This is a genomic window from Amycolatopsis sp. NPDC114484 (assembly GCF_055633755.1).
Map to the genome: position 1 here is coordinate 719,372 of NZ_JBVKDQ010000001.1, position 225,836 is coordinate 945,207.

The 225,836-nt window shown below is 68.2% G+C and carries 209 protein-coding genes, 3 tRNA genes and 1 pseudogene (1 of these 213 cut by a window edge); 121 read left to right on the forward strand and 92 right to left on the reverse strand.

What is annotated here, in order from left to right:
* Positions 1-371 precede the first annotated feature (371 nt).
* The 3 genes from cydB (at position 372) to ACZ7SW_RS03530 (ending at position 6,206) form a co-directional block, all read left to right on the forward strand.
* On the forward strand, positions 372-1,379 hold the full coding sequence (gene cydB, locus ACZ7SW_RS03520; protein WP_470228817.1) for a cytochrome d ubiquinol oxidase subunit II: 1,008 nt from the start codon (positions 372-374) through the stop codon (positions 1,377-1,379).
* A gap of 44 nt (positions 1,380-1,423) precedes the next feature.
* Entirely contained in the window at positions 1,424-4,954 is a 3,531-nt protein-coding gene (cydD, locus tag ACZ7SW_RS03525) for a thiol reductant ABC exporter subunit CydD (protein ID WP_470228818.1), read from the forward strand.
* 70 nt (positions 4,955-5,024) lie between these two features.
* Positions 5,025-6,206, forward strand: coding sequence for a GAF domain-containing sensor histidine kinase (locus ACZ7SW_RS03530; protein ID WP_470228819.1), 1,182 nt, complete (start codon positions 5,025-5,027; stop codon positions 6,204-6,206).
* Between the two features lie 946 nt (positions 6,207-7,152).
* On the opposite strand, the gene ACZ7SW_RS03535 is transcribed toward ACZ7SW_RS03530, so the two are convergent.
* Positions 7,153-8,292 (reverse strand): epoxide hydrolase family protein, encoded by a 1,140-nt coding sequence (locus ACZ7SW_RS03535; RefSeq protein ID WP_470228820.1) that lies wholly within the window; start codon positions 8,290-8,292, stop codon positions 7,153-7,155.
* 59 nt (positions 8,293-8,351) lie between these two features.
* On the opposite strand from ACZ7SW_RS03535, the gene ACZ7SW_RS03540 reads away from it, so the two are divergent.
* Positions 8,352-9,308 (forward strand): helix-turn-helix transcriptional regulator, encoded by a 957-nt coding sequence (locus tag ACZ7SW_RS03540; RefSeq protein WP_470228821.1) that lies wholly within the window; start codon positions 8,352-8,354, stop codon positions 9,306-9,308.
* Position 9,309: 1 nt separating this feature from the next.
* On the opposite strand, the gene ACZ7SW_RS03545 is transcribed toward ACZ7SW_RS03540, so the two are convergent.
* Both ACZ7SW_RS03545 and ACZ7SW_RS03550 read right to left on the reverse strand, forming a co-directional pair.
* Positions 9,310-9,936, reverse strand: coding sequence for a response regulator (locus ACZ7SW_RS03545; RefSeq protein WP_009085782.1), 627 nt, complete (start codon positions 9,934-9,936; stop codon positions 9,310-9,312).
* A 61-nt stretch (positions 9,937-9,997) separates the two neighbouring features.
* Positions 9,998-10,822: an excalibur calcium-binding domain-containing protein gene (locus ACZ7SW_RS03550; RefSeq protein WP_470228822.1), complete on the reverse strand. Its 825-nt coding sequence runs from the start codon at positions 10,820-10,822 to the stop codon at positions 9,998-10,000.
* Positions 10,823-11,026: 204 nt separating this feature from the next.
* Between ACZ7SW_RS03550 and ACZ7SW_RS03555 the strand changes: the two genes are divergently transcribed.
* Positions 11,027-12,445 (forward strand): 3'-5' exonuclease, encoded by a 1,419-nt coding sequence (locus tag ACZ7SW_RS03555; protein WP_470228823.1) that lies wholly within the window; start codon positions 11,027-11,029, stop codon positions 12,443-12,445.
* Here ACZ7SW_RS03555 and ACZ7SW_RS03560 read toward each other — a convergent pair.
* Entirely contained in the window at positions 12,434-12,754 is a 321-nt protein-coding gene (locus tag ACZ7SW_RS03560) for a nucleotide pyrophosphohydrolase (RefSeq protein ID WP_470228824.1), read from the reverse strand. The genes ACZ7SW_RS03555 and ACZ7SW_RS03560 overlap by 12 nt on opposite strands.
* Positions 12,755-12,862: 108 nt before the next feature.
* On the opposite strand from ACZ7SW_RS03560, the gene ACZ7SW_RS03565 reads away from it, so the two are divergent.
* On the forward strand, positions 12,863-13,747 hold the full coding sequence (locus ACZ7SW_RS03565) for a hypothetical protein (RefSeq protein ID WP_470228825.1): 885 nt from the start codon (positions 12,863-12,865) through the stop codon (positions 13,745-13,747).
* On the opposite strand, the gene ACZ7SW_RS03570 is transcribed toward ACZ7SW_RS03565, so the two are convergent.
* From ACZ7SW_RS03570 to ACZ7SW_RS03585, 4 genes are all read right to left on the reverse strand, one after another.
* The gene (locus tag ACZ7SW_RS03570; protein WP_470228826.1) at positions 13,744-15,300 is read right to left on the reverse strand and encodes a hypothetical protein; all 1,557 of its coding nucleotides are present in this window, start codon (positions 15,298-15,300) and stop codon (positions 13,744-13,746) included. The genes ACZ7SW_RS03565 and ACZ7SW_RS03570 overlap by 4 nt on opposite strands.
* A gap of 34 nt (positions 15,301-15,334) precedes the next feature.
* Positions 15,335-15,484, reverse strand: coding sequence for a hypothetical protein (locus tag ACZ7SW_RS03575; RefSeq protein WP_470228827.1), 150 nt, complete (start codon positions 15,482-15,484; stop codon positions 15,335-15,337).
* A gap of 161 nt (positions 15,485-15,645) precedes the next feature.
* Complete coding sequence (gene coaA, locus ACZ7SW_RS03580; protein WP_370932613.1) at positions 15,646-16,581, reverse strand: type I pantothenate kinase; 936 nt, start codon at positions 16,579-16,581, stop codon at positions 15,646-15,648.
* A 134-nt stretch (positions 16,582-16,715) separates the two neighbouring features.
* Positions 16,716-17,339, reverse strand: a complete 624-nt coding sequence (locus ACZ7SW_RS03585) for a macro domain-containing protein (RefSeq protein ID WP_470228828.1) — start codon at positions 17,337-17,339, stop codon at positions 16,716-16,718.
* 98 nt (positions 17,340-17,437) lie between these two features.
* Here ACZ7SW_RS03585 and pheA point away from each other — a divergent pair, with 98 nt between their 5' ends.
* From pheA to ACZ7SW_RS03600, 3 genes are all read left to right on the forward strand, one after another.
* Complete coding sequence (gene pheA / locus ACZ7SW_RS03590; RefSeq protein WP_470228829.1) at positions 17,438-18,343, forward strand: prephenate dehydratase; 906 nt, start codon at positions 17,438-17,440, stop codon at positions 18,341-18,343.
* Positions 18,344-18,425: 82 nt separating this feature from the next.
* Complete coding sequence (locus ACZ7SW_RS03595; protein ID WP_470228830.1) at positions 18,426-19,043, forward strand: histidine phosphatase family protein; 618 nt, start codon at positions 18,426-18,428, stop codon at positions 19,041-19,043.
* A gap of 150 nt (positions 19,044-19,193) precedes the next feature.
* Positions 19,194-19,859, forward strand: coding sequence for a DUF4232 domain-containing protein (locus ACZ7SW_RS03600; protein WP_470228831.1), 666 nt, complete (start codon positions 19,194-19,196; stop codon positions 19,857-19,859).
* A 50-nt stretch (positions 19,860-19,909) separates the two neighbouring features.
* Here the strand turns inward: ACZ7SW_RS03600 and ACZ7SW_RS03605 are convergent, their stop codons facing one another.
* The 4 genes from ACZ7SW_RS03605 to ACZ7SW_RS03620 all read right to left on the reverse strand — a co-directional run bounded on the left by ACZ7SW_RS03605 (position 19,910) and on the right by ACZ7SW_RS03620 (position 23,150).
* Positions 19,910-20,368 carry a hypothetical protein gene (locus tag ACZ7SW_RS03605; RefSeq protein WP_470228832.1) on the reverse strand — a complete coding sequence of 153 codons (459 nt, stop codon included), beginning with the start codon at positions 20,366-20,368 and terminating at the stop codon, positions 19,910-19,912.
* A gap of 56 nt (positions 20,369-20,424) precedes the next feature.
* Positions 20,425-21,666, reverse strand: coding sequence for an MFS transporter (locus ACZ7SW_RS03610; protein ID WP_470228833.1), 1,242 nt, complete (start codon positions 21,664-21,666; stop codon positions 20,425-20,427).
* 153 nt (positions 21,667-21,819) lie between these two features.
* Positions 21,820-22,170, reverse strand: coding sequence for a metallopeptidase family protein (locus ACZ7SW_RS03615; protein ID WP_344281862.1), 351 nt, complete (start codon positions 22,168-22,170; stop codon positions 21,820-21,822).
* 2 nt (positions 22,171-22,172) lie between these two features.
* Positions 22,173-23,150 (reverse strand): septum formation family protein, encoded by a 978-nt coding sequence (locus tag ACZ7SW_RS03620; protein WP_470228834.1) that lies wholly within the window; start codon positions 23,148-23,150, stop codon positions 22,173-22,175.
* Between the two features lie 96 nt (positions 23,151-23,246).
* Between ACZ7SW_RS03620 and ACZ7SW_RS03625 the strand changes: the two genes are divergently transcribed.
* The 4 genes from ACZ7SW_RS03625 to ACZ7SW_RS03640 are packed head-to-tail and all read left to right on the forward strand — an operon-like array spanning position 23,247 to position 26,497.
* Positions 23,247-23,870, forward strand: a complete 624-nt coding sequence (locus ACZ7SW_RS03625; protein WP_470228835.1) for a hypothetical protein — start codon at positions 23,247-23,249, stop codon at positions 23,868-23,870.
* On the forward strand, positions 23,871-25,037 hold the full coding sequence (locus ACZ7SW_RS03630; protein ID WP_470228836.1) for a glutathionylspermidine synthase family protein: 1,167 nt from the start codon (positions 23,871-23,873) through the stop codon (positions 25,035-25,037).
* 55 nt (positions 25,038-25,092) lie between these two features.
* Positions 25,093-25,545 carry a DUF350 domain-containing protein gene (locus tag ACZ7SW_RS03635; RefSeq protein ID WP_470228837.1) on the forward strand — a complete coding sequence of 151 codons (453 nt, stop codon included), beginning with the start codon at positions 25,093-25,095 and terminating at the stop codon, positions 25,543-25,545.
* 37 nt (positions 25,546-25,582) lie between these two features.
* A complete protein-coding gene (locus tag ACZ7SW_RS03640) occupies positions 25,583-26,497 on the forward strand; it encodes a haloalkane dehalogenase (RefSeq protein WP_470228838.1) in 915 nt (304 codons plus the stop codon).
* A 44-nt stretch (positions 26,498-26,541) separates the two neighbouring features.
* On the opposite strand, the gene ACZ7SW_RS03645 is transcribed toward ACZ7SW_RS03640, so the two are convergent.
* Positions 26,542-27,078 (reverse strand): DUF4240 domain-containing protein, encoded by a 537-nt coding sequence (locus ACZ7SW_RS03645; RefSeq protein WP_470228839.1) that lies wholly within the window; start codon positions 27,076-27,078, stop codon positions 26,542-26,544.
* 49 nt (positions 27,079-27,127) lie between these two features.
* The gene (locus tag ACZ7SW_RS03650) at positions 27,128-28,408 is read right to left on the reverse strand and encodes an aspartate aminotransferase family protein (protein ID WP_470228840.1); all 1,281 of its coding nucleotides are present in this window, start codon (positions 28,406-28,408) and stop codon (positions 27,128-27,130) included.
* 152 nt (positions 28,409-28,560) lie between these two features.
* Here ACZ7SW_RS03650 and serS point away from each other — a divergent pair, with 152 nt between their 5' ends.
* The 3 genes from serS to ACZ7SW_RS03665 are packed head-to-tail and all read left to right on the forward strand — an operon-like array spanning position 28,561 to position 31,006.
* The gene (gene serS / locus ACZ7SW_RS03655; protein WP_470228841.1) at positions 28,561-29,829 is read left to right on the forward strand and encodes a serine--tRNA ligase; all 1,269 of its coding nucleotides are present in this window, start codon (positions 28,561-28,563) and stop codon (positions 29,827-29,829) included.
* Positions 29,830-29,848: 19 nt separating this feature from the next.
* On the forward strand, positions 29,849-29,971 hold the full coding sequence (locus tag ACZ7SW_RS03660; protein WP_470228842.1) for a hypothetical protein: 123 nt from the start codon (positions 29,849-29,851) through the stop codon (positions 29,969-29,971).
* A 33-nt stretch (positions 29,972-30,004) separates the two neighbouring features.
* Positions 30,005-31,006 (forward strand): DUF3558 family protein, encoded by a 1,002-nt coding sequence (locus tag ACZ7SW_RS03665; protein WP_470228843.1) that lies wholly within the window; start codon positions 30,005-30,007, stop codon positions 31,004-31,006.
* A 19-nt stretch (positions 31,007-31,025) separates the two neighbouring features.
* Here ACZ7SW_RS03665 and lhgO read toward each other — a convergent pair whose 3' ends face one another.
* Together lhgO and ACZ7SW_RS03675 are read right to left on the reverse strand one after the other, a co-directional pair.
* Positions 31,026-32,210: an L-2-hydroxyglutarate oxidase gene (lhgO, locus tag ACZ7SW_RS03670; RefSeq protein WP_470228844.1), complete on the reverse strand. Its 1,185-nt coding sequence runs from the start codon at positions 32,208-32,210 to the stop codon at positions 31,026-31,028.
* A 61-nt stretch (positions 32,211-32,271) separates the two neighbouring features.
* Positions 32,272-35,358, reverse strand: coding sequence for an AfsR/SARP family transcriptional regulator (locus ACZ7SW_RS03675; RefSeq protein WP_470228845.1), 3,087 nt, complete (start codon positions 35,356-35,358; stop codon positions 32,272-32,274).
* Positions 35,359-35,472: 114 nt separating this feature from the next.
* On the opposite strand from ACZ7SW_RS03675, the gene ACZ7SW_RS03680 reads away from it, so the two are divergent.
* The 8 genes from ACZ7SW_RS03680 (at position 35,473) to ACZ7SW_RS03715 (ending at position 41,695) form a co-directional block, all read left to right on the forward strand.
* Positions 35,473-36,621: a DegT/DnrJ/EryC1/StrS family aminotransferase gene (locus tag ACZ7SW_RS03680; RefSeq protein ID WP_470228846.1), complete on the forward strand. Its 1,149-nt coding sequence runs from the start codon at positions 35,473-35,475 to the stop codon at positions 36,619-36,621.
* A gap of 26 nt (positions 36,622-36,647) precedes the next feature.
* Positions 36,648-37,577 carry an NAD-dependent epimerase/dehydratase family protein gene (locus ACZ7SW_RS03685; RefSeq protein WP_470228847.1) on the forward strand — a complete coding sequence of 310 codons (930 nt, stop codon included), beginning with the start codon at positions 36,648-36,650 and terminating at the stop codon, positions 37,575-37,577.
* A 70-nt stretch (positions 37,578-37,647) separates the two neighbouring features.
* A complete protein-coding gene (locus ACZ7SW_RS03690) occupies positions 37,648-38,832 on the forward strand; it encodes a glycosyltransferase family 4 protein (protein ID WP_470228848.1) in 1,185 nt (394 codons plus the stop codon).
* On the forward strand, positions 38,832-39,449 hold the full coding sequence (locus ACZ7SW_RS03695; RefSeq protein WP_470228849.1) for an acyltransferase: 618 nt from the start codon (positions 38,832-38,834) through the stop codon (positions 39,447-39,449). Before ACZ7SW_RS03690 ends, ACZ7SW_RS03695 begins: the two co-directional genes overlap by 1 nt.
* Before the next feature lie 250 nt (positions 39,450-39,699).
* Entirely contained in the window at positions 39,700-40,104 is a 405-nt protein-coding gene (locus ACZ7SW_RS03700) for a Uma2 family endonuclease (protein WP_470228850.1), read from the forward strand.
* Positions 40,105-40,114: 10 nt separating this feature from the next.
* The gene (locus ACZ7SW_RS03705; protein ID WP_470228851.1) at positions 40,115-40,339 is read left to right on the forward strand and encodes a hypothetical protein; all 225 of its coding nucleotides are present in this window, start codon (positions 40,115-40,117) and stop codon (positions 40,337-40,339) included.
* Positions 40,340-40,463: 124 nt separating this feature from the next.
* On the forward strand, positions 40,464-40,961 hold the full coding sequence (locus tag ACZ7SW_RS03710) for a SigE family RNA polymerase sigma factor (protein WP_470228852.1): 498 nt from the start codon (positions 40,464-40,466) through the stop codon (positions 40,959-40,961).
* Positions 40,958-41,695: a hypothetical protein gene (locus tag ACZ7SW_RS03715; RefSeq protein WP_470228853.1), complete on the forward strand. Its 738-nt coding sequence runs from the start codon at positions 40,958-40,960 to the stop codon at positions 41,693-41,695. The genes ACZ7SW_RS03710 and ACZ7SW_RS03715 overlap by 4 nt, the downstream gene beginning before the upstream one ends.
* Position 41,696: 1 nt before the next feature.
* Here ACZ7SW_RS03715 and ACZ7SW_RS03720 read toward each other — a convergent pair whose 3' ends face one another.
* Together ACZ7SW_RS03720 and ACZ7SW_RS03725 are read right to left on the reverse strand one after the other, a co-directional pair.
* Positions 41,697-42,650, reverse strand: a complete 954-nt coding sequence (locus tag ACZ7SW_RS03720) for a Gfo/Idh/MocA family protein (RefSeq protein WP_470228854.1) — start codon at positions 42,648-42,650, stop codon at positions 41,697-41,699.
* Positions 42,647-43,753 (reverse strand): DegT/DnrJ/EryC1/StrS family aminotransferase, encoded by a 1,107-nt coding sequence (locus ACZ7SW_RS03725; protein WP_470228855.1) that lies wholly within the window; start codon positions 43,751-43,753, stop codon positions 42,647-42,649. Before ACZ7SW_RS03725 ends, ACZ7SW_RS03720 begins: the two co-directional genes overlap by 4 nt.
* Positions 43,754-43,943: 190 nt before the next feature.
* On the opposite strand from ACZ7SW_RS03725, the gene ACZ7SW_RS03730 reads away from it, so the two are divergent.
* The 8 genes from ACZ7SW_RS03730 to ACZ7SW_RS03765 all read left to right on the forward strand — a co-directional run bounded on the left by ACZ7SW_RS03730 (position 43,944) and on the right by ACZ7SW_RS03765 (position 51,401).
* Positions 43,944-45,014: an ATP-grasp domain-containing protein gene (locus ACZ7SW_RS03730; protein ID WP_470228856.1), complete on the forward strand. Its 1,071-nt coding sequence runs from the start codon at positions 43,944-43,946 to the stop codon at positions 45,012-45,014.
* Entirely contained in the window at positions 44,993-45,586 is a 594-nt protein-coding gene (locus ACZ7SW_RS03735; protein ID WP_470228857.1) for an HAD family hydrolase, read from the forward strand. The genes ACZ7SW_RS03730 and ACZ7SW_RS03735 overlap by 22 nt, the downstream gene beginning before the upstream one ends.
* Positions 45,587-45,652: 66 nt before the next feature.
* Positions 45,653-45,892: an acyl carrier protein gene (locus tag ACZ7SW_RS03740; RefSeq protein ID WP_470228858.1), complete on the forward strand. Its 240-nt coding sequence runs from the start codon at positions 45,653-45,655 to the stop codon at positions 45,890-45,892.
* Positions 45,889-46,623, forward strand: a complete 735-nt coding sequence (locus ACZ7SW_RS03745) for an SDR family NAD(P)-dependent oxidoreductase (RefSeq protein ID WP_470228859.1) — start codon at positions 45,889-45,891, stop codon at positions 46,621-46,623. Before ACZ7SW_RS03740 ends, ACZ7SW_RS03745 begins: the two co-directional genes overlap by 4 nt.
* Positions 46,620-48,026, forward strand: a complete 1,407-nt coding sequence (locus tag ACZ7SW_RS03750) for an AMP-binding protein (RefSeq protein WP_470228860.1) — start codon at positions 46,620-46,622, stop codon at positions 48,024-48,026. Before ACZ7SW_RS03745 ends, ACZ7SW_RS03750 begins: the two co-directional genes overlap by 4 nt.
* On the forward strand, positions 48,023-49,099 hold the full coding sequence (locus ACZ7SW_RS03755) for a LuxE/PaaK family acyltransferase (protein ID WP_470228861.1): 1,077 nt from the start codon (positions 48,023-48,025) through the stop codon (positions 49,097-49,099). Before ACZ7SW_RS03750 ends, ACZ7SW_RS03755 begins: the two co-directional genes overlap by 4 nt.
* Positions 49,100-49,125: 26 nt before the next feature.
* Positions 49,126-50,370 carry an acyl-CoA reductase gene (locus ACZ7SW_RS03760; protein ID WP_470228862.1) on the forward strand — a complete coding sequence of 415 codons (1,245 nt, stop codon included), beginning with the start codon at positions 49,126-49,128 and terminating at the stop codon, positions 50,368-50,370.
* Positions 50,371-50,384: 14 nt separating this feature from the next.
* Positions 50,385-51,401: a lysylphosphatidylglycerol synthase transmembrane domain-containing protein gene (locus ACZ7SW_RS03765; RefSeq protein ID WP_470228863.1), complete on the forward strand. Its 1,017-nt coding sequence runs from the start codon at positions 50,385-50,387 to the stop codon at positions 51,399-51,401.
* A 66-nt stretch (positions 51,402-51,467) separates the two neighbouring features.
* Here ACZ7SW_RS03765 and ACZ7SW_RS03770 read toward each other — a convergent pair whose 3' ends face one another.
* Entirely contained in the window at positions 51,468-51,815 is a 348-nt protein-coding gene (locus ACZ7SW_RS03770; RefSeq protein ID WP_470228864.1) for a hypothetical protein, read from the reverse strand.
* A gap of 223 nt (positions 51,816-52,038) precedes the next feature.
* A complete protein-coding gene (locus tag ACZ7SW_RS03775) occupies positions 52,039-53,928 on the reverse strand; it encodes a DUF6541 family protein (protein WP_470228865.1) in 1,890 nt (629 codons plus the stop codon).
* 223 nt (positions 53,929-54,151) lie between these two features.
* On the opposite strand from ACZ7SW_RS03775, the gene ACZ7SW_RS03780 reads away from it, so the two are divergent.
* Both ACZ7SW_RS03780 and ACZ7SW_RS03785 read left to right on the forward strand, forming a co-directional pair.
* A complete protein-coding gene (locus tag ACZ7SW_RS03780) occupies positions 54,152-55,669 on the forward strand; it encodes a hypothetical protein (RefSeq protein WP_470228866.1) in 1,518 nt (505 codons plus the stop codon).
* A gap of 65 nt (positions 55,670-55,734) precedes the next feature.
* Positions 55,735-56,463, forward strand: coding sequence for a lysophospholipid acyltransferase family protein (locus tag ACZ7SW_RS03785; RefSeq protein WP_470228867.1), 729 nt, complete (start codon positions 55,735-55,737; stop codon positions 56,461-56,463).
* A gap of 7 nt (positions 56,464-56,470) precedes the next feature.
* Here the strand turns inward: ACZ7SW_RS03785 and ACZ7SW_RS03790 are convergent, their stop codons facing one another.
* Entirely contained in the window at positions 56,471-57,295 is an 825-nt protein-coding gene (locus tag ACZ7SW_RS03790; RefSeq protein WP_470228868.1) for an HAD family hydrolase, read from the reverse strand.
* A gap of 57 nt (positions 57,296-57,352) precedes the next feature.
* Here ACZ7SW_RS03790 and ACZ7SW_RS03795 point away from each other — a divergent pair, with 57 nt between their 5' ends.
* On the forward strand, positions 57,353-58,240 hold the full coding sequence (locus ACZ7SW_RS03795; protein ID WP_470228869.1) for an LLM class flavin-dependent oxidoreductase: 888 nt from the start codon (positions 57,353-57,355) through the stop codon (positions 58,238-58,240).
* A 39-nt stretch (positions 58,241-58,279) separates the two neighbouring features.
* On the opposite strand, the gene ACZ7SW_RS03800 is transcribed toward ACZ7SW_RS03795, so the two are convergent.
* The gene (locus ACZ7SW_RS03800) at positions 58,280-60,292 is read right to left on the reverse strand and encodes a DUF6541 family protein (protein ID WP_470228870.1); all 2,013 of its coding nucleotides are present in this window, start codon (positions 60,290-60,292) and stop codon (positions 58,280-58,282) included.
* Between the two features lie 89 nt (positions 60,293-60,381).
* On the opposite strand from ACZ7SW_RS03800, the gene glf reads away from it, so the two are divergent.
* The 4 genes from glf (at position 60,382) to ACZ7SW_RS03820 (ending at position 63,994) form a co-directional block, all read left to right on the forward strand.
* Complete coding sequence (glf, locus tag ACZ7SW_RS03805) at positions 60,382-61,605, forward strand: UDP-galactopyranose mutase (protein ID WP_470228871.1); 1,224 nt, start codon at positions 60,382-60,384, stop codon at positions 61,603-61,605.
* Positions 61,598-62,116 (forward strand): phosphatase PAP2 family protein, encoded by a 519-nt coding sequence (locus ACZ7SW_RS03810; RefSeq protein ID WP_470228872.1) that lies wholly within the window; start codon positions 61,598-61,600, stop codon positions 62,114-62,116. The genes glf and ACZ7SW_RS03810 overlap by 8 nt, the downstream gene beginning before the upstream one ends.
* Positions 62,113-63,165 (forward strand): decaprenyl-phosphate phosphoribosyltransferase, encoded by a 1,053-nt coding sequence (locus ACZ7SW_RS03815; protein ID WP_470228873.1) that lies wholly within the window; start codon positions 62,113-62,115, stop codon positions 63,163-63,165. Before ACZ7SW_RS03810 ends, ACZ7SW_RS03815 begins: the two co-directional genes overlap by 4 nt.
* A gap of 532 nt (positions 63,166-63,697) precedes the next feature.
* Entirely contained in the window at positions 63,698-63,994 is a 297-nt protein-coding gene (locus ACZ7SW_RS03820; RefSeq protein WP_470228874.1) for a hypothetical protein, read from the forward strand.
* Positions 63,995-64,030: 36 nt separating this feature from the next.
* On the opposite strand, the gene ACZ7SW_RS03825 is transcribed toward ACZ7SW_RS03820, so the two are convergent.
* Positions 64,031-64,723: an SDR family oxidoreductase gene (locus ACZ7SW_RS03825; protein ID WP_470228875.1), complete on the reverse strand. Its 693-nt coding sequence runs from the start codon at positions 64,721-64,723 to the stop codon at positions 64,031-64,033.
* A 108-nt stretch (positions 64,724-64,831) separates the two neighbouring features.
* Between ACZ7SW_RS03825 and ACZ7SW_RS03830 the strand changes: the two genes are divergently transcribed.
* Positions 64,832-65,200, forward strand: a complete 369-nt coding sequence (locus ACZ7SW_RS03830; RefSeq protein ID WP_470228876.1) for a MerR family transcriptional regulator — start codon at positions 64,832-64,834, stop codon at positions 65,198-65,200.
* 10 nt (positions 65,201-65,210) lie between these two features.
* Here the strand turns inward: ACZ7SW_RS03830 and ACZ7SW_RS03835 are convergent, their stop codons facing one another.
* Positions 65,211-65,966 (reverse strand): ESX secretion-associated protein EspG, encoded by a 756-nt coding sequence (locus ACZ7SW_RS03835; protein ID WP_470228877.1) that lies wholly within the window; start codon positions 65,964-65,966, stop codon positions 65,211-65,213.
* 162 nt (positions 65,967-66,128) lie between these two features.
* Between ACZ7SW_RS03835 and ACZ7SW_RS03840 the strand changes: the two genes are divergently transcribed.
* Positions 66,129-66,377 carry a helix-turn-helix domain-containing protein gene (locus tag ACZ7SW_RS03840; RefSeq protein WP_470228878.1) on the forward strand — a complete coding sequence of 83 codons (249 nt, stop codon included), beginning with the start codon at positions 66,129-66,131 and terminating at the stop codon, positions 66,375-66,377.
* On the opposite strand, the gene ACZ7SW_RS03845 is transcribed toward ACZ7SW_RS03840, so the two are convergent.
* The 3 genes from ACZ7SW_RS03845 to ACZ7SW_RS03855 form a co-directional block, all read right to left on the reverse strand.
* Positions 66,374-67,006, reverse strand: coding sequence for a VC0807 family protein (locus ACZ7SW_RS03845; protein ID WP_470228879.1), 633 nt, complete (start codon positions 67,004-67,006; stop codon positions 66,374-66,376). The two genes, ACZ7SW_RS03840 and ACZ7SW_RS03845, sit on opposite strands and share 4 nt — an antisense overlap.
* Positions 67,007-67,098: 92 nt before the next feature.
* A complete protein-coding gene (locus tag ACZ7SW_RS03850; RefSeq protein ID WP_470228880.1) occupies positions 67,099-67,854 on the reverse strand; it encodes a decaprenylphospho-beta-D-erythro-pentofuranosid-2-ulose 2-reductase in 756 nt (251 codons plus the stop codon).
* Positions 67,851-69,224, reverse strand: a complete 1,374-nt coding sequence (locus ACZ7SW_RS03855) for an FAD-binding protein (protein WP_470228881.1) — start codon at positions 69,222-69,224, stop codon at positions 67,851-67,853. The genes ACZ7SW_RS03850 and ACZ7SW_RS03855 overlap by 4 nt, the downstream gene beginning before the upstream one ends.
* 145 nt (positions 69,225-69,369) lie before the next feature.
* Between ACZ7SW_RS03855 and ACZ7SW_RS03860 the strand changes: the two genes are divergently transcribed.
* From ACZ7SW_RS03860 to ACZ7SW_RS03870, 3 genes are all read left to right on the forward strand, one after another.
* Positions 69,370-69,837: a GtrA family protein gene (locus tag ACZ7SW_RS03860; protein WP_470228882.1), complete on the forward strand. Its 468-nt coding sequence runs from the start codon at positions 69,370-69,372 to the stop codon at positions 69,835-69,837.
* Positions 69,838-69,842: 5 nt separating this feature from the next.
* The gene (locus tag ACZ7SW_RS03865; RefSeq protein WP_470228883.1) at positions 69,843-71,750 is read left to right on the forward strand and encodes a glycosyltransferase; all 1,908 of its coding nucleotides are present in this window, start codon (positions 69,843-69,845) and stop codon (positions 71,748-71,750) included.
* A 76-nt stretch (positions 71,751-71,826) separates the two neighbouring features.
* Positions 71,827-72,825, forward strand: coding sequence for an acyl-CoA dehydrogenase family protein (locus tag ACZ7SW_RS03870; RefSeq protein WP_470228884.1), 999 nt, complete (start codon positions 71,827-71,829; stop codon positions 72,823-72,825).
* Here the strand turns inward: ACZ7SW_RS03870 and ACZ7SW_RS03875 are convergent.
* The gene (locus ACZ7SW_RS03875; RefSeq protein ID WP_344282872.1) at positions 72,822-73,064 is read right to left on the reverse strand and encodes a hypothetical protein; all 243 of its coding nucleotides are present in this window, start codon (positions 73,062-73,064) and stop codon (positions 72,822-72,824) included. The genes ACZ7SW_RS03870 and ACZ7SW_RS03875 overlap by 4 nt on opposite strands.
* A 500-nt stretch (positions 73,065-73,564) precedes the next feature.
* Between ACZ7SW_RS03875 and ACZ7SW_RS03880 the strand changes: the two genes are divergently transcribed.
* The 3 genes from ACZ7SW_RS03880 to ACZ7SW_RS03890 are packed head-to-tail and all read left to right on the forward strand — an operon-like array spanning position 73,565 to position 75,977.
* Positions 73,565-74,332: an ESX secretion-associated protein EspG gene (locus ACZ7SW_RS03880; RefSeq protein WP_470228885.1), complete on the forward strand. Its 768-nt coding sequence runs from the start codon at positions 73,565-73,567 to the stop codon at positions 74,330-74,332.
* A 32-nt stretch (positions 74,333-74,364) separates the two neighbouring features.
* Positions 74,365-74,787, forward strand: coding sequence for a hypothetical protein (locus ACZ7SW_RS03885; protein ID WP_116200765.1), 423 nt, complete (start codon positions 74,365-74,367; stop codon positions 74,785-74,787).
* Positions 74,784-75,977: a hypothetical protein gene (locus tag ACZ7SW_RS03890; protein WP_470228886.1), complete on the forward strand. Its 1,194-nt coding sequence runs from the start codon at positions 74,784-74,786 to the stop codon at positions 75,975-75,977. The genes ACZ7SW_RS03885 and ACZ7SW_RS03890 overlap by 4 nt, the downstream gene beginning before the upstream one ends.
* 58 nt (positions 75,978-76,035) lie before the next feature.
* Here ACZ7SW_RS03890 and glfT1 read toward each other — a convergent pair whose 3' ends face one another.
* Genes glfT1 through wzm form a run of 3 tightly spaced genes read right to left on the reverse strand, consistent with a single transcriptional unit; the run spans position 76,036 to position 78,716 of the window.
* Positions 76,036-76,944 carry a galactofuranosyltransferase GlfT1 gene (glfT1, locus tag ACZ7SW_RS03895; RefSeq protein WP_470228887.1) on the reverse strand — a complete coding sequence of 303 codons (909 nt, stop codon included), beginning with the start codon at positions 76,942-76,944 and terminating at the stop codon, positions 76,036-76,038.
* Positions 76,944-77,759 carry a galactan export ABC transporter ATP-binding subunit Wzt/RfbE gene (gene wzt / locus ACZ7SW_RS03900; protein ID WP_116200762.1) on the reverse strand — a complete coding sequence of 272 codons (816 nt, stop codon included), beginning with the start codon at positions 77,757-77,759 and terminating at the stop codon, positions 76,944-76,946. The genes glfT1 and wzt overlap by 1 nt, the downstream gene beginning before the upstream one ends.
* Positions 77,760-77,762: 3 nt before the next feature.
* Positions 77,763-78,716: a galactan export ABC transporter permease subunit Wzm/RfbD gene (gene wzm, locus ACZ7SW_RS03905; RefSeq protein WP_470228888.1), complete on the reverse strand. Its 954-nt coding sequence runs from the start codon at positions 78,714-78,716 to the stop codon at positions 77,763-77,765.
* Between the two features lie 131 nt (positions 78,717-78,847).
* On the opposite strand from wzm, the gene ACZ7SW_RS03910 reads away from it, so the two are divergent.
* Together ACZ7SW_RS03910 and neuC are read left to right on the forward strand one after the other, a co-directional pair.
* Complete coding sequence (locus tag ACZ7SW_RS03910; protein WP_470228889.1) at positions 78,848-79,873, forward strand: N-acetylneuraminate synthase family protein; 1,026 nt, start codon at positions 78,848-78,850, stop codon at positions 79,871-79,873.
* Positions 79,866-80,996, forward strand: coding sequence for a UDP-N-acetylglucosamine 2-epimerase (gene neuC, locus ACZ7SW_RS03915; protein WP_470228890.1), 1,131 nt, complete (start codon positions 79,866-79,868; stop codon positions 80,994-80,996). The genes ACZ7SW_RS03910 and neuC overlap by 8 nt, the downstream gene beginning before the upstream one ends.
* Here neuC and ACZ7SW_RS03920 read toward each other — a convergent pair.
* The gene (locus tag ACZ7SW_RS03920; protein ID WP_470228891.1) at positions 80,972-81,670 is read right to left on the reverse strand and encodes an acylneuraminate cytidylyltransferase family protein; all 699 of its coding nucleotides are present in this window, start codon (positions 81,668-81,670) and stop codon (positions 80,972-80,974) included. The genes neuC and ACZ7SW_RS03920 overlap by 25 nt on opposite strands.
* A 146-nt stretch (positions 81,671-81,816) precedes the next feature.
* Between ACZ7SW_RS03920 and ACZ7SW_RS03925 the strand changes: the two genes are divergently transcribed.
* From ACZ7SW_RS03925 to ACZ7SW_RS03955, 7 genes are all read left to right on the forward strand, one after another.
* Positions 81,817-82,512, forward strand: coding sequence for a hypothetical protein (locus tag ACZ7SW_RS03925; protein ID WP_470228892.1), 696 nt, complete (start codon positions 81,817-81,819; stop codon positions 82,510-82,512).
* Positions 82,509-82,982, forward strand: coding sequence for a hypothetical protein (locus ACZ7SW_RS03930; protein ID WP_470228893.1), 474 nt, complete (start codon positions 82,509-82,511; stop codon positions 82,980-82,982). Before ACZ7SW_RS03925 ends, ACZ7SW_RS03930 begins: the two co-directional genes overlap by 4 nt.
* A gap of 691 nt (positions 82,983-83,673) precedes the next feature.
* Complete coding sequence (locus ACZ7SW_RS03935; RefSeq protein WP_470228894.1) at positions 83,674-92,466, forward strand: LamG-like jellyroll fold domain-containing protein; 8,793 nt, start codon at positions 83,674-83,676, stop codon at positions 92,464-92,466.
* Between the two features lie 4 nt (positions 92,467-92,470).
* Positions 92,471-92,980 (forward strand): SMI1/KNR4 family protein, encoded by a 510-nt coding sequence (locus tag ACZ7SW_RS03940; RefSeq protein WP_470228895.1) that lies wholly within the window; start codon positions 92,471-92,473, stop codon positions 92,978-92,980.
* A 24-nt stretch (positions 92,981-93,004) separates the two neighbouring features.
* Positions 93,005-97,435 (forward strand): ricin-type beta-trefoil lectin domain protein, encoded by a 4,431-nt coding sequence (locus tag ACZ7SW_RS03945; protein WP_470228896.1) that lies wholly within the window; start codon positions 93,005-93,007, stop codon positions 97,433-97,435.
* Positions 97,436-97,497: 62 nt separating this feature from the next.
* Complete coding sequence (locus tag ACZ7SW_RS03950; RefSeq protein ID WP_470228897.1) at positions 97,498-98,643, forward strand: epoxide hydrolase family protein; 1,146 nt, start codon at positions 97,498-97,500, stop codon at positions 98,641-98,643.
* Between the two features lie 60 nt (positions 98,644-98,703).
* Positions 98,704-99,240 carry an SMI1/KNR4 family protein gene (locus ACZ7SW_RS03955; protein WP_470228898.1) on the forward strand — a complete coding sequence of 179 codons (537 nt, stop codon included), beginning with the start codon at positions 98,704-98,706 and terminating at the stop codon, positions 99,238-99,240.
* An 89-nt stretch (positions 99,241-99,329) separates the two neighbouring features.
* On the opposite strand, the gene ACZ7SW_RS03960 is transcribed toward ACZ7SW_RS03955, so the two are convergent.
* The gene (locus ACZ7SW_RS03960; protein ID WP_470228899.1) at positions 99,330-99,911 is read right to left on the reverse strand and encodes a bacterial proteasome activator family protein; all 582 of its coding nucleotides are present in this window, start codon (positions 99,909-99,911) and stop codon (positions 99,330-99,332) included.
* 102 nt (positions 99,912-100,013) lie between these two features.
* Between ACZ7SW_RS03960 and ACZ7SW_RS03965 the strand changes: the two genes are divergently transcribed.
* The gene (locus tag ACZ7SW_RS03965; protein WP_470228900.1) at positions 100,014-101,213 is read left to right on the forward strand and encodes a cysteine desulfurase-like protein; all 1,200 of its coding nucleotides are present in this window, start codon (positions 100,014-100,016) and stop codon (positions 101,211-101,213) included.
* A gap of 9 nt (positions 101,214-101,222) precedes the next feature.
* Here the strand turns inward: ACZ7SW_RS03965 and ACZ7SW_RS03970 are convergent, their stop codons facing one another.
* Together ACZ7SW_RS03970 and ypfJ are read right to left on the reverse strand one after the other, a co-directional pair.
* The gene (locus tag ACZ7SW_RS03970; RefSeq protein ID WP_470228901.1) at positions 101,223-102,200 is read right to left on the reverse strand and encodes an NAD(P)H-quinone oxidoreductase; all 978 of its coding nucleotides are present in this window, start codon (positions 102,198-102,200) and stop codon (positions 101,223-101,225) included.
* Between the two features lie 20 nt (positions 102,201-102,220).
* On the reverse strand, positions 102,221-103,156 hold the full coding sequence (gene ypfJ / locus ACZ7SW_RS03975; RefSeq protein ID WP_470228902.1) for a KPN_02809 family neutral zinc metallopeptidase: 936 nt from the start codon (positions 103,154-103,156) through the stop codon (positions 102,221-102,223).
* 514 nt (positions 103,157-103,670) lie between these two features.
* On the opposite strand from ypfJ, the gene ACZ7SW_RS03980 reads away from it, so the two are divergent.
* From ACZ7SW_RS03980 to ACZ7SW_RS03990, 3 genes are all read left to right on the forward strand, one after another.
* Entirely contained in the window at positions 103,671-104,201 is a 531-nt protein-coding gene (locus ACZ7SW_RS03980) for a MarR family winged helix-turn-helix transcriptional regulator (protein ID WP_470228903.1), read from the forward strand.
* Positions 104,165-104,249: transfer RNA gene (locus tag ACZ7SW_RS03985), tRNA-Ser, on the forward strand. Before ACZ7SW_RS03980 ends, ACZ7SW_RS03985 begins: the two co-directional genes overlap by 37 nt.
* Before the next feature lie 259 nt (positions 104,250-104,508).
* On the forward strand, positions 104,509-104,706 hold the full coding sequence (locus ACZ7SW_RS03990) for a KTSC domain-containing protein (RefSeq protein ID WP_470228904.1): 198 nt from the start codon (positions 104,509-104,511) through the stop codon (positions 104,704-104,706).
* An 8-nt stretch (positions 104,707-104,714) separates the two neighbouring features.
* Here ACZ7SW_RS03990 and ACZ7SW_RS03995 read toward each other — a convergent pair whose 3' ends face one another.
* Positions 104,715-104,996, reverse strand: coding sequence for a DUF2277 domain-containing protein (locus ACZ7SW_RS03995; RefSeq protein ID WP_344281506.1), 282 nt, complete (start codon positions 104,994-104,996; stop codon positions 104,715-104,717).
* Positions 104,997-105,088: 92 nt separating this feature from the next.
* Between ACZ7SW_RS03995 and ACZ7SW_RS04000 the strand changes: the two genes are divergently transcribed.
* Positions 105,089-106,030, forward strand: coding sequence for an Ldh family oxidoreductase (locus tag ACZ7SW_RS04000; protein WP_470228905.1), 942 nt, complete (start codon positions 105,089-105,091; stop codon positions 106,028-106,030).
* Between the two features lie 312 nt (positions 106,031-106,342).
* On the opposite strand, the gene ACZ7SW_RS04005 is transcribed toward ACZ7SW_RS04000, so the two are convergent.
* Together ACZ7SW_RS04005 and ACZ7SW_RS04010 are read right to left on the reverse strand one after the other, a co-directional pair.
* Positions 106,343-106,564 (reverse strand): RNA-binding S4 domain-containing protein, encoded by a 222-nt coding sequence (locus ACZ7SW_RS04005; protein ID WP_470228906.1) that lies wholly within the window; start codon positions 106,562-106,564, stop codon positions 106,343-106,345.
* A 13-nt stretch (positions 106,565-106,577) separates the two neighbouring features.
* Entirely contained in the window at positions 106,578-107,327 is a 750-nt protein-coding gene (locus ACZ7SW_RS04010) for a trypsin-like serine peptidase (RefSeq protein ID WP_470228907.1), read from the reverse strand.
* Between the two features lie 66 nt (positions 107,328-107,393).
* On the opposite strand from ACZ7SW_RS04010, the gene ACZ7SW_RS04015 reads away from it, so the two are divergent.
* Both ACZ7SW_RS04015 and ACZ7SW_RS04020 read left to right on the forward strand, forming a co-directional pair.
* A complete protein-coding gene (locus tag ACZ7SW_RS04015; RefSeq protein WP_470228908.1) occupies positions 107,394-108,230 on the forward strand; it encodes an SDR family NAD(P)-dependent oxidoreductase in 837 nt (278 codons plus the stop codon).
* Positions 108,231-108,351: 121 nt separating this feature from the next.
* Positions 108,352-109,008, forward strand: coding sequence for a hypothetical protein (locus ACZ7SW_RS04020; protein ID WP_470228909.1), 657 nt, complete (start codon positions 108,352-108,354; stop codon positions 109,006-109,008).
* Positions 109,009-109,015: 7 nt separating this feature from the next.
* Here ACZ7SW_RS04020 and ACZ7SW_RS04025 read toward each other — a convergent pair whose 3' ends face one another.
* Both ACZ7SW_RS04025 and ACZ7SW_RS04030 read right to left on the reverse strand, forming a co-directional pair.
* Positions 109,016-109,672 (reverse strand): response regulator, encoded by a 657-nt coding sequence (locus ACZ7SW_RS04025; protein ID WP_378398525.1) that lies wholly within the window; start codon positions 109,670-109,672, stop codon positions 109,016-109,018.
* Positions 109,669-111,258 (reverse strand): sensor histidine kinase, encoded by a 1,590-nt coding sequence (locus tag ACZ7SW_RS04030; protein ID WP_470229238.1) that lies wholly within the window; start codon positions 111,256-111,258, stop codon positions 109,669-109,671. The genes ACZ7SW_RS04025 and ACZ7SW_RS04030 overlap by 4 nt, the downstream gene beginning before the upstream one ends.
* A gap of 184 nt (positions 111,259-111,442) precedes the next feature.
* Between ACZ7SW_RS04030 and ACZ7SW_RS04035 the strand changes: the two genes are divergently transcribed.
* From ACZ7SW_RS04035 to ACZ7SW_RS04050, 4 genes are all read left to right on the forward strand, one after another.
* Positions 111,443-112,246 carry an ABC transporter ATP-binding protein gene (locus tag ACZ7SW_RS04035; RefSeq protein WP_116200696.1) on the forward strand — a complete coding sequence of 268 codons (804 nt, stop codon included), beginning with the start codon at positions 111,443-111,445 and terminating at the stop codon, positions 112,244-112,246.
* Positions 112,236-113,114 (forward strand): ABC transporter permease, encoded by an 879-nt coding sequence (locus ACZ7SW_RS04040; RefSeq protein WP_354750878.1) that lies wholly within the window; start codon positions 112,236-112,238, stop codon positions 113,112-113,114. Before ACZ7SW_RS04035 ends, ACZ7SW_RS04040 begins: the two co-directional genes overlap by 11 nt.
* 1 nt (position 113,115) lies before the next feature.
* Positions 113,116-114,171, forward strand: coding sequence for an ABC transporter substrate-binding protein (locus tag ACZ7SW_RS04045; protein WP_470228910.1), 1,056 nt, complete (start codon positions 113,116-113,118; stop codon positions 114,169-114,171).
* Positions 114,172-114,370: 199 nt separating this feature from the next.
* The gene (locus tag ACZ7SW_RS04050) at positions 114,371-115,084 is read left to right on the forward strand and encodes a G1 family glutamic endopeptidase (protein WP_470228911.1); all 714 of its coding nucleotides are present in this window, start codon (positions 114,371-114,373) and stop codon (positions 115,082-115,084) included.
* 52 nt (positions 115,085-115,136) lie between these two features.
* Here ACZ7SW_RS04050 and ACZ7SW_RS04055 read toward each other — a convergent pair whose 3' ends face one another.
* The 3 genes from ACZ7SW_RS04055 to ACZ7SW_RS04065 all read right to left on the reverse strand — a co-directional run bounded on the left by ACZ7SW_RS04055 (position 115,137) and on the right by ACZ7SW_RS04065 (position 119,070).
* Positions 115,137-115,457, reverse strand: coding sequence for an antibiotic biosynthesis monooxygenase family protein (locus tag ACZ7SW_RS04055; RefSeq protein WP_470228912.1), 321 nt, complete (start codon positions 115,455-115,457; stop codon positions 115,137-115,139).
* A gap of 43 nt (positions 115,458-115,500) precedes the next feature.
* The gene (locus ACZ7SW_RS04060; RefSeq protein WP_470228913.1) at positions 115,501-116,175 is read right to left on the reverse strand and encodes a hypothetical protein; all 675 of its coding nucleotides are present in this window, start codon (positions 116,173-116,175) and stop codon (positions 115,501-115,503) included.
* Positions 116,176-116,265: 90 nt separating this feature from the next.
* Positions 116,266-119,070, reverse strand: coding sequence for an ATP-binding protein (locus tag ACZ7SW_RS04065; RefSeq protein ID WP_470228914.1), 2,805 nt, complete (start codon positions 119,068-119,070; stop codon positions 116,266-116,268).
* 358 nt (positions 119,071-119,428) lie between these two features.
* On the opposite strand from ACZ7SW_RS04065, the gene ACZ7SW_RS04070 reads away from it, so the two are divergent.
* Positions 119,429-120,526 carry a S1 family peptidase gene (locus ACZ7SW_RS04070; protein WP_470228915.1) on the forward strand — a complete coding sequence of 366 codons (1,098 nt, stop codon included), beginning with the start codon at positions 119,429-119,431 and terminating at the stop codon, positions 120,524-120,526.
* A gap of 273 nt (positions 120,527-120,799) precedes the next feature.
* On the opposite strand, the gene ACZ7SW_RS04075 is transcribed toward ACZ7SW_RS04070, so the two are convergent.
* Both ACZ7SW_RS04075 and ACZ7SW_RS04080 read right to left on the reverse strand, forming a co-directional pair.
* Positions 120,800-121,207, reverse strand: a complete 408-nt coding sequence (locus ACZ7SW_RS04075; protein WP_354750869.1) for an SsgA family sporulation/cell division regulator — start codon at positions 121,205-121,207, stop codon at positions 120,800-120,802.
* Between the two features lie 165 nt (positions 121,208-121,372).
* Entirely contained in the window at positions 121,373-121,843 is a 471-nt protein-coding gene (locus ACZ7SW_RS04080; protein ID WP_470228916.1) for an Lrp/AsnC family transcriptional regulator, read from the reverse strand.
* 204 nt (positions 121,844-122,047) lie between these two features.
* Between ACZ7SW_RS04080 and ACZ7SW_RS04085 the strand changes: the two genes are divergently transcribed.
* On the forward strand, positions 122,048-123,046 hold the full coding sequence (locus ACZ7SW_RS04085; protein WP_470228917.1) for a beta-ketoacyl-ACP synthase III: 999 nt from the start codon (positions 122,048-122,050) through the stop codon (positions 123,044-123,046).
* A gap of 1 nt (position 123,047) precedes the next feature.
* Here the strand turns inward: ACZ7SW_RS04085 and ACZ7SW_RS04090 are convergent, their stop codons facing one another.
* A complete protein-coding gene (locus tag ACZ7SW_RS04090) occupies positions 123,048-124,238 on the reverse strand; it encodes an FAD-dependent monooxygenase (RefSeq protein WP_470228918.1) in 1,191 nt (396 codons plus the stop codon).
* Positions 124,239-124,312: 74 nt separating this feature from the next.
* Here ACZ7SW_RS04090 and ACZ7SW_RS04095 point away from each other — a divergent pair, with 74 nt between their 5' ends.
* Positions 124,313-124,768, forward strand: a complete 456-nt coding sequence (locus ACZ7SW_RS04095; protein ID WP_470228919.1) for a MarR family winged helix-turn-helix transcriptional regulator — start codon at positions 124,313-124,315, stop codon at positions 124,766-124,768.
* On the opposite strand, the gene ACZ7SW_RS04100 is transcribed toward ACZ7SW_RS04095, so the two are convergent.
* Positions 124,765-126,237: an adenylate/guanylate cyclase domain-containing protein gene (locus tag ACZ7SW_RS04100; protein ID WP_470229239.1), complete on the reverse strand. Its 1,473-nt coding sequence runs from the start codon at positions 126,235-126,237 to the stop codon at positions 124,765-124,767. The genes ACZ7SW_RS04095 and ACZ7SW_RS04100 overlap by 4 nt on opposite strands.
* Before the next feature lie 89 nt (positions 126,238-126,326).
* On the opposite strand from ACZ7SW_RS04100, the gene ACZ7SW_RS04105 reads away from it, so the two are divergent.
* A complete protein-coding gene (locus tag ACZ7SW_RS04105; protein ID WP_470228920.1) occupies positions 126,327-126,815 on the forward strand; it encodes an FBP domain-containing protein in 489 nt (162 codons plus the stop codon).
* A gap of 300 nt (positions 126,816-127,115) precedes the next feature.
* Here the strand turns inward: ACZ7SW_RS04105 and ACZ7SW_RS04110 are convergent, their stop codons facing one another.
* Positions 127,116-127,928, reverse strand: a complete 813-nt coding sequence (locus ACZ7SW_RS04110; RefSeq protein WP_470228921.1) for a class I SAM-dependent methyltransferase — start codon at positions 127,926-127,928, stop codon at positions 127,116-127,118.
* Between the two features lie 103 nt (positions 127,929-128,031).
* Positions 128,032-128,730 (reverse strand): FadR/GntR family transcriptional regulator, encoded by a 699-nt coding sequence (locus ACZ7SW_RS04115; RefSeq protein WP_470229240.1) that lies wholly within the window; start codon positions 128,728-128,730, stop codon positions 128,032-128,034.
* Positions 128,731-128,809: 79 nt separating this feature from the next.
* Here ACZ7SW_RS04115 and ACZ7SW_RS04120 point away from each other — a divergent pair, with 79 nt between their 5' ends.
* A complete protein-coding gene (locus tag ACZ7SW_RS04120) occupies positions 128,810-129,154 on the forward strand; it encodes a VOC family protein (protein ID WP_470228922.1) in 345 nt (114 codons plus the stop codon).
* 356 nt (positions 129,155-129,510) lie between these two features.
* Positions 129,511-130,272, forward strand: coding sequence for a sulfite exporter TauE/SafE family protein (locus ACZ7SW_RS04125; protein WP_470228923.1), 762 nt, complete (start codon positions 129,511-129,513; stop codon positions 130,270-130,272).
* On the opposite strand, the gene hisC is transcribed toward ACZ7SW_RS04125, so the two are convergent.
* The gene (gene hisC, locus ACZ7SW_RS04130; protein ID WP_470228924.1) at positions 130,265-131,323 is read right to left on the reverse strand and encodes a histidinol-phosphate transaminase; all 1,059 of its coding nucleotides are present in this window, start codon (positions 131,321-131,323) and stop codon (positions 130,265-130,267) included. The two genes, ACZ7SW_RS04125 and hisC, sit on opposite strands and share 8 nt — an antisense overlap.
* 104 nt (positions 131,324-131,427) lie before the next feature.
* On the opposite strand from hisC, the gene ACZ7SW_RS04135 reads away from it, so the two are divergent.
* The 9 genes from ACZ7SW_RS04135 to ACZ7SW_RS04175 all read left to right on the forward strand — a co-directional run bounded on the left by ACZ7SW_RS04135 (position 131,428) and on the right by ACZ7SW_RS04175 (position 140,002).
* On the forward strand, positions 131,428-132,060 hold the full coding sequence (locus ACZ7SW_RS04135) for a dienelactone hydrolase family protein (RefSeq protein ID WP_470228925.1): 633 nt from the start codon (positions 131,428-131,430) through the stop codon (positions 132,058-132,060).
* A gap of 85 nt (positions 132,061-132,145) precedes the next feature.
* Positions 132,146-133,036: a quinone oxidoreductase family protein gene (locus ACZ7SW_RS04140; RefSeq protein WP_470228926.1), complete on the forward strand. Its 891-nt coding sequence runs from the start codon at positions 132,146-132,148 to the stop codon at positions 133,034-133,036.
* 11 nt (positions 133,037-133,047) lie between these two features.
* Complete coding sequence (locus tag ACZ7SW_RS04145; RefSeq protein ID WP_470228927.1) at positions 133,048-133,656, forward strand: TetR/AcrR family transcriptional regulator; 609 nt, start codon at positions 133,048-133,050, stop codon at positions 133,654-133,656.
* Positions 133,653-135,632, forward strand: coding sequence for an acetoacetate--CoA ligase (locus ACZ7SW_RS04150; protein WP_470228928.1), 1,980 nt, complete (start codon positions 133,653-133,655; stop codon positions 135,630-135,632). The genes ACZ7SW_RS04145 and ACZ7SW_RS04150 overlap by 4 nt, the downstream gene beginning before the upstream one ends.
* Before the next feature lie 46 nt (positions 135,633-135,678).
* On the forward strand, positions 135,679-137,388 hold the full coding sequence (locus ACZ7SW_RS04155; protein WP_470229241.1) for a phosphatidylglycerol lysyltransferase domain-containing protein: 1,710 nt from the start codon (positions 135,679-135,681) through the stop codon (positions 137,386-137,388).
* Between the two features lie 66 nt (positions 137,389-137,454).
* Positions 137,455-137,544, forward strand: a tRNA-Ser gene (locus tag ACZ7SW_RS04160).
* Between the two features lie 42 nt (positions 137,545-137,586).
* Positions 137,587-137,660, forward strand: a tRNA-Arg gene (locus ACZ7SW_RS04165).
* A gap of 202 nt (positions 137,661-137,862) precedes the next feature.
* The gene (locus ACZ7SW_RS04170; protein ID WP_470228929.1) at positions 137,863-139,014 is read left to right on the forward strand and encodes a tyrosine-type recombinase/integrase; all 1,152 of its coding nucleotides are present in this window, start codon (positions 137,863-137,865) and stop codon (positions 139,012-139,014) included.
* A gap of 241 nt (positions 139,015-139,255) precedes the next feature.
* Positions 139,256-140,002: a hypothetical protein gene (locus ACZ7SW_RS04175; RefSeq protein ID WP_470228930.1), complete on the forward strand. Its 747-nt coding sequence runs from the start codon at positions 139,256-139,258 to the stop codon at positions 140,000-140,002.
* Here ACZ7SW_RS04175 and ACZ7SW_RS04180 read toward each other — a convergent pair.
* Positions 139,987-140,769 (reverse strand): helix-turn-helix domain-containing protein, encoded by a 783-nt coding sequence (locus ACZ7SW_RS04180; RefSeq protein WP_470228931.1) that lies wholly within the window; start codon positions 140,767-140,769, stop codon positions 139,987-139,989. The genes ACZ7SW_RS04175 and ACZ7SW_RS04180 overlap by 16 nt on opposite strands.
* Positions 140,770-141,229: 460 nt before the next feature.
* Here ACZ7SW_RS04180 and ACZ7SW_RS04185 point away from each other — a divergent pair, with 460 nt between their 5' ends.
* The 8 genes from ACZ7SW_RS04185 (at position 141,230) to ACZ7SW_RS04220 (ending at position 156,837) form a co-directional block, all read left to right on the forward strand.
* Entirely contained in the window at positions 141,230-145,768 is a 4,539-nt protein-coding gene (locus ACZ7SW_RS04185) for an AAA domain-containing protein (RefSeq protein WP_470228932.1), read from the forward strand.
* The gene (locus ACZ7SW_RS04190; protein WP_470228933.1) at positions 145,765-146,637 is read left to right on the forward strand and encodes a hypothetical protein; all 873 of its coding nucleotides are present in this window, start codon (positions 145,765-145,767) and stop codon (positions 146,635-146,637) included. The genes ACZ7SW_RS04185 and ACZ7SW_RS04190 overlap by 4 nt, the downstream gene beginning before the upstream one ends.
* Positions 146,638-147,075: 438 nt before the next feature.
* On the forward strand, positions 147,076-148,467 hold the full coding sequence (locus ACZ7SW_RS04195) for a hypothetical protein (protein WP_470228934.1): 1,392 nt from the start codon (positions 147,076-147,078) through the stop codon (positions 148,465-148,467).
* Positions 148,464-149,204, forward strand: a complete 741-nt coding sequence (locus ACZ7SW_RS04200; protein ID WP_470228935.1) for a hypothetical protein — start codon at positions 148,464-148,466, stop codon at positions 149,202-149,204. The genes ACZ7SW_RS04195 and ACZ7SW_RS04200 overlap by 4 nt, the downstream gene beginning before the upstream one ends.
* A complete protein-coding gene (locus tag ACZ7SW_RS04205; protein ID WP_470228936.1) occupies positions 149,201-153,607 on the forward strand; it encodes a coiled-coil domain-containing protein in 4,407 nt (1,468 codons plus the stop codon). The genes ACZ7SW_RS04200 and ACZ7SW_RS04205 overlap by 4 nt, the downstream gene beginning before the upstream one ends.
* On the forward strand, positions 153,604-154,659 hold the full coding sequence (locus tag ACZ7SW_RS04210) for a hypothetical protein (RefSeq protein WP_470228937.1): 1,056 nt from the start codon (positions 153,604-153,606) through the stop codon (positions 154,657-154,659). The genes ACZ7SW_RS04205 and ACZ7SW_RS04210 overlap by 4 nt, the downstream gene beginning before the upstream one ends.
* Before the next feature lie 155 nt (positions 154,660-154,814).
* A complete protein-coding gene (locus ACZ7SW_RS04215; protein WP_470228938.1) occupies positions 154,815-155,648 on the forward strand; it encodes a hypothetical protein in 834 nt (277 codons plus the stop codon).
* On the forward strand, positions 155,641-156,837 hold the full coding sequence (locus ACZ7SW_RS04220) for a helix-turn-helix domain-containing protein (RefSeq protein WP_470228939.1): 1,197 nt from the start codon (positions 155,641-155,643) through the stop codon (positions 156,835-156,837). The genes ACZ7SW_RS04215 and ACZ7SW_RS04220 overlap by 8 nt, the downstream gene beginning before the upstream one ends.
* A 593-nt stretch (positions 156,838-157,430) precedes the next feature.
* Here the strand turns inward: ACZ7SW_RS04220 and ACZ7SW_RS04225 are convergent.
* Complete coding sequence (locus ACZ7SW_RS04225) at positions 157,431-158,087, reverse strand: hypothetical protein (RefSeq protein ID WP_470228940.1); 657 nt, start codon at positions 158,085-158,087, stop codon at positions 157,431-157,433.
* Positions 158,088-158,203: 116 nt separating this feature from the next.
* Positions 158,204-158,917, reverse strand: a complete 714-nt coding sequence (locus tag ACZ7SW_RS04230) for a hypothetical protein (protein WP_470228941.1) — start codon at positions 158,915-158,917, stop codon at positions 158,204-158,206.
* 352 nt (positions 158,918-159,269) lie between these two features.
* Between ACZ7SW_RS04230 and ACZ7SW_RS04235 the strand changes: the two genes are divergently transcribed.
* Positions 159,270-161,972 carry a transcriptional regulator gene (locus ACZ7SW_RS04235; protein ID WP_470228942.1) on the forward strand — a complete coding sequence of 901 codons (2,703 nt, stop codon included), beginning with the start codon at positions 159,270-159,272 and terminating at the stop codon, positions 161,970-161,972.
* A gap of 49 nt (positions 161,973-162,021) precedes the next feature.
* A complete protein-coding gene (ppk2, locus tag ACZ7SW_RS04240; protein ID WP_470228943.1) occupies positions 162,022-162,912 on the forward strand; it encodes a polyphosphate kinase 2 in 891 nt (296 codons plus the stop codon).
* A 6-nt stretch (positions 162,913-162,918) separates the two neighbouring features.
* On the opposite strand, the gene ACZ7SW_RS04245 is transcribed toward ppk2, so the two are convergent.
* The 5 genes from ACZ7SW_RS04245 to ACZ7SW_RS04265 form a co-directional block, all read right to left on the reverse strand.
* Positions 162,919-163,698 carry a class II aldolase/adducin family protein gene (locus ACZ7SW_RS04245; protein WP_470228944.1) on the reverse strand — a complete coding sequence of 260 codons (780 nt, stop codon included), beginning with the start codon at positions 163,696-163,698 and terminating at the stop codon, positions 162,919-162,921.
* Between the two features lie 58 nt (positions 163,699-163,756).
* Positions 163,757-164,293 (reverse strand): helix-turn-helix domain-containing protein, encoded by a 537-nt coding sequence (locus ACZ7SW_RS04250; RefSeq protein ID WP_470228945.1) that lies wholly within the window; start codon positions 164,291-164,293, stop codon positions 163,757-163,759.
* Positions 164,294-164,311: 18 nt separating this feature from the next.
* Entirely contained in the window at positions 164,312-164,686 is a 375-nt protein-coding gene (locus tag ACZ7SW_RS04255; protein WP_470228946.1) for a VOC family protein, read from the reverse strand.
* A 10-nt stretch (positions 164,687-164,696) separates the two neighbouring features.
* Positions 164,697-165,584, reverse strand: a complete 888-nt coding sequence (locus ACZ7SW_RS04260) for a hypothetical protein (RefSeq protein ID WP_470228947.1) — start codon at positions 165,582-165,584, stop codon at positions 164,697-164,699.
* 75 nt (positions 165,585-165,659) lie between these two features.
* Entirely contained in the window at positions 165,660-166,697 is a 1,038-nt protein-coding gene (locus tag ACZ7SW_RS04265; RefSeq protein ID WP_470228948.1) for a tetratricopeptide repeat protein, read from the reverse strand.
* Positions 166,698-166,938: 241 nt separating this feature from the next.
* Between ACZ7SW_RS04265 and ACZ7SW_RS04270 the strand changes: the two genes are divergently transcribed.
* From ACZ7SW_RS04270 to ACZ7SW_RS04280, 3 genes are all read left to right on the forward strand, one after another.
* Positions 166,939-167,598, forward strand: a complete 660-nt coding sequence (locus tag ACZ7SW_RS04270; protein WP_470228949.1) for an HNH endonuclease family protein — start codon at positions 166,939-166,941, stop codon at positions 167,596-167,598.
* Between the two features lie 13 nt (positions 167,599-167,611).
* The gene (locus ACZ7SW_RS04275) at positions 167,612-168,265 is read left to right on the forward strand and encodes an alpha/beta fold hydrolase (RefSeq protein WP_470228950.1); all 654 of its coding nucleotides are present in this window, start codon (positions 167,612-167,614) and stop codon (positions 168,263-168,265) included.
* An 86-nt stretch (positions 168,266-168,351) separates the two neighbouring features.
* Positions 168,352-172,068, forward strand: a complete 3,717-nt coding sequence (locus ACZ7SW_RS04280; protein ID WP_470228951.1) for a S8 family peptidase — start codon at positions 168,352-168,354, stop codon at positions 172,066-172,068.
* Positions 172,069-172,097: 29 nt separating this feature from the next.
* Here ACZ7SW_RS04280 and ACZ7SW_RS04285 read toward each other — a convergent pair whose 3' ends face one another.
* Positions 172,098-173,099 (reverse strand): helix-turn-helix domain-containing protein, encoded by a 1,002-nt coding sequence (locus ACZ7SW_RS04285; RefSeq protein WP_470228952.1) that lies wholly within the window; start codon positions 173,097-173,099, stop codon positions 172,098-172,100.
* Positions 173,100-173,226: 127 nt separating this feature from the next.
* Between ACZ7SW_RS04285 and ACZ7SW_RS04290 the strand changes: the two genes are divergently transcribed.
* Positions 173,227-173,730: a hypothetical protein gene (locus tag ACZ7SW_RS04290; protein WP_470228953.1), complete on the forward strand. Its 504-nt coding sequence runs from the start codon at positions 173,227-173,229 to the stop codon at positions 173,728-173,730.
* Here ACZ7SW_RS04290 and ACZ7SW_RS04295 read toward each other — a convergent pair.
* From ACZ7SW_RS04295 to ACZ7SW_RS04305, 3 genes are all read right to left on the reverse strand, one after another.
* Complete coding sequence (locus ACZ7SW_RS04295) at positions 173,676-174,095, reverse strand: ATP-binding protein (protein ID WP_470228954.1); 420 nt, start codon at positions 174,093-174,095, stop codon at positions 173,676-173,678. The genes ACZ7SW_RS04290 and ACZ7SW_RS04295 overlap by 55 nt on opposite strands.
* A 64-nt stretch (positions 174,096-174,159) precedes the next feature.
* On the reverse strand, positions 174,160-174,936 hold the full coding sequence (locus ACZ7SW_RS04300; protein ID WP_470228955.1) for a SigB/SigF/SigG family RNA polymerase sigma factor: 777 nt from the start codon (positions 174,934-174,936) through the stop codon (positions 174,160-174,162).
* On the reverse strand, positions 174,933-175,349 hold the full coding sequence (locus ACZ7SW_RS04305; protein ID WP_182893754.1) for an ATP-binding protein: 417 nt from the start codon (positions 175,347-175,349) through the stop codon (positions 174,933-174,935). The genes ACZ7SW_RS04300 and ACZ7SW_RS04305 overlap by 4 nt, the downstream gene beginning before the upstream one ends.
* A 151-nt stretch (positions 175,350-175,500) precedes the next feature.
* Between ACZ7SW_RS04305 and ACZ7SW_RS04310 the strand changes: the two genes are divergently transcribed.
* The 3 genes from ACZ7SW_RS04310 to ACZ7SW_RS04320 all read left to right on the forward strand — a co-directional run bounded on the left by ACZ7SW_RS04310 (position 175,501) and on the right by ACZ7SW_RS04320 (position 177,327).
* Positions 175,501-175,806 (forward strand): WhiB family transcriptional regulator, encoded by a 306-nt coding sequence (locus ACZ7SW_RS04310; protein ID WP_116200661.1) that lies wholly within the window; start codon positions 175,501-175,503, stop codon positions 175,804-175,806.
* A 220-nt stretch (positions 175,807-176,026) separates the two neighbouring features.
* Complete coding sequence (locus ACZ7SW_RS04315) at positions 176,027-176,380, forward strand: STAS domain-containing protein (protein WP_470228956.1); 354 nt, start codon at positions 176,027-176,029, stop codon at positions 176,378-176,380.
* Between the two features lie 161 nt (positions 176,381-176,541).
* Positions 176,542-177,327 (forward strand): metal-dependent hydrolase, encoded by a 786-nt coding sequence (locus tag ACZ7SW_RS04320; protein ID WP_470229242.1) that lies wholly within the window; start codon positions 176,542-176,544, stop codon positions 177,325-177,327.
* Between the two features lie 123 nt (positions 177,328-177,450).
* Here the strand turns inward: ACZ7SW_RS04320 and ACZ7SW_RS04325 are convergent, their stop codons facing one another.
* A complete protein-coding gene (locus tag ACZ7SW_RS04325; RefSeq protein ID WP_470228957.1) occupies positions 177,451-178,209 on the reverse strand; it encodes a nuclear transport factor 2 family protein in 759 nt (252 codons plus the stop codon).
* Positions 178,210-178,393: 184 nt separating this feature from the next.
* On the opposite strand from ACZ7SW_RS04325, the gene ACZ7SW_RS04330 reads away from it, so the two are divergent.
* The gene (locus ACZ7SW_RS04330) at positions 178,394-178,939 is read left to right on the forward strand and encodes a TetR/AcrR family transcriptional regulator (RefSeq protein ID WP_344287762.1); all 546 of its coding nucleotides are present in this window, start codon (positions 178,394-178,396) and stop codon (positions 178,937-178,939) included.
* On the opposite strand, the gene ACZ7SW_RS04335 is transcribed toward ACZ7SW_RS04330, so the two are convergent.
* Positions 178,936-179,514, reverse strand: coding sequence for a helix-turn-helix domain-containing protein (locus ACZ7SW_RS04335; RefSeq protein WP_470228958.1), 579 nt, complete (start codon positions 179,512-179,514; stop codon positions 178,936-178,938). The two genes, ACZ7SW_RS04330 and ACZ7SW_RS04335, sit on opposite strands and share 4 nt — an antisense overlap.
* A gap of 91 nt (positions 179,515-179,605) precedes the next feature.
* Here ACZ7SW_RS04335 and ACZ7SW_RS04340 point away from each other — a divergent pair, with 91 nt between their 5' ends.
* Entirely contained in the window at positions 179,606-180,805 is a 1,200-nt protein-coding gene (locus ACZ7SW_RS04340) for an MFS transporter (RefSeq protein ID WP_470228959.1), read from the forward strand.
* On the opposite strand, the gene ACZ7SW_RS04345 is transcribed toward ACZ7SW_RS04340, so the two are convergent.
* Positions 180,776-181,705, reverse strand: coding sequence for an MFS transporter (locus ACZ7SW_RS04345; protein WP_470228960.1), 930 nt, complete (start codon positions 181,703-181,705; stop codon positions 180,776-180,778). The genes ACZ7SW_RS04340 and ACZ7SW_RS04345 overlap by 30 nt on opposite strands.
* Positions 181,706-182,067: 362 nt before the next feature.
* Between ACZ7SW_RS04345 and ACZ7SW_RS04350 the strand changes: the two genes are divergently transcribed.
* The gene (locus ACZ7SW_RS04350) at positions 182,068-182,406 is read left to right on the forward strand and encodes a hypothetical protein (RefSeq protein WP_470228961.1); all 339 of its coding nucleotides are present in this window, start codon (positions 182,068-182,070) and stop codon (positions 182,404-182,406) included.
* A 2-nt stretch (positions 182,407-182,408) separates the two neighbouring features.
* On the opposite strand, the gene ACZ7SW_RS04355 is transcribed toward ACZ7SW_RS04350, so the two are convergent.
* Together ACZ7SW_RS04355 and ACZ7SW_RS04360 are read right to left on the reverse strand one after the other, a co-directional pair.
* Positions 182,409-184,004, reverse strand: coding sequence for an ABC transporter permease (locus tag ACZ7SW_RS04355; RefSeq protein ID WP_470228962.1), 1,596 nt, complete (start codon positions 184,002-184,004; stop codon positions 182,409-182,411).
* A complete protein-coding gene (locus ACZ7SW_RS04360; RefSeq protein WP_470228963.1) occupies positions 184,001-184,900 on the reverse strand; it encodes an ABC transporter ATP-binding protein in 900 nt (299 codons plus the stop codon). The genes ACZ7SW_RS04355 and ACZ7SW_RS04360 overlap by 4 nt, the downstream gene beginning before the upstream one ends.
* Positions 184,901-184,994: 94 nt before the next feature.
* On the opposite strand from ACZ7SW_RS04360, the gene ACZ7SW_RS04365 reads away from it, so the two are divergent.
* Positions 184,995-185,480 (forward strand): GbsR/MarR family transcriptional regulator, encoded by a 486-nt coding sequence (locus tag ACZ7SW_RS04365; RefSeq protein ID WP_470228964.1) that lies wholly within the window; start codon positions 184,995-184,997, stop codon positions 185,478-185,480.
* On the opposite strand, the gene ACZ7SW_RS04370 is transcribed toward ACZ7SW_RS04365, so the two are convergent.
* Entirely contained in the window at positions 185,477-186,040 is a 564-nt protein-coding gene (locus tag ACZ7SW_RS04370) for a TetR/AcrR family transcriptional regulator (protein ID WP_470228965.1), read from the reverse strand. The two genes, ACZ7SW_RS04365 and ACZ7SW_RS04370, sit on opposite strands and share 4 nt — an antisense overlap.
* A 90-nt stretch (positions 186,041-186,130) precedes the next feature.
* On the opposite strand from ACZ7SW_RS04370, the gene ACZ7SW_RS04375 reads away from it, so the two are divergent.
* Positions 186,131-186,760: an NAD(P)-dependent oxidoreductase gene (locus ACZ7SW_RS04375; protein WP_470228966.1), complete on the forward strand. Its 630-nt coding sequence runs from the start codon at positions 186,131-186,133 to the stop codon at positions 186,758-186,760.
* An 11-nt stretch (positions 186,761-186,771) separates the two neighbouring features.
* Here ACZ7SW_RS04375 and ACZ7SW_RS04380 read toward each other — a convergent pair.
* A pseudogene (locus tag ACZ7SW_RS04380) lies at positions 186,772-186,876 on the reverse strand (phosphoketolase family protein); the annotation flags it as partial.
* 190 nt (positions 186,877-187,066) lie between these two features.
* Between ACZ7SW_RS04380 and ACZ7SW_RS04385 the strand changes: the two are divergent.
* The 6 genes from ACZ7SW_RS04385 to ACZ7SW_RS04410 all read left to right on the forward strand — a co-directional run bounded on the left by ACZ7SW_RS04385 (position 187,067) and on the right by ACZ7SW_RS04410 (position 193,555).
* Positions 187,067-187,816, forward strand: coding sequence for an SGNH/GDSL hydrolase family protein (locus ACZ7SW_RS04385; protein ID WP_470228967.1), 750 nt, complete (start codon positions 187,067-187,069; stop codon positions 187,814-187,816).
* Between the two features lie 99 nt (positions 187,817-187,915).
* On the forward strand, positions 187,916-188,056 hold the full coding sequence (locus tag ACZ7SW_RS04390) for a hypothetical protein (RefSeq protein WP_158242475.1): 141 nt from the start codon (positions 187,916-187,918) through the stop codon (positions 188,054-188,056).
* 1,436 nt (positions 188,057-189,492) lie between these two features.
* On the forward strand, positions 189,493-190,098 hold the full coding sequence (locus ACZ7SW_RS04395; protein ID WP_470228968.1) for an RNA polymerase sigma factor: 606 nt from the start codon (positions 189,493-189,495) through the stop codon (positions 190,096-190,098).
* Positions 190,095-190,580: a carboxypeptidase regulatory-like domain-containing protein gene (locus ACZ7SW_RS04400; RefSeq protein WP_470228969.1), complete on the forward strand. Its 486-nt coding sequence runs from the start codon at positions 190,095-190,097 to the stop codon at positions 190,578-190,580. The genes ACZ7SW_RS04395 and ACZ7SW_RS04400 overlap by 4 nt, the downstream gene beginning before the upstream one ends.
* A gap of 53 nt (positions 190,581-190,633) precedes the next feature.
* Positions 190,634-193,222 carry a CHAT domain-containing protein gene (locus tag ACZ7SW_RS04405; protein WP_470228970.1) on the forward strand — a complete coding sequence of 863 codons (2,589 nt, stop codon included), beginning with the start codon at positions 190,634-190,636 and terminating at the stop codon, positions 193,220-193,222.
* Between the two features lie 144 nt (positions 193,223-193,366).
* Positions 193,367-193,555, forward strand: a complete 189-nt coding sequence (locus ACZ7SW_RS04410) for a hypothetical protein (RefSeq protein ID WP_470228971.1) — start codon at positions 193,367-193,369, stop codon at positions 193,553-193,555.
* A gap of 132 nt (positions 193,556-193,687) precedes the next feature.
* Here the strand turns inward: ACZ7SW_RS04410 and ACZ7SW_RS04415 are convergent, their stop codons facing one another.
* Together ACZ7SW_RS04415 and ACZ7SW_RS04420 are read right to left on the reverse strand one after the other, a co-directional pair.
* Positions 193,688-194,446 (reverse strand): polysaccharide deacetylase family protein, encoded by a 759-nt coding sequence (locus ACZ7SW_RS04415; RefSeq protein WP_470228972.1) that lies wholly within the window; start codon positions 194,444-194,446, stop codon positions 193,688-193,690.
* Positions 194,447-194,531: 85 nt separating this feature from the next.
* The gene (locus ACZ7SW_RS04420; RefSeq protein WP_470228973.1) at positions 194,532-194,978 is read right to left on the reverse strand and encodes an SRPBCC family protein; all 447 of its coding nucleotides are present in this window, start codon (positions 194,976-194,978) and stop codon (positions 194,532-194,534) included.
* Between the two features lie 74 nt (positions 194,979-195,052).
* Here ACZ7SW_RS04420 and ACZ7SW_RS04425 point away from each other — a divergent pair, with 74 nt between their 5' ends.
* Positions 195,053-197,011 (forward strand): FUSC family protein, encoded by a 1,959-nt coding sequence (locus tag ACZ7SW_RS04425; protein ID WP_470228974.1) that lies wholly within the window; start codon positions 195,053-195,055, stop codon positions 197,009-197,011.
* A gap of 126 nt (positions 197,012-197,137) precedes the next feature.
* Here ACZ7SW_RS04425 and ACZ7SW_RS04430 read toward each other — a convergent pair whose 3' ends face one another.
* From ACZ7SW_RS04430 to ACZ7SW_RS04470, 9 genes are all read right to left on the reverse strand, one after another.
* Positions 197,138-197,395, reverse strand: coding sequence for an antitoxin (locus tag ACZ7SW_RS04430; protein WP_370932474.1), 258 nt, complete (start codon positions 197,393-197,395; stop codon positions 197,138-197,140).
* Between the two features lie 65 nt (positions 197,396-197,460).
* Positions 197,461-198,429 carry a prephenate dehydrogenase gene (locus ACZ7SW_RS04435; RefSeq protein WP_470228975.1) on the reverse strand — a complete coding sequence of 323 codons (969 nt, stop codon included), beginning with the start codon at positions 198,427-198,429 and terminating at the stop codon, positions 197,461-197,463.
* Positions 198,430-198,458: 29 nt separating this feature from the next.
* A complete protein-coding gene (locus ACZ7SW_RS04440) occupies positions 198,459-200,465 on the reverse strand; it encodes an oxidoreductase (protein WP_470228976.1) in 2,007 nt (668 codons plus the stop codon).
* A gap of 2 nt (positions 200,466-200,467) precedes the next feature.
* Positions 200,468-201,010 (reverse strand): PadR family transcriptional regulator, encoded by a 543-nt coding sequence (locus ACZ7SW_RS04445; RefSeq protein ID WP_470228977.1) that lies wholly within the window; start codon positions 201,008-201,010, stop codon positions 200,468-200,470.
* A 91-nt stretch (positions 201,011-201,101) separates the two neighbouring features.
* Entirely contained in the window at positions 201,102-201,824 is a 723-nt protein-coding gene (locus tag ACZ7SW_RS04450) for an ESX secretion-associated protein EspG (protein WP_470228978.1), read from the reverse strand.
* A gap of 2 nt (positions 201,825-201,826) precedes the next feature.
* Positions 201,827-202,795, reverse strand: coding sequence for a hypothetical protein (locus tag ACZ7SW_RS04455; protein ID WP_470228979.1), 969 nt, complete (start codon positions 202,793-202,795; stop codon positions 201,827-201,829).
* A gap of 84 nt (positions 202,796-202,879) precedes the next feature.
* Positions 202,880-203,110: a hypothetical protein gene (locus ACZ7SW_RS04460; RefSeq protein ID WP_470228980.1), complete on the reverse strand. Its 231-nt coding sequence runs from the start codon at positions 203,108-203,110 to the stop codon at positions 202,880-202,882.
* A complete protein-coding gene (locus tag ACZ7SW_RS04465) occupies positions 203,110-203,724 on the reverse strand; it encodes a DUF3558 domain-containing protein (RefSeq protein WP_470228981.1) in 615 nt (204 codons plus the stop codon). The genes ACZ7SW_RS04460 and ACZ7SW_RS04465 overlap by 1 nt, the downstream gene beginning before the upstream one ends.
* Positions 203,717-204,196: a PE domain-containing protein gene (locus ACZ7SW_RS04470; RefSeq protein WP_470228982.1), complete on the reverse strand. Its 480-nt coding sequence runs from the start codon at positions 204,194-204,196 to the stop codon at positions 203,717-203,719. The genes ACZ7SW_RS04465 and ACZ7SW_RS04470 overlap by 8 nt, the downstream gene beginning before the upstream one ends.
* A gap of 164 nt (positions 204,197-204,360) precedes the next feature.
* Here ACZ7SW_RS04470 and ACZ7SW_RS04475 point away from each other — a divergent pair, with 164 nt between their 5' ends.
* A complete protein-coding gene (locus ACZ7SW_RS04475; protein WP_470228983.1) occupies positions 204,361-205,290 on the forward strand; it encodes a patatin-like phospholipase family protein in 930 nt (309 codons plus the stop codon).
* Here ACZ7SW_RS04475 and ACZ7SW_RS04480 read toward each other — a convergent pair.
* The 3 genes from ACZ7SW_RS04480 to ACZ7SW_RS04490 all read right to left on the reverse strand — a co-directional run bounded on the left by ACZ7SW_RS04480 (position 205,254) and on the right by ACZ7SW_RS04490 (position 207,180).
* Positions 205,254-205,736 carry a hypothetical protein gene (locus ACZ7SW_RS04480; RefSeq protein ID WP_470228984.1) on the reverse strand — a complete coding sequence of 161 codons (483 nt, stop codon included), beginning with the start codon at positions 205,734-205,736 and terminating at the stop codon, positions 205,254-205,256. The two genes, ACZ7SW_RS04475 and ACZ7SW_RS04480, sit on opposite strands and share 37 nt — an antisense overlap.
* 72 nt (positions 205,737-205,808) lie before the next feature.
* The gene (locus tag ACZ7SW_RS04485; protein ID WP_470228985.1) at positions 205,809-206,657 is read right to left on the reverse strand and encodes an SAM-dependent methyltransferase; all 849 of its coding nucleotides are present in this window, start codon (positions 206,655-206,657) and stop codon (positions 205,809-205,811) included.
* A 49-nt stretch (positions 206,658-206,706) separates the two neighbouring features.
* Positions 206,707-207,180: a MarR family winged helix-turn-helix transcriptional regulator gene (locus ACZ7SW_RS04490; protein ID WP_182893786.1), complete on the reverse strand. Its 474-nt coding sequence runs from the start codon at positions 207,178-207,180 to the stop codon at positions 206,707-206,709.
* Between the two features lie 168 nt (positions 207,181-207,348).
* Between ACZ7SW_RS04490 and ACZ7SW_RS04495 the strand changes: the two genes are divergently transcribed.
* On the forward strand, positions 207,349-208,311 hold the full coding sequence (locus tag ACZ7SW_RS04495; RefSeq protein WP_470228986.1) for an alpha/beta hydrolase: 963 nt from the start codon (positions 207,349-207,351) through the stop codon (positions 208,309-208,311).
* Between the two features lie 155 nt (positions 208,312-208,466).
* Positions 208,467-209,684, forward strand: coding sequence for an alpha/beta hydrolase (locus tag ACZ7SW_RS04500; protein WP_470228987.1), 1,218 nt, complete (start codon positions 208,467-208,469; stop codon positions 209,682-209,684).
* 3 nt (positions 209,685-209,687) lie between these two features.
* On the opposite strand, the gene ACZ7SW_RS04505 is transcribed toward ACZ7SW_RS04500, so the two are convergent.
* A complete protein-coding gene (locus ACZ7SW_RS04505; protein WP_470228988.1) occupies positions 209,688-210,593 on the reverse strand; it encodes a serine hydrolase in 906 nt (301 codons plus the stop codon).
* A 154-nt stretch (positions 210,594-210,747) separates the two neighbouring features.
* Entirely contained in the window at positions 210,748-211,326 is a 579-nt protein-coding gene (locus ACZ7SW_RS04510) for a TetR/AcrR family transcriptional regulator (protein WP_470228989.1), read from the reverse strand.
* Between the two features lie 91 nt (positions 211,327-211,417).
* On the opposite strand from ACZ7SW_RS04510, the gene ACZ7SW_RS04515 reads away from it, so the two are divergent.
* Both ACZ7SW_RS04515 and ACZ7SW_RS04520 read left to right on the forward strand, forming a co-directional pair.
* On the forward strand, positions 211,418-211,864 hold the full coding sequence (locus ACZ7SW_RS04515) for an anthrone oxygenase family protein (protein ID WP_470228990.1): 447 nt from the start codon (positions 211,418-211,420) through the stop codon (positions 211,862-211,864).
* A 187-nt stretch (positions 211,865-212,051) separates the two neighbouring features.
* On the forward strand, positions 212,052-212,582 hold the full coding sequence (locus ACZ7SW_RS04520) for a DUF4383 domain-containing protein (RefSeq protein WP_470228991.1): 531 nt from the start codon (positions 212,052-212,054) through the stop codon (positions 212,580-212,582).
* 171 nt (positions 212,583-212,753) lie between these two features.
* On the opposite strand, the gene pcaB is transcribed toward ACZ7SW_RS04520, so the two are convergent.
* Positions 212,754-214,109, reverse strand: a complete 1,356-nt coding sequence (pcaB, locus tag ACZ7SW_RS04525; protein ID WP_470228992.1) for a 3-carboxy-cis,cis-muconate cycloisomerase — start codon at positions 214,107-214,109, stop codon at positions 212,754-212,756.
* 416 nt (positions 214,110-214,525) lie between these two features.
* Positions 214,526-215,065, reverse strand: coding sequence for a DinB family protein (locus ACZ7SW_RS04530; RefSeq protein WP_470228993.1), 540 nt, complete (start codon positions 215,063-215,065; stop codon positions 214,526-214,528).
* Positions 215,066-215,396: 331 nt separating this feature from the next.
* On the opposite strand from ACZ7SW_RS04530, the gene ACZ7SW_RS04535 reads away from it, so the two are divergent.
* Complete coding sequence (locus ACZ7SW_RS04535) at positions 215,397-216,494, forward strand: tryptophan dimethylallyltransferase family protein (protein ID WP_470228994.1); 1,098 nt, start codon at positions 215,397-215,399, stop codon at positions 216,492-216,494.
* A 45-nt stretch (positions 216,495-216,539) separates the two neighbouring features.
* Entirely contained in the window at positions 216,540-217,913 is a 1,374-nt protein-coding gene (locus tag ACZ7SW_RS04540; RefSeq protein ID WP_470228995.1) for a tryptophanase, read from the forward strand.
* A gap of 68 nt (positions 217,914-217,981) precedes the next feature.
* On the opposite strand, the gene ACZ7SW_RS04545 is transcribed toward ACZ7SW_RS04540, so the two are convergent.
* From ACZ7SW_RS04545 to ACZ7SW_RS04565, 5 genes are all read right to left on the reverse strand, one after another.
* Positions 217,982-218,569 carry a GTP-binding protein gene (locus ACZ7SW_RS04545; RefSeq protein WP_067583957.1) on the reverse strand — a complete coding sequence of 196 codons (588 nt, stop codon included), beginning with the start codon at positions 218,567-218,569 and terminating at the stop codon, positions 217,982-217,984.
* Positions 218,550-218,915, reverse strand: coding sequence for a DUF742 domain-containing protein (locus tag ACZ7SW_RS04550; protein ID WP_009071595.1), 366 nt, complete (start codon positions 218,913-218,915; stop codon positions 218,550-218,552). The genes ACZ7SW_RS04545 and ACZ7SW_RS04550 overlap by 20 nt, the downstream gene beginning before the upstream one ends.
* On the reverse strand, positions 218,912-219,337 hold the full coding sequence (locus ACZ7SW_RS04555) for a roadblock/LC7 domain-containing protein (protein WP_009071597.1): 426 nt from the start codon (positions 219,335-219,337) through the stop codon (positions 218,912-218,914). The genes ACZ7SW_RS04550 and ACZ7SW_RS04555 overlap by 4 nt, the downstream gene beginning before the upstream one ends.
* A 42-nt stretch (positions 219,338-219,379) precedes the next feature.
* Positions 219,380-221,740, reverse strand: coding sequence for a sensor histidine kinase (locus tag ACZ7SW_RS04560; protein ID WP_470228996.1), 2,361 nt, complete (start codon positions 221,738-221,740; stop codon positions 219,380-219,382).
* 388 nt (positions 221,741-222,128) lie between these two features.
* Positions 222,129-224,513 (reverse strand): class III lanthionine synthetase LanKC N-terminal domain-containing protein, encoded by a 2,385-nt coding sequence (locus ACZ7SW_RS04565; RefSeq protein ID WP_470228997.1) that lies wholly within the window; start codon positions 224,511-224,513, stop codon positions 222,129-222,131.
* A 317-nt stretch (positions 224,514-224,830) separates the two neighbouring features.
* On the opposite strand from ACZ7SW_RS04565, the gene ACZ7SW_RS04570 reads away from it, so the two are divergent.
* The 3 genes from ACZ7SW_RS04570 to ACZ7SW_RS04580 form a co-directional block, all read left to right on the forward strand.
* Positions 224,831-225,196, forward strand: coding sequence for a hypothetical protein (locus tag ACZ7SW_RS04570; RefSeq protein WP_470228998.1), 366 nt, complete (start codon positions 224,831-224,833; stop codon positions 225,194-225,196).
* Positions 225,197-225,218: 22 nt separating this feature from the next.
* Positions 225,219-225,575 (forward strand): hypothetical protein, encoded by a 357-nt coding sequence (locus ACZ7SW_RS04575; RefSeq protein ID WP_470229243.1) that lies wholly within the window; start codon positions 225,219-225,221, stop codon positions 225,573-225,575.
* Positions 225,576-225,731: 156 nt separating this feature from the next.
* Positions 225,732-225,836, forward strand: the 5' end (the start) of a protein-coding gene (locus ACZ7SW_RS04580) for a S1 family peptidase (RefSeq protein ID WP_470228999.1). It continues 609 nt past the right edge of the window; only the first 105 of its 714 coding nucleotides appear in the window; it begins with the start codon at positions 225,732-225,734; its stop codon lies beyond the right edge, outside the window.

Consider the following 225,836-nt stretch of genomic DNA (forward strand, 5'->3'; position numbering starts at 1 on the left):
GACGAGCTTGCCGTGCTGACCGGTCTAGCCGCGAACCCCGCGACGAACCGATCCGCCGCAACGACGCACAACCACGCGCCTTCGCCCACAGCACCGAACGGCCCCGCCCCAACGCACTCCGCCCCGGCTCCTCCCGCCCCGCCGCACCAGCCGACGCGAACCTTTGCCGCAACCCCCTCCGCCGCGAACGCAGCCCCCACCCTCACCGGGGGGACGCCCCGTACCCAGCGTAATCGTGCGGTGGCTCTCGCGGGTTACCCACAGCGAATCTGTGGACAACTCGCCGGGTTGTGGATAACTCAGGGCCATCGTGGGGACAACCCGGTGGCCGACCGGATGACGCCGGCGGGTGCCGGGCGAGGTGAGTGGGGATGACACTCGAAACGCTGTGGTTCGCGATCGTCGCGCTGTTCTGGCTGGGGTATCTCTTCCTCGAAGGATTCGACTTCGGGGTCGGGATGCTGCTGCCGGTGCTCGGGAAGACGAACACCGAGCGGCGCGTCCTCGTCAACACGATCGGGCCAGTCTGGGACGGCAACGAGGTCTGGCTGATCGTCGCGGCCGGGGCGACCTTCGCGGCGTTCCCCGGCTGGTACGCCTCGCTTTTCTCGGGTGCCTACCTCCCGCTGTTGCTCGTCCTCCTCGCGCTCATCGGGCGCGGCGTCGCGTTCGAGTACCGCGGCAAGGTCGACTCCGAACGGTGGCGGCGCGTCTGGGACCGCGTGATCATCATCGGTTCATGGGTTCCTCCGCTGGGCGTCGGGCTGCTGCTCGCGACCACTGTGCTCGGCCTGCCGCTCGACGCGCAGGGCAACCGCGTCGGCTCGCCGTTCGAGTCCGTTCGGTGGGAGACGCTCCTGGGCGCGGTGGCCATCGTCGGCTTCTCGCTCGTGCACGGCGCGGCCTTCCTCGCCCTGAAAACCAGCGGTGACCTGAGGGAACGTGCGCGCACGCTGGCGCTGCGCATCCTTCCGGTCGGGCTGTTGCCGTTGGTCGCGTTCCTGGTGGTCGTCCAGGTCCGCGAAGGAAAACCGTGGACGCTGATCTCGCTGGTGATCGTCGTCCTCGCCGCGGTGGTGGCGTGGCTGCGGCTCCACGTCGACCGCGACGGGCAGGCGTTCGCCGCGCTCGCGGTCGTCATCACGGGTGCCGCGGTGACCTTCTTCGGCGCGCTCTACCCGAACGTCCTTCCGTCCACATTGGACCCGGCGCACTCGCTGACCATCATGAACACCGCGGTCAGCCACTACACGCTGACGGTGATGACCTGGGTCGGCGCGTTCGGGGCGCCAGCGGTGCTGATCTACCAAGGTTGGACCTACTGGGTTTTCCGCAAGCGCATCGGCGTCCAGCACATCCCGGCGGTGCACGCACCATGACCGAACTTCCCGGCCGCGCACCCCTTTCCGCCACGAGGTCCCCCATGGACCCAGTGCGGCCGGGCAAGGGTCCGCTCGGCGCGCTCTCGGCCTTGGGGCCGGCCGCGCGCCGAGCACTGACCCTGGTCGCGGTGCTGTCGTTCGGGAACGCGGTTTTCCTTGTCGGACAAGCTTTTCTGTTAGCGGACCTCCTCGCGGACGTGGTCTCCGAGGGGCTGGGGGAAGGGGGCCGCACCGTCCAGTTGGCTGTCCTGTTCGCGCTCGTCGTGGGCCGCGCGGGCACCAGCTGGGCGGTGCGGGTTGTCTCCGCACGCGCCGCCGCGACCGCGCAACGCGACCTGCGCGCTCGCGTCGTCGACCACGCGTTGCGCCTCGGCCCGGAATGGCTGGCCCGGCGCGGCCACGGCGAACTCACGACGCTCGTCACGCGCGGCCTCGACGCACTCGACTCCTACTTCCGCGAGTACCTGCCCGCTCTCGTCACCGCCGCGGTCGTCCCGCTCGCGGCGGGCGCGGCGATCCTGTGGACAGATTGGCCATCGGCGGTAATCGTCGCCGCGACGGTTCCGTTGCTGCCGATGTTCGCCGTCCTGGTAGGAAAATTCACCGCCGACCGCGTTTCCGGCGCGACGGACGCAGTGCACCGGATGTCCGGTCTGCTGCTCGAACTGGTGCGGGCGTTGCCGGTGCTCACCGCGTTCCGGCGGGCTGACGCACAGGCCGAAACCGTGCGGAAACTGTCGGAACGGCATCGTCGCGCGACGCTCAAGACGTTGCGGGTTGCGTTCTCCTCGGCGTTCGTGCTGGAACTCGCGGCGACGCTGTCGGTCGCGCTAGTGGCGGTCGTCATCGGCGTACGGGTCGTCTCGGGATCGCTCCCGCTGGCGATCGGGCTCGGCGTGCTGATCCTCGTTCCCGAGTGCTACCAGCCGATCCGCGCGGTCGGCGCGGCGTTCCACGCGAGCGAGGACGGGGTGGAAGCGGTCCGCCGGGTGACTGCGGTGCTCGCGGAGCCGGTCCCGGCCGAGGGAACGCGCACCGCGCCCTGTGGATCGTTGGTTGTGTCCGACCTAAAAGTCGCCCGGCGCGGCGGATTCGCCCCGGACGGCGAGAGGTTCTCGGTCAGTCGCGGCCAGATCGTGTGGCTGCGCGCACCGAGCGGTGGCGGCAAATCGACAACGCTGGCGACGTTGCTGGGTTTCGTACCGTCTTACGACGGGTCGGTGATGGCAGGTGACGTCCCGCTCGCCGAAGCCGACCTCGAACGGTGGCGCGCCGGTATCGCGTGGGTCCCGCAGTCGCCGGTCTTCAGTGGCGGCACTGTGCGGGAAGAACTTGCTGGACCCGACGTTGACGCAGTGCTCGGCGAACTCGGCTTGCACGGTCTCGCCGACCGTCCGGTCGACCGGCTTTCCCTGGGGCAACGCCAGCGCGTCGCCGTGGCTCGGGCGTTGCTGCGCGTTCAGTCGGGTGCCTGGTTGCTGCTGCTGGACGAGCCGACCGCGCACCTGGACGACGTCAACGCGCGGCGGGTGTTGGACGCTGTCGAGCGAGCGGTCGAAAACGGTGCGGCGGCGGTAATCGCTGCTCACGAACGTTCTGTCGCAGTGGCTGTTTCGGACTCCTCGCCCACGGCAGCACTTGAGTCCACTTCAGACAGTGTCGACGCACAACCGCTTCCCTGGCGGATGTTGCTTGACCGAAGGCTCTTCTCCGGTGCCTTCTTGGGTGCATTGGCGCTCTTGGCCGGGATCGCCCTTACCGCGACTTCCGGTTGGCTAATCGCCAAAGCGTCCTTGCAGCCACCGATTCTGACCCTGACGGTCGCGGTCGTCGGGGTACGCGCGTTCGGGCTGGGACGAGCCGGGCTCCGGTACGTCGAACGGCTCGTGACGCACGACGCCGCCTTCCGGATCGCCGGACGGTTGCGGGTTCGGCTGTGGAATGCGTTGGTGCGCTTGGGTCCGGCGCGCAGCCTCGAAGCCGGGGAGAGCCAGCGACGGCTGGTGACGGATGTCGACACGGTGCGGGATTTGCTGCCGCGAGTCGTATCGCCGCCGATCGCGGTCGGGTTGGTCGCGGCCGGGGCGATCGCGGTGCAGACGATCGTCTTGCCGTCGGCCGGTTTGGTGCTGGCCCTGACGGTGCTGATCGGTTTAGCGGCACCGGCGGTCGCGCTGCGCTTGGAGCGACGGGCGACTTCAGCCCTCGCGGCCGGCCGACGTGACGTCGCGGCGCGGGTTTTGGTGCTGTTCTCGTCGGCGGCGGAGTTGCTCGCTTACGGCCGAGCGGCTTCGCGTCGCCGCGACCTGGCGTCGACGGACACGCAACTGGCAGCCGACACCCGGCGGCAGGCGTTCGGCGCGGGTGCGGCGGATGCGCTAATTACGCTGGCGACTGGGGCAGCTGCGGTGGTCAGCACAATGCTGGCCGCAGCGGCGGTCGGCCGCGGGGAATTGGCGGGCGTGCTGGCTCCGCTGCTGGCGTTGGTGCCGTTGGCCCTGGCCGAGGTGTTGGCGCTGCTGCCGCAGGCCGCGGTGCATTGGGACACGCTGCGGGCGGCTCGGGTCCGGCTTGGTGCGGTGGTTGGCGAGCCGGAGGTTGGGCGTTCGCGCGATGCGGCTGGTTCTGGGAGTGCGCACGAAGAAGGACGCGTGGTTGCTGGACCGGCGGGTGTGCGGGGTGGGGCGGCTTCTGTCGGGAGTGCGTACGACGAAGGCTGCGTGGTCGCCGGACCGGTGGGCGTGCGGGGTGGGGCGGCTTCTGTCGGGAGTGCGTACGACGAAAGCCGCGTGGTTGCTGGACCGGTGGGCGTGCGGGGTGAGACAACTTCTGCTGGGAGTGCGTACGAAGAAGTAGGCCGCGCGGTTGCCGAACCGTCGAGCGGGCGGGGCCGGGGCGAGGCAGCGTCCGCCGTCGCTCGGGTCGCGGGCGAGCTGGACCACCCGGCCGCAGTTCGGTTGCGGGGTGCTGAGCTGGGATGGCCGGGCGGCGAGGCGGTGCTGACGGACGTCGAGCTGAGCGTGCCGACCGGGGCTTACGCGGCGGTTGTCGGGCCGAGCGGGGCGGGGAAGTCCACGTTGGTGGCGGCTTTGCTGGGGTTCCTTCAGCCTCGGGCGGGCGAGGTTGTCGTGCCGGGCAAGGTGGCTTGGGCGCCGCAGGAGCCGATGTTGGTGTCGACGACGGTGGCGGAGAATTTGCGGCTCGCGGATCCGCTGGCGGAGACGTCCGATTTGCGTCGGGTGCTGGATCAGGCGCAGTTGCCGGAGCTGGATTTGGCGACCGTGCTCGACAGCGCGGGGGCCGGGTTGTCCGGTGGGCAGGCGCAGCGGGTGGCGTTGGCGCGGGCGTTGCTGGCGGCTCCGTCGGCGGAGTTGGTGTTGCTCGACGAGCCGACGTCGCACCTTGACGAGCCGACTGCGCGGGCGTTGCGGGCGATGTTGCGTACGGAGCTTGCCGGACGGACGGTCGTGCACGTAACGCACAATGCAGACGAAGAGCTGCAAGCGGACATTGTTTTCGAGGTTCGGGACGGGCGCGTCGTGCGGCGGGCGTTGCCGCGGGTGGCGGCGTGACGGAGGGTTGTTGGTGACGGTCACGATTTCGGGTCTGGGTCTGGGGTCCGCGCTAAGGTCGGAGTTGCTCATGGACCCGACACTCGCCGCGCGCGCCCTCTCCGCGGCCACGGAGATCACCAGCACCGCGTTGTCCGGGGACGATCCGGAGGCGGTGCTGGAAACAGTCGTGGCCAGGGCCGTCGAACTCGCGGACGCCGACCTCGGCCTGGCGATGGTCAGCGCCGACGACGGTCGCGTCGTGGTCGAGGCGGCGTATGGGGTCGACGGTTTGCTCGCCGAGGTGCCGACGGGCGACGCCGAAGGCGGGCCGGTCGGGGAGCTGCGCGGGCTGACACTCGAGACGGACTCCGCCGCGGGTCAGGTCGCGCGCGGCAGCGAGCCGATCGCGGCGGAGGACTTCAGCGTCGATCCGCGCACGGCCCCGTATGTGCCGGATGAACTGCGCGGGTACGGGCCGTTCGCGGCCGCGCCGTTCGGATCCGGCGGACGGGTGCTCGGCGCGCTCACGGTGTATCGGCGGAAGGGGCGCGAGCCGTTCTCCGCGGGCACGGTCGAGATGCTCGCGGCGTTCGCGGCGCAGGCCGGGGTGGTGCTCGCGCTGGCGGAAGGCGCGAACGCGCGGCATCGCGTGACGCTCTACCAGGAGCGCGAACGTATCGCCCGCGAGCTGCACGACGTGATCGTGCAACGGCTCTACGGCACCGGGATGCAGCTGGACCGGGTACGGCGCAACATGCGGAAACGCTTCGCGCAGGCCGATGGAGCCCGGCTGTCCGACGCGATCGACCAGCTGGACCAGACCATCGAGGAAATCCGCGGCACCGTGCGCGCCCTGCGCTCGCCAGAGCCGCGCCACGACCCCGGCACGCCGACGGACCTCGCCGAATCCGCGCGCGGTGAGGTGCGCATCGCCGGCGAGCTGCTCGGCTATCCGCCGACCCTGGAACTGTCTGGCGAGTTCGCCGACATCCCGGCCGAGCGGGCCGACCACATTCGCGCGGCGCTGCGCGAGGCACTGTCCAATGTGGTCCGACACTCCGGTGCGAGCGAGACCCGCGTGACGTTGACCCGCGATGCTGAGGGCGTGAAGCTTCGCGTGCGGGACAACGGATCTGGGGTGCCGCAAGGGGTCGCCACCCGAGGGCTGCGGCATCTGGCCGAGCGTGCTGACGCTGCTGGGGGCCGGTTTTTCCTCAATTCTTCGCCTAGTTTGGGTACGCTGGTTGCGTTTGACCTCCCGCTTGAGTGAGTATTTCGGTGGTTGCGTTGCTGCGCAGGGGTTTCAGTAGTCGCAACGGGTTCGCGACGCTGCTACCGCGTTGCGACGGTTAGCAACACAGTGGACCGCAGCGCGGCGATCGACGATGAAGCAGCCATACCGCAGCGTCGATACTTCAGTGCGGATACTGCAGAGTCGATACTGCAGCGCGACAGCTCTCGTCGCAGCTGCAACGGGGCGTCCGCCACGAAGCTACTCGCAGCTGCGGCGAGGCGTCCGCCACGAAGCCACTCGCAGCTGCGGCGGAATGTCCGCCACGTAGCCACCACGCCGCGACTCCACCACGCCGCGACTCTCCACCACGCCGCAACCTCACCGCACCGCAACAGTTCGCGCTGCGCCGACCGCAGGTAACCGAATTGCCCTGTCCGACAAGGCAATAACCCGTCCTGCGTCGACCGTCTGCGTCGAGTCCCTGTGCCGAGTCCGAAGTGGCAGTTACCGCGCCGCACGCGCACGTCGCGGTAACCACATCGCACCGAGCTATCGCATCGGACTCGTCACGTCAGCCGCGCAGCTTCGCGTGGCTCTGCACTGTGTCGTCGACCCCGCGTCGCGGCGACCTAGCGCAATACCGAAACGCCACCTCGGACCGCAGGGAACGCACTGCGTCTGCGTTTGTCCTGAATCGCTCGCAGCAAACACGCTGTATCAACCTCGCGCCGCTGTGAACCCACCGCTGTGAACACACCGCGCACCAAGAGATTCAGCCTTCACGAGTCATCGAACACGCTCCTTCCCACGCTTCTCGTCTGCCACCGAGCCGTTCCCCATGGTAGCGAGAAATCGAACATCCATTCGGCACTCAATTGGGTGAATCAATCAACGGCAGTCGGCTACCCTCAGCTTCGTCGGGGACGCCGAGAACCCCGTCCGCAGCAACGCGGGCGGGGTTTGGGCGCGGAATCAGCAGGAGTCAGTCGCGGGCAGCGAAGAAAGCGCGAAGGTCGCCGGCGAGGAGGTCGGGGCGTTCCAGCGCCGCGAAGTGACCGCCTTCGGCGAAGCGGCTCCAGTGCACGATGTTCGTGTTGTCGCGTTCGGCGAAGGTCTTGATGGTCTGGAAGTCGTCCTTGAACACTGCCACACCGGTACGCGCGTCGCTCACTCGCGGTTCGTCCTCCGCGCGGGCGTTCTCCAGGTAGCTGCGGCTCATCCCGGAAGCGGCGTTGGCGAACCAGTTCACACTCACCTCCAGCAGGATCTTTTCCAGCGGTACGAGCGAAGTGCCGTTGCCGAAGGAGTTGAACAGCTCGCTGTAGGCGAGTAATCCGATCGGGGAGTCACTGAGGCCGACGGAAACCGTTTGCGGGCGCGAGGCGTTCATCGTGTTGTAGCCACCGACTGATTGAAACCATTGCATGTGCGCGAGACCGGCGTGGTCGGCCGGTTCGAGGCGTTCGAATTCGGCCGGATCGCCGGACGGGAACGAGAACAGCTGCAGGACGTGCAGGCCGAGGAAACCGTCCGGGTTGAGCAAACCGAGCTCCCGGGCGACCATCGCGCCGTTGTCCGAGCCGTGGATTCCGTAACTCTCGTACCCGAGGCCGCGCATCAGCCGGTCGTACGCGGCGGCGACGCGGGCGACTGTCCAGCCGGATTCGGCGACGGGCTGCGAGAAGCCGTAGCCGGGTGCGTCGGGGACGACGACGTCGAAGGCGTCCTCGGCGCGGCCGCCGTAAGCGACCGGGTCGACGAGGCGGTCGATCAGGTCGAGGTAGTCGACCGACGAGCCGGGATAGGTGTGCGCGAGCAGCAGCGGCGTCGCGCCGGGATGGGCGGAGCGGACGTGCACGAAGTGGAACGTCTGGCCGTCGATCTCGGTGGTGAAGTGCGGGAAGGAGTTGATCCGCGCCTCGGCGGCACGCCAGTCGAAGCTCCGCCACGCCTCGATCGCCGTCCGGAGGTAGGCGTTCGGGGTGCCGGCGTCCCAATCGTCGGTCGGCGACGGCTGCGGCAGGCGGGTGCGGGCGAGGCGTTCGTGCAGGTCCGCGAGTTCGGCGTCGGTGACCTCGACGGTGAAGGGGCGGAGGGCGAGGGAGGCGGTCGCGTTCGTCATGAGAAGAACACTAGGAGGCTATTAGGTAGGATTAGATCCTAATAGAAGAAGGAGTTTTGATGGCCGATCCGACGGCGCGGTTGCTGGCGCTTCTCGCCCTGCTTCAGAGTGCGGTCGGGCGGAGCGGCAGGGAGCTGTCGGAACGCCTGGGCGTCTCGGCCCGGACGATCCGGAGCGATGTCGAACGGCTGCGTGACCTGGGCTATCCCGTCGAGGCGACGCGCGGGAACGTCGGCGGCTACCGGCTCGGCTCGGGCGGGAAGCTGCCTCCGCTTCTGCTGGACGACGAGGAGGCGGTGGCGGTCACGGTCGGGCTGCGGGCCGCGGCGGGCATCTCCGGGATCGACGAGGCAGGCACGCGGGCGCTCGCGAAGCTTGAGCAGGTTTTGCCGGCGAGGCTGCGTCCGACGGTCGACGCGCTGCGGTCGACGATCGATCGCGGTCCGGAGAACACCGGCACCGACGCGCCTGATCCGGAGGTCGACGGAGCCGTGCTGCAGGAGATCGCGCGGGCGATCCGGCACGTCGAATGGCTCCGGCTCGACTACGCGGACGAGTTGCGGCTGGTCGAGCCGTACCGGTTGCTCAGCTGGCAACGGCGCTGGTACCTGGTCGCCCGCGATCCGCAGGACGATAGCTGGGCGACCTACCGCGTCGACCTGATGCGGCCGAGGATGCCGACCCGCCGCCGGTTCGAGCCGAATCCCTTGCCTGGCGGGGATTACACCGCCTTCGCGATGCGCACGATCGCGGCGAGCGGCTGGCTCGTGCACGCGCGCCTGCGTATCGACGCCCCGGCGGAGAAGGTGCTGGCGCGGATCAATCCGACAGTCGGCGTCGTCGAACCCGTTGGCGAGAACCAATGTGTGCTGGTCACCGGCGCGGACAGTTTGGACACCGTGGCTGTCTACATTGGAATGTTGATGATGGACTTCACCGTCGAGTCGCCGCCGGAGCTGATCCCGTTGCTGCAGCTGCTGTCCGAACGCTACGGTCGCGCCGTCGCGGGGAGCTGATTCACTTGCCGCGCCGGGCAATCCACGCCGCGGCCTGGGTGCGGCGCTGCATGCCGAGCTTCGCGAGCACGGACGTCACGTAGTTCTTCACCGTTTTTTCGGCGAGGAAAAGACGTTCGGCGATCTCGCGGTTCGACAGCCCCTGCCCGATCAGCTCCAGAACGTCGCGTTCGCGATCGGTCAGGGCGGCCAGCTCGTCGGTCGGCGGATGGCGCAGCTTGTCGAGCACGCGGGCCGTGCTGACCGGGTCGAGCAACGACCGTCCGGCGGCGACCTCGCGGACCGCGTTCACCACGTCCTGCCCGCGAACCTGCTTGAGCAGATAGCCCGAAGCGCCCGCCATGATCGCGCCGACCATGGCTTCCTCGTCGTCGAACGCGGTGAGCATCAGGCAGGCCGGCGGATTCGGCTTGGACCGCAGCTCGCGGCAGAGCGTGATGCCGTCGCCGTCCCCGAGGCGAACATCGACGACCGCGACATCCGGCTCGACGTGCATGGCCACCGCGAGCGCCTCTTCGACGCTCCCGGCCTCGGCGACCACTTCCAGGTCGGCCTCGTCGCTGAGCAGGTCGCGCAGGCCCCGCCGGACGAGTTCGTGGTCGTCTACTAGCAGCACCTGGATCGGCATAACTCCAGGCTACGGGGCTTGGGGCGGTTCGTCTGCCGGTGGTGCCGCAGGACACCAGGAGTCATCGTTCGCAGGCGATTCCGTCGCCGTCGCGATCCAGCGCGGGACGGTAGCCCGGGTCGCCGCGGTGCAGCGGCGTCACTCCCGCGGCTTTCGCGGCCGCACAGTTCTTGTAGTACGCACCGCTCGGCTGTTCGGGCTCCGGCGCGTCCTCGACCGGGGGAGGCGGCGGGGCGGCTTGCTCAGACGTGCGCGGGGCTGGCGGTGCGGGTGTTTCCTTCGGCGGCGTCGGAGTCGGCGTCGGCGTCGCGCTCGGCACCGGAGCCGGCGCGGTGATCATTCCCTTGCAGGGTTCCGCCCACAATCCAGTCGCCGCTTGCTGGGCTGCGTTCGCCGCGTTGCGCAACGAGTCGGAGATGACGTTCCCGGCCAGCCGGGCGTACCCGGCCGAAAGCGTCGCGGTCGCGTAGTCGGTGCCGTCGCTCAACGCGAGTGAGACGCCGTCGGTGGTGTCCGTGGTGATCTTTACTGCCGTGCCGGCGAGCTTGTTATTGGCCCAAGTAACGGTTTCCGTGGCGTAGCAGTTGTTCCCGGTCGCCACTTCGAGGCCGAGAATGCGCACGGTGCGATGGCTTCCGTCCGAACCGGCCAGTTCGACGTTAGCGGCGTCGGCGATTTTATCCACGGTGTATGTCACTGGTACCGGAGTTGCTGATGTGGTTACCGGGGGCGGCGCGACCGGCGCGGCCACCGGCTCCGGCGTCGACGACGGCTTTCCGAACACCGCGCCCAGAATGAAGAGAACCGCGAAGGTGCTGAGCACGACCGTCAGCCAGGTCGGGAATTTCAGCTTGGGGCGCGCCGGCGGCGCGGGCGTGGAGTGCATTCGGAAATCCTCTTCCTGAGGCGGGTGCCGAATAGAGTTCGCAAAAGCGGCGGTCAGTGTTACGTGCCAGGGCTTCCCGGACAGGAAAGAGTGAAGGAGAAGTCACGGATAAGTCACAAAGCCAGCGTTTCCCGCGGAGAGTGTGACGGTTTGCCGCGGTCCGGCGATGGCTATGGGGACTGTCCAGGAGAAAGCGCATCCACGATGTCCGAGCTGATCGAACGACTTTCCCTGTCCCCGACCGGGAAGGTGCCCGCGAGCGACACGGAATTCACCGCGATCGACGTGAAGACGACCGGACTGCACGCCGGTCGCGTCCTGGAGGTCGCCGCGATCCGGTTCCGCGGGGACGGGACGTTCCTCGGCGAGTTCGCGACGGTCGTCGCCGCGGACGCGAACCGGCGCAATCCGCACCGCATCACCGCGGCCGAACTGGCCGGTGCACCAGCTTTCGGCGACATCCTCAGCCAGTTGTTCGATCTGTGCCGAGGCGCGGTTGTCGTGGTCCACGACCTATCCTCGGCGGAGGGGCTCCTCGCCGAGATCCGCCAGCTAGGCGTCCGGCTGCCGCCGCTGCCGGGCATCTCGCTCAAGGACACCGCGCAGGCGACGTTGCCGCTGCCCAACTGCCGGCTCGCCACCATCGCCCGCGCCTTCGGCATCGAGGACTTCCCCGGCTACCTCGCCGAACCGGCCGCTCGGGCGTGCGCGCAGGCGATGATCGCTCTCGTCGGCACGCACGGGTTGCGATTGGCGCAGCCAGTGCGTTTTCCGGAACTGCCGCGGTACGCGGCGGGGGCGGCACCTCTGCGCCGGTCGGTTGACGGTGCGGAGAAGGGCTGGATGGCCGAGGCGGTCGACCGGGTTTCCGAGGGAGACGGCGGACCCGTCGAGCAGGCTTACCTCGATTTGCTCGCCGAGGCGGTCGGCGACCAGTTCCTGACCGACGAGGAGGTCTCGGCGCTCGCTGGCCTCGCGGCTGAAGCTGGACTGCCCGCGGCGGAGGTCCGGCGGGTGCAGGCCGGTTTCGTCGCTGAGCTGCGCCGGGTCGCGGAGGCCGACGGGGTGGTGACCTCCGCCGAGTACCGCGAACTGCGTCAGGTCGCGGAGGCGCTCGGGGTGCTGGAAGTGGTGGTGGACCTCAGGGTCACCGCCACTGGGCACAAGCCGACGAGGGTCCTCGTGCTCGGTGCGACGGCGGATGCGGACCAGGTGCGGGCGCGGGTGCTGTCGGAGGGGTTCCAGCTGGCGAAGAACCTGACGGGCTCGGTCACGCACCTGGTGTACGACTCGGGGGTGCGCGAGTCCGAACCGCGGCTTTCCCGGGCGCTCGAACTCGGTGCGCACGTCGTGCGGCTGGACGAGGCTCCGGTGCGGTTGGGCTTCGAGAGCGCTCCTGTCCCGCCGCCGAGGCACCAGAAGGCACCGTCGGGCAGCGGCCGGCCGGTCGGGCGGGTGCTGATCGGAATCGGACTCGTCCTGATGGTCCTCACGGTCGCCGCGATGTTCGGCGGTGCCGGGCTGGGGCCGGGGATCGTGCTGGCTGTCCTCGCGGTCGGTGCGCTGATCGGCGGCTGGTATCTCGACGAGACGAAGCGGGTCGCGACTGGATCACCGGGCTAGCGGAGGGAACCTCTTCTCGTTTCGGTCCACCTTCGCGTTCGCCGCCTCCAGCAGGTCGATTCCCAGCACATCCGCCAGCCGGACCAGGTACAGCATCACGTCGGCGATTTCATCTTGGACGTTGAACTCCTGCGTCGGGTCCGCGCGCCAGTTCGCGGCTTCCTCCGGCGTCAGCCACTGGAACAGGGCGATCAGCTCGCCCACTTCGCCGGACAGGGCCATCGTCAGGTTTTTCGGGGTGTGGAACGGTTCCCAGTCCCGGGCGGCGGCGAAGTCGCGGAGGCGCTGGGTGAGGTCGTCTAAGGTCACTGGACCTGACTATCACGCACGGTGCTCACCTGGGGTGTCCGGGTTGGGCCGAAAAGAGTACGCCGTTGGCCCACACGCCGGTTACGGGCGATACGGCAGACTGTTCGCGTGAGCGTCCCCGACCCGGTCGAGTACACCGCCAAAATCGGTGCGGTTCTCGATACTGTGCGGCGGCTGCTCGACTCCGGCAGCCGCGCTGATCTCGCGCCGCTCGCCCGGCGGGCGGTGGACGACATCGTGGGCATGCTCGAACAGCACAGCGACCTCGCCGCCGACCTTGAGGAGCGGCTTGACCAGGCGGTCGCGTTGTACGCGCGGGCTTGTGCGGCTCGGCCGCCGGAGCCGGGGCAGCTCGCGGACTGGGTGCTGGAGGCGGCGTTCAGCGGGCGGGCGGTCGCGGTGGCTGATTTCGCGGCGGCGCTCGGGGAATCCGGACTCGCGCGGATGAAGTCCATTGTGGACGAAGTACTGCGCGGGAAATCCGAAAAGCTCGAGATCGCGCAGCGGCTGCAGGAGGAAATCGCCGAGGCCAGCGGGGACGTGGACGGGCTGGTCGCCATTCTCGCGGCCAAGCCGCCGCGGGTGGACGTCAGTCTCAAGATTGTCCGGGTGTTGCGGTCGGCTGGGCGGCACGGCGAGGCGATCGCGTATGCGGCGCGGGTGTTGACTCCGCAGCGGGTGGAGAAGCCGCAGGAGAAGCTTCGGCGGGTGGAGAAGCCGCAGCGGAAAGAAGCACCGCCGCAGACAGAGACACCGCAAGAAGACTCGATCCCGGAGTATCGCGAGCGGATCGAGCAGTTGATCGCGCAGAAAGAAGCGGGCGCGTACCGGGAAGCGGCGCAGTGCCTCAAAAAACTGCGCACTCTGCACAAACAAGCGGGTACGGCGGAGGAGTTCACCGGCTACGTCGCCGAGCTGGTGAACGTCCACCGCCGCAAAACCCGGTTGCTCGCGGAGATCCGGTCGGCCCGGATCGCGCTTCCGAAGGGCTAGATCTCGGCCAAGGCGGCGCGGTAGGCGTCCAGGTCGTAATCCAGCTGGTCTTCTTCCTCGGTTTCGGTCAACTGTCCTTCGAGGACAGTCACCAAGCGGTCGAGGACGTCAGTGCGGGAAAGGTCCTGCTGCAGCAGGTTCTGCGCGGCGGTCCACACTTCGGCGGGCTCGTCGTCCCACAGCTGGTCCACAATGGACGTCTCGAGGGCGAGCCGGAGACCGTCGGCGCCGTCGAATTCTTCCGCGGCCAGCGACTCGTGGTACTCCGGGTGCGCCCCGATCACCAGCAGCCGGCGCTGTTCCGGGTCGCCCGGGTCCAGGTCGGTCAGCTCCTCGTCACCGATCACTGTGGACAGTTCGGGAACCGCGAAACGGCGGCGGGTCACCACGTCCAGGGCTTCCTCGGCGGATTCGGTGCCGTCGAGGTAATCGCTGAAGTCGTCTTCCTCCTCGTCGTCGTCCGAGAGGTACTCGCCGAGGTATTCGGTCACTTCTTCCAGCAACGCCGCGATCGCGACTTCGGGCAGTCCGGCGCGAGCGGCGGCCCAGCTTGCCCAGGACAGCACGACCGGCGCGACGGAGTCCTCGTCTTCCAGCTCGTATTCGCCGTCCAGCAAGGATTCGAGGAACCGCGCCAGCTTTTCCGGACCGACCCGCAGCGGGGTGGCCGGTTCGGTGCGACAGCCGTGGTCCACCAGCAGGTTGGCGATTTCGCGGGCGGCGTCGGCGTCCGGCAGGTTCGTGTCGGCGAGGAACTGGGTGACGGCTTCCTCGCGCTGCGCGGCGGTCCACTCGGCGACCGGCGGAACCGCGGAGGGCTCCGGCAGCGAACGCGCCCAGGTCAGCGCGATGGCGTGGAATCGCGTGTAGTCCTCGCCGACGTCCGGCTCGTCCTGCGCGTCGGTAGCGGCGATCCCGGAAACCAGCAGCCGATGCGCGTCGGCGGGCTCGATCTTTTCCAGTACGACCAGCTCGCCGTCTTCCTCGACCTGCGAGCGCATTTCGGCGAGCACCTCGTGCGGCTCCTCGATGACCACCAGGTCGCGCACCCGGCCGCCCTCGGTGAAGTCCAGCAGCGCGAGCAGGCCGAGCGTGTGGTCGCCTCGCGAGAACACGCACAGCAGCGACGATTCGTCGCCGTAAACATCCCCGGTGCGCCAGCATTCGCCGACGCTGACCTGCCCGACCTCGGCGGCCCACTCCGGCTCCGGAATGCCCCGGCCGAGCACGACGCCCAGCGCCTCGGCCGCCGCCGAACGCTCCTCTTCGGACTCGGCCAGCACCTTCAGCGCGGCCAGCAGCGCCGCCGCGCCGGGCGTGATCTTGCGCTGTGCGAACGCGATCAGCTCAAGCCCGAGCTGGCTTTCCGGTTCGTCCTCCACGACGACGTCCCGCCACTGCCCGACGACCTCGGAACCGAGCAGGTCGATGTCGAACGGACCGGGCTCGGCCGCGACCGCGGAGAAGTCCCGCAGCACGTCCTTGAACAGACCGTTGACGCTGGGGGCGGTGGGTAGGGAACTCTTCTTGCGCGCGCGGCTCACCGGACTCATGCCGCACATCTTGCCTGGACCCGAAGCTCGGGCCTCAGCTGGTCGGCCCCGCCGTGCTGCGTGCCTTCAGCCGCCGTTCGCGCATCGCCTCGTCGAAGTCGACGACGAACGCCCCCGCGGCCATCGCGACCAGCAGCGTCAATCCCAATACCGCGCCGACCCAGGTCAGGACGATAGTCAACATCGTGGCCTCCTTCGCAGGTCAGGTGCGACATCCTGCTGACTTCAGGGTCGCTCGGGACCGGGGCCGCGGGTATCGGCCAAGTGGTTACGAAGACGCTGGCCGATCGGTCAATTATCCGACCTTTGTGCAGAACGAGACCGGTGAGACGCGTGTGGGTGAACTCAGAGCTTTCGCAGTCGAACACGGTTGATCGCGTGGTCGGCGTCCTTGCGGAGCACGAGCGTCGCGCGCGGCCGGGTCGGCTTGATGTTCTCCATCAGATTCGGCTCGTTGATGGTGCGCCAGAGGTGCCGCGCTTCTTCGCGGGCCTCGTCGTCGTCCAGGCCGGCGAAGTGGTGGAAGTGCGACGCGGGGTCGGCGAACGCGGTGTGCCGCAGCTTCAGGAACCGCTCGACATACCAATGCTCGATGTCGTCGATGTGCGCGTCGACGTAAATCGAGAAGTCGAACAAGTCCGAAACGGTCAGGCTCGGGCCGGGCTGCAGGACGTTCAATCCCTCGATGATGAGGATGTCCGGCCGTTCCACGACCTGCTCCTGGTCCGGGAGGATGTCGTAGGCCAGGTGCGAGTACACCGGCGCGGACACCCGCTCGGCCCCGGACTTCACCTCGGTGACGAACCGCAGCAGCGCGCGCCGGTCGTAGCTTTCCGGGAAACCCTTGCGGTGCATGATCCCGCGCCGGGTCAGCTCGTCGCGCGAGTAGAGGAACCCGTCGGTCGTCACGAGGTCGACGCGCGGGTGGTCGGGCCAGCGGGCGAGAAGCGTGCGCAGGATCCGGGCGGTGGTCGACTTGCCGACCGCGACACTGCCCGCGACGCCGATCACGAACGGGGCTTTGGTGTTGCGACAGTCCTCGCCGAGGAACGTGGTGGTGGCCTCGTACAGCTGTTGCCGGGCCTTCACCTGGAGGTTGATCAGCCGCGAAAGCGGCAGATACACGTCGGCGACCTCGGCGAGATCGATCTGCTCCCCGAGCCCGCGGAGCCGGACCAGCTCGTCCGCGGTCAGCGGCAGCGGAGTGGAGCTGCGCAGCTCCCGCCACTGTTCCCGATGCAGCTCTACATAAGGGCTGAGTTCACGGACCCGTGTGGGCATCGCACACTCCTCGGCCGTCGCCTGCGCTGGCTCCGTACTGGGCTACTTCCGTAACGCCGTATCAACGGTAGGGCTTACCGCGCGTGAACGCGCTGTGATGTGATGCACGCACCCCTGAGCAGGCGGGGATTCGATCACCGAAGGTGACCGTTGGCCCCGAAGACTTCCTGCCACGCCGCGGCTACCTGCCGGGCGCAGGCAGCCGGGGCCACGCCGCCGACGCCGGTGCCGAGACCGGGCATCGCGATCGTCCGGACCGCCGAGGCGACCGGGCCGGAATCCAGCTGTCCGCGCTGCCACTGCAGGAAGACCGCGCGCGCCGCGAGATACGGGTGGACGGTGTCGGCGGGCAGCCGTTCGCCGGGCTCGCGCATGGTCGGCGCGCTGATCAGCCACGCCGGTTCGGGCTCGCCGGTCGGCACGATCACCGACTCGCCGATCGGCAGCTCACCGCCGTAAGAGGCCAGTACCGCGCTGCGCACGCTCTGCTCGATGCCGGGGAACGCGCGGGAGTAGGCCGCGTCGATCCCGCCGCGCATCCAGCCGTAGGAGTTGGCCGGGCTGACCACCGCCTGCGCGGCGATGTCGAGCACCGAACCGCGGTGCACCCGGACGGAGCCGCCGAGGCCCGCCACGGCGGAGGTCCACGCCGCGGCCAACGGTTCATCGACGGCGCACAGCACCAATTCCGGCGTTCGGGGAGGATCCGGCGAAACGGCTTCCCCGTGCCCGGCGTGTGTGCCTGAGTCGGCGGTCACCGTTCCAGCATGGCAAAAAACGCCACCCGGCGTAACCGGTTTAGCCACCGGCTGTCCGAGTGAAAAGCGCCACGCGCGCGGTCGCTAGCCTGACTCTCGTGTTGCGGATCGCGTATTTCGGCCCTCAGGGCACGTTCACCGAGCAGGCCGCCCGCGCGCTCGCGCCGGGCGAGGACCTGACCCCCTACGAGACCGTCCGGCTGGCGCTGCAGGCCGTCCGCGACGGTGCCGCGGACGCCGCGTGCGTGCCCATCGAGAACTCCGTCGAGGGCGTCGTCCCCGCGACGCTCGACGGGCTCAGCGACGGGGACCCGCTCGTCGCCACGGCCGAGACGATCCTGCCCATCCACTTCAGCGTGCTCAAACGGCCGGGCAGCGGCGAAATCCGCACCGTCGCGAGCCATCCGCACGCGCTCGCCCAGGTGCGCGAGTGGCTGGAGGCGAACTTGCCGGACGCCACTCCGGTTGCCTCGTCGTCCACCGCGGCGGCTGCGGTCGGCGTGGTCGAGGGCGATTTCGACGCGGCGGTGTCCGCGCCGGTCGCGATCGAGCACTACCCGCTGGAGGAGCTGGCGACCGGCGTCGCCGACGTCCGCGACGCGCAGACCCGGTTTCTGATGGTGCGCCGTCCGGGCGAGTTGCCCGCGCCCACCGGAGCCGACCGCACGTCGATCGTCGCGGCCGCGGTCAACCGCACCGGGACGCTGTCCGACCTGCTGGTGGAGCTGGCCGGTCGCGGGATCAACCTGACCCGGATCGACGCCCGGCCGACGCGCAGCAACTTCGGCGAGTACCGGTTCTTCATCGACTTCGAGGGCCACGTCGCCGAACCGCGGATCATCGACGCGATGGCAGCCCTGCGCCGACGCTCTCACCTGCGCTTTCTCGGTTCGTACCCGCGGGCGGACGAGGTCGCCGCGACGATCGAGGAAGGCGCGGGGAACCAGGATTTCCTCGACGCGCAAGCGTGGGTCGACGCGGTTCTGAAGGGAAAAGGCGCATGAGCGCAGCTTGCAAGCGAATCATTGCTATTCATGTCGTCGGCTCCAGGATTGCCAGCGTGAAACTCGTCAAGGAGGCGACGGCATGAGGTTGCTGCTGGTCCGGCATGGACAGACGGAGGGGAACGTCCGCCGCGCGCTGGACACCGCGTTGCCTGGTCCGCCGCTCACCGAACTCGGCCGCGAGCAGGCCGCGGCGCTCGCCGCGACGCTGAAAGACGAGCCGATCGTGGCGGTGTACGCGTCGGAGGCGGTGCGCGCGCAGCAGACCGCGGCGCCGCTGGCCGAGGCGTTCGGGTTCGACGTGCAGGTGATCGAGGGCGTCAAGGAGGTCGACGCCGGTGACCTCGAGGGCAACACCGACCTGGACTCGATCGGCATCTACCTGCGCGTGGTGAAGGCGTGGACGGAAGGCGACCTGGAGGTCTCGATCCCCGGCGGCGAGACCGGCACACAGGTGCGCGACCGGATGGTCGGCGCGGCCGACGAGCTGCGGGCGAAGCACGAGGAAACGTCGCCGGACGGGGTGGTCGTGCTGGTCAGCCACGGCGGCGCGATCCGGCTCGCCGGGGAGTGGCTGGCCTCGAACGTGCCCGCCGAGCTGGCGAACGAGGCCCTGATCCCGAATACGAAGTTCGTCGAGCTGGAAGCCCGGGAACACGGATGGGAGTGCTTGCGGTGGGTGGACACCCGCCTTTCGTGAGCGGTTGATCACTCGTGCGGGGAAACGCTGAGTGAACCCGCGTCCGGTGGGGAACTCACCGGACGCGGAGCAACCCCGTCCGGACCTGGCACGTCCTCCGGAAGAGGTTCCACCCAGTTCGGCGTTCACCAGCACAGCGAGGCGAGTGAGATGGCAAACACGAAGAAACCGTGGTTTTCCCTGGTCTTCCTGTCCGCAGTGGGCGCGTCGGGGGCGCTGCTGCTTTCCGCGTGCGGTCAGGGCGCTCCCGCCGCGAGCGGCCCGGCGAGTTCGGACACCCCTTCGAACAGCCCGATGTCGTCGGCGTCGTCCGCCGCGTCGTCGGCCCCTTCTTCCTCGTCGTCCGCGCCCAGCGGCGGCTCGGCTCCGGCCGAGAAGCCGCCCGCTGACAACGGCCTGTGCAAGGCGGGCGACGTGTCCCTGTCGCTGGGCGGCGGCGACGCCGGCGCGGGTTCGGAGTACCGGCCGCTGCTGATCAAGAACACCAGCGGCAAGCCGTGCACCATCCAGGGCTTCCCTGGCGTGTCCTACGTCGGCGGCGAAAACGGGGCGCAGATCGGGCAACCCGCCGAGCGCGACGGCGCCAAGGGCGCGCCGGTGAAGCTGGCTCCCGGCCAGTCCGCCGCGGCGGACCTGCAGCTCGCGCAGGCGCTCAACTTCGACCCCGCCGTCTGCAAGCCGACTCCGGTCAAGGGCCTGCGCGTGTACCTGCCCCAGGAGACGGCGTCGAAGTTCGTGCCGCTCGAGGGCACCGGCTGCGCGGGCACGAAGATCCCGGGCAAGCAGCTCGGCGTGAAGACCGTGCACAAGGCCTGACGCACAAGGCCTGACGCACAAGGCCTGACGGGATCGCTCCGCGCGCGGGGTCAACCCCGCGCGCAGAGTTGTTCCGCCTGGACGACCGCGGCTTGCCCGTCGCGGTTGTCGAAGCGGCTGGTGAGCACCATCTTGTTCACCGCGTCGAGGCTTTTGGCCAGCGGCTGGTAGTTGCCGTCGAAGGTCGCCGCCGCCTTGGCCAGCTCCATCGCGCCGGTGACGCGGTGCACCGAATCGTCGGACATCCGGGTGAACTGCGCCGCGTCGACGCCGCCTGTGGTGTCCGGGATGTGCCCGGCGCGAGCGAACGCGGCACACGCGGCGGCGGCGTCGACATTCGCTCCGGCGCGCTGGCCGGACAGCCCCCACAGCAGCCCGAGCACGCAGCCGCCGAGCACGAACCCGGCGACGGCGGCGAGGACGAGCGGCCGGCGGGCGGCGGAAGGCGGCGGCTCGAGGTCGGTGTCGCGGTCGTCGTCCGGCAGCGGCGGAGTGTCGAGTGCAGTCATCGCATACCTCCGGCGGCCGGGGTGAGGTGTTATTTCAGCACCAAAACCGCGCCGGATCACTGCTGCGAACGGTCTCCGTCCCCGGTCGAGGCCGTTTTGTCATCGAGCGGGCGTCCGCGCAGCGCGAACAGTGCGTAAGCGGTCACGAACAGCAGCAGAACGCCGGAAGCGGTGAAGGTGTCGCCTGCCGAACCGAGCAGCTTCGTGAGCAATCCGCCGAGCAGCGCGCCGAGCGGGATCGCGCCCCAGACGACGGTGCGCCAGACCCCGAGCACGCGGCCGAGCAGTTCGCCCGGCACGAGAGTGTGGCGCGCGGTCGCGAGCACCACGTTCACCGCCACCACCGCCGCCGCGAAGACGCCGAACAGCACTGCGGACCCCACTGGCTGGCGCACCAGACCCATGCCGCCGAAGCCGAGCGCGCAGAACAACACCCCGCCGACCAGGACCGCCCGCCGTCCGATGTGCCGGGCCAGCCGCGGCGTCAGCCCGGCTCCGAGCAGGCCACCGGCACCGCCGACGAACGCGAAAGCGCCGAAGGTGGCGTCGGACAAATGCAGGTCTTCCAGCGCGTACAGCACCAGCTGCGCCTGGGCCAGCTCACTGAGCAGGCTGAGCAGACCGGCGATCGCGAGCAGTCGTAGCAGCAGCGAATGCCGCCGCAGCCACCGGAAGCCGTCCGCGAAATCCGCCCGGATACGCGACTTGGTCTCCTGCCGCGGCCGGTAGCTGCCCGCCATGCCCAGCAGCACCGCGGCACCGGCCGCGAACCCGACCGACGAGAGCAGGAACGGGAAGACCGCGAACATCGCGAAGGTGGCGCTGCCGACCGGGCCGCCGAGGAACGTCTGGCCGACGATCTCGCACGCCTGCAGCTTGCTGTTGGCGCTCTCCAGCCGGTCCGCCTCGACCAGCGCGGGCGGCAGCACGTTCGCCGCGCTCTCCGCGACCGTCTCCGCGATGCCCACGAGCAGCGACGCGACGTAGATCGTCCAGATCTCCACCGAACCGAACGCGAGCAGCGCGGTGACCCCGGCGACCACCAGCGCCCGCACCGCGTTCGCGGCGATCATCGCCTTCCTGCGGTCGATCCGGTCGACGAGCGTGCCCGCCGGGACGGCGAACAGCAGCCACGGCAGGAACTGCACCGCCGACAGCGCGGCGATCTCGACCGGATCGCGGGTCAACGTGGTGGCCAGCAGCGGAAAAGCGACCTTGGCGATGCCGTCGGCGAGGTTCGACGTGCCGCTCGAAGCGAGCAGCCAGCGCAGCCGGCCGTCCGTCTCCCGATCCGACACGAACCACCTCACGAGAAAAGGAAACTGCCTGATCAGGGCAGTCTAAAGAGGTCAGCCGCGTTACGTGACGCATTGGTGACCTTCAGTGGTTTCCGTGGTGGCGACGCGAAGATGATCGGGGAAGGGCGGAGAGGCGGCGGGATTCCGCCGGAATCAGCCCCAGCCGAGTTCGTGCAGCCGCTCGTCGTCGATGCCGAAATGATGGCCGAGTTCGTGCATGACGGTGATCAGCACTTCCTCGACGACGTCGTCCTCGGTGTCGCAGATGTCGAGGATCGGCTCGCGGTAGATCGAGATCCGGTCCGGCAGCGCACCGCTGTAGTGGCTGGTGCGCTCGGTGAGCGCGATGCCGTGGTAGAGGCCGAGGATGTCCGGTGCTTCCTCGTTGAACTCCTCGACCAGCACCACGACGTTGTCCATCGCCGCGGCGAACTCGGCGGGCACCTGGTCGAGCGCGTCGGCCACGAGTTCCTCGAACCGGGCCTGGCTCATCTCGACCGGCACGGCTAGTTGCCTCCGCCGGAACTGGGCGGCGGGCTCTGCTGCTGGCTGGACGACCCGGACGATCCGCTCTTCACGCTGCCGGTGACCGCCTGGAACCCGCTGCCGTCCTGCAGCGTGGCCGCGACCTTGCAGTTGACCTTGGTGGACCCGGCGTCCCAGCTCTCCTGCTCGCGCGAGTCCCAGCCCAGCGTGAGCTTCTTCGAGGACAGGTCGGCGCTGCCGGTGTAGTCCTTCGCGGCCTTGTTGCACTCGGTGTCGAGCCAGGACTTCTGGTCGTCGAGCTTCGGGTAGCCGTCCTTGAAGTGCGAGGCGAGGTCGAGGGTCGCGATCATTTCGTAGGAGTGCGGCTTGCCGCAGTCGACCGGGTCGCCGACGCCCTTGCCGACCAGCGCGAGGCAGGTGCCCGGGGCCCACACCATCGACTGGTCCTGGGTCTTCGCCGCGCCGGTGGTGGGCTGCAGGCCGCCGCCCGGACCGGCGAACTGCAGGCCGCAGCGCAGCTGGCGGTCGCCGCCGGACCACTGCGCCGACGTGGGCCGCAGCAGGTTGGTGGTGAGCTTGCCGTACGGGTCGAGCGGATGGCCGAGGTAGGGCCGCACGTCGCTGTTGCACTGCTGCTGCGCGATGTCCTGCCACTGGTCGAGGCTCGGGAACGGAGCCTGCTGCGGGAACTTCGCGCCGATGTCGACCACGGTGGTGACCTCGAACAGGTGCGGCTGCGCGCACGGCACCTGGTGCGCGTCCGAGGCGTCCTTGGCGTTCCAGGTCAGACAGGTGCCCGGCGGAGAGTGGAACGCCTGCTGGGCGGCCTCGGTGAGCTTGCCCTCGCCGCCGCCCGCGCCGCCGGCGAGCGTGTCGGTCCAGGAGAAGGCGACGCTCAAGGCCAGCGCGATGACCGCGCCGAAGAACACCCCGGCCATCACCACGCGGGTGGTCAGGGTCTGCATACGCGAAGGGAACCGCTCCGAGCGTTGAGACATCGATACCCATGATGCCCGCGCCGCATGAACCGCGCGTGTGCTGGGTCGATTAGGGTGGAACCGGGGTTTGCAGTGCTGGGGGATTACGGAGCGCACATGACGCAGGACGACAACAGCGGCGTGCAGCCGCCCGAGGAGCCGACGAAGCCGGGTTCGATGCGTTTCCAGGACGCGAACACGCAACCGCGGCAGCCCTCGGTGGCCGAACAACGGGCCCGCAAACAGGCCATCGCCGACCAGGAACGCGAACGGCAGGAAGCCCTCGCGGCGCAGGTGACGGCCGATGCGAAGGCATCCACGAAACGCAAGATCCTGATCGGCAGCGGGGTCACCGTCGGTCTCGTCGGGCTGGTCGCGACGTTCTACACGATCGCGAAGCCCGCCGAGGTCACCGCGGTCTGCACCGACAACAACGGGGTCATCCAGGACGACAAGTACTGCGACGAGAGCTACGCGGTCGCCAACCACGGGCACTACAGCGGCGGGTTCTGGTTCATCCCGATTCCCGGCGGCGGCGGGTACACCCAGTACCGCTACAACTACGGCGGCAGCGGCGGCATCGGGCAGCACGTCTCCGGCGGCAGCTTCACCGCGCCGTCGGGCAACACCAACGTTTCGACCAAGTCGGGCTCCAGCGTCCAGCGCGGCGGGTTCGGCATCAGCGGCAAGAGCGGCACCTCCGGAGGCACCGGCGGGACCGGCAAGAGCGGAGGCTCGTAGGTGTATCGGGACCGGCGGGAACCGCGCCGCGACTGGCAGCGGATCGTCGAAGAGCAGGGCCTGGTCTACGGCACCCCGGCGCGCGACGGCACCGGCAAACCGCGACCGTACTGGGACGAATCGGTGCACTACGTCTTCGACATGGACGAGGTGCTCTCGCTCGAGGCGGATGTCGAGTTGCTGCATTCGATGTGCCTGGAGGCCGTCGACAACGTCGTGACCACCGAGCAGTACCACCGCTTCGGCATCCCGGAGTGGGTGTGGCCGCACATCGCGGAGTCGTGGAAGCGCCAGGACCCGCACGTCTACGGCCGCTTCGACCTGCGCTACGACGGCAAATCGCCGGCCAAGCTGCTGGAGTACAACGCGGACACGCCGACCACGCTGCTGGAGGCGTCGCTGCTGCAGTGGCACTGGAAGACCGACGTCTTCCCGGAAGACGACCAGTGGAACTCCATCCACGAGAAGCTGGTGGAGCGCTGGGCGGAGCTCGGCGGCAAGCTGCCGTCGAACGAACTGCACTTCACCTGGTCCGCGGCCGATCCGAGCGGCGAAGACCACGTGACCACGGCGTATCTGCAGGAGACCGCGGCCGAGGCCGGGCTCGACACGGTCGGGCTCGCGATCGAGGAGATCGGCTGGGACCCGGTGCTCAAGCGGTTCGTCGACCTCGCCGAGGCGCAGATGTCCACGGTGGTGAAGCTGTACCCGTGGGAATGGGTGGTCGACGAGGAGTTCGGCAAGTTCGCGGTGGAGACCATGCCGCGCACGCTGTGGGTCGAACCGCTGTGGAAGATGCTGCTGTCGAACAAGACGCTGCTCGCGGTGCTGTGGGAGAACTACCCCGGGCATCCGAACCTGCTGCCCGCGTTCGCTGACGACCCCGGCCTGCTCACCGAGTACGTGCGCAAGCCGAAGCTCGGCCGCGAGGGCGCGAACGTGCAGATCGTGGCCACTGGGTACGAGACGCAGACGGACGGCGTCTACGGCGCGGAAGGCTACGTCTACCAGGCGTTCGATCCGCTGCCGGAGTTCGACGGCTACCGGCCCGCGCTCGGCGCGTGGATCGTCGGCGATCAGTCGGCGGGGCTGGGCATCCGCGAGACCAGCGGTTTGGTCACCGACGACGGCGCGGCGTTTGTGCCGCACCGGATCCCGGAGTCGTGATACAACCCTGGATGTCCGATTCAACCGGTGCGAATTGGCCATCCAGGGAGACCCCGTGACCACGACGCTCGCGCTGCCCGCAACGTTCGGCTCCGACCTCGTGCGCGGTATCGGCGCGATCCTGCTGTACGGCATCGTCGGCCTGCTGCTGATGTTCGCCGGCTTCTACGCGATCGACTTCACCACGCCGGGCAAGCTGTCGAAGCTGGTCACCCGCGGGCTGCCGAACGCGGTGATCGTGACCGCGTCCGGGCTGCTGTCGATGGCGTTCATCGTGGTCGTGGCGATCTACAGCTCCGCGAGCGATCTGACCGCCGGGCTGATCACGTCGCTGGTCTACGGCCTGATCGGGGTCGTCGTCCAGGTGCTGGCGGTGCGGCTGCTGGAGTGGGCGACCCGGATCGACGTCGGGTCCACGATCCAGAGCGAGAAGTTCGCTCCGGCGAGCATCGTCGTCGCGGCGGCGCACCTCGGGCTCGGACTGGTCGTCGCGGTGGCGATTTCGTAGCGTTCGCGCACTGCCGCGCGGTCCCGTTCCCACTAACGTGGGAACCGTGCGACTCCTCAGGACGCCGGAAGACCGGTTTGCGGACCTGCCCGATTTCGCCTTCGAACCTCAGTACACCGACCTGTCCGACCCGGACGGCGGGCTGATCAGAGTCGGCTACGTCGAGGCCGGGCCCGCGGACGGGCCGCCGGTTCTGCTGCTCCACGGGGAGCCGAGCTGGTCGTTCCTCTACCGGAAGATGCTTCCGGTGCTCGCCGACGCCGGGCTGCGCGCGATCGCGCCGGACCTGGTCGGGTTCGGCCGGTCGGACAAGCCCGCGGAGATCGTCGACCACAGTTACGCGCGGCACGTGGAGTGGATGCGCCGGTTCTCGTTCGACGTGCTGGGGCTGAACGACGTCACGGTCGTGGGGCAGGACTGGGGCGGGCTGATCGGGCTGCGGCTGGTGGCCGAGAACCCGGGGCGGTTCGCCGGGGTGGTCGCGGCCAATACCGGCTTGCCGACCGGGGAGGTGGACATGCCTCCGGTGTGGCACAAGTTCCGGGAGGCGGTGGAGGGCGCGCAGATCCTGGACGTCGGGCGGTGTGTGCAGGCTGGGTGTCGGACGCCGCTGGCGGAGGAGATCCGGGCGGCTTATGACGCGCCGTTCCCGAATGAGATGTACAAGGCTGGTCCGCGGGCTATGCCTGGGCTGGTTCCTACGCGGCCGGATGATCCGGCTTCGGAGGCCAATCGGGCGGCTTGGGCGGTGTTGAGCGAGCTGGATGTGCCGTTCCTGTGCGCGTTTTCGGATGGGGATCCGATTACCGGGGCGATGGGGCCGATTTTGCGGCGGTCCATGCGCGGGGCTGCTGGTCTGGACCATCCGACGATTGCCGGGGCTGGGCATTTCTTGCAGGAGGACGCGGGGGAGACGCTCGCCGAGCACGTGGCTCGCTTCGTCCGGCGCTGACTCACTGCCGTGCGGGCGGAGTTCCCGCACGGCAGTCGCGGGGGTCAGTTCAAGTAGGCCGCGGCCAGCCGTGGCAGCCTGCGCCGCATCTCGTCGGCGTCCTCGTAATCGAACTCCCAGTCGGGGTCGAGCGGCGGGTACCGGATGGTGAACGAGTCGGCGGGGAGCTCCTCTCCGGTCGCGTCGATGTGCGCGCTCGACGCGATGCCCAGGGTGGCCTCGCACTCCAGTTCTTCGCCGTCCACGGCGGCCTCGCGCGCCGCGGGCAGCTCGGCCAGCTCGTCCGGGGCGGCCACGATCCGCTCGAAGACCTCCCGGCCTTGCAGGACCAGCCAGCCGCGGAAGTAGTCGAAGCCGTCGTCGGAGCAGCCGCCGTTGGCCAGGTAGGCGGCTGCCCACAGCGGGCCGCGGCAGGAGTCGGCCAGCAGGTCCCAGACGATCTGCTGGGCGGCCACGATCTCCTCCCGCGGACGCGTGGCGAGCAGGGCGCAGGCTTGTTCGGCTACTTCGTAGCCGTCCTCCGGTGCGGAGGCCTGGCGGCGTGCCTCGTCGATCAGGGCCCAGAACTGTTCGGTGTTCACGAGCACGGATCTTCGCACCGGGGTACGACAAAATCGCCGGAGCGAACGGTCAGGAGAGCGTGGCCAGGGCGTCGAGCAGGATCTGCAGACCCTCGGCAGCTTCGGCCTCGGTGAGTGTCATCGGCGGGCCGATGCGAAGGACGTTTTTGTGCAGCCCGCCTTTTCCGATGAGCAGGCCGCGGTTTTTGGTTTCTTCCAGCATTTGTTTGGCGGCGGCGGTATTCGGCGTTGCGGTGCCGGGTTCGACGAGTTCGACGCCGATCATCAAGCCCTTGCCGCGTACCTCGCCGACGAAGGGGCTGTTCGCCGCGCGCAGGCCGCGCATCAGCTGGTCGCCTCGGGCTTTGCAGTTCGCCTGCAGGTCGTGGGAGTCGATGTAGTCCAGGACGGCCAGCGCGCCCTGCATGGACACCGGATTGCCGCCGAAGGTGGAGAACGACTCGGCCTTGAAGCAATCCAGGACGTCGCCCCGGGCGACCACGCCCCCTACCGCCAGGCCGTTTCCCAGTCCCTTGGCGAAGGTCATCATGTCCGGGACGACGTCGTGGGCCTGGATGCCCCAGTAGTGGTCGCCGGTGCGGCCCCAGCCGGTCTGGACCTCGTCGGAGACGAACAGGATGCCGTGTTCGTCCAGGACCTCCTTCATCGCCTTGAACAGGCCGTCCGGCGGGGAGCTGAAGCCGCCGACGCCCTGGATCGGCTCCGCGATCAGGCAGGCCACGTCGCCCGCGGTGGCGGTTTCCAGCAGTTCCACCAGATCGGCGACGCAGGCGTCGATGTAGGCCGCGTCGGGCAGGTCCCGGAAGGGGCTGCGGTAGCGGTAGCCACCGTGGACGTAGTTGACCTTGATCGGGCTCAGCGACGACGCGGACCAGCCGCGGTTGCCGGTGATCGCGACCGTTCCGAACGACCGGCCGTGGTAGGAGTTCCGCATCGCCAGCACCTGGTTGCTGCGGCGGTACTGGGTGGCGAGCATCAGCGCGGTGTCGTTGGCCTCGCTGCCGGAGTTGGTGAAGAACACCTTGGCGTCCGGGATGCCGGAGCGCCGCGCGATCCGCTCGGCCAGCTCCACCTGCGAGCGGATCAGGTACAGCGTCGAGGTGTGCAGGACGCCGGTGTCCAGCTGCTTGCGGACCGCGTCGCTGATCTCGGAGATGTCGTAACCCATGGCGTTGGTGAGCACGCCGGCGAAGAAGTCGAGGTAGGTGCGGCCGGTGGAATCGGTGAGCCGGCGATCCCGCGCGTGCACGATTTCGATCGGCTCGTCGTACAGCAGGGACATCCAGGACGGGAGCACCGCGCGGTGGCGCGAGAGCAGGTCGTCGGTCATGTGAGTTCCCTCCGCTCCGGGTTCTAGCGAGTATGGGGAGCGCGGGAAACGGGCGACAACGATCAGACTGTCGGGTTGTCTTCGGAGCGCCGCACAGTGTGTACGGGAAACCGCGTCGAAGTCGTGGCTGGCCTGCGACTACCCTTCTGTGCGTGATTGACCCCAGGACTCTGCGCGAAGACCCGGAAGCCGTGCGCGCGTCGCAGCGTGCCCGTGGCGAGGACGAGGGAGTGGTCGACAAACTGCTCGACCTCGATCAGCGCCGCCGCTCTGCGATCGCCACCGCCGACAAGCTGCGGGCCGAGCAGAAGTCCGTGTCCAAGCAGGTGCCGAAGGCCTCCGCCGAGGAGCGCCCGGAGCTGCTCGCCCGTGCCAAGGACCTGTCGGCGCAGGTCAAGGCCGCTGAGGTCGAGCAGAACGAGGCCTCGGAGGAGTTCGACAAGCTGTTCCGCGTCCTGCCGAACCTGGTGCACCCGGACGCGCCGATCGGCGGCGAGGACGACTTCGCGGTGCTGAAGACCGTCGGTGAGGTGCCGTCGTTCGACTTCACCCCGCGCGATCACCTCGACCTGATGGAAGGCCTCGGCGCGCTCGACATGGAGCGCGGCGCGAAGGTGTCGGGCTCGCGGTTCTACTTCCTGTCCGGCGTCGGCGCGCAGCTGCAGCTCGCGCTGCTGAACATGGCCGTGGCGCGCTCGATGGCGAACGGCTTCACGCCGATGATCACGCCGTCGCTGGTCCGCCCGGAGATCATGGCCGGCACCGGCTTCCTCGGCGCGCACTCGTCGGAGGTGTACCGGCTGCGCGACGACGACCTGTACCTCGTGGGCACGTCGGAGGTCCCGCTCGCGGGCTACCACTCGGACGAGATCCTCGACCTCGGCGCCGGTCCGCGCCGCTACGCCGGCTGGTCGTCCTGCTACCGCCGCGAGGCCGGGTCGTACGGCAAGGACACCCGCGGCATCATCCGCGTGCACCAGTTCGACAAGGTCGAGATGTTCGTCTTCGCCAAGCCGGAGGACGCCGAGTCCGAGCACGAGCGGCTGCTGGGCTGGGAAGAGGACATGCTCGCCGCGATCGAGGTCCCGTACCGGGTCATCGACACCGCGACCGGCGACCTCGGCACGTCCGCCTACCGCAAGTACGACTGCGAGGCGTGGGTCCCGACGCAGGAGACCTACCGCGAGCTGACGTCGACGTCCAACTGCACCACGTTCCAGGCCCGCCGGCTGTCGGTCCGCTACCGCGACGACAACGGCAAACCGCAGACGGCCGCCACGCTGAACGGCACGCTGGCGACCACGCGCTGGATCGTCGCGATCGTGGAGAACCACCAGCAGCCCGACGGTTCGGTCCGGGTGCCGGTGGCGCTGCGTCCGTTCCTGGGCGGGCTTGAGGTGCTGGAGCCGGTCAAGCGCTGAGCTTCGCGAAGGCGCCACAGTGGACTATGCGCTGGCTTTCGCGGTGCTCGCGACCGCCGCCGCCATGGTGGTCGTGGTGGCGTCCGCGCTCGCCGGGTTGTTCCTCCCCGTTCCGCAGGTGCGGAACCGCACTGGTCAGTAGGGTGCGATGCGGGTGCGGAGGAGGAAACAGCCGATGAGGTTCAAAGGTGCGGCGGTCGCGATGGCGGCGGCCGCGATGCTGCTCGCCGGGTGCACGCAGCAGGTGAGCGGCGTGGCTTCGCCGGTGCCGGGGCAGGGGCCGGTCACGCCGGTTGTCGATCCCTGCGCGCTGCTCGACGCGAAGCAGCTCGCCGGGCTTGGCTACAAACCGCAGGGCAGGTCGGTTAAGGCCAGCAAGGCACAGCGCGCGCCCGCGATGTGCTTGTGGACCGCGACGGACACCGAGCACACGGTGGTCATGTCCGTCGGCTGGTCGGTGGACCTGAGCCTCGACGACTACCTCCAGGGCGCCATCAAGAAGGCCGACCCGGTGCAGCTCGGCGGGTTCCCGTGGACGCGTTACGCCGGGTTCATGGGCGGCAGCTGCGATCTGTACACGACGCTCGGGCCCAAGTCGTTCGCCTTCGTGAGCGTGTCCTATCCGGACGACGCGCAGGCGTGCGAGCGCGCGAAGAAGGTCGTCCCGCAGGCGGCCGCGCATCTGCCGGGCGGGCAGCCCGCGCCGCCGATCACGCCGAGCACCCCGCCGGAGGGCACTGCGCCGACCGGGCCGCTCGCGTCGGTCAACCCGTGTCAGCTGCTGAAGCCGGAGCAGGCGCAGCAGCTGAAGATGGTGCCGAACGGCGAACTGGACAGCTCCAAGGTCATCTCGCCGAACGTGACCTACTGCCTGTGGAAAGACACCGACGGCGACGGCGGGCAGAAGCCGTTCGAGGTCTGGGTCGGCCCGGACGTGCCGCTGAAACGCTGGCCCGGCATGGAGGTCGCGCCGACCGAGCAGATCGACGCGAACGGCCGGAAGTGGTCGCTGTTCCCGAACTTCAACGATTCCGGCGGCGTGATCTGCGCGGCCGGGCTCTCGGTTTCGGACACCGCCTCGATCCAGATCGTCAGCGGGCAGCTGTCGGACAAGACCAAGGCGTGCGACGTGATCAAGGCCGGAATCCCCATGGTGTCGGGGAATCTGCCTGGCTGAACCGTCTACATCGGACGGCTCAGTCGGTCACCTGGTCGGCGATGTACTTGGCGATCTCCAGCGCGCTCGTCGCCGCCGGGCTCGGCGCGTTGAGCACGTGCACCTGGTCCTTTGTGGACTCGATGAGGAAGTCGTCCACCAGGGAACCGTCCGGGCGCAGCGCCTGCGCCCGGACACCGGAGCCGTGGCGCACGATGTCGTCCTCGGTGACCGCGGGCACGAGCTGCGCGAGGCTGGCGGCGAAGCGCTTCTTCGAGAACGACCGCAGCACCTCCTCGAGCCCGGTCGGGTACGCGTACTTGCGTGCGAGCTTCCAGGAACCGGGGAAGCGGGCGACGTCGGCGAGGTCCTTCGCCGACACGTCCGCCCAGCGGTAACCCTCGCGGCGCAGCGCGAGCACGGCGTTCGGACCCGCGTGGACACTGCCGTCCAGCATGCGGGTCAGGTGCACGCCCAGGAACGGCAGCGTCGGGTCCGGCACCGGATAGATCAGGCCGCGCACGAGGTGGCGGCGCTCCGGCTTCAGCTCGTAGTACTCGCCGCGGAACGGCACGATGCGCGCGCTCGGCTTGATGCCGGCCATTTCGGCGACGCGGTCCGCGTGCAGGCCGGCACAGTTGACCAGCGCGTCCGCGTGCAGCACCTCAGAACCGGTGGCCACCTCGACGCCGCCGCCGCGAGCCGGGCGGATGCCCAGCGCGGGCGTGTTCAGCCGCAGGTCCGCGTCGGCCTCGTCGAGCAGCCGCACGAGCGCCGCGCACACCGCCGGGAAGTCGATGATCCCGGTCGACTCGACGCGCAGCGCGGCGACGCAGGCCACCTCCGGCTCGTACTCGCGGGCCTCCGCGGGGGTGATCCGCTTGGCGGGCACGCCGTTGGCCTCGGCCCGCTCGGCGAGCGTGTCCAGCGCGGGGATCTCCTCCTCCCGCGTGGCCACCACGAGCTTGCCGCACACCTGCACGGGCACCCCGTACTGCCGGGCGAAATCCACAATGGACCGGTTGCCGCCGACCGACATCCGCGCCTTGAACGAGCCCGGCTTGTAGTAGAGCCCGGCGTGCACGACATTGGAGTTGTGCCCGGTCTGGTGCGCAGCCCAGCGAGCTTCCTTTTCGAGCACCGTCACGTCCTGACCGCGCTGGGACAGCTCCCACGCGACCGACAGCCCGACGATTCCCCCACCGATCACCACGACGTTCCGCACGGCAGGGAAGGCTACGCGCTTCGGTACGGCGCTGCGTACCCCCCGACGGCGTGGTACCCGTTCACTGAACCGGGGACAATCCGGCCAACGCGAGCCGTTGATGCGGTTCGAGCTGCTTACCGGCGGTGTAAGCGGCGGTGAACCCAGCGGAACCGAGAGCCTTCTCCGCGGCTGCGGTGACCTGCGCGACATCGTGCTGGCCGGGCACGGCGGCCCCGCGCACCGCGGCCGCCGCGCCGAGCAGGGCGGCGGCGTCGGCGAACCGGCCCTCCTCGGCGAAGACCCCGGCGACGCCCTCGAACGCGATGGCCAGTGACCCGTGGTCATGCCAGCGATGCGCGGTCTCGACTCCCACCCGCATCCGGCGGTGAGCGTCTTCCGGGCGGTGCTCGGCGACGTCGACCCAGCCGAGCGCGATCGACGCGACTGCCCGCACCATGGCGGCCGAGAACGAGTCCGCCGCGCATTCGGCAAGCGCTTGCTCGGCGAGAGCCCGCGCGCCGGCCAGATCGCCGGAGCGGCGGGCGAGATTGGACAGTCCGACGTGACCGCTGCCTCGCGTCTCGGGCATCCCGGTGCGGTGGGCCAGTTCGACGGTTCGCTCGTAGTCGGCCTTCGCGCCGTCGAGATCGCCGCGCAACGCCCGACTGTCTCCGCGACGGCACAGCAGGTCCGCGTAGTCGTCGGTCGCGCCGAGCGTCTGCATGAGCGACAGGGATTCGGTCATCGCGGCGAGCGCTTCTTCGTGACGGCCGAGCAAAACCAGCACCTGCGACAGGTGGTCGAGCGCCATCGACAGCCCCCAGCGTTCGCCGAGCGCCCGGTAACGCGCTTCACCCTCTCGCAGGCCGCGCTCGGCTTCGCCGAGTTCCCCGGCGAGCACCGAGCGCAGGCCGTCGCCCATCGGCACGAGTGCGGTGAGCCACGGGTCGGGGTGGTTTTGGAGCCCGGACAGCCGCAGCCGCGCGTCGTCGTCCTCCGGCGGTCCGAGCACGACGCCGGACAGCATGAGCATCATCGGATGCTCCGGGGTCCAGGAACTGTCCACTAGGTACTGCTCCACATAGGACCGATAGCTCGCCGTCTCGGCCGCTTCGGGGGCGCCGGCCATCGCGGTCAGCAGGCACATGAGGAATTGCTCGCGATGTCCTTCCGGCGGCTCCGCTTGGCAGTGGCGCACGATTTCCATCGACAGCGCCGCGCCTTCGTAACGTCGTCCGCGCAGCCACCAATACATCGACAGCGCGGCGGCGATCCGCAGGGCGGTCGACGGATCCGCTGCGGCCGACCAGCGGAGCGCGGCCACGATGTTGTCGTACTCAGCGTCGATTTTCCGCAGCCAGTCCAGCTGTTCCGCGGTACGCAGCTTCGGGTCGGCTTCCTCGGCGAGACGCAGGAATGCCTGTGCGTGCGCGTGCCGGAAGCGTTCGGTCTCGCCTGCGGCGTCGAGCTTTTCCGCGCAGAACGCGCGGATTGTTTCCAGCATTCGGTAGCGCCCGCTCGAAGGTTCCACGAGCGACTTGTCGGCGAGTTCGGTGAGCAGGTCGACGGGGACGTCGCACACCTGCTCGGCATACGCGAGCGTCGCGCCGCCAGTGAAAACGGTCAGCCGGCGGGCGAGGCGGCGTTCGTCGTCATCGAGGAGGTCCCAGCTCCATTCGACGACGCCGCGGAGCGACCGATGCCGCTCATCAGCGGTACGGCTGCCGCGGGCGAGGAGCTGGAAGCGGTCATCAAGCCGCGCGGCGATGTCGGAGACGGGAAGCGTGCGCACCCGCGCGGCGGCCAGTTCCAGCGCGAGGGGAAGACCGTCGAGTGCGGTGCAGATTCGCACGACGTCGGCCGCGGTTTCGTCGGTCAGGCGGAATGCGGGGTCGCTCGCCCGAGCGCGGTCGAGGAACAGCCGAACCGCGGGATAGGTCTCGGCGGCTGGATCGCCGGGCGGGGGAACGGCCAGGCGGGGGATCGGTGCGAGCTGTTCGCCGGTGATGCCAAGCGGTTCCCGGCTCGTCGCGAGGACGCGCAGCCCGGGGCAGGCGGGCAGCAGCTGCGCGACCAACCGCGCTGCGGCGGCGATGACGTGTTCGCAGTTGTCCAGCACCAGCAAGGTCGCCTGGTCGCGCAGGGCCGAGACGAGGCGGTCGACCGGATCCTGGCGACCGCGGGCCCCCTCGCGCAGACCGAGCGCGGTGAGGACGGCCTGCGGAACGTCGTCGGCGACGTGCGGGGCCAGCTCCACGAAGACGCACGGTCCCGCGTCCGCCGCGGCTTCGATGGCCAGCCGGGTCTTCCCGGTCCCGCCCGGACCGAGCAGCGTGACGAGCCGAGCCCGCCGCAGGAGATCGGCGACCTGCTTCAGTTCGCTGTCCCGCCCGACGAAGCTGGTGAGCTGTGCGGGCAACGGTGTCGCGGCGTTCGCGGACTCGCCGCGCAGAGCGGCCAGATGCGCCGCGGTGAGGTCTGGACCAGGGTCCGCGCCCAGCTCGTCGGCGAGCGTGCGGCGGGCGTCCTCGAAGGCGGCCAGCGCCTCGGCGGTCCGGCCGGCCGCGTGCAGCGCCCGCACCAGCTGGGCCCGCGACCGTTCGCGCAGGGGGTTTTCGGCGACGGCGGTGCGCAGCTCGTCGAGGACGTCGGCGGCGCGGCCGAGCGAGATCTCCGCGTCGACCCGGTCGGCCGCCGCCTCAGCGCGCAGCTCGCTCAACCGGGTGGTTCGCACCTCCGAGACCGGCACGGCAGGGACGTCGGCGAACGCCGGTCCGCGCCACAACGCCAGCGCCTCGCCGAGCAGATCGCTGGCCCGCGTCGGGTCCCCCGCGGCCAGTTCGCGACGGCCTTCGCCAGCCAGCCGTTCGAAGCGATGAGCGTCCACTTCGTCCGGTTCGATCCGGAGGCGGTACCCCGCCGAGGTGAGTTCGATCGGCAGTTTCAGCGCGCTGCGCAGCCGCGAGACCTGCGATTGGAGCGCGTTGGCCGCGCCGTCGGGCGGTTCCTCGCCGTAGAGCCCGTCGATGAGCCGCTCGGCGGACACGAACCGCCCGGCGTCCGCCGCGAGCAAGGCGAGCAGCGCCCGGCCTCGCGGGCCGCCCACGGCGACCGTCCCGCCCGCGCCGTCCCACGCGACGACGGCCCCCAGTACCCCGATCCGCATCCCGCGAGCCTATGCCCGGATCGGGTGTTTACCCGTGGGTTCTGTCCCCGAAACAGGCGTCGAGCGCGACTTCTATACACTTTGGCGCGACCCCGCGCAATGCGGGACACCCCGATGCACAGGAGATCTACAGTGGGCGAACCCGTCCTGCTCGGGAAGCCGACCGTCGGCGACGAAGAGCTCGCAGCCGTCGCCGAAGTGTTCCGTTCCGGCTGGCTGGCCGGCGCGGGCCCGGCGTGCCGTCGCTTCGAGGAGCGGTTCGCGCAGCTGACCGGCACCGCGCACGCTCTGACCACCAGCAACTGCGGCTCCGCCCTGTTCCTGGGCCTGAAGGTGCTCGGCGTCCAGCCCGGCGACGAGGTGATCGTCGGGGACTACACCTTCCCGGCGACCGGCCACGCCGTGCTGCAGGCCGGCGCGAAGCCGGTCTTCGCCGACATCCGCCCGGACATCTTCAGTGCCGACCCGGCCTCGATCGAAGCGCTCATCACGCCGCGCACGGTCGGCATCCTCGCCGTGGACGTCGCGGGCCAGCCCGGCGACTTCGACGAGTACCGCGCGATCGCCGACAAGCACGGCCTGTGGCTGTTCGAGGACGCCGCCTGCTCCGCGGGCGCGACCTACCGCAACCGCCCGGCCGGCAGCCTCGCCGACCTGGCCGCGTTCTCCTTCCACGGCCGCAAGGGCATCACCGCGGGCGAGGGCGGCGCGCTGGTCTCGAACCGCGAGGACCTGATCGCGCACGCGCGCAAGATCCACACCTACGGCATCGAGCCGGCGTTCACCCGCGAGGGTTCGCAGGAGCTGCCGATCCCGACGTTCCACGAGCTCGGCTGGAACTTCCGGCTGTCGGACATCCAGGCCGCGATCATGGGCGTGCAGCTCGACCGGCTGCCCGACCTGCTCTCCGCCCGCCGCTCGGTGGCCAAGCGCTACCACGAGGCGTTCGAGGACGTCGAGGCGCTGACTGTGCCCGTCGAGGCTCCCGACCGCGAACACCCGTGGCAGGCATACTTGATGACGGTGGCCCCGGAGATCAGCCGCGACGCGCTGGCTCTGCGGATCCGCGAGCAGGGCGTGCAGTGCAACTTCGGCACCTACGCCTCCCACTTGCAGCCGGTGTACGGCGAGCAGCAGCCGCTGCCCGTCTCCGCCGACGCTTTCCGCCGCCAGCTGGCGATCCCGATGCACGCGGAGCTGACCGACGGCGAAGTCGAGCGCGTGGTCACCACCGTGCGCGAAGCCGTGTCCGCTCTTTCCTGACCCGCCGACCTTCCTGAGGAGAACCCATGTCCGACAAGAAAGTTTTCTTCACCGGTGCCGGCGGTTTCATCGCCTCGCACGTGATCCCGATCCTGCTGGAGAAGGACTACTCGATCCGGATCTTCGACAACATGACCCGCGGCGACCGTGACCGCGTCAACGAGTTCGTCGCCACCGGCAAGGTCGAACTGGTCGAGAAGGACGTGCGCTACGGCGTCGGCGTCCGCGAGGCCATCCGCGGCTGCACGCACGCGATCCACTTCGCCACCGTGTCGATCAACAAGTCGGTCGCGGACCCGGGCGAGTCGATCGACATCAACATGGTCGGCAACAACAACGTCTTCTCGGCCGCGGCCGACGAGGGCGTCGAGCGCCTGGTGTTCGCCTCCACCGCCTCGGTGTACGGCGAGCCGGAGCGGCTGCCGATGCACGAGGACGACAAGCTGAACCCGCTCACCCCGTACTGCATCTCCAAGCGCGCGGGCGAGGACATGCTGGGCTTCTACGAGCGCACCAAGGGCCTCTCCTGGAACGCGCTGCGCTTCTTCAACGTGTACGGCCCTGGCCAGAAGATCGAGGCGTACTACACCTCGGTCATCAACCACTTCATCCAGCGCCTGCGCGCCGGCCAGCCGCCGATCATCGACGGCGCCGGCGACCAGTCGATGGACTTCGTGCACGTGACCGACCTCGCCAAGGGCGTCGTCGCCGCGCTGGAGTCGGAGCAGTCGAACATGCCGATCAACATCGGCACCGGCATCGACACCTCGATCGCCACGCTGGCGAAGATCCTGATCGAGGCCGTCGGCGTCGACGTCGAGCCGGTCTTCAACAAGCGCGACGTCCTCGTCTCCCGCCGCGCCGCGGACATCACCCGCGCCCGCGAGGTGCTCGGCTGGGAGCCGACCATCACCGTCGAAGAGGGCATGCGCGCCTTGGTGCGGGACTCCGAGTGAGTACTTCCGTCGGCGCGTCTTCCGAGGGGAATGCGTAATGAACACTGCGGGCCCGGCAGAAGGAAAGCCCATGCGGATCGTGGTGGTGAACAACTTCTTCCCGCCGCGAGTGGGCGGAAGCGCGCACATGTCGGCCTCGCTGGCCGCCGAGTACGCGGCCGCCGGGAACGAGGTGCTGGCGATCACCGCTGCCTACGGTGACGCGCCGGCGGAAGAGGAGCGCGACGGATACCGCGTCGTGCGCCTGCCCGCGGTGAAAATGCCGCAGCTCGGCCTGTCGATCGACTTCGACATGACGTTCGCGTCGATGCGGCCGGGCAACTGGCGGCGGCTGTGGAAGCTGCTGAACGAGTTCAAACCGGACGCGGTGCACCTGCACGGACAGTTCTTCGACCTGTCCTGGATGGTCGGCATCTACGCGCGCCGGCACAAGCTGCCCGTTCTGCTGACCATCCACACGCTGCTGATCAGCGAGAACAAGATGTACGGCCGGGTGTTCCGCGCGCTCGACGCGATGCTGGTCAACCCGGTGCTGAAGTACCTGCGCCCGCGCTACATCATCCTCGACAAGCAGGGCGTGGACTACTGCGTCCAGCGCTACGGCACGAGCGACGACAACTCCGAGTACTTCCCGATCGCGGTGGACACCGGGCATTTCGCGAAGCCGGTGACCAAGGACGTGCGCGCGGAACTGGAAATCGGGGACGCGCCGCTGATCGTGTCGCTCGGGCACGTGATCCCGCTGCGCGACCGGCTGCCGCTGATCGAGGCGCTGCCCGCGATCCTGGAGCGGCACCCCGGGCTGCGCGTGGTGGTCGTCGGCCGGGTGTATCACGACGCTTTCCAGCAGCGGGCCAAGGAACTGGGCGTTTCCGACGCGCTGATCGTCACCGGTGCGGTGCCGAAGGCGGACGTGCCGGCGTACTTCGCGGCCGCGGACATCGTCACGCACGACCTCAACGGCGGCTGCGGCACCGCGTCGCTGGAGGCGATGCTGTCCGGCACCGCGACCATCGCGTCGGTCACCGAGGACAACTACCCCGGCATCGAACTGCACAACGGCGAGAACATCCTGCTGGTGCGCCCGAACGATTCCGAGGCGGTCGCGACCACCGTGCTGTCCCTTTTGGACGATCCGAAGGAACGCACACGGATCGCCGAACGGGAAGCCTCGATGGTCCGGGACAACTTCGGACTGGACGTAGTGGCCGAGGAACACCTGCGGGTGCTCACGAAACTGGTGGCGGACAACTGATGTTCTTCGACGACGAGCGCAGCAACCGGCTGCGCCCGATGATCCTGAACGACCTCGTCACGCAGTACATGAACGACGCCGAGCGGGCCAAGTTCTTCGGCCTGCCGGAATCGTGCCGCGTGCGGGAACGGGCCAAGATCGTCAGCCCGGACAACCTCACGATGGGCGAACACTGCTGGGTTGGCGAGGGCGCGGTCCTCGACGCGAGCGGCGGCTTGGAAATCGGCGAGCACACCAGCATCGGGCTGAACACGCTCGTGTTCACGCATTCGAGCTGGCTCGCGAACATGGCGCTGGAAAACCATTCCGGCAGCGATCTGATCGAACGCAAGCCGGTGAAAATCGGCAAAGGCTGCTTTATCGGCGGCCTCGTGGTGATCATGCCGGGCGTCACGATCGGTGACTTCGCGACGGTGCAGCCGAACTCGGTGGTAGCGAAGGACGTCCCGGCGCGCTCGCTGGTGGCGGGCAACCCGGCGCGCGTGTTCCAGCGCTACGAGGAGGAGTACATCGAGGCGGAGGTGAAGCGGGTCCGCGAGGAAAACGCCCGCCGCCGCGCGTTGTCGGACGACCCCTCCGGCTGGGGCTCCCCGTCGGGTGACTTCAGCGGGAAGTAATCCGGACACGGTACGTCACGCGCTGGCGGATGTTCCGGGTAACATAAGACACTACTCTTAGTCACTGTCGGTGAAGGAGAGTCGTGAGTGTCCTTGAATGGCCTCACCACCTCCTGGCCCTTGACGACTGGGCGGACCTTCCGGCGCACCCGGAGGTCCGAGTCGAGGTCGTCGAAGGGGTCCTGTCAGGGTCGCCGCGTCCGATGTGGTTCCACCAGCTGATCGTCAGCAGATTGCGTATCTGCTGACGATGCAGCTGCCGCCGGAGCTGGTGGCGGTCGGGGAATTCGAGACGGTGCTGGCCGACGTCCCGCCCACGGTGCGGGTGCCGGACGTGCTGATCGCGCCGTCGGACCTCATCGAAGCGAATATCCCGCGGATCGGGGCGAGCGACGTTTCCCTGGTGGTCGAAGTGCTTTCGCCTGCCACCAAGGAGGTCGACCAGGGTGCGAAGCTGTTTGAATATGCCGATGCGGGTATCGAGCATTACTGGATTGTCGATCTGGATTCGCCGATCAGCATGATCGCGTATCGGTTGATCGACGGTGCTTACGAGAATTTCGGCGAGTATTCCGGCGGAGTGGAGCTGGAGGTCGCGGGGGTTCCGGTGAAGTTCGATCTGAACTCGTTGATCGACCCGCGCGCCCAACGCTGACTCTCGCGTCGTGCTGGCTCTTGCTGATGGGGCGTTTCTTCTCGTCGAGCAGCTCTGCCCGGAGATAAGCGCCGGTGCCGAGGCGGAGCTGCTCCGGTGCGAGACCCCACTGACGATCCGTGTCCCCGATGTCGTGGTGACCTCCGCTGAGGGCGCGGAGGCCAACCCGGCGCGCATCGAAGCGGCCGACGCCGAATTGGTGATCGAGGTGCTTTCCCCGCGCGCCCAACGCTGACCCCAAGCACCTCCCCGAACACCATGCGTCGCATTGAGACCAGACTGACCAGCCATTACATCGACGCACGTCTCCCGCCCCCGTAACCTGGACAGCAGGACAACCGGGAAACAGGGGTGAGACGGTGCGCGGGGACGACGAGTTCGCCGACTTCGTGCGGTCCTGTTCCGCCCGCCTCACCCACGCGGCCTACCTGCTCACCGGCGATCGCCATCAGGCCGAGGACGCCGCGCAGACCGCCTTCACCCGCACCTATGCCGCCTGGCCCCGGGTGCGGCGGAAGAATCCCTACTCCTACGCCCGCCGCGTGCTGGCCAATCACGTCATCGACATCTGGCGCCGGCCGATCCGCGAATACGCCACCGAGGAGATGCCGGAACCGGCGAAGGTGCCGGACATCTCGCATGCCGTCACTGATCGGGAATGGCTTTCCGACGCGTTGGCCCGGCTCACCGCTCGCGAACGCGCCGTAGTGGTTCTCCGGCATTTCTTCGATTTGCCGGAACATCAGGTGGCCGAGGAACTGGGCGTGTCCGTCGGCACGGTCAAGAGCACCAATTCGCGTGCGCTGGCGAAGTTGCGTGTCGACGGTGACGCGCTGGTCGGGGAGGTGAGCGCGTGACCGACGAACTCGACCGGTTGCGCGCCGCGCTTCAGGAAGCGCCCGCGGAATCCTTTGCTGAGCCCGATCTCGACCGGATTATCAAAGAAGGCGGCCGGATCCGGCGTCGGCGGCGGTTTCTGGCCTCGTCGGGCGCGGCGGTCGCGGTGGTCGCCGTGGTGTTCGGCGCGGCTTGGTTGCGTTCGCCGGGGAGTGCGCCGGAACAGGTGCACGCGGCGGCGTCACCAACGCCGATGGTGACGAGCGTGGCCTCATCGACACCGGTCCCGGCCCCGACCTCCGCGGAATCGCGCCCGCTCGGCGAGGTGATCTCCACCGGCACCTACACCGACGGCGCGGAACTTGTCTTCTACGCAACGGAAATCGACGACCCGGACAACCTGCCTGCTGTCCAATTCGGAGTGATGGCGAGCCTGTACGAGCCGAACGGAAACCTGCGTCCGCTCTACCTCGCCAACGAATCCGACGGCAAGGACCGCTCTTTCGGCTTCCACGCCACCTCGGGCGGCACGACCATCGCGGACATCTGGGTGCCGGTGTACGGCTATTTCAGCGGCCCCGCCGCCCGCATCGAGACCACAGTGGACGGTCGCACGATCCCGGCGCACACGGCGCGCTGGAGCGAGGATCCCGAGGTGGTCGTGTTCTGGTTCGACCAGGACGACGTGCCGTCCGCCGAGCGGGCGACCCCGCTGGTCGCCTACTCCGCGGACGGCAAACGCCTCACCAAATAAATCAGGCGGCCTCAGCCAGAACCTGCGCGACCACCTCGTGCGACGGCAGGATCAGCGCGCGCTCGACGTCCGCGTCGACCTTGCCCTCCAGCAGATCGACGAACTGGTCCAGCTGGGTCGCCAGCGGTTCGCGCGCGGTGATCAGTTCCGGGATCTCGATGACGGTCTGCTGCCGGTAGCCAAGACCGTCCTCGGTGACCGAATCGTGCGAGATGTGGCGGTAGATCGTCACGTCGCGGCGCAGCAGGTCGATCTCCACCATGCGGTCCAGTTCGGACACCATCAGCGACCGGACCTTGCGCTGCGCCAGCCTCGAAGCCGACACCGTGGCCAGGCCGGTGGGGAACGACAGCACCGTCTCGATGGTGTCCTCGGCCCCGGTGACCGACTGCGGGTGGAAGTAGCCCGCGCTGGAGGTGACCCGGCCCGGCGTCGCCCCGCCGAAGAACTGGATCGCCAGGTCGACGTCGTGCACCAGCAGGTCCCACGCGACACCGGTCTTGATCCGCGGCGCGTACGGGCCGTGCCGGCGCGCCATCAGGTGCACCGGTTCGTTCACCAGCGCCCGCGCGGTCATCACGGCCGGGTTGTAGCGCTCCAGGAGCCCGCACATCAGCGGGACGTCCTTTTCCGCCGACAGGGCAACGATTTCCTGCGAGAACTCGAGGCTGTTGCAGACCGGCTTCTCGACCAGCATCGGCTTGCCCTGGCCGAGAATCTCCTGTGCCAGCTCGTAATGCACCTCGGTGGCCGAGGCGAGCACCACCGCGTCCACATCGGACAGTGAGCCGATTTCCGGCGTCCACTGGGTTTCATAGCGGTCGGCGACCGCGCGGCCCGCTTCCTCGCGCGGGTCGATCACGCGGGCCAGGTCCACCCGGTCGTTCTGCGACAGGACGCGCGCGTGCAGCGAGCCCATGTTGCCGGTGCCGACAAGTGCGATGCGGTGCGTCATGCGCCGAGTACCTCGCGAACAGTCTCGATGATCTGGTCCAGCTCGGACTCGGTCAGATGCGGGTGCACCGGCAGCGAAAGCGCTTGCGCGGCAACGGCGCCGGCCGCCGGGAAGTCCTCGACCCGGGCGTCCGGGATCAGCGGGTGGCCGCGGTAGCAGTCGTAGTCGAAGACGATCTTCGGGTAGTAGATCCCGTTGCCGATGCCGCGTTCGGTCAGCGCGGCGGCGAACTCCTCGCGCGAGAGCATCGCGTGCGGGCCGACCAGCACGGTGTACTGGTGCCACACGTGTTCGCGGCCGGGCAGCACCTGCGGCACCTCGAGGCCCGGCGTGCCGGCGAGGCCCTCGGACAGCCGCTTCGCGTTGGCCTGGCGGGCCGCGGTGAGCTGGTCGAGCTTCTCCAGCTGCGGGATGCCGACGGCGGCGTGCAGGTCGGTCATCCGGTAGTTGTGGCCGGCCATCTCGTACTGGTAGCGGGCCTTCATGCCCTGGTTGCGCATCACGCGCAGCTTGTCGGCCAGCGCGTCGTCGTCCGTGGTGATCACGCCGCCCTCGGCGGTGGTCACGTTCTTCGTCGCGTACAGCGAGAAGCAGCCGATGCCGTACGAACCTGCCTTGCGGCCCTCGAACGAGGCGCCGACCGCCTGCGCGGAATCCTCGACCACGTGCAGCCCGTGCTCCGCGGCCAGCGGCGCGAGCTTGCCCATGTCGGCGGTCTGCCCGTACAGGTGCACCGGCATGAGCACCTTGGTGCGCGGGCCGACGGCGGCCGCGACGGCGTCCGGGTCGATCGCGAAGTCGTCGCGGCGGATGTCGGCGAACCGCACGGTCGCGCCTGCTTCCAGGATCGCGTTCAGCGTCGCGACGAAGGTGAACGGCGAGGTCACGACCTCGTCTCCGGGCCGCAGGTCGAGTGCCTGCAGGGACGCGACCAGTGCGGTCGTCCCGTTGTTCACGGCGATGGCGTGTTTCGTCCCGGAGACGTGCGCGAACGCGTCCTCGAAACGTTTGACCATCGGGCCCTGGGCGATAGCGCCGGATCGCAGCACTTCGACGACCAGGTCCTCCGCAGCACGGACGTCGACCACGGTAATGGGGATCATCTGCAGTCTCTCGCTCTCGGCGGGCACTTTCGGCGCGTCCGGTACAGTCTTGCCTCGGCATGGCACGAGCCCCGAGTTCGGTGCAGTCAGCACAGACGCGGGCGTCACGATACTCGCCGACCACAAGTGGGCTTCCGGCTACCGTCCCGGCTCCGGCGGGAACTGAACAGGTAAGGCTGAGAACACGCGAATGAGCAGCGCACGCATCCTCATCACCGGCGCCGGCGGATCTGCCGCCTACAACTTCCGGGACGCGCTCGCCGTCGCCGGGAACGACTACGAGGTCGTCGGCACCGACGTGAAGCCCTTCCACCTCGAACTTCTCGACGTCGAGGCCAAATACCTGGTCCCGCCGGTCAGCGATCCCGGCTACGCCGACGCGATCAACCGCGTCATCGAGGCCGAGCGCATCGATTTCGTGCACCCGCAGCCCGACGTCGAGGTCGGCTACCTCGCGGAGAACCGCGACAAGCTGAACGCGCCGACGTTCCTGCCGGACGCGCGCGCGATCGCGTTGTGCCACGACAAGATGGCGTTCAACGCGCACATGAAGGCGAACGGCGTCTCGGTGCCCGAAGCCATCAAGATCGACTCGCCGGACGACCTCAAGGGCGGGCTCGAGGAGCTGCTCAAGATCAACCCGCGGGTCTGGCTGCGCGCCATCCGCGGCGCCGGCTCCCGGGGCAGCCTCCCGATCAACTCCTTCTACCAGGGCGACGCCTGGATCGACTACTGGCGCGGCTTCCGCGGCCTCGACTACGGCGACTTCATGGCCAGCGAATACCTCCCGGGCGAGGAGTTCGCGTGGCAGAGCCTGTGGCACGAGGGCGAGCTGATCACCTCGCAGGCGCGCTCCCGCATCGAATACATCTTCGGCAACCTGACCCCGAGCGGGCAGAGCTCGTCGCCGTCGGTGGCCAAGACGGTCAACCGCGACGACGTGAACAAGATCGGCGAGGCCGCGGTGCGCGCGGTGTCGGACAAGCCGCACGGCGTGTTCTGCGTGGACATGAAGGAGAACGCCGCCGGGGTGCCGATGGTCACCGAGATCAACGTCGGCCGCTTCTTCACCACCAGCAACTTCTTCGCGCACGCCGGGCTGAACATGCCGGACATGTACGTCCAGCTCGGCCTCGGCAACGAACTGCCCGAGCGCCCCGAGGTCTACAACCCGCTGCCCGACGACCTGTACTGGGTCCGCATGATCGACATGGGCTACCGGCTGGTCAAGGAAGGCGAATGGGCGTCGAAGCGGATCTGACCGGGCGGAAGGTGCTGGCCTTCGACTTCGACGGCACGCTGTTCCGGCTGCCGGTCGACTTCGGGGGCCTGCGCGCCGAGCTGGGACTGTCCGCTGAGGACAAGCTCGGCGAGCTGTTCCAGCGCTGGCTCGACGAAGGCGACACCGCCCGGCTCGACGTGGTGACGCGGTTCGAACGCGCTTGCGTGGCGGACGGCGAATTCACCGACGGCGCCCGCGAAGTGCTGGCGGAGCTGGCTTCCGGCTACCGGCTCGCGGTGGTGACGAGGAACTCACGGCTGTGCGTCGAGGACGCGCTGGGCAACCTCGCTGGGGGCCTGCACGTCATAGGGCGGGAAGACGTCCGCCGGCTCAAGCCGGATCCCGAGGGCGTGACCGCGGTGCTGCGGCACTTCGGCGCGGCTCCGGAGGAAGCGGTGCTCGTCGGCGACACCTTCCACGACGTGGAGGCCGCGCACGCCGCGGGAGTGCTCAGCGTGGTCGTACGCAACGATTCGCTGAAGTTCCGTCCCGAGGGCGCGGACCATTACGTCGGGACGCTGCGTGAACTGCTGCCCGCACGCGCGGGCTGAAATCCCACGGTTGGTACCGTCGATAGTGGTCACCAGCCCCATTCGAGAAGGAAGTGCCGGGTAGACATGGCTGTGCAGGACAAGCTGAAGGAAGTCTTCATCGACGCTCTCCAGCTCGACGACGGGGTCGACGTCGAGAACCTGAAGTACCGCGACATCGAGGCGTGGGACTCGGTCGGCCACATGGCCTTGGTGGCGGCGATCGAGGACGAGTTCGAGATCGAGTTCGACACCGACCAGGTGATCGACATGAGCAGCTTCAAGGTGGCCGTGGACATGGTCAAGGAGCTGCAGGAGAAGGCGTGAGCACGTTCGCGGGGAAGGTCGCCCTGGTTACCGGTGGTACCAGGGGCATCGGCCTGGCCACCGTCCACGCGCTCGCCGAGGCCGGGGCCACCGTGGTGCTCACCGGCCGGGACGAGACCGCCGCCAAGGAGGCCGCCGCTTCGGTGGGGCCCTCGGTCAGCGGCCGCGCGCTCGACATCACCGACGCGAAGGCTGTCGCCGCCCTGGTCAAGGACGTGACCAAGGAGCACGGCCGGCTCGACATCGCGGTCGCCAACGCCGGGATCATGGAGGGCGGTCTGCTCGGCATGATCCGCCCGGACGACGTCGACCGGACGCTGTCCACGAACGTCGCCGGCACGCTGCACACCGTGCAGGCGGCCGCGCGGGCCATGATGCGCAAGAAGACCGGCGCGATCGTGGTGCTGGCCTCGGTGGTCGGCGAATACGGCAGCGCGGGCCAGACGGTCTACGCGGCCTCGAAGGCGGCGGTCGCGAACATCGCGCGCTCGGCGGCGAAGGAACTCGGCCGCTCCGGCATCCGGGTCAACGCGGTCGCCCCCGGCGTGATCGACACCGCCCTCACCGAAAGCCTGAGCGAGGACGCCCGCGCCTCGAACATCGCCAAGACCCCGCTCGGCCGTCTCGGCCAAGCCGCGGAGGTCGCGGCGGTGATCCGGTTCCTGGCGAGCGACGAGGCGTCGTTCGTGACCGGGCAGGTACTGGGGATCGACGGAGGCTTGGTGCTGTGACGCTGGTGGGTGCGGGTTCCCGGCTGGTCGACGTGGCCGGGGGCCGCACGCTGGACGACGCGGAACTGTCCGTCGAGCTGGACCGGAAGACCGACGAGTTGGCCAAACTGCCGACGGGCGTCGTCTTCGCGCGGATGTCGGTCGATCTCGACAGCGTGCTGACCTACCTGGGCGCGTTCGAGGGCGGCCGGGCGATCGCGCTGATCGACCCGGCTCTGGACCCCGACGTGCTGACCGGGCTGGTCGAGCGCTTCCGCCCGGCAGCCGTGCTCGCGGCGTCCGGCGACGCGCCGTCCGGCTACACCACCCGCGGCACCGACTGGGTGCGCGACTCCGCCGAGGGCGTCGAGCCGCACCCTGACCTGGCCGTACTGCTGCCGACCAGCGGATCCACCGGGAACCCGAAGCTCGTGCGGCTGTCTCGCGAAGGACTGCTGGCCAACGCCGACGCCATCGCGCAGGTGCTGGAGATCGACGCGGACGAGGTCGCGCCGACCTGTCTGCCGCTGCACTACAGCTACGGCCTTTCGGTGCTGAATTCGCACCTTTTACGCGGTGCGACTGTCGTTATCGAACCTTCTGGTGTTCTGGGTCGCGGATTCTGGGACGCGGTGAAGGAACACGGCGTGACTTCGCTGTCCGGCGTGCCCTATCACTACGAAATGCTGCGCCGGCTCAAGTTCGACCCGGCGAAGTATCCGACCCTGCGCACTCTCACCCAGGCCGGCGGGAAACTGCGGGACGAACTCGTCGCCGAATTCAACGACAAGATGCTCGCGGTCGGCGGCCGGATGTACGTCATGTACGGCCAGACCGAGGCGTCCCCGCGGATGACCACGGTGCCCGCGGAGCGGCTCGCGGACAAGATCGGCTCGGCCGGTCCGGCGCTGCCCGGCGGCTCGTTCGCCATTCGCCGCGACGATGGCGAGGAAACCACGCATCCCAAAATTGTCGGTGAGGTTCTTTACCGTGGGCCCAACGTGATGATGGGTTACGCCGAGGACGAAGCCGGGCTGGGCGCGGGCGACGAATACGGCGGCACGCTGGCCACCGGGGATCTCGGGTATCTCGACGACGAGGGATACCTGTACATCACCGGCAGGCTCAAGCGGATCGGCAAGGTGTTCGGCAACCGGGTCAGCCTGGACGACCTGGAACAGGCCGTGCGCACGGCCGCGGTGGGCATCGACGTCGTGGCCGCGGTGGCGGCGGGCGACAAGGTCGTGCTGTTCGCCGAATTGCCCGAGGGCGACGGCGCGAAGGCGATCTGCAAGGACGCGTCGCGGGCGCTGGCGGAGCGGTTGCACCTGCACGCCAGCGGGTTCGACGTGCGTCCGATCGACACGGTGCCGTTGCTGGCCAGCGGCAAGATCGACTACCGGTCGCTGGAAGGACGGGTATGAGTGTGTTCACGCGCTCGCAGGAGCAGCGGGAGGCGGCGCTGCTTCCCGAGCTCGCGGAGCTGACCGCGCACCACCGGGCGAACTCCGCCGGGTACGAGCGCGTCCTGTCCTCGCTCGGGTTCGCGCCGGACGCGTCGTTCGCCACGATCGCCGACCTGCCGTGGCTGCCGGTGCGGATGTTCAAGACGCACGATCTGAAGTCCATTCCGGACGCCGAGGTCTTCAAAACCCTCACGTCCTCGGGAACCACCGGGGCCGGTGCGTCGCGGATCTACCTGGACAAGGAAGCGGCGGCCGCGCAGACGAAGCAGCTCGGCGCCACCCTGCAGGAGGTGCTGGGCGGCGAGCGGCTGCCGATGCTGATGGTCGACACCATCGGCATCATCAAGAACCGCCGGTCGTTCTCCGCGCGCGGCGCCGGCGTGCTCGGCATGGCGAACTTCGGCCGCAAGCACACCTACGTGCTGGACGAGAACGACAAGCCGGACGTCGAGGCCGTGCGGAAGTTCCTCGCCGAGTACGGGGACCGGCCGTTCCTGATCTTCGGTTTCACCTTCATGGTGTGGCAGTACCTGTACGAGGTCGCCCGCGAGCACAAGCTCGACCTGTCGAACGGCATCCTCATCCACTCCGGCGGCTGGAAGAAGCTGGTCGACCGCGCGGTCGACAACAGCGAGTTCCGCCGCCGGTTCAAAGAGGACACCGGGCTGACCCGGATCCACAACTACTACGGGATGATCGAGCAGATCGGCACCGTGTTCCTCGAGGGTCCGTCCGGGAACTCCTTGTACTGCCCCGATTTCGCCGACGTCGTGATCCGCGACCCGGAGACCTGGGAAGAGCGGCCGGTCGGCAAGCCGGGCGTCATCGAGGTGGTGAGCACGCTGCCGCGGTCGTATCCGGGACACGTGCTGCTCACCGAGGATCTGGGCGTCTGCAACGGAATCGACGACGGCGACTGGCCGGGCAAGCACTTCTCGGTGCTGGGCAGGCTGCCGAAGGCCGAGGCCCGCGGGTGCTCGGACACGTTCAGCGGAGCGGATCAGGACCGTCTGCCGGAGGCAGTCCGTTGAGGGTGGCGGAGGGGAGGAAGGCGGAGGTGAGTGCTCTGGAACAGCGTTTTCCGCTCGGCGACTCGGTTTCGGTCGACGCGCTGCTGAACGAGCTGCGCGAGGAACCGTCCGGCGGACGGCTGACCGTCGGCGACCCGCGGGTGGTCGAGTTCGTCACCAAGTTCGCGCGGAAACTGCTCGCGCCCGCGCTGGCGCGCCGGTTCCCGGAGCTGGCCTCGCTGGGTTTCTTCCTGCGCAAGGGAGAACTCGCGAAGTCACTGTCCACTTTGGAAACCAACGGTGATTCGCTGCGATTCCCGCGCGGGCTCGTTTTCCACGTGCCGCCGGCCAATGTGGACACCATTTTCGTGTACTCCTGGGCGCTGTCGGCGTTGGCGGGCAACAGCAACGTCGTGCGCGTGTCCTCGCGCTCGGCCGGTGCGGCGGAAGCCGTGCTGGAAGCGTTGAACGCGGCGCTCGAAGACGTGTCGCCGGAAACCGCGGCCACCATCCGGGCCACCCAGCGCATGGTCACCTACGACCGCAGCGACGAGGTCAGCGGCGCGTTGTCGCTGGCCGCGGACCTGCGCGTGATCTGGGGCGGCGACGCTTCCGTGGCGGCGCTGCGAAAGTACCCGCTGGCCCCGCACGCTCGCGACCTGACTTTCCCGGACCGCTCGTCGTTCGCGATCGCGTCGGTGCGCGGCTGGCAGGAGGCCGCGCCGGAGCAGCGCAGGGCCGCCGCCGAGGGCTTCTACAACGACTCGTACTGGTTCGACCAGGCCGCCTGTTCGTCGCCGCGCGCGGTGTTCTGGGTCGGCGATTCGACGGGCGCGCAAGCCGCCGGACAGGAGTTCCGCGAGCTGCTCGCCCAGGTGCTGACAGCGAAACAGCACGTCACCGAGCCGGCCATGGCCGTGCAGAAGCGGGTGTCGGCGTACGGCGCGGCGGTCGACGGGCTGGTGTCGTCGATCCGCTTCGACGGCAACGCGCTGGCGACGCTCGAGTTGGCAGACGCCAAGGTGATGCCGCGCGAATGGCTGGGCGCGGGCACGTTCGCGAACGCCTCGGTGGCGTCGCTGGACGAGCTGGTGCCGATCGTGCGGCGCAAAGACCAAACGGTGAGCCAGTTCGGGTTCACCCGCGAGGAACTGACCGGATTCGTGACGGCGCTCGCCGGACGCGGGGTGGACCGGGTCGTGCCGTTCGGCTCGGCCCTCACGTTCGCCGGGGTCTGGGACGGCTACGATCTGCTGTCCGAGTTCAGCCGGCTGGTCACGGTGCAGGCCTGAGGAGCTGAGAGGCAGTGACGACCGTTCGTACGCAGAGCCCGGGGGACGACGCCCCGTCCACTGAGGACGCCCCGACCACCGGAAAAGCCCGCAAGTCCACCAAGGCGCGGGTGCTCGACGTCGTGCGCTGGGTCGCCATCCTCTTGGTGATCGGCTTCGCGGCGAAGAGCCTGGCGTCCAACTGGGACGAGTTCTGGCACACGTTGTCGGATGTCGCCTGGCAGTCGTCGGCGCTCAGCCTGGTGGCGCTGATGGTGGCGATCCTCGTGTCCGTGTGGGGCTGGCAGGTGCTGGTCGACCACCTCGGCGGCAAGCCGGTCGGCTACGCCCGAGGCGCGCAGATCTGCCTGGTCGGCTCGCTCGGCAAGTACGTGCCCGGTTCGGTGTGGGCGTACCTGCTGCAGATGGAACTGGGCCGCAAAGCGGGCCTGGCGCGAGCCCGGATCTTCACCGGCTCGCTGATCCAGCTCGGCCTCGGCGTGGTGTCCGCGCTGGTCGTGTCGCTGCTCGCGGCCCCGGCGCTGTTCAGCAACAGCCCGCGCGCGATGTGGCTGTTCGTGCTGATCCCGGTCGGTCTCGCACTGCTGCACCCGCGCATCCTGAGCTGGGGCACGTCGCTGGTCCTGAAGATCCTGCGCCGCCCGCCGCTGGCCGAACCGCTCGGCTGGGGCGTGGTGCTCAAGGCGTTCGGCGCGTCCATGGGCGCCTGGGTGTTCCAGGGCGTGCACCTGTGGCTGCTGGCGAACTCGGTCGGCGCACCCGGCTTCAACGGCCTGATCCTGTGCATCGGCGCGATGGCCGTCGCGATGACGGTCGGCACGTTCGCGTTCATCCTGCCCAGCGGCGTCGGCGTCCGCGAGGTCGCCCAGGTCGCGGTCCTCACGGCGAGCGGCCTGACGGTCGGACAGGCAACGGCGTTCGCGGTGGCTTCGCGGGTGATGTTCACGGTCGCGGACTTGCTGACGGCCGGGTTCGCGGCGCTGGCGGCGAAGCTGACGGCTCGACGGGAAGTGTCGGTGGACGCGGCCTGATACAGGCTTGAGAAAAGGGAGGCCGCCCGGGCGTATCGCTCGGGCGGCCTCTTTTTTGGCGGATTTTCAGCTCAGCTCACGGAACCAACCGGCACGAGTCCGGTGCCGTGGTCGCAGGATCGGGCTGTTCTTGCCGTCCCACTTCCACATCTTGAGGGAGCCGTTGCCGAAGGGGTCGTTCGCGCCGTTCGAACGGTGGATGTCCCAGATGACCGCGTCGTTCGGGCAGCTCACCGGGGTCGGGACGGTGTTTTGCCGGATCCAGCCAGCGAGGTCGTCGACGCGGGCTTCGGTGACCGCGAGGCAGCCGTGCTGCCACGAGCGGCTGTTCACGGCCACGACCTTGCCACCCACTGTGCGCAGCGCCGGGCCGAGACCGAGAACGACGCGCTGGACGGCCGGACGGGTACCCATTCGGTTGCGGTGCGGCCGAATCCGGCCAGGTGAAGGGTTTCTCCGCTCTTCGGGGCGTAGTGCTCACCGCGACCGGGGTGATTCCGGTGGCGGGCTTGTCGAGCTTCGCCAGCGCGACGTCGCGGTCGGTCCGGCTGACGACGCTGCCGGTCAGCGGGAAACGGCGCCAAAAAAGAACAGCGGCAGGATTTCGAAAAATCCTGCCGCTGGGAATCGAATGGGCTCAGCGATTCAGCTGGTAAATCACCGCGTCCTCATTGCGGTAGACCTCTTTCAGGAACGGAAGCCCGTCCAGTCCGATCAGGCCTTCATTCGCGTACGCGGGCTTCGGCGGCGCGGCCGGGCGGCCCAGGATCACCCAGTGGACGTTGAGCCGTTCCGCCGCGGCGCGGACCGCGGGGTTCGTTTCGTAGTCGCGGAAATGCGCGGCGAGCAGCACCGCGTCCGACGGCGGGCTGGAGCCGTCGTCGTGGGCGGCGACGGTCCGGACGCCGCTGAGCGCGTAAGTCCACGGCGTGCCGTCGTAGCGGTCGTTCATCGCCCACTGGCCGGGCTTCGCCAGCTTGCCCAGTTCCACCATCGCGCGTTCCTCGCCGGGCGTGATGTTCTGGTTGTGCGGGTCGGGGCTGTGGTAGCCGCCCGCGACCACGTCGCTGTTGGTCCGGGTGTAGAGGCCCTTCGTGACCCCGACGAAGGCGAGCAGCACTACCGCGGCGAGCGCGGCAGGCGGAACTCGCGAGGGCAGCCGTTCCTTCAGCCACTCGTGCAGCGCCGCGACGCCGTGGCCCGCGATGAACGACAGCGGCACGATCGCCATCGTGATGAACCGGTACGGGTCGTCCCACCACGGCCGCGACAGTGCCATGACCAGCGGTGAGTCCGACGACGCCACCGCCATGTAGAACAGGCCGGTGATCAGCGCGGTCAGCCCGATCCAGCGCAGGCCGCCGAGCCTCGAGAAGAAGATGAAACCGACGAGCAGCGCCGCCGACAGCCAGATCTGCGGATGCGGTTCGAAGTGCTGGAACCCGAGCAGCGCGCCGAGTGCGGTCGTCGCCCGCCATTCGCTGGGCCAGCCGAGATAGCCCCAGCTGCTCGCCTGCCCCAACGCGCCGAACAGCTGCATCGACGCCACGAGAACCGACACCACCGCGATCGGCAGCAGCGCCAGCAGGTCCTTGCCGATCGAGCGCCACCGTTCGATCCAGCGCTGCACCAGCAGCGGCCCGGCGAACAGGATCGCGCCGAACAACGCCGACGAGTGGACGCACAGCAGCCCGATCGCCCCGAGCATCAGCACGAAGCCGGTGTCCAGCGCGACCCGGTCGAGGTAGCGGCGCAGCACCACGGCGGCCAGCGGGGTGAGCGCGATGCCCAGCAGGAACGGGAACAGCGGCCCCCGGTTCATCGACTCGTACAGGCCCATCACCGGCGCGACCGAGGCGAGCGCGACCGCCCCGGCCAGCACGGCGCGGCCGCGGAACGCCCGCACCATCACCACGAGCGAGAGCGCCAGCAACCCCGGCAGCAGCGCGGTGTTCACATCGAGGGTCAGCGGGATCGAACCGCCGCTGAGCGTGTACTGCACGGAGGCGAGCAGATGGTAGGCGTTGGGGTAGAAGGGCGGTGAACCGTCGCCGTACCAGTTCAGCCGGCTCATACCGAAGAGGCTGCCGTCTCCGCTTTCGGCGATGTAGCGGATGCCGTTGGCCGCATACGGCGCGTCGCCGCCCTGTGCGATCGCGCCGAGGTGACCCATGCCGCGTACGGCGGTGTAGAACCCGATCGCGGTCGCGAGGACGACACACGCGCCGACTGCCCAGTTCGCCCGCGGTTCCCAGGCCCGGGGCTCCGGCTCGTGCGGCCACCGGCGCACGGTCAGCCGTCGGAGTCCGAACGCGACAGCCGCGAAGATCACCGTGGTCAATGCCAAGGTCCAGGCGTTGAAGGGCAGCCCGATCGCCGCCGTCCACGGACCCGCGAGGCCGGCGATGGCGTAGCTCAGCAGAGGCGTCAGGCCGGCCAGCAGCCAGCCGCGCAGACCAGCGGCGACACCGGTGATGAGCCCGGGGATTCCGAGCACGAGCAGGCAGCAGGCAATGCTGGCTGCCACGGACAGCAGAGTGGGTTCGCTCGGCACAGTCTTCCTCAGGTCACGGGACATCCGCCGGCCCCCGCAGTGGCGGATTGGAATCGAACCCCAGACTAGCGGGCACCCATATACACCCGAACGGCTGATGTCGGCGGAGCGCGGCCGCGCGCTTGACTGGAACTGGTGAGGAGCGGTCCGCCAGGAGTCGGCCGGACGGGTGAGGGGCGCGGGAGGCTGGGGGCGCGTGGTTTACGCGGTCGTGGGGGGATGGCTGGCGCTGGCCGCGCTGGTCGTCGCCGCTTGGCGGCGGATGGGGCAGGACCGGCGGTGGCGGGTCGCGGTTCTTCTTCTCGTTCTCGGGTTTTCGCTGTCGCATCAGCTGTTGTTCGCCACTGCCACCGAGGACGCGTACGTCAGTTTCCGGTACGCGCAGAACATCGCTGACGGCATTGGGCCCGTTTTCAACACCGGCGATCGCAGCGAGACATACGCGAATTTCCTCTGGCTCGTGGCGATCGCATTGCCGCGCGGGGCATTCGGTGCGGAAGTGCCGGCCGGAGCCGTCGTATTGAGTGGCGCGGCCGCGTTGGGCTGCGTGCTGATGGCGTATTTCCTCGCCAATCGCATTGCCGCGCTCGCGTTGCCGGAAGGAGTCGAGCCCTGGCGCGCGGTCGGGGTCGCGGCGGCGCTGCTGACCGCGGGGGCGAACGGGCTCGCGGTGTACGGGCTTTCGGGCACTGAGCTGCCGATGTTCGCGTTGCTTGTGCTCTGTGTCTCGTACGCGTTGGTGGTGGGCCGGCCGTTGGTTGCCGGGGTGCTCGTGGCCAGCGCGGTGATGACGCGGCCGGAAGGGCTCGTGCTGGCTGTCGTCGGCGCGGGGTGGCTCGTTTTCGCTGCGGCGCGCGGGCGGCACACCTGGTGGGCGCCGGTCGGTTTTGTGCTGGGCGCGCTGGTGTTCCTGGCTCCGTGGACGGCTTGGCGCGTCACCTACTACGACCGTTTCGTGCCCGATTCGAGCCTGCCGCCCGGCCCCGACTGGCCGTACCTGGGCGGCTTCGCCTTGGCGCACTTAGGTTTCCTCGTCCCGGCCGTGGTCGTGGCGGGATTGGTGGCGAACCGGGGACGCGCGGCGGGAGCCCGGCCTGCGTTGTGGTTGCTGCTGGCGCTCGCCGCCGGGCACGCCGCGTTCGTGGTGCTCTTCGAGGAGGATCCGGGACTTTCGTGGCGGCTGCTCGTGCCGGTACCGCCGTTGCTGGCGGTCGTCGCGGTGGCCGGATGCGGTGCCCTCACCCCGGTGCCGAGGCCGCGTGCGGTTTCCAGGGCGGTTCCGGCGGTCACCGCGGCGCTGACCGGGGTCGCGGTGGCGGTCTCCGTGTTCAGCCCCGAGGTGCTGGCGCGTGTCCAGGCCTGGAGCACGCAGGGTGCGCAGCTGGCCGAGGTCGGCGACTGGCTCGCCCGCTACCTGCCGCCGGGATCCGTCGTGAGCGCCGGGTCGCCGGGACTGCTCGCGAGCCGCGCCGGGTCGAAGGTGCTGGTGGTCGGGCTGGACGCGGAACGGTCGACGCTCGCCGTGCCCGGCCGTTCGGGGTACGCCAGTCGCCAGGATTGTGCCGATGACCTGCCCGCCTGGTACCGCGTCGCGACCTTCCGGCGCACCGGGACGCCGTTCTGGATCTCGGTCTACCCGCGCGCCGACGACGCGAGCCGGCTCGTCGACGAGCTCGATCGCGCCCCCGACTTCCACTACGTGTCCTGCCCCTGAAGTGTGGCGGAGCCGACCCGCGCGACTTACCGGCGGGAAACCTACGGTCCCGTAACCTGGGTCGCATGGCTGATCTCGTGTACCCGCCCGTCCTGGTTGCCGCGCGGCTGATGTTCCGGCTGCTCGACAACCGGCTCCGGGTGACCGGGGCCGAGCACGTGCCCGCCCGCGGCGGCGCGGTGCTCGCCTGCACGCACGTCAGCTACCTGGACTTCATCTACTGCGGCCTCGGCGCCCGTCCGGCGAAGCGGCTGGTGCGGTTCATGGCCAAGCAGGAGATCTTCAGCAACCCGGTCGCCGGTCCGCTGATGCGCGGCATGCACCACATCCCGGTGGACCGCGTCGCCGGGCAGGCGTCCTACGACGAGGCGGTGGCGCGGCTGCGCGCGGGCGAGGTCGTCGGCGTCTTCCCGGAGGCCACGATCAGCCGGTCGTTCACCGTGAAGGACATCAAGACCGGCGCGGTCCGGATGGCCGCCGAGGCGGGGGTCCCGGTGATCCCGATGGCGCTGTGGGGCACGCAGCGGCTGTGGACGAAGGGCCGTCCGAAGGACCTCACCCGCCGGCACGTGCCGATTTCGGTGGTGATCGGCGAGCCGATGCGCCCCGGCCCGGACGACTCGTGCGAAGCGCTGACGACGGACCTGCGCGCCCGGATGTCGGAGCTGCTGGAAAAGGCGCAGGCGGAGTACCCGGAGGCCCCGGAGAGCGACGCCGAACGCTGGTGGCTGCCCGCGCACCTCGGCGGCAGCGCACCGACGCCTGAGGAAGCCGCGGCGCTCGACCGCCGCTAGGAAGCGCTTAGAACCAGCGCTCCAGCACCTGCGCCACCCCGTCCTCCGCGGCCGGGCCGGTCACCTCGTCCGCCACCGCCAGCACCGTCGGGTGGCCGTTGGCCATCGCGACGCCGTGTCCGGCCCACTGCAGCATCTCGACGTCGTTGGGCATGTCGCCGAAGGCGATCACCGACGACTGGGGCACGTCGAAGCGTTCGGCGATGTCCGCGAGCCCGGTCGCCTTGGTCACGCCGTGCGCGGACAGTTCGATCAGCCCGCCCGAGGACGAGTACGTGACGTCCACCGCGCCGTCGAGCACCGCGCGCACCGCTTCGGCCATCTCCTCCGACGTCATCCCTCGGCGGCTGACCAGCAGCTTGATCGCGGTCTTCCCGAGCACCTCGGCGCGCGGCGCGATCCGGCTCTCCTCGTCGCCCCACGGGTTGTGGTACTCCGGCTCGATCACGAAATTGCGCAGTTCGTGATCGACCGAGCCGGTGCCGATCCGTTCCGCGGCCAGCCGGCAGCCGGGCAGCGCCTTGTCGAGCGCGGAGGCCAGGTCGTGCAGCAGCACCGGCTCGAGTTCGCCGTGCACCGCGACCACCGAATCGGCTCCGATGTCGAGCAGCACGGCGCCGTTGGCGCACACCGCGTACCCGGTCAGCCCGAGCGGCCCGGCGATCGGTGCGATCCAGCGCGGCGGGCGGCCGGTGCACAGCACGAACGGCACGTCGTCGGCCAGGACCCGCTGGACGACCGACACCGTGCGCGGCGTCACTTTTTCACTGGGGCCGAGCAGGGTGCCGTCGACATCGGACGCGATCAACCGGGGTTTCTCCACGCGTCCCATTCTCCCGGTCGCCGCCCGTTCGAGCGAATGTCAGTGCTGGACGTTACGGTCGGCCTCGTGCGAGCAGGCATCGTAATTCTCCCTGAAGACCGCTGGTGGGCGGCCGAACCGAAATGGCGCGCGGCCGAGGAGTACGGCTTCGACCACGCGTGGACCTACGACCATCTCGGCTGGCGATCGCTGGTCGACGGGCCGTGGTTCTCCGCGGTCCCCACCCTCACCGCGGCCGCCATGGTCACCTCCACGATCCGGCTGGGCACCTTCGTCGCCTCGCCGGTCGCGCGGCATCCCGTGCCGTTCGCGCGCGAGCTGATCACCCTGGACGACGTGTCCGACGGACGGTTCGTGCTTGGCGTCGGCGCGGGCGTGGACAGTTCGCGCTACGACGCACAGGTGCTCGCCGCGCCGGAGCTGACCGCGCGGCAGCGGGTCGACCGCTTCACCGAGTTCGTCGAGGCCCTCGACGGGCTGCTGATGACCGACAACTTCGACTTCTCCGGCGAGTACTACTCCGCGCGCGGTGCGCGGAATCTGCCCGGCACGGTGCAGCGCCCTCGGCTGCCGTTCCTGGTCGCGGCCAACGGCCCGCGCACCATGACGCTGGCCGCGCGGTTCGGCGCGGGCTGGGTCACCACCGGCCGCGGCGGGGACACCCTCGACGAGTGGTGGACCGGTATCGCGGAGCTGGTCCGCACGTTCGACCAGCGGCTCGAAGCGGCCGGTCGCGAGCCGGCGGGCATCCAGCGGTACCTGAGCCTCGACGCGGCGCCGGTGTTCTCGCTCAGCAGCGTCGCGGCGTTCCGCGAGGCCACCGAGCGGGCCCGTGAGCTGGGCTTCTCCGACGTCATCGCGCACTGGCCGCGTTCGAGCGGGCCGTACGAGGGCCACGAGTCGGTGCTGGAAAAGGTCGTCGAAGAAGTGCTTCCGGGCCTCAAGGCCGAGTGATGCCTCGTGACCGCGGCGGGGAGGCCGCGGTCACGAGTTTCACTTGATGATCGTGTAGATCTGCGCGCCGGGATTGTCGTACACGAGGCGCAGGAAGTCGCTGCCCCGGAGGTCGCGCAGCCCGGGGGAGAGCGGCGCGTCCTTGGCGATCGAGCCGCTGCCCACCAGCACGTGGTGCACCTTCAGCCGCTGCACCGCCTGGCGTACGCGCAGGTCGAGGTCGTAATCGCGGAAGTGCAGCGCCAGATATGCCGCGTCCGGCGAGATCGGGCCGCCGCCGTCGTAGTGGCCCGCCACTGGGTGCACACCGGTCAGCGCGTACATCCACGCGGTGCCGTCCAGCCGGTCGTTCAGCACCTTCTGGTCCGCCGGGATGCCCATCCGGCCGAGGAAGTCCATGGCCGCGATCTCGTCCGGGCTGACCGGCGGCGTGACCTCGCCCTCCGGCCCGTTGTAGTACAGGAACGACACCGCGGTGGCGTTCGCGGTGCGGTAGAAACCGCCGGTGAACACCGCGGTCAAGGCCACGACGACCGCCGCCGCCGCGACCCCGAGCCGCGACACCACCTTCGGCCGCGCCTTCGCCCAGCTGACCGAGCGGATCAGCTGCGCGATCCAGCGCTGCAGCTCCGCCATGCCGTGCCCGGCGAGCAGGCACAGCGGGATCGCGGCCAGCGCCATCAGCCGGAACCGGTCGTTCCACCACGGCCGCGACAGCGAGATCACCAGCGGCGACGCGCCGTAGGACGTGACCAGCACGAACAGGCCGGACAGCCCGATCGCGGACACCATCAGCCAGCGCAGCCTGCCGAGCGAGCGGAAGCTCAGCACGCCGACCAGGAGCAGCACGGTGAGCCAGAGCTGCGGTTTGTGCAGCACCTGCTGGAAGGTGGCGAGCATGTTCAGCGCGGACATGACCGGTAGGTCCGAGTTCCACGGCTGGTACGGGTACGCGCCGTTGGTGAAGCCGATCGCGCCCAGGATCTGCAAGGAGGCGAGCGCGAGCGCGATCACCATGACCGGCACTGTGCGCACGATGTCGCCGCCGATCACGCGCAGCCCGTTGCGCCCTTCGGGCACGCCGTCCACTTGAAGCCCGCGAAGCGACCGATACCAGCGCTGCAGCACTAGTGGCGCGGCGAAGAGCGTGCCGCCGAACAGTGCGCTCGAATGCGCAACTAGCAAGCCGTCCACGGTGAGCGCGAGCACTAGGCCGGTGTCGACGCCTGGGCGTACGAGGAAGCGCTGCAGCGAGACCACCATGAGCGGCGTCAGGACGACGCCCAGCGCGTACGGCAGCAGGCCGCTCGACACCGACTCGTACGCGCCCGTAGTGGCCGCGGCGGCGATGAGAGCCGCGCAGCCCGCGAAGACCGCACGGCCGCCCATCTGGCGGACCAGGGCGACCATCGACAGCGCGAAAATGCCCGCGACCGGCATGGTGACGGCGTTCAGCGTGACCGGGATGCTCGTCCCGGAGATCTGGTAAACCAGCGCGGCGACCAGGTGATAGCCGTTCGGGTAGAACGAACCGTCCGGGTACCAGTTGATCTTGCTCATGCCGATGAGCGAGCCGTCGCCGGTGTCGGCGATGTAGCGGATGCCGTTCGCGTGGTAGACGGTGTCCCAGCGCTGGAAGACCGCCGTCGTCCCGCCGCGCGCGGCCAGCACCACGGCGATCGACAGCGCGGTCGCCACCACCACGCACGCGGCGACCGACCAGTGCGCCCGCTTGCTCCAGACGACCGGGGGCTCCTCCGCGCCGGGTTTGATCCAGCCGCGCACGAGGCAGAGCCTGCGGATCCCCCACGCGATCCCCGCCAGCAGCAAAGTGCAGGCCGCGGCGGTGAGGACGTTGTAGGGGAGGCCGACAGCCGCCAGCCAGGGCCCGCCAAGGCCGGTGACGGCGTAGCTGAGCAGCGGCGCTAGTCCGGCCAGGGCCCAGCCGCGCACTCCCGCGGCCCTTCCGATGATGCCGCCCGGGACCACCAGCACGGCCAGGTAAGTGGCGACCGCGCCGAAATAAGTCCAGAAGGTGTCTGGTGCAGGCATGCTTCTCACTTGTGTAGTGCGGGTAAAACCCGGCGGGATGCCGAGGTCGGTTCGGGAGGCGGTCGCGCGACTGCGTACCCTGAGCGCCCGTGAGCGAGCACACGAACTCCGCCAAGATTACTGAAGACGACTTTCGCGGTTACGACCTCGTCGTCGTCGGGTCCGGTTTCTTCGGCCTGACCATCGCCGAACGGGCCGCGGCCGAGCTGGGCAAGAAGGTCCTGGTCCTCGAGCGCCGCCACCACCTCGGGGGCAACGCCTACTCCGAGGTCGAGCCCGAAACGGGCATCGAGGTGCACCGCTACGGCGCGCACCTGTTCCACACGTCCAACAAGCGGGTGTGGGACTACGTCAACCGCTTCACCGAGTTCACCGGGTACCAGCACCGGGTCTTCGCCCGGGTGAAGGACCAGGTCTACTCGTTCCCGATGAACCTCGGCCTGATCAACCAGTTCTTCGGCAAGTCGCACACGCCGGACGAGGCGCGCGAGCTGATCGCGAAGCAGGCCGCCGAGTTCCGGACCGAGGACGCGCAGAACCTCGAGGAGAAGGCGATCTCCCTGATCGGCCGTCCCCTCTACGAGGCGTTCATCCGCGGCTACACCGCGAAGCAGTGGGAGAACGACCCGAAGAACCTCGGCACGAACATCATCAACCGGCTGCCGGTCCGCTACACCTTCGACAACCGGTACTTCAACGACACCTACGAGGGTCTGCCGGTCAACGGCTACACCGCGTGGCTCGAGAAGATGGCCGAGCACGAGAACATCGAGATCCGGCTGAACGTCGACTACTTCGACGTCCGCGAGCACATCCCGGCGGGCATCCCGACCGTCTACACCGGGCCGCTGGACCGCTACTTCGACTACTCGGCGGGCCGGTTCACCTGGCGCACCGTCGACTTCGAGTCCGAGGTCGCCCAGACGGGGGACTTCCAGGGCACCTCGGTCGTCAACTACAACGACGAAGAGGTCCCCTACACCCGGATCATCGAGTTCCGCCACTTCCACCCGGAGCGGGACTACCCGAAGGACAAGACCGTCATCTTCCGCGAGTACTCCCGCTTCGCGAAGGAAGACGACGAGCCGTACTACCCGATCAACACCGCCGAGAACCGCGAGAAGCTGGAAAGCTACCGCGAGCTGGCGAAGAACGAGGCGCGCGAGAAGAACGTGCTGTTCGGCGGACGGCTGGGCACGTACAAGTACCTCGACATGCACATGGCGATCGGGTCGGCGCTTTCGGTGTTCGACAACAAGATCGCCCCGCACTTCACCGACGGTGCGCCGCTGGATGGGTCGATCGATGCTTGAGAAAGACACCCCGCGCGGTGAGGTGGCCGTGCTCTCCCGCACCCAGAAGGTGCTGAAGAAGCCGGGCACGGTGCAGGTCGCGCGGGGAATGTCGCTGTTCGGGGAGCACAGCGCGGGATGGTTCGCGCTGGGCTTGCTCGGAGCGGCGGTGGACCGCGACCGGCGCAAGGACTGGCTGGTCGCGTCCGCCGGAGTGGTGGGCGCGCACGCCGCGTCGATCGCCGTGAAGCGCGTTGTGCGGCGGCGCCGTCCGGACCATCCCAGCGTGGAGGTTCTGGTCGGCACGCCGAGCAAGCTGAGCTTCCCGTCGTCGCACGCGACGTCGACGACAGCGGCGGCGGTGCTCTACTCCGGATTGACCGGGCGTAACCTGGTCCCCGCCCTGGTACCGCCGATGCTCGCCTCGAGGCTGCTGCTCGGCGTTCACTATCCGACAGACGTTCTGGCCGGAGCCGCCCTGGGAGGCGCAGTCGGCGGTCTGATCCGACGGAAGCTGACCAAGAAGCGATGAGCGAAACGACCGACGAGCGAACCGAAGACGCGTCCGGTACGGCCGAATCCGCGCAAGCGACGGAATCGGCTGCCGAGAAGACCGACGTGGCCGAAGAAACCGAGAAGTCCGAGAAGGCCGAGGCTCCGGCTTCGACCCCGGCTGCCCCGGCCGTCAGCTCCGGCCCGAGCCCAGTGGGCCTCGTGCTCGGGGTGATCAAAACCGCGCGGCCGAAGCAGTGGGTGAAGAACGTCCTCGTCTTCGCGGCGCCGTTCTTCGCGTTCTCGAAGGCGACGAACCGGACCGAGCTGGTCATCGACGCGCTGATCGCCTTCGTGGCGTTCTCGCTCACCGCCTCGTCAGTCTACCTGATCAACGACGCCGTCGACGTCGAGGCCGACCGGGCCCACCCGACGAAGCGCAACCGCCCGATCGCGGCCGGCATCGTCCCGGTCCCGGTGGCCTACGCCTCGGCCGTGGTGTTCTTCCTGGCCGGTCTCGCCGTGTCGTTCGCGGCGGACTGGCGGCTGGCGATCGTGCTGGCGGTCTACGAAGCCGTCCAGCTCGGCTACTGCTTCGGCCTGAAGCACCAGCCGGTGGTGGACCTGGCGATCGTCGGCTCGGGCTTCCTGATGCGCTCGGTGGCGGGCGGTGTCGCCGGCGGCATCGCGATGTCGCAGTGGTTCCTGCTGGTCACGGCGTTCGGCTCGCTGTTCATGGTGGCGGGCAAGCGGTACGCGGAGATCATGCTGTTCGAGCGCACCGGGGCGAAGATCCGGTCCTCGCTGAAGAAGTACTCGGCGAGCTACCTGCGCTTCGTGTGGGCGACGTCCGCGGCGATCCTGATCATGTCCTACTGCCTGTGGGCGTTCGAGATCCGCCAGGCCGAGCACAACTCGGTGTGGGCGGTCGTGTCGATGGTCCCGTTCGTGATCGCGGTGCTCCGCTACGCGGTCGACGTGGACGGCGGCAACGCCGGCGCGCCCGACGAGATCGCCCTGAAGGACCGCGTGCTGCAGGTGCTCGGCGCGACCTGGGTCGTGACCCTGTTCCTGTCGTTCTACCTGTGAACGGCGCGCGGATTTAAACAGCTGGGATTCAGCTTCTCCACAGCATCGACGGTCACCCTCGGGGGTGGGAGCCGGGACACCCCGCCTCCCACCCGCTCAGCCCGGAGGACCGACGATGAACGACAACGAGAACCCCTCGCCTGGCGAGCCCGCCGGGCAGGAACCGACTGAACAGTTCGGCCGGACCGGGGACCTGGGTGGAGCTTCCGCTGGTGCAGACGCTTCGGCCGGTTCGGCTGGTCAGCCGGGGGCGGCCGGGGAAGGCCCTCAGCCGAGTCGGCCGGTGCCGTCCGCCGAGCAGACCAGTCAGCTTGGTCAGCCCGCGCCGTCCGCGGAGCAGACCAGCCAATTGGGCCAGCCGGTGCCGTCTGCCGAACAGACTAGCCAGCTAGGCCAGCCCGCGCCGTCCGCCGAACAGACGGGCCAACCCGCATCCTCCGCCAAACAGGCGGGTCAAGCGGGTCAGCAGCCCGGTCCGGCCGCTCAGCAGCCGCCTCAGCCCGGCCAATTCACTCAACCCGGCCCGTGGGGCATGCCGCTGCCGCCGCCGAGGCAGAGCGGCTTCCGCCGGTTCGTAGCCCACCGGGCGACGCAACTGGTCGCGGTGGGAGTCCTTGGCTTGGCCGTGGGCGGCGGAATCGTCGGCGGCGTCATGGCCGCGACCCACCACCCCGGGATGAGCCAGCACCAGGGCGGCCACCGCTTCAACGACGGCGGCCCCGGCCAGCGGCACCGCGTTCCGAACGGCCAGAACGGCGGCGACCAGAACAACGGTCCCGGGTTCGGCAACGGGAATGGCGGCAACACCGGATCTGGCCCCGGGAATTGATCAAGCCTTTCGCGCAGAATCCCTGCCCGCCAGACCTCACTCACCCAGTAGCGCTGGATACAAAACCGTCGGATGCTCGGACAGCCCGGCTTTCACGCTCGAGCTGTCCGCGTCCGCGATGATCTCGATTTCTCCCGCTTCGAGGCCGTCCAGCGCGAGCCGGACGACCTCGGCCGGGTCGTTCTTCGGGATGTCGAAGCCCGCCATCATGTCGGTGTCGGTGCTGGCCATGACCAGGCCGCTCACCAGCGTGCGCTGGGACAGCAGTTCCAGCCGCACCGAGTTGGTCAGGCTCCACGCGGCCGCTTTCGACGCCGCGTATCCCGCCGAGCCCGGGTAGGTCGCCCAGGAAAGGACCGACAGAACGTTCAGAACCGCGCCATCTTTCAAGCCTGGCGCGAATGCGCGGATTACCCGCAGCGGGCCGAAGAAATTCGTCTCCATTTCCCGGCGAATCTCGGCAAGGTCGCCGGTCACCAGGTCGGTGAAGCCGGCGATTCCGGCGTTGTTGATCAGCAGGTCGACGTCCGGGGCAGTGGCTGCGGCGGCCGCGATCGAGTCGGGATCGGTCACGTCCAGCCGCAGGGACACGGCACCGTCGAGGTCGACTGGGCGGCGTGCGGTGGCGTAGACCTTCGCCGCGCCGCGGGCCAGCAGAGCCTGGACGAAATGGGTGCCGAGTCCGCGTCCGGCACCGGTGACCAGCGCGGTTGAGCCTGCGATCTGCATGAGCGTTCTCCTGGAAAAGCCGTCGGAAGGGGACAACGGCTATCCTGGATCCTGACGTCGGTGTCAGGTTCTCGTGTTTGTTGTGCGGATCACGTCGGAGGCTGGGAGATGCGGATCGGCGAGGTGGCGGAGCGCGCCGGGGTCAGCGTGCGTTCGCTGCGCTACTACGAGCAGCAAGGGCTGCTCGAGTCGACGCGCACGTCCGGCGGGCAGCGCCGGTACGGCGACGACGCGGTGTCGTGGGTGGGGTTGATCCAGCAGCTCTACGCGGCCGGGCTGTCCAGCGCGACTATCCGCGAGTTGATGCCGTGCTTGCACGCGGGCGTCAGCACGCCGGAATCGCGCGATCGGCTGCGCGCCGAGAAAGCCCGGCTGGACGAGTACATCTCCGGTCTCGAGCGCACACGTGAGCGGCTCGAGGCGATGATCGAATTGGCGGAGGCGCCGAATCCGCATTGCCCGGTCGTGCTGGGCTAATCGTGCTGGGCTAAAGGGCGGCGAAGGTGTCGTTCAGGATCTTCACGATCGCGCGAGGAGTGCCGGGGATGAGTTCGGTCCGGCCGTCGGTCGTTCGGTAGGTGAGAATGCGGCCGGATTTAACGTCGGCGGCGAGGATTGGGCCGCCGGTGAGGTGCTTGCCGTTCGCGCGCCGGGCGACGTAGAGCTCGTGGGTCGCTTCCGCCGGCTGATTCAGGGTCGAGGCGAGATATTCGTGGCTGTTGGTTTCGTCGAACGGATCCGGGGCCGTGTCCGACGCGGGCGTTACCGAGACGGAGCGGACTGGCGCGCCGGGGATTTGCGGAAGGGTGCCGAATAGCGTCGTGGCCAGGCGGGTCGGGGCGGCGGGTTGGATTTCGACCAGGCCGTCCTGTGCGGATACCAGAATCGCGGCTTGTTCGCGTTGCGCGACCACGGCGGTCCGCTGGATTCCGCCGCGCAATGCCGACCAGGCGAAGTACTCGCGTTCGGCGTAGGCGAGCACTCGCAGGACGGTGCGCAAATACCCGGACGGTGCGTTGTCGTCCGCGAGGCCGAGTCGCGCGAGGAGATTGACGGTGGCGTCGTGAAGTTCGCGCTGCGCACCGGTTTTGACCCAGACCCGGTTCGCGCGCAGCATCGGATGCTGTTGTCCGAGGTCGAGCATCTCCCAGACGGCGGACAATGCTTCGACGGGCAGGGTCACCGGCCGATCGACGTCCTCCCGCACCTGCGCCCCCTCGGCCCCGGCTTTCGCAATCGTCATTAGCACGGTAGTCGATTGAACACCCCGTGCGGTGTCGGTGTCTGCAATTGCGAACAGGCCGGTAAAAGCCGCCGCTGGTAAGACGCGAACGCTATAGGCATAAATGCTCTAAACATTTCTGCTCTGGCCTTGGCGGCGGTAGACGTGTGTGATTAACCGACGATGGCCAAGCCTCCGCTCTCCGCCGCGACTCGCACCATTGGCGAGCGCGTGCGCGAATTTCGCAACGACGCGGGGCTGAGTCAGGAACAGCTGGCCGAACTGGCCGGGGTGCACTGGACGTTCGTCAGTCAGGTCGAACGCGGGCTGCGCAACATCAATCTGCACAACCTGCTCAAGTTCGCCGCCGGTCTCGGCGTGAACCCGGCCCGGCTGGTGGACGGGCTGCGGCCGCCGACGGGCGGCGACTAGTCCACTGTGGACGGTCGAAGCACCTCGCGCAGGGTGCCCTCGCGGAGCAGCAGGATCTGGGTGATCACCTGCAATCCGACGAAGAACGCGATCGACAGCCCGGCATCGAGCGCGGGAACGTCGTCGACCGGCAGCGTGTACGCCATCCCGATGCTCAGTCCACTGTGGACCAGGCTGCCGACGCCCCAGACCACGGTCAGAGTCCGCCACGCCCGGCGGAACGACGGCCGCTCCTCCCAGGCCGAGTCCAGCCGGGAGCCGCGGCCGGGCAGCAGGGCGCGGGCCGCTTGATAGGTCGTCGGGTACTGGCCGACGACCAGGCTCGCGAGCAGCCAGAAGCCGGCCAGAGTGCTGAACCAGGCTCCGCGCACGAGCATCAGGCGGGCGTCGCCGGTCATCAGCGTCGTGGCCAGACCGACAGCCAGGAACATCAGGACGAGCAGGCCGATCCCGTCCACGCGACGCCGGGTGACCAGCGTGTACAGCACGCGCAGCGCGGGCGGCAAGCCGCTGAGCAGCAGCGCCCACACTGGCGGGACATCGAAGGCCCGGAGCAGGTAATACCCGCCGACTGGCGCGCCGAGGTCGATCAGCAGCGCGGCGAGCGACGAGCGGAATTCGTTCCCCATGCACCCGAGTTTCGGCGCGCGGGCACCCTCCGGGCATCGTCGAGCTGGTCAGCCCGGCATCCACCGAACGGTGGAGGCCGGGCCGGAAAACGTCAGACCGGGAGCTTGCGGAAGATCGGCCGCGGCACGTGCCGCAGGATCGACATCACCAGCCGGAACTCCGACGGCGACCAGACGAGCTCCTTGCCCTTGCGCGCGGCCTCGACCGCGACGTCGGCGACCTGCTCGGCGGTCCGGGTCAGCGGAGCGTCCTTCATCCCGGCGGTCATCTTGGTCTTGACCTGGCCCGACCGGACGACGGTGACCTGCACGCCGTGCGGCGCGAGCGCCTCGCCGAGACCGAGGTAGAAGCCGTCGAAACCGGCCTTGGTCGAGCCGTAGACGAAGTTCGACCGGCGAACCCGCTCGCCCGCCACCGACGACAGCGCGATGACCTTGCCGTGGCCCTGGGCCTTCAGCTTCTCCGACAGCGCCACGCCGACCGACACCGCGGCGGTGTAGTTGACCGTCGCCAGCTCAACGGCCTTGCCGTGGTCCTGCCACAGCTCCTCGGCCTCGCCGAGCAGCCCGAACGCGACCACCGTGACGTCGATGTCGCCGCCGGCGAACGCCTCGTCCAGCACCTTCGGGTGGGAGGCGAGGTCCTTGGCGTCAAAGGCCACAGTGGACACCTCGGCGCCGAGATCCTTCAGGCGCTGCGCGGCTTCCTCCAGCCGCGGCGAAGGACGCCCGGCCAGCACGACCCGCAGCGGCTTCTCCGCGAGGTACTTCTCCGCGATCGCCAGCGCGATGTCGGACGTGCCGCCGAGCAGCAGCAGGGACTGGGGGTTACCGACCGCGTCGATCACAGTGCGAGCCTCCGGCTCATGTCAGAGGCGAAAACGCCTTCGGGGTCAACGGAAGCGCGCACCTTGCGCCACTCCTCCAGCCGCGGGTACATCTTCGCGAAGGTCTCGGGCGAGGTGCGCGAGTCCTTCGCGGTGTAGAGGCGGCCGTTCGCGTCCAGGACCATCTCGTCCATTTCCTCGCAGAACCGGCTGAGCCCGTTCTTGATCGGGAAATCGACGCTCAGCATCCAGCCCGGTGTCGGCCAGGACATCGGAGCCGGGTTCGAGTCGCCCATCCGCTTGAACACGTTCAGGAACGAGTAGTGCCCGGACCGCGAGATCGCCCGGCAGATGCCCTTGAGCTGGTCTTCCGCGCCGAACGGCACGGAGAACTGGTACTGCAGGAAGCCCTTGTTGCCGTACGCGCGGTTCCACTCGCTCAGCATGTCGAGGGGGTGATAGAACTGCGTGAGGTTCTGGATCTTGCCGCGCGCGCCCTTCTTGGGCACAGTCTTCTGCCACAGCTCGTTGATCAAGCCGAAGGTGACCTTGTTGCCGAGCCCGTTGGGGAACACGTCCGGCAGCGTCAGCAGCTGCGGCGCGTCGAACTTCAACGGGTTGGCGCGCAGCTTCGGCGGCAGCTGGTCGAGCTTCGCGAGCGAACCGCGGGAGAACGTGGCGCGGCCGAGGCGGCTGTCGGACGAGATCAGGTCCGGCACCGACATCGAGTAGTCGTAGTTGAGGTCTGAACCATCGGTGAAGAGCCCGAGGGTCTCGTCGAGGTTCGAGGTGCGGTCGGCGTCCACGTAGAAGTACGCCGTTTCCGTCTTCTTCATCCGCACCGTCGCGCGGACGATGATCCCGGTGAGCCCGATTCCCGCCACCGTCGCCCAGAACAGCTCCGAATCCGGGCCCTCCGGGGTGAGCGTGCGCACGGATCCGTCGGCGGTGAGCAGGTCCATCGACACCACGTGGTTGCCGAAGCTGCCCGCCGAGTGGTGGTTCTTGCCGTGGATGTCGTTGGCGATCGCGCCGCCGATCGTCACCTGGCGGGTGCCCGGCAGGACCGGGACCCACAGGCCGTACGGCAGCGCCTCGCGCATCAGCTTGTCCAGGCTGACGCCGGCGTCGAGGTCGACCAGGCCGGAGTCCGGGTCGATCGAGTGGATGCGGTCGAGCACGGTCATGTCGACGACCAGGCCGCCCGCGTTCTGCGCCGGGTCGCCGTAGGACCGGCCGAGGCCGCGAGCGATGACCCCGCGCGGGCCTGCGGAGGTGACGGCGCGGGCGATCGCCTCGACGTCGCGCGTGCTCAGCACGTCGGCGACGGTCCCGGCGGTGCGGCCCCAGCCGGTGAGCGTGCGGCGCTGTGTCTCGGGTGCTTGGGTCACGCGGACCAGGGTAGCCACGCCGAACACCGCCCGGAACGTGACCCTGAAGTGCCCGCTTCTACACTTTGCGCATCAAGGCACAAGCGTCCGAGCGTCGAAGTGGGTAATACGGACACTGACGCAATAGGCCGAGAAGGTATTCCAAGTGGTGGCTACAGAACCGCAGAGTGACCAAGCGCAGCCGGGGTCTACCGGGCCTGGGCTGCTGGGCCAGCTGATCCGGTTCGGGGTGATCGGCGGCTTCTGCGCCCTGCTCGACCTGGGCACGTACTCGCTGCTGCGAGCGGTCGGCATGGACGCCACCCCGTGGGTGGACGTCGCGCGCGCGATCAGTTTCGTCGTCGGCACGACCACGGCGTTCTTCCTGAACCGGCGCTTCACGTTCGCCGACGGGCGGCGCGGCGGGAACGCCCAGGTCGGCAGCTTCGTTCTGCTGTACGCCGTCACCTTCTTCGTCGCCGTCGGCGTGAACCAGCTCATGCTGCACACGCTTCCGGAGTCGGGGTGGAAGGCCACGCTGGCCTGGGTGGTGTCCCAGGCAACGGCAACTGTGATCAATTTCGTGATGCTCAAGTGGGTCGTGTTCCGTGTACGGCCGGTAAAGGAGAACTGAGTTCGATGCCCGGTAAAGCAGCCCCGGTCGCGGAGGCGGCCCCCGCAGGCGAGACGCGGTTCGCCGAACACGCCCCCGAAGGCAGGCTCACGGCCCAGCGCGGGCTGTACGCCGGGCCGGCTCCGATCGTCAGCAAGGACATGTACGCCGAGGTCGTGCAGGGCAACGCCCAGCGTGACCGCGGCAGCGTGACGCTCGAACCGTCCGCGAAGGTCACCGGCAACACCTACTTCGGCCGCTTCCCGGCGAGCTACTGGCAGCGCTGGACCACGGCGACCGAGGTGAAGCTCGAAGCCGTCGTCACCGGCGACGGGCTGCTGTCGCTCGGCGCGTCCGACATGCTCGGCGACCCGCGGGTGGTCGACGCGAAGCAGATCTCCGGCGAGAAGAGCGCCAAGGTCGAGCTGACCGGCAAGCTGGACAAGTTCTACGACGGCGGCGCGCTGTGGCTCGACCTCGAGACCGAGGGCGGCCAGACGCTGCGGGTCGAGCAGGTCCGCTGGACCGTTGACGCGCCGGAGACGATCCGCCCGACCGCGGTCACCATCTGCACGATGAACCGCGCCGACGACTGCCTGAAGAACCTCCAGGCGCTCGCCGCGGACGTGTCCTCGCTCGACACCCTCGACGCCATCTACGTCGCCGACCAGGGCACCGACCTGGTCGAATCGCGCGAGGGCTTCGAGCAGGTCGCGAAGGGCCTCGGCGAGAAGCTGCACTACATCAAGCAGCCGAACCTCGGCGGGGCAGGCGGCTTCACCCGCGGCCTGTACGAGGTGGCCGGGCACACCGCGACCGAACACGCGAACGTGCTGTTCATGGACGACGACGTGCTGCTCGAGCCGGACCTCGTCGTGCGGATGACGGCGTTCTCCAACCGCTCGGCCAACCCGATCATCGTCGGCGGCCAGATGCTCAACCTGCTGCACCCGAACCAGCTGCACGTCGGGGCCGAGTACGCCCGGCTGAACACGCTGGAGCCGGGGCAGCCGGTGCAGCACTCGCTGTCCACCGCGGACCTGCTCGGCGTCGACGAGGACGGCAACCCGAACCGCCAGGAACGCCGCCTCGACGCCGGGTACAACGGCTGGTGGTCGTGCCTGATCCCGTACGAGGTCGTCAAGGCCATCGGCTACCCGCTGCCGTTCTTCTTCCAGTGGGACGACGCGGAGTACTCCTACCGCGCCCGCGAATACGGCTTCCCCACGGTGACCCTGCCGGGCGCCGGCGTGTGGCACGCGGACTTCCACTGGAAGGACTGGGACGAGTGGCACCGGTACTTCAACCTGCGCAACTCGATCATCACCGCCGCGCTGCACTCGCCGTTCAACCTGAACCTGCTCTCCCGCGTGCTGATGGCGCAGCTGGTGCGCTACCTGCTCGGCATGCAGTACGGCCTGTCCGCGACGCTGATCAAGGCGGTCGAGGACTTCCTGGAGGGCCCGGAGGTCCTGCGCGACGGCGGCGTCGAGGCGATGAAGGAGATCCGCCGGATCCGCGACGCGTACCCGGAGACCAAGCGGCACAAGGCCACTGACGTGCCGGGCATCGCGTCCAACGACATCGGCATCATCAACAGCGCGCCGCGGCCGAGCATGCAGCGGCTCGTGCTGATCAAGCGCATCCTCGACAAGGTGCTCGGCCGCAGCCGCTTCGGGCTCGGCGCGGTGCCGATCGACGAGGCGCACTGGTGGCACATCGCGCTGTTCGACACCGCCGTGGTGACCGACGCCTCGCAGGAAGGCGTGCGCGTGCGCAGCTACGACAAGGTCAAGATGTTCGACCTGGCCAAGCGCGGCGCGAAGGTGATCAACCGGCTGCGCAAGGAAGGCGCGGGCGTGCAGGAGCAGTACAAGCGCGCGATGCCGGAACTGACCTCGCGCGACAACTGGAAGCGGCTGTACGAGCTGTGATTGCCTGAGCTGGTCCGAAAAGGGCGTCTCGCGTTCGGCGAGACGCCCTTTTTGTCTTTTTGGGTAGCTTGGTTTCATGGCCGACCTGGTTTCCCGTGCGCGCGCTCTCGCCGACGACCTGTTGTTTCCCGCGGCCGCCGAGGTGGACCGGCTGGGCGTGGTGCCGCGGTCGCATTTCGACGCGCTCGCCGAGGAAGGCTTCTACGGTCTCGCCGCGCCCGATTCCGGGGTTGATCTGGACCAGTTGGCCGGCGTGCTCGAAGCGCTGGCCGGCGGGTGCCTGAGCACCGCGTTCACCTGGCTGCAGCACCACGGCCTCGTCGCCGGGCTGGCCGCGACGGAGCGGGAGGACCTGCGCGAGCGGTATCTGCCGGACCTGATCAGCGGACGGCTGCGCGCGGGAGTCGCGTATGCGGGCGTGATCCCGACGCCACCGAGAGTGCGGGTACAGCGGGTCGACGGCGGCTATCGGTTCGACGGCGAAGCGCCGTTCGTGAGCGGCTGGGACGCGATCGACCTGCTGCAGCTGTCCGGCCGCGAAGGCGACACGGTGGTCAATGCCCTGGTGTCGCCGATTGTCGGGCACAGCCTGGTCGCCGAGCCGTTGACGCTCATGGCCGCGCAAGGCACCGCGACGGTACGGCTGAAGCTCGACAACCACTTCATTCCCGACGAATCGGTTTTCGCCAAGGTCAGCCACGACAAATTCGTGGCAGGCAATACGTTCGCGGCACGGCTCAACGGGTGCGCGCCGCTCGGATTGGCCGAGCGTTGCGCCACTTTGCTCGAGGCGGCCGGCGAGGAGGAAACGGCGACGGTGTTGCGTTCCGAACAGGACGAAATCCGGCGTCGGCTCAACGCCGGTCTCGCCGATCCGGCCACGCTCCCGTCCGCCCGCGCGGCCGGTGCCGACCTGGCGTACCGGTCAGCGGGCGCGCTCGCCGCGGCGACGGGCAGCCGCGCCGTGCTGGCCGGGGCGCACGCCGGTCGGCTGGTGCGCGAGGCGACGTTCCTGCTCGTAGCCGCGAGCAGACCGGAGATCCGCGCCGGGCTGCTCGAACTCGCCCGTCGCTAAACGGACAGGCCGAATTTGCCCTTTCGGCTCAGATCGTCGACATAAGCGGCTGCCACGTGGACGAAATTCACGGAAACAGTGTTGCCGTCCCGGGTTTCGAGCGAGTGGACGCCGCCGTGTTTGAGTAGGTCGGGAAGCTTTTCCTGGACTGTCTCGGAACTGTCGGCGGTGAGCGGGAAGATCAGTGGCTCTCCGCCCGCCGAGAGGTGCAGGACCAGTGCTGGTTTGGGATCTGCCATGCCTCCATGGCAGCAGCGGGTGATCATCGGCGGCAAGAGCGGTTCGCCGACAGCGGATCCGCTCACAGCGGAAGCGCGTCAGGCGGTTTCGGCGAGCAGGTCCGCGACGGTGCGGGGCTCGCGATCTGGTCGGCAACCCATCGTTCGTCGTCCAGGACGACGCGATTGACGGGGCCGTCTTCCGGCTGCGCGCTCTCGCCGGTCCGGTGCCACCTGGTCGAGCGGGCCGTGGGGCGGTCCAGGCCACTCCGGAGTCGCCGAGGATGGCCTCGGTGGCGAGGTGGAGGTCCGACGGCCGCGACGGCTGCGTCGATGGCGCGTCGGTGCAGGCCGACCAGGTTCAGCCGGTTCGGCGGTCGGGTCGGCCTGATCGAGGCCAACGAAGAACTCGTCGCGGCGGAGCTGTTCGCTCCGGACGACGCGCCCTTGGCGCCGATGGCCGCGACAGCGCGGAGTGGACTACGGTTTCGCCGGGGAGAGACCGGATTTAGGGGTGGGTCGTGCCGTACACGTTGACGCTGTCACCGGCAGCGGTGGATCTCCTGCTGGCAGAACTCGGGCTCGGCCGCGCGCCGGCGCCGTTCGAGGTGCCGCACATCGGCATCACCGGCGAGGAACGCGCCGCGGTGCGCGACGCCGTCTTCCGTGACCTCGACAGACGAGGCCTGCTGCGGCGCGGGACCGTGGACGACGACGTCCAGATCGCGCTCGCCACGTTCGCCCGGCCCGGCCTCGCGGTGTCCGCGGCGGCCAAGATCGGCGACGAGCAGCTGTTCGCGCGGGTGGCGTCCAACGGCCAGTTCGCGGTGCTCGTCTGCCAGCGGGACGGGATGTTCGCCTTCGAGGAGGTCCGCCCGACCGGCATCGTCCCGGCGATCGTCGACCTGCTGCCGCTCACACCCGCCGCGCCCGGGCAGTCGGTGACCGTCGCGCGGCCGTCGAAGCAGGCGGTCCGGGGCGACGCGTACGACCCGTTCGCCGGGGTCAGCGGCCCGCGCACGCACAATCCGCAGCTCAGGGCCGTGCAGCGGATCTTCGAGAAGCCGCGGCTGGCGGTCGGCCAGTTCACGCCGTACGTCGGCGACGGCAATGGTCACGAGCGAGCGCTGCCGTCGCTCGCGTGGTTCGACACCGAACTCGGCCGCTACCTGCTCAGCACGCGTGATTCCAGCGACGGCAACCGCTGGCTCACCTACGCCCCGGCAGACAATGCCCGTCTGGCCCAACAACTGTTCACCCAGCTTGAAGGCTATTCGGCAAACGCCTGACCGGAGCGGCTCGCGTCGGTAAACTCCGGCGCATGAGCACTGATCCGCTGGCGGCAGGCGGGCTGAACGCCAAGGGCATCGCCGAAGCCGCGGCCGAAACGCACAAGCTGGCCGGCACCGCGAAAGCCGGCGGGTTCAGCATCGACGGCGACGCACTCGGTGACCTGCGCAAAGCGCTCACCGACATGGTCACGCGCCTCGAACGGCTCAAGCCGCAGACGCAGGCGCTGACGACCGCGCCGAAGCTCGGCAGCCACCCGTACGGGCACACCGTGGCCGAGCACGACCGCAAGAGCGGCGCCGACGCGCCCGGGGCGGCCCTCGACGTGCTGGACCAGTTCGGCCGGATCCTGAAAGAGGCCGACGAGGCCCTCGCGCGAGCGGGCGGGGTCTACACCGAGAACGAGAGCCAGGCCATCGACTCCCACCGCACCGTGAAGGGCAGCACCGAATGAGCACGCCGCAGCCGGGGCTCGCGCCGTCGGACGCCGACTACCTCGGGCACCCGCATCAGCAGCTGAAGTCGTACGTCGAGACGAATCTCGACGTGGAGCAGGTGTCGTCGGTGTCGCAAGCGTACACCGAGGTGCAGAAAGCGTTCGAGGACTTCGCGACGCAGTTGGGCGAGGCCGTGAAGAAGGCCGCGCACGCTTGGAGCGGAGAGGCCGCGGCCGGTGCGCAGGCGTATTTCGTGAGCCTCGCCGAATGGGCCGAGGCGAATGGCCAGAATGCGAAACTGGCCGCGCGGATCGTCGAGGAGCAGGCGTCCGCCGCGCAGGTGGCGAAGCATTCGATGCCGGACGCGGTCCCGTTCGACTGGTCCGAGGAATTCGACAAATGGTCGCACGCGAGTCCGCTCGAAATGAGCAATGAGATCGATGCGACGCTGAAGAAGCAGCAGGACAGCCGGTCCGCGCACGAACAGGCCGCGGAGACGATGTCGAAGTACGACGCTTCGCTGCACGAGACGGGGTCGAAGCAGCCGGCGTTCGCGCACCCGCCGAAGTTCGGTGTCGCGGCTGGTGGCGGCGCCGCGGTGGCGATGCCGACGGGGCCGCACCACGACGCCGCTCCTCCGGCCGGGCACGCGGACGCTCCTCCGGCCAGCCCGGCGCCCGCTACCTCCACCGTTGGTTCGGCGACGGACGCCGGCGGCGGCGGTGCCGCAGCCGGGCACGCGGCGGCCAGTGCTCCGACGGTCAGCGGCCCGAGCCAGTTCACCGGCGCGGTGCATCAGCCGATGCCGGACAGTTCGGGCTCGACCACCGCGGCCGGTTACGCCCCGGCCGCGGCACAGGCCGCTGCGGGCGGCGGCAACGCCGGGTCCGCCGGAATGGGCGCGATGCCGATGGGCGGCATGCCGATGGGCGGAGGCGGCGGAGGGTTCGGCGCCGACGAGGAACACCAGAGCAAGGTCGGCCGCGGCGGTGGCTCGTTCGGCCCCGGCGACGGCGCGATGGAGCCGGGAGCGGCCGATGTCGCGGCCGGCGGAATGGGCGGCGCTCCGGCCCGGCCGGGCATGGGCTTCGGAGCCCGCCCGTACGACGAAAGCCTCAACCAGCCCGCGTTCGTGATGGAAATCGAGGACGACGACGAGGTGTTCGGCGGCGGACATCGCTCCGCGCCGCCGGTGATCGGGGAATAGCTCGGGAGTCCGTTGTGGACGGTGGGGTCAGCGCACTGTCCACAACGGACTGACCGGCTCAGTACCGGTAAAACTTCTCCGCACGTCCCTGCCGCACCAGCTTCAGCCACTGCAAGAACGCCTTCGGGTCCCGCTTCACGCCCACGAAATACAGCCCGAAGCGCAACACCTCCAGCGCCCCGATCTTCCGCATTCCCGGCTGCGACAGCAAATACCCGCGGTTGCGGTACGTGTAATACCGCTTGACCTCGTTCTCCGGGTCCTGTGCGTGGAATTTCCCGCCCAGCATCGGTTTGAACTCGTCCGAGCCGTCGGGGTGCAGGTAGGTCGTGCGCAGCGACGTGCCGAACGGCAGGCCGGACCGGACGAGGCGGCGGTGCAGTTCCACCTCGTCGCCGCGGAAGAACAGGCGCAGGTCGGGCACGCCGGTGACGTCCAAAGTGGACGCACGGAACAGCGCGCCGTTCATCAAAGACGCGATGCCGGGCAGGAAGTCCGTGCCCAGTTCGGCCGACGAGCGCTTCCAGGTGAGGCCGCGGCGCAGCGGGAACGCCAGTTTCGCCGGGGCGTCGATGTTGGCCACCACCGGGGAAATCTCGGCGAGACCGCGCTTTTCGGCTTCCTCGAGCAGGATCTCGAGCACGTGCTCGTCCGCGGGACGGCCGTCGTCGTCGGCGAGCCAGACCCAGTCCGCGCCGAGCGACAGCGCGTGCAGCATGCCGAGTGCGAAACCGCCCGCGCCGCCGAGGTTTCGGTGCGACGGGAGGTACGTGTACGGCAGCGGGTAGGCCTCCACCACGTCCCGCGCGGACTTGTCCGGGCCGTTGTCCACCACCACGAGGTGGTCGACCGGCCGGGTCTGGGCGGCGATGATCTTCAGCGAGTCCGCGAGCAGCTCGCGCCGGTGCCGCGTGACCACCACGCCGACGACGGCGCCCTCGGGCAGCTCTCGCGTCTCGCCGGTCATCATTCCCCGCCGTTCGTGGTGGTCGCGGGCTCGATGCCGAGGCGCTCGAGACCTTCCTGGCTCATGTTCTCGAACGGGTCGCGGCCCTTGTACTGGGTGAGCACCTCGCGCAGCGAACCCTGCTGCTTGACGTGCCCCTCGTCCATCCAGATCGCGGTGTCGCACAGCTCCATCAGGAACTCGTCGGAGTGGTTCGCGAACACCAGGATGCCGGAGCGTTTGACCAGGTCCTTGAGCCGGTCGCGGGCCTTGTTGAGGAACGCCGCGTCGACCGCGCCGATGCCCTCGTCGAGGATCAGGATCTCCGGGTCGATCGAGGTCACCACGCCGAGCGCGAGCCGCACCCGCATGCCGGTGGAGTACGTCCGCAGCGGCATCTGCAGGTAGTCGCCGAGTTCGGTGAACTCCGCGATGTCGTCGACCCGCTTCTCCATTTCCTTGGCGCTCATGCCGAGGAACAGGCCGCGGATCAGGATGTTCTCCACGCCGGAGATCTCCGGGTCCATGCCGATGCCGAGGTCGAACACCGGCGCGATCCGGCCGACGATCCGCGACGATCCGCGGGTCGGCTCGTAGATCCCGGCGAGCAGCCGCAGCAGCGTGGACTTGCCCGCGCCGTTGTGCCCGACGAGACCGACCCGGTCGCCCTCGCGGAGGCTGATCGACACGTCGTGCAGCGCCTCGATGATCGGCACCTTCTGGTCGGAGCTGATCTTGCCGCCGACCTTGCCGAGCACGCGCTTTTTCATCGAACGCGTCTTCGCGTCGAAAATCGGGAAGTCCACGTACGCGTTGTGGACGTCAATGCTGACCATCTGTCACACCCAATACGAGACGCGGGACCGGTAATTGCGCATGGCGACGAGGGCGAGCGCCCACCCGACCACGGTGAGCCCGCCGACCACGACCCAGCTGGTCCAGCTCACCGCCTGTCCGATGAGCGGCGACCGCACCACCTGCATGTAGTGGTAAAGCGGGTTGAGCTTGATGATCGGCAGCGCCCACGACGCACCGTCGCGCGCGCCGCCGGACAGCAGCTGGTCGACCGGCCAGACGATCGGGGTGCCGTAGAACATCAGCTGGATCAGCGAGTTGATCAGCTGCGGAATGTCGCGGAAACGCGTCGAGATGATGCCGAGCAGCAGCGCGGCCCAGCCCGCGGTGAGCGCGAGCAGCACGAACCCGGGAATGGCGAGGAAAATGTTCCAGCTCAGACCAGGGTGGCAGAACTTGTCCGGTAGACACGCGCCGTCTTTCGACCCGAGCGAATACGGGGAATCCAGCGCCGAGAAGAAAATGATCAGCAGCACGACGTAGACGATCATGTTGTGCGCCAGCAGCAGCGTCTGGCGCCAGATCGTGCGCAGCACGTACACGCTGATCGGCGCGGGGACCTGTTTGATCAGGCCCTCGTTCGCGATGAACGTCTCCATGCCTTCGGTGAGGCAGCCCTGGATGAAGCCCCAGATGATGAAGCCGGTGGAGAGATAGGGCAGGAACACCTCGATCGGCGTGCGGAACAGCTGCGAGTACAGCAGGCCGAGGCCGAGCGCGATGACGCCCTGGCTGATGGTGATCCAGAACGGCCCGATGATGGACCGCCGATACCGCTGCTTGATGTCCTGCCAGCCGAGGTGGGTCCAAAGCTCACGGGCGGCGAAACCGGTCTTGATGTCGTCGATCGCACGCGCGAACGTCTTGCTGTCCGACGACGGTGGAACCGGAGTCGAGACATCGGGTTCGGCTGCGTGAACCGTGCTGGTGGCATGCACGTGGACGAGGGTACCGATGGGACGCACCGCATCGATGGCAGGGCGGATGCGCCGGGTGGGGCAGGCCACGCCGCGGAACCGGTTAAGGTCGCCAGCAGACCGCACTCCCGCTCCGATCCGGAGGTCTCCCCATGTTCATGCTCGGCCAGCACCCGGTCGGTGCCGACCACCCGCCTGTCGTGATCGCGGAGATCGGGATCAACCACGAGGGCGACCCGAAGAAGGCGCACCGGATGGTCGACGACGCCGCCGACGCCGGCGTCCAGGTGGTGAAAATCCAGACACACGTCGTCAACGACGAAATGATCCCGAACGATGTCGTTCCGGGCAATGCGGACGAACCGATCTGGGACATGATGAACCGGGTCGCGCTGTCGGCCCAGGACGAGCGCGAGATCAAGGCGCACGCCGAGGAACGCGGCATGGTGTTCCTCTCCACGCCGTTTTCCCGCGCGGCGGCGGACCGGCTGGCGGAGCTGGACGTCGCGGGATTCAAGATCGGTTCGGGCGAGTGCAACAACTACCCGCTGATCCGGCATGTCGCGTCGTTCGGGAAGCCGGTCATCCTCTCGACCGGGATGAACGACATCGCTTCGATCACCCCCGCGGTGGAGATTCTCCGCGAGGCCGGGGTCGGGTTCGCCTTGCTGCACTGCACCTCGCTCTATCCGACGCCGCCGGAGCAGGTCCGGCTCGGCGCGATGAGCGAACTCGGCACCGCGTTCCCCGATGCCGAGCTGGGGCTGTCCGATCACACGACGACGATCTACCCGTGTCTCGGCGCGGTCGCCCTCGGCGCGTCCGTGCTGGAGCGGCACTTCGCCTCCGACATGAGCTGGCCGGGGCCGGACATCCCGGTTTCGTCCCCGCCGGAGGAGTTCGCGCGGCTGGTCGAGGGTTCCCGGCTCATCCACGCCTCGCGCGGCGGCAGCAAGCAGATCCTCGCCGAGGAGCAGCCGACGATCGACTTCGCGTACGCCTGCGTGGTCACCACCAAGGACATCGCCGAGGGCGAGCAGCTGACCACGGACAACATCTGGGTCAAGCGCCCGGGCACCGGCGAGATCAAGGCGAAGGACTACGAAGCGGTGCTCGGCCGTCCGGTCAAGAAGGCGCTGGCGGTCAACACACAGGTCAGCTGGGCGGATCTTGGCTGAGCAAGCTGTCCGGGAGGTCCTTTTCCTCACCGGGACCAGGGCCGATTTCGGCAAACTGCGGGACATCATGCTGGCGGCGCAGGAGAGCCCTCGGCTCTCCGCCCGGATCGTGGTGACCGGCATGCACATGCTGCGCAGTTACGGCTACACGGTGCGCGAGATCGAGCGGGCCGGGCTGCGGCGGCTGCACCTGATCCCGAACCAGATCGAGGACGAGCCGATGGCGCTCGTGCTTGCCAACACCGTGCAGGCGCTCGCGCGGCTGGTGCACGAGGAGCGGCCAGACGCGATCGTGGTCCACGGAGACCGCGTCGAGGCGCTCGCCGGCGCGATCGTCGGATCGCTGGCCAACGTCCGCGTGCTGCACATCGAGGGCGGTGAGGTCAGCGGGACGATCGACGACGTCATCCGGCATTCGCTGTCCAAACACGCGCATGTGCACCTCGTGGCGAACGAGGAGGCCCGCCGCCGTCTGCTTCAGCTGGGCGAGGAAGAGGAGCGGATCTTCGTCGTGGGCAGTCCTGAGGTCGACGTGCTGACGTCGCCGCAGCTGCCCGCGCTCGACGAGGTGCGCGAGCGCTACGACATCCCGTTCACCGAGTACGGGGTGCTGGCCTTGCACCCGGTCACCACGGAACTCGACCAGAACCGGCGCAACGCGGCCGCGGTCGTCGACGCGGTGCTGCGGGGCGGCAACTGGGTGGTGATCGAGCCGAACAACGACGAGGGCTGCCGGGAAATCCGGCGTGAGCTGGATCGCCTCGACGGGCCGAACGTCGTGCGATTGCCGTCCATGCGGTTCGAGTACTTCGTGACGCTGATGAAGAACGCGACTGTGGTGCTGGGCAACTCGAGCGCCGGGGTCCGGGAGGCTCCGGTGCTCGGTACGCCGTCCGTCACGGTGGGTACCCGGCAGCGCAACCGGGCCACCGCGCCGAGCGTGCACTGGGTGGATCCGGATTCGGCGAAGATCGCGGCGGCGATCGAGAACGCACGTGCGCGGGGACGATGTGAGCCGTATTCGGCGTTCGGCGGACCGGGCGCGCAGCGCCGGATCGCGGAGCTGCTGGAAGGCGAGGAGGTATGGCAACCGTCGCTCTACAAAGTGTTCGTCGACCGGTGAAGCTCGATCGCCTGCGCTTCGGCCAGGCGCAGGTCCGCGGCGGTGTCGATGTCGACCGCTCGTTCGGCGGGGACGACCTGGCACCGCACTTCAGGCACGAAGAACCGCTGATGGCTGCGCAGATCGCCGGCGCGCACCAGGTAGATGCCCCCGGTCGGACGGAGGACCGGCGGCAGGGACTGGCGAGGAGCTTCCAGGTCCTCCCACGTGCGAACGGGAGTGACACTGCCGTCGGGCTCTTCGAGGCACACCTTGAGCGGGTGGTGGTCGTGGGAGCGGCACATCTGCACCACGGAACCGCTAGGCCGGCCAGCGTGGATCTCGACGCATTCGGCGATGTCGCCGGCGGTTCGCAGCGGCGAGGTCGGCTGCAGCAGGAGCACCAGCGTCGAGTCGGGAACTTCCCTCGCGTCCAGCGCGTGCACTACCGCGGGCAGCGTGCGGCTGCTGGCCTGGGCGAGCGGGGCGGGCCGGTCGACGACGGCGGCCCCCTCGGCCGTCGCGGCCGCGGCGATGTCACGATCGTCGGTGGTGACCACCACATCTTGGATACCGGCAGTGAGCGCGGTGTGCACGGTGTGTGCGACAAGCGGACGGCCGAGGAAGGGGACGAGGTTCTTGCCGGGAAGCCCGACCGAACCGCCTCGGGCCGGGACGATCGCCACAGTGTCCACCGCACGAGCCTCCGAAGGTCGGATTGTGCCGCCCTGCCAGGACGGGGAATCTGGTTCGTCGGCTATTGTCCTTCTGCTCGGTTTACGGCGGTCGGGGGGATCGAGCTGAGGCCGGCTGGGGATCCTCACGACGTGGTAGGGGTGCGATGAATCCGACTCAGTTCGCGGACGAGGTGTCCGGCAGAGCCCGGCTGGGCCACCTGGACACGTCTATTCGCGACCTCTTGTCGGCCTATGCCCGAAACCCGGGACGGGTCGAAAGCATCACGGTCGTGGGCAATGCCCCCATGGCCCCCGATGCCCGGCGCGCGGAGTTGATCGATTCGAGCGACCTGGTGTTCCGGATGACCACGTTCGCGTTGGACGAGCAGGACGCGCCTCCCGCTTACGGGACGCGCGCGGATGTCGTTGTGGTGCACCGCGGCCTGACCGCGTCTCCTTACACTTTCGCGGATTACCCCTCGCGGATGTACCTGCTCGCCGAGCCGGGCCGGTTGTTCTGGGAGCCGGAGACTTTGCCGGACTGGTGGCCGTCCGACTTGGGTTTCATGCCGATTTCGAATCGGCGTTTCGTCGTTCCACTGGTTCGGTTGCTGGGCTTGGATCCCGAGCAGCCGGTGTGGGCGACCACCGGAACCCTGGTGGTTTACCTGTGCCGGGAACTGTTTCCTGAGGCGACAGTGAAATTGACCGGCGTGTCCATTCTCGACAATCCTGACCAGACCATGTTCGAGCACGCCTGGGGAGACCGGGTCGGCATTACCGCCGAGCACCGATTGCACGCGGAATCGGCTCTCCTCAAGTCGTGGAGTGAAACCGGAAGAATTGAGATCCTGCCGTGAGTGAGCTGCGTCGTGCCGCTTCCCGCGTGAAGCGATTGGTGTTTCGGGCCGGACATCCGGCGCTGGTGCGGTTCCATCACCGAGTCGAACGCATCGTCGACGGACGGCTGCGGCCGGAAATCGACGCGACCCGTTCGCGTATCGACGAGGTCCGGGACGAACTGCGCGCCGAATTCCGCGAGGAACTCGGACGGGTCAACGCCCGCTGCGACGAACTGGACGGGCACGTCAAGTGGCTCTACGACGAACAACGCCGTCTCGCCCCGCATATCGCGGCCCTGGACGCCCGGGTCGCGGCGTTCGAGCGTCCAGGTTCCCCGGGGCGCCTCGCTGAGCGGCTGGAGTACGCGGCAGACGAGGCCGACGAGGTGCGAGCGGAGCACGCCCGGATCCGGGCACGGCTGTCGGCGGTCTCGAAGTACGAGGAAAGGCTTGCCCGGGTGGAGGAAAAGCTCGGGCGGGAGAACTGACTTTTCATCGCGGTTTCGTAGGCCAGCAGATTGCAGCAGGATAGTGCTGTATCTCTGCTCAATTTCGCATAGCTTTTCTGCGGGGTCAAGACCCACATCTGATCCACCTCTTGCCGTTGCGTCGGGTGTGGCAGTCCCGATCTGCCTGGACTGCTACCCGACGGAACACTGTGCGCTGGTCGCACCCGGCTCTCTCTGGGCGCTGGCGATTCCTAGACGTGATCGGCCCGCCTGCGGGCGGGGACCCGCCCCGGGCGGATCATTGGAGTGAACATCGCAAGGCTGCTCACCGTTGTCGTGCGGGAGGACGCTGATCTCGAAGGGCTGACCGGTGCCGGCCGGACGACGGCGGAGGCGTCGTTGGCTGAGTCGCGGGCATGCCAGTGCGACGGCAGCAGGTACACGATCGTCCAGAGAGCCAGCCACAATCGCGTGCCGTCGATCGGTTGCGCCGAATGGTCCCGCGCCGCGGCATTTGCGATACGCCACTTGGGGTAATTGGTCTATTACCCTAGGTTGCGACGTTCGGGTATCAATCATGTTGAATTGTTGACCGTTTGATGACCTCTGCATAGCGTTTGCCCTGGCGTCGGGGGACTGCCGGGCTTCGGTGTGGTGGGGGGCGTCCTCGTTGTCGCGTTCACTCTGGTTTCGTCGTGTGCGAAAGTGGCCAGTTCTCGCGCTTGTTCTCGTGGTTCTGTTGCCAGTCGCGGGTTCCGCGGTCGAGTATGCGAAACCTGATGCTCCCTTGCCGCCGGGTGCGTCGCTCGACGCGCCGCAACAGCAGGCGGGTGCGGGCGCCGGGAAGGGCAAGAACGTCGTTCCCGCGATGGCGGCGCGCGACACGCCGCGGCCGCCAGGGGCGGTTGCCGACAATCCTGCCGCGCCGCCGCCGATGCGCGGTACGGTCGCGGCACGTCAGCATGCGTCTCCTCCCTTGGTGCAGCACGCCGATCTCCCGGGGATCGACCCGCACGCGGTCGAGCGCCCGCAGGACCGCACGGCGGACACCGAGACTTTCGACAACCCGGACGGCACTCGCACACTCCGAGTCCACAATGGACAATCGAACGTCCGAATGGCCGACGGCAGCTGGCAAAGGGCCGATCCGACGCTGCGAACTGGGCCTGATGGCCGGTGGCATCCCAAGACCGGTGCCACAGACGTTGGCTTCGCCACAGCGGCGGACGCTGATCCGATCGTGAGCGTGGGGCTGGGTGACGGCGCGAACCTCGGTTACGCGCTGCAGGACGCCGCTCCTTCTCGGGGGACCGCGAACGGCGACACGATCACCTACCCCGCGGCTCGTCCGGGAACGGACTTGCGGCTCACGGCAACCAACCAGGGCGTCAAGGAAGAGCTGGTCCTCGGCTCCGCGCAAGCCGGCCCGTATTCATTCACGCTGCACACCGGCGCGTTGCGACCGCAACTCGGGGACGGCGACGTCCGGCTGGTGGACAGCGCCGGAGCCGTCCGCGCGACGATCCCGGCTGGATTCATGACCGATGCCCGCCGGGGCGACCCGGCGCGCAGCGACGGGGTCCGGTACTCGCTCGCGCAGGTGGACGCACAGACCTGGACGCTGCGCATCGACTTGGACCAGGACTGGTTGCGTCAGCCGGATCGGGTCTTTCCTGTGGTGGTCGATCCGTCGGTCACCAAGGTCGCCGGAGACGCCGACGACACTTACGTCCGCTCGGGCAGCACGGCGAATCATTCCGGCGAGAGCGTCCTCGAAGTCGGCTCGGCCGATGGCGGACGCACGATCTCCCGATCGTACCTGCATTTTTCGAACGTCCTTGCGACTCTGCGCAACCAGTACATCGTCGGCGCGACGGTCGACATGCTCGCCGTCCAGTCCTGCCAGGCGCGGCCGGCGACCTTGTTCGAGGTGACGCAGGGCTGGGACGGTTCGTCGATTCGCTGGCCGGGGGCGGCGGCTGGCCGTGCCCTCGCGACTGCCACGGTGCCCGCGCTTACCGGAGCTGATTGCTCTGGCCAGAGCTGGGTTTCGTTTCCGCTGCCACAGAATTTGGCAGTGCAGTGGTCGCACGGGCAGGCGCTGGGCTCCGGATTCACCCTGCGGGCGGCCGACGAGGGGGACAGCGCCGCCTTCAAGCGGTTCGCGTCGGCCAACACTGTCAACGCACCGTACGTTGACGTGCGCTACTCGCCCGAGGGCGCGAGCTATGAACTTACCGATGTGCTGCTGCCGACCAACAATCGCGAGGGCACCTTCACCGCGAAGGTGACCAACCAAGGCTCGTCGACCTGGCCGGCGGGCGGCGGCTACCGGCTTGGCTACATCGTTCGACAGCCGAATAACGGCCCGGTCGTGAAAACCTCGCAGGGGGTCGCGCCACCGGTCGCGGTGCCGCCGACCGGTCAGGCGACGATCACCGTTCCCTTGAGTGCGTTGGCACCCGGCGACTACGACCTCCAGCTGACTATGTGGAATCCGTCCAATGAGGACTTTCACGTGGTTTACGAGGTGCCCTACGGCGTATCGCCGTTGAAGGTCACGAACGTGCCACCGGGTTCGAACTACCAGCAGCCGGGGTCCGGCGCGACGGTGGAGACGCTGACCCCGACGCTGTTCGCCCGAGCGGTCGACGACGACAACTGGCCGAACAAGGGCTTCAAGTTCCAGTTCCGGGTCTGCACGGACGCCGCGCTCACTCAGAACTGCACTGATTCACCATGGGGTCCGGAGAGCTGGACGCCGCCGGCCGGCAAGCTGGCCTGGAGCAAAACCTACTACTGGGGCGTCAAGACACACGACACGGTCAGCCCGTCGCCCGACTGGGTCGGCCCGCTCGCGCTGACCACCCGCGTACCGCAGCCGGAGATCACGTCGCACCTCGCGGGCAGTCCGGACACGGTGAACGGCCCCGGTCTCGATCCGCAGATCGGCAACTATTCCACTGTGGTCACCGACGCGACCGTCGCGACGGTCGGCCCTGACCTGTCGGTGCAGAGAACCTACAACAGCCTGGACCCTCGGCGGGACAATGCCTTCGGTGTCGGATGGGCGTCCCGGCTCGATACGCGGCTGATGCCGGACCGGTCGGCGCAGAACGTCGTCGTCGATGTACTGGTCACCTACCCGAACGGCAGGCAGAGCCGGTTCGGGCGCAACCCGGATGGCACATTCGCCCCGCCGCAGGGGCAGAACGTCGATCTGGTCTACGACGGCACCACGGGGTACTACACCCTCCGCGACGTGACCGGGAGCAAATGGCTGTTCGACAATGCGGGGCGGCTCATCAAGATCACCGATGCGGCCGGGCTGACCGAGACGTTGGAGCACGATGCGGACGGCCACGTCACCAAGATCACCAACGATGTGTCCGGCAGGGCGCTCACCATCACGTGGACGGGCCGGCACGTCACCCAAGTGCAGAGTCCGCCGCCCAATCCCGGGGACGCACCGCCTGCCTGGAACTACAGCTACGCCGGTGACACGTTGACGAGTGTCTGCACGCCCAGTGCCGCACCGAACTGCACCACGTACGGACGGTCGGCCGGATCGCATTACCGCAGTTCGGTGACTGACGACGGGCCTCGCGGGTACTGGCGGCTGGGAGACCAGAGCGGCCCAACTGTCGCGAACGCGGTCGCGCGTACTCCGGGAGCCGATACGGGCAAGCAGAACGGGCTCACTTTCGGTGGCTCGGGCGCGCTCGGCGGTACTAGCGACACTTCCGCGGCGTTTGACGGGATGTCCAGCTACGTGACTCTGCCTGATGATCTCATCAACCAGAGCATGTCCGTTTCGACGGAGCTGTGGTTCAAGACCACGGGAAGCGGCACTCTGCTCAGCTATGCGGATCAGGCTTTTCCCGGTACGGCACCCGGAAAGTGGCGGCCGATCATGTACGTGGGCGTTGACGGCCTGCTCTACGGCGGGTTCTCGGCACGCGGCATCACCGGGCCCAGCCAGGTGGTCAGTTCGACTTCGGTCAACGACAACGCCTGGCACCATGCGGTCCTGACGTCAGAGGTCGACGAACAGACGTTGTACCTCGACGGGGCGGCGATCGGAACCGTTTCCGGACTGATCGACCACGGCACGTTGGGCAAGCTGGTGGTTGGTGCGGGCGTCGGCAAGAACTACCCGTCCACCAATGGTGGTGATTTCTACTTCGCCGGCTCGATCGACGAGGTGGCGGTCTACCAGCACACCTTGAGTCCTCTCGCGGTGCAGCAGCATTTCTCCGCCGTGCAGGCAATCGACGAGCTGACCGCCATCACTCAGCCGCAGGACAACCGATCGTTCGCGAACGTCAGCTATGACGACCGTGCTGATCGTGTCAAAACCCTGACCGACCACGACGGTCGCGTTTGGACACTCGACGCACCACAGCAGAACAACGCCGAGCGCACGGTGACCCTGCACGGCCCTTATCCGGACTGGACCTACCACTTCGACGCCGACAACGGCGGCCGCCTCACTTCGACAGTTCACAACGGCGCAACCAAATCGTGGGAGTACAACGAAAAGGGCTTCCGCAAAGCGATTGTTGACGAACTGGGCCATCGAACTGAGCAAACGACGGACGACCGGGGCAACGTCCTGAGCACGAAAACCTGCCGGGCGGCCAATTCGTGCAATACCGCCTACTACGCCTATTTTGCCTCGGCAGACCCGCTCGATCCACGCCGCGACAAGAAAACCAGCAGCTCGGACCCGCGTTCGTCCTCGGCTACCGACACTCGGTACCGAACCACGTTCGATTACGACACCGTGGGCAGGCTCACGACCACCACGTATCCGGTTCCGGCAGGCCAGACCGCTGCGCCGACTGAAGTCCGCACGTACTCGACTGGTGCCGAAACCTCCTCTGACGGGGGCAAAGTGCCCGCCGGTGTGCTGATTCAGGTCAAGGACCAGCGTGGCCAGCTGTCATCCAATACCTACCGGTCGAACGGGGACGTGGCTTCTATCAGGAACGTCATGGGTCTCGTCACCTCGTTTACCTATGACGGCATCGGTCGCAAGGCTTCGGAAACCACAGGAAACGCAGGTGGTGGAGTTTTCGGCACCACTTCGTTCGAGTACACACCGCTGTCCCAGTTGGCGAAAAGTACCGGCCCCGCCATCGTCAACCCGATCACCGGGGTGAAGCACACCGCGGTGACCACTAGCACCTATGACGGGAACGGAAATCTGCTCTCGACCGAGATCTCCGATGCCACTGGTGGTGACCAGGCCCGTAAGACGACCTTCGGCTATGACAAGTTCGATCACCAGGTCAACATCAGTTACCCGGACGGCGGCACGGTGCGCTATGACTACTCGGCGGACCTGCTGAAGGTGGTGACCACCGACGTCGCCGGAACACAGTGGACCGACCAGTTCGACGACCAGCACCATCTGCTGTCCCGGATCGCCAGCGGGCCGGGCGCGGATCCGGGCAACCCCGATCAGGCGGGCACGCTGCGCATCGAAAACCGCAGCTACGATTTGGCCGGCCGCTTGCAGCGAACCCAGGACGCGATGGATCGGGCGACCCGTTACGGCTACTACGACGACGGGCTGCTCGCGACTGCGACACTCGAAAACTACCGGCCTCCGACGGGTTCGGCCAGGGACGTAGTCCTCGATCAACGTGTCTACGACCCTGCCGGACACCTCACCGAAGAGGTGACCGCCGGCGGCCGGAAGAGCACAACTTCCTTTGACAGCGCCGGATTCGCGAGTTCGACCACGGTGGACCCGTCCGGACTGAATCGCACCACCTCGTATCTTCGTGACGCTGCGGGCAATCCGACCCGCATCACGGTCACCGGTGCGGCTGACTCATCGCGTGTCGAAGCCACGAATTACACGTACGCGGCAGACGGTCAGGTCGCGCGCGCGGACACGGAAGCCGTCGCGGGCCAGATTCTGTCCGCGACTACGACTTACGACGAGCGCGGTCTCGCCATCGCCACGTCCGACCGTCGTCAGGTTGAAACCAAGTACACCTACGACGCCGCGGGCCTGCCGGTCTCGACCATCAATCCGCCGGTGGACGCCTGGGAAGGTGGACAGCAGGCGGCGAACGTCGTGCTGAGCGAGTCGCTGGGGCGCAACACATTCGGCGAAGTGACACAGGCCCGCGGCACTGCTGGGAACGTGACGACGACCGAACGCGACAGCATGGGCCGGGTCGTCGCCGGAACGTTGCCGGCCTATACCCCGCCAGGTGGCCAACCGATCGTCGCGACCACACGGACCACCTATGACCACGCCGGAAACTCGTTGACCATCACGGATCCGCTTGGGCACGTCACGACGAATACCTACGATCCTTACGGACGTACGCTCACCACCACCTTGCCGCAGGTCAGCGACGCCGCCGCAGTGATTCACAACAGCTACGACGGCAACGGAGAACTGATCGGAACCACGGATCCGGCTGGCGGGCGCACCCAGTACACCTACGACGACTTCGGCCGGCAGATCACCGAAACCCAGGTGGAGCGTTACGACGGCGGGTCGGCTTTCTACACCGCCCTCACCGGATACGACGACGCAGGCAACGTGACCACGATGACGACGCCCAAGGGCTTCGTCACCACGATGGGTTACAACAACGCGAACGAGTTGACCTCCAGCACCGACGCGACGAATCGCACGACCACCTACGGCTACGACGACGAGGGGAGGCCCAGTGCGGTCGCCGACCCGGCTGGGCTAGTCACCAAATCGACGTACGATCTGGCCGGCCGGTTGACCGCGAACGCTCAGGTTGTCGACGGCAAACCGCAGCGCACGTCCACGACGTCGTACGACGGCAACGGCAATGTGCTGCGCACGGTGTCGCCGGAAGGCCGGACCACCGACTTCGGCTACGACTTCCTCAACCGGTTGGTGAAGCAGGTCGAGCGGGTCGACGCGAACAAGTCCGTCACCACGTGGACCGGCTACGACCGTCTCGGCAATCGAAGCCACTTCGTGGACGGGAACGGCAACGCCACGGAATACACCTACAATGCCTGGGGCGCACCGGAATCGGTGATCGAGCCGGCGATCGATGGTGCCCGGGCATTGGCCGATCGCACGTGGACCACTTCGTACGACGCGGCCGGGCGAGCGATTTCGCTGATCGCGCCAGGGCCAGTCGTCCGCGCACGTGAGTACGACTCTCAGGATCGACTTGTCGCCGAGCACGGTTCAGGTGCCGAGAGCGCCACCGCGGACCGTACCTACGGTTACGACCTGGCCGGCAGGCAAACCCGGGTCGGCAGCCCGGCTGGTGACACGAACTACAGCTACGACGATCGCGGCAATCTCCGCACTTCTTCGGGCGTCATGGGCACGGCCGTATACACCTATGACGGCGACGGCGCGATGACGAAGCGCTCGGATGCGGCCGGCTCGGCCACGTTCGCCTACGACCCGGCAGGACGGCTGGCCTCGGCGGCTGACCCGGTCACCGGCCGGACGGTCGACTACGGCTATGACGCCGCGGGGCGGTTGTCGATCACTCAGGACCGCGCGATGGTCAACCGGGTTACGCGAGCACAGAGCTACGACAAACTGGGCCAGCTGTCGTCTGACCGCCTCACTCAGCTGACCGACACCGGCTCGCGCGTCCTGTTCGGCGACGACTACGGGTACGACAACGACGGCAAGGTGACCTCGAAGACCTCGACCCGGTCGGGCACCACGTCCGCTAACACGTACAACTATGACGGCCTCGGCAGGCTGACGTCGTGGACCTCGGGATCCCAGACGAGCACCTACGGCTGGGACGACGCCGGCAACCGGACTGCGGTCAACGGACAGCCGTACACGTACAACGCCCGCAACCAGTTGCTTTCGGGTGCCGGTAATACGTACTCCTACACCAAGCGCGGCACGGTCGCGTCGGTCTCGAGCGGTGGTGTCACCACAACGGACGGTTTCGACGCGTTCGACCGTCTCGTGAACCAGGGCGCGGCGACATATCAGTACGACAGCGCCGACCGTGTGCAGAGCCGCAACGGCACGGCTTTGACCTACGACGGACTTTCCAACGAAACCGTCACCGACGGCTCGCGTACGGTCTCGCGTTTGCCGGACGGTACCGGCCTGGCCGACCGGCCCGCCGCGGGTACCTCGGGAAAGCTGCTCTTCTCGGATCGGCACGGCGACGTCGTCGGCCGCTACCTGGGCGCCGCCGTCGACGGTCAACGTTCCTTCGATCCGTTCGGTGCCGTCACGTCGTCCTCGGGCGACACCTCCGATCTGGGCTACCAGGGAGATTGGACCGCTCCCGATACCGGCACAGTCAACATGACCGCCCGTTGGTATTCCCCGAACACCGGCACCTTCATGTCCCGCGATGACTGGAATCTCGACCCCAAGCCGTCCACCGCGACGAACCGGTACACCTACGGGAACGGCGATCCGGTCGGGCAGACCGATCAGAGTGGTCATGGCCCTTGGGTCAACTGGTGCGACACGGGCGATGGGGCAGGCGGATCTCCGGGCGGTGGCGCAAAGTCGCGTGGTGGGGTCTTTATCGATATCTTCACGTTCTTCTTCTGTAATACAGGGGAAAGAGCAGCAAACGGTGAGTGTGGTCCCCACCAATGCATACGATCGGGTCCCTGGGATAGATATGACCCGGCTGAATCGGCGTGGCACCACCAACAGGTTCGGGATGCCAATAACGCGAGGTACCACCCGAGTTCTCCCCGCAGTGGCCGTCCAGGCGCAAAACCACGGCATGCCCGACCAGGACATGCCCGGCCCGGGCCAGGCCGACACGCCAAGCCGCGATACGTCCGGCCGGCTCCGCCGCCGCCACCGGCCTGGCTTGTCAACGCGCTGAAAAAGGCACCGCAGTTCGCCGCCGGGGCGACCGTCGTAGGGATTGTGGACGCGGTGTCCGCCGTCACCGACGCAACGGTGGTCACTGATCGCAGCCTGAAGTTGTGGTCGGACGCGAACAAGGTGTTCGCTGATCTGGAATCCGGCGCGAAATACGATCCGATTCCGGTGCCGCTCCCGATCGACCGGACGGCAGACGACCGGCCTGATCCCTGTAGTGAACACGGACTGTCGCCGGGTCAGATTGTCTACGGCGAGATGGAAGGTGCCGAACTCAACGGCCAGAAGGGGCTGCGGGCCACCGGTGCTTCCGCCTGCATCGTCGGTACCGGCGTCAAGGACCCTCGAGACGCAAAGCGACCATTCGGCTGGGAGCCGAATATGCATGCCTCCCATCTGATCGGTCGCCAATTTGGTGGCACGGCGGAAGTGAAGAACATGGTTCCGCTCTGGGGGTTCAACAACAGTGTTCAGATGTTGAACTCCCTTGAAAGGTCGACGGCCAAGGCGGTGAAGGCGAATAAAGAAACGGTCTACTATTCAGTGACTCCGCTCTATGACGGAAGCAGTCCGGTGCCGTGGGGTGTGGAAGGTACAGCGGTAGGCGATAAGGGTTTTTCGTGCTATGTGATTATCTCGAATAGGCGAGGAAGGGAAGGTCAGCGTGCAAGCTGCTAGCCGGTTGGCTGAATTTCTGAACTGGCCGGGGAGCGTTTCGGGCGATCTCTCTTGGCGTGAAGTTGAGGAGGCGATGGGGTTTTCCTTCCCGGAAGACTTCAAAGCTGTGGCTGCCACTTTTCCGACCGGTGCGTTTGGTGGAAGAATCTACTTTGTCTCGCCGATCCAAAGCGCAGATTCTCTGGGAATGTTCAAGGATCGCCTGGAGATCACGAATTCAGACTTCCTTGACGGCAGGAGGGTGCTCCCGGATTATTACCCGCACAGGTTTCATCCGGAGTATCCCGGGCTTATCCCGTGGGCGGTGGATGATGATCACTCATACTTCTGGAATGCGATAAGCTCGACTGAATCCGATGGGAAGATCTTCTTCTTGGAAAACACGGGCCCTGACTGGGGTGTCTATGAAGGAACTATCGAAGATTTTCTCATCGATATCCTATCCGGGATATTTACTCATCCGGGACTTTACTCGAACCTCGTCGAAAAACCTCGAATGTACGAACAGTATTAAGTCGAAGAGAATATGGAAGTAGCGATGAGAACCCTGCAACGTGCGGCGCTGGTGGCCGCCACCATCACCTTGGCGCTGGGCACTGTCACGTTGCCGGCTTCCGCGGCGACGGCCGGAGACGCTCCGGTAGCGGAATCGGTGGCAGATCAAAGACCTGGTGAGCAGGTGGCCAAGGACAGATCCGGACGCCTGCTGCTCTACGTTTTCGGCGATGACGAAGGACGGCTGAGACAGGCGGTCGCCAATGTCGGCGGCACGGTATCGGCAGCGCAGCCGGGACGAGTGCGCGCCGCCATCGATGCCGGCCAAGTCGAAAAACTCGCTAAACAGCCCGGAGTACACGTCGTTCAGCGGCCCACCAAGGTGCTACCGGCCGCGGTCACGTCGGAAGGCGTTGCCGCATCCGGGGCGGATTCCTGGATTCAGGCCGGGAACAAGGGTGCCGGAGTCAAGATCGGGATTCTCGACGTCGGCTTCGGCGGGCTCGCCCAGGCCCAGGCAGCCGGAGAACTGCCGACGGGCACCCAGCTCGTGACCAACGGCTCGAACTGCCTCGACGCGACAACCGACGACGACCACGGGGTCAACGTCGCCGAGGTCGCGCACGACATGGCACCCGACGCCACGCTCTACCTTTCCTGCGTCCAGGACACGATGGGTTTCGCGCCTGCGGTCGATTGGCTGCAGCAGCAGGGCGTCCAGATCATCAGTGCGGCGATCTCGGTTCCGGGGTCCGGCCGCGGTGACGGCACCGGCCCCGACGCGAACAGCCCAGCGCAGGTCGTGCAACGTTCACGCCAGGCCGGGGTTCTCTGGTCGACCGCGGCGGGCAACTACGGCCAACTGCACTATTCCGGCCAGGCCGCGGACCGCAGTGGCGGCAACGGCTGGGTCGAGTTCAACGGGACTTCCGAGGTCAACGGATTCGCAGTGGGAGCACTCCAATCCTCGACGGTGACCCTGCGCTGGGATGCGTGGCCGGTCACCACGACCGACCTCGACCTGTACGTCACGGATCAACCGGTCGCGCCGTCCGGAGTCAACGATCCTCACGTGGTGGCCAGGTCGACACTGGCCCAGCGGGACACCACCGGCGGTGCCGCTCCCACCGAGGAGACCACCTTCACCAACAACACCGGGTCCGCGGGCAGCTTTTACATCTGGGTCAAGAACAACAACGCCCCCTTCACCATGCCGTTCGACCTCTATGTGACCAAACGCGGCGGCGGGTCGCTGCAGTGGCCGACCCCTGCCGGAAGCATCGCCGAGCCAGCCAGTTCCCCCTACGCCTTCGCGGCCGGCGCTACCAAACCCGCTTCCGGGCAGCTCGAGCTCTACAGCAGCCGCGGCCCCACGGTGGACGGCCGGAACAAGCCGGACATCACCGGCTTCGACGCCGTCAGCACGGCGACCTATGGCCCTGGCGGCTTCTCCGGTACTTCGGCGGCTGCCGCCCATGTCGCCGGTGCCGCGGCGCTGCTCAAAGGGGCTAACCCGCAACTCGACGCCACTCAGCTCGAGTCTCTGCTGAGGGCCAAGGCAAAACCTGTCTCCGGTGGCTCCGCCAACGACTGGGGCGCCGGGGTCCTCGCACTCGGTTCCCCGGGATCCGCTCCCTCCGCGACTCCCGGCGGCTACACGCCGGCCACCGATCCGACCCGGATTCTGGACACCAATACCGCTGTCGGCGGCCATCAGCGCAGATTCACCGCTGGGGAAACCTTCACCCTCGGAATCCCCGGAGTGCCGAACAACGCCACCGCGGCGGTCCTCACTGTCACCGCCGGGCTTTCCGACGGGCCGACCGAGTTGCAGTTCACCGGAGAGGCCCCGGGAACGGTGCAGCCGATCCGGTTTCCGGTCCAGACCAACCGGCAAGCTGCCTTGACCATGGTCGTCCCGCTGGGCGGCGACCACGCGATACGGATCCGCAACACCGCGGGAACGCCGGGCGTATTCATCGACTACGCAGGCTATTTCAGTCCGGACGGTCCTGGCACGTACACCGCGGTCCCCGGCGGGACCCGTCTCTTCGACACCCACGGGCCCGCCGGAGCGCGAACCACCGCGCTCGGCTCCGGGGAAGAAGTGCCTCTGCAGATCCGCGGAAATTCCGGAGTCCCGGACGCCGCCACCGCGGTGGTGATCAACCTTTCCGCGGAGGAGGCGACCGCGCCGGCCACGCTTGCCGCCTATCCGCAGACCTACCCGGCCGGGGAAAGCAGCCTCTACCTCAACGTCGGGCAACGGCGATCGAACCTGGCCATCGTGCGGATCGGTGACGACGGCAAGATCCGGCTGCGCAACTCCGCGGGGCTCACTCACGCGGCAGTGGATCTGCTCGGATGGTTTGCCCCCGGAACCGGTGCCAAATACGTGCCGACGCTGGGTGCCGCCCGAGTGCTCGACACCGGCACGGGAACGGGTGTCCCTCGCTCGCCCATCGGTCGTGGCGGCACGGTTACCGCTCAGGTCGCGGGCGTGGGAGGAGTTCCGATCGGTGCGACCGGCGCGCTCCTGGCCGGTTCGGTCACCGACAAGATCGTCGCCAGCGGGATCTCCTTCTACGCTCCGGAAACCGGGTGGGCCAACGCCCCCGCGCTGCTGGCCGATCAAGGGCAGTTCTCCCCGGCCACCGCGGTGGTGCCGCTCGGTGCGGGAGGAAAGCTGACGGCGGCGAACGGTGATGGCGCGGTCGAAGCCTCGGTCGACGTCACCGGCTATTTCGTCGGCGGCTCCCCGGCCGCCGCGCCGGGCAACTGCGTCGCACCGGCCAGCGAGCCGGGATTCCTGTCGATCCTGGACGGCCGGCCGGAGACGTCTCTTGCCAAGTGGGGCCCGGACAGCGCACAGCAAAACGGCTGCGAGTTCGGCACGCTCGCGGGCTCGGGCGGCCCCTGGAACCCGTCCGACATGTACGACAACGACTACACGCTCCGCGTGGACTGGAAAGCCACCGGAAACAATTCCGATTCCGGCCTGAAGATCGGGTTCTCCCGGAGTCCTGGCGCGCTGCCGGGCATCCAGGTCGCTATCGGAGGTTCGTCCTCGGCTCCGACAGACGCGACCGGCGCGATCAAGGGTGCGCAGGCTCCGCTCGCTTCGGCGGCCAAGCCCGTCGGGGAGTGGAACACCTTCGAGGTCACGCTCGGCGGCCCCAAGGTCACGGTGTTGCTCAACGGCACGAAGGTGAACGAGTACACCCAGCCGGGAGGCTTCGCGCGGCGCACCATGATGCAGTTGCTGGGCGGCGGCACCGGGGACCAGGTGAAGTTCCGGAACCTCCGGGTGCGCTCCAACCGGGTTTCCGGCAGCGACCTGATCACTGGTCTCGGCGGTTCTTGCCTCGACCTGGCCGGCGGCGTGCCGTCCAGTTCCACCATTCAGATGTACGGCTGCAACGGCGGTGTGGCTCAGCAGTGGACTGCGGGCGATCTGTCTCTGCACGCCGCGGGCCAATGCCTTGACACCCAGAATGCCGGTACTGGCGCGGGCACGCGGGTCGTCGCGGCGAATTGCTCAGGAGACCCGACCCAGGAATGGCAGGTATTCTCCGACGGCCGGATCTTCAACTTGGCGGCCGGCCGGTGCCTGGCGGCGTCCGGATCGACGAATGGGTCGGCGGTGACGATCCAGGACTGTACTGGCCAAGCACAGCAGATCTGGGGCTTCGCCCACCGCGATGCTCTCGCCGGCCAGGTCGTCAACAGTGCTGGAAGCTGTCTGAATGTGACGAACCGCGTGGTCGCCGATGGCGCGGCGATCGCCGCGGCAGGCTGTGTTCTGTCCCTTTCGGACACTTGGACCTTCGGTCCGGGAGACTCGATCAGGGCGCTCGGGCGGTGCCTTGACCTCAAGGGAGGGGCGCTGGCCGACGGAACCCAGGTGGTCGACAACACCTGCAATGGTGACGTGGCAACCCAGAAATGGGAGCTTCGCCCCGACGGCGCCATTGTCAACTCGAAGGCAGGCAAGTGCCTTGATGCCGTACAGGGCGCTGCTTCGGCGACTATCCGGGCCTGCGCTGCTTCGGCGTCCCAGGCGTGGGCACCGCAGCGGATTTACCCGCACAAGGGCCGGATGCTCGGGGTGCTCGGAAAGTGCGTTGACGTCAAGAACAACGTTGATGCCGATGGCACCCCTGTTCAGCTGTACACCTGCAACGGAAGCGTCGCTCAGCAAGCGACCGTGCAGAACGACGGGACTGTTCGAATGAAGAGCCGGTGTCTCGACGTGACGAACGGAGCCACCGGGAACTCCACGCCGGTCCAGCTGTACACCTGCACCGGAGGCAACGCGCAGCGCTGGTTCCAGCGGCCGGACGGGCAGATCGAAAACCCGGCGTCCGGACGGTGCCTGAGCACGCTGAACGCCAGTGACGCCGATGAGACTCGGCTGGTGCTGTTCGATTGCCAGTACGCGCCGAATCAGCGGTGGAGCGTCGATTTCGAGTAGGTGAGCAAGACGCTGGGGGATTGAGGACCGTCTTGGTCCTCAATCCCCCATAGCTTTTCCTCATGACCGAGACCCCGTTCCGGATCCACATCCCGCAGTCCGACCTGACCGACCTCAACCGTCGCCTCGCCGACACCCGCTGGCCGGACCCCTTCGAAGACCCGGCATGGGAGCTGGGCATTCCGGTGGCCGAAGTCCAAGACCTCGTCGACTACTGGCGGCTCGGTTTCGACTGGCGCGCGCAGGAAGAACGCATCAACGGCTTTCCCCAGTTCACCACCACCGTCGACGGCGCCAACGTCCATTTCCTGCACCTGAAATCTCCCGAACCGGACGCCGTCCCGCTTCTGCTCACCCACGGCTGGCCCGGCTCCGTCGTCGAATTCCTCGACCTCATCGGCCCCCTCGCCGACCCTCGCTCGTACGGCGGTGACCCGGCCGTCGCGTTTCACGTCGTCGTTCCGTCCGTACCAGGGTTCGCCTTTTCCGGGCCGACACCGGACCGCGGCTGGGGCCCGGCGCGTACGGCGCGTGCTTGGGCGGAGCTGATGACCCGCCTCGGGTACGAGAGGTTCGGCACGCACGGCGGCGACTGGGGCGCGTTGATCTCCCGCGAACTCGGCCTTCAATTCCCCGACCGGATCATCGGCGCGCACGTGACGATGCTGCCGTCCGCGGTCGCTCGCGACGAGGCTGACCTCGATGGGCTCAGCGGGGCGGAGCTGGCGAAAGGGCAGCGGTCGCTGGAGAAATCGCAGGCCTTCCAGCAGACCGGCATCGGCTACGCGATGATCCAGTCCACCAAGCCGCAAACGCTTGCCTACGGTCTCACCGACTCCCCGGCCGGGCAGCTGGCCTGGATCGCCGAGAAGTTCCGTGCCTTCTCGAACACCGACCACGACCTGATCGACCGTGACGATCTGCTCGCCAACGTTTCGATCTACTGGTTCACCCGCACCGCCGCGTCGTCCTCGCGGATCTACGCCGACCAGGACGTCCAGTGGGGTGCCGAGTTGCCGTCGTCGACGGTGCCGACCGCCGTCGCGGTGTTCCCGGACGACATCGGGCTTCCGCTGCGGTCACTGGCCGAGCGCACCGATCGGATCGTGCGGTGGACGGAATTCCCGAGCGGCGGGCACTTCCCGGCGCTCGAAGAACCCGACCTGCTGATCGGAGATCTTCGAGCGTTCTTCTCCGCGGTGAGCTAAAGGTGCGGTAGAAGTGGTTCCGTTGCGGGGACGCTAGCGGTCCGCTGCCGAGAGGAAGGGGTGGTCAGCGTGCAACCTGCCAGTCGGCTGGCTGAGTTTCTGAACTGGCGGGGAAGCGTGGACGGCGAGCTGTCCTGGGCCGAAGTCGAGAAGGCGATGGGGTTTGCCTTTCCGGAAGACTTCAAGGCCGTGGCTGCCACGTTTCCGACCGGCGCCTTCGGCGAGCGCATCTACTTTGTCCCACCGATCCAGAGCGCTGACTCCCTGGTGGACTTCAAGGATCGGCTGGAGATCACGATTTCGTACTTCCACGAAAGCAGAGAGATGCTCCCGGACTACTATCCGCACCGGTTCCACCCGGAGTTCCCCGGTCTTATCCCCTGGGCGGTGGATGACGAGCACTCCTACTTCTGGAATGCCCTCAGCCCGGCTGAATCCGATGGAAAGATCTTTTTCTTGGAGAACACGGGGCCAGACTGGGGTGCCTACGAAGGAAGTATCGAAGATTTCCTCATCGCTATCCTCTCCGGCGCCTTCACGCATCCGGGCCTTTACTCGAACCTCGACGAAAAACCGCGAAGGTACGAGCAGTACTGATTCGAAGAGAGCGGCCGTCGCCTTGGCGATCGGGAACCGTCACGTTCCCGATCGCCTCGGAGAGTCTCCGGAGACGGACCAGCGCCGTCTTAGAGGTACTGCCCAGTCCCAGTGATCCCGTGCCCGTGTCCCTCGCCCGGCTGCCCAACCGACCCCGACGAACCAGCGGGCAACCCGCGGCGCATCTGCTCCAGCTGCACCCGCGCGGCCATCTGCTGCGCGAACAACGCCGTCTGGATGCCGTGGAACAGCCCCTCCAGCCAGCCGACCAGCTGGGCCTGCGCGATCCGCAGTTCGGCGTCCGAGGGCGTCTGGTCCTCGGTGAACGGCCGCACGAGCCGCTCCAGTTCGTCGCGCAGTTCGGGCGCTAGCGCCTGCTCCAGTTCGCGTACCGAGGTCTGGTGGATCTCGCGGACCCGGTTGCGGCTGGCGTCGTCCAGCGGCGCGGCGCGGACCTCTTCCAGCAGCTGTTTGATCATGGTGCCGATCCGCATCACCTTGGCCGGTTCCTCGACCAGGTCCCCGACGGACTCGTTCTCCTCGCCGTCGGGGGCGATCTGCGCGGTGCCGACCGGGACCCCGTCCGGTCCGACGACGACCACGTGCGGCGCGTCCGTTCCGTCCCCGGTCGCGCCCGTTCCCCCGAAGTTCGGCTCGCTCATGTGCTCCATCCCCGTCGCTGTTGGAGGTCCTGACCCGAGCCTAGCGGCCGTTCGGGCAGTTCTGCCCAACCCCGCGGCAACCGCGAAACCGCACGTCCGTACGGTGTCCCCATGGCGTTCGACGTCGCTCGTATCCGTGGGCTGTTCCCCGCGCTTGGCGACGGCTGGATTCACTTCGACGGCGCCGCCGGAATGCTCGTGCCCGAACAGGTCGCTTCGGCCGTTTCGACGGCCATGCGGGCACCGGTGTCCGGGCCGGGCGGAGCATTTCCGGCCTCCCAGCGGGCGGAAAGCATTGTCACCGCGGCCCGCCGGGCCGTAGCCGATCTGGTCGGGGCGGACCCGTCCTCGGTCGTGCTCGGCCCGAGTGCGCCGGTGCTGCTGCGTCGGCTGGTCGACGCGCTCGCCGAGCGCTGGACGATCGGCGACGAGGTCGTCGTCTCCCGGCTCGACGAAGAGGCCAACATCGCGCCTTGGCGGCGTGCCGCGAAACGCGTCGGCGCGGTCGTGCGCTGGAGCGAGATCGACATCGAGACCTGCGAACTGCCCGCGTGGCAGTACGAGAACCTCGTGTCCGCGCGGACGAAAGCGGTGTCGGTGACGCTGGCGTCCGGGTCCGTCGGGACCCGGCCGGACGTGCCGACGGTGATCGAATTCGCCAAGCGCGTCGGCGCGCTCGTGGTGGTCGACGCGACCTACGCCGCCCCGTTCGTACCGCTTGACCTGCAAGAACTCGGTGCCGACGTGATGGTCGTCTCGGCTCCCTCGTGGGGCGGGCCGGCGGTCGGAGCGCTGGTGTTCCGCGATCCGGAGCTGCTGGAACGCATCTCTTCGGTGTCGCTCGACCCGACCGCCACCGGCCCCGCGCGGCTCGAACTCGGCCCGCACGCGTACCCGCTGCTGGCCGGTCTCATCGCGTCCATCGACTACCTCGCCGGCCTCGACGACGCCGCGGCCGGCTCTCGCCGCGAACGGCTGGTGACGTCGCTCGGCTCGGCCAAGTCGTACCACGCGGGCCTGCTCGCGCAGCTGTCCACGGAACTGCGCTCGCTGCGGCACGTGATGGTGATCGGCGACGCGATGCGCCGGATCCCCGCGCTGGCGTTCGCCGTGGCCGGCGCGAAAGCGTCCCAGGTCGCCGAATACCTGGCGTCGCAAGGCCTGTGCGCCTTCGCCGACGACGGCACCAGCGGCGTTTTCGCGTCGCTGGGCGTCGGCGAGGTCGGCGGAGCGGTGCGGATCGGGCTCGCGCACTACTCCAACGTGTTCGAGATCAACCAGTTGGTGCGGGTGCTCGAAGAACTGCGCTGAGGCCCCGCGTCACGACTTCGCGGCCAGCAGGACCTTCCCGAAGATGCTGCCCTCCTCGAGCATCCGGTGCGCGGACGCGGCCTCGGCCATCGGCACCACGTGGCCGACGATCGGCTGCACCGAACCCTGTTCCACCAACGGCCACAACCGATTCCGGACATCCGCGACGATCGCCGCTTTCTGGTCCAGCGGCCGCGACCGCAGCCCGGCCGCGTAGACGCTCGCGCGTTTGCCGAGCAGCTTGCCGATGTTCAGCTCGCCCTTGATCCCGCCCTGCATGCCGATGATGACCAGCCGGCCGTCGGTGGCGAGCGCGTCGACGTTGCGGTCCAGGTACTTCGCGCCCATGTTGTCGAGGATGACGTCGGCGCCCTTCGTCTCGGCGCGCAGCACCTCGACGAAATCCTGTTCCTTGTAGTTGATCGTGAGGTCGGCGCCGAGCTGACGGCAGCGTTCGAGCCGCTCCGGCGAACCGGCGGTGACCGCGACGGTCGCGCCGAGCGCCTTGCCCACCTGGATCGCGTGCGTGCCGATGCCGCCCGCGCCGCCGTGCACCAGCAGCACCTGGCCTTCGCCGAGACCGGCGTGCATCACGACGTTCGCCCACACGGTGCAGGCCACCTCGGGCAGCCCGGCCGCGGCGAGCGTCTCGACTTCGGCTGGCACCGGCAGCAGTTGCCCGGCCGGGACCGCGACGCGTTCGGCGTACCCGCCGCCGGCGAGCAGCGCGCACACCTCGTCGCCGACCTGCCAGCCCTCGACGCCCTCGCCGAGTTCGGTGATCGTGCCGGAGCATTCCAGGCCGAGGATGTCGCTCGCTCCGGGCGGCGGCGGATAGTTGCCCTGCCGCTGCAGCAGGTCGGCGCGGTTGACCGCGCTGGCGGTGACGTCCAGCAGGACCTCGCCGGGACCGGGTTCCGGATCGGGGACCTCGGTCCATTCGAGCACGTCAGGGGAACCGGGTTCGCGGATAGTGATCGCGTGCATGCGCCCGACTGTATCCCGGGTCAGCCGAGATCGTTGGTGCTGAAGGTGTTGCAGCTCGCGGGCTGGCCGGTGCGGTAGCCGGTGGTGAACCACTTCTCGCGCTGCGCCGAGGTGCCGTGCGAGAAGCTCGACTTGTCGACATGGCCGTTGCCGAGGTTCTTCTGGATGTAGTCGTCGCCGATCCGGGACGCGGTGTCCAGCGCGCGCGAGATGTCGTCCTTCGTGACGTCCTGGACCAGCGGTTTCCCGGAACTGGTCGGGGTCGTGCTGGCGTGGTTTGCCCAGACGCCGGCGTAGCAGTCGGCCTGCAGTTCCAGCCGGACCGAGCCGGACGTCGGTCCGGTGCCGGTGCCGCGCTTGGACGTGCCGGTGAGGTTCTGGACGTGGTGGCCGTATTCGTGGGCCAGCACGTACGCCTCGGTGAACAGGCCGCCCTGCGCGCCGAAGCGGGTCTTCAGCTCGTTGAAGAAGGACAGGTCGATGTACACGTAGGAGTCGGCCGGGCAGTAGAACGGGCCGGTGTCCGACGTCGCGCTGCCGCAGCCGGTGCGCACGCCGCCGGTGAAGAAGCGGGTGGTCGCCTTGCGGTAGGTCTGGCCGGAACGGGAGAACTCCTGCGTCCAGTAGTCCTGGATGGAGTTGACGATCGCGACGATCGAGCAGTCGTGATCCCGGTTGGCGTCGGCGCCGGTGCGGCACTTCTTCGCGAGCGTGCCGGAGTCCAGTTGCTGCCCGGACTGGACGTCGCCGAGCCCGACCCCGCCCACCGCGGGCGACGTGCCGGTGCTGGGACCGCCGCCGAACTGGGAGAACAGGAAATAGATGACCAGGCCGACGATGCCGAGCCCGCCGCCGCCGATGGCCACGCGGCCGCCGATTCCGCCGCCGCCTCCGCCGCTGCCGCGCATGTCCTGGATTTCGGAGGAGTCCAGATCCGCGTTGTCGTCGAATCGCACGCCGAAAGGGTAGCCGCAAAGCCGGGAACGAGGCTGGGTGCGGCCCCTGCGCTGGGGGCCGCACCCAGGTACTACCGAGGTTTCGTTGACAGCGGTTGGCCACCGCCCGGGCAGGCGTCCGGCGCTGCCTTCGCGGTGCCGAGGCCGCGAAGAGAAGCAGCGGCATAACGACGCCGGGTGCGCGTGGCCGATGCCGGAGCGCACGGGGTGCTCGTGCTGTTCGCAATCGCGACCGAACCGGAACGGGGCCGTGCCGATCGCGGGGACACAGCGGGCGGTCAACCGCAGGAACTACCTGCCATGCCACCACCTGGCCTTTCCCGGTGGGAAACGGGGCCCGGCGTGCCCTTCGGCGCGCTCCGGAGTCCTCGTCGTCCCTCCGCTGCCACCGAGGATGCGCTTCTTCGCGCCGAGTCTCAACCTTTTCGTAACCCTCCATCGGGGGAAGTTTGCCCAGAAATTTCACGGCGGGCCGAAACGGCAGCGGCGAAACCGGCCTTCTACGCTTCCGGGCATGAGCGATGACCAGGACGTGCGCTGGCTCGACCCGGCCGAACAGCACGCCTGGCGGGCCTACATCGTCGCGTCGCTGCGACTGCGCCAGCGGCTGCACCGCGAACTGACCGAAAGCCACGGCATCTCGCTCGCCGACTACGAGGTCCTGGTCTGCCTGAACCTGGCTCCGGGCCGGTGCACGCGGATGACCGAACTGGCGGCGCAACTGGGCTCCACGAAGAGCAGGCTGTCGCACCAGATCGGCAAACTGGAGGCGGCCGGGCTGGTCACGCGCCGCCCGGACCCGGAAGACAAGCGAGGCGTGCTGACCGAACTGACCGACGCCGGCCAGCACGTACTGGACAAAGCCGCGCCGACGCACGTGCGCGGCGCCCGCGAGCACCTGATCGACCTGCTGACGCCCGCCGAGCAGACGGTGGTGGCCACGGCGTTCATCCGGGTCCTCGAACACCTGGACGACGTCGAAGGACGGCGCGATACCCTGACCCAGAAGGAAGCGTGGCAGAGCGGCCGAATGCAGACGCCTTGAAAGCGTCCGTAGGGAAACCTACCGGGGGTTCAAATCCCTCCGCTTCCGCTTGTGGTCTATGACCCGCGTCAGCGCGGGTCATAGACCTCTTGGCGGGTACGTCGTTGAGCGGGTGCGGCACAGGTATTGCGCTCGCTTCGGCGGATTCCGGCAAGAGCCTGAAGGCGGCACCGCCTAGTTCTCGAACCTAGCTGCAAATCCCCAGGTGAGTACGGTGCTAGGTACTTGAGGTCTGTGCGGCCCCGGTTCTCGAACCTCCGTCCGGCAGTCGCGCGGGTACCCTGGCCGTGCTGTGCGCCGGGTTCCCGTGGAGTCTTCCGTCATTCGCGACGTCGGCTACGACGCCGCGAAGTCGGTGCTGGAAATCGGGTTCCGCAACGGCAGTGTCTACCGCTACCACCTCGTGCCCGCGCGGGTGCATCGCGCGCTGATGGCCGCCGACAGCCCGGGGCGCTTTCTCAACCGGGAGATCAAGCCGAAGTTCCCGGGGCAGGCCGTGGAGTGATTGCGGCGTCAGGCTTTCTTGGCCTCGCGCAGGGCGATCCTCGCCTGGACTTCCGGGCGGCGCAGCGGCGGCACGGTCGTCGGCGGCTGGCGGCGTTGCGGGAGTTCCTCCAGCAGCCGCGCGGTGATTTCGGCGATTTCGGCGACCGCCGCTTCGAAGGGTTCGCGCGTCGCGTCCGAAAGGGACTGCACTCCGGTCACTTTGCGCACGTACTGGCGTGCCGCGGCCTCGATCTCGTCCGTGGTGGCGGCGGGCTGCAGGCCGCGGAGCGTGGTGATGTTTCGGCACATGTGCTTCAGGGTACGTCTCTGCGGCTGACCGCATCACACTCTAGGGCCAACCTCGTTGACGGGGCCCGAGATCGCCCGGCAACCTTGATGAAGTGCCCCTCAGACCGCGTGCCCCCCGGCTCAGCCGCCCCGTTCCGGAAGTTCCCGCCGACACCCCGATTCCCGAGCAGGCCTGGCACCGCGTTCCCGCCGATGAACTGGTCACGCTCGTCTCCGTTGTCCTGATGGCACAAGGCTTTCCCGAGGATCGCGCCCGTCCGGCCGCGGAGGCGTTGTGCCACGGCGACCTCACCGGCGCGCCGGAAACCGGCGTCGGGGAGCTGACTCGCGTGCACCTGCCCGCGATCGAAAACGGATTCGTCAGTCCCGGCGCGCAGCCATTGCTGATCGCGGACCGCGGAGCCGCGGCGCTTGTCGATTACCGGCGGGCGTCCGGGCTGTGGGCGGTCGGCGACGCGATGGATCGCGCGGTACAGCGGGCCGGGCGGTTCGGGGTCGGGCTGCTGTCGTTGCGTGGGGTCGGGCCGTTCGGTCGCGTTGGGCACCATGCGGCGCGGGCGTTGCCGCACGGGATGATCGGCATCGTCATGGCCGCTGGCGGGTATGCCGATCAGCCGGTGCATCCGCTGGGCATGGCCGCGCCCGCCGGGGCGTATCCGGAGTTCGTCTTCGACGTCGACCTCGCCGACGCCGCTCGCGATCCGCAGTTCGCCGGGTTCGCGTTGATGGTGGACGTGCTGGCCGGGGTGTTGTCCGGGGTCGCCGATCATGAGCATGACACCGGGTTGCTGGTGCTCGCGATCGCTCCGACGACGTTGCGCAGTGCCGACGGGTTCTATCGCGCGGCCAGTGCGGTGTTCGGGAGCATGCTCGGGTGGGAGGGCCGGACGCCGGTTCGCTATCCCGGGTGGCGCGAGGCGCAGTATCTCGAGCAGTGCCGGGCGTTGGGGGTGCCGTTGCAGGCTTCTGTGCGGCGTCAGTTGGATTCGCTGGCGTTGAAGCTGGGGAGGGCACCGTTGACCACGGTCGGGTGAGGGATGGTGCGGGGGCACGGTCGGTCGGGTTGCGGGATGGTGCGGTGGGGCACCCCGAAGCCCGATTGTGATGACGGTCGACGGGTGCTTGTCAAGGCGGGAAAGATGGCTTGACAAGCACCCGTCGACCGCGTGGCGGCTTCGTATCGGGGTGCAGGGCCAGGTGTGGGTGCCTGGTCAGGTTGGGTGCTGCGGGTGGGCGCGGGGCTGGGTGCCTCGGCGAGTCGCCTTGGGTGCCGCGCGGGGCCGGGTGGATGGCTCGTGAGGGAATCAGCGGCCCTCAGGGTTCCCCTCACGGACCACCCAGGGGAGTCAGTGCTCCAGGGAGACTCGGGCTTCCTCGCCGCCGACCGCGACCACGTCGCCGTCTGCCAACTGGCGGCCTCGGCGGGTTTCGACCTCGCCGTTCACCGTGACTTCTTCCGCGTCGATCAGGTCCTTCGCGTGCGAGCCGTTGTCCGCGAGGTCGGCCAGTTTCAGGAATTGGCCCAGCCGGATCGGTTCCCCGGTGATCGGGACGTCGCGCGTGCTCATGGGCCGCATCATGTCACGGCATTGTCGTCGCCCGGTTGTACAGATCGGTGATCTGGTCGTCGAAGTAGCTCGAGTACGACACGTCGTCGGTGTAGCCGCCTCCTTCGTAGCCGCCGATCACGCCGACCACCGTGCCCGTTTTCGTCTCCGGCGAGGGTTCTGCCACCAACGGGCTGCCGCTCGTGCCGGTCGCGAAGCCGGGGCAGTCGACGCGGACCTGGTGTTCGTCCTGCTGCTGGGTGTGCGTCTCGCAGGTGGCCACCTCGTCGACGCCGTCCGGGTAGCCGGCCACCGTCACCGGGCGTGCGAAGGGGCCGTTCGTGCCCAGCTGGTTGGCGCCGGTCACCGATTCGAGGGGTTCGGGGGAGCCCTCCTGGCGCGCAGTCGCGAAACCGACATCGAGGTTCGGATCGGACGAATCGATCCATCCCTGCGCGACCAGTTCGCCGCCGACCTGCCAGTACCCGTACGGCGCGACACCGTCGTGGAAACCCGGCGCGAAGGTGACATTGGCCAGGTAGCCGCCGCCTTCGCCGTCGTGGATGCAGTGCGCGGCGGTAAGCAACTCGTCCCCGCGCGGGCTGTGCACGACGCTCGCGGTGCAGTAATGCGAGCCGTCGACGAACAACGCGCCGATGGACGCTTGGATCGGCTTCGCCGGGGTCGACGAAGGGAGTGTCGGCTCCGCTGCGTGCTCAGCGCACGCCACGATGGTCCCGCTCGCACTCAACAGTGCGAACAGCCCGATCACCGTGCGCCGCATGCCACCTCCTGGTCTGGTCCTCGTCACTAGTATCAGAGAAAGCGGTGAGACCAGGGTGGGGAGACGATGAAGGACTTCTCGAACAAAGTCGCAGTGATCACCGGAGCGGGCTCGGGCATCGGCCGGGCGCTGGCGCTCGAACTCGCGTTGCACGGCGCGCTCCTCGAACTGTCCGATGTCGACGCCGAGGGCCTCGACGGTACCGTGCGCGAGGCCCGCGAACGCGGTGCCGAGGTGCGCGGTCATTCGCTCGACGTGGCCGACCGGGCCGCGGTCCTCGCCCACGCCGAGGACGTCGTGCGGGAGCACGGGCGGGTCAATCTCGTCGTCAACAACGCCGGGGTGGCGCTGGGCGCGACCGTCGAGGACATGACGTTCGAGGATTTCGACTGGCTGCTCGGCGTCAACCTCGGCGGCGTCGTGAACGGGACGAAGGCATTCCTGCCGCACCTCATCGACTCCGGCGACGGCCACGTCGTCAATATCTCCAGCGTGTTCGGATTCGTCGGAGTGCCTACGCAGAGTGCGTACAACGCGGCGAAGTTCGCCGTTCGCGGATTCACCGAGTCGCTGCGCGAAGAAATGCTCGCGGCGCGGCATCCGGTCGGCGTCAGCTGCGTGCACCCCGGCGGGATCAAGACCAACATCGCCCGCAACGCTCGCGGCGGAACCGGCGGCGATCAGGCCAAGGCGGCCGCCGGATTCGACAAAATCGCCCTTACCACACCGAAGAAAGCGGCCGAGACGATCCTGCGCGGCGTGCGCAGGCGGTCCGCGCGGATCCTCATCGGACCGGACGCGTACGTGATCGACGCGATCCCGCGCGTGCTCGGTTCGGCATACCAGCGTCCGCTCGCGCTTTTGGCGCGCCAGGGGCTCAAACGCGTCGACCGGAACGGATAACGCGCCGCGACTGTCCGCATTCCTCGATCACTCGATGGAGTTGCATTTTCGCCGACCGCGCGAAAATGCAGCAGAATGCTGCCAGTCCACTCGTGTGTCCGCACCCCGGAGGTAGCCCTCGATGCTGCGCCTTGCCGAGCGCCGTTTGGCCGCGCCCGCTGACCGCGCCTCCGGGGAACTGGTCGACCGCACCGGAATCATCGCCGCGAGCCTGCCGCGCGGGCCGCGCCTGCTGGACGAGGCCGCTCCGGAGACGAGCTGCGAATCGACCCAGCAGATCCCGGTGATCGCCGGGTGCGCGCCCGCCGAGGAACGCCCGCGCGCGGTGGCGTCGCGGCGGCGGGCCCGGGTGTGGGTCGGCGCGGGGCTGGCGGTGGTCCTGGTCGGACTCGGCTGGCTCGCCGGGGGCTTCTTCACCGGCGCGCTTCCCGGGCAGTCCTCGGACGACGCCGTCGTGCAGGCCGAGCAGCGCGTCCCGATCGCGGAGCAGCAGATCCCGGTACCGCAGACGATCACGCCGCAAGTGACGCAAACCGCGCCGCCGGTCACGGTGTACGTCCCGGTGCCTTCGCACCAGACCCCGGTGCGGCGGCACAACCCGATCCACCCGACCACGCCGCGTGCGACGGCGGCACCGGAGTCCCCGGAGCAGGCCGATCCGCGCGCGGACCTCGAGACGCCCGCTCCGAGCAAGACCCCGGCGCGGGCGGGAATCGACCAGTTCCTCGACTGGAAGCCGTGGTTCGACATGGCTCAGCGGATGTCCGGCGAGCACTGACCCCGGGTCAGCCGATCCATCCGTATTCGTGCTCCGGCCGCCCGGTCGCGCCGTAGCGAAGCCGCATTTCCACCGCCCCCGACTCCGCCAGCGCGGTGAGATAGCGCTGCGCCGTGGCGCGGGCCATGCCGAGTTCGCGGGCTACTTCGGCGGCGGACAGCGGCGTCGGCGAACCGCGCAGCCGCTCCGACACCAGGCGTGCCGTCGCGCTTGACTGGCCCTTCGGCGTCGCCGCGCGATCTTGGTCGTGCAGAGCGCGGAAAGCCCGGTCCACGTCGTCTTGGGACAGTGGACGTTCGGTGGCGACCAGGCTGCGATAGCGGGCGTACGACGTGAGCCGTTCCGACAGCTGCCGCGTCGTGAACGGCTTGATCAGGTAGTTCAGCGCGCCCGCGCGGATCGCGGCGGAGATCGACGCGGCGTCGGTGGCCGCGGACAGCACGATGGTGTCCGTTTTCAGGTCGGGCAGGACGGAAAGGCCGGGCTCGTCCGGCAGGTAGACGTCCAGCAGCACCAGGTCCGGGGCCAGTTCCCGGACCCGGGCGCGGGCTTCGGCGGCGGTGTGCGCGACCCCGGCGACGGTGAATCCCGGCACCTCCGACACGAATCCCGCGTGCACGCCGGCGACGCGGAAATCGTCGTCCACGATCAGGGTGCGGATCATGCGTCGGTCTCCTCGGGTCGGTCCAGCAGGCCGGGAAGTTTGGCGACGAACAACGCGCCGGCCGTCGCGCCGCCGGGATCGGCGAGCCACACGTCGCCGTCGCGGGCCCGGGCGGCTTGGCGGGCCAAGGCCAGTCCGAGGCCGTGCCCGGGACTGAGCTTTGTGGACACTCCTTCGTCGAAAAGCCTGTCCCGCAAGGTCTCGTCAATTCCAGGTCCGCTGTCTACAACGGACACGTGCAAAGTGGCACCATCGGCGAGCAGGCCGACCTCGACCCACGCTGGGCGGCGCGGGCCCATGCGGGCGGCGTGCAGGGCGTTGTCGACCAGATTGCCGATCACGGTGCCCGCGGCGATCGGGTCGGTCACCGAGGCGGGGACCCAGGCGTCGTCGGCCAGCCGCAGTTCCATGCCTTTTTCTTGCGCCTGCTCGGTTTTCGCGACCAGCAAGGCCTGCAGGTACGGATCGGTGACCCGGTCGTCGAGCGGTTCCGCGCGCGAGGCGGTGGATTCGGTGAGGGTTTGCAGGTATTCCTCGGCTTCGGTGTGGTGTCCCAGCTGCAGCAGGCCGGACAGCGTGTGCAGGCGGTTCGCGAACTCGTGCCGTTGCGCGCGCAGGCCGTCGGACAGCGAGCGGATGCCGTCGAGTTCGCGGGTGAGGGTGTCGAGGTCCGTGCGGTCGCGGAAGGTCAGCACGGTGCCCAGCGAGCGTTCATCTCGTTGTACGGCACGGGAATTGATCACCAGGACCCGGTCTCCGGCGACGGCAAGGAGGTTGTCCACCGGCCGTCCTTCCGCGACGGCTTTGTGGACTCGGGGCGACAGGTCCAGTTCTTCCAGCGGGGTGCCGACCGGGAGCGGGGTGTCGAGGAGGCGTTCGGCTTCGTCGTTGCGGACGGTGACCCGGTGTTCCGCGTCGACGGCCAGGACGCCTTCGCCGATGCCGTGCAGGACGGCTTCGTGTTCGTAGAGCAGCTCGGTCAGTTCGTGGGGTTCGAGGCCGTGGGTTACCCGGCGTAAGCGGCGGTTGAGCAGGGCGGACGCGCCCGCGCCGAGTAGCAGCGCTCCTCCGCCGAAGATCATCGTCAAGACGAGCAGCCGGTTGAACTCACTGGTCAATTCGCTGATCTCGTAGCCGACGCTCACTTCGCCGACGATGCGTGAGCCCTGCCGGATGGGGGTCTTGCTGCGCACCGACGGACCCAATGTGCCGGATCGGAACTCGCTCACCACATCGTTGCCCGCGATCACTTCTGCCCAGGGTGTGCTCACTTCCTGGCCGACCAGATCGAGCTTCGGGTGGGCCAGCCGGATGCCGTGATCGTCGGTTATGACGACAAACAGCGCATCGTTCTCCTTGGTCACCGCCTGTACCCGCTCTTGAAGAGCGGCACTGGGGTCGCGTGCGGCGGCGTCGGCGATGACCGCCGGTTCTGTCGCCACTGACTTCGCGACAGCCAGCGCGCGTTCGCCGTACTGTTTCGACAGCGTCGTGCGCAGGAGCGAACTGACCAGCGCGACGCCGAGGCCCACGACGAGGACCACCACGCCGATCTGCAACAGCAGCACCTGACGGGTGAACCGCATCCGCGGAAAGAGCGCCCACTTCGGCATGCCAGGGAACATACCCCCAGCTCAGGGCTGTGCGCTAAACGAGCAAAACGTGGAGAACGCGCAGAGCGCACGCAGAACGTCGACAAGCTTCTCGCGCCGCTCACCCGAACTTAACCTGCCTCGAGCGAGTCCCCACCGTGACGAAGGAGTCACCTCGATGGCCCCACTCATCGAACTGATCGGCGCCACCAAAAGGTTCCCGAGCGGATCAGGTTCTGTCCACACCGCTGTCCGCGAGCTGACCATGACCGTCGAACCAGGGGAGTTCGTCGCCGTGGTCGGACCGACCGGGTGCGGCAAATCCACCACGTTGTCCCTCGTCTCCGGGTTGCAGCCGCCGTCGGCGGGCCGGGTCGTCGTGCACGGCTCCGACGTGAAGTCCATTCCGGACGGCGTCGGCTACATGTTCCAGACCGACGCGGTGATGCCGTGGCGTTCGGTGCTGGACAACGTCGCTTCTGGGCCGCGTTTCCGCGGCGTGTCCAAAGAGGACGCTCGGAAGAAGGCGGCGGACTGGATCGGCCGCGTTGGTCTGGCCGGGTTCGAGAAGTACTACCCGCACCAGCTTTCCGGCGGTATGCGCAAGCGTGTCGCGCTGGCGCAGACGCTGGTCACCGAACCGAAAATCCTGCTGATGGACGAGCCGTTCTCCGCGCTCGACGTCCAGACGCGGGCACTGATGCAGGACGAGCTGCTGCGGCTGTGGTCCGGCACCGGCGCCGCGGTGATCTTCGTGACGCACGACCTCGACGAGGCGATCGCGTTGGCGGACAAGGTGGTCGTGCTGACCACGAGCCCGGCGACGGTCAAGGACGTCTTCGAGATTCCGCTGGAGCGTCCGCGCAAGGTGGAAGAACTGCGGCTCACCGAGGAATTCCGCAAGATCTACTCCGACATCTGGGAATCGCTGCGCGGCGAGGTCGACAAGGCCCGCCAGAAGGGAGCGACCGGTGTCGCTTGAGACTCAGACCGCGCCGACGCCGGTCTTCGAAACCGAACAAGACATCCTCTCCCGCGCGAAGCGCTCCGCCGGACGGCACAAGCGCAACGTCTGGCTGCTGCGGCTGGCGATTCTCGTTGCCTGGCTTGGATTGTGGGAGGTGGCGGGCCGGTTCTGGATCGACCCGTTCTTCTACTCGATGCCGTCGAAGATCTGGGAACGGCTCACCGAATGGTTCACGACCGGGACCGACTTCGGGACCATTTGGTACCAGATCCTGGTGACCGTCGAAGAAGCCGTGATCGGGTTCGTCCTGGGTGCGGTCGCCGGCGTGATCTGCGGTGTCATTCTCGGCCGCAGTGCGTATCTCGCTGAGGTGCTGGCTCCGTTCATCAAGGCAGCCAACGCGATGCCGCGTATCGTGCTCGCCGCGCTGTTCGTGATCTGGTTCGGGCTTGGGCTGTCGTCGAAGGTCGCGACGGTGTTCGTGCTCGTGTTCTTCGCGGTGTTCTTCAACGCCTTTACCGGTGCTCGGGAAGTGGACCGCAACTTGATCGACAACGCGCGGATTCTCGGGGCGACGCGGTGGCAGGTGCTGCAGTCGATCGTGTTGCCCAGTGCGACGTCGTGGATTCTTTCGTCGCTGCACGTGGCGTTCGGTTTCGCGTTGATCGGTGCGGTCGTCGGTGAGTACACCGGTGCCAAGGCGGGTATGGGCTTCCTGATCGCCAACGCGCAGGGCACGTTCGACACCGCCGGGGTTTACGCCGGGATGCTCGTGATCATGGTCGTCGCGTTGTTCGCGGAATGGCTGATCGGTTCGGCGGAGCGCAAGCTGCTGCGCTGGCGTCCGCAGATGTCGGCCGACGACGGACGGCGGGATATCTGACATGCGTCTCAAGAGGACACTCGCGGTCGCCGCGGCCGCGCTGGTGACCGTGGCCGGGGTGAGCGCCTGCCGGGATTCCCGGGAGATCGACCTCGGCAACGGCGGGCGGCCGCACATCAAGATCATGGTCGGCGGACTGTCCAAAGTGATCTATCTGCCGGGGCAGCTCGCGAAGCAGCTGGGCGAGTACCAGAAGCAGGGACTGGACGTCGAACTGTTTGACCAGCCGTCCGGGGCCAACGCGGAAACGTCGCTGCTGGCCGGTGAAGTGCAGGGCGTGGTCGGGTTCTACGACCACACGATTGACTTGCAGGCCAAGGACCAGTGCATCACCAGCGTGGTGCAGTTCGCGAATGTGCCTGGCGAAGCGGAAATGGTCGCCACTGCGAAGGCCGGGCACATCAAGTCCGGCGCGGACTTCCGCGGCAAGAACCTCGGCGTCACGTCGCTGGGTTCGTCGACGGACTTCCTCACCAAGGCGCTCGCCAGTCGCGGCGGTGTCGGCAGCAAGGACTACACGCCGGTGAAGGTCGGGGCGGGGCAGACGTTTATCTCTGCCATGCAACAGGGTTCGATCGACGCGGGCATGACGACCGACCCGACCATCGCGCAGCTGACCAACACCGGACAGGCCAAGGTGCTCTACGACATGCGCACGCCGGAAGGCACGCGCGCGGCGCTCGGCGGGCTGTACCCGGCGAGTTCGCTGTACATGAGCTGCGAAATCGTGAAGCGCTATCCGGACGTCGTGCAGAAACTCGCCAATGCGTACGTGAATTCGCTGAAGTGGCTCTCCACGCACACCGCGGAGCAGGTGGCCGATCTGATGCCGCCGTCGTTCGCGGGCGGCGACAAGGCGTTGTACGTCAAGTCGCTCAAGGACAGTCTGCCGATGTTCACCAAGGACGGCCGGATGGACCCGTCCGGCGCGCAGAACGTCCTGAAGGTGCTTGGCGCTTCGTCCAGCAACGTCAAGCCCAAAAAGGACAAGATCGATTTGTCCAAGACGTACACCACCCAGTTCGTGGACGCCGCGCACGCCCGTACGGCGCGGTAGTCCACTTCGGAAGGAGTCCGTGCCGGCCCGCCGCCTCCCCTGGCGGGCGGGCACGGACTTCCGTGTACACAAAGGAGAATCGGGACATTTGGTGAAGTTTTCCCGAGATGTGAATACCCTTCGAAAGTAGCTACCAACTCGGGCGAGCGAAATTCAACACTGGTACGCGCAGGCACTCCCGTGACCAGATTGGATGCCCATGAGTCCACGATCTTTCCGTCGTCCCCTCGGATTGCTGGCGGTCGGCGCGTTCGCGGCCGCGACCCTCGTCGCCGGCGCGGGAGCCGGGCCCGTCACGTTCGGCAAGCACTTCCACGGGAACCACTACTCCGGCGGAAACTGGGGCGGCTACGTCAGTTTCGGCAGTTTCACCACCGCGACCGCAGGCTGGACCGAACCGTCGGCGACCTGCAATTCCAGCAACGACCTCTTCGCGCCGTGGGTGGGCATCGACGGCGACGGATCGTCCTCTGTGGAACAAACCGGTGTCGCGACCGACTGCTCCAGCGGCAGCCCGCAATACCAGGCGTGGTACGAAATGTACCCGGCCGCACCGGTGTACTACTCGGCGAGCGAGGCGCCGGTGAAGGCTGGCGACCACCTCACCGCGACGGTCACGCGCAGCAACAACAGCTACAAACTCGACCTGAAGAACGACACGCAGGGCTGGACGAAGACGACCACGCAGTCGCTGAACGCGAAGCACTCGTCGGCGGAGGCGATCATCGAATCGCCGACCGATTCATACCCCGCGATCAACGGCGGCGTGAAGTTCGACGGGGTCAAGTTCGACGGCAAGAACCTCGCCGACACCAGCCCGCAGGGCCTCAACGCGGACGACGGCGGCAGCGCGACGTGGGTCCCCGGGGCGATCGGCTCCGACGGCCAAAGTTTCTCGATGAACCGTCAGTAGCAGAAGGTCGTGAGGGGAACCCTGAGGGAATCAGAGTCCCTCAGGGTTCCCTTCACGGACGTTCGAAGCCGTAGGCGCGTTCGACTCGGGAGACCTGGACGTCGAAGGAGCGGTACCACTCGGCGCGGCCCTGGTCGCGGGTTTCGGTGTGCTCCAGGTTGCTTCGCCACGCGGCGATGGAGTCCTCGTCCCGCCAGTACGACACGGTGATGCCGAGCCCGGATTCGTCGCGGACGGAGTTGATGCCGAGGTATCCGGGCTGTTGCGCGGCGAGTTCGTTCATGGTGGCGGCACGCTCGGCGTAGCCGCGGTCTCCTTCGGTGCGCCGGGACGTGAAGATCACCGCGTAGTAGGGCGGTTCGGGAAGCTCCATGGCCGGAGATATACCTGGCGAACGCCGACGAGACCAGTGGGTTTCAGCCCTGCAGGCCGTTGACCGCCCAGGCGAACACCATCAGAGCGAGCAGCAGCGAGATCCCGGCCTGGACCATCATGGTCATCTTCGCCCAAATCCGCAGCGGCATGACGTCGGTCGGGCTGAACGCGGTGGCGTTGGTGAACGAGGTGTAGAGGTAGTCCAGGTACCGCGGTTCCCATTCGGCCTTGGCCATCGACGGGTCGCTCATCTGCGGAAACTGCAGGTCGGGGAAGTTCGCCCGGCCCGCCGCGCGCCGCGCCGGGCCGCCGCGGTCGAACTCCCAGTACCAGAGCGAGAAGACGACGATGTTGGTCCAGTAGATGACCACGCCGCTGATCAGCACCTGCACCGCGTGCCCGCGCTGCTCGCCCTGTGCGATCCCGATCACCAGTTGCACCGCGGACGCGCCGTTGAGCACGCTGACGACGGCGAGCGAGGTCAGCGCCACCATGCGCTCGACGATGTTGAACTCGCTGAGCCGGCCGGGGTTGAGCAACAGCAGCGCGATGATCAGCACGGCGGTCAGCGAGGGCAGCAGCCACCACGGGTGCAGCACCATCTCGTCGGGCAGGGCGAGCTGCAGGGCGAGGGTCCCGATGACGACGGCCGTCGCGGGCCATCGGGTCTCGCCTTTGGTCGCCCGCCGCCAGGCAGGCACTGATTCGTCGGCCACCTCGACAACGGTAGGGCGCGGACCGCGGGTCGGCGCGTCGCAGAGATAGACGTGTCGTGGGGCAGTGCGGCCGAAGGGGACGAACCGGCTTCAGGGTGACGGAACGCTTGGCAGCTTCCTCGCGACGTCCGTGCGGCTTCGCGCGCCTAGCTTGCGAAGCACCTTCGCCACGTGCTGCTCCACCGTGCGTGGCGACAGGAACAAGCCGTCGGCGATCTGCCGGTTCGTCCGGCCCTCCGCGAGCATCTCGGCGACTTCGCGCTCTCGCGGGGACAGTTCGCGACCGTAGCCGCGACGGCCGCGCTGTGATGGTGCCCAGGCACCGTGTTCGCGAAGCACGTGATGGCAGCGGCCAGCGTCGCGCGTGGCACCGAGCTGTACGTACGCAGCGGCAGCCTCGCTGAGAGCAGCCGTCGCACCGTCTTGGCCTGCTTCGAGGCGACAATGCGCTGCGCGTTCACGCATGCCTGCGGCGAGGTACGGCATCGGCAGTGCTGCGTACGCGTCGGCTGCGGTGTCGAAGAGCGTCGCGGCGGCGAGGTGCTTCGCGCGGGCGTTTGTCAGGACGGCGCGGCCAGCGTGCAGAGCTGCGGCGGCGAGAGGTGCGTCGCGGTCTTCGATGCCGCGCGCGAACTCTTCGACAAAGGCGTCAGCGTCGTGCCAACGGTCTGCGCGCGTGTACGCCTCCGCAGCAGCTGGGACGAGCGACGCTGCCCAGACCCACACGCCTTTGCGGCGCGCGGCGTCGACAGCGACATCGGCGGCTTCGCAGGCAGCGGCGACGTCGTCGGTCGCCAGATGCACGCCGATCAACACCGAAGCCGCACACAAGACAACGGGGATAGGGCCTTCGCCCGGACGGTGCGCCGAGGCGTCGGCCAAGTGTCTTCGCGCCGCCGCGAACTCACCGCGTACTGCGGCCAGCCCGCCCAGCACCAGCGACGTCTCCATGACGATCGCGCCCAGCGCCGGGTGCCGCGTGCGGACGTCCTCGGTCGCTTCGGCCAGGCCGTCCCATTTGCCGCGGAACCAGGCGAGTCGCACTTCGGTGCCTTCGATCAGGCCCTTCGGGTACAGCGCGCCAGCTTCGGAAGCTCGGCGCAGACCCTCGGCGACCAGCTGTTCCGTCCGGTCGAGGTGTCCGGCCCACGACTGTGCGTCGGCGAGGTTGCACCACAGCCGGGCCAGCTGCACGCGTTCGGCGACGCTCGGCGCGGTGACCGGCATCGCCTCGAACTCCGCCCACGCCGAACCGTCGCCGATGTGCGAGGCGGTCGCGATCCGGTCTCCGGTGAGCGTCAGCCGCAGCTCGGGATCGGTCAGTCCAGAGTGGACTTCCCTGGCGCGCCGCATCCACTGCTCGTGCCACGACAGCGGCGTGAGCCCGTCGAACGGCAGCGCGAGCAGGTTGATCCCGCGCGCGGCCAGTTCCGGTCGATCCGACAGCTCGGCGACGGCGCGTTCGACCGCCGCGCGACCCTGCTCCAGCCGACCGGCGACGCGGACCAGCAGCATGCCCAGCGCGAGCCGGATCGTCCCGTGCACGGCTGGCGGGAGCGGACGGTCTTCGAGCACTTTTTCCAGCGTCAGATGGACATCCGGGCGGAAGACGCGCAGCGCGACGTCGCTGAGCTTCTTCGCCAACCGGCCGACCGCGTCCTCGTCCGCCTTCGCGACGATCGCCTGCAGCAAGTCGATCGCGCGTGCGGTATCGCCGTGCGCGATCGCTTCGTCGGCAGCTTCTTCCGCGTAGCGCCGCCATTCCTCGACGCATCCGGCGGCCTGGGCGTGTGCGGCGAGCAGCGACAGGGGTTGACCTGGCAGGTGCATTGCCTTGGTGTGCAAGAGTTTTCGTTCAGCGACGCTGAGTCCATCGTATACTGCCTTGCGCGCGAACGGATGCCGGAAGCCGTAGCGATTGTCGTCGACCTCGTCCAGCAGTCCGCCGGACAACACAATCTCGTCCTCGGCCAACCCGGCCAGCTCATTCAGCATCGACGGTTCGGCGGGAACATTGAGCACAGCCGCGGCTTTGGCGAGCTGCACCGCGGATTTCGGCAGCGCGGACAACTGCCTGGACACCGATTCCTGAAGCGCGACAGGAACTTCCAGCCGTTCCAACGCCGAATCGGTCAACTCGACGCCACGCAGCGCGCGGATAGTTTCCTCAGCGACAAAAGGAATCCCGGCGGTGTACTCATGCAGCTTCACCGCGAAGTCGGCGTTGATCCGGGGCAAACCCAGAAGGTCGCAAGCCATCGCGGAGACGGCCGCGGAGTCCAACGGCCCCAGCGTGACCTGCGCGCTGTGCACTCCGGGAACGCTGCGGACGCTGGATTTCCCGGTGCGGCAAGTGGCGGCGACGCCCAGGTCCGGCGGCCAGTCGACAGCGAGAAACCGCAGCAGGTCACCGGTTCCCGGGTCGGCGCGATGCAGGTCGTCGATCAGCAAGACGGTGGGCCCGCAGGCAATCAGCAGTTCGCGGAACGCGCGGAACACGCGATGCCGTTGCGCGCTGGCGTCCGGCAGCGGCTCCGGCGCGGGCGGCAGAACGTCGGCCAGCTCCGGAAGAAGTGGTTGCAGTGCACCGGCAACCGGGCTCAGCGGCCCGAGCCGATCCCCGGCGGAACGCAACGCTTCCAGCACCGGACCGTACGGAAAGGGCTCGGCCAACTGCGGACACGCGCCGCGCAGCACGCGGATCCGGGAAAATTCCGGCCGCGCGGCGAGTTCGGCCAGCAGCCGCGTTTTGCCCATTCCCGGCGCGCCCTCGACCAGCACCGCGGCGGGCCGGTGGCGGAGAACTTCAGCGACGGCGGCGAGTTCGCGGTCGCGTCCGGCGAATGCCGCCGGACGCGGACGCACGGAAACCAACGTCGGAACGGCCGGCCACATCACGACCTCCCCAGCGAGCGTCTTGTCCGTTTCGCCCGGAGCTTAAGCAGTGCGCGGGGCTCGGTAAACCGACTCTCGGCGGGTGCGCGGGCACGCTCCTCACACGAGTGCCTCCGTACGGTCACCAAATGGCAGAAGAAAACCCGGCGCGTGGTCACAAAGAGTGCGAAACCTCGCGGAGTTCCCCGGTTCAGCGGAACAACCCACGGACGCCCACTCCGGCGGCGAACGCTCGGTAGTCGCGCAAGTCCCTACTTAAGGATTGCTCCGCTACCTATTCTCGCCGCCACTTATTGCAGGGGATCGAACCGCCGCCGCACCCTTCGAGGCCGGGGGGAACCGAACGCGAGGGAGAAGCATGAAAGCCATCAGATTCCTCGGTGCCGCAACCGCTGCCGCGGCGGTGACGGCGATCTTCGCCGGTGTCCCGGCCGCGAGTGCCGCCCCGCTCAACCCCGACATGGTCCCGGCGATGCAGCGCGACCTCGGCCTCACCCACGGTCAGGCACTCGCCCGCCTCGCGAACGAGGAGGCCGCGAACAAGGTCGGCGCGGCACTGGAGAAGGCTCTCGGCGAACGCTTCAGCGGCACGAGCTTCAACGCGGCGACCGGCAAGGCCGTGGTCGCGGTAACCGACGCGTCGCTGGTTGGCCAGGTGCGCGCGGCCGGCGCCGAGGCGCAGGTCGTCCGGTTCAGCGCCCGGCAGCTCGACTCGACGGTGCAGAAGCTCAACGCCCAGGAGAAGGCCGCGCCGAAGTCGGTCACCGGCTGGGGCATCGACACCGCCAGCAACCGGATCAGCCTGACTGTCCTCAAGGGACAGCGCGGCGCGGCGGAGCAGTTCGTCCGGCAGTCCGGTGTGGACAGTGCGGCGGTGAGCGTGACGGAAACCTCGGCCGTGCCCAAGGCGCACTACAACGTGCTCGGCGGGGACGCGTACTACATCGGCAGTTCATCCCGCTGCTCCGTCGGATTCTCGGTGAACGGCGGATTCCTGACCGCGGGCCACTGCGCGGCACTCACCGGCGGCGGCGCGCTGTCCGGCTACAACCGGGTCGCGATGGGCCAGTTCTCCACCTACCGCTTCCCCGGCGCGGACTACGCGGCCGCGCGGGTCAACAGCAACTGGACCCCGGTCGGCCAGATCAACAACGGCACCCGGGTCGCCGGTTCCACCGAGGCCGCGGTCGGCGCCTCGGTGTGCAAGTCCGGTTCCACCACCGGCTGGACCTGCGGAACGATCCGCGCCAAGAACCAGACCGTGCGCTACCAGGAAGGCACCGTGACCGGCATGGTGCTCACCAACGCCCGGTCCGACCACGGCGACTCCGGCGGCTCGTTCATCAGCGGAAACCAGGCACAGGGCATGGTTTCCGGCGGCGACACCGTCAACAGCTACTACTACCCGGTGAACGTCGCGCTGTCCGCGACCGGCACGACGCTCGTCCGCGGCTGATTTCCGCGGGGAGTGCCTGCACCGGCGGCGGTGCAGGCACTCTTTCGTTTCAGGATGGCGCGGCGGAATCGGTCGCGGAACCGCGGGCCGCGAGGGGAAGGCGCTCGCGAGGACCGCGGCACTGACGGCAGCTCGGGTGAGCTTGGCGGGTGACATCCCGATCGGTACTGTGCTCCGGCTTACAGTGAGTCCACATGCGACAAAGGCGGCTCGAGTGCCTCCAGCGCACTCGAACCGCCCTTGTCCTCATTGCCGCGGGATCGGCAGGTCTTCTCACACGTTGCTGATCTCCTCGATCAGCCCGTCGATGTCGAAGTGCTCGCTCTCGGCTCCGAGCGGCACCAGCTCGTAGGAGGATTCCAGGAACGCCTCGAGGTCGGCGCGCTCCAGTTCGAACGACGCGTAACCGTCCGGCGACTCGATTTCCAGCGTCAGCAAGGCTTCGTCCTCGGACAGATCCGGGCGGATCCGCACGTCGCCGATCCCGGTCGGCTCGTCCAGCCCGGTCACGAGCAGCTCGCGGGCGAAAGTCCATTCGATCCACCGGCCGCGCTCGGTCCGGAACGCCACGGTGACCGCGTAAGGCTCCGACACGTGGAAGGAGAGGCGGGACAGCACCGGCGTAGTGCTCTCGTTCAGCAGTACGAACTGGGTCTGGTGTACGGCGTCGGTGGTGTGCACGGCTGCTCCTGGAGTCCTCCGGTCGTTCGCGCCTCGCGAACTGGTCGGCAGGGAGATGATCGACTGGGGAGCACATGACGTCGTTTCGCCGACGTTCACGCGATCGGTTGCATCAGGACGCGAACACGTAACGCCGGACACAGAACCCTTGCGTTTCCGCGCGGATCAGGAAAGCGGCAGCGTGAGGCCCACTTTGACCCGGTCCATCGCCACGCTCGTGGTGAAGTGCCGGACGTTGGGGTTGTCGAAGAACGTGCGCCGCGCGAAATTCTCGAACGCCGCCATGTCCGGGCAGGTGACCACGAGGACGAAGTCCGCGGTGCCGGTGACGTAGTAGCACTGCTGCACGCAGTCGTCGGCGAGGACCTGGGTGCGGAAGCTGTCGAGCACCGCCATGCTCTCGCGCTCCATTTCGACCATGACGACGAACGTCATGTCCAGCCCGAGCGCGGCCGGGGACAGCACCGCGATCTCCTTCTCGATCACTCCGGCCTCGCGCAGCCGTTTGATCCGCCGCTGCACGGCCGCGGCGGACAGGCCGACTTTGGACCCGATGACCTCGGCGATCGTGCGGGCGTCGTTCTGCAGGCAGGACAGGATGGCGAGGTCAAGCTGGTCCAGGTCGGGAGTGCGCACACTTCAGGCTAACCGGGCGGACCGACAAAAAGCCTCGCAATTACCACGCGGATGAACCGCCGACCGCAATACCTCCTATTGAGGGAATGTGGAAGAGGTCTCTTAGTGACGTGGAACACAACTGGCCGGTCTACCCAGGGGTAGGCCATACAAGGGGAGGCAACCGGCGACGTCCGCCAACAAGCCGGTCTGGGAGGTTCCGCCATGAGTGCTGTCCGGTCGCGCCACCGCGCCGCCGTCGTCGCCGGACTCGGCGGCGCGCTGCCCGAACGCGTCGTGACGAACCACGAGATCGCGGCCCGCCTGGACACCACCGACGAGTGGATCCGCACCCGCACCGGGATCAGGGAGCGCCGCCGGGTCGCCCCCGGCCAGTCCACAGTGGACCTCGCCGAGGAGGCGGGACGGGCGGCGCTCGGCCCGGACGGGCACGCGGACGCCGTCGTGCTCGCCACCTCCACCGCCGACCAGCTGTGCCCGGCCACCGCGCCGCAGGTGGCGGCGCGGCTCGGCCTCGGCACGGTGCTGGCGCTCGACGTCAACGCGGTGTGCAGCGGCTTCATCTACGCGCTCGCGACCGCCGCCGGATTCATCGCGGGCGGGATCGCCGAGCGGGTGCTGGTGATCGGCGCGGACGTCTTCACCTCGCTCGTCGACCCGGACGACCGCACCACGGTGCCGATCTTCGGCGACGGCGGCGGCGCGGTGCTGCTGCGCGCGGGCGAGCCCGGCGAACGCGGCGCACTGGGCCCGTTCGACCTGCACAGCGAGGGTGAGCTGGCCAAGCTGCTGTGGGTCGAGGCGGGCGGCGCGGCGCAGCGGGTGCCGGAGAACCCCAAGGACCGGTTCATGGTCATGCAGGGCACCGCCGTGTTCCGGCAGGCGTGCGCGCGGATGGCGGAATCCTCGCGCGCGGTGCTGGAAGAGGCGGGCTGGATGGTCGGCGACGTCGACCGGTTCGTCGGGCACCAGGCGAACATCCGCATCCTGCAGGCGACCGCGAAGCAGCTCGGCATGCCCGCGGACGCGGTGGTGTCGAACATCGACCGGGTCGGCAACACCAGCGCGGCGTCGATCCCGCTGGCGCTCGCGGACGCGGTCGCCGACGGGACGCTGACGCCGGGGCACAAGGTGCTGCTGACAGCGTTCGGGGCCGGGCTGACCTGGGGTTCGACGGTGTTGACCTGGCCCGAGATGCCCTGAGTTACGCGTACTCCGGCAGCACGATCGCCTCCGAACGCGGCTTCCCGAACCGTCCCGCGGCCTTGCCCAGCCGTCGCGCCAACGGCGTGCTCGCCATCCGCAGCGCCGCATGGATCGCGGTTCGATGCCCCTGCGCCCGCGGCATCGTCACCTGCGGCGCGCCGGGGAAAAGCCGCTGCGCTTCGGTGACCAACGGCCGCATCAGGTGTTCGTACTGACTGAACGCGGCCCGTGGGTCTTCGTTCGTGCTGAGTTCTCCGGCGAGGATGTACGCACCGGTGAGGGCGAGCGTCGTGCCCATGCCGCTGACCGGCGAAGCGCAGTAAGCCGCGTCGCCGAGCAGCACGACCCGGCCTTGGTGCCACGTCGGCAGTTTCGCCTGGCCGACGTCCTCCAAGTACAGCGAACCGTTGTCCATCTCGGCCAGAATGCGCGGCCCTTCCCAGTCGACGTCGGCATATGTCTTGCGCAGGATCGCCACCGTGTCTTCGGGCGTGAGCCGGTCCAAGCCGCGTACGTCGGACAGGAAGAAGAGCCCGGCGCGCATCGTGCCGACGTTGTCCGGACGCAGGAACAACATCCGCCCGCGGTCGCAGAACATCGTGCGCCACCAAGCGGTATCGGTGGCGATGCGCGGGATCGCGAGGTGCGCGGTGTAGAGCCCGAGTTCGTGCGGACGCGCGTCCGGCATCAGCATCGCGCGGGTGCGGGAACGCAGGCCTTCGGCGATGACCACGGCGTCGAAGCGCTGGGTTCGGCCGCTCTGGAAGTCGACGTCCACGCCGGCGCCGTCGTCGTGCAGCGCGTGGATCTGGTCGCCGAATCGATACGTCGTCTCGCCGGCTGACTGGTCATACAGCAGCCGTGACAGCTGGCCGCGCAGGATTTCGATCTCGGCGGTCCCGCCTCCGGAATCGCCCTCGCCGGCGCGGAATTCCGCGACGACGCGTCCGCGTTCGTCCACGAACTGTGTGCCGACCTCGCCGGTGTGCGCGGCGCGGACGGCTTCTTCGAGCCCCATCTTGCGCAGCACCTGGCGGCCGACGCCCCGGATGTCGACGTTCTGGCCCTCATCGCGCAGGTGGTCGAACCGTTCGACGATGGTGACGTCCCAGCCGGACTGCGCGAGCCGGGAAGCGAGCGCGGGGCCGGCGATGCTGGCCCCGGAGATGAGAAGACTGCGACGGGTCATGGTGCCCCTCCTTGCCGTTGCTCAGATACCTAGTTAATCTATCTATTAGTTTCTCTACTGACAAGGAGGGCCGCGTGGACGAGAACCAGGCAGCGCTCGAGCGCGTGAACGAGACGACCTTCGCGGTGCGGGACGTCATCGAAGCCAGCCGCGACCTGATGGCGCGGATGGCGAAGAGCGTCGGAATGAACGCGAACGACCTCACCGCCATCGCGCTGCTCAACCACTACGGGCCGATGGGGCCGGTGGAATTGGGCCGCCGCCTCGGGATCAGCGGCCCGTCGGCGACGACGCTGGTGGACCGGATGGAAGAGGCCGGTTACCTCGCGCGCGTCCGCAGCGACACCGACCGGCGCCGGGTGGCGGTCACGGTCACCGAAGAGGCCCGCACGGTCGCGGCGGCGGTGTGGTGGCCGGCGATCGAGAAGCTGGACGCGGTGTCGCGCACGCTCAGCGAGTCGGAAAACGCTGTGGTGCGGGACTTTCTGGCCCGGATTACCGAGGTGATGAACGAGGGGCGGGAGTACTAGGTCGTCCAGGTCCGGGTCTCGCGGTGGCGGCCGCGCAGGTGGAGTTCGCCGTGCAGCCGCCAGTGTTCCCGTTCCCCGCCGAGCGCGGCCTTCACCGTCGTTTCGCTGGCGAGCACCCGCGACGGCACGGCTTTCGCGTGTTCGGTGAGCCGCGCTGCTTCGTTCACCGCGTCGCCGATCACGGTGTACTCCAGGCGGCTCGACGCGCCCAGTTGCCCGGCGAACACCTGCCCGGTCGCGACGCCGATGCCCAGGTCAAGCTCGCCTTCCGACACCACCGCGTCGCGGATCGCGCGGGCCGCGGCGAGTGCCATCGTCGGACCGTCGGACAGCCGGGTCGGTGCACCGAAAACGCACAGCGCGGCGTCGCCCTGGAACTTGTTGACCAGCCCGCCGCGAGCGTCCACAGCGGACACCACGCTCGCGAAAAACCGGTTCAGTTTCTCGACCAATTCCTGCGGCGGAGTGCGTGAGGCGAGCGCTGTCGAGTCCACGACGTCCACGAACAGCGCGGTGACCTCGCGGACGTCCCCGGAAAGCGAAGCGCCGTATTCGAGCGCGTGCCGGGCGACGTCGATGCCGACATGCCGGCCGAAGAGGTCGCGCATCCGGTCCTGTTCGCGAAGGCCGGCGGCGAGGTCGTTGACCGACGTCTGCAGCATCCCGATCTCGCTGGAATCGTCCACGTCGACGTGCACGTCCTTGCGCCCGCGCGCGATTCCGTCCAACGCGATCCGCAGCCGGTGCAGCGGCGCGGCGACCGCGCGGGACAGGAGCGCGGTGCCGATCGCGCCGGTCGTCAGGCCGGTCACGGACAGCACGATCAGGCTCGCCGTCGGGTTTCCGTCGCGGCCGAGATCGGGCGGGGTGGTCACCAGCAGCACGCCGATCAGCGGCACGCCGCTGGCCAGCACCCACGTGACGACCAACCGGGTCAGCACCGTGACCGGCAGCGAACCGCGCGGCGGCAGCACGTCGAGCGCCATCGTCATCACCGGCCGCGCGACCCATTCCGCGGCCAGATAGGTGAGCCCGACCGTGGTCAGGCCGCCGAGACCGATGGTGAGCGCGATGCCCGCCGCGTCGCCGATCGAGCCGAGGACGCCGGCCAGAATGCCCAGCGCGAGCGCGCCGATCAGCCAGAGCGTGCCGCTCACCACCGCCATGTCAAAGGGCAGCCGCAGTGCGCGTTTGGCCTCGTCCGCGGTCGGCGGGCGGCCGATCGTGAACCACACCACGGTCCGGCGTTGCAGGTAAGCGGTCCAGAGCGTGCCGACGATCAGGGCCAGCGCGACCACTCCCGCCGCGGTGACTCCGAGCACCCAGCCGCGATCGTCGACGTCCTCCGGCAAACCCTGCAGGAGCAGCAGCAACGCGACGACCCCGGCACCGGCGACACTCGATCCGACGCCGAGCGCGGCGAAGCCCAGACTGGTGCGCAGAACCAGCCGGAACCTCCCCGCGATCATCGTGCGCACCCGCAGATCGTATGGGGTGGCGGGTCCGGGAGCGAAAAAAGCCGTCGCCCTCGCGGTGCGGCGATGGTTAGCGTGGCTGTATGCAACCGCTCGACCCCGCCGAGATCCGCGCCTCGTTCGTCAACTGTTCGCGCGGGGAAGCCAAGTCCGTCACGCTGCCGGTGGACATCCCGTGGGAGAAGCGCGACTTCCTCGGCTGGCGCGACGTGAAGGCGCCCGGCCGGGCGTACCTCGTCGTGCCGCACGGCGACGAGGTGATCGGCCTGTCGTTGCGCGCCGCGCCGCCGGCGAAATCTCGGCTGCGCAGCAACATGTGCGCGTTCTGCTCCACGACGCATCCGCTCGCCGACATCACGCTGTTCACCGCCCGGCTGGCCGGAAAGCCCGGTCGCGACGGCAACACGGTGGGCACGTATTTGTGCGCCGACCTGGCGTGCAGCGCGTACCTGCGCGGAGAACTCAAGCCAGCGGTGCCGCAGCCGAAGGAATCGCTCACGGAGGAACAACGCGTCGAGCGGATGAGCGAGAAAATCGGGCGGTTCGTGGCGCGGGTGCTGGAAACCCGGTAGCTGCCGCCATCGCAGGGTTTGTCCTGATCGATGGCAGTTGTCCCGCGAAACCGGCAGAACCTGGTCGGACACCTGGACTACTGCCGACGCGAGGACCGCTGTTCCGGCTCATCTCGTGATCAGACCGGATCGGGTCGCGTGGTGGTGAGCGAGCGGCTGGTTGTACAAGCGACCGGTCCTTAGTGGACGAGGTGGAGCCGTTGCTGCGTTCGACGGCGACGTTCGAGGTGGTGACCGTGGTGACCACGGTGCCGGTGGCCGAGGTCGCCGATGCGGTGCTGCGCCGGGTTCGCTAGGGAGTCAGAAATCCCACTCGGCGATCCGGCCCATCTTCCGGATCATCGGGAACAGCGCCGACGCGCGCAGCGCCAGCCGGGACCCGGTCGGGATCTTCGCCAGTGCTTCGTCGCTCGCCCAGTCGGTGGCGTCCAAACAGGACACCAGGCGGAGACCGTAGCGTTCCAGTTCGTGCGGATCGTCGATGCCCCAATGCAAAGTCGCGCCCGCGCGGCGGACCACCGGGTTGAGTGTCTGCGCCTTGATCCCGAGCGAGCTGAAGAAATCGACCACGATCCGGCCGGACGGGAACTTGCCGACGAGCCTGCGGACCAGTTCGGTGCCGGACTCCGCGGTGAGGTACATCGTGAGCCCCTCGGCCACGATCAGCGCCTCGCGATCGCCGGGAACCTGGTCGAGCCAGCCGAAATCGGTGACTGACGAGCCGATCATCGAGTACCCCGGCCGCTCCGGGTAGATCCGGCCGCGGACGTCGACGACCTCGGGGTAGTCCACATCGAACCAGGTGACCGACGGCGGCGGGTCGAGCCGGTACACGCGGGTGTCCATCCCGCAGCCGAGGTGCACGACGATCGCGCCGGGGTGTTCGGCCAGCCACTTGCCCGCCATCTCGTCGATCGCGCGCGCCCGGATCGCGACGGAGACGGCGGCGTTCTCGTTCACGCCGAGCTTGCGGAAGTCGTAGTCGATCTTCTTGACCGCTTCGTCGGCGGCGGTGTCGCCGAGGATCGGGTCTTTTCGGCGAGCGTCGAGCGCACGGGCGTACAGCGTGCCGAGGTTGGTTGCCTTCTCCTCGGTGAAGTGCACTTTTTCCACGGTCCGGCCCCCATCGTGGCAAAGTTTTCACAAACTTATGAAGACTGTAGCGCTGATTGCTGGGCGCGGCATCATCCGGACGCGGGCTTTCTGCGTGTGCTGATCAGGAAGACGCGTAATCGTGGGCGTAGGTTTTCGCGTCCAGCAAATGCTTGAGCGTGATCTCTCGAGCGGCCGCAGCGTCCGAGCGGCTGATGGCCTCGAGGATCGCGCGATGCTCGGCCACGGCTTTGCGGATCTGCCCAGGCAGCCGCAGCGCGGCCCGGCGTTCCTCGCCGACCAGGGCGAGCACTGAGCGGAGCAGGTCGGCGACGTCGTCGTTGCCCGCGTTTCCGGCGATCACCCGATGAAACTCGGCGTCGGTCGCGATGACGCGCAGCATGTCGCCGTTCGCCGCGGCCTCCTCCATCTCCGCGACATTGTCCGCGAGCCGCTGCACGACGCGCGGCGTGTGCTGCCGCGCGAGTCGCTCGGCCAGCGTCGGCTCGACGGTCGCGCGCAGGTCGAACAGCTTCTCCACCAGCTGCTCGTGCTCGGAAAACCAGCTGCTCAGCGGGCTTTCCTCGGTGCCCTGCTCACGGACGTAGGTGCCCGAACCGGCGCGGATCTGGACGTAGCCGATCGAATCCAGGACACGCAATGCCTGCCGCAACGACCCGCGGCTGATGCCGAGTTGCTCGCACAGCGCGCGTTCCGCGGGCAGGCGCGAGCCCGGCGGAAGCTCGCCCGAGTCGATCATCGCGCGCAGATGGTCGACCGTGGCGCTCCAGACCTGGTCGGATTCGTGGGCCACGCCGCCCATCCTGGCAGGTGGCGACTCGGGACGCGCGAAATTGTCGGTGGCGGGTGTCACGATCGTCGGCAGGGATAGGGAGGGGATCATGCCCGCGAAGTTCAAAGACCTGGCACTCGACGCTCTTGATCATCAGGCACTGGCGGACTGGTGGTGCTCGGCGCTGGGTTACGTCCGCCGGACCCCGCCTGGTGAGCGCCCGCCGGACTGGCCGGTGGCGATCGTCGACCCCGGCGGCGAGGGGCCGCTGATCTGGCTGAACCCGGTGCCGGAACGCAAGACGGTGAAGAACCGGATGCATCTGGACGTGTGGGGAGACGTGGACGAGCTGCGTGCGGCAGGGGCGCGGATGGTGGCGGAGCGGGGCGGGGATCGGGAGTGGCACGTGATGGCGGATCCGGAGGGGAATGACTTTTGCGTTTTTGAGCGGTGAGGGGGAGTGCCGGCTGGGAGGGCGGGGGTGCTGGTCATTGCTCTGAGGCAGGGTGGCTCGGCCGCCGACCCGGTGAGGCCGGGTGGCTCGGGCGCTGACTGGTGAGGGGAGTGCGGGCGTGCCAGTCACTGCTCTGAGGCAGGGTGGCTCGGCCGCTGATCGGTGAGGGAGCGCGGCTCGGCCGCTGACCCGGTGGGGCAGGGTGACTTGGCTGCTGACTGGTGAGGCAGGGTGGCTCGGCCGCTGATCGTTGAGCCATCGGACGCGGGTCCCGGCGATGCCTTCGAGTGTCTGACCGGACACATCGCGTCGCCGAGTGTCGAGGGTCCTGCTTAGGGTCAGCGGGTGAGTGCTTTATGACCTGGTGGCATGCCGTAGTCATCTTCATCGCCGGGATGTGGGCCGGGACCATCAACACCGTCGTCGGTTCCGGGACGCTCGTGACCTTCCCGGTGCTCGTCGCGCTGGGGTATCCGCCGGTGACCGCCACGACGTCCAACGCGGTCGGGCTCGCGCCGGGCACGATCAGCGGCGCGTACGGCTACCGGCACGAGCTCGTCGGGTACTGGCCGCAGGTGGTGCGGTTCGCGGTCGCCTCGTTCTTCGGGGCTATCGGCGGCACCATTCTCCTCCTGACGCTGCCCAAGGACGCCTTCGAGAAGATCGTGCCGGTGCTCGTCGGACTGGCGGTCGTGCTCGTGATCGTTCAGCCCAAGGTGTCGAAGTGGGTGCAGAAGCGCCGCGAGGCCAACGGGCGCGAGCATCACGCCGGGCCGTTGCTGTTCGGGCTGCTCTTCGTCATCGGCATCTACGGCGGCTACTTCACCGCCGCGCAGGGCGTGATGATGATGGCCGTCATGGGCATGCTGCTGTCCGAACCGCTGCAGCGGCTCAACGGCGTCAAAAACGTGCTGTCCGCGGTGGTGAACATCGTCGCGGGCACGATCTACGCGTTCGTCGCCCCGGTGAGCTGGCCGGTGATCGGGCTGCTCGCGCTCGGGTCCACGATCGGCGGGCAGCTCGGGGCCAGGATCGGCCGCAAGCTGCCGCCCACCGTGCTCCGCGGCGTGATCGTCGTGATCGGGCTCGCCGCGGTCGTGCAGCTGATCCTCAAATAGCCTGGAATTCCTTGGCGGCGGCCAGCATCAGGTCGTTCTCCTCCGGCGTCCCGATCGTCACGCGCGCGCCCTCGCCGGGGAACGGGCGCACGATCAGCTTCCGGTCGAGCATGTGCTCCGCGAAGGCCGCGGTGCGCTCGCCGAGCGGGAACCACACGAAGTTCGCCTGGGTCGGCGGGATCTCGTAACCCATCTCCAGCAACGAGTCCCGCACGCGGGTGCGCTCGGAGATGATTTCCCGGCACCGGGCGAGCAGTTCGTCCTCCGCGTCGAGCGACGCGATCGCGGCCACCTGCGCGATGCTGTTCACCGAGAACGCCACGTACACCTGCTGCAGCGCCTGCGCGATCGGCTCCGGAGCCACCGCGTACCCGACGCGCAGCCCGGCGAGCCCGTACGCCTTCGAGAACGTGCGCAGCACCGCCACATTGCTGTGCGTCCGCGTGAATTCGACGCCGTCCGGCACCTCGGGGTCGGTGACGAATTCCTTGTACGCCTCGTCCAGCACCACGAGCACGTGCGGCGGCACCGCTTCGAGGAACCGCTCGATCTCGTCGCGGTGCAGCACGGTGCCGGTCGGGTTGTTGGGGTTGCAGACGAACACCAGCTTGGTGCGGTCGGTGATCCGCGCCAGCATCGCGTCGAGGTCCAGCCCGTGCTCCGGCGTCAGCGGAACCTTCACGCCCGTCGCGAGCGCCACCTGGACCACGATCGGATAGGCCTCGAACGACCGCCAGCCGAACAGCACCTCGTCGCCGGGGCCGCACAGCGCCTGGATCATCTGCTGGCACAGCGAAACCGAGCCGCAGCCGATCGCGAGCCGCTGCGCGGGAACGTCCAGCCGGCGCGAAAGCCGCTCGCGCAAAGCCTGGGATCCGTTGTCCGGGTACCGGTTCACTCCGGTTACCGCAGCCGTGATCGCCGCCTGGACGCTCGGCAGCGGACCGCCGGGCACCTCATTGCTCGCGAGCTTGATGGCCCCTTCGATCGTCCGGCCAGGGACGTACTTCGGCAACGAATCGAGGTCAGGGCGGGGGGCGAGGGACGGCATCGTCGGAACTCCTCGGTTTTCACGGGACGACGGGGTCACCGTATCTCGCCCCGGCCGATCCGGAAAGGTTCCCAATGTTCACCCGAAGGTGATTGCATGAAGCGATGACGTCGACGACCACCGTGGATCACCAGCGTACCGACGGCAGCACGCTCCGCCTCACCTTCGCCGAACCCGACGGCGCGCTCCGCGGCGGCCTGGTGGTCCTGCACGAGGGCGACGGGGTCACCGACGGCGTCCTCCTACTGGTCAAAAGCCTCGCCGGCGAAGGCTGGCTCACCGTCACGCCGCACATCGAGTCCGGCGAACAGCTCACTCAGCGCGATTTGCTCGACGCTACCGACCGCACGCTCGAATGGCTCACCGACCGCGGTGTCGAAGCCGACCTGCGCGGTGTTGTCGGCTTCGATCTCGGCGGCACGGCGGCGCTGGTAGTCGCCTCGCATCGCAAGTTCGGCGCGGCGGTGAGCGTCGGCGGCCAGGCGGTGACGGAACTGCCGAAGCTGCTGGAAATCGCCGGCCGGGTGACCAGTCCGTGGCTCGGCATGTACGGCGACGCCGGGGACGAGAGGGGCGAGGCCGAGGTGGAGCAGTTGCGCGAGGCTGCGGCGTCAGCGAAGGTCGCGACCAACGTCGTGCGCTATCCGGGCGCGAACCACCGCTTCGGCGCCGATCCCGGCGCGGCGGAAGAGGCCTGGCAGCGCACCCTCGACTGGTTCGACGCGCACCTCCGCTGATCTCCGGCAGCGCCCTTGACGGGTCGCTGCACGGTCGAATAACGTTCCGCTCCGGATCGGAACGTTAAAGCGAGAGGAACCACCCGTGAAAGCGGTGCTTGTCGAACCCCAGCAGCGACTCGTCCTGGCCGAAACGCCCGACCCGGCTCCTGGTCCAGGGCAGGCCGTGGTCGAGGCCGAGGCGATCGGCGTGGGCTACGTCGACATCATGTATCTGCGGAACGGCGTCAGTTCGGTGCCCGGCGTCGAGGTCGTCGGCCGGACCAAACAGGGCCAGAGGGTGCTGGCGCTGATCCTTTCCGGCGGCTACGCCGAGCAGGTCGCGGCCGACACGGAGCAGCTCTTCCCCGTGCCCGAAAGCCTCGACCCAGTCGACGCGGTCGCCTTAGGTGTCAACGCACTGGTCGCGGAAGGCGCAGTGCATCGCGCCGCAGTGGCCCCAGGCGAACGAGTGCTCGTCCGCGGCGCGAGCGGCGGGATCGGCGTGCTCGCGACCCAGATCGCCCACGCCCGCGGCGCCGAGGTCACCGCAGTGACTTCCTCGCCGGAATACGGCGAACGGTTGCGGACACTCGGTGCGGCGAAGATCGTCGACCGCACCCGGGAGCGTCCCGAGGAAACCTACGACGTCATCATCGACACCGTGGCCGGCCCGCAGGTCCGCGAGCACCTGGAACTGTTGCGCCCCAACGGCCGCTATGTCCTTTGTGGAGGAACTGCGGGCGTTCCGGAACCGGAAACCTTCGGGCCGTTGATGACCAACTTCCAGACGTCGCCGACGCTGTTCGCGTTCAGTCTCACCTCGGTGCCGCCGGAAGAACGCCGGATGTCGTGGGGCCGGGTCCTCGCGCTAGTCGCCGACGGCCGGCTTTCCGCCGTGCGCGACCGAACGTTCCCGCTGGGCGAGGCCTCCGCCGCCCTCCGGCACGTGGAGCACGGGAAATCGTTCGGTAAGGTCGTTCTGCTCAACGAATAGCGGGAGAATCCATGGCGCGCCAACGGGACGAGCGGATCGACCACGCCGTGCTGGTCGCGGTGTGCGAACTGGTCCGGGAATCCGGCTATTCGGCGTTGACCATGGAGGCGATCGCCCAGCGCGCGGGCACCACCAAACCCGCCATCCGCCGCCGGTGGAAAAGCCGGCAGCACGTGGTGGTCGCGGCGCTGGCGGAGGCGCGGATCGGGGTCGCGGAGATCGACACCGGGTGCACCCGGTGCGACCTCGCCGGCCACCTCGAAGCGCTTCGGACCGGGCTGGCCGACCCGGTTTTCGGGCGCGTCCTCCCGGCGCTGACCGCCGATCTGGCGGACGACCCGGAACTGCGGGAGGACTTCCTGGCCACGTTCTGGGCCCCGCGCCGGGAGGCCTGCCTCGGCACCTTGCACAAGGCCGAGGAACGCGGCGACCTCCGTCCCGGTCAGGACGCCGAGCTGCTGATCGACCTGTTCGCCGCTCCGGTCGTTTTCCGGATGCTGTTCGGCCACCAGGAGCTGACGTCCTCCTTCATCGAGGACGTCGTCGACGCGGTGTTGTCCGGAGTGGGCGCGGTCGAAAAAGGACGTTGCGAGCATCGCGGGGTTAGCATCGGCGAGTGACTGAGAACGCCGCCGCTCCCGAGGTGCTTTGGCGACCCGACCCCAACCGGGTCGCCGACACGAGGATCGAAGCCTTCCGCCGATGGCTGCGCGAGCGACGCGGCGTAGACCTGGCCGACTACGACGACCTGTGGCACTACTCGGTCGAGCACGTTCCGGAGTTCTGGGCCGCGGTCGCGGAGTTCTTCGGCGTGCGCTGGCACGAGCAGCCGCGGGAAATCCTGTCCGGCGCGATGCCGGACGCGAAATGGTTCGACGGCGGCACGCTCAACTACGCCGAACACTCACTGAGCCCCGGCGTCGGAGGTGCGACGAAGGCGGACGACGAACTCGCGGTGATTTTCCACCGCGAGGACGGGCTCGCCGAGCAACTCACCTACGGAGACCTCCGCGCACACGTCGCCGCCGCGCGGGCCGCGTTGCGTGCTTTCGGCGTCGGCAAAGGAGATCGCGTCGTCGCGCTCGCGCCGAACTGCCCGCAGACGCTCATCGCTTTCCTCGCCACCGCCAGCCTCGGCGCGATCTGGTCGTCGTGTTCCCCGGACTTCGGAATCCGCGCGATCGCCGACCGGTTCACCCAGATCGAGCCGAAGGTGCTCGTCGCGGTGAACGGATACGCTTACAACGGCCGGAAATTCGACATCCGCGACACCGTTCAGCGGCTGCGGGAACAGATTCCGTCGCTGGAAGCCACCGTTTTGGTGAAATACCTGGGAGACGAGACGCTCGACGGCGTCATCGACTGGAACGCGATGCTCGCCGAACACGCCGGCGGCGAACTGGCGTACGAGCCGGTGGAGTTCGCGCATCCGTTGTGGATCCTGTATTCCTCGGGCACGACCGGTCTTCCGAAGGGCATCGTGCAGGGCCACGGCGGCATCGTCGTCGAGCACCTCAAAGCGCTGGGCCTGCAGAGCGGGCTCGGGCCGGGCGACCGGTTCTTCTGGTTCACCACCACCGGCTGGATGATGTGGAACTTCGTCGCCTCCGGGCTCGTCGTCGGAGCCACGATCGTGCTGTACGACGGCAGTCCCGGCCATCCGGACCTGAACGCGTTGTGGCATCTGGCCGAACAGCACCGCGTCACTTACTTCGGCACGTCCGCGCCGTTCATCCAGAGCTGTCTCAAGGCAGGTCTCGCTCCGGCCGAGCGCTACGACCTCAGCGCGCTGCGCGTGGTCGGCTCGACCGGTTCGCCGTTGTCCTCGGAGGGATTCCGCTGGATCGCCGACGCGATCGGCCGGGACGTGCAGATCTGCTCGGTTTCCGGCGGCACCGACCTGTGCGCGGCGATCGTCGCGGCGGCGCCGGACGTGCCGGTGTGGCTCGGCGAACTGTCCTGCCGCGCGCTGGGCGTGGCCGCGGCGGCGTTCGACGACGACGGCGAGCCGGTGGTCGAGGAGGTCGGCGAGCTGGTGATCACCGAGCCGATGCCGTCGATGCCGGTCTCGTTCTGGAACGACCCCGGCGGTTCCCGGCTGCGCGAGGCGTACTTCGAGACCTATCCGGGTATCTGGAGACATGGCGACTGGGTCAGGATCACCCGCCGCGGTTCGGCGGTGGTCTACGGCCGCAGCGATTCGACGCTCAATCGCGGCGGCGTCCGGATGGGCACCGCCGAGTTCTACCGGGTCGCGGAAGGCTTCGCCAAGGTCGCCGACTCGCTGGTCATCGACACGTCGGCAGCGGGCAACGACGACGGGCAACTGCTGTGTTTCGTAGTACTCGCCGCCGGTGCCACGCTCGAAGAAGTGGAGCCTGACCTGCGGAAGGAGCTGCGCAACGCGCTGTCGCCACGACACGTACCCGATCGGTTCATCGTCGTTTCCGAGATTCCCCGTACGTTGAACGGTAAGAAGTGCGAAGTACCAGTGAAGCGGATCCTCTCCGGAGTCGCGCCGGAGAGGGCGGTGAGCAGGGACGCGCTGGCCAACCCGGCCGCGCTGGCCCCCTTTGTGGAGCTCGCCGCGCACTGAACGCGCCAATGGGGGGAAGCATGGCAGGGCCGTGCGTGTTGCACGCGTGGTGACGGGGACACGCGCGCAGCACACTTGGCAGGCGGCCGGCGTCACGTCGGTCGTCGCGATCACATGGGTGACCAGGCTGGCCGGCCTGCTGACCGTCGTGTCCACGGTCGTACCGGTGGGCCGCGACGTGCGCGGGCACGTGGCCAAATGGCTGGAACTGCCGAGCGAGGCGACCACCGCCGCGGCGGCTGTGGCGCTGGTCACCGGTGTGTTGCTGATCATGCTCGCCGCCGGGCTCCGGCGCCGCAAACGCCGCGCGTGGCAGCTGGCGGTCGGTTTCGCCGCGCTGTTGGCGTTGTCACACCTCGGGCTCCGGCACGTGTTCGGTGCCGGCGTGGTTTCCGTGGTGCTGCTAGCCGGACTTCTCGGTACGCGGCGATACTTCAACGCCCGGCCAGACCCGACCGTCGGCCGCTGGCGTGCGCTGCGGGTGCTGTTGCAACTCGTGCTGGCGGGGTTTGTGCTCAACTTCGCGCTGCTGTCGGTCGCGCCTGCCCGGATGCTCGACCCGCTGAGCTTCGCCGACCGGCTTTCCCAGTCCGCGCTCGCGCTCACCGGTGTCAGCGGACCCGCGGTGTTCCACGAGATGTGGTTCGAGGATCTGTCCGCGTCGATCGGGCTGGTCTTCAGCATCACCGGCGTGCTGGTGTCGGCGTACTTCCTGCTGCGCTCGGCCGAACCCGCGCCGGAGCTGACCGACGACGAACTGGCGCGGCTGCACGAGTTGCTGAAGCAGCACGGCGAACGGGACTCGTTGGGCTACTTCGCGCTGCGCCGCGACAAGTTCGCGGTCTTCTCCAAGACCGGCAAGGCGGCCGTCACGTTCCGCGTGATCGCCGGGGTCGCGTTGACGTCCGCCGATCCGCTCGGCGACCACGAGGCCTGGCCCGGCGCGATCGAGGAGTACCTGGACATCTGCCAGCGCAACGCCTGGGTGCCCGCCGCGATGGGCGCGTCCGAGCTGGGCGCGACGGTGTGGGCCAGGTTTGGCCTGGAGGTACTGGAAATCGGCGACGAGGCCGTCGTCGACACCGAGACGTTCACGCTGGAAGGCCGCGTGATGCGCGGTGTACGGCAGGCCGCGTCGCGCACGAAGCGGGCCGGCTACAAGGTCTTGGTGCGCCGAGCCGAGGACTTGCGTCCCGGCGAACTGCCCGAGCTGGTGCACCTGGCCGCCACCTGGCGCGGCACCGAGACCGAACGCGGATTCTCGATGGCGCTGGGCCGCATGGGCGACCCAGGTTCGGTGATCGTCACCGCGGAACAGGGCGGGCGCGTCCGAGGCGTGCTGCAGTTCGTGCCGTGGGGCGAGCGGGGCTTGTCGCTGGACGTGATGCGCCGGGACCGCACCGTCGACAACGGTGTGAACGAGCTGATGATCTCGGAGCTGCTGCTGTACTCCCGCGAGCACGGCATCGACCAGGTGTCGCTGAACTTCGCCGCCTTCCGCGCCCTGATGGAACAAGGCCAGCGCATCGGCGCGGGCCCGGTCGCGCGGCTCTCGGCGAAGGTCCTGCACTTCTTCTCGCGCTGGATCCAGATCGAGAGCCTCTACCGGTTCAACGCCAAGTTCCAGCCCCGGTGGGTCCCGCGCTACCTCGTGTACCCGGGCGTCGGGTCGCTGCCCCGGGTCGGCATCGCGACCTTCGAGGCCGAGGGCCTCGGCGGCCGTTCGCCCTGGTTACGCAGGGTGCTGCACCGTTGAGGGGGGTGCCTTCCGGAGGTGGTGGAGGGGTGTGTAACCTATCTGAGCAGTGGTCGTTGGGACCCAGGAGGCTTCGCCTAGTCTGGTCTATGGCGCCGCACTGCTAATGCGGTTGGGGGTAACCCCCCCTCCCGGGTTCAAATCCCGGAGCCTCCGCTGGTGCCTGTTTCGGCAGGTGCTAGGTTAACAACTGAACACGCGCCCGTAGCTCAGCTGGATAGAGCATCTGACTACGGATCAGAAGGTCAGGGGTTCGAATCCCTTCGGGCGCACTGTCTGGTCGAGACAGTAAACAGCAGGCCCAGCGTCTCTTTCGAGAGGCGCTGGGCCTGCTGTGCATTTAAGCTGATCCCTACTTCGATCTCTAGCGGTGTAGGGATGACCAGGTCAAGTAGGGATTCCGGACAGCAACGAACACGCCGTGGCGGTGGCTCACGGCGCGAGCGTTCGCCCGGTGTGTGGGAGATTCGGGTTGTGGTCGGCACAGACCCGGTCACCGGTCGTAGCCAGCAGCGGTCGTTCACTGTGCACGGCGACGAGGAGCATGCCGCGCTGCGGCAGGCCGAGCTGGTTGACGGACACGGAGTTCGCCGGGTGTCCGTGAGCAACGGCGAACGGTTGACGATAGGCCAATTGCTGGAGCGTTTCGGCGTTGCACCCCATCGGTGGAGCCCGACTACCCTCCGGAGTTACCGCGGCGTGATCCGTTTCCTCGGCACAGACCGGATAAGCCGGGCTGCACTGGACAGGCTCAGCCCGGCGATGATGGAGACCGCGATGGCGCGTTGGGCGGCGGCCGGAGCCACGCCTTCGACATTGTCCGGCCGATTCCACGTCCTGCACTCGGCGATTACCTGGGCCATGCACGAGCAATTCCTTGGCGCGGACCCCTTGGCTGGAATGAAGTCACCGCCGCGTCCTTATCCTCGTAAGCACCTGCCCGTCCCGCAGGTGCGGACTTTGATAGCTGTCGCAATTCAGCGGAAGGTGGAGGCTGCGGCGCGATTGAGCGAGCGGCCGGAACTGCGACAACGGGCATTGGATGCTTTCCATGCAGAGCAGGACGAGCTTTTGGTTCGGCTGGCTGCGGACTCTGGTGCACGCCGGGGTGAGTTGGCGGCCTTGCGCGTGGACGATCTCGAGGGACGGGTGCTGTCGATCGAGCGCGCCGCTAAAGACGTGGTGATCGGTCCGACCAAGACGCATTCGCGCGGTCGTCTCACGCTCGGAGAGACGACCGCGCAGTGTTGGCACGATCATGTGCGGAAGTGGCGTGATCATCCGCTTGTCGGCGACCAGATGGGGCCTTGGCTGTTCGCTGCGCGGCCGGACCGCCATGCACCGATCCAACCGACCAGCCTGGGACATCGGTTTGACAAACTGAGGACCGTGGCAGGGCTGCCCGATGCCCAGCTGCACCGGCTCCGCCATACGGTCGGCACGCATCTGGTGGCCCAAGGCAAGATTCTCAAGGCTGCGGCAAGGCTTCGTCACCGCGACCCGTCCACGACGTTGCGCAACTACGCCGACGCGCTGCCTCTGGACGACGAGGATGCTGCCGATGACCTAGACGTGCTCTTCAACAATCCCGGCGGTAACGACTGCGGAGAGCCGAACCCAGCTTGAAGCTGCGCGGCGCAGGACCGTGGTGACTGCGGTCAGGTATTGGGTGATCTGTGGTGACGGCTCATCCCCAGCGTGCATCCTGGCCAGGCTGGTGGATCGACCAGTCATCTATGTGAGGAGACGAGCAGCGGTTCCACCAGCTCGCGAGCTGTCGCAACTGGTGGCGGTCGCTACGACGGTACGAGCGTTCACCAAGACTGACCTGGCTAACAGGTGTGACTCGGCGACCGCTAAGACAGTCGTGGGCAAGCAGCTGTCAGATGAAGAAAAGGCGCGACGTGCTCAAGAGCGCCGCCGTCGCAAGGCGATCGAGGCCGAACAAGACGCAATCCGGTTTGAGACGCGCCAGAGGGAGTGGGCGGAGAACGGCACCTACCTCACCACGGAGGAGATCGAAGCCGGTGTCGCCTGCCGAGGATGCGGCTTGCCGGTCAACGATGGTTTGGGCGCTGGTGTGCCGCCGATCAAGATGACCCCAGAGCAGCGCGCTGACTACGAAGCTGCGGACGCGGAATACCGGGCCCGGCACAATGATTGCCGCGCGCACCGCTGGTCGGTGGGGAACTCCCGGGCCCAGCATTGTGGCTACTGCTGCGCTCCGCCTCCGGTCAACCCGGCAGCTCTTGAACGGGTCTGGGCGATTCTGAGCAGTTCCAAGCCACAGCCGGAGGACCTGGACGCGTGGCAGTTGACGTTCACCTGTGGACACCTCGTGGAGAAGACTCAGCATCGTTCGAACGAGCGCTGGACCGCAGAGACGGCGACCTGCGGCGAGTGTGGGCAGACCCGCGGGATTGTGGAGACGGAGAAGCTGCCTGCCGGCGAGGTGCGGCGCCGCGCTGACATCGAACGATTGACGCGGGATCTCGAGCAGGCCGAGCAGGAACGGGACCGGGCACAGAAGAAGTCTGACGCCGCAGCCCGCCGGGCGGGCAAGATTCGTCTAGAGCTGGACGAGTTGGAAGAGCAAGGTCAGCGAGCGCGGTAGTAGCCCTTGTGGGTGTTGCGATCGATGAACTCGATCAAGTGTTCGCGGGAGATGTACTTGCGGGTACCGAGCAGGACGTGGTCGATGTCGCCGTGGTTGACCATTTGGTAGAGCGTCGAGTAACTCAGGCCGAGGGCTTTACCGGCATCCTTGAGACTGAGCAGCAACGGGCCGTCGGATGAGAGCGAAGCGGACTTGATGAGGGTGGTCTGCTCGGCTTCGATGACGTCGAGCTCGGTGCCGGTGGTTTTCCACGACCCGAGGTAGCCGTAGGGCCGGTTGACCTCTTCCTGCACCTTGGCTGCGGCATCTTCCTCGCTGGCCGCGCGGACGAACCGTTCAGCGACTTGGACACGAGTGACGACGACTTTGTAGCGCATAAAGGTCTCCTGGATGGTGCGCGCGGTGTGCTTGACGGGCTGCTTGGGCCCTTGGCCGATGCGTTGCATCGCGCGGGTGGTGGTGGTGTCGGGCGCGGGATGGTCGGCACGTCGATGACCGCGGCCGAGCGGCACCGCTGGCGGATCGGTCGCGGTGGCTCGACTGGCAATAGTCGGCGGGTAGCGGTTGTGGGCGAGGTAGTAGCGGCCGCGTTCGGTGATCGCTGCAGTCCAGATCTTGTTTTTGCGGCTGGTCACGGCGAGCCCGCGGCTGTGGAGGGCTCTGATGGTGGTTTTGTGAGTATGATCGGGCCAATCGCGGTCGGGGCAGCCGTCGCCGACCCAGCGCAGCAGTTCGACTTGGCGGGGTGTCAGCGGGTGTGGCACCGAGACATTCCATCAGCCCGTGGGCGGGAAGAGATCCCGTTTTTGAGTGCGAGTACCAGAATGGGCGACGCCTATTCTCAACTGCACCTGGGTCGGCGCTCAGCGTTGACAGCCATCAGCGAGAGACGAGATGGCTGCGTGAGCAACCTCCGCAGCAGTGTCGGCCACTCATTCGATAGGTCGCGCGAACTTCGCGGCAGACGTTGGCGTCGAGCCGCCTGGCTCTCTATGAACGCGACACGCCATGGCGGTTGATCGGCACAGCGCGTGTTCTGCGCTCGACAGTAACCTCGAACGATGCCCGGAGATTGTTGGAATATTCCAGTAAACAAAGGGGATCTCTAGTCGTAGGAACGGCGGTATTCACTGCTCCAAATGGGGGTTACTGCCCGTTATTAATTGCGCTATCGACGGTCTTCAGAGAATCTCTCCTGTTGATCACTCTCAGGGGAAGGTGACCATGGCCGCGAATGACTGCGACCGCGAAGTGCTTGACCAGACCATCAGTCTCATGGACTTCTTCGCCGAAGTCGCCGACGCTGCCAACCGCGACCCCAATCGCGATATCACCGCTGACGAGGCCGACGCGCCGGATCCGCTGATCTGGCTGGACCGCCTTCCCGACGACTTGGCCTTGACTCCGAGGGCAGCGGACGACGTGCTGCTGCGCGTCCGGCCGCCGAAAACGGTGGTCGAGCCGCGTCCGCCCGCCGCTTTGGCCGGCTGGATCGACTCGCCTGAGGTCCGCAGCCCGGACGGCCCGCAGCCTCGCCTGCTGACCACCGGCCCGGCCGATGTCGAGCCGGAGTACGCCGTTGACCCGCCGGTCAGCGTCCAGCACGCGTTCGACCGGTGGCTGGCGCAGTGGCGGGAATGGAGTCGGGAGCAGCTGCGTTCTCGTGCACGCCGTGATCTGTACGAATCTCTGGAACGAGCTGCGAAAACGCTTGAGCAACAGGATGATGAGTACGAATTCGTGCTTGCTGCCGGTCTTGTTCGGTGGCGTACCGCAGACGGAGACGAAATTCGCCGGCACCTGATCACTGAGCCGGTGCGCCCGCAGCTTTCCCGCGACACCGCCGAGGTGACTGTCTCGTTTATCGGGAGCAAACGCCGATTCGAAGACAAGGCCGTATTCGCCGAGGTCGAGGGCTATCAGCCCGATCGCGGCCGCAGCACCCGCCAATCCATTCTCGAGAGCGGTACCGGTCTCCTCGACCCTGCGCTGCTCGGCGAAGCCGAGGCATGGCTAGGGCTCGCCGTCGCTGACGAATTCACTTCACTGCGTCATCCCAGCGATGTCACCGGCGAGCTGCCTGAGCGCCTAGAGCTGTCGCCGTCGCCGGCTCTGCTGCTGCGGCCGCGCGGCCGCGAACTGCTGGCCGAGACCTACCGCAAGATCGCAAAACAGCTGCGCGAGCCCGAAGCTCAAGTTCCGGTCGCACTCGCGCAACTGGTCGCCGACACTGAGGCCGAGACCCGCCACCGCTGGCTGGCCGAACAGAACGCACCCAGCGGCGACATGCTCGGCGACGACCCTCTGTTCCCGCTGCCGACGAACGATGAGCAGGAGCGCGTCATCGACCTGCTCAAACGTGAGATCGGAGTCGTTGTCCAGGGCCCGCCGGGAACGGGCAAGACGCATACGATCGCCAATCTGGTCAGTGCGCTGCTGGCCCGTGGGATGCGGGTCCTGGTCACCAGCCAAAAAGACCAGGCCCTCAAAGTCTTGCGCGACAAGATCCCCGCCGAACTGCGCAGTCTGTGTGTGCTGCTCGCAGGAGGCAGCAAAGACGCAGCGAAGGAGCTTGAACGCGGCATTGATGCCCTGTCTGCCGCGATCGGCTCGACGGAGACTGCGCAATTGCCGCGTCGCGCACAGCAGCTGGCCGACGAACGCCACACCCTGCGTGCCCGCAGTGCCGAGCTCAACACGAAAATCCGGCAGCTGCGTGAGGTCGAGTACCTCCAGCATCCGCCGGTCGCCCCCGGCTACAGCACCACCCTCTACGCCGGGCCGCTGACCGACATCGTGCGCGATGTTCAAGAGCACGCCGCAACCTATCGTTGGATGCCAAGCGTGGATCTGGCCTGGCCCGATATGCCGCCGCTGGCCACCGGGGACATGCTGGAGCTCCTGACCTTGATCCGGCAAGACAGTCCGGGCCGACGCATCCGCGCTGAGCAACAGATCCCCGAGCGCCGTGAACTGCCCGACGCCGGCGAGCTGGCTGACATCATCGCGTCCGAACAGCACGCTCGCGACACCGCCCATGTCGACACCAGCGCCCTGACCCAGCGGCTGGCGGCACTCGGATCGGAAGCGTTGCAGTATTTGCGAGGCCTCGGCGATCAGGCCCGCACGGAACTTCAGCGGCTGGGTTACGGCGAGGACCACGCGACTCCGCCGGTGCGCAGCTGGGTCCTGGGTGCTGTGGACGATCACCTCGCCGGTCGGCATCATGGCCTGTGGCAGCGCCTGCATGCTGAACGTGAAACCGCGGACCGACTCCAGCAGCAGCTCCGCGACCTGGGTCTGCGGTTCGCGGTCGAGCTGCCCGCCGTCGGTGAATACGGAATCGGCAAGACTCGCGGATTGCTCAACAGCGGCCGAGAGTTGCGCGATCACCTCGCTGGCGGCGGGAAAATCCGCAAGCTCGCCAAACCGGCTGCACAGAAACAGGCTGCCGAGTTCCTGACGGTGGTCACCGTCGACGGTGACCCGCCGCGCAGCCTCGAGCAAGTCAACGCGGCCCTGTATCGGCTCGAGGCCGAGGTCGCCGCCGTGCAACTGGTCGGTCTGTGGTCCGAGGCCGACGTGACGATCACTGGCGAATCGCTTACTCGCGCCCTATCCGAGCTCGCCGACAATGCGCGGCTGCTCAACCACGTCATCGCTCTGGCGCGGATCCACTCCGTCTTCGCGGACACGCTGCTGCGTGCTGGCCAGTCGATCGACCTGTCCACCGTCGCCGCTTTCGTCCGCGCCATCGACGCCGTCCCCGCTGCGCTTAACTACGTTGCGCTTGAACAAGCTCGCCACCAGGTCGCGGCGCTGCAGCGCAAGGTCGTCGCGTGGGCAGCCGTCGACAACGCCTGCTCCGAACTCGCACTGCTGGTCAAAGCTGTCGCTGATCGCAATCTCGAGGACTACCGCACCGGCCTCAACGCGCTTGACCTTGCTCGGCACGATCGCGCTGCCGAGCAGCGCCGGGCACAGCTCGCCCGCACGTTGCGGAATGTGCATCCTGCTCTGCTCGAGCTCCTCGAAGCCACTGCCGACGACCCGACCTGGGAGCCGCGGTTGGGCGATCTGCCTGCGGCATGGGCGTGGTCGAAGGCCGAGCAGTTTATCTTCACGACTCGCAATGCCGAGGACGAACGCCAACTGGTCGCCGAGTTTGACCGGGTGGAAGATCAGATCAACCGGGTCACCAGCCAGCTCGCCGGGGTACAGGCGCTCAGCGCCTGCCTGAACCGAATGACCGACTCCCACGCCCGGGCGCTGCGCAGCTACCGCGAGCACATGAGCCACGTCGGCGCGGGCGGTGGGAGTAAGGTTCGCGAATACCGCAAAGCGGCCCGGCAGGCGATGGGCAAAGCCAAAGCTGCCGTCCCCGCATGGGTGGTGCCACTGCCGAACTTGCTGGAAAATATCAGCGCGGTACGGGACTCGTTCGACGTCGTGATCGTAGATGAGGCCAGTCAGGTCGGCGTCGAGCAACTGTTCCTGCTGTGGATGGCACCACGGGTGATCGTGGTCGGCGATGACAAGCAATGTACTCCCGGTGCCAACCGGCTCGGCAAAACCGAAACCTTGTTCGCCAGCCTGAACGAACACTTGTCCGGAATCGACGAGGAGATCCGGCTCAATTTCACTGCCAAGTCCCACCTCTATGGGCTGCTCTCCGCTCGATCGGGCCGTGACGCCGTCGTGCGGCTGCGCGAGCACTTCCGCTGCATGCCTGAAATCATCAACTGGTCCTCTACGCAGTTCTACGGCGACGATGACCGTCCTGGGCTCATTCCGTTGCGCGAACGCACCGCAGCCGACTTGGAACCGCTGAAGGTGGTGACCGTCGAGGGCGGCTACGTCGAAGGACGCGACACCCGTCGGCGCAACCCCACTGAGGCCAAACGCATCGTCGCCCAGCTCGCCGAGTGCCTGACCGACCCCCGTTACGATGGGAAGTCGTTCGGGATCATCGTTCTCCAGGGAACTGGGCAGATCCGGCTGCTCGAACACGAAATCAACGCCGCCATCTCCGCCGAAGACCGCCAGCAGCGCAAGATCCGGGTCGGCATCCCGGCGAACTTCCAGGGCGATGAACGCGACGTGATCTTCTTGTCGATGGTGGTCGCCGACGCACCCCGGGCTCAGCGGGCCCAGCTCGCCCAGCAGGCCTACAACGTCGCAGCCAGCCGCGCCAAAGACCAGATGTGGCTGTTCACCTCAGTCGGCATCGGCGACCTCAAAGCCGACGATCTGCGCTCCTCGCTAATGGGCTACATGCTCAAGCCGCCCTCGGTGTTCGGCTCTTCTCCAAGCCTTACGGAGGTCAGCGAGACCACTAGCACCAAGCCATTCGAATCTCTCTTCGAACAGAAGGTATTCCGCGAGATCAAACGACGCGGCTACTTCGCGGCACCCCAGTTCGAGGTCGGTACCCGACGCTTGGACCTCGTCGTCGTCGGGGACGGTGGTCGGCTCGCCGTCGAATGCGACGGACACCTCTGGCACACCAGCCCGGTCCAGCAGATCTCCGACGCGCGTCGAGACCGCGAGCTGCGACGAATGGGCTGGGACGTGATCCGCATCCGCGAAAGCGAATTCGAGTTCGATCCCGACCGCGAACTCGGGCCGTTGTGGCAGCGCCTAGACGAGCGCGGCATCCACCCCAACGACGTCACCGAGCAAACAGAGCAGCCGGACGACTGGACACCCGTCGCCCTTCCCGACGACGCCGACTCAACCGATCCTGAGGGGAACGCCTTGTGACCACCACGGCTGAACAGCCCAGCGACGACATCACGGTGCAGTTGGACGACAACGTCCTCGACCGGCTGGCCTTACTGATTTGCGGTGATGACGCCACTCCCTACTACCGCACGGGCAGTGAGATCACCCGCTTCTTCAACGCCGCCGGCTGGCGGCGCGTCAAGGACTTCGATGGTGGCCGGTATCGCGCGGTTCTCGACGTCCTGCGCGGCCGCCGCCGCGATTCCGAGGCTCTTAAAGCGGTGCTGTTGCGCTTGGCAGACCCACGCGAGTACCTCGATGAGGACGAAACCCGCGTCCTGGTGACTCAGGAACTAAACGAGCTGCTCGCCGTGGAGGGCTACCAGGTCGTCTACAAATCCGGCCGGCCGGTGCTCATCGCCCAGACCCCGACGATGAACCGTCCGGCCATGCAAACCCCGGTTCAGCTCACGGCCAGCCTTGCTGACGTGGTCAGTGACGCGGCCTTCGGCGAGCAACTCAAGGCTCGGCTCGACGAAGCGCAGGCCTGCTGGCACGGAGGGGCGCCCACCGCGGCGATCATCATGCTCGGCAGTCTCCTTGAGGGGGTGCTCTATGACGTCGCGTTGAGCCAGCACGGTGACGGTCCCGCACCGACCGATCGCCTTGAAAGCCTGATCAATCTCGCACAGGTGAAGGGTTGGTTGCCCAAGGACGTCGTCGACTACGCCCACGTGCTGCGCAACCACCGCAATCTCGTGCACCCGAAAAAACAGTTCACCCAGGGCTACTCGCCGAAGGACAGCACCGTTCGGATTGCCTGGAATGTCGTCGTCGCTACCATCAACGACCTCGCCGCCCTCAAGACTCCGTCTACCTGCACGACAAATTCCTCCGACGTGCCATAGGGAGCAAACCTGCGTCGCGGTCTAGAAGCGCGCCGGAGATCCGAGAAGTACTGCCGCCGCTACAGCAGACTCTAACTCCGCAAAAGCGAGCACGGCGCGGTGCTCGGGCGCGACGGGTGGAGGTGCGAGCGCAGCCGCGGCTGGTCTCCGATGTTCGTATGGGTCGGGGACGAAGACACATTTATCACGGAAGCTGTGCTGGAGAATGGTTTTCGGTGACAGGCTGCTCCGGCAGGATCCGGCGCACCGAGGGGGTGACACTGGTTGAGTGCTCCGTCAGGCGTGGGACGGGCCGTGTTTGACGATTCTTTCGTCGGCCGCGTTCGGACACTTTTGCGTGCTCGGCCGGTCGCGGACGCAGGTGACAATGCGACCCGGCAGTCTTGGGGCAGCCGTAGCTACGACGTCGTGACCCTTGCTCTTGCTGCCATCGACACGGTGATCGCCCGACAGGGTTTCGACGAAGAAGTCACCTACGACGAGGTTGTCGGCGGATTGTGCACGCTCGCGGGGAGCGCTCATCCTGAACAGCATGTCGATGAACACGAGGCGGTGGCTCGTTACGTCGTGGACGCGCTCTTGAACCGGCGAGACCGTGAAGCGCCGTTCGCCTACGAGGTTTCCACGTTCTCGCGCGGTGACGACGGGGCGGTGCACCATCAGGCCGTTCCGGTCGAATTCCGGTTGTTGAGCGAACACGAGGACCAAGCGCGGGGTCGGAATGTACTGCGTGCTTCGGCCGACGCGATCAATGCGCTGGTCGGAGGGCTGGAGTTCGATGTCGAAGACGAGCAGGCGGCTATCGAGCTCATGCTCGCCCGGCAGCTTGAGCGGGGTGCGTTCGGGCAGGCGGAGAAGGCGGCGGAGCGGTCGCGGTTGTTGTCTGTGCGGTACGCCGACGAACTGCGGACGTTGCTGACCGACACTGTGCGCGACATCCGTACAGTCCTTGCCCGGTGGGCCGAGGAAGTGCCTGCGCAGCTCGAACGCAACCGAGCTCACCTCGAAGAGCGCCTTGTCTCAGAAGACCGGTTGCTCGGGCACGTCCGCGGCGCGCTCGACGCGGCCGACGCCGAGCCCGGGATCACCGCGGCGGCCGCCCGGATAGCGGGCCTGCTCGAAGAGTGCCGCCGCCGGCACACCGAACTGCACGGCCGGCTGGTCAGCGCGCGGACGATCTTCCTCGACGAACAGACCCGCCAGTCGTTCCGCCCGGTCGGTGGACTGCGGAACCCCGACCTTGGGGACGGTGTGTTCCTGCCTTTGCTCGGCCTGCCGGCAGCCGAGGCGGCGGAGCCTGCCGAAGCGTTCGCTGTCCTCGCCGCAGGTCCTCAGGTTCCGCGGGTTGTCCGGTTCGCCGATCTCGTCGACGACCTGCTCGCTCCCCGCCGGGAAGCCGCGCTCGGCGAACCGCCCGATGATGATGAAGAACTCGGTGACCCGGATCCGCCCGCTACTCCGCCGGAGATCCTGGCGGCCGCCGCTCACGTGGTCGATTCGGTTCTGCTGCCCGCACGTTTGTCCGATCTGTTGCTCGCCGTTCGCGCCGCAGACCTGCCTGCCGGGCTGGACCGCGCCGCTGTCGAGCGGCTCGTCGTGCTTGCAGTGCTATGGAACTACGCGCCGGAGAGCACTCAGGACGCATCTACAGCGGTGGATGCGGCGGCCCGAGTGCTCGGCCCAGCGGCGGTCGTAGATGCGGACGGGGCCCGAATCGGGATCGCAGGCTGGTCGGGAGACGACCTGATCGTGGCCGAGGACGAAGAAACACTTGGACGGTGGGTTGCGACCAAGTCGAAGACCGCCGGACGTGATCAGGAGGTGTCATGACCCTCGGCCAGCGCGATCTTTCTGACGTTGGGGTGCTCATCGGCTGCGCGTTGCGGCCGAAGCTGCGGCCGGGCGTCGATTCCGACTACCGGACGCTCCTGGGTCGTTACCGCACGGATGTGGAGTTCCACAACGCGGTGGACAGTGTTTTGGACGGACTCGACGCGCAGGTGCTGTCCGCTTCGGAACTAGGGCTCGTCCTCGGCGTGCGGCGCGAGTCCGTGTTCGCCTACCGGATCTCGGATCTGCCCAATGTGAGCGGGGTGAGCGACCGGCTGCTGGTCGGCCTGGTCAGCGCCGCTATCGCGGCCTATGCGTTTCCGGCCCCGGCCGACTTCGACGACGACCGCGTCCGCTGGGTGTCGGTCGAGGAGATCGAGCGTTTCGTCCGCGACGCCTGCGATCGGCTCAAGCGCGAGCCAGATCGTGAGACACGGGAGGACCTGTCGTTCGACGAAGCATGGCGCACCTATGACCGGCTTTCCCCCGGATACCGGGCGGATCGGGGCAAGGGCAAGGGCCGCCGCTCGGCCGCCTCATCTACCTACTGGGTGGCGAACGTGCTGAACTGGATGACCGACCAGGGGCTTGCTCGGCTCGCGCCGAACCGAGGGCCCGAAACCTTCCAGTTGCTGGAACGATTCCGCATCCAGGTCGGGGAGCTGGCCGGAAACGCGACGTATGAGCTGCTCGCCGCGATGCGACGGGGTGACCGCGTGCCGGCGGTGGATTCGTGACCTACCAGCTGTCTGCCTTTCGGCTCGCGAACGTGGGAGATCGTGCCGCCCGATTCACCGATCTGACGCTGGACATGTCGACGGTGAACACGCGCGACCCGGTGGACTCGATCCTTTGGCTGCGCAACGGCGGCGGGAAGTCGAGCCTGCTGTCCCTTTTCTTCGCCCTGTTGCTCCCGCTGCGTAAAGACTTCATGGGCAAGTCGGTGAAACGTCATCTCGAGGACTACGTGGCGACCGGCGACACGAGCCACACCGTGGCGGAATGGGTGACCCGCCCGAACGGTGCTGACGGGTCGTCGCGGTTGATCACCGGTGCTGTCTACGAATGGACCGATCGACGCAAGCCAGCCGACCCGGACCGGGAACGAGACAAGCTCAAGGGCTGGTATTACGCCTTCTTCGCGGTCCCGGGTGTACTAGACCATGCCAGCCTGCCCATCCACGACGACACTGGCCGAACCCGCAAGATGGCCGACTTCGTAGCCGCGTTAAAGGAGACCGCGGCAACCAATCCGCAGGCGTTCAGCTTCGTGATCACCGAACAGCGGGGCCAATGGGCAGAAACCCTTACCGCGCGGGACCTCGATCCGGCGTTGTTCGGCTACCAGAAGCAAATGAACCACTCCGAGGGCGGGGTGGCCGGGTTGTTCGAGTTTCCTACCACCGGTAAATTCATCGAATTCCTTATCGACCTGACCGTCGACAGCACGCAACCCGACCTCGTCGCGAGCAACCTGCGGGAGGTCGTCGACGTGCTCGGGCGCAAGCCGGGTCTGCTTGTCGATCGCGAGTTCTGTGCGGAACTGGCGGGGCGGCTGGACCGCCTGGCCGAACGGCACAAGCTTGCCACGGATGCGGCCGATGCCGCGGGCGAGGCGCGATTGGCTGCGGCCCGGCTCGCCGGTGCGTTCCGCACTGTGGCGTCGATGCGGGAAGCCGACAAGGTGTGGTTCGCGCAAGAGGAGGAGAAGCTACGCCAGCGCGCCGTCGTGCGAGATCGTGAGCGAGCGAAAACCAATGACGTCGCCAGCGAACTGAATCGGATCGCAGCCATCTACCGGCGCGAGACGGCCAAGGCCGCTTGGGGCAATGCCTCATCCGCTGCGGATGAGGCAAGAAAGGAAGACCAGGCTTGGGAAGCGGTGGGGTACCTCGCTGACCGCGTCGAAGCCGAACAACAGGCGGAGTTCGTGCGGAGACAGATCGCCGACGAGGAAAGGGAATCCGCCCCACTGCGGGCGGCGCGCGACGCCGCCGCGGTAGCTCTCAAAGGCCGCTATGACCTGCTCGCCGCGGAAGAGCACGAGGCTGAAGACACTGCGGTCTCGGTTGCTGCGGACGCGCAGGATGATGAGGGCACCGAAATCGATCGAGAGCGTAAGAACCGGGGGCTTGCCACCGAGGCGGACGTGCGTGCGGAGAACGCCCGTGGCCGGGTGACCGAAATCCGCGAGGCGCTCGCCGGTGCGGTGGATCGCGGTGACCTGCCCGACCCCGAGGCAAACCCGAGGGCGGTCCTGGCGGAGTCGAACCAGGAACGTCGAGAAAAGAACGGGATCCTCGGACAGGTACGGCAGCGGCGATCGGCTCGGCCCGCGCAGCGTGCCGAGCTCGTCGAGCAACGCCGAAAACTGGCAATCGAGCGGACCGCCAAGAGCACTGAGCGTGATCGGCTCGCCAAGGACTGGCGAGAGCTGGCGGATCGGGCCGACGACGTGGCGACGGACGCCCGGCTTGCCGAGCTGATGCAGCTCGAACAGGGAGACCGGCTCGATCTGTGGGCGGAAGCTGCGGACCTGCGAGTGGCACTGACCAGGGAGGCTCTGGCCTCGGAATCGACCGTCGTGGACACCCGGGTCGATGCCGCCGAAGACAACCGGGCGCTGGAGGGGTTGCGGTCCGACGAGTTTCTGCCCACAAGTCGGGACGCGCAGCGCGCCGTCGAAGTGCTCGTCGCGGCCGGCGTGCCGGCGGCACCCGGCTGGCAGGCGTTGCGCGACCTCGTCACTGCGTCCGAACGCATCCACGTTCTCGAGAATGCCGCTGTCGCGGAACTCGCGGCAGGCGTGGTAGTCGCGGATGCCGACGCCCTGCGTGCCCGGGCCGTAGTGGCGTCGAAGTCGTGGCACGCGGTTGCCCACGTCGCGCTGAGTACGGTTACGCAGCTGGGACGGGCCGTGGCTGCGGCACCACCGCAGCATCTGGTGTTCCCCAGCGAGCCCGCACTCTACGATCGGGACGCGGCGGATCGCGCTCGGACAGAGCGTGAAGAACGCAGGCAGGACCAGGACAGCAGGATTGCTTCGCTCCAGGAACAGGCGAAAACCGACAGAGCGTTGCTGGCGACGCTGGACTTGCTTCTCGAAGATTGCCCTGCGGGTCATCTGGACGCCCTCGAGACAGCCATCGGCGAGTACGACGAGGCGATCGAGGGCATCGACGAGGCCGATCAGATCCTGCGAGCAAAGATCGAGGAGCTGGACGGCAAAGAAGCAGCGGATGCCATCGCTGAAAAGGAACTGAGCACGGAACTGACCAAGCTGGCGCAGCGAATCGAACGGCTCAGCGCACTCGCGGAGAAGGTCGCCGATCTGCCGGGGCTCGTGCGGGCGATCGAGCAGCTCGACAAAGACTTTGACGTATACACCGGCATTGCTGATGAAGCTGCCTCTCGTGCGAAGGAGCTCCAAGAAGCTGAACGTACGGCACGTCAGCGCGCCAGCGGTCACAAGGCGAATTGGCAGCGATACGAGCGCGACGGTCGTGAGATCACCTTGCTCGATGCCGATCGCAAGTCTGAAGAGACCGGCACTGACGATCCGTTGTCCTTGTTGCGAAGCCGTTTCCTCGACCTCGACGCGCAGTGGAAGACGGTCGCGTCGCAGTCCGTGCTGGCCGAACGGCTGAGCTCGCACATCGAGCGAGGTAAAAAGGCGACCCAGGCCCTGGCCGACTACGCGGACGACGTCCAGGCCCGCGCGGCGGTGCTCCTGAGCACAGGTGATGGCCAGGACCCGGAACGCCGTGCGGCAGCTCGAAAAGGTGCACGGCAAAAGGCGGACGACGAGCAACAGGCGCTGAGCGAAGCAAAGAGCGAGCTCACCCAGGCCAGCGACGAGGTCAAACAACGGACTCCTCGTGATCGGGTGAGGCACGCTCAGCTCGAGGTCGAGCCCGAATCTGAAGAGGACGCCCGGGAACGGGCTGCGGCTGAAGCCGAGCGGGCCACCGAGATGAGCGGGGAAGTGACTCAGCTCAATCGGGAGGCCGACACCGCGAAAAGTGCCGCGGGCGAGGCAAACACGGATGCGCAGGTGTTCGGTCAGCGAGCCGGTCGGCTCGCTGACGCCTCCGCTCCTGCGGAGGTGCTCGATGACGTTCCGGCGTACGACGGTGCCGATGCAGACGCCGACCTAGCATTGCTTCTGGCAAGGGTGAATGCGGCCAACGCCGAGGCTGTCGCGACGGCGGGCAGGGTCGAGGACGCGGTCGCAGAGGTCCGCAGAATCGCTGCGGAAACCCGGTTCACCGAAGTGCCGGGTGCGATCCGGGATCGGCTGACCGGCGACGACGCCGAAGCGCTCGCCCGACGTGCGGCTTCCCGGGCCGAGGACATGCGGCTGCGTCACAAGACGATCGATGGCCAACTCGCCGCGATCGGTCGCGATCAGCGTCTCGTCGTCGTCGAAATCGCGGCTCTGGTGAAGGACGTGCTCGCGAACCTCGAGTCCGCGCATCGGCACTCGAGGCTGCCCGGCACGCTGGGCCGGTGGGCGAATGAACACTTCCTGAGGATCAGCTTCGTGCGCCCGTCCAGTGACGAGGATCTGCACGCCCGGCTTGATGCTGTCGTCGATCGCATCGTGGCTGAGAAAGCCAAACCAGAGGGCCTGGCTGTCCTGAAGAAATGCGTGCATGAAGCGGTCGCGCCGCGCGGGTTCACGGTCAAAGTGCTCAAGCCGAACAGCGATCTCGCGATCGAACCCGTCGACGTGACTCACCTCGGCAAGTTCTCCGGCGGGGAGAAGTTGACGGTGTGCGTCGCGCTCTACTGCACGCTCGCACGTCTGCGCGCGGTCAACCGCGGCCGCGGTAAGGCAGCAATCGGCGGAACACTCGTGCTAGACAATCCGTTGGGGACGGCTAGCCACGTCGCTCTGCTTCGGCTGCAACGGGATGTGGCGGCCGCACACGGGGTGCAGCTTGTGTACACGACGGGCGTGGAAGATCTCGGCGCGGTCGGCCAGTTTCCGAACGTGCTGCGGATGCGCAACGCGCCCGGATCCCTGCGCAACAGGAGGTACGTCGTACTGGACGAGCAGCCCGGTCCGGCCGAGGATGGCATCACCAGCGCCAGGGTGCTGGAGGAGAACGAGGCCGGTGAGGAAGGCAGCTCATGACCATGAGCGCGCTGGCCACGAGGCTTGCCGAACACGTCGCGGCGTCACCACTCCAGAAGGTCGAGCTAGACGCGTTATACGCGGTCGCGGTCTCCTTCGACCGCAGCCTGGCCACTGCGCCTACCGCGAGGAGCGAGATCCGGGCCGCGCTGGACGAGCTGGCAACTGCCAAGCTGGTGGCGTTCCCGGCATCACCATGGCTCTTCGACCGGCGCGAGGCACCACCACTGCCGAACTGGGTACGTCGTCCGCCTCGCGAGCGTGCGGCACAAGCCGTGCGGGAAGTGCGGGTCTGGCCGGCGGCGCTCGAAGCCGCTGGGCACATCGCCACCCGGGACGACGAACTTCGGCTTCTCGAAATCGTCGCTACTTTCCTGCGCGACAAAGGCATGCTGTGCCCGAGCGTGCCGACTCGTGAGCGATCGCTGGAACTGTTCGGCGACGAGAAACGCCTGGACCGGCTGCAGTCGACGCGCCTGTTCAAATCCGGGGCGCTGAGGCTGGACATGCTGCGCTGCCACGAAGTGCCCATCCCGTTCGTCTCACAGTTCGTAGCGGGCGCGCCTGACCCGCGAGGCACGGCTCTGCTGATCGCGGAAAATCACCACACGTACACGTCATTGCTCGAAGTGACCCGGCTCAGCGCCGCCGCCGGGGGCCCGGCCCGGTACATCGGCTACGGAACCGGTAGCCAGTTTCCTTCGGCGGTCCTCTCTGTGCCGCTCCTGTCACCCCCGCCCGACCGAGTCGTGTACTTCGGCGACATCGACCTGAAAGGACTGCAGATTCCCGCAGCGGCGAGCATCACCGCGAAGAACGCGGGCCTCCCTGCGGTGGAACCCGCTCATCCGCTTTACGAACTGCTGTTCGCGCAGCCGCACCGGCGTCCGACGGAGCCGATATCCGCGCTCGCGGCGACCGAAGCAGCTGCTTGGCTTGGTCCGCGGGCAGTGCTCGCCAAGGAGGTCTTGATGAGCGGCACCCGGATCCCCCAAGAAGCGGTGGGCTACGAAAAGCTGACTGCACACCTCACGGAATTGAACCGAGTCTGACGCAGGCCACGCCCGGTGCGCTTGTAAGAGATGTCGACCTTGATTCTGGATCGGCCACGAGTCTGCCCTTGCAGCGCGGTCGCACCACGACTGCGCTGGACATGTCAGAAAATTAAGTGATATAACCTCCTTGTCGCGCGGATCTGAAGTGTTCCGTGCTCGAACAGCTGGAGGTTCGCATGGGGCAGTTGAAGCCATCGGCATGGGCGTGCGCCCGGTTCGGCACTATGGCTGTCGTCTTGCTGGATGCGATCCCCGCAGCGCTAAGGCGGGCGCATCAACGTGCCCTGGCCAGCCATGTCGAGATGGGCTTCAGCACCAATGAGGCGTATGGCCTGATCTGGAAAGCGCTGCACGAGGAGCTGGTCTCTGCGATCGGCGATCATCCTGGAGTCCGCAGAACGAAGCCCAAGGGGGCGTCCTACGAGTTGGTCGTCATCGGTGAGAACAACGTCATTGTCTACCCGTGGCGCTACGGCGACGATGCACGCGCCCGGGTCGAGGACAAGCGGATGCGTCTGTCCGAGGTTCGCAACAACCTGCTCGCCTTGAACCCTGAGTCGCCTGAGCCTCAGCTCACGCTCGAGCATGCCGAACTGAGCGAAGACGATCTGACCTTGCTGCTCGATGAAGAACGACGTGACTCGCAGTCGATGGCGTCAGCCGGCCGTGTTGTAGTGCTGGCGTACGCCAGCAACCCGGATGCAGGGCTTTTGCGGCTGTTCTGGGGAGACGCGGAGAAAGCCGACGACGATGGGTATCTGCGCTGGACGCACCTCGAAGAGATCTCTTTGCGAGCTTCAGACGATGGCACCGACGTCGGCGGTCTCGGGGTGCGGCCGGTTACGCCCGTCGGGCCTGACGTTGCCGCAGGTCGATTCGATCAGGCACCGTTGGAAGAACCCCTCTTGGGCGTGCGACCTCCGTTGACCTCACCGGACGCTGATCCTACGGGGACGCCGCAGTCAGAAACGGGAAGCGATGCCTGACCAGCGTCCACAGCTACGCCTGTTCGGTAAGAGCGACGGACCACTCGGTGCCGCAGAGATCGCTGGCGTGTTCGATCCGGCACGCCTGACTCAGGCCCGATGCTTGGCCGGCATGACCAAGGCTGCGCTGGCTGATCAGGTTGGAGTGTCTGCTCCAGCCGTCACTCAATGGGAGGCCCAGAGCAGTCCTCCCCGCCCTGACCATGTGCGCGCTCTGTCCGAGATCCTCGACGTTCCCGTCGGGTTCTTTGCTGCCGGTAGACCGCATGCTCGGCTCGACGCGTCTACGGCGCATTTTCGTAGTCTACGGTCGACTCGGTCGTTCCAACGCGCCAAGGCTGTGGCATTCGTCGAACAGGTCTGGGAACTCACTCATGCACTGGAGAAGCGGATCGCTCTTCCGGCAATAGACCTTCCCGGGTTCGTTGCTGGCGAGGACGACCCTGACCATCCCAATATTGTCGAGTGCCAGGACATTCCGAGCGATCCTGTATCTGCTGCGGGACTACTGCGGCAACGGTGGGGGCTGGGTATCGGTCCCATTCCGCATTTGATCCGCACGATGGAGACCCGCGGCATCGTAACCACGATGGTGCCGTTCGCCGGTGAGGACACACCTCGCATCGACGCCTTCTCGACGTCCCGACTCCCCCGACCATTGGTTATTTTGACGCCCGATCGCGCGAATGACGTTTACTGGCACCGTTTCACCGCTGCCCACGAGTTGGGGCACTTGCTCCTGCACCGGGACAGCGTGCCTGGTGACCCGATGCAGGAACAGGAAGCCAACAAGTTCGCCGCCGAGCTACTCACCCCAGCGGCATCGGTTAAGGACCTGCTTCCGCCCCGCATAGATTTTGCAGCACTGGAGCGCCTTGGACGTGAGTGGGGTGTATCAGTCAAGTCGCTGATCTATCGCTCCCGAGAGCTCGGCGCGCTCTCCGACGCAAGCGCCCGGCGTGCCTACCAGAAACTCAATCAGCTAATCAGCGTCGGCTTGCTTCCGGAGGAGCCCGTTGCCAACTACCCCGGCGAAGTACCCAGTCTGCTGGCCAAAGCATTCACGTTAGCTGAGGAGCACCGGATGCTCACCCTGGCCGGGCTGGCTCGAGAACTGCAGTGGCGTGTGCCTCGCCTGCGACTTCTGCTGGGGCAGGTTGACGAACGCCCCACTCTTCACCTCGTCTGAGCGCGCCACTGGGCCTTCTCTCGTGAACTGGAGCGGTTGTTGGCTGCTTTGAGGTGCGGGAACTGTGCTGAGCCGATGTGGCACCGTGGAGTCACACAGTTTCCGGAGGATGCGCGGTCATGAAGTTGCTGACGGCTGGTTCGTTGATCATCATCGACTTCCCGGCGGGTAGCGTGCTGGGGAGTTGCGGCCTTGAGGCTTGCTGGTGCTGCCGACTCTAGGAACACGGAGCGTGTTCCTGGTCGCTTAGCCACCAGAGGCTTTCAGCCACTTTGGTTCGGAGCTTGAGCCGCTCGACAAGCGTGGAGCGACGGCGCGGCTGCGATGGCCGAGTGGCCGAGTGGCGGCGGTTGCTCATGCGGTCCTTTCGGTCGCCACGTCTCACAATTTCTCACAGACGGAATGGGCGGGGCGGGATTTGGGGCCCCTGGCCTGGACTGCGAACGACAAAACCGCACGTCACGACACCGTATGGACGGGAATCTTCTGACTACGGATCAGAAGGTCAGGGGTTCGAATCCCTTCGGGCGCACTGTCTGGTCGAGACAGTAAACAACAGGCCGGGAGCTTTTAGCTCCCGGCCTGTTGTGCTTTTACGCCTTCTTGAGCCGATCCAGCACAGCGCGGGTCTGTGATTGCGCGATCGACGACAAGTCGTCCATCTTCAGCGGGTCCTCGCCGGGAGCGCGGTGGACCGCGACCTGGATCTCCGCCGAGACATTGCTGTCCTGAACCCCGACGATGTAACTCGCGCCCGGTCCGGGCTCCGTGACCGCACCGGCGCGCCAGTAATTGCGCGTGCCGAGCCCGGCGGTCGTGCCGGCGGTCCAGCCCTTCGACGGGCCGGTGTTCCACTTGTCGTAGGCCGGCGGCTGGCCCGCGGAGGTGAACTCGACCTGGACGCCGATTCCCGCCTCGTTGGTGGCGACGCCGTCGGTCTTGGAGGTGCTGGTGTAGCGGAGACTGCACGTCAGGCCGCCGCCGTAGCCGCCGCTTGGCTGGTCTTCCCGGTGCACCGGCGGGATCGGGGTGGTGGACCATTTCGCCAACGGCTTGGGGTCCAGCAGGTCGCAGGCGTTGGAGATCCCGCTCATCGAGTACTTGCCCGGTGGTGCGGCGGGGGACGCCGAGGTGGACGGGGCGGGAGTCGGCGCGGGTCTGGCTTCGGAAGGGGAGGATCCGCCGCTGAGGGACAGGCCGATCGCTATTCCGGCGCCGAGGACCACCGCCAGTCCGATCGCCCCGGCCACGATCAAACCTGTTTTGGGGCCGGGTTTCGGGGGCGGCGGGTAGCCGGGGTGCTGGGTCCATCCCGGAACCGGTTGTCCCGCAACGGGATCGGAGTGCTGGCCGCCAGGGGAGTCGGTCACTTGTTCCCTTTCAGTCCGTTCAACGCCTTCCGGGCCTGCGCTTCGGCGATCGGCTGGACTTCGGTGCGGTGCACCTGGGCGACGTCCCGGCCGCGGCTGAAGTTCAACCGGACGCGGACCGAGACGTTGCCGTCCAGTACACAAAGGACGTAGTGCGTGTCCGCGACCAGATCGCCGAATACCTCGGAGTGCCAGAAGCCCTTGGTCCCGATTCCGGTGATCGGACCGGACGCCTTGCCCTCGCCGGTTTTGGCGAGGGTGCCGCGTTTCCAGTTCTCGTAGGAGGACGGCGCGGTCCCTTCGGTGAATTCGACGTCGAGGAGGACCTCGGCGGAGTCCAGGGCATTGCCGCTGGAGTAGCGGAGCTGGCAGCTCAGGCTTCCGGAGCTGGTCTTGCTCGGACGGACTTCCTCGTGCTTGGGCGGACCGGCGGGAGTGGGCGACCACTTCCGCAGCGGGGCGGGATCGACGAGATCGCACGCGTTGCCGACGTTGTTCATCGAATACCCGGGCGCGGCGGCCGGTTCTGGCGGGCGCTCGGAGGACTGTCCGGCCACGACGCCGACGGCGATCCCGATTCCCAGCACGACCACCAGTGCGGCGACCCCGCCGATGATCCAGCCCGCCCGGCGGGGTTTCGCGGGAGGCGGCGGATAACCGGCTGCGGCGAAGGGATTCTGCGGCGGCTCGTCGCGCCCGTTGTCGGTCATCCCCGCAGCCCTCCGCCAGGTGAACCGGGCGTCTTGACCTGGTTCTGCCCGACTATATCGCCGACCCGAATAGACTTCAGCTATGCGCGGGGCAACCGTACCGTCGATGGATCGCGATGGTCGACGACACCCCGGCCGGTACACCTCACGGAACAGGCTGAGCGCAGAGCAGGTGGCCGACGCGTATCTCGTCGTGATCGGGACTGGGCTTTCCCGGAAGGACTGCGGTTCAACGGAATCAGCGGCGAAGAGTACGGAGTGGACTTCGCCGCAACCCGAGACGGCGCACGCGGACCTGCGGATTTTCCGCTAAACAGTCCCCGAGGGCATTCGCGCATTAAGATGCCCAGTCGTGAACGAACCGAGCGCGTCCTTTCGCGAGGCGGAGTACGACCGTCTGCTCAACCGCTTGCGAGAGCGCTTGGCGGGGTTGGCTCATGAGGCCTTGGCCGGGGAGTTCTCGGCGAAACAATTCGCCGAAACCGCCGAGAGCGATCTCGAACGGATCAGCGGCGAGGTCGAACACCGGATGGCCGGGAACGCCGACGAGGCGCTCGGGGCGACCAACCCGCAGATCGAGGAGCTTTGGGCGGCGGAGAAAACCCTTGCCGAGCACGATAATCCGGCGGGCAGGCCGGCTGGGGCGCGCGCGGCGCACGCGATGTTCGGCCTGGTGTTGTGGTTCGGCATCGGCTACCCGTTGCTCTGGTGGCAGCTCCAGCAGGCTTTCAGTGGTGTGGCGTGGTTCTTCACGGTGGTGGTTTTGCTGGTCGCCGCGGGGTTCGCGGTGTGGGGGGCGCAACGGCTGATCGAACGAAGCGGGAAGAAGCTCCTCGGCCGGGCCGTCGTCAACGCGGAGACCTGGCCGTTCGTGACGTTCTTCCCGACCGTCTATCTGTTGTTGCTGTGGCGTTTGCTGTCCTCAAGCCGGGAGGCGATGGGCGGGTTCTGGTCGGGAGCGCTGTGGATCGCCGCGGGTGTGGTGGCCTTGGGGGCCTTTTTCGTGGCATTCTCGTTGGCCACCGTGGTGCTTGAGGCGGAGGATCCGGGGCAACGGCTGCCGTCGACGGTGCTCGTTCGCGGACTGATGGCGTCCGTCCTCGCTCTCGCCGCGGCCTACTTCGTGCTCGACGTGGCGGCGACGGCGTGGCCGCCCTTGGTTAAGTACGTCGTGGCCGACGCGGTCACCTTGCTGGTCATGCTCGGCTTTGGGCCGTTGACGCTGAGCTCCTGGCTGATCCCGCCATGGCTGTCTCGCGACGAGAGGCGCAAAAACAGCCGCAGCTGGAAACGGTTGAAGGCGAAGTTGCGGAGCGAGGTCGCGGTCGCGGAAGAACGCTGGGGAGACGCTGCGCGCTCAGAGGTGGAGCAGCGCGTCAAAACGCACCTCACCAACGTCCTCAACCCGGATTTCACCACCACCCTTCCCGCCTACGACCGGCATGCGCTCGGGCAGATGCGCGCGGGCGATCGGGTCAGGACCTCGGTGGCGGCCGCGGACCGGCTGCGCGAGCTGCTGGCCGGGATCGAGGGCGGCGTGATCGGAATGGCCGGGTCGCGCGGGGCGGGCAAGTCGACGCTCCTCGACGCTTACCGCGCGGGCAAATTCCTGGAGGGCGGCTATCGGCACATCGCGGTGATGGAGAGCGTGCCGGTCCGGTACGACGCGCGGGAGTTCATGCTGCATCTCTACAGTCAGACGTGCGCCGAGGTGATCAAATTCTGCCGGCAGCGCGGAGCGGACGAGGACCTCACGCGCCCTCGTCGCCGGGTGTGGGAGCGGCCAAGCTGGCCGGTGCTCGCGGCGGTGCTGGCCTGGCTGCTGGTGGGCGCGGTGGGGACGATTGTCTCGGCGGTGTTCCAGGCCGACCTGCGGGCTCAGCCGACCACCCTGTGGTGGCCGCTGGCCTGCCTGTTCGGCGCGGCCGCCACGCTCAGCCTCGCGGCGAGGAGACGTCCGGCGGCCCGGTTGCGGGACTCATCGCCGCCGCCGGTCGCGAGGGGAGATCTGCTCGCGCTCCGGAAGCGGGCGGAATGGGCTCGCGACGGGATCAGGTTCCAGCAGAAACACACCTCGGGCTGGTCGGGCAAGACCGGCGTGCCGATGGTCGAGGCGGGGATTTCCGGGTCCAGGGAGGCGACCCGGAACCCGTTGACCTATCCCGAGGTGGTGCACGAGTTCCTGCGTTTCGTCGAGGCGACTATCGAATGCCTCGGCGCGCTCCCGAAGATCGCGCCCGCTCCGGTGGTGATCATCATCGACGAACTGGACAAGATCGCCGATCCGGACCTGGCCCATGAGTTCATCAACGAGATGAAAGCCTTGACGGCCGTAGACGTGGCGGGGCTGTTGTGCCTGATCTCGGTGTCGGAGGACGCGCTGGCCGCGTTCGAACTCCGCGGCCTGTCGGTCCGTGACGCCTTCGACAGTGCCTTCGACACCATCGTCCGGCTGGAGTACCTCGCTCTCGCGGACGCGCGGGAAGTGCTGTCCAGTCGGGTGGTCGGCTTGCCCGATCCGTTCATCAGCCTGTGCCACTGTCTGGCCGGAGGTCTTCCCCGCGAACTGATCCGGGTCGCCCGGCGCATGTTCGCCGGCGGCACCGAACTCGCGGACATCGCGCGGCGGCTGGTCGCCGAAGACCTGGCTGCCAAACGGTTCGCGCTGCTGACCGTCGTCGGAAAAGCGGAGTACGACGAAGTCTTGGCCAGCGCTCTCGTCCGGCATCTCGACGCACAGGCGGCGGCTGAGCCCGCCGCACTGATCGCCGCGGTCGCCGCACCGCCGATCTCAGCGGAAGCGGCACCGGCATTGCTGCGGCTGCAGACCGAAACCCTGGGATACCTGTATTACCTCGGGACGGTGCTCGAGGTCTTCGGCCCGGCGTTCGCACCCGGTGATCTGGAACGCGGCCACACGGTCAGCGAGGGGTCATTCGACACGCTGGCCTCGGCGCGGCAGCTTTTCCCGGTCAACGCCCGGCTGGCGTGGCTGGCGATCAGCGCGTTCCGGCGGAAGTGGGCGCTGCGCGTCGTCGAGCCGCCCGGCGCGTGATCCAGGCCGGGACACCTCCCGTTCACCTGCCCTGCTTAAGGTCGGCCGCATGTTGCGGGACGTGCGGGAGTACATCGATCGGCTCGAGATCGACGGGCATTCGGTCGGCGAGGATCACGATGACGATCCCGTGTTGATCGACGCGTTCGGCAAGGCCGTCGACACCTGGCGGGAGAACTATCCGTACGACGAGCGCATGCCGCGCGAGGAGTACGACGAGACGAAATACCTGCTGCAGGTCGAACTGCTCAAGCTGCAGAACTCGATCAGCGAGACCGGCAGCAGGCACGTCATTCTCTTCGAGGGGCGCGACGCCGCGGGCAAGGGCGGCACCATCAAACGGTTCATGGAGCACCTCAACCCGCGCCACGCTCGTACGGTCGCGCTGGCCAAGCCCAGTGACCGGGAAGCGCACCAGTGGTATTTCCAGCGCTACGTCCAGCATTTGCCGACCGCGGGCGAGATGGTGTTGTTCGACCGGTCCTGGTACAACCGCGCCGGGGTCGAGCAGGTGATGGGGTTTTGTTCGCCGGATCAGTACGAGCAGTTCATGCATCAGGTGCCGCTGTTCGAGGAAATGCTGGTGGAGAGCGGGATCACGGTCACGAAGTTCTGGTTTTCGGTGACTCAGGCCGAACAGCGCACGCGGTTCATCATCCGGCAGGTCGACCCGGTGCGGCAGTGGAAACTGTCCCCGATGGACTTGCAGTCGCTCGACAAATGGGACGACTACACCGCGGCCAAGGAAGCGATGTTTCTCCGCACGGACAGCGAACTCGCGCCGTGGATCACGATCAAGAGCAACGACAAGAAACGCGCCCGGATCAACGCGATGCGCTATTTCCTGTCGCGGTTCGAGTACGAGGGCAAAGACGCGAACGTGGTCGGGGAACCGGATCCGCTGATCGTGAAGCGCGGGCGGGACGCGGTCGGAGACTGAACCGGGTCAGTCCAGCACGTCCGGTTCCTGTTCGACGATCAGGTCCTCCAGCAAACGGAAGTTGTTGCGGGCCATGTTCGCGCTGCCGAAATGGCGGGCGGCGAGCGCGGCTTCTTCGGCGGTCATGACGCGAGGCGTGCCGGCGGCTTCGGCGAGGAGTTGCATCTGGCAGGCGCGTTCCATGGTGATGAACCACCACGCCGCCTCGGCGACGCTGCGCCCGACGGTCAGCAATCCGTGGTGGCGAAGGATCGCGGCGCGTTTCGGCCCGAGCCGGGCGGCGATGCGGACGCCTTCGTCGCGCTCCAGGACCAGTCCTTTGTACTCGTCGAAAAGCACGTGATTCTCGTAGAAGGCACAGGATTCCTGGACAATCGGGTCCAGCGGGCGATTCAACGCCGACCAGGCGCGGCCGTGGATCGTGTGTGCGTGCGCGACCGCGACGACGTCCTCGCGTGCCTCGTGGATGGTCGAGTGGATGGCAAACGCGGCCTTGTTCGTGCGCCGCGTTCCTTCGACCACTTTCCCGTTCTGGTCAAGGAGAAGCAGGTCGCTGACCTTGATCCGGGAGAAGTGGACCGCGTACGGGTTGACCCAGAACCGGTTCGGGAACTCGGGATCGCGCGCGGTGAGGTGCCCGGCGATGCCCTCGTCGAACCCGTATCGGGCGAACAGGCGGAAGGCGACGGCGAGCTGGCGTTTGCGCTGCGCGCGTTCGGCGGCGACGGAATCCAGCTGCTCGGGCAGGGTGTCGAGGTCGAGCTCGGCTACCGGGGCGTCGGTCATCAGCATCTCCCACTGTTGCCTGTCTGGCAATCAGGGTGCCTCTGAGGCACAACGAGTGTCAAGCGATGACGACGAGTACTTCCGCGTCCGGAGCGCCGCGCAGGGTGTGTTCGGTGGTGCCGGGGAACTGTGCCGAGTCACCGGCCGCGAGCAGGTGGGTTTCGCCGTTCAGGGTCAGTTCGAGCTGGCCGCTGACCACGTGCAGCCACTCCTCGCCGCGGTGCTGGGTCGGGCGGGGCGGGACGGATTTGTCGCGCAGGGTCACCAGAGTCGCCTCAACGCCAGACGACGGAGGGGACAGATGGGTCAGGGACGCGCCGCCGGTGCCGTACGTGATGGCGTCTTCGCGCCGGACGATGGGCGACCTGCGTTCCTCGGAAGCAGCAAGATCGGCGACGCTGACGTCCAGCACCCGCGCGAGTACTACGAGCGTGCCGAGGCTGGGCACGCGCTGTCCGCTCTCGACACGGGACAGGTATCCAGGGGTGATGTCCGCGGCGGCGGCGACCTTCTCCAGCGTGAGCCCGCGTTCCAGGCGAAGCTCACGTAAGCGTCGCGTGATCCGCTGCTCGGCTTCTTCCGCCTCCTGGCCCATCCCCACACTGTAAGCGGCTCAGCCGGCGAGGAACTCCAGCCGGTTGCCGACCGGGTCGAAGGTGTGGAAGCGCCGCCTGCCGGGGATTTCCGCCGGATCGGCCCAGGTCACGGACTGTCCGGAGGCTTCGATCGCGGCGGCGGTGGCGTCCATGGCGTCCACGTCGATCACGAAAGCCGGGTGCGCCTTGAGCGCCGGACGGAACTCCGCCTCGACGCCGACGTGCAGTTCGCCGTCCGGGCCGCCGACGCCGGGAACCCGGAACCAGCAACCGCCGCGTGCGGCCAGCAGCGGCGGTTTCGGCAGTTCCGGCCAGCCGAGCACGCCGGTGTAGAAGGCGCGTTCGGCGTCCTCCGCGCCCGCTAGGCAGGCGACCTGCACGTGATGGATCATGCCCGGAAACCTACGCCAGCTCAGCGGGTTCCGGTTCCGGGAACGCGTAGAACCGCACGGCCAGCTGGCGTCCGTCGGCCGGGCCGGATTGGCGGGCGGCGTAGCGGTGCACCAGTTCCAGGTACTCCGCTTCGAACTCCTTCAAGTCCTTGAAGCTCAGCCGCATCCCGGCGCGGCTCCCGGCGGTCCAGCCGTCGAAGGTGTCGCGTCGCTCGGCGGCCCAGGCCATCAGCCGCACCTCGCGGTCGTACTTCGCGTCCAGGTAGGCGGCGAGCTTGGGACGGTCCTCCTCGGGGAAGTCCTCCGGCTTCGCTTCGTTCGTGCTCTGCGGGATCGGGTGCCAGCGGCCGTCGCGGGCGCGGCGGGTGTATCCGGCGTGGGTGAGGGTCAGCAGCGCGGCCGGAACGTCGATGGAGGGGATCTGCGCGCGCAGCTCGGCCGAAGTGGCGGGCAGAAGCCGGAGCAGCCGCTGGTAGTTCGGGTTCGTGTGCACGGTGATGTCGCGCATGGTCAGCGGACGCGGCCGTGCGTTGCCGGCGAGCAGCGCGCGGGCCCGCAGCATCAGGAACACGGCGATCGGCAGTTCCGCGAGCAGTGCGGTGCCGAGGCTCGCCCACTGATCGGAACCGCCCCAGTCGAGGACGACGTCGAACCAGGCGTCGCAGCACAGCAGCGCCGCGGTCGCGGCCAGCATCGGCACCGCGGCGCGGCTGCGGCGCATCCCGAGCAGCACGGACGCGGCGAAACACAGCAGCAGGACGATGTCGAAACCGACCCAGGCGACCCGCCACTGGCTCGTGTCGAAGTGCTCGGGCAGGGTCAGTCCGAGGTAGACGGTCCACGGCACCAGAAACACCGCGATACCGGCGAGGATGGCGAGAAGCACGCGTCTGAACACTCGATCGACGCTAGCCGCGCCGATGCCGGGGAACATCCGGGAAGATCCCGGAGATCGACCCCGAGAAACCCGTGTCTACTGTGGACGGTCGGCAGCGAGCGCCTGCCAGTGGTCGGCCTCGGCGGTCGCGCCGCGAGCGCGCAGCATCCGGGTCAGGCTCAGCATTCCCTGCACGTCGCCGGTCTCCGCGGCGACCCGGAAGCAGCGTTCGGCCTGTGCCAGTTCGCTGCGGGATTCGGCGAGATGTCCGAGGTTGGTGAGTGCGGGGATGCTGCCGTGCTCGGCGGCCTTGCGGTACCAGGCCGCGGCCTCGCCGTCGTCGCGGCGGTTGCGGGCGAGGACGCCGAGGTTGGTCATCGCCGCCGCGTCGCCCGCCTCGGCGGCTTCGAGGTACCAGTTCTCCGCCTCTTCGAGGTCGCCCCGGCGATGCAGCAGCAGCCCCAGCCGCACCTTCGCCTCGACGTGGCCGCCCTTCGCACCGCGACGGAACCACCGCTCGGCGTCGCCTTCCCGGCTGGCCCGTTCCGCTTCCCGGCCCAGCAGGCAGGTCGCGGAAAGTTCGCCCGCGTCCACGGCGGCGCGCCACCAGTGCGCCATCTCCTCGGGTGCGCCGAGTTCTCGCAGGACGACGCCGAGGTCCAGCATCGCCGTCGCGTCGCCGTCTTCCGCGGCGCTGCGGCACCAGCCTTCCGCGTCGGAGTACCGGCCGTCTTCGACGAGCAGGTGGCCGAGCAGTCCGGCCGCCTCCCTCGCGCCGGCTTGGAACGCGGCGGCGTACCAGTGCTCGGCGTCGTTGAGGTGTCCCTGGGTTTCGCAGGTCCGGGCGTATCCGAGCATCCCGTGCGGCTCGCCGGCCTGCGCGGCTTCGTGATACCAGCGGGCGGCTTCGTCCTCGGAGCCGCGCTCGGCCAGCAGGTGGGCCAGCGCGGTCATCGCGATCCGGTCACCACCCGAGGCGGCCCGGCGATACCACTCCTCAGCCTCCGCCGAATCGCCGCGTTCGCGCAGGTCAGCAGCCACGCGCGTCATCGCGACGACGTTGCCGCCCTCCGCCGCCTTCCGGCGCAGGTAGTCATCGACGCGTGTGTTCCACTTCCGCAGCCGCCCGGGCATCTCGCACCCGCTCCTTTCCGGCTCCCCACCTAGACAGTCGTTTCGCCCGGCGCGGACGTGACACCTTCGCGAGCGTTATCCACCCCCGCTGATCTGGGCTTTTTCGTTGCCGGGCAACAACTGGTCCGACGTGGTCCTTGCCACGGCTCGAGCGCTGCCGAGAGTGTCTGCGCGATTACCGGCCCGCCGACAGGCATACTCCGGCTCCCCGAACTCCCCGCCCGAGAGGATCCCGCGCACCATGGCCCGGCCGTTCCCCACCAAGCGCACCGTGCTGCTCGCGGTCGTGCTGCTCATCGCTGTCGTCGGGTTTTGGTACGGCCAGCGCGAAGTCGGCGACACCAAGTCCGAAGCCGCACCGGCGTCCGCCGCGGACGCGACGAAGCAGCTGTCGGAGCTGAAGATCGGCACCCGCGGCACTATGACCGGTTATTCGCGCGACAAGTTCAAGCACTGGGACAGCCAGGGCGACAGCTGCGATACCCGCGAGGCCGTCCTCAAGCGCGCGGGCAAGGACGTCAAGGCGGGCAGCGACTGCAAGCCGACGTCGGGTACCTGGCTCAGCGTGTACGACGGCCAGACCTGGACCAAGGCGACCCAGCTCGACATCGACCACATGGTCCCGCTCGGCCAGGCATGGGTGAGCGGCGCGCGCGACTGGACGCAGGAGAAGCGCGAGCAGTTCGCGAACGACCTCACCCGGCCGCAGCTGTTCGCCGTGACGGCCAGCGTGAACCGGCAGAAGAGCGACAAGGCTCCGGACGAGTGGAAGCCGCCGCTGGTGTCGTTCTGGTGCACGTACGCGACCGACTGGGTCACCGTGAAGCACTACTACGGGCTCACGATCACCGACATGGAGAAGAACGCGCTGCAGGACATGCTGAAGCGCTGCCCAGCGTGACAAGCTGGGCGTCATGGCGATTTTCGCACTGATCCACGGGGGCGGCGGCAGCGGCTGGGACTGGCATCTGGTCGCCGAGCGGCTCAAGGCGTCCGGGCATGAGGTCGTGGCCCCGGACCTGCCGATCGAGAACCCGCAGGCCACGTTCGCCGACTTCACCGACACCGTCGTCTCGGCGATCGGCGATGCGCGGGACGTCGTCGTGGTCGGCCATTCCTACGGCGGGTTCACCGCGCCGCTCGTGGCGGAACGGGTCAACGCGCGGCTGCTCGTGTTCGTCGCCGGGATGGTGCCCGCGCCGGGCGAGGCTCCGGGGGAGTGGTGGGGCAACGTCGGCTTCGAGTCGGCCGAGGGCCTGAGCACCACTGAGCAGTTCATGGCGGACCTTCCGGCCGAGCTCGCGGAGGAGAACGAGCGGCGCGGCCGGGATCAGAACAGCGCGGAGTACAGCCTGGCCTGGCCGGGCGAGCGGCTGCCGGACGTGCCAACGAAAGTCCTGCTCTTCCGCGACGACCGGTTCTTCTCCGCCGACCTGCTGCGCCGGGTCGCGCGCGAACGGCTGGGGACCGACGCGGACGAGATGGCCGGTTCCCACCTCGCGCTGTTGAGCCGTCCGGACGGACTGGCTGACCGCCTAATGGCCTATTACGCGACAGTGGCTGGCTAACCAGGCGCTGTCCCAGTTGCGACATGTCACAACCGCGACAGCGCGAGCTAGTGACGTGAACCCCTGCTCGCCCCGAATCTTGTGCGATGACGTGGAGATCACGAGCCATCACTCTCGGCTGCACGGGCGCACTGGTCGCGGCATTCGGCCACGCGGCGCCCGCGGCGGCCGAGCCTGCGAGCGGTTCACCGGCGCCTGGTCCCGGTGAGCGGCACACGGTCACCTTGCTCACCGGTGACGTCGTGCAAGTCGAAGGCGTCCAAGGCGGCAGGCAGATCGCGACGGTCCGACCGGGCAAGGGGCGGGAGAACATCCGCTTCACCCAGTCCGAAGTGGACGGCAAGCTGCAGGTCATCCCGGCCGACGCCGTGTCGCTCGTGGCGGACAAGCGCCTCGACAAAGCCCTGTTCAACGTCACCGACCTGATCGCGCAGGGGTACGCCGACGAGTCGAGCCCGACGGTGCCGATGATCGCGCACTACGCCAAGGGCGTCTCGATCGCTTCCGCGCCGGCGTTCGCCGCCACCACGCAGGGCGCCGAACTGCCCAGCGTGAACGGCCGCGCGGTGCGTGAAGACAAGAAGCGCGCGGGCGAGTTCTGGCAGTCCTTCACCGGTCCGCGCGCGGCTTCCGGTGCGGTGGAACGGATCACGCTGGACCGCAAGGTGCGCGCGTCGCTCGACCGCAGCGTTCCGCAGATCGGGGCGCCGGAGGCGTGGGCGGCCGGGTTCGACGGATCCGGCGTCGCCGTGGCCGTGCTCGACACCGGCTACGACCCCAACCACCCGGACCTCGCGGGCAAGGTCGCGAAGTCGGCCAACTTCTCGACCAGCCCGGACGTCGTCGACCGGTTCGGCCACGGCACGCACGTCGCGGCGACCATCGCGGGCAGCGGCGCGGCCGCGGGCGGCACGCGCAAGGGCGCGGCGCCGGGCGCGAAGCTGTACGTCGGCAAGGTGCTCGGCGACGACGGCACGGCCTCGTCTTCCGAAGTCCTGCAAGGGATGGAGTGGGCCGCGAACTCCGGCGCCAAGGTGATCAACATGAGCCTCGGCGGCGGGGCGACCGACGGCACGGACGACCTCAGCGTCGGCCTCAACGAACTCACCGCCCGTACCGGCGCGCTGTTCGTGGTCGCCGCGGGCAACGACGGCCAGGAAGGCGCGTCGACCATCGGTACGCCGGGCACCGCGGATTCCGCGCTGACCGTCGGCGCGGTGGACCGCAAGGACGAACTGGCCCCGTTCTCCAGCATGGGCCCGCGGCAGGGCGACCAGGCCGTGAAGCCGGACATCACCGCGCCTGGCGTGGGAATCGTCGCGGCGCGCGCGGCCGGCACCTCGCTCGGTGAAGTGGTGGACCAGTACTACACCGCGGCGTCCGGCACGTCGATGGCGACTCCGCATGTCGCTGGCGCGGCGGCGATCCTGTCGCAGCGGTATCCACAGTGGACAGCGCAGCAGCTCAAGGACGGCTTGGCCAGTACGTCGAAACCTTCTGCCGGGCTTAACGCCTTCCAGCAGGGTGGCGGCCGAGTGGACGTCGCCGCCGCGGCGGTGCATCCCGGAGTCTTCGCGACCGGCACGCTCAACCTCGGTCCGGTCACCAAGGACAGCGGTCCGGTGCGCAAGGAAATCACTTACGCCAACACGACTTCCGCGCCGGTCACCCTCACGCCGAAGCTCGACCTGCGCCGCGGTGACGGTGCCACGCCGGGTGACGCGGTCAAGCTCGAAAAGTCCACTGTGGAGGTTCCGGCGAACGGAACCGCGACAGTCGCGATCACCGTCGACTCGGCCGCGCTGGTGCCGGGCAACTACACCGGCAGCGTTCTCGTCGGCGCGGTGCACACGACGGTCGGACTGGTGAAGGAACCGCCGAAGCACAAGGTGACCATCAGCGGCATCGGCCGTGACGGCAAGGCGTACCCGATGGATCTCCAGCTCTTCGGGGACGACATGCGATACGACATCGTCGGGGACATGGTCAGCGACCACCCGTTCGTCACCGAACTCCCGGAGGGCACCTACTACGCCCGCGCGATGTTCCACACCGGACGGGCCCCGGACGAGGAGCTCGCGATCGTCCTCAAACCCGAGTTCACCCTCACCAAGGACCTGAACCTGGTAATGGACGCGCGGAGCGCGGTGCCGGTGGAGATCAAGACGCCGCGGCCGTCGACGCTGGAAAACATCATCAGCAGTTACGCGCACCGCGAATTCGGGTCGCGCAAGATCTCGAACTACGTCATGGAATTCCCCGGCGTGCGGCACATCTACGTGACGCCGACGGAGAAGGTGAAGAACGGGACGTTCGAATTCGGCACCCGGTGGCAGCTCACCGCGCCGATGCTGACCGCGACCACGTTGCCGTGGCTGGGAATCAAGACCGAACTGTTCTACCACGCGTCGTCCCCGGCGATTTCCGGGTTCAAGTGGCTCGGCGTCGTACCGGTCGAGGCCGATAAACCGGAGCAATATGCCAAGGCACACGGGAAAATCGCGTTGGTGACCCCCGCGAAGGACGGCACCGACCCGGGTACCGCGGCCAAACAGGCCGCTGCCGCGGGCGCCGCGATGGTGATGGTCGTCAGCCTTCCCGGCGAGCACACGTACGGGCACTGGCAGCCGCGCGGCAATCGCCTGCCGATTCCCGCCGTGCTGGCCACGAACGAACAGGGCATGAAGCTGGCCGACCGGGCCAAATCCGGTTTCACCAGCATGTTCCTGCAGGGCACGCCGGTGAGCCCGTACCTGTACGACATCATGCAGGTGACGCACGACCAGATTCCGCAGAAGATCGTCCATCAGGTCAGCGACCGCAACAGCGCGACTGTCACCGCGAATTACCACGCGACCGGCAAGGACGAGTGGCTTTCCGAACAGCGCTTCGGTTGGCGGCCATGGGAAAAGACCGCGATCAACCAGTATCAGCGGTACGCGCGCACCGGCACGGCTCGCGAGGAGATCGTTTCGACCGACGAGACGATCTGGCAGCACCGCGTGAACAACAAGCTCAGCTGGGACACGTTCCAGCCGCTCGCGGTCGGCATGATCGAACAGCCGCATACGCTCAAGCCCGGACAACGGTCGACGGAAAACTGGTACGCGCCAGTGGTCCGCCCGGCGATCCCGCGCGGAGCGGGACTGGAAACGTCGCGCACCGGCGACAATTTCGCCTTCCGCATCCCGGAGTTCGCCGACCCGGAGACCTCGCACTACGCGTTCTCCGAAGCGGAATTGGGCGATGATCAGCCGGACCAGGTGAGCGCGAAGCTTTACCAGGACGGCAACCTCGTCAAGGAAGGCCCGGCGGCGTGGGGCAAGTTCCCGGCCTCGGCGGACCCGGCGAAGTACCGGCTCGACCTCGCGCTGACCAAGTCCACTCCAGACTGGGCGTACGGCACGCACACCGAAACGTCGTGGACCTTCGGGTCGAAGCGGCCCGCCGAAGGCAAAACGGACCTGCTTCCGTTGCTGCAGGTGGATTACGGCGTGCAGACCGACCTGACGCAGAAGGCGCGCGCCGGGCGTTCGCTGCCGGTCGAGTTCACCATCCGCAACCAGGACGGCATGGCAGCTCCGAAGAATCCGCAGCTGACTGTCGAGGTGTCCTATGACGACGGTCGCACGTGGACGAACGTCAAGCGGATGGACAGCATCGGCGACGGCCGGTTCCGCGCCGTGGTCGACCATCCGCGGCTGGACCGGACCAACGGCTTCGTCGCCCTGCGCGTGCACGGGTCCGACGCCGACGGGAACGCGGTGCAGCAGACGGTAATCCGAGCCTACGGGCTCTCCTGAGAAAGAGGCAGCCGGATAACCCCTCGCGGTTATCCGGCTGCCGCGGGCTCGTCGAGCCAGCCCTGCCTGCTGACCTCCCACGCCAGCTGCATCCGGGTCTGTACGTTCATCCGGGTCATCAGGTCGTGGATCCGCCGCTGCACGGTTCGCTGGCTCACCGCGAGCCGGGTCGCGATCGCCTTGTCGGTGACCCCCGCGACCAGCAGCGACAGCAGATGCAGTTCATCCCGGTCCGGTCCGGCACCGCCAGGGGCGTCCTGCGGGGTCCCGTCCGCGCGCAACGGCCACGCGCGTTCCCAGTAGCTCTCGAACAACGCGATCAGCGCGGCCAGCAGACTGCTGTCGCGGATCAGCGCGGCGGTCGGTTCGCCGGAGCCGTCGAGATTCTGCACCAGCGGGCACAACGCGATGGTGCCGTCGGCGATCGCCAGCCGCACCGGCACGACGGTCGACGACCGGGCCTCCTCGCCGTGCCGGATCCCGTGCGCGACGTTCTCGATCATGCCGGGCTCTTCCAGCATCGCCCGTTCGTAGACGACCCGGTACCGCACGCCGCGAGCGAGCGCGTCGTACTCGTCGGCGTTCTCGCCCGAGGCCATCGCGATGTGCCCGGCCCGGCAGAACCACAGCAGTTCGTGCCGGGCGCCGACCTGGATGTTCGTCAGCTGCTGCCGGATCGCCGCGCTGCCGGTGATCACCTCGACCAGCTGCGTCGCGTCCCGCCGTCGCGCGCCGCCGCGGTACTCCTCGGCCATCCGGCTCACCGCGGTGCGCGCCCACTCCAGCGATTCCTGCCCGCGCATCAGCAACGGCCCGAAGGCGACGTCCGGCGGCGACGGGGCGTAGCGCGGCTCCTCCCCGGCGACCAGGCTGACCAGCCCCTTGGCGTGCAGCGAACGCAGGATCGCCGACACCTGCGCCGGGCTGAGGCCCAGCTGCTCGGCCACCTGACGCGGTCCGGCGTCGAACATCCCGACGAGGAGCCGGTAGACCCGCTCCTCGTCCCCAGTCACCCCGATTGCGTCCAGCATCCGGCGAGCGTAAGGCACCGGCAACGGGAGCGAACGAGACAAAACCGGACAGCGCCGCCCCGCCCCACTGCCACCGGTGCGCTGCGGGTCTGTTCCGGCGACCTCGGCAACGTGCGCCGCCGACGCCGTGGCCGAGCCGGGGACCCGTCCCGGCGGACCAGGCATCCCCGGCGAACCGCGCAGGGTTCTCGCCCGGCGTCCGGCGCGGTGGATCGGACTCGTCAGCGCGGCGGCCCTCCTCGCCGGGATCGTGTTCCTCCTGCTGCCGGTGACTGCCCTTTATTACCTCGACGGCAACGGAAACCCCACCGACGTCCGGACGATCTACGGAACGCGCAGCGACCAGATGCTGGGACTGCCGGCGAATACGTTCGGCGAGGGCGATCCGCCGACGGACACCACGAGCGTCCGGATCGATTGCGGCACGGCGCTCAGCGCTCCGGAGGGCTGGCTGATCGCCGAGGCGCGCGGCGAGGAAGGCTGCGCGGTGGCCGAACGGCCGCGGCTGATCGCGGGCTGGCTCGGCGTCGGACTGGGAGCACTCGGCGCGGCCGTGCTCATCGCGGGCGGGCGTCGTCAGCCGAGGCCGAACGCCGCCCAGACGCACTTCCCGTCGTCGGCCGGGGCATAGCCCCAGCGCCGGGACAGCGCGCGCACCAGCTGAAGCCCCCGGCTGCGCGCCGCGGACGGAGCGACCGGTTCCTTCAGCAGCGGAATGGCGGAAGAGGCGTCGAAGACCCGGACCATCAGCTCGCCGTGTTCGAGCAGGAGCTCGAGCCGGTCCGGCCGGTCGCCGTGCTCGAAGGCGTTGGTGACCAGCTCGGAGGTCGCCAGCAGTACGTCGTCGCGCACCTGGGCGGGAACGTCGAGCTGGGCGAGCGCGGCGCGAACCTGGGCTCGCGCGATGGCGGGCGCGGTGACGTCGTCCGGGAGCTCCAGGCGCACGGTGGCGGCGGCCGCCTCGGTGCTCCTGGTTGGCATCCTCGACGTCGTCATGGCTTCCGCACCTCCCGACCGCTGTGCTCGCATGTGGTGTTTACCCAACTCGGCCGAAAGCGAATCAGGTGCCCTCGGTGATGTCAGTCTCGGCCAGTCCGGTACGGAGCTTTTTGAGCGTCGCCGCGAGCAGCCGGGACACCTGCATCTGGGAAACCCCGACGCGGCGCGCGATGTCCGACTGGCTCATCCCGGACCCGAACCGCAACGCCACGATCTTGCGCTCGCGCTCGGGAAGACTGTCCAGCATCGGCCGCAGCGCCTCGCGCAGTTCGGCTTGGCCGAGGTTCGCGTCCGGCGCCCCGAAGCGCGTGTGCGCGGAGTTCTCCAGCAGGTTGTCCAGCGACGCCCCGTACCGGCCCTGTCCGGCCCGCAGGCCCTCGTAGACGTCCTCGATCGGCACGCCGAGATGGCGCGCGATCTCACTGGGCTTCGGAGCGCGGGACAGCCGCACGGTCAGCTCCTCGCGCGCGGCCGAGATCGTCGCGTTGAGTTCCTTGAGCCGCCTCGGCACCCGGACCGACCAGCTGTTGTCGCGGAAGTGGTGGCGCAGTTCACCGGAGATCGTCGGCACCGCGAAGGCCAGGAAATCGGTGCCCTGCGCGGGGTCGTAGCGGTCCACCGCGTGGATCAGCCCGACGGTGGCGATCTGCACGAGGTCGTCCATCGCCTCGTCGCGGTTGCGGAATTTCCGGGCGAGGTTGCGCGCCAGTTCGAGATGCTCGCGCACCAGCCGGTCCCGGATCTCCTCGCGGCGGGGCGAATGCTCGGGCAGCTCGGTCAGCTCGTGGAACAGTGCTGCCGCGTCGGTGGGCTTGTCGCCGCCGGCGGGGTTCGTCACGAGCTGGCCGCCTCACTCTCCCGGACCAGTTGCACCCGGGAGAGGTACCGGCCGTTCGCCGGGGTCACGGTGCGCCGCGCGGAGGTCGCGAGCGCGGTCAGCAGCTGCCAGGACAGACCCGTCTCGTCGCCGTGGTCGGCGCGGTCCGAGACGACCGACACAGTGACCTCGATCCGGCCCTCCAGCCAGGAGAACACGCAGGTCAGCTTGCCGTCGGCGGCCGAGGGCAACAGCATCGAACAGGCCTCGTCCACGGCCATCCGCAGATCCTCGACCGCGTCCAGGTCGAAGTCCTGGCGCATGGCGATGTCGGCCACGATGGTGCGAAGAGTGGGCACCACGTGCGGGATAGCCGCCGTCCGCACCTCGATGAGCTGTGCGTCCTCGCGCTCGAGCGGGGCGTTCTCCTCCACGTGCTGTCCTCTCTCCGGCGTGCCACGCCAGTCTTTCGTGCCCGATCTGCCACATGCCCGGGGGGTGAGCAAACCAAACCCGCGTTTGACCGCCGCGACCGGCGGGCATGTAGCGGTCGAGTGTGCTGATCCCGGGAAAGGTGGGGACGACATGGCTGACGTGAGCCGACTGCCGAACGTGGTGGCCGAGGAGTGGGAGTGGCAGCTTCAAGGCTCGTGCCGCGGAGCGGACAGCAGCCTGTTCTTCCATACCGACAATGAGCGCGGCTCCGCGCGCGAGCGCCGCGAGTCCCGGGCCAAGGCGATCTGCCAGACCTGCCCGGTGCTGGCGCAGTGCCGCAAGCACGCGATGACCGTCGAAGAGCCGTACGGAATCTGGGGCGGGCTCGGCGAGATCGAGCGCCGCGAGCTGTTCATGCGCGAACGGCGCGCGAAGCGCAAGACAGTGTCCGCCTGAGCTGACCGATCCCCACCACCCGCGCGCCCACCTGCGGCGCGCGGGGTGCTGTGCGTTCGCCGGTAGCCCATGCGTGAAGGTGTAGCCATGTGCCGACGCGGCAGCGGTCACCCCCTGGGTTAGGGTTGGGTCTCCAAATGCTTGGGACCGTGACACGGTTGCCTCTTGAGACAACAGGCGCGTACCGGCGCAGGAGCAGCGCCTGACGAGGAGAAACTGCATGCCCGCAGCCGACCAGAACGCCACTCCGCCCGGATTCGGCATCACGCTGGACACCGCGGCCGGCGAGCCGAGGGTAGTGGTCACGGGTGAGCTCGATCTGCTCACCAGCCCGCAGCTGCAGGAAGCTCTTGCCGGATTGATCGCGGACAAGAATTCCCGTCGCGTGGTGGCCGACCTCACCGGGGTGACCTTCTTCGACTCTTCGGCGCTGAACGTCGTCCTGCACGCCCAGCGGCAGGCCGGGGAAGCCGACGTCGAACTCGAGGTCGTGCCGAGCCCGGCGGTCAGCCGGGTGATCGAGCTCACCGGCGTGGCCGAACACCTGAGCGTGTCGGAGGAACCCCCGGCCTGATCTCCCGATACGGTCGCGCGGGCTGACCGTGCCGATCGTTTGCTAATCCGACCACAGTCACGGCCTCATGGCTTCGTAGCAACGGTTACGTGCCGTGCGGGGGTCGGCCTGCTTTTGGCCGGATCAGTAAATGGCTCGCGACCTGGGGGACGACCATCATGATGGGGCGCACGCACGCCCTGACCGGCTGGTGCGCGGGCCTTGCCCTCGCGCCCGCGGTCGGAGTCGGCACGGTGCACCAGGCGGTGGTCTTCGCGGCCACCACGGCCGGGTTCGCGCTGCTGCCGGACCTGGACCATCCCAGCGCCAGCGCGACCCGCCTGTTCGGCTGGCTGACCGGCGCGCTGTCCTGGCTGCTGCGCCGGGTGTCTGCGGCTGTATACGCCCTGACGAAGGGCCCGCGCGACGAAAAGGTGACCGGTACGCACCGGCACCTCTCGCACACCCTGCTGTTCGCCGTCGCCCTCGGCGCGGCCACCTCCGCTGGCTGTAGCGCCGGCGGAGCTTGGGCCGTGCTGGGCGTGCTGTTGTTCGGGCTGTTGCTCGCCGTCGCCGCCCTTGGCGACTGGTTGTTGCTGCCGTATGCCGGAGCGGTGGTCTGGTGGTACCTCACCGCGCCGGACGACCGGGTAGCCCAGCTGGCGGACATCTCCGGCTGGCTCGGGGTGGCCGTCGCGGCTGGCTGTTTCGTCCATTGCCTCGGCGATTCGCTGACCGAGTCGGGCTGCCCGTTCCTGTTCCCGCTGCCGATCGCGGGGGAGACCTGGTACGAACTCCGCCCGCCCAAACCACTGCGGCTGCACACCGGGAAGAAGGTGGAGACGCGGCTGGTGTTCCCGGTGTTCGCACTGGTGGGGGTGCTGCTGGTGCCGGGAGTGTGGGACTGGACGGTGGCTACGGTGGAGCATTTGTTCACACCCCCGGCTTCGCAGACCGCGACGCAGTAGCACGCCGATACCGCTCCCCAAGCGCGCGGCTTCGACAGCTCAGGTGGTTCCGTCACCGTCCGCGCCCGGTGACGCCACGATGCTGAAGACGCGCCCCCGGCACGGACCACGACCTCCGCGGAACTACTCCTCGAACCTAGGCGCACCCGAGTAGTCCCGGGAGTGCACGATCCGCCCGTCCCGCACCGTCAGCACCATCGCGTACGTCGACACGTACGGCTTGCCCTCGTACGCCCCGTGCAGGTCGTACTCCGCGACCAGCACCTCCGGATCGCTCGTTTGGTGCACGACGACCCGGTCCGCCTTGGTGATCCGCCGCCGCTGTCCTGCCTCGTGAAAGCGTTTGCGCAACTCCTCCCGGTCGCGCGTCACCTTCGGCACCCCGGCCGGCGCGAACGGGATTTCGATCACGACGTCGTCGGAGTACAGGTCGGCGAGGTCGTCCCAGCGGTTGTCGACAGCCGCGTCGAGGAAGCGCTGGAAGACCTCTTTGGTCCCCATCAACGTGGTTGCCGCGCCGTTGTTCGGGAAGTCGCGGTACCGGGTGATCTCGCTGTCCCGCACGGTCAGCAGTCCGGCGGACGACGGGATCCGATAGCTGTGCCCGGTGTGCGGATTCCGTCCCTCGGCGACGAGTTCGACGGCGAATCCGTCCGCGGTTTCCGTAGTGGTGACCTCGACTTTCTCCAGGCCGATCCGAGCCGCGACGGCGCTGCCGGCTCCGAGCGTGGCCAGTACGGCGTCCCGGCCGACCGAGCGGTGGCCGGTGAACGGGATTTCGTAGACGGCGTCCTCGGCGAGGACGTCGGCGAACGGTGCGGCGTCGAAGGCGCTCAGCGCGTTCGCGACGATCTCGGCCACTTCGGACACGGTGCGGGGCATCAGAAACCTCATTCGGGAAGGCAGAGGGATAATCGGAACGGGTGACCCGCTTGCGAAGATACGGAGTTTCCACTCCGGTTGTCAACGACGGCCTGGAGATCTGGGACACGGTCAGAAGCGGCGGCGATCGTTCCGGGGAAGAATCGGACGACCGCACCACTTTGAGAGCAGAGGAGATGGCCAGGTGGAGAAGCCTGCGCTCCGCGCGGACGCGCGCCGGAACCGCGCCCGCGTGCTGGCTGCCGCCGAAGCGGCCTTCGCCGTCGACGGGCTCTCTGTGCCGCTCGACGACATCGCGCGGCTGGCCGGCGTCGGCGCGGGCACTGTCTACCGGCACTTTCCCAGTAAGGAAGCGCTCTTCCAGGCCGTCGTGGTGGAGCGGCTGGAGCAGTACGGCGTCGAGGCGCAGGAGTTGATCGACTCCGACGTGCCAGGCGAAGCGTTCTACGACTACTTCACGCGCGTCATCGAACAGGCGTCGCGTAACCGCGCGATCTGCGAAGCGCTTGGTGAGACAAGCGGTTCCGCGTACAAGGCCGAAGCGGCGGAGCGCTTTCGCGTGAACCTCACTGCGCTTCTGGAACGCGCGCAAGCCGTCGGCGCTGTACGCGCCGACATCGACGGCGAAGACCTGCGCGCGCTCATCGTCGGCGCGCTGGCAGTGGAGCGCTTTACGCCGGACAGTCGGCATCTCGTGCGCGTACTGCTCGACGGTCTGCGCAAGGTCTAGCGACGGCCGACGCGCAGGTGGATGCGTTCGCCGGACTTGTTGAAGAGGCTGAGGATTTCGACGTCGCCCTTGCCGGCGGCACCGAACCAATGCGGGATGTGGCAGTCGAACTCGGCTGCTTCGCCGGGCCCCATGATGAAGTCGTGCTCGCTCAGGCGTACGCGTAGACGTCCGCGAAGCACGTAGAGCCATTCGTGCCCGTCGTGGGTACGCGGGTGGGGCTCTTCGTCGCGCGCCGGGATGATCTGTTTGTAGGCGCGGAGTTCTCCCTGGTGCCGGGACAGCGGGATCAGCACGCGCCCGTCCCGCTTGGCGGCCTGCTGGGGTACGCGCGGGTCGACGATCCGGGGCGCGGCGACGATCTCGTCGAACGGGATGCCCAGCGCCGCGGTGATCGGCAACAGCAGTTCGAGGCTCGGCTTGCGCTGCCCGGATTCCAGCCGGGACAGCGTGCTGGTCGAGATGCCGGTGGACCGCGACAGGTCGGCGAGGCTGACGCCCCGGTCGTCCCGGGCGCGCCGCAGCCGGGGCGCGATCTGCTCGAGCACGCCGTCGACGGCGGGGTGGTCGTTCATGTGGCGCAGTCAACCAATGCGTCCCGGAAACAGCAACGTTTCTTGCCGCTTCCGGTCGAGCCTTCCGATCCTGGTCGTGGAGGTGATCCCCATGGATCCGAGAACCCGCACCACAACCGACGGCGTGCGCCTCGTCGACCCGAGCAGCGGCCGGCTGCCGGTCGGCGTCTATCTGCTTGCCTTCAGTCTGTTCGCGATGGGCAGCGCGGAGTTCCTTCTGGCGGGTGTGCTGCCTGCGGTGGCCGACGATCTGCAGGTTTCGCTGTCCTCAGCCGGATTTCTCATCACCGCGTTCGCGCTCGGTGTCGTCCTCGGGGGCCCGCCGTTCGCCGTGCTCAGCCTGCGGTGGCCCCGACGCACCGCGCTGCTGGCGACGCAAGGAGTGTTCGCGGTCAGCGTCGCCGCCGGGCTGCTGGGCGGCTACCAGGTCTTGCTGGTCAGCCGGGTGGTCTCGGGTGTCGCCTACGCCGGTTTCTTCGCCGTCGCTTCTGTGACCGCGATCAGCCTGGTCACCCCGGACCGCAACGCCCGCGCCTCCGGGGTCGTGGTCAGCGGCCTGAGCGTGGCCATGGTCGCCGGCGGACCAGCGGGCACCTTGCTTAGCCACTTCACCCAGTGGCGTGGCGGATTCTGGGCCGTGGTCGCACTGACGCTCGCCGGAATCGTCGGCTGCTCGCTCGGAATCCCCGCGGCGACCCGGTCGATGGCTCGGCCAAGCGTGTCGCGCGAGCTTGCCACGATCCGCAAACCGCGGCTCTGGGGCATTTACGGGAGCACGATCCTGACGACGGCGGCGTACATGATCACGTTCAACTACCTCTCGGCCATGCTCGCCGAGATCACCGGCGTCCCGACGGTGTGGATCCCGGCGGTCCTCGCGCTCTTCGGAATCGGCGCTTTCGTTGGCCTGTCCATCGGCGGACGCATCTCCGACCAGCGACCCCACACCGCGCTCCTCGCCGGAGCCGTGGCGATCGTGGCGCTTTCGGTCGTCATGGTCCTCGCGATCCACAGTTCGTGGGCGGTGCTTCCCGCGGTGTTCCTGCTCGGAATCGCTGCTTTCGTGCTGAATCCCGCGATCTACGGCCGGGTCTTCGCCATCGCGGCCGACGCTCCGACGCTCGCCGGGGCGACCACGGTGTCGGCTTTCCAGCTGGGCATCAGCGCGACTCCCGTCCTGGCGGCAGCCGTGCTCACTCAAGGCACTGCTCTCATGTGGGTCAGCCTCATCGGAGCTGTCCTAGCCGCGCTTGCGGTCCCGCTAATCCTCCTTGACCGTTTCCTCGGCTAGTGGCAGATCACGCATCTTGCGAAGCGGCGAAGCAATGAGAATCACCGATGCAGCAAGGATTCCGATGCCGCACACATACAGCGTGACCCGGGTTGTGGTGAGTTCCGCGATCAAGCCGCCGAGCAGACTGCCGATCGGGGCGACGCCGGAAATGACCGTCTGCGACACCGACGAGAACCGGCCCAACAGTTCGTGCGGGGTGACCGCCTGCCGGAAGCTGGTCTCGAACACGCCGAGCACGATGATCCCGAAACTCGACCCGAAACCGCCCGCTCCCCACCAGGCGAGACCCCAGCCTTGGGTCGCGAAAGCGTTGAGCAGGAACGAAACGCTGTACACGGCGGCACCGAAATACAACGCCCGCGCGGCACCGAAGCGAGCGCCGAGCCGTCGCGCGACTCCGCTCGCGAGCAGTGCTCCGAGCAGCGAGACCGTGCCGAGCAAGCCGATCATGAACGGTGCGACGTGCAGGTCGCGGACCATGAACACCGTCGACACCGCCATGAACATCGACTGGAACAGGCTCGACGCGGCACCGTGCATGGCGATCGCCCGCAGGAGCGGATTGCGCAGCACCGTCCGCAGTCCCTCGCCGATTTCGCGGCGGAGGTTCCGCTCAGCGGGCTCGGGCCGCACCTCCGGCGTGCGAATGCGGCGCAGCCAGGCGGCGGACCACAGGTAGGTCAGCGCGTCGACGGCCATCGCGCCCGCGCCCCCGATGAACTGCACGATCATCCCGCCGAGGCCGGCCCCGGCGATCGCGGCGACGGACAGGTTCGTCTGCAGCCGGGCGTTCGCCTCGGGCAGTTCGCCGCGTTCGACGAGACTCGGCAGGTAGGTCTGGTGCGCGACGTTGAAGAAGACGGTGAACACGCCGGCCAGCAGCACGACGACGTACAACCAGCAACACGACGACGTACAAATGGCCCAGCGTCAGCGCATCTCTGACCTGACCCAAGCGCGGGATCGCGCCGGTGTCTGGACGGATCGGTGTGACCGGCCCCAGCCGGGCGCGCCGATCCGTCCAGACACCGGCTTGAAGGCGATCCCGCCCGCGACGGCGGAGCCGGTGCCAAAAACACTGCTGAGGCCGTCGGCGAGCCAGAGCCGCCGGAAGTCCGGCGTGCGAAGAATCCCCCTCATACGGCCAGTGTTACATAAGTTGAGCCCGTATATATCAAGTTGCACAGTGCGTAACGACGCCTATGATCAACGCGACGAAACCCTCGTAGCCGAGTGACCGTGCGGCGAGGAGGTGCCGGATGTCGGACACCGCTCCCACCTGGGGTTATGTTGTCGTGACCGGTCTCGCTGGGCTGGCAGGCGGACTGCTCGTCGCCGCGCTGCTGGTCGCCGGTCGCACTCCGCGTCCGGCCGGAGAGTCGCCGCCCACCCCGCCGCCCGTGCAACAGGCGACAGTCACGGTGACCGGCCTCCCTCTGCCGCCGATCACCGTGACCTATCGCCCGCCGGCACCCCCGGCCCCGCCGCCGCGCACGACCACGGCCACGGTGTCGGTCACCCCGACGGTCTCGAGCCCGTCGGCACCCCCGCCGACCACGCTGGGCCCGACCACCGGGTTCTTCCGCGACGAACGCTGAGGTCAGCCGACGTCGCGCCGCCGCCAGCCGGCCAGGCCCGCCGCCAGCACGACCGCCGAGACCGCCAGCAGCACCACGAGCGGCAGCGCGGTGAACACCTCGCCGGGCACCTTCGGCGGATGCTGGAACGGCGAGACGTCCAGCAGCACCTGCGGCGCGTTGACGACCGGTCCGAACATGCTGATCAGCAACGCCAGCGCCGCCACGCCCCAGGCGGCGGTCGCCAGCTTCGGCAGCAGCCCGAAGATCAGCGCGGCCACCGCGACGATCACCCACGCCGCGGGCACCTGCACCGCGACGGCCGCGACCATGTTCCCGACCGAGCCCCCGACGTCACCGCTGCGCAGCCCGTTCGACAGCCCGAGCAGCACGCCGCCGACGAGCACGAGCAACGCGCTGCCGGCGAACGCGAACACGAGGTGGCTCGCGGCCCAGCGCAGCCGTCCGACCCGCGTGGCCAGCAGCGGTTCGAGCCGGATCGCCGTTTCCTCGGTGCGCATCCGCAGCGTCGCCTGCACGCCGTAGAGCGAGGCGAGCATCGCGAACAGGCTCACCATCGTCGCCAGGAAAGCGTCGACCAACCCGTGCGATCCGCCGAGCCGTTCGAAGATCTGCCTGCTCTGCTCGGTGCCGCCGACCAGGCCGGAAATGCCCTGCGCGATCGTCCCGAACAACGCACCGCCGACCGCGAGCCCGACCAGCCAGCCGAGCAACGGACCCCGCTGCAGCCGCCAGGCCAGCGAGAACGGCGATCGGAGCGATGGTGCGGCCTCGCTCGGCCCGAGTCGCGGCGGAAGCAGGCCGACGCCGACGTCGCGACGCGGCAGCAGCACGTAGGCCACGACGAACAGCACAAGCGTGGTCGCGACGGGCAACATCAGTACCCACCAACGTTCTTCGGCGAACGGCCGGATCTGCTGAGCCCAGCCGAGCGGTGACAGCCACGAGAGCCAGTGCGCGTCGGTGGTCGAATCACCCGCGCCACGCAACAGAAACGCGACGCCGAGCACGGCCGTGCCGATGCCGTTCGCGGTGCGCGAGTACTCGCCGAGTTGCGCGGCCACCGCGGCGACGCCGGTGAAGACCAGACCGGCGAGCGCAGTGCTCGCGCCGAGCGCGACAGAACCCGCCGCGGGAACCTTCGAAGCCAGCGTGATTGCTTGCAGCGCCCCGATCAGCACGCTCGTCCCGCCGGTCACCGCGAGCGCGGCGGTGAGCGGTGCGTACCGACCGACCACAGTGGACGCGAGCAGTTCGGCGCGGCCGGTGTCCTCTTCCGCGCGGGTGTGCCGGGTGAGCGTGAAGACCGCCATCAGGCCGGTCAGCAGCGCCAGGAACCCGCCCATCCGCCAGGCGATGAACCCGCCTGCCGTGCCGAGGTTGAACGCCGGGCCGTAGAGCAGCGCGAACGACGGGTTCGCGGCGGCCGACGCGACGAGCCCGGCCCGGCTCGCGGCGGTCGGATAGAACTGGTCGTAGCTGCTGATCGTGGCTGCCGGAATGAGGCTGAGCAGGACGATCCAGATCGGCAGGACGATCCGGTCGCGGCGCAGTGCCAGCCGGATCAGCGGTCCGGTGCCGGTGAGCGTGCCGGTCATTTCCCCGCCTCGAGTTCGTCCGCGTAGTGGCGCAGGAAGAGTTCCTCGAGCGTCGGCGGCCTGCTTTCCAGGCTGCGCACGCCGATCTGGGTCATCTGGCGCAGCGCGTCTTCGAGCGAGCGGGTTTCCACGTCGAAGCGGACGCGGTTGCCGTCGACCTTGAGGTCGTGCACGTCGGAGAGCTTGGCCAGGCCGTTGGGCGGTCCGCACAGCTCCGCGGAGATCGAGGTGCGGGTGAGATGGCGCAGTTCGGCGAGTGTGCCGGATTCGACGGTGCGGCCGTTCCGGATGATGCTTACCTTGTCGCACAAGGCTTCTACCTCGGCGAGGATGTGGCTGGACAGCAGGACGGTGCGGCCCTGCGCGCGCTCCTCCTGGATGATTTCCTGGAAGGTGGCCTCCATCAACGGGTCGAGGCCCGAGGTCGGTTCGTCGAGCAGCAGAAGGTCCACAGTGGACGCGAGCGCGGCGACGATGGCGACCTTCTGCCGGTTTCCCTTCGAGTACGTGCGGCCCTTTTTGCGCGGGTCGAGATCGAAGCGCTCGATGAGTTCCTTGCGGCGCTTCTGATCGAGCCCGCCGCGCAGCCTGCCGAGCAGGTCGATGACCTCGCCGCCGGAGAGGTTGGGCCAGAGGTTGACGTCGCCGGGCACGTAGGCGAGCCGGTGATGCAGGCTCGCCGCGTCGCGCCACGGATCGCCGCCGAGCAGCCGGGCCTCGCCGGCGTCGGCGCGAAGCAGTCCGAGCAGCACCCGGATCGTGGTGGACTTCCCGGCGCCGTTCGGGCCGAGGAATCCGTGCACTTCCCCCGCGGGAACCTGAAGATCAAGGCCGTCGAGGGCCTTCACCCGGCCGAAAGCTTTGTGCAGGCCGGAGATCGCAATGGCGTTTCCCATGGTTTGGAAGCTACACTCTTTTCACGAAGTTGTGAAGTTAGGAAAACGTCTGGACCGAGTGATCTTCCGGGAAGGCGTGGGAGAGGATGGACGGATGACGACGCCTGAGACAGAACGTGACGAGGACGCCGTCCGCCGCTACGTCGAAAGTCTGGGCCTGGTGATGTCCCAGATCGGCATGCAGCGCATGTCAGCGCGGGTTTTCGCGGCGCTGATGACGACCGACTCGGGGCAGCTGACGGCCGCCGAGCTGGCGGAGCAGCTGTCGGTGAGCCCGGCCGCGATCTCCGGCGCGGTGCGGTATCTGGACCAGGTCGGTCTCGTGACGAAGGTCCGCGAACCCGGCGAGCGCCGCGACCATTACCGGCTCTACGACGACCTCTGGTACGCGACCTTCCTCAAGCGCGACCGCTTCCTGATCATGTGGCGCGACGCGGCCACCGAAGGCATCGACGCTCTCGGCGAGGACACTCCCGCCGGGAAGCGGCTGGCCGAGATGCGGGACTTCCTGGCGTTCATGCTGGTCGAGGTCAACAACCTGTACGACCGCTGGCACGAGCTGCGGAAAAACCGCGACTAGCCGAGCTTTTCGAGGGACGCGGCCAGCTGGTGCGCGAGGTCTGGTCGCGGGGGTCGTTCCTCGAACGACGCGAGGAACGCTTCTTGGAAACACGCGCCGAGCAGTAGCCGGGCCGCGGCTTCGACGTCGAGATCGCTGCGCAGCCTGCCTAGCTTGACCTCTGCGGCTAGGTAGTCGGCGACGTGCTGGATCGGCAGGTCGGGGCCGTTTTCGAGGGTGTCCCGGTGGGTGCGGAGCAGGTCGCGCGAGGAGAAGATCGAGACGGAGATCGGGAAGCTCGCGCAGTAGAAGGCCAGTGCTGTGGTGGTCAGCTCAGCGAGATTGTCGCCGAGTGCTGCCTTTCCGGGGTTTTCGGTGAGCCTTGTCGCTGTGGCGACCAGATCGGGCAGCTCTTCTTTCAGTACTGCCAGGAAGAGTGCGGTCTTGTCGCGGAAGTGCTTGTACAGCAAGGCTTCCGAGTAACCCGCGGCCTGCGCGATCGCCTTGGTCGTGGCGTGCGCGTACCCGCGCTCCCGCATGACCGTCGCTGCTGCGGCGACGATGTCCTCGCGGCTTCCCATTCGTGCTCCCTGAGGGTCTTCTCAGTGTGGTGAGTGTTCACTCACCCTAGCTGGTAAGTGTTTGCTCACCCCTTGGTTTGGAGGCCTCTCATGAAGATCACCGTCCTAGGCGCGAGCGGCCGGATCGGCGGTCTGGCGGTGCGGGAAGCGCTGGCGCGCGGATGGCACGTGACCGCCGTCGTCCGCGACCCCGCGCGGTTGACCGTGCCCGCGCACCCCCGATTGGACGTCGCGGTTCACTCGCTGACCGATCCTCGCCTGGCCGACGCGGTGACCGGCCGTGACGCTGTCGTCCTGGCCCTTGGCCCCACGGACCTCAAGCCGACGACGGTCAATTCCGACGGCACTCGCTCCGTGGTGTCCGCACTGCGTGGTTCCCGGACTCGGTTTGTGGTGGTGAGCGCGTCCGGCCTACCTGCCGAGGGAGACAGCCTGTTCTCGCGGTTGCTGCTGAAGCCGTTGCTGGGTGCGGTGCTGCGCAACGGATATGCCGACCTGCGGCGGATGGAGTCGATCCTGCACGAGGCTCCGGAGGTGCGGTGGACGATCGTGCGCCCGACGAGGCTGACGGACAAACCCGCGCGGGCGCGGGTGCGCAGCCAGGTGGGGTCGGATGTGCGGGGGAGCTATCAGATTTCGCGGGCGAACGTGGCCCGGTACCTGCTGGACGCGGTCGAGGGCGAGTCTTTGGCGGGGAAGACGGTGTCGATCGCTCAGTGAGCGGCTGTCTACGCCTCGCCGTCGCCGACGACGCACCCGACGAGCAGGCCCGGATTGTCGAACGCGTGCGCGAGCGAGTAGCCCAGTTTGCCGCCCTCGTGGATGCGATTGCCGACACCTGGGCTTGCTGGCAGCGGGCCCGCCTGCGAATGCGCGTTCTGCGGCGGGTGATTCTGTCTGCCGTCGCAGACATGTCCCCAGCTGCTTCCCCAAGTTGTCCCCAGGGTTGTCCACAACTCACCTCCCCTGTGGACAACTCCCTCCGCAGGCCCGGATCTGTCGTGGCCCCTCGTTACTGTCGGAGGCATGGCAGTACTTCGGCTGTTCCTCCTCTTCCTGATGGCGCCCGTGCTCGTCGCGCAGGCTGTCCGGGTGCGTCGGGCGACTCCGCGGCTTCCCGGGGCCGACGGGCCGACCGAGGGCGCTCTCGGTTCCGGGCGACCGCTGCGGCTCACCGTGCTCGGCGAATCGACGGTGGACGGCGTCGGCGCGCTCACCCACGCCGAGGCGCTCACCGGGCAGCTCGCGGTGGGGCTGGCCCGCGCGTACCCAGACCGGGAGGTGCGGTGGCACGCGCTGGGCATCACCGGCGCGTCGGCGCGCGTGGTTCTCGACGAGCTGGTTCCGCGCGTCCGGGCGGCGGACGTGGTGGTCGTCGCCCTCGGCGTGAACGACACCTTGGAACTGCACTCGGCCGCGCGGTACCGGCGGGATCTGCTGGCGATCGTCGTCGAGGTGCGGCGGAGGGTCGGCGATGTCCCGGTCGTCCTCGCGGGGGTGCCGCCGCTCGCGAGTTTCCCGTCGCTGCCCCGGCCGCTGCGGGATGTGCTCGGCGCGCGGTCGGTCGCGCTCGATCGGGCAGCCCGCGAGCTGACCCGGATTCCCGGGGTCACGCACATCCCGTTGGTGCCGGGATTGCTCCGTCCGGGAATGTTCGCCGCCGACCGTTTCCACCCCGGCCCGGACGGTTACCGCGCCTGGGCCGCCGCGCTCTCGGAGGGATTACCGATCGTCACTGACGGTTGGCATCCGGGGGAGGTGACGCGGCTGTCCTGACCGGCAGGTTCACAAAAATCCCAAAAACTTTGGCTCTCCGTGTATCTAGGCGCACCCTGGATGCGTCCTATAGGGCGAACCAAGGAAAGGGAGGGCCACATGCCTGCGGATCAGAAGGACGAGCGGCAGCCGGGAACCACCGTTCCGCCCGTCAAGACGAGCCCCGCGCCTGGGGCGAACCGGGGAGTGCAGCCGGACGGCAACCACGAGCCGCTCGACGACACCGGTACTGCCAAATAGCGAGACGGGCGGTGGCCGGGAGCCGAGGGGGCTGCCGGACGCCGTCGGCCGGAGAGAGTTCGGGGAGGAACTCTCCTCCGGCGGGGCCCGACAGGGGAGCGGGCCCTCATGGGGGCGGGGAGTACCGGTCGGCGCGCGCGAGCAGCTCGCGCTGGCCGGTGCGCACCCGCACGACCGCACTGGACCGGCGACCTGATCGGCACAAGGGGGCGATCAGGCCGGCGTCCGGTGCGAAGTGAGAGATGGACGTGACGACAAGGACTGGCCACACCCGCCGGTCCGGTTCCGCTCGGCCCGGGTCTGGGGGACCCGGCCCGGCCGGACGGGTTTCGGAGGGGACCCGACCGGCCGCCGAGCCAACCGGAGCGACGGAGCGGCCAGTCCTTGGCGGACCGGCTCGCGGGCTGGCGCGGTTGGACGGGTCCGGGGGAGGGATCTGTTCGGCTGGCGGGTTTCGCGGGCTGGTTCGGCGGGACTGGTGGGTCGGTTTGCGGGTTGGCGCGGTTGGGATGGGTCCAGGGGAGGGATCTGTTCGGCTGGCGGGCTTTGCGGGCCGGTTCAGCAGGCCTGGCGGATCGGTTTGCGGACTGTCCGGCTGCGGATCTCGGGGAGGGATTCGTTGGTCGGCGGGCCCGCGGGCTGATCCGGCGGGACCGGCGGTTGGCTTGCGGCCTGGTCTGGCCGGGCGGGTTCGGGGAGGAATCCGCCCAGCCAGGCCAGGCTTGCGAGCTGACCTGACTGGCTCGGCCGGGTGGATCCGGGGGAGGGATCAACTCGGTCGGCAAGGTGGTGAGCAGGGACTGTCAGGTCGGCTTGGGCTGGCCAGCGGGATGGATCCGGGGAGGGGTCGATCCGGCGGGCCGGGCCGACGGGACTGGTGAATCGGCTGGCAGCTTCCGGTCCGGCGCGGACGGGCGGAATCCGGGGAGGGATCCGTTCGACCGCACTGGGTCGGCGGGGCGCGATGGGTCGTTGGGGGACTCATCGGGTCCGACGGAGCTGTCGGGGCGCGGCCGTGCCGGAGGGGGAGCCCGGCCGGTCGTGCCCCGGCACCTCGTCAGAGTCGCCAGTGCCCGGAAGAACCTGCGGGACCTGCGCAAACCTCGCCGCCCTCCGGCGACCGCCACGTAAACCGCAGTACCGAAAACGCCCCAAAGCCGCCCCCAACCGGCTCCGAAAAAAACTCACCCGAAAAAAGTCAGAGATCGATGTATCCCAGAGCCAGTTGTTCGCTCCTCAACAAAGAGCCCACCCACGGGGCACACACCGTGCCCCCGCACACCATCCGCATCACCGGACCCACCGAAAGAGCGCGCACAATTCACGATCGATCCGGTACCCGACCGGAGAGGCGACCCGCGACGAGCCCGGCCGTGCCGACACGACCGGTGACTTGCTCGCCTGGGTCGGCCCACCTCCGGAGTGAGGCAGCTACGGTGACCGACGTGCACACCACCGAGGTAGACCCGCCCTGGGAAGGCCTGACCGGCGCCGACCTGCACGCCGCTTGCATGGAAGCGGCGCGGGACGGCGATCGGCGCGCTATGGCGAAACTTGTCGACGAGCTGACGCCGCTCGTGTGGCACGTCGCGCGCGCCAACGGGCTCGACCGGCAGCTGGCCGAGGACGTGGTCCAGACCGTGTGGCTCGCTCTGTTCAGCCAGCTCGCGAAGCAGCGCGACCCCCGCGCGCTCGCCGCTTGGCTGATCACCACGACTCGCCGCGAGGCGACCCGTCCCTACGGCAGGCGCACCCAGCCCGTGCCGCTGTCCGACGAGGTCGCCGCGACGCTGGAAAGCGATCATCCCGCGCCTGAGGAGGAAGCCGTCCGCGCCGACCGGGACCGCCGGGTCTGGCGCGCCTTCCTCCGCCTGCCCGCACGCTGCCAGGAGCTGCTGCGGCTGACCGTCCTCGCCGGCCGCGCCGAATACCGCGCGGTCGCCGAGGCTATGCAGATGCCGCGCGGCAGCGTGGGGCCCACCAGGGGCCGCTGCCTCGACTCGATGCGCGATCTGCTCGCAGGAGAAGGGGGTGCCCGGTGAGCGACAACATCGGCAGGCCGGGACACGGCCAAGCGATTCCGGACGACGAGGCCATCCTGGCCGACATCGGCCGGTTCCTCGACGAGGTCGACCCTCCGCCGGACGATCTGGTGCAGCGGGTCCAGTTCGCGCTCGAGCTCGAGAACCTCGACGTCGAGGTCGCGCGCTGGGAGCGACTGGACGAACTCGTGGGCGTGCGCAGCACGGCGACCGGCACGATCACGTTCACCGTCAGCGACCTGACCGTGATGATCAACCTGACCAAAATCGGGAAGGTGCACCGGATCGACGGCTGGCTCGCGCCCGCGGGCGAGTACGACGTGGAGGTCCGGGTCGCCGATCACGGCACGTTCGCGACGGCGACCGACGAGGGCGGCCGGTTCGTGCTCGAACGCGTCCCCTGCGGAACCACGCAGATCCTCGTGCACCTCGGCGCCGGCGCGCACCGCCGCACCGTGGTGACACCGACCGTTGTGCTCTGAGAAACCCGGACGGGCGTTATGGAGAGTGGCGGAGGTGTGCTCCCATAGAGTCCGTGTCCGCGCCCGTCCATGATCGTACGATCGCGGCGGCGTCCGATCTGTACGCGCGCGGCCGGGCCGCCGCGTCCGACCAGCGGCCCGGCATCGCGGTGCGGTTGTTCCGCAGCGCTCTCACGCGGCTGGCGCGCGTCGCCGAACCACTGCCTGAGCACCGGGAACTGCAGGTCCGCGTCCTGGTGAGCCTCGGCGCGGCCGAAGCCGAGGTCTCCTCCACCGACGCCGGTCTCGTGCACCTGGAGACCGCGCGCCAGCTTCGCGACCAGCTCCCGGAGAGCAAGGTCGCCCGCGAACTGGGCTTGTTGGTCACCGGCCAACGCGCGGTGGTGCTGATGCGCGGCGGCCGGTTCAGCGAATCGCTTTCGGTGTACGACGCCGTCATCCCCGGAATCGAGGCCGAGTTCGACGACGGCCGCCGGACGCTGGTCGTCATGCTCTTGAACCGCGCGCTCGTGCGGATGGCGCTGAACCATCCGAACGCCGCGCAAGCCGACCTGGAGCGCGCGCTCGGCTTCGCCCGCGAGAACGGGCACACCCTGCTCGAAGGCAAGATCCGGCAAAACCTCGGCGACCACGCGCAGCTCGTCGGCGACGTTCCGCAAGCGTTGTCCAGCTACGAACAGGCCGCGCGGATCCTCGTCACCGAATCGCCCGGGTCGATCCCGCTGATCCGGCTCGACCAGGCCCGCGCGCTGCTCACCGCGGGCCTCGCCGACGAGGCGGGCAAACACCTCGACGAAGCGCTGCCGGAGTTGCGCGCCAACGGATCCGGCCAGCACATCGCGGAAGCCGAGGTCGCGCGCGCCGCGGCCGCGTTGCTGGAAGGCGATTTCGCGTTGGCGCGAAAGTCCGCGTCGGACGCGCGCCGCCGATTTCTCCGCCGTGGCAACCGGACGTGGGCCGAGATCGCCGGTCTCGCCCGGTTTCGCGCGGAAGCGCAGCAGGTGCTGTCGGCCCGCGAAGGCCGGTCTACCTCGCGGTTGCCCGCTGAACTCGTCTCCATCGCCGAACGGCTGGCCGCGCTCGGACTGCGCGACGAGGCGGCGGTCGCGCGGCTCTTCGCAGTGCGTTTGTTGATCCGCCGCAAGGAAATCGCCGAAGCCTCGCTCGTTCTCAAGCATGTTCCCGCACCGCGCGCGACGTCGCCGGTCGACCATCGGATGCTGTTCCGGTTGTGCCGGGCGGAGCTGGCCGTCGCCGAGGACCGGCCGCGCGCCGCGCTCGCGCAGGCCCGCGCCGGACTGCGCGAACTCGGCACGATCCGCGACCGGATGGGCGGGCTCGATCTGTTGTGCGGCACGGCCGTGCACGGCGAGGAACTCGGCAGGCTGGCGATGCGGCTCGTGCTGCGGCGCGCGCGGCGGAACGCGGCGGGCGCGCGGCGGATGTTCGCGTGGCTGGAACGCACCCGGGCCCAGGTTTACCGGTACGAACCGCTGCCGGTGATCGAGGATCCGGTGCTGGCCAAGCACATCAACGAAATGCGGCACGTCCAGCGCACCATTCAGCGCGCCCGGCTGGAGGGCGAGCCGGTGAAGGCGCTGGAGCAGCGGTACAGCCAGCTGCAGCGCGAGGCGAGCAGGCTCGGCTGGTACACGAGCCAGTGGGGCCGCCCGCGTCCGGTCGCGACGCCGGACGAGGTCGTCGCCGCGCTCGGCGATCGAGTGCTGGTGAGTTTGGTGCCGTACAACAATCAGCTGTACTCGGTGGTCGTCGACCGCGGGACGTTCCGGCTGCTCAAACTGGGGCCGTTGGACGACATCGTGGAGACCGCGACCCAGTTGCACGCCGACCTCGACGCGCTCGCGCCGGACCATCTCTCGCCGATCATGGCGGAGACGGTGTCCGCGTCCGCGCGCCGCCGGGCGGAGAAGCTCGACGCGCTGATTTCCGCGTCGCTGGTCAAAACTCTCGACGATCGCGAGCTGGTGATCGTCCCGATCGGGCAGTTGTACGCGATGCCGTGGGGCGCGTTGCCGTCGCTGCGCGGGCATCCGGTGTCGATCGCTCCGTCGGCGACCGCGTGGATCACCGCGAAACGTCCGGCCGAGGACGGGCCGGTGCTGCTCGCGGGCGGTCCCGGCGTGCCGGGCGCGGTCGGCGAGGTGAGCAAACTGCGCTCGGTTTACCCGGACGCGAAGCTGGTCGAGGGCGACGACGCGACGAGCGCCACGGTCCTGACCGCGCTGGACGGCACCCGCTTGGCACACCTGGTCGCGCACGGCGCGCACGAGCCGGCGAATGCGTTGTTCTCCCGCGTGGAACTGGTGGACGGCCCGCTGTTCGCGCACGAAACGACCCGGCTCGCGAACCCGCCGGAGCGGGTGGTGCTGGCTGCCTGCGAGCTGGCGATGAGCCACATCCGGCCGGGCGAGGAAGCGCTGGGCTTCGCCGGGACGCTGCTGGCGAGCGGTTCGCGCACGGTCATCGGCGCGGTCGCCCGAGTCGGCGACCGAGCGGCGGCGGACACGATGGCAGACCTGCACCGGCGGCTGGCGGAGGGGACTTCCCCCGCGCTGGCACTGGCCGAAGCGGTGGCGGTGGACCCGATGCGGCGGCCGTTCGTGTGCCTCGGGGCTGGCTGAACGCCCGAAGATGGTGGCGGAGTGCGGCGGATGCCCAAAGGCGGCGGAGTGCGGCGGGTGGCCGGAGGCGGCGGCGGAGTGCGGCGGTGCCCGAAGATGACAGCGGCGTGCGGCGGTGCCTGACGATGGCGGCGGAGTGCGGCGGTGCCCGAAGACAGCGGCGGGAGAAGGCCGCAGCATCGGGCGGCAGTGGTGTGTGGCGGCAGCGGCGGGGCGAAAGCCGTGGCGAAGGCCGCGGCGGAGGGCAGCGGCACCGGGCGGCAACGGCGGGCGAAGGCGGCGGGCGACAGGCTGGCTGGGCGCGCGATGTCGGGAGTGCGGGTGCCGCGTTGATGCGGGCCTAGCAAGCGGCGATACCGGTGAGAACCGGCATCGCCGCCACGCGGGCCGTTGTGGTGCGGCGGGTCTCGTCGTGAGTGCTGGTCCCGGTGAGAACGGGGTTGCCGCTCACGAGACGTGCGGTGCTCAGCCCAGGAAGTCGGCCAGCGGAACCGGCGTCAAGCCGTCCTTCTTGGCCTGGGCGATGAACGCCTCGTAGTCTTCCTTGAACGTCTTGCGGAAGTGCATCAGCACGATGTCGCCCGGGCGGAGCTTGTCGCCGGACTGGAACTGGACGACGCCGTCGTTGACCGAGGCGGTCCACAGGACACTCGCGCGCATCCCGCACTCCGCGGCGGCCTTCAGCGTGTTCTGGTCGTAGTTGCCGAACGGCGGGCGGAACAGGGTCGGGCGCACGCCGAGCGACTTCTGGAAGTCGTCGGCGTCGTCGCAGATTTCCTTTTTCTGGAAGTCCAGCGGTTTGCCCTTGAGGTTCGGGTGGTTGACCGTGTGGTCGCCGAGCACCGCGCCGGTCGAGTCGAGGATGGCCTTGAAGTACGCCTCGTGGCCCTTCACGTACCGGTTGTTCAGGAACAGCACCGGATGCCCGCCGGACTGCTGGATCAGGCCCTGCGCGGAGGGATCCTTCACCGCGCCGTCGTCCATGGTGATGAAGACGTACGGTTTGTCGGTCTGGATGCGGCGGACCACGCCGACCTTGCCGTCCTGGATCGCCGGCGCCTTCTGCTGCACGGTGCCGAACGGGTACGGCCCGGGCGGCGGACCCGGCTTCGCGGCCCCCGGCGCGGGGTTCGCCTGTTCCGGGGGTTGACTCGAATCAGGACCGGAGCACGCCGACAGCACGAGCAGACCGGCGAATGCCGCCGCCAGCCACCGCTTCGCCATGCCGCTTCCTTTCCCTCGGGGTCACCCGAGGGGATGACGTCTGTACTCCGGTCTGAGTTGATCGTTGTGGTGCAACGCACCCCCGTCAGGCAGCACGATTGCCCGCTTTGGCCAACTGTGTGGCCAAAAATCCGATCACGCTGCGCAACAGCGCGAGGGCGACGGGCCCCGTTCCGGGGATGCGTTCGGCGAACGACCCCGACCACCTGAGGTCCGTGCCGCCGTCGGCGTTCGGGGTGAACGCCACCTCCGCACGATAGTCGTGGACCGGGCTGAAACCGTCGAATGTGTAGACGTGCCGTCGATCCGGTACGTATTCCAGCGTCCGCTCGCGCAGCAGAACCGGCCACAATCCGACTTCCCGGACAGCGCCGACGCGGCCGTCGTCGCCGAGCGCCGCCCAGCGGGACTGCCACACGAGCGGGCGCGCCCACGTCGACCAGAGCGCCCCGTCGCTTTCCAGCCGGAACAGCGCTGGTGGCGGTGTGGCGCTCACCCGGTTCACCTCGAACGAGTACCTGCGACCCGGCATGAAACCTCCTCGAACACGTTGTTGACCGAGCGACAAATCAATCCCGGACGGCCCCGGTAGGTCAAGATGGTCCGGTGAGCCGCCCCGACTTCGCCGCGCCGCACTGGCTGACGCAGCTTCTGCGTTCCAAACCTGTTCCCATTCCGTGGAACATGGTCGCTCGCGCGGTGGTCGCGTTGGCGACTCCGCTGGCGGTCGCGTACGCGGCGGGTGACATCGCGGTGGGTGCGCTGATCTCCACCGGCGCGCTGCCGACCGTGCTGTCCGAGGCGGCCGGGGCCTACCGCTACCGCGCGCGCCGGCTTGGCGGGGCGACGTTCGCCGCTGCGGTCGGGTACCTTCTCGGGCTGCTGACTGGCGGTATGCCCGCCTGGTCGATCCCAGCGATCGTGATCGTGGCGGCGGTTTCCGCGCTCATCAGCGCGGCGGGCAGCAACGCGTCAGTGGCCGGGCTGCAGATGTTCGTCTTCTGCGTGCTCGGCACCGCGCAGCACGCGACCGGCGTACGCACCGAAGTGCTTTTCGGCCTCTTCTGCGCGGGCGCTGGCTGGGGGCTGCTGGTCGCGCTCGGCACCTGGACGCTCCGCGCGACGAGCCCCGAACGCACCGCGGTCGCGCAGGTCTACATCGAACTCGCGGCGATGCTGTCGGCTGAAGACGAACCGACTTCGCGAGTCGCGCGCCATCAGCTGACCACTGCGATGAGCACGGCCTACGACCGGTTGCTGGTCGCGCGTTCCTGGCTGTCCGGCCGAGACGCTGCGTATCGACGGCTGCTGAACCGGCTGTCCGCGGCGACGCCCGCGGTCGAGGCATCGGTCGCGATGGTCAACGCCGGACAGCGCGCCCCGGACGAGGTGATCGACTATCTGACCCGCGTGGCGGCGTCCGTGCTGGCGAGCCAGCCGCTGCCGCCCGCACCTGAGCTGGCGGACGAGAACGCCGACGCGGTGGTCAGCGCGCTTTACGCCGGGCTTGCGCGGATCGGGAAGCTCGACGACCGCAAGCGCCGTAAGAAGGTCTCGCTCCTGCGCCGTGTGCGCGAGTGGGCGAGCGGGCTTTCCGGACCGCTGACCTGGCTGGCGACGCTGCGGCTCACCGTGTGCGTCGCGGTGGCCGAAGTGGTGGCGCTGATGGTGCCGTTCGAACGGTCGTACTGGATCACGCTCACCGTCGGCGTGGTGCTGAAACCGGACTTCGGGTCGGTGTTCGGCCGCGCGGTGCTGCGCGGGATGGGGACGGTCGCGGGGGTCGGGATCGGCGCGGTGGTGCTCGCCTTCGGTGCCCGCGGCTGGGTGCTGGTGGCGCTGATCGCGGTGTTCGCCGGCGGGGCCGCGGTGGGGAAGGTGCGCAACTACGGGATGCTCGGCACGTTCGTGACGCCGCTGATCATCCTGCAGATGGACCTCGCGAACACCGGCAGCTGGACGGTCGTGCTGGCGCGGCTGGTCGACACCGTGATCGGCTGTGTGATCGTGCTCGTCGTCGGCTATCTGCTGTGGCCGGGTTCGCGGCGGCCGACCGTCGGCGGACGGCTGGCGGACAGTTTCGACACGGTCGCCAAGTACGTCCAGACCGCGATGGTGCTGAACTCGACCAGCGAATCGCGGCTCGCCCGGTCGCGGGCCCGGCGTGGGGCCTACCGCGCGCTCGCGGACCTGCGGACGGCGTTTCAGCAGGTGATCGTAGAGCCGTCGCCGGCCGGACGGCAGGCGGTGGCGTGGTGGCCGGTGATCGCGGGGCTGGAACGGGTGACCGACGCGGTGACCGAGGTCGGCGTGACGATCGGGGAGGGCGCGCCCGCCCCGTCTCCCGCGGACATCGAGTTGCTCACGGACGCGTTGGCGGAGCTGGCTTCCGCGGTCCGCGAACAGCGGGACCCGGATTCGGTGCCGATGCCGGACAACCCGCGTCTCGCCGGGGTGGTGGACCAGCTCGGGTCGACCTTCGACGCGGTGCGCGGCCCGGACCTGGTGGAACGGTCGCCGCTGCGGCTGGTGCGCCGGTTCCTGCCGTACCACCGGCGCACCTGAGCCTGCACCCTAGAGGTCCGTGAGGGGAACCTTCAGGGAATCAGATTCCCTCAGGGTGGCCCTCGCGGACTTTCGCGGGAACGAAAGTCGCGCCAGCGCAACTGGGCCCAACCTGGAGGCGGAGGGTTACTGCTGTCCGCCGGGCTGGCCGCCCTCGGGCTTCGGGCCGTCTTCGGGCTTCTCGCCGCCCTCTTCGTTCTTGCCGGTGACCTTGCCGAGCAGGTCCTTGGCTTTGTCGACGCCGCCGTCGATCTGCGAGTCGTGGCCGCTGACCTTGGACTTCGCGAATTCAGCCGCCTTCTCGAGACCCTGCTCGAGCTTGCCGCTGTTCTCGCGCAGCGCCTCGGTCGCCTTGTTCTTGAGCTCGTCGAAGTTGATGCCCATCGAATGCCTCCCCGGGGTTGGGATTGAGAGGCTTCAATCGTCACACACCAGGCGTACCAGGCAAGTCAAGACACTTCGCCGAGTGCGACCGCTCCGTCCAGTCCGGTGATCCGGCCGCCGCGTTCGCCGAGTGCCACGAGTCCTTCGCGGGCGTCGGCGGCGGTGAGGTCGATGCGGACGCCGGACAGTGCCGCGTCGCGCGCCGCTTCCAATGCCAAAGCACCCTCGTGACCTGCGTTGATGGTCGCGGCGAGGCCGCCGGTGGAGGCGAGCGAACCGCGAGCGGCGCCAAGCCGGCCGAGTGCGTCGTCGACAATCGGGAGCAGGGCGTCGCGGTTGCCTTCGGTCATGGCGCGCACCAGGTCCGGCGACGAACCGGCGACGCGGGTGCCGTCGCGGAACGAGCCGGCGGCCAACGTCATCGCGAGCGGGCCGCCCTGCGCGCCGACCGAGGCGAGGATCGCGGCGAACAGGTGCGGCAGGTGCGAGATCCGGGCGACCGTCTCGTCGTGCGAATCAGCGGGCAGCGGGATGGCGTGCGCGCCGACGTCGAGTACGAGCCGGGTGACCTCGGCCCACGCCGTGAGGTCGGTTTCCTCTTCGACGCCGACGACCCAGGCCGCGTCGCGGAAGAGCATCGTGTCGCCGGCCAGCCAGCCGGAGTGCGACGTGCCCGCCATCGGGTGTCCGCCGACGTAGCGCGTGTACGGCGCGCGGCGGCGGACCGCGTCGAGCATCGGGCCCTTCACGCTGACCACGTCGGTGAGGATGCAGTGCGACGCGTGTTGCGCGACCTGCCGCAGCAGGTTCTCCACCGCGGGCAGCGGCACCGCGATGACCACGATCGCGTCCGCGGCCGCAGCGCGCTGTAGTGCGGCTTCGGCGTCGGTGGTGACGTCGTAGCCGCCGCGGCTCGCCGCGTCAGCGTCCACTTCGGACACGGTGGTTCCCCATACGGTCCTGCCGCTCGCCGCGGCGGCTCGCAGCAGGGAACCGCCGATGAGCCCGAGCCCGATTACGCATACGTCTCGCACGGGGCCATCCTGCCAGTGCGCGCAAGCGGCTACAGGACGGCGGCCAGCCGGGTGCCCTGGTCGATGGCCCGTTTGGCGTCGAGTTCCCGTGCCTCGTCGGCCCCGCCGACGAGATGCACCGGCACCTCGCCGAGCGCGCCGGCGAGCTCCCGCACGGATTCCTGGCCTGCGCAGACCACCACGGTGTCGACCTCCAGCAGCCGCGGTTTCCCGTCGACCGTGACGTGCAGACCGGCGTCGTCGATCCGGTCGTAGGAAACCCCGCTGATCTTTTCAACGCCCTTGGCGCGCAAGGCCGCCCGATGCACCCAGCCGGACGTCTTGCCGAGCCCGGCCCCGATCGGCGACTTCTTGCGCTGCAGCAGGTAGACCTGTCGCGGCGACGGTTCCGGCTTCGGCTTCGCCAGTCCGCCGGGCGCGAGCGCGGGGTCGGTGACGCCCCATTCGGCCATCCAGGCGTCGCGATCCAACGCGGGCGACGAGCTGTGCGTGAGGAATTCGCTGACGTCCACGCCGATGCCGCCCGCGCCGATCACCGCGACCCGCTCGCCGACCGGTTTGCCGTGCCGCACGACGTCGACGTAGGACAGCACCTTCGGATGGTCGATCCCGGGCAGCGCCGGTACCCGCGGCGTGACGCCGGTGGCCAGCACGACCTCGTCGAAGCCGGTCAGGTCCGCGGCGGTCACCCGGGTGCCGAGGCGCACCTTCACGCCGGTGACCTCCAGTCGGCGGGTGTAGTACCGGATGGTCTCGGCGAACTCCTCCTTGCCCGGAATCCGCCGCGCGATCCCGAACTGGCCGCCGATCTCGTCGTCGGCCTCGAACAGTTCGACGTCGTGGCCGCGTTCGCCGAGCGCGGTCGCGGTGGCGAGCCCGGCCGGTCCGGCCCCGACGACGGCGACGCGTTTGACCTTCCGGGTCGGCAGCAGGTTCAGGGTCGTTTCGTGTCCGGCCCGCGGATTCACCATGCAGGACACCGGTTTCCGGCTGAACGCGTGGTCGAGGCAGGCCTGGTTGCACGCGATGCAGGTGTTGATCTCGTCCGCCCGGCCGGTTTCGGCCTTGCGGATCCAGTCCGGGTCGGCGAGCAGCGGCCGGGCCATCGAGACCAGGTCCGCGTCGCCGTCGGCGAGCGCCTGTTCCGCGACGTGCGGCAGGTTGATCCGGTTGGAGGTCACCACCGGCACCGAAACGTGCGGCTTCAGCTTGCCGGTGACCCAGGTGAACGCGCCGCGCGGAACGGACGTGACGATCGTCGGCACACGCGCCTCGTGCCAGCCGATGCCGGTGTTGATGATCGTGGCCCCGGCCGCCTCGACGTCGCGGGCCAGCGCGACGACGTCGTCCCAGCTCTGTCCGCCTTCGACGAGGTCGAGCATGGACAGCCGGTAGATGATGATGAAGTCCGGCCCGACTTTTTCCCTGGTGCGCCGGACGATCTCGACCGCGAACCGGCGGCGCTTCTCCGCGGTGCCGCCCCAGGCGTCGGTGCGCCGGTTGGTGCGTTCGGCGAGGAACTGGTTGATCAGGTAGCCCTCGGAGCCCATGATCTCGACGCCGTCGTACCCGGCGTCGCGGGCCAGCGCGGCGCAATCGGCGAACGCGCGGATGGTGCGGTGCACGCCGTACGCCGTGAGCGCGCGCGGGCGGAACGGGTTGATCGGCGCTTTGCGGCTCGACGCGGAAACGCTCAGCGGGTGGTAGGCATAGCGGCCGGCGTGCAGGATCTGCAGCGCGATCTTGCCGCCCTCGGCGTGCACCGCACCGGTGAGCAGCTGATGATTCTTCGCCTCGGCGGGCGTGGACAGCTTCGAGGCCAACGGCAACAGCCAGCCAGTGCGGTTCGGCGCGAACCCGCCGGTGACGATCAGGCCGACGCCACCGCGCGCGCGTTCGGCGTAGTACTCGGCCAGCTGCGGGAAGCGAGACGCGCGGTCTTCCAAGCCGGTGTGCATCGAACCCATCAGGACGCGGTTGCGCAGCGTCGTGAAGCCGAGATCGAGCGGGGACAACAGGTTCGGGTACTCGGTCATCGTCAGTCCTTCTCGTCGGCCCGCAACGCGGTCAGGATTTCTTCCAGCCACTCGACCTGGCCTTCTTCGACCCGGATTCCGCCGCGCAGCACGAGGTACTGGTGCAGCGAGCGGCCGCGGAGCCGGTCCGGGGCGGAAAAGTCACGCTTCTCGATCTGCCGGTACAACCCAAGCCGCTCGGCATGCGCGTCGCGATGCCGGGTGATCTCGGCGGCGACCTCTTTGGCGTCACCGAACGACGCCCCGCGCAGCTTCACCGCCAACTCCTGCGGCCCAGCCTGCGGCGACGGTTCGGCAAGCCAGCGCCGCAATTCGACGCGACCCGGTCCGCTGACGGTGTAGACCTTCTTGTCCGGCCTACCGTCCTGGGGCACCACGTCGACGGCGACTTGACCGGCCTCTTCCATCCGCTTCAGAACGCGGTAAATCTGCTGGTGGGAGGCGCTCCAGAACAGCCCGATGGACTTCTCGAACCGGCGCGCCAGCTCGTATCCCGAGCCGGAGCGTTCCGACAGCGAGACGAGGATCGCGTGCTCCAGTGCCATGCCGGACAGTGTCATATGCAACTAGGTGCAGTGCAACTGAGTGCAAGCCAGGTCACGATTGTTCGTCCATCCGGAGCGTCCGGCGGCTGGGTCAGGTGCGCAGACTGGCTTCGATGGCGTGCAGCATCCGGGTGAGGTCGTCGGTGCCGGCCGGGCTGATGGTGAGCCAGCTGTCGGTGACCGTCGCGGTGAACCGGCCTTGTTCGGTGTCGATCCAGTAGGGCGGGTGTTCGTTGCGGACACGTTCGGTGCCGCGGCGGATCGCGACGTACAACCGTCCTACGTGGATTCGCGGGGACTGCATCCACTCGACGGCGCGACGCGCGTCGCGGGCACTGCTGGTGCGGGTCGGCGGAGGATTTCCGGCGAGCACCGCGCTGTAGTCCGCCTCCGAGCAGGACAGCGAATGCAGGTTCGGCACCGGAGGAGTGCCCGGAAGCGCGGAAGCGAGATCACGGGCAGCGGATTCCGCGGAGCTGGGGAAGAGGGTGATCGTGTCGTGATCGGCGATCGTGAGGATCGCGTCTCGTCCTACGGCCGCGGCCTGAAGGGTCACGTCGCGGCCGTTGATGCGAGCCCAGCAGTAGCGGTCGACCGAGGGTCGTTGCAGGAGCCCGATGACCTCGGCGAAGTCGCGGGCGGGCCAGCCGGTGTCGGCCAGTTCGGAGTCCGCTTTCGCGTCCTGCTGGAGTTGCTCGTCCGGCGGGTACCATTTCTCGCCGCCGATCAGGGTCGGGTGCGGGTCAGAACGGTCAAGGCGGCGGACCAGGTTCTGATAACCGGCGCGGGAAAACCGCAAAGGGCCTCGGAGCAAGGTCAGGCTCCGATGGTGGGCGGGGTCGGGCGCATGCCGTCGGGATAGCCGCCGAACAACTCGTCGACGTCCTCGTCGAGGTAGGTGACTTTCCGTCGGTGCTCTTCGTCCTCGGTGTCTTTGCCCTTTCCGGCGCCGGCACCCATGCCGCCCCTGCCTGGCGATCCCTTGGCATCCGCCCCGCCGGCGGCAGCACCGGGACGCGCCGCGCTCTGGCCGCCCGCCGGGGTTCCGGCCCCTGTCCCCGCGCCAGTGCCGAGTGGCTGCCCGCTGCCACCGGCTCCGATGCGCGCGCCCGCGCTTCCTCCGTTGCCGATCTGTCCGCCGAGACTGCTCCCCCCGCTGCCTCCCAGAGCGCCGAATCCGCCTGGAGGGAGAGCGAAACCGCCGCCGCTCGCCGGATCCGTCCCGCTGGTGTTCGGGCCGAAAGCCGGCAGCCGTCCAGACCCGAACCCCGGCGCGTCGCTGACCGGCGCTTTGGGGGTGTATCCAGCCGTGGTGGTGGAGTCCGGTGCTGCGGTGTGCTCCGCCGGGAAGCTGCTGCCGCCCGAAAAGTGGGAGGAGCCGCTGCCGTGCGGCGGTGCGGAACTGCTGACCGGACTGGGGACGCCGGTGCTGGGCGAATATTCGCCGCCGTGGAAGTCTCCGGTGTACCCGCCGGTTCCGCGGGTTCCGCCAGTGCGGCCGGTTCCGCCAGGCCCTCCGGTTCCGCCAGTCCAGCCGGGAGGGCCGGACGTTCCGCCGCTGATTGGGGCCGAGCCGACCGCGATCCCGGCCGGCGCGGCATTCAAAACCGGATAATCCTTAGCCGACGAATTGCGGTTTCCGTCCGTGGTGGCGACGTAAGTCCCGTAGGCTTCTTTGTTGTTCTTGTCCGAGTCGTCCCACCGCGCTGCCGCTTTTTCCGAATCGCTTGCGCCGAACGGGCTGTAGCTCGCCAGGTCATTGGTGTCAGGACGGTTGGCGTCCATCGGGGTGAGCTTGTTGAGCGTCCCGTGAAAGCCGCTGTTCTGCGCGGTGAGGGACTGGGCGCTGCGGCCGAGGTCCTCCGATGCCTACTGAGAGGTTTCCAGCAGCGGGGTCAGCCCAGCCTTGGCCTTGCCGGCTGCGTCGCCCTCCCAGGAGGCGTCCATTTTGCCTTGCAGCCGGGCGATCCTGGTCACGAGTTCCTCGTGCGCGGATTTGAGCGCTTCGGCCGCCTGCTGGCCGGAATCGAGGGAGGCTGTGTTGCCGCCGTAGCGATGCATCCGGGTGTAGACGTCCGCGCCGGTGTAGCCGTCCGGCATCAGTGCCCTCCCTTCTGGAGGTATTGGATTACGTATCCGGCGACCTTCTTGCCGACTTCGCAGCTGTCGGCAAAGGGCTTCTTGAGAGTGTCGAGGTTGACGTTGATGACGTAGGTGAGGTCGTTGCGCAGTCCGATGGTCATCGTGCATAGCCCTACTGGGGAATTGCTCGCCGGGTCGTAGATGACGCCTGGGTAGCCGGCCACAGTGAAGGGTTCGAACTTGGTTAATGCGCCGGCCTTCTGCTGGCCGTAGATACCGCTAAGACCGCTGTGGCTCGGATCTTTGGTTACCACGGTTCCGCCTACCGATGACGGTCCGTCGTCGGTAGCGAAGCGCCAGCCGCAAGTCGGTCCGGTGGCGCCCTCGGGTTGAGGGACTGTGCTCTTAAACGGAGCGCCCAGGCTTGTGACCTGGTCCGCATTCATTGCGGCGCAGGGGTCTTTTTCCAGCGACGTCGCGTCGAGCGGTGTCAGCACCGATGGCGCACCGAATTGGGTCCCCGCAGAGCTGGGCGGTGGCGGGGTTGCGGGGGTCGCGTTGCCAGGCTCGCCGGAGCAACCGCTGAGCAGGACTGCGGCGAACGCGAATGTGGCGGCGTAACGGCTATTCATCGCGAGGGTTGACGCCTTTCAAGTGGTCGGCTGCCTGGTGCTCTTGCTTTTGGTAAGTATCCAGGGCCTGTTGAAAGGCGTCCTTCTGGCGTTGAAGTTCGGCGACTACGCTGTTGAGATAGTTATTGTACGACCGGCCCGCCGCGTTGGCGTCCTGCACATAAGCGATGCTGGCGACTTCATCACCCATCGGCATGAAAGAAGTCAGGGCGCGAGCCTGCTGCCGAGGATCGAGCTGGATCCACTCGAGGATGTCGTCGATCTCGGTGACGATCTCCTTGAGCAGCTCCGGGGTCAGCCGGTACCCGCCGCTGCCGCTGGGCATGCCCTCGTTGGCCTTCGCCTGTGCGTCGGCGGCTTCTTTCGCCAACTGTTCGGGAGTTTTGTCCCGCACATAGGTGTATCCGGGCACCAACGGACCCTGCATGTTCGCAGGCAGATGTCTGACGCGTTCGACGCCGTCATCAGCCATGAAAGCCTCCCCGCTTCCAACCGGACAACACGGACAGTAGCAGATTGCCTGCAGATGGTGACAACTTAGCCGAGCTTCGTGATCAAGGTGTGGCGGGAGCCAGGTCACCCGCAGAGGGGGCAAAACGGGTCGATCCGCGCACCGAAGAGGATCAAGATGGAGGGGTGGATCCGGTTCTGGAACTGCTTGCCGAGCGAATCGCCGAGGGCAGTGTGCAGGGGCGGCGGACGGATGGCCGCCGGCTCGCGCTCGCTGTGGAGGGCGGCAGCAGTCGTGGCACGTATTCGAGCGGCATGGCGCTCGCGCTTGACGAACTCGGGGCCACGCTGGCGTTCGACGACGTCTACGGAGCTTCAGCCGGTGCGCTCAACGCGGCCTGGCTGTTGTGCGGGCGGTCGCGGACCGGCGTGCGGACCTGGTGGAACCCGGCGGTGATGCGGCGGATCATCAATCCGCTGCACGCCCTGCGCGGCCGGGCGGTGGTCGATCTCGAGTTTCTCGTGCATCAGGTGTACTCGGTGCTCGAACCGATGGATTTCCCGGCGATCCTGGCGAGTCCGGTCGGCTTCCACCCGCTCGCCACCGACGCCGACACCGGCGAGTCGACCGATCTGCATCCGTTCATCGAGGACGTGGACGGGATCAAAACGGCGCTCGCGGCGTCGTCGTGCATGCCGGTGCTGGCCGGGCCGCCGATCGCGATGGGTGGGCGGCGGTTCGTGGACGCGGGGATCGCCGAGCCGCTGCCGTTCCGCACTGCGTTGGCCCAAGGCGCGACGGACGTGCTGGTGTTGCGGACCCGGCGCGAGGACGAACCTCCGGTGCGGCCGCCGCGCGTGCAGGACGTGGTCGTGCCGCGGTTTCTCCGTCGCCACGCGCCGGGCACCGTCGACGCTTGGCGCACGCAGTACGACCGGGATCTGGAGGACGAACGCCAGCTGCGGGAAGATCCGCGGCTGGCTATTGTCCGGCCACCGGACGGTGCGCCGGATGTGGTTTTGCTGGAACGGGATCCGGCGGTGTTGCGGCGTGCGGTGGAGCTGGGTCGGGACGCGGTCTACGCGGCGTTGGACGTCCTGCGCAAAGCGTCGTGAGCGCGGCTGCGGACCGTTAGTCGTTGGGTGACAAGGGAAACTGCGAGATACAACAGGATTGACGCGCCGCCGAGGCCCTTCGTTTCGTTGGCCGCGTCGATGGTGAAGTCAAGTCCTAAGTGGACGCCGAAGGAAATGAGCCATAGCACGGCGGTTCGCCAATTCCCTTGCCGCCACAGGGTTCCGTCGGCGCGCCAGATTCGCATGGTGTACCCGCGGGCCACGCCGAAGCCGCCGGCGACCACGAAGCTTCCGGTGAGCAACAGGATCGCCGCGGTCGTCGGCACGGTCTTCGCGATGGCGACGCCGAGGGAGGCGACGCCGAGCACGCTGATGACGAGCAGTACCACCGGCGGACGGTCGGCGCGGCGGACTTGAAGTTGTCGCCACATCAGCCAGGTCAGGACGACCAGGCCGATCAGGATGTTGTCGAAGGTGTTCGGCACAGCGCCAACAGTGCCGGGCCGAGCCGTCCCGCGCCTCCACCCGAGGGTGGAGGCCGGGTGGGAAAACCCCTGTCAGGCCTGCGGTTTGCGGGCCACGCCGCCGATCACCCGCGACTCCGACGGCGCCTTCGCGAACACCGTGTCGGCGTCCGGATGCCAGGCCGGCGCGTACACCAGGCCCGGTTCGAGCAGCGGCCAGCCGCCGAAGAACCGTTCGAACTCCGCCTTCGTGCGCAGGATGCCCGGGTTGGTGGTCGACTCGTAGTACTTGATGATGTCGACGAGCGCCTGGCGTTCGTTGTCGTCCACCGGGTTTTCGTTGGTCATCTGGGAAAGAATGAGCAACGAGCCCGGCGCGAGCTGCTTGCGGTAGAACGCGAGGATGCCGTCCGGGTCCTGGTCGTCCTTGATGAAGTGCAGCACCGCGTTGACGATCAGCGCCACCGGCTCCCGGATGTCGATCACGTGCGAATCGGCGACCCGGTCCCACAATTCGGCGGGCTGCAGCAGATCGGCGGCCATCGCCTGGTGCCGGTCCTCGTCCGCGGTGTCGGCGAGCAGCACCTGCGAGTGCGCGAGCGCCACCGGCTCGTTGTCCAGGTACAGCACGGAAGTGTCGTGTTCCGGGCGCTCGTCGTCGGCCACCTCGTGCACGTTGCCCGCGGTGGGAAGGCCGGAGCCGATGTCGACGAACTGCCGGATGCCCTCGCGCACGCTCTGTCGCACCGCGCGGCCGAGGAACTGCCTGCTGGTGCGGCAGTAGTCGCCCATCAGCGGCAGCCGTTCGCGCACCTTCTCGGCGAAGATCCGGTCGATCGCGTAGTTGGTGGTGCCGCCGATGAAGTAGTCGTAGACGCGGGCCGCCGACGGCCGGTCCAGACTGGCTTCCACCGCGCGCAGTGCTTCGTCCTGTGTGCTCATCGCCGTCCTCACGCTCGCCCTGGCGCTCATGCTAACCATGGCGTCCGGTTCAGCTCGGCCGGTAGGACTCCCGGTAGGCGTTGACCGAAGCCGTCAGCTGATCCATCGCGGCGCGCATCCGGCCCAGTTCGGCGTTGTCCAGGTTCATCGCCGCTCCGACGTGCGGCGGGATCCGTTCTGCCTTGGCGCGCAACGCGGTTCCCTCGTCGGTAAGCCGGATGCGGACCGAGCGCTCGTCGTCGGATTGGCGTTCGCGCTTGATCAGCCCGGCCTTCTCCAGTCGCTTCAGCAGCGGGGACAGCGTTCCGGAGTCGAGGTTCAGCGCGGAGCCGAGTTCCTTGACCTGCTGCTCGTCCTGCTGCCACAGCGCGAGCATCACCAGGTACTGCGGGTAGGTCAGGTCGAGCGGTTCGAGCAGCGCGCGGTAGAGCGCGGTGACTGCCCGGGAGGCCGAGTACAGGCCGAAACACAGCTGGTCGTCGAGCAGCAGCGAGCCGGTTTCTCCGGTGTCTGGGCTGGTCATCGGTAGCCTCCCGCGGATTTCTTCTTCCCAGCTCTCCATCCTCTCTCGCCGGGGCGGGAAGGGCAACTCAAGTGCTCTAGATCTCATTGTGTATCATCTAGTTGTGCACAACTAAGTTGTGGAGCTATGTTCTGTGCAGTCCGCACGACGCAGCTATCGGAGGAAGCCATGACCGCGAACCCGCAGAACCTCGCCCTCGAACCGGCCGCCCAGGCCTTCGCCGAGGCCACCGACCAGCCGCCGTACCTCTTCCAGCTCCCGCCCGCCGAAGGCCGCAAGGCCGTCGACGGTGTGCAGGACGGCGACGTCGAACTCGCGCCCGCCGACATCGAGAAGCTGACCGTCCCAGGTGGACCGAACGGCGACGTCGAGATCCGGATCGTCAAGCCGCAGGGCGTCACCGGGCCGCTGCCGGTGCTTGTCTACCTTCACGGTGCCGGCTGGGTCTTCGGCGACTTCCACACCCACGAGCGGCTCGTTCGCGAACTCGCCGCCGGAACCGGCGCGGCAGTTGTTTTCCCGGAATACAGCCGTTCGCCGGAGGTTCGGTACCCCGTCGCGATCGAAGAGAACTACGCCGCCGTGAAGTGGGTTGTCCGCAGCGGCGCGGAGAAGGGGCTCGACACCACGCGAATCGCGATCGCGGGCGACTCGGTCGGCGGAAACATGACCGCGGCGCTGACGCTGATGGCGAAGGAGCGCGGGGATGTGAAGTTCCTGCAGCAGGTCCTGTTCTACCCGGTCACCGACGCTTCCTTCGACACCGAGTCCTACACGAAGTTCGCCGACGGCTACTTCCTCAGCCGCGAAGGCATGAAGTGGTTCTGGGACCAGTACACGACCGATGAGGCGCAGCGCGCCGAGATCACCGCTTCGCCGCTTCGCGCCACTGTGGAGCAGCTCGCCGGACTGCCGCCGGCGCTCGTGATCACCGGTGAGGCGGACGTGCTTCGCGACGAAGGCGAGGCGTACGCCGCGAAGCTGCGTCAGGCGGGTGTGCCGGTGACGGCGGTGCGGTACCAGGGCGTGATCCACGACTTCGTGATGGTGAACGCGCTTCGTGAAACGCACGCGGCGGAAGCGGCGATCACGCAGGCGATCACGGTGTTGCGTGGCGCATTCGGCAACTAATCAGGGACTAACGGGCAATCCTGAGGTTCTGCTGAGTTTGACGGGGCCATTCTGGCGTGATCGACGTCACGTGATCACAACGAGAATGGCCCCTCAAACGTATCTAGAGCAGCGGGTCCCGCCTTCCGGGCGCGCGATCGGTCCTGGAGGTTCCCGTGCACCTGAGCCAAATCAGGTTGGATTCACCCGTCACGCTCACGGTGATCGGCGTGCTCGCCTTCGTCGCGGTCGTCTCGGTCCCGTGGTTTTGGGACAAATGGCGCAAGCGCAAGCAAATCGGCCGCAGTGCCACCGTGCTAGTCGCGCTGTGTCTCGTAATCGTCACCCTTGGCCTGACCGGCAATATGATCGGCGGATTCTTCCCGACGCTCGGCTCGCTGCTCGGAACCGGCGCGTTCGCCGCCGAGGGCATCGACATCGAGGGCGGGGACAACGGCGTCGACCTCGGCCGCGCGCGCGACCTCGGGGTGGCGCACGCGCGGGTCGGCAAGGGGACCATCGCGCACGTGACGGTGACCGGACGGCGCACCGGCCTCACCCGCGACGTCACGGTTTACCTTCCGCCGCAATACTTCCAGCACCCGTACAAGTCGATGCGCTTCCCGGCGATCACGTGGATCCCGAACTACCCGTCCGGCCCGGAGGTCACCACCGCCCCGATCGGGTACCACTTGCCCGAGCAGCTTGACGCGGCGATCGCGAAGCATCTGCTGCCGCCGGTGATCGTGTTGATCCCGGACCCGACCGGAACGCCGAAAATCGGCCACGACACCGAATGTGTTGACGAGGTCAACGGAAGCCCCAACGACACCTATCTGTCGGCGGACGTCCGCGAATGGGCGATCCAGCGCCTCGGCGTCAACCCGGACCGGCGGGCGTGGACTATCGCGGGCTGGTCGTCCGGCGGTTATTGCGCGCTGAACCTCGTGACGCGGCATCCGCAGTGGTACGCGCAGGCGGCGAGCGTGAGCGGATACGAAAAGGCGCAAGTGGACGGTGAGACCGAAAATCTTTTCCGCGGCCGCAAGGACATCGAGGACGCGAACAACGTCAAGATCAACGTCCGGCTGCACCCGGCCCCGCTGGAGCTCCTCGCCATCTCCGGGGAGAAGGAGCAGAACGAAAGCCGCGCGGTCGACCAGATGCGCGCCGCCGCGCAGGCGCCGGTGCAGTTCACGACGTGGCGGATCCCGGACGCGGGGCACAACATGAACACGTTCAAAGCGCAGCTGCCGGACGTCCTGACGTGGATCGGGCAGCGGATCCCGGGACCGTCGGCGCCGGGGCCGCGGGCCGACGTCACTGGCGGCGTGAAGCCGTGGCCGTTGCCGAGCACGGGCGCGCGGGGCGGGCTGACCGCGGTGGAGCAGTGACGCTCAGCGGATCCCGGGAAGGTGCTTGACCACTTCGGTGACCTGGGCTTCGGCGGTGTCGTAGCCGACCGAGCGGGGATTCTCGGTGAGGACCGTGACGATGTACCGGTTGTCCTTGACCAATCCTGAGGTGTGCAGGATGCGCCCGGGGTTGCAACAGGACCAGCCTTGTTTGACGGCCCAGGAACCATCGCCGAGCGCGTCCGGGATGCCGAAGTACTGCCGGAATCCGTCGGCTCCGTTTTCGGTGGCGTCGCGCAGTGCCCGCAGAATCGTCTCGCGCTGCTGGGCCGGTGCCTGGTCCAGCAAGTAGCGGTACACGCGCGTGAGGTCGGCGGCGGTGATTTCCGTGTCGCCCCAGCGTCCCGGGTTTTCGGGCGGCGTGGTTTCGGCGAGGCCCATCTCGGCCACCGCGTCCCGGACAATGCGCGTCTCGCCGCCCGCGACCCACAGCCGGTTGGCGGTGTCGTCGTCGCTGCGGGACAGCATTTCCCGCACGGTGGCCGGGCTGGTGCCGCGATCGAGCGCGTCGAAGGCGATCATGAGCTTCACGAGGGACGCGGACGTGTAGTGCCGGTGCGGGTCGAGGGAAACCGGGGTCGTGCCGGTGGTGCGGTCGTAGACGACCACGCTGACGTGCCCTTGCGGGACGAGCGCGGGAAGTTCGGTCTTGAGGTCGGGGCCTTGCTGCGGCGCGGCACTGCCGGTGCTCGGCTTCGGGCGGGGACTGGGGTCGGGGTCGCCCGAGCCGGCGGCGCTCGAGTCGGTCGCCGGGGAGATGACGCCGGACCCATCCGCCGGCCCGGCGGCGGTGACCACCTGCCGGTACGGCTGGGCCTCGGTGACCAGAAACGCGATGACCGCACCGAGAAGCAAGCCGGCCAAGAGGAACGTATTCGCCCTGCGCATGCCCCGACTTCCCCGATCGCCTGATCAGGGTTCGCCGAATGGGGCCGTTTTGTGGGATGGGTCTCGGTACCGGCCAGTACGCGTGACGGTCGGGCGGGCTGCGGGCAAGCAGGGGTGGTCCGTCCTGCTTCCGGCCGGTGGATCAGGCAGTGGATCAGACCACGGCGAGCCGTTCCACGAGCAGTTCGACCCGCTGCTCGGCGAACTCCCGCGGCTGCCGTCCCGCGCGCGTCAGGGTCGCGATCCCGTGCAGGGACGCCCAGAACAGCTCGGTGAACAGAGCCGGGTGGACGCCTTCGCCGGCGACCTCGCCGAGGGTTTCGAGCAGCGCGGCGAAGGCGTCCTTCAACGGTTCCGGGGTGTCGTCCTGGGCGAACGCGAGGCCGCCGTCCAGTTGGAAAATAGCGTCGTAGACCGCCGGGTGCTGCTCGGCGAAATCGAGGTACGCGAGCGCGAGGGCGGTGACCCGGGCGCGGGGGCCGTCTCCGGTACTCGCCGCGGCCCGCACCACCCCGGCCAGCTCGGCGGCTCCGTCGAGGGCGACGGCGCCGATGATCTCGCGCTTGCCGCGGAAATGGCTGTAGAGGACGGGCTGGCTGTACTCGATGCGCTCGGCGAGCCTGCGGGTGGTGACGGCGTCCCAGCCCTGCTGCTCGGCGAGCTCTCGGGCCGTCGCCACGATGAGGCGCTCGCGTTCCGCCTGTTCGCGCTGCTTGCGTTCGTGTACCGACATGCCTGGCAGTCTAGCACTGCTAGGCAACCGAGCGGCAGTAGTACTAGCATCGACTCATCGGCTAGCACCGCTAGATCTTAGGAAGGTCATCATGCTCAGCGCACTCGTGGTCTGCACCGTCGTGGTCGTCGGCGTGATGGTGGGGGTGGAGTTCTCCGTCGCCTTCGTCATCAACCCGATCCTCAGCGGGCTTCCCGACGACAGCAATCAGCTCGGCCGCGCCCACGGGGGCCGGATGCTCGGCGCGATCATGCCGTTCTGGTACATCGGGTCGCTCGTGCTGAGCGCGATCTGGGCGGTCGCCGCGTGGGATCGCCCTGGCACCGGGCTGGTCGTGATCGGGGCCGGGCTGCTGGTCGTGAGTGTGGTGATGTCGATTCTGCTGCTCGTCCCGATCAACAACCAGGGCAAGACGTGGACTCCGGAGAACCGGCCCGCGGACTGGAAGGAGCAGATGAATCGCTGGGACCGCTACCACTACGTGCGGGTCGCGGTGCTCATCGCCGCCTTCGCTTTGCTGGTCGCCGCGCTCGTCTGAGTGCCGGTTCTCCCGGGTGCCTCACTCGGTCACCCGTTGGCTCAGCAGTCCCATCAACCCCGGCAGCCCGGCTTTATTGCCCGGTGGGCGGGTTCGGGCGGCCGAATTCGGGTTTCGGGCCGGTTGGGGCGGGGGATCCCTTCAGAGTTGACCCACCGTCACCTTCGGTATGGGAAGGACTGGAGTCATGGTTCGTGCGCATCGAGCCCGCGTCCGGGTGGAAGGGGTGCAGCCCGCTCAGGTGCTGGCCATTCTGCTCGGAGTCCTGTTTCTCGCCTACGGCATCATCGGGCTCGTGAAGTCCGGGTTCGGGGATTTCACCGGACACGGTGTCACTTTGTGGCGGTTCTCCGCCAATCCGCTGAACAACGTCGTCCACGTGGTGACCGGCGTGATCGGCCTGCTGCTGGCGCTGGGTTCCGGCCGCGCGCGGACGTTCGGCTGGCTGCTCTTCATCGGCTACGGCGCGCTGTTCGTGTGGGGCCTGATGCTCGCCGGGACGATTGCCGTCAACCCGGTGTCCGGCCTCGGCAACCCGCTCAACCTCGCCGACGCCGACAACTGGCTGCACCTCGGCATCGCGGTACTGGGTCTGCTGACCGCGGTTCTCCCGGCGCGCCACGGGGTGCTGCTTCCCGAGGACGAGGAACCCGTCGAGGTCGACACGGCCGCGCCGCCGCGCCGACCCGAGGCCGGCGGACATGGCTTGGCCCACTAGCCGGTCCACAGTGGAGTAAGCGCGCAGCGGGATCGCTTGCCGGGGTGTGGTTTCCTCCGGCGGCGGTCCCGCTTGTGCTTATTCCGCGGGGTTTTCAGCGCCTGGCCCCCAGTCGTCCCGCTTGCGCTTGCTCGGCGGGGTTGTCCAGCGCCCGGCCCGCCAGCTTGTGCTTCACCCGGCGGGGTTCTCCAACGCCCGGTCCACCATTCGGCCCGCTGCGCCGACGTACTGCGCCGGGTCTCCGAGATCGGCTAGCGTCGCGGCATCGACGGCGGCCGTAATCTCCGGTGTGTCCGCCAGGATCTCTGCCAGCGGACGGTTTTCCTCGATCGCGCGCCGGGAAGCGGTGCCCAGCAAGTCTTTCGCGCGCGCCTTGCCCAGGATCGGCGCGAGAGCCGCCGACAGCCGTTCCGAAACGATCAACCCGTTGGTCAGCGCGAGATTATGCTGCATTCGGTCCGCGTGAATGTTCAATCCCCGCACCAGATCCACGGCCGTATGGGTGGCTCCGCCGGTCAACCGCAGACATTCGCGCAACAGTTGCCATTCGGCCTGCCAGACGCCAGCCGAGCGTTCGTCCTCCGCCAACCCGGATTGCGTGACTCCCGCCGCCAGCACCGGCACCTGTAACGCGGCCGACCGGATCAACGCCGACCGCACGGGGTTCTGCTTGTGCGGCATCGCCGAAGACCCGCCGCCGGTCGCCTCGGTCACTTCGCCGATTTCGGTACGGGCCAGCACCTGAACATCGACGGCGATTTTGCCCAACGCGGTCGTCACGCCAGCCAATGCCGAAGCCAGTTCGGCCACCGGTGCGCGGTCCGCGTGCCACGGCAGAATCGGTGCGGTCAAACCGGTTTCCTCGGCGAAGGCAGCGACTAACCGTTCCGCGTAGTCGTCGGTGCCGTCGCCGTACTGGACGTACGCCGCCAACGTTCCGGCCGCGCCGCCGAGCGACACCGGCAGCCGCAGTTCAGCGATCCGGCGGGCGGACTCCTGGACTCCCTGCCGCCAGACCGCCGCCTTCAGCCCGAAAGTCGTCGGGACAGCGTGGGCGGTGAGGGTGCGTCCGGGCATGACTGTGTCGCGGTGGGCGCGCGCCAACACGGCGAGGGCGTCCGCGATCGCCGTGAGGTCCGCGCTGATCAACCGCAGAGCGTCGCGCGCGACGAGCATCATCGCCGTGTCGACGATGTCCTGGCTGGTCGAGCCGCGGTGCACGTAGTCGGCGACATCCGGTGCCGCAGCGGACAGCGTGCGCACCAGGCTGACCACCGGGTTTCCGGTCGCCCGGGCGTCGCGGGCCAACTGGACGACGTCGAGTTCGCCCTCGCCCAACAACCGCGCGGCAGTGCTGATCCGCTCGGCCGCCTCGGACGGCACCGTGCCAAGCCGCGCCTGCGCCCGCGCGAGTGCCGCCTCCGCTGCCAACATGGCGGCGGCGAACGCCCGGTCACCAGTCACCGCTTCGGCCGGGGTCCCGGCGCGCACCGGTGAGAGCAGGCCGGAGTCAGGATCGGCGATCATGCCGCCCAGCATCGCACGCCGGATGGCTTGGGGCAGTCGCTGACCGTTGGCGGCGTGAGTGGCGTCGACCTGACTGGACACGAGCTTCGCTGACCAGTTCTGATGGCGCTGTCGTTGGTGACAAGGCGCGCAGGAACGGTCGTTGGCTACGCGCGCAGGGGAACGGTCGTTGGTGACAAGGCGCGCAGGAACGGTCGTTGGCTACGGGCGTACGGGAACGGTCGTTGGCGACGGGTGCGCAGGAACGGTCGTAGGCGACTGGCGCGCGGAGACCGCTGGATGTCGACGGCGCGCCTCAGCCGAAGCCGTCAGCGAAAGCACGCTCGGCGACGGTCGCCGAAGCACCTACGAACAAACCGTGGCCATGCCGCATCACCTCCCATGAGGACTCGATCCCAACCCGACACCCGCACACCTCACCGCCCCGTAGCACCGTCCGTCACCTCCCTCAGCAGGTCCGCGTGTCCGTTGTGGCGGGCGTACTCCGCGATCATCGACAGCAGCATCCACCGCAGCGAGAACGGCTCTCCCGTGGTCTTCCCGATCCCCTGTGCGTCCAGAGAGGACGCGGCCGCCACGATCTCCCGGCTCCGGTCGCACTCCGTGCGCCACAAAGCCAGTGCCTCGCCGAAATCCCCGTCCAGCCGGTCGAAGTCCTGGTCCGGGTCGTCGTCCGAGTAGTGCAGCAGCGGGACGTCCTCGCCGGCGAACTGGATGCGGAACCACCATCGTTCGACGCCCGCCAGGTGCCGGACCAGGCCGTGCAGCGACATTGTGGACGGCGGCACCGCGCGCGCCGACGCTGCTTCCTGGCTCAGGCCGGAGCACTTCAGTTCGAGGGTTTCCCGATGCCACTCCAGGTAGGCGAGCAGGGTCTCGCGTTCGTCGGCGACGCGGGGGATCGGCGGGCGGTCGCTCTCGGCGACTTTGGACAGATGCTTTGGACTCTGGGTCATGAGACGAGCGTCTCACCCGCCACCGACAATTTTCGGCACGGAGCGCTCGCATCGAGTGCACGGGACACCGTCCGCGTACCGCAGTGGGCTAGGCCACATGGCGGGCCCGAGTAGCTGCAGAATCCGGTTCTGTCGATGCGGAATTCAGGTGAATTCCGGTGTTGATCAGCACACTCAGGCACGGTTTTCGCACGGTGTTGTCGCTCCGTCAGAGGTATCGTGATCGGCATTCCGGGGATTAATCTTCTCGGCGGTCCGTGAACGCCCGCTCCGCCGAACAGCGGATGCTTCGCGGGGCCGAACGCACGAATGAAACGGTGAATACAGCGCCATGGTCGGAGCGAGTGTGCCGATGGTCGAGTCGTCGATGTACACCCATGCCGGTGGTCAACTCGACCGGCTGTGCCAGGCAGTGGGATTCGATCCCGAAGAACGCCGTCACCTGGACCTTCTCCGGTTGTTGCTCGGCGAGTCCGGTGAATTGACCGTCGACGCTCCGGCGCAGTTCCCGTGCAATGTGGCGGACGACACCACGCCCGTTGAATTCTCGGTCGCATTCGACGCCAATGGCGAATGTGTGGTAAGGGTTCTCGGCGAGCCTGTGGGGGCTCCGGACCCGCGCGAGTTCCTCGCTCAGGTGGCGGGCGAGTACGGCCTGGTCACCGACCGGCTCGACGCGGTGGCCGACCTCTTCCTCCCGCACGAGGAGCGGCGCGGGCCGTTCACGCTGTGGTACTCGCTGATCTTCCGCAACGGCTCCGCGCCGAAAATCAAGGTCTACCTGAACCCGCAGATCAGTGGCCCAACCATGGCGGACTCCCTGGTCAGCGAGGGGTTCCGGCGGCTGAATCTCGGCGAAGCGTTCGATCCGGTCGTCGAGCACGCGCTGCGCCGCGGCGAGAGCGACAACTTCACCTTCTTCGCGCTCGACCTCGACGACGACCCGCTGTCCCGGGTCAAGGTGTACGTCTCGCACGACGCCGCCGAGGCCGAGGACGCGGTGCGCGCGGCCGAGCTGGTGCCCGGCGCGGACCCGATGCTGATCCGGGAATTCCTCGCCGTGCTTGGCGGCGGAAAAGGTCCCTTCGAAGGTCGCCCGCTGGTTTCCAGTTATTCATTTGTCGAAGGGATGGGCGGGACTCCGGGAAACTACAGTCTTTACCTGCCTATTCGAAGCTACGTGCCGGACGACGAGATCGCCCGGGCCCGGGTGCACGCCATTCTCGCGCAGTACGACTTCGACCCGACACAACTGGACAAAGCGCTGGCAGCGGTTTCGGAGCGGCCACTGCGCGATGGCGTCGGACTGATCGCGCACGTGTCGTTGAGAATGGGTGAGTTCGGCTCCGGAATCACCGTCTACCTGTCCTCTGAGGCTTATGCGGTAGCACCTCCGAGAAAACGTCCGGTGCTCGGCCGGATCACCTGACGCGGTAGTTTTCGGCTGTCACCCACAACTGGAGGAAATACCCTGATGCGGACCTTCCCGCCGTACCGCGCCCAAGTAGTCGCCGAAATCCCGGTCACCACCCGTGCCGAACGGGAACAGGCGCTCGCCGCAGCGGGCTACAACGCCTTCAACCTGCCCGCGAACAAGGTCAGCATCGACCTGCTCACCGACTCCGGCACCGGTGCGGTCTCGACCGCGCAGGAGGCCGCCGCGGCCGCCGCGGACCGTTCGTACGCCGGGTCGGATTCGTTCTACCGCTTCCGTGACGCGCTGAGCGACCTCACCGGATACCCGCACCTCCTGCCGGTGCACCAAGGCCGCGCGGCCGAGCGGGTGCTGTTCTCCAGCGTGCTGGAGAGCGGTCGGATCTCGGTCAGCAACACGCATTTCGACACCACCCGCGCGAACGTCGAACTGCTCGGCGCGGAGGCGATCGACCTGCCCTGCGCGGAGTTCGGCGACCTCGACAGCCTCGAACCGTTCAAGGGCAACATCGACCTCGACGCCCTCGAACGCCTGCTCAGCGGCCCGGACGGCAACCGAGTCGGCCAGGTGCTGCTCACCATCACCAACAACGGCGGCGGCGGACAGCCGGTTTCGATGGCCAACCTGGCCGCGGCGGCGAAGCTCGCGCGGACGCACGGCGTGCCGGTTTTCCTTGACGCCGCACGGTTCGCGGAGAACGCGTGGCTGGTCATCCAGCGCGAGGCGGGCTACGCGGACAAGACGCCGCGCGAGGTCGCGCGAGAGGCGTTCAGCCTGGTCGACGGCTGTGTCGCGAGCCTGAAGAAGGACGGCATCTCGCCGATGGGCGCGTTCATCGGCCTGACCGACCCGGAACTGGCGCAGCGCTGCGAAACCAACCTGATCGCGACCGAGGGCTTCCGCACCTACGGCGGGCTCGCGGCGCACGACCTGGACCGCGTCGCCAAGGGTCTGCAGGAAGTCGTTGACCCGCACTACCTCGCCGCGCGTGCGGGCGAGGCGGCCCGGCTCGCGAAGCAGGCCAACGAGGCCGGTGTGGACATCGTGCAGCCGCCGGGTATTCACGCGCTCTACCTCAACGCCGGCCGCCTGCTGCCGCATCTGACCGCGTCGAGGTTCCCGGGCCACTCGCTGGCGTGCGAGCTGTACCTGGCGGGCGGGATCCGTTGTGTGGAGCTGGGTTCGCTCTACCTCGGCACGCTCGACGAGCAGAACGAGCTGGTCACCCCGGCCCCGTTCGAACTCGTGCGGATGGCGCTGCCGCGGCGCGTGTACACCCAGGGCCACTACGACTACGTGGCCGAAATCCTCGGCGAAATCGCGAAAAACCCGGAGCAGGTGCCGGGGTACCGGATCGTCGAAGCGCCGAAGATCCTGCGGCACTTCAATCTCCGGATGGCCCCGGTCCACTAAGGACCACGGAAAGCGAACGAGGGGGCTCCCCGCGCCGGGAACCCCCTCGCTGGTCTGCACGGCCCGCCTCAGGCGGGTTGCGGAACCACCGTCATCGCGTGCTTCACCAGCCGGATCAGCGCGATCTTGCTCGAATCCCGCTGCCGCGCGTCGCACATCACGATCGGCACGCCGTCGGGCACCACGAGCGCCTCGCGGATCTCGTCGGGGGTGTAGCGCGGCGCGTTGTCGAAGCAGTTCACCGCGACGACGAACGGGATCTTCCGCCGCTCGAAGAAATCGACCGCCGCGAAGCTGGTCTCCAGCCGGCGCGTGTCGACCAGCACGACGGTGCCGATCGCGCCGCGCGCCAGGTCGTCCCACATGAACCAGAACCGTTCCTGGCCAGGGGTGCCGAACAGGTAGAGCACGTGCCGCGGCGAGATGGTGATCCGGCCGAAGTCGAGCGCGACCGTGGTGGTCTTCTTCTGCTCCACGCCGGAAAGGTCGTCGACGCCGGTGCTCGCCTCGGTCAGCACCTCCTCGGTGGACAGCGGCGGGATTTCGCTGACCGAGGCGACCATGGTGGTCTTCCCGGCGCCGAACCCGCCCGCGACGATGATCTTGACCGGGGTCGGCACCGACGCCGCGGCGTCTTCAGAGCTTGATGAGGCCATCGAGAACCGCCTGGAGAGTTTCGTGGTCCGGCGCCTGGGCCGGCTGACGGGACGGGGCGCGGGTGATGACGAGGCCGCGGTCGATCAGGTCCCCGCACAGCACGCGCACGACGCCGAGCGGCAGCTTCACGTACACCGCGATCTCGGCCACCGACAAGGGTCTGCGGCACAGCTGCGTGATCGCCAGGTGCTCCGGGCCGAGCCCGACCGGGTCCGATCCCTGCTGCAGGGTCATCACCTGGGTGGAGAGGTCGAGCTGGTGTTCGGACGGGGTCCGTCCGCTGGTGATCGTGTAGGGCCGGACCAGCGGCCCGGCGGCCTCGTCGTACCAGCCGTCGTCGCTCATGTCGCCTCCCGCAACAGGTTCGCGGCCTCGCGCGGCGCCGAGGCCAGATAGTCGCCGACGCGTTTGACCAGCCGGTTCATCTCGTAGGCGATCATTTCGACGTCGATGTCCGCGCCGGCGAGCACGGCGAGGCACGCGCCCTGCCCGGCGGCCGAGACGAAGAGGTACCCGCGCTCCATCTCGATCATGTTCTGCAGCACCGGCCCGCGATTGAACTGCCTGCTCACCCCTTTGGCGAGGCTCTGCAGGCTGGACGCGATGGCCGAGAGCTGGTCCGAGTCGTCCTTGCTCATCCCGGACGACTTGCCGAGCAGCAGGCCGTCGGCGGACAGCACGATGGCGTTCTGCGCGCCGACGACGCGGTTGACGACGTCGTCGAGCAGCCAATTGAGATCAGGGGTGGAGTTCCCGTACTCGTTCATGCGGACAGACCCTGACTTTCGGTGTCGTGAGGTGTTCGGTCGTTATGAGTCATTTTGCCCGCCTCGCGCCCGGCGGGTGCCCTTGTGGAACGCCATCAGCGTCCGCGCGGTGGTCTCGCCCGCGTTGGTGACGTCAGCTTCGGCGGCGGCGTCCGGGTCGTCGTGCAGCTGGGCGACGAGGTTCTGCTGCGGCTGCCGGCGCGGGAGCCGGGGCCGGTCGTCGCCCTGCAGCCCGCTGAGGTCCGGTTCGGCGGACGCGCGCGGTGCGGCCGGGACGTCCGGGATCTGGCCCGCGGACGGGGGATACGGCTCCGGAGTACGCGGGCTCGGCGTCGGAAGCGGGCGCGCGGGGTACGGCCGCGGCGTCGGCTGCGGCGCCTCCGGGACCGGTCGCTGGGCGCTTTCCTGCGCGGGCGCACCGACCGGAGCGAGCACCGGGGGCTCGTCAGCTTCGGGCGCGTTCGCGTCGGCCAGGTGGTTCGACGGGATCAGCACGGTCGCCCGGGTGCCGCCATAGCGCGACGGGTCGAAGGTAACCGTGATGCCGAGGCGGGAAGCCAGCCGCGCGACCACGAACAGGCCGAGGCTGGAGTCCGCGCGCAGCGCCATCGCGTCGAATTCGGGAGCGTCGGCCATCATCGCGTTAGCCCACTCGCGCACGCCCTCCTTCATGCCCAGCCCCTGGTCGGACACGTCGACCACGACGCCGCGCGCGACCATCCGGCTGGTCACCTCGACCTGCGAACCGGGCGGGGAGAACGAAGTCGCGTTGTCGACCAGCTCGGCGACGAGGTGAATGGTGTCCGCGACCGCGGTGCCGACGATCGCGACGTCCGGCACCTGCTCGACCTGTACCCGGGAGTACTGCTCGGTTTCCGAGACGGCCGCGCGCAGCACCTCCATCAGCGAAACCGGTTTGCGCCAGCGCCGTCCGGGCTGCTTGCCGCCGAGGATGATCAGGTTCTCCGTGGTCCGCCGGGCGCGGGCGGCGAGGTGGTCCAGCTGGAACAGCGACGCCAGCTGAGTCGAGTTCTCTTCGCGGCTTTCCATTTCGTCCAAGATCTGCAGCTGCCGGTGCACCAGCACCTGGTTGCGGTGCGCGATGCCGAGGAACACGTTGTGCACACCGCTGCGCGCCTTCGCCTCGCTCGCCGCCGCGTTGACCGCGGTGAGCTGCGCGGTGTTGAACGCCTCGGCCACTTGGCCGATCTCGTCGCGACCGTGGTCCAGCTTCGGCAGCTCGGCCTCGATGTCCACCGGGTCGCCGCTCTTGAGCCTGCCGACGATGTTCGGCAGGCGGTTGCGCGCGAGGTCGAGCGAGTCGCTGCGCAGCCGCTCCAGACGCGTCATCAGGGTCCGGTCGACGAGCGAACGCGACACCCGCACCGCGACGATGATCGCGGCCAGCGAGGCGAGCAGGGCCACGATGCTGCCGATGATGGCGTTGCGCAGCTGCGCGTTCCCGGAGTCGATCGCGGCGGCGGAAACCTGGTCCGCCTGTTCGATGGTGAGCTGGTTCAGACCTTGGGCGACCTGCGCGGTCAGCGCGTGCCAATCGCCCGCCGAGACCGGCACGGTGCTCTGGTCGCTGCTGGTCCACGGACCGTGCTTGATCAGCGAGTCCTCGGCCGCGTTGAGCCGTTTCCACGCGTCGCTCGTCGAAAGCTGCTGGTAGTGCTGGCGCACCGCCGGTTCGAGGAACGGCGAGATCTGCGCCAGCTGCGTGCGGTAATAGCCGACCAGCTGGGAGAACTGGACGAAGTCGTCTGGCACGAAGTTGTTGCCGGAGAACGCCGCCGAGACCAGCGACGTCTCGCGCGACATCAGGTCGCCCGCCCGGAAAAGCGAGGTCGCCGAGATCGCGCCCTGCACCGCGGTCGCGTCGGGGACGATGCGCGCCTGCGTGTCGAACAGCGTCGCCGCGGAGTCGAGGACGCCGTTGTAGTAGGCGTTGACCTGTGCGCGGTTGATGCTGCGGAAGTTGACCTGCGAACGCAGCACCGGCAGCTGGTCGAGCTGCGCCTTCAGCGCGGTGACCTTGCTGGCGATCTCGTCCGGCGCGCTGGAAATGGTGGCGGCGAAGGCTTCCTGCAGGCCCTTCAGCTTGCCGTCGCTGTCCTGCTCCTGTTGCTGGAGCTGCTGCGGGCCGGAACTGGGGCTGTCGAGGTACTGCAGGGCGAGCTGGCGTTCTTGCTGCAGCGACGACAGCGCGGTGAGCGCGGGGATCGAAACGTCACGCACCGAGCCCGCGACGAGCCGCACGTACAAGCCGTTGATGAAGAAGGCCGTCGCCAGCACCGCCCACAGCACGAGCAGGGTGATGCTCGGGATCAGGACAGTCCGGGTCAGCCTCTTCCGGATCGACTTGTCGTACGCCTTGCCGGGATCGTCCTTGTTCTCCACGATGATTCACGAACTCCTGGGTCACCCTCGGCGAGAGTGCGGACACGGCCGGGGAAGCGGACACGCCAGTGGGTGCGAGTGGTCCTCGTCACGGAAATCTCGGATACACCCTTCGTAGGCCCACCGAACGGAACAGCCCCGGTTTCTATCACGAACGGGGGCCTCGTGGTTCCGCTGAACGAGCAGCCGAACGCCGTCTTGACGGCGGTTACCGACGGTAGCGCCGAGTTCCCCCGGCGTTTTCCGAGGCCCCGGCCTTGACTGCGGATTTCGGACCAACGGGCTGGGCTGAATGAGTGATTCAAAAAGTGTCCGGACACTCAGTCAGGGTTCCGCGTGGTGGAACTGCCGACTAAGTGACATGTCGACAACCTATGTCCATTGTGGACTAATGGGCGATCCGCGGGGTCGGCCCGAGGAACGGGAGCAGTTCGGTGCCGTCGTGGAGCGCGGAGAGGGTGCGCAGGACCCCGGCGCCGCCGGTGGCGACGTCGGCGGACAGTCGTAGCAGGCGAGTGCCCGGGAAGGCAAGGCCGCCGCGGAACGGGACCGCGTACCACGAAAGCCGGGTCAGGTGGCGGTCGATCGCGTCCTGGGTGCGCCGGTCCGGGGTGCTGCTGAACGCCAGCCCGGCGGCGAGCCCGCAGCGGCCGTTCAGCAGCCCGGGATGGAGCGCGAACTCCCCGCGGCACGCGACGCGCAGCGCGGGCAGGCTGCGCGCGGCCTTCGCGTCGAGGCGGTAGCGCGCCAGTTGTTCAGTGACGATCAGGATTCCGGCGCTGCCGATGCCCGCTCCTCGCCGCGAACCCCGGTTGCCGTCGCGGACCGGCAGCGATCCGTCCAGCGCGGGGACGCATTCCTCCAGATCGCGTTCGAGCGCCTGATCGGCGAACGACAGCCAGGCCGGTTCGCCAGTGCGTTCGTAGAGCCGCAGGAACAGCAACGCCGGGCCGGACCAGCCGTACAACAGCCCGGCCTGCGCCGTCGCGCCCGGCGGTTCGGCGGTGTCCAGCGCCTCGGCCAGCCGGATGCCGATGTTCAGCGCCTGTCTGCCGAACTCGTTGTCCCCGCGGGTCGCGGCGAAGTGCAGCCGGGTCAGGCCGATGCCGGCCAGCCCGCTCGCCAGGTCGTGGCCGACGGTCTGGTCCACCAGCGCACGCGAGGCGGCGAGCAGATTGCCCGCGGCCTTCCGGTAGCCGAATTCCTCCAGCACGTAAGCGATTCCGTGGCTGCCGTCGTAGAAACCCGCGCGGCTGGGCTGTTCTCCTTCGACCGCGTCGAGCAGCCACTGCTCGTGTTCGGGGAAGCGGCCGACGCCCGCGACGTGCAGCGAGTGCAGGACGCCCGCCGCGCCGGTGCCGAAGGTCGCGCCGCCGACGCGGAACTGCTCGATGTCGCCGGGGAACAGGCGATCCTGCCGGTCCGGGGTCGCGCACGCGAGCAGTGCTTCGGAAATCTGCTTGCGTACCAAGGTCCAGTCCGGACGGGGCTCGTCGAGTTCGGTGTGCGCGGGTTCGGTGTGCGGCGCGATGCTGTCGGCATATCCGGACGGCAGCGAGAATCGGCGTTGAGTGAGCTCAGCGGCCCAGCGGAGGCGTTCGGGCACCAGGTGATAGAGCGGGGCGAGCGGCAGGAAGAGGCGCAGTCCCAGCGCCGTTTCGTCGCGGTCGAAACCGATCAGCGACACCGTGCCGGTGCTGTCGACGAGGATGTTGTGCGGGTTTTCGAATACGACGCCGCGCTCGCCGGCTTCGGCGATGATGCGGTCGACTTGCGCCAGTACGGACAGCGCCTGTTTGCGGTAGGCGGCGAGGTCGCTTTCCGGGCAGTCGCGGCGGGTGAGCGGGTAGTGGCGGGCGAGCCAGGCGTCCAGCGCCATGCCGGGCCGGTACTCCCGCACGAGGTAGTGGCGTTGTCCGGCGAGGTACGCGTGGACCTTCGGGATGCCGGAGATTCCGGCGAGCCGCTGGAAGAGGTCGTACTTGTGCTCCAGTCGCGCGACCGCGTCGACGCCATTGCCGTCGAGCCCGGTGTAGGGCCAGGCCTCCTCGACGACCACCTGCTCGCCGCCGCGTTCGGCCAGGTAGACAGCGGTTCCGTGGGCTTGGCGGAGGACTTCGGCGACCGGATGCGGCGGCACCGGCGCGTCGGTGTACTCCGCGACGCAGTCGGGAATCCGGACCCAGCCGGGCACGGAGAAGCCCGGGCCCTGGTGCTCCGGTTCGAGCGCGCTGCTCGGTCGGCGCAGGGCGGGCACGCGGGCGCCGCCGTACTCGGTCCACAGTTTGGTGAATCCGCCGTAATGCACGTGAATCGGGCATTCTCCGCAGCGGAGCGCGCCGTCGATATCCGGTCCGGGCTCGCCGGTGAGGAGTTCGGAAAGATCGTCGAGGATCTGGTCCAGGGTGTTATTGTCCGGCGGATAAATAGTCGCGAGCGCGCCGGTTCCTCCGGTTGTCGGATATTCGGCATTCTGATCTAGGAAAATCGACCGGGAACGCAGGTGCCGGTGGTGCAGGCCGCGGGTCCGGCAGTACTCGCGGACGCGGTCCAGTACCCGGTCGGCGTTGCCGGGGGCGGCGGAAATCTCTACGGTCCAGCCTTGTTCCGGCAGCGCGGTGCCGGGCGGGCGGAGGTAGCGCCAGTGCTCGGTCTCCTCTATTGTCCACAGTGGACTATAGGGAGCGTCGGCGAGGTCGTCGGGGGATATTTCCCGTCGGCGGTCGAAGAACCACGGGTCGACGAGACAGAATGCCTCGTGCCGGACGTTCATAAAATGGGTCCCTCCGCGTGTGCGCTTCTCCGGTGCTCCGGCGACGGAAACCATTCCCGCACAGCTTGGGCGTCGCGCCAATCCGCCAATTCAGCGTTCGGCGGACCCGGGCGGGGCGCGGATAAAACCGGCAATGGCGAACTGAGCGTGATTCCCCGTCGCCCGGTCGAGCGGGATTTCCGTGGCATTCGGGAATTGACGGAATGCCAGGAACCCGTTCCGGTGAACGTGGTCCCGGCCACGCCGTCGGCCCCTCGCCCGTCCGGGGCGACGGACGAGGCGGGTACGTTGAGCCCGGCGGGCAAAAGGAGGAACGGGTGATCGTCGGGTTCGCGATAGCGGTCGCTGGCGCCGCGCTGCTCGTGGCGCTGTGGAGTTTCGTCCAGGCGGCGCGCAAACGGCTGCCGGACACCCCGCTGCTCGTCGCGCTCGGGGTGATCGAGGTACTGCTGGTGGCCCAGCTCGTGATCGGGATCGTGCTGCTTGCCGGCGGGCACCATCCGGGCAGCCTCGCGACCTACCTCGCCTACCTGATCGGCTGCCTCGTCGTGCTGCCGGTCGGCGCGGCGTGGGCGCTTGCCGAGCAGAGCCGGTCGAGCACGGTGGTGCTCGGCATCGCCTGCCTGGCCATTCCGGTGATGGTGCTGCGACTGAACGAGGTGTGGAGTGGAGCAAGCGCGTAAGACGGCCACCGGTCCCGGCCGGATCCTGGTCGCGGTGTACGCCATCTTCGCGCTCGCCGCGACGTCGCGGGCGGGCGTCCAGATCGGTACGAAATTCCACGAGGCGCCGCTGGCGTACCTGCTGTCGGCCTTCGCCGCGCTGGTCTACATCCTGGCCACGATCGCACTCGCGCGCGGCGGCCGGACGTGGTGGCGGATCGCGCTCGCCGCCTGCTCGGTCGAGCTGCTGGGCGTGCTGACTGTCGGCACCCTGAGCATTTTCGACCGGCAGGCGTTCCCGGACGCCACGGTGTGGTCGGTGTACGGACAGGGGTACCTGTTCATTCCGCTGGTGCTTCCGGTGATCGGGCTGTACTGGCTGCGCCGGACGCGGGTCTGAGGAACAGTACGCGGAACTGTCCGTAGCGACGGTGGCCGCAGAAGAACAGGTGTTCCCCGGCTACTTTCGCCGGTTCTGGTTCGCGGGCGCGGCGCTGATGATCGAGGCCCCGTCCCCACCGGAACCGCGGCGACGACGCCGCAGAAACGAGAGACCATGCGTTTGCGCACCTGTTTCCTCGTGCTCGCTACCGCGCTTGGCCTAGCCGGATTCGCCGGTCAAGCCGCTGCTTCCAGCGGGCCGTCCTCGACCCCGGCGATC

What these genes read in the sequence shown, in the direction of transcription:
- ACZ7SW_RS04335 (WP_470228958.1), bottom strand. Translation starts at nt 179,514, where the DNA reads ATGAACGACCACCCCGCCGTCGACGGCGTGCTCGAGCAGATCGCGCCC.
- ACZ7SW_RS04285 (WP_470228952.1), bottom strand. Translation starts at nt 173,099, where the DNA reads ATGCTGGACGCAATCGGGGTGACTGGGGACGAGGAGCGGGTCTACCGG.
- ACZ7SW_RS04550 (WP_009071595.1), bottom strand. Translation starts at nt 218,915, where the DNA reads ATGAGCGACGACGGCTGGTACGACGAGGCCGCCGGGCCGCTGGTCCGG.
- ACZ7SW_RS04145 (WP_470228927.1), top strand. Translation starts at nt 133,048, where the DNA reads ATGGCGCGCCAACGGGACGAGCGGATCGACCACGCCGTGCTGGTCGCG.
- wzt (WP_116200762.1), bottom strand. Translation starts at nt 77,759, where the DNA reads ATGGTCAGCATTGACGTCCACAACGCGTACGTGGACTTCCCGATTTTC.
- ACZ7SW_RS03550 (WP_470228822.1), bottom strand. Translation starts at nt 10,822, where the DNA reads ATGCACTCCACGCCCGCGCCGCCGGCGCGCCCCAAGCTGAAATTCCCG.
- glfT1 (WP_470228887.1), bottom strand. Translation starts at nt 76,944, where the DNA reads ATGACCGGCGAGACGCGAGAGCTGCCCGAGGGCGCCGTCGTCGGCGTG.
- ACZ7SW_RS04275 (WP_470228950.1), top strand. Translation starts at nt 167,612, where the DNA reads ATGGCGATTTTCGCACTGATCCACGGGGGCGGCGGCAGCGGCTGGGAC.
- ACZ7SW_RS03735 (WP_470228857.1), top strand. Translation starts at nt 44,993, where the DNA reads ATGGGCGTCGAAGCGGATCTGACCGGGCGGAAGGTGCTGGCCTTCGAC.
- ACZ7SW_RS03700 (WP_470228850.1), top strand. Translation starts at nt 39,700, where the DNA reads ATGCAGCTGCCGCCGGAGCTGGTGGCGGTCGGGGAATTCGAGACGGTG.
- ACZ7SW_RS03790 (WP_470228868.1), bottom strand. Translation starts at nt 57,295, where the DNA reads ATGGGACGCGTGGAGAAACCCCGGTTGATCGCGTCCGATGTCGACGGC.
- ACZ7SW_RS04445 (WP_470228977.1), bottom strand. Translation starts at nt 201,010, where the DNA reads ATGGCACTGGAGCACGCGATCCTCGTCTCGCTGTCGGAACGCTCCGGC.
- ACZ7SW_RS04355 (WP_470228962.1), bottom strand. Translation starts at nt 184,004, where the DNA reads ATGACCGGCACGCTCACCGGCACCGGACCGCTGATCCGGCTGGCACTG.
- ACZ7SW_RS04360 (WP_470228963.1), bottom strand. Translation starts at nt 184,900, where the DNA reads ATGGGAAACGCCATTGCGATCTCCGGCCTGCACAAAGCTTTCGGCCGG.
- ACZ7SW_RS04085 (WP_470228917.1), top strand. Translation starts at nt 122,048, where the DNA reads ATGAGTGCTGTCCGGTCGCGCCACCGCGCCGCCGTCGTCGCCGGACTC.
- ACZ7SW_RS04050 (WP_470228911.1), top strand. Translation starts at nt 114,371, where the DNA reads ATGAGTCCACGATCTTTCCGTCGTCCCCTCGGATTGCTGGCGGTCGGC.
- ACZ7SW_RS03910 (WP_470228889.1), top strand. Translation starts at nt 78,848, where the DNA reads ATGTTCATGCTCGGCCAGCACCCGGTCGGTGCCGACCACCCGCCTGTC.
- hisC (WP_470228924.1), bottom strand. Translation starts at nt 131,323, where the DNA reads ATGCCGTCCCTCGCCCCCCGCCCTGACCTCGATTCGTTGCCGAAGTAC.
- ACZ7SW_RS04200 (WP_470228935.1), top strand. Translation starts at nt 148,464, where the DNA reads ATGACCCTCGGCCAGCGCGATCTTTCTGACGTTGGGGTGCTCATCGGC.
- ACZ7SW_RS04070 (WP_470228915.1), top strand. Translation starts at nt 119,429, where the DNA reads ATGAAAGCCATCAGATTCCTCGGTGCCGCAACCGCTGCCGCGGCGGTG.
- ACZ7SW_RS03650 (WP_470228840.1), bottom strand. Translation starts at nt 28,408, where the DNA reads ATGACCGACGACCTGCTCTCGCGCCACCGCGCGGTGCTCCCGTCCTGG.
- ACZ7SW_RS03865 (WP_470228883.1), top strand. Translation starts at nt 69,843, where the DNA reads ATGCCCGGTAAAGCAGCCCCGGTCGCGGAGGCGGCCCCCGCAGGCGAG.
- ACZ7SW_RS03725 (WP_470228855.1), bottom strand. Translation starts at nt 43,753, where the DNA reads ATGATCCCCATTACCGTGGTCGACGTCCGTGCTGCGGAGGACCTGGTC.
- ACZ7SW_RS03815 (WP_470228873.1), top strand. Translation starts at nt 62,113, where the DNA reads ATGAGCGAAACGACCGACGAGCGAACCGAAGACGCGTCCGGTACGGCC.
- ACZ7SW_RS04440 (WP_470228976.1), bottom strand. Translation starts at nt 200,465, where the DNA reads ATGACCGAGTACCCGAACCTGTTGTCCCCGCTCGATCTCGGCTTCACG.
- ACZ7SW_RS04035 (WP_116200696.1), top strand. Translation starts at nt 111,443, where the DNA reads ATGGCCCCACTCATCGAACTGATCGGCGCCACCAAAAGGTTCCCGAGC.
- ACZ7SW_RS03830 (WP_470228876.1), top strand. Translation starts at nt 64,832, where the DNA reads ATGCGGATCGGCGAGGTGGCGGAGCGCGCCGGGGTCAGCGTGCGTTCG.
- ACZ7SW_RS04250 (WP_470228945.1), bottom strand. Translation starts at nt 164,293, where the DNA reads ATGGGCCAGGAGGCGGAAGAAGCCGAGCAGCGGATCACGCGACGCTTA.
- ACZ7SW_RS03685 (WP_470228847.1), top strand. Translation starts at nt 36,648, where the DNA reads ATGTCCGACAAGAAAGTTTTCTTCACCGGTGCCGGCGGTTTCATCGCC.
- ACZ7SW_RS03595 (WP_470228830.1), top strand. Translation starts at nt 18,426, where the DNA reads ATGAGGTTGCTGCTGGTCCGGCATGGACAGACGGAGGGGAACGTCCGC.
- ACZ7SW_RS04320 (WP_470229242.1), top strand. Translation starts at nt 176,542, where the DNA reads ATGGGGCGCACGCACGCCCTGACCGGCTGGTGCGCGGGCCTTGCCCTC.
- ACZ7SW_RS04485 (WP_470228985.1), bottom strand. Translation starts at nt 206,657, where the DNA reads ATGAGCACACAGGACGAAGCACTGCGCGCGGTGGAAGCCAGTCTGGAC.
- ACZ7SW_RS04255 (WP_470228946.1), bottom strand. Translation starts at nt 164,686, where the DNA reads ATGATCCATCACGTGCAGGTCGCCTGCCTAGCGGGCGCGGAGGACGCC.
- ACZ7SW_RS04460 (WP_470228980.1), bottom strand. Translation starts at nt 203,110, where the DNA reads ATGCCGGACGGCTACACCGGCGCGGACGTCTACACCCGGATGCATCGC.
- ACZ7SW_RS04490 (WP_182893786.1), bottom strand. Translation starts at nt 207,180, where the DNA reads ATGACCAGCCCAGACACCGGAGAAACCGGCTCGCTGCTGCTCGACGAC.
- ACZ7SW_RS03995 (WP_344281506.1), bottom strand. Translation starts at nt 104,996, where the DNA reads ATGTGCCGAAACATCACCACGCTCCGCGGCCTGCAGCCCGCCGCCACC.
- ACZ7SW_RS04045 (WP_470228910.1), top strand. Translation starts at nt 113,116, where the DNA reads ATGCGTCTCAAGAGGACACTCGCGGTCGCCGCGGCCGCGCTGGTGACC.
- ACZ7SW_RS03770 (WP_470228864.1), bottom strand. Translation starts at nt 51,815, where the DNA reads ATGGGTACCCGTCCGGCCGTCCAGCGCGTCGTTCTCGGTCTCGGCCCG.
- ACZ7SW_RS04125 (WP_470228923.1), top strand. Translation starts at nt 129,511, where the DNA reads ATGACCTGGTGGCATGCCGTAGTCATCTTCATCGCCGGGATGTGGGCC.
- ACZ7SW_RS04415 (WP_470228972.1), bottom strand. Translation starts at nt 194,446, where the DNA reads ATGGCGAAGCGGTGGCTGGCGGCGGCATTCGCCGGTCTGCTCGTGCTG.
- ACZ7SW_RS03690 (WP_470228848.1), top strand. Translation starts at nt 37,648, where the DNA reads ATGCGGATCGTGGTGGTGAACAACTTCTTCCCGCCGCGAGTGGGCGGA.
- ACZ7SW_RS03625 (WP_470228835.1), top strand. Translation starts at nt 23,247, where the DNA reads ATGACGCAGGACGACAACAGCGGCGTGCAGCCGCCCGAGGAGCCGACG.
- ACZ7SW_RS04135 (WP_470228925.1), top strand. Translation starts at nt 131,428, where the DNA reads ATGACGTCGACGACCACCGTGGATCACCAGCGTACCGACGGCAGCACG.
- cydB (WP_470228817.1), top strand. Translation starts at nt 372, where the DNA reads ATGACACTCGAAACGCTGTGGTTCGCGATCGTCGCGCTGTTCTGGCTG.
- ACZ7SW_RS03545 (WP_009085782.1), bottom strand. Translation starts at nt 9,936, where the DNA reads ATGCCGATCCAGGTGCTGCTAGTAGACGACCACGAACTCGTCCGGCGG.
- ACZ7SW_RS03740 (WP_470228858.1), top strand. Translation starts at nt 45,653, where the DNA reads ATGGCTGTGCAGGACAAGCTGAAGGAAGTCTTCATCGACGCTCTCCAG.
- ACZ7SW_RS04010 (WP_470228907.1), bottom strand. Translation starts at nt 107,327, where the DNA reads ATGCGGCGCACGGTGATCGGGCTGTTCGCACTGTTGAGTGCGAGCGGG.
- ACZ7SW_RS04350 (WP_470228961.1), top strand. Translation starts at nt 182,068, where the DNA reads ATGTCGGACACCGCTCCCACCTGGGGTTATGTTGTCGTGACCGGTCTC.
- ACZ7SW_RS03810 (WP_470228872.1), top strand. Translation starts at nt 61,598, where the DNA reads ATGCTTGAGAAAGACACCCCGCGCGGTGAGGTGGCCGTGCTCTCCCGC.
- ACZ7SW_RS04120 (WP_470228922.1), top strand. Translation starts at nt 128,810, where the DNA reads ATGCCCGCGAAGTTCAAAGACCTGGCACTCGACGCTCTTGATCATCAG.
- ACZ7SW_RS03535 (WP_470228820.1), bottom strand. Translation starts at nt 8,292, where the DNA reads ATGACGAACGCGACCGCCTCCCTCGCCCTCCGCCCCTTCACCGTCGAG.
- ACZ7SW_RS04245 (WP_470228944.1), bottom strand. Translation starts at nt 163,698, where the DNA reads ATGACCGACGCCCCGGTAGCCGAGCTCGACCTCGACACCCTGCCCGAG.
- ACZ7SW_RS03555 (WP_470228823.1), top strand. Translation starts at nt 11,027, where the DNA reads ATGTCCGAGCTGATCGAACGACTTTCCCTGTCCCCGACCGGGAAGGTG.
- ACZ7SW_RS03695 (WP_470228849.1), top strand. Translation starts at nt 38,832, where the DNA reads ATGTTCTTCGACGACGAGCGCAGCAACCGGCTGCGCCCGATGATCCTG.
- ACZ7SW_RS03925 (WP_470228892.1), top strand. Translation starts at nt 81,817, where the DNA reads ATGAATCCGACTCAGTTCGCGGACGAGGTGTCCGGCAGAGCCCGGCTG.
- ACZ7SW_RS04530 (WP_470228993.1), bottom strand. Translation starts at nt 215,065, where the DNA reads ATGACCCAGAGTCCAAAGCATCTGTCCAAAGTCGCCGAGAGCGACCGC.
- ACZ7SW_RS04470 (WP_470228982.1), bottom strand. Translation starts at nt 204,196, where the DNA reads ATGGCTGATGACGGCGTCGAACGCGTCAGACATCTGCCTGCGAACATG.
- ACZ7SW_RS03600 (WP_470228831.1), top strand. Translation starts at nt 19,194, where the DNA reads ATGGCAAACACGAAGAAACCGTGGTTTTCCCTGGTCTTCCTGTCCGCA.
- ACZ7SW_RS03870 (WP_470228884.1), top strand. Translation starts at nt 71,827, where the DNA reads ATGGCCGACCTGGTTTCCCGTGCGCGCGCTCTCGCCGACGACCTGTTG.
- ACZ7SW_RS03675 (WP_470228845.1), bottom strand. Translation starts at nt 35,358, where the DNA reads ATGCGGATCGGGGTACTGGGGGCCGTCGTCGCGTGGGACGGCGCGGGC.
- ACZ7SW_RS03980 (WP_470228903.1), top strand. Translation starts at nt 103,671, where the DNA reads ATGAGCGATGACCAGGACGTGCGCTGGCTCGACCCGGCCGAACAGCAC.
- ACZ7SW_RS04520 (WP_470228991.1), top strand. Translation starts at nt 212,052, where the DNA reads ATGGTTCGTGCGCATCGAGCCCGCGTCCGGGTGGAAGGGGTGCAGCCC.
- ACZ7SW_RS04015 (WP_470228908.1), top strand. Translation starts at nt 107,394, where the DNA reads ATGAAGGACTTCTCGAACAAAGTCGCAGTGATCACCGGAGCGGGCTCG.
- ACZ7SW_RS03575 (WP_470228827.1), bottom strand. Translation starts at nt 15,484, where the DNA reads ATGTTGACTATCGTCCTGACCTGGGTCGGCGCGGTATTGGGATTGACG.
- ACZ7SW_RS03960 (WP_470228899.1), bottom strand. Translation starts at nt 99,911, where the DNA reads ATGGAGCACATGAGCGAGCCGAACTTCGGGGGAACGGGCGCGACCGGG.
- ACZ7SW_RS03825 (WP_470228875.1), bottom strand. Translation starts at nt 64,723, where the DNA reads ATGCAGATCGCAGGCTCAACCGCGCTGGTCACCGGTGCCGGACGCGGA.
- ACZ7SW_RS04420 (WP_470228973.1), bottom strand. Translation starts at nt 194,978, where the DNA reads ATGCCGGGTCGCAGGTACTCGTTCGAGGTGAACCGGGTGAGCGCCACA.
- ACZ7SW_RS04545 (WP_067583957.1), bottom strand. Translation starts at nt 218,569, where the DNA reads ATGGCCTCATCAAGCTCTGAAGACGCCGCGGCGTCGGTGCCGACCCCG.
- ACZ7SW_RS04020 (WP_470228909.1), top strand. Translation starts at nt 108,352, where the DNA reads ATGCTGCGCCTTGCCGAGCGCCGTTTGGCCGCGCCCGCTGACCGCGCC.
- ACZ7SW_RS03840 (WP_470228878.1), top strand. Translation starts at nt 66,129, where the DNA reads ATGGCCAAGCCTCCGCTCTCCGCCGCGACTCGCACCATTGGCGAGCGC.
- ACZ7SW_RS03875 (WP_344282872.1), bottom strand. Translation starts at nt 73,064, where the DNA reads ATGGCAGATCCCAAACCAGCACTGGTCCTGCACCTCTCGGCGGGCGGA.
- ACZ7SW_RS04030 (WP_470229238.1), bottom strand. Translation starts at nt 111,258, where the DNA reads ATGCGGTTCACCCGTCAGGTGCTGCTGTTGCAGATCGGCGTGGTGGTC.
- ACZ7SW_RS03890 (WP_470228886.1), top strand. Translation starts at nt 74,784, where the DNA reads ATGAGCACGCCGCAGCCGGGGCTCGCGCCGTCGGACGCCGACTACCTC.
- ACZ7SW_RS03620 (WP_470228834.1), bottom strand. Translation starts at nt 23,150, where the DNA reads ATGTCTCAACGCTCGGAGCGGTTCCCTTCGCGTATGCAGACCCTGACC.
- ACZ7SW_RS04315 (WP_470228956.1), top strand. Translation starts at nt 176,027, where the DNA reads ATGCCCGCAGCCGACCAGAACGCCACTCCGCCCGGATTCGGCATCACG.
- ACZ7SW_RS03845 (WP_470228879.1), bottom strand. Translation starts at nt 67,006, where the DNA reads ATGGGGAACGAATTCCGCTCGTCGCTCGCCGCGCTGCTGATCGACCTC.
- ACZ7SW_RS04295 (WP_470228954.1), bottom strand. Translation starts at nt 174,095, where the DNA reads ATGACGACGTCGAGGATGCCAACCAGGAGCACCGAGGCGGCCGCCGCC.
- coaA (WP_370932613.1), bottom strand. Translation starts at nt 16,581, where the DNA reads ATGCCCACACGGGTCCGTGAACTCAGCCCTTATGTAGAGCTGCATCGG.
- ACZ7SW_RS03540 (WP_470228821.1), top strand. Translation starts at nt 8,352, where the DNA reads ATGGCCGATCCGACGGCGCGGTTGCTGGCGCTTCTCGCCCTGCTTCAG.
- ACZ7SW_RS03885 (WP_116200765.1), top strand. Translation starts at nt 74,365, where the DNA reads ATGAGCACTGATCCGCTGGCGGCAGGCGGGCTGAACGCCAAGGGCATC.
- ACZ7SW_RS03785 (WP_470228867.1), top strand. Translation starts at nt 55,735, where the DNA reads ATGGCTGATCTCGTGTACCCGCCCGTCCTGGTTGCCGCGCGGCTGATG.
- ACZ7SW_RS03755 (WP_470228861.1), top strand. Translation starts at nt 48,023, where the DNA reads ATGAGTGTGTTCACGCGCTCGCAGGAGCAGCGGGAGGCGGCGCTGCTT.
- ACZ7SW_RS04430 (WP_370932474.1), bottom strand. Translation starts at nt 197,395, where the DNA reads ATGGGCATCAACTTCGACGAGCTCAAGAACAAGGCGACCGAGGCGCTG.
- ACZ7SW_RS04375 (WP_470228966.1), top strand. Translation starts at nt 186,131, where the DNA reads ATGAAGATCACCGTCCTAGGCGCGAGCGGCCGGATCGGCGGTCTGGCG.
- ACZ7SW_RS04220 (WP_470228939.1), top strand. Translation starts at nt 155,641, where the DNA reads ATGCCTGACCAGCGTCCACAGCTACGCCTGTTCGGTAAGAGCGACGGA.
- ACZ7SW_RS04535 (WP_470228994.1), top strand. Translation starts at nt 215,397, where the DNA reads ATGGTCGGAGCGAGTGTGCCGATGGTCGAGTCGTCGATGTACACCCAT.
- ACZ7SW_RS04280 (WP_470228951.1), top strand. Translation starts at nt 168,352, where the DNA reads ATGACGTGGAGATCACGAGCCATCACTCTCGGCTGCACGGGCGCACTG.
- ACZ7SW_RS04555 (WP_009071597.1), bottom strand. Translation starts at nt 219,337, where the DNA reads ATGAACGAGTACGGGAACTCCACCCCTGATCTCAATTGGCTGCTCGAC.
- ACZ7SW_RS04515 (WP_470228990.1), top strand. Translation starts at nt 211,418, where the DNA reads ATGCTCAGCGCACTCGTGGTCTGCACCGTCGTGGTCGTCGGCGTGATG.
- cydD (WP_470228818.1), top strand. Translation starts at nt 1,424, where the DNA reads ATGGACCCAGTGCGGCCGGGCAAGGGTCCGCTCGGCGCGCTCTCGGCC.
- ACZ7SW_RS03720 (WP_470228854.1), bottom strand. Translation starts at nt 42,650, where the DNA reads ATGACGCACCGCATCGCACTTGTCGGCACCGGCAACATGGGCTCGCTG.
- ACZ7SW_RS03665 (WP_470228843.1), top strand. Translation starts at nt 30,005, where the DNA reads ATGAGGTTCAAAGGTGCGGCGGTCGCGATGGCGGCGGCCGCGATGCTG.
- ACZ7SW_RS04310 (WP_116200661.1), top strand. Translation starts at nt 175,501, where the DNA reads ATGGCTGACGTGAGCCGACTGCCGAACGTGGTGGCCGAGGAGTGGGAG.
- ACZ7SW_RS03970 (WP_470228901.1), bottom strand. Translation starts at nt 102,200, where the DNA reads ATGCACGCGATCACTATCCGCGAACCCGGTTCCCCTGACGTGCTCGAA.
- ACZ7SW_RS04455 (WP_470228979.1), bottom strand. Translation starts at nt 202,795, where the DNA reads ATGGACGCCAACCGTCCTGACACCAATGACCTGGCGAGCTACAGCCCG.
- ACZ7SW_RS04115 (WP_470229240.1), bottom strand. Translation starts at nt 128,730, where the DNA reads ATGGGCGGCGTGGCCCACGAATCCGACCAGGTCTGGAGCGCCACGGTC.
- ACZ7SW_RS03835 (WP_470228877.1), bottom strand. Translation starts at nt 65,966, where the DNA reads ATGACGATTGCGAAAGCCGGGGCCGAGGGGGCGCAGGTGCGGGAGGAC.
- ACZ7SW_RS04210 (WP_470228937.1), top strand. Translation starts at nt 153,604, where the DNA reads ATGACCATGAGCGCGCTGGCCACGAGGCTTGCCGAACACGTCGCGGCG.
- ACZ7SW_RS04025 (WP_378398525.1), bottom strand. Translation starts at nt 109,672, where the DNA reads ATGATCCGCACCCTGATCGTGGACGACGATTTCCGCGTCGCCGGCGTG.
- ACZ7SW_RS04540 (WP_470228995.1), top strand. Translation starts at nt 216,540, where the DNA reads ATGCGGACCTTCCCGCCGTACCGCGCCCAAGTAGTCGCCGAAATCCCG.
- ACZ7SW_RS04565 (WP_470228997.1), bottom strand. Translation starts at nt 224,513, where the DNA reads ATGAACGTCCGGCACGAGGCATTCTGTCTCGTCGACCCGTGGTTCTTC.
- ACZ7SW_RS03530 (WP_470228819.1), top strand. Translation starts at nt 5,025, where the DNA reads ATGGACCCGACACTCGCCGCGCGCGCCCTCTCCGCGGCCACGGAGATC.
- ACZ7SW_RS04495 (WP_470228986.1), top strand. Translation starts at nt 207,349, where the DNA reads ATGACCGCGAACCCGCAGAACCTCGCCCTCGAACCGGCCGCCCAGGCC.
- ACZ7SW_RS03605 (WP_470228832.1), bottom strand. Translation starts at nt 20,368, where the DNA reads ATGACTGCACTCGACACTCCGCCGCTGCCGGACGACGACCGCGACACC.
- ACZ7SW_RS03680 (WP_470228846.1), top strand. Translation starts at nt 35,473, where the DNA reads ATGCACAGGAGATCTACAGTGGGCGAACCCGTCCTGCTCGGGAAGCCG.
- ACZ7SW_RS04230 (WP_470228941.1), bottom strand. Translation starts at nt 158,917, where the DNA reads ATGACCGACAACGGGCGCGACGAGCCGCCGCAGAATCCCTTCGCCGCA.
- ACZ7SW_RS04385 (WP_470228967.1), top strand. Translation starts at nt 187,067, where the DNA reads ATGGCAGTACTTCGGCTGTTCCTCCTCTTCCTGATGGCGCCCGTGCTC.
- ACZ7SW_RS04185 (WP_470228932.1), top strand. Translation starts at nt 141,230, where the DNA reads ATGGCCGCGAATGACTGCGACCGCGAAGTGCTTGACCAGACCATCAGT.
- ACZ7SW_RS04390 (WP_158242475.1), top strand. Translation starts at nt 187,916, where the DNA reads ATGCCTGCGGATCAGAAGGACGAGCGGCAGCCGGGAACCACCGTTCCG.
- ACZ7SW_RS04340 (WP_470228959.1), top strand. Translation starts at nt 179,606, where the DNA reads ATGGATCCGAGAACCCGCACCACAACCGACGGCGTGCGCCTCGTCGAC.
- ACZ7SW_RS04090 (WP_470228918.1), bottom strand. Translation starts at nt 124,238, where the DNA reads ATGACCCGTCGCAGTCTTCTCATCTCCGGGGCCAGCATCGCCGGCCCC.
- ACZ7SW_RS04065 (WP_470228914.1), bottom strand. Translation starts at nt 119,070, where the DNA reads ATGTGGCCGGCCGTTCCGACGTTGGTTTCCGTGCGTCCGCGTCCGGCG.
- ACZ7SW_RS04510 (WP_470228989.1), bottom strand. Translation starts at nt 211,326, where the DNA reads ATGTCGGTACACGAACGCAAGCAGCGCGAACAGGCGGAACGCGAGCGC.
- ACZ7SW_RS04325 (WP_470228957.1), bottom strand. Translation starts at nt 178,209, where the DNA reads ATGCCCCGCACCGTGTCCGAAGTGGCCGAGATCGTCGCGAACGCGCTG.
- ACZ7SW_RS04365 (WP_470228964.1), top strand. Translation starts at nt 184,995, where the DNA reads ATGACGACGCCTGAGACAGAACGTGACGAGGACGCCGTCCGCCGCTAC.
- ACZ7SW_RS03820 (WP_470228874.1), top strand. Translation starts at nt 63,698, where the DNA reads ATGCCGCTGCCGCCGCCGAGGCAGAGCGGCTTCCGCCGGTTCGTAGCC.
- ACZ7SW_RS04100 (WP_470229239.1), bottom strand. Translation starts at nt 126,237, where the DNA reads ATGATCGCGGGGAGGTTCCGGCTGGTTCTGCGCACCAGTCTGGGCTTC.
- ACZ7SW_RS04370 (WP_470228965.1), bottom strand. Translation starts at nt 186,040, where the DNA reads ATGGGAAGCCGCGAGGACATCGTCGCCGCAGCAGCGACGGTCATGCGG.
- ACZ7SW_RS04105 (WP_470228920.1), top strand. Translation starts at nt 126,327, where the DNA reads ATGCAACCGCTCGACCCCGCCGAGATCCGCGCCTCGTTCGTCAACTGT.
- ACZ7SW_RS04465 (WP_470228981.1), bottom strand. Translation starts at nt 203,724, where the DNA reads ATGAATAGCCGTTACGCCGCCACATTCGCGTTCGCCGCAGTCCTGCTC.
- ACZ7SW_RS03730 (WP_470228856.1), top strand. Translation starts at nt 43,944, where the DNA reads ATGAGCAGCGCACGCATCCTCATCACCGGCGCCGGCGGATCTGCCGCC.
- ACZ7SW_RS03965 (WP_470228900.1), top strand. Translation starts at nt 100,014, where the DNA reads ATGGCGTTCGACGTCGCTCGTATCCGTGGGCTGTTCCCCGCGCTTGGC.
- ACZ7SW_RS04005 (WP_470228906.1), bottom strand. Translation starts at nt 106,564, where the DNA reads ATGAGCACGCGCGACGTCCCGATCACCGGGGAACCGATCCGGCTGGGC.
- ACZ7SW_RS03570 (WP_470228826.1), bottom strand. Translation starts at nt 15,300, where the DNA reads ATGAGTCCGGTGAGCCGCGCGCGCAAGAAGAGTTCCCTACCCACCGCC.
- pcaB (WP_470228992.1), bottom strand. Translation starts at nt 214,109, where the DNA reads ATGATCGCCGATCCTGACTCCGGCCTGCTCTCACCGGTGCGCGCCGGG.
- ACZ7SW_RS04270 (WP_470228949.1), top strand. Translation starts at nt 166,939, where the DNA reads ATGGCCCGGCCGTTCCCCACCAAGCGCACCGTGCTGCTCGCGGTCGTG.
- ACZ7SW_RS03945 (WP_470228896.1), top strand. Translation starts at nt 93,005, where the DNA reads ATGAGAACCCTGCAACGTGCGGCGCTGGTGGCCGCCACCATCACCTTG.
- ppk2 (WP_470228943.1), top strand. Translation starts at nt 162,022, where the DNA reads ATGTTGCGGGACGTGCGGGAGTACATCGATCGGCTCGAGATCGACGGG.
- ACZ7SW_RS04055 (WP_470228912.1), bottom strand. Translation starts at nt 115,457, where the DNA reads ATGGAGCTTCCCGAACCGCCCTACTACGCGGTGATCTTCACGTCCCGG.
- ACZ7SW_RS03950 (WP_470228897.1), top strand. Translation starts at nt 97,498, where the DNA reads ATGACCGAGACCCCGTTCCGGATCCACATCCCGCAGTCCGACCTGACC.
- ACZ7SW_RS04505 (WP_470228988.1), bottom strand. Translation starts at nt 210,593, where the DNA reads ATGCGCAGGGCGAATACGTTCCTCTTGGCCGGCTTGCTTCTCGGTGCG.
- ACZ7SW_RS03800 (WP_470228870.1), bottom strand. Translation starts at nt 60,292, where the DNA reads ATGCCTGCACCAGACACCTTCTGGACTTATTTCGGCGCGGTCGCCACT.
- ACZ7SW_RS04265 (WP_470228948.1), bottom strand. Translation starts at nt 166,697, where the DNA reads ATGCCCGGGCGGCTGCGGAAGTGGAACACACGCGTCGATGACTACCTG.